Annotated in this window: 226 protein-coding genes, 3 pseudogenes and 2 riboswitches (2 of these 231 cut by a window edge); of the genes and pseudogenes, 49 read left to right on the top strand and 180 right to left on the bottom strand. The window is 52.0% G+C overall.

The window, feature by feature from the left end; translation table 11 throughout:
* On the top strand, positions 1-60 hold the final stretch of the coding sequence (gene nagA, locus FRY98_RS24350) for an N-acetylglucosamine-6-phosphate deacetylase (RefSeq protein WP_148457018.1). 1,119 nt of this gene lie to the left of the window's left edge; only the last 60 of its 1,179 coding nucleotides appear in the window; its start codon lies beyond the left edge, outside the window; it ends in the stop codon at positions 58-60.
* A gap of 68 nt (positions 61-128) precedes the next feature.
* On the opposite strand, the gene FRY98_RS24345 is transcribed toward nagA, so the two are convergent.
* Entirely contained in the window at positions 129-1,289 is a 1,161-nt protein-coding gene (locus tag FRY98_RS24345) for a YhcN/YlaJ family sporulation lipoprotein (protein WP_148457016.1), read from the bottom strand.
* Between the two features lie 172 nt (positions 1,290-1,461).
* Between FRY98_RS24345 and FRY98_RS24340 the strand changes: the two genes are divergently transcribed.
* Positions 1,462-2,379 carry an NAD-dependent epimerase/dehydratase family protein gene (locus tag FRY98_RS24340; RefSeq protein WP_225040634.1) on the top strand — a complete coding sequence of 306 codons (918 nt, stop codon included), beginning with the start codon at positions 1,462-1,464 and terminating at the stop codon, positions 2,377-2,379.
* 57 nt (positions 2,380-2,436) lie between these two features.
* Here the strand turns inward: FRY98_RS24340 and FRY98_RS24335 are convergent, their stop codons facing one another.
* The 26 genes from FRY98_RS24335 to FRY98_RS24200 form a co-directional block, all read right to left on the bottom strand.
* Positions 2,437-2,826, bottom strand: a complete 390-nt coding sequence (locus FRY98_RS24335) for a hypothetical protein (protein ID WP_148457012.1) — start codon at positions 2,824-2,826, stop codon at positions 2,437-2,439.
* Positions 2,823-3,917, bottom strand: a complete 1,095-nt coding sequence (locus tag FRY98_RS24330; RefSeq protein ID WP_148457010.1) for a glycosyltransferase family 4 protein — start codon at positions 3,915-3,917, stop codon at positions 2,823-2,825. Before FRY98_RS24330 ends, FRY98_RS24335 begins: the two co-directional genes overlap by 4 nt.
* Before the next feature lie 18 nt (positions 3,918-3,935).
* Positions 3,936-4,271, bottom strand: coding sequence for a hypothetical protein (locus tag FRY98_RS24325; RefSeq protein ID WP_148457008.1), 336 nt, complete (start codon positions 4,269-4,271; stop codon positions 3,936-3,938).
* 180 nt (positions 4,272-4,451) lie between these two features.
* The gene (locus FRY98_RS24320; protein ID WP_148457006.1) at positions 4,452-5,870 is read right to left on the bottom strand and encodes a glycosyltransferase family 4 protein; all 1,419 of its coding nucleotides are present in this window, start codon (positions 5,868-5,870) and stop codon (positions 4,452-4,454) included.
* A 274-nt stretch (positions 5,871-6,144) separates the two neighbouring features.
* Positions 6,145-6,615, bottom strand: coding sequence for an IS200/IS605 family transposase (gene tnpA, locus FRY98_RS24315; protein ID WP_148457004.1), 471 nt, complete (start codon positions 6,613-6,615; stop codon positions 6,145-6,147).
* A 202-nt stretch (positions 6,616-6,817) separates the two neighbouring features.
* Positions 6,818-7,252: a hypothetical protein gene (locus tag FRY98_RS24310; RefSeq protein WP_148457002.1), complete on the bottom strand. Its 435-nt coding sequence runs from the start codon at positions 7,250-7,252 to the stop codon at positions 6,818-6,820.
* 186 nt (positions 7,253-7,438) lie between these two features.
* The gene (locus tag FRY98_RS24305; RefSeq protein WP_148457000.1) at positions 7,439-7,888 is read right to left on the bottom strand and encodes a hypothetical protein; all 450 of its coding nucleotides are present in this window, start codon (positions 7,886-7,888) and stop codon (positions 7,439-7,441) included.
* A gap of 122 nt (positions 7,889-8,010) precedes the next feature.
* The gene (locus tag FRY98_RS24300) at positions 8,011-8,727 is read right to left on the bottom strand and encodes a glycosyltransferase (protein ID WP_148456998.1); all 717 of its coding nucleotides are present in this window, start codon (positions 8,725-8,727) and stop codon (positions 8,011-8,013) included.
* Between the two features lies 1 nt (position 8,728).
* Positions 8,729-9,667, bottom strand: coding sequence for an NAD-dependent epimerase/dehydratase family protein (locus FRY98_RS24295; protein ID WP_148456996.1), 939 nt, complete (start codon positions 9,665-9,667; stop codon positions 8,729-8,731).
* The gene (locus FRY98_RS24290; RefSeq protein WP_148456994.1) at positions 9,631-10,476 is read right to left on the bottom strand and encodes an SDR family oxidoreductase; all 846 of its coding nucleotides are present in this window, start codon (positions 10,474-10,476) and stop codon (positions 9,631-9,633) included. The genes FRY98_RS24295 and FRY98_RS24290 overlap by 37 nt, the downstream gene beginning before the upstream one ends.
* On the bottom strand, positions 10,473-11,459 hold the full coding sequence (locus FRY98_RS24285) for a polysaccharide biosynthesis protein (RefSeq protein WP_148456992.1): 987 nt from the start codon (positions 11,457-11,459) through the stop codon (positions 10,473-10,475). Before FRY98_RS24285 ends, FRY98_RS24290 begins: the two co-directional genes overlap by 4 nt.
* Positions 11,452-12,543 (bottom strand): non-hydrolyzing UDP-N-acetylglucosamine 2-epimerase, encoded by a 1,092-nt coding sequence (wecB, locus tag FRY98_RS24280; RefSeq protein WP_148456990.1) that lies wholly within the window; start codon positions 12,541-12,543, stop codon positions 11,452-11,454. Before wecB ends, FRY98_RS24285 begins: the two co-directional genes overlap by 8 nt.
* A gap of 47 nt (positions 12,544-12,590) precedes the next feature.
* Complete coding sequence (locus tag FRY98_RS24275) at positions 12,591-14,060, bottom strand: glycosyltransferase family 4 protein (RefSeq protein WP_148456988.1); 1,470 nt, start codon at positions 14,058-14,060, stop codon at positions 12,591-12,593.
* Positions 14,061-14,125: 65 nt separating this feature from the next.
* Positions 14,126-15,247, bottom strand: a complete 1,122-nt coding sequence (locus tag FRY98_RS24270; RefSeq protein WP_148456986.1) for a CgeB family protein — start codon at positions 15,245-15,247, stop codon at positions 14,126-14,128.
* A gap of 45 nt (positions 15,248-15,292) precedes the next feature.
* The gene (locus FRY98_RS24265; protein WP_148456984.1) at positions 15,293-16,375 is read right to left on the bottom strand and encodes a CgeB family protein; all 1,083 of its coding nucleotides are present in this window, start codon (positions 16,373-16,375) and stop codon (positions 15,293-15,295) included.
* A 207-nt stretch (positions 16,376-16,582) separates the two neighbouring features.
* A complete protein-coding gene (locus FRY98_RS29110; protein ID WP_249043517.1) occupies positions 16,583-16,993 on the bottom strand; it encodes a hypothetical protein in 411 nt (136 codons plus the stop codon).
* Position 16,994: 1 nt separating this feature from the next.
* Positions 16,995-17,303, bottom strand: coding sequence for a hypothetical protein (locus FRY98_RS24255; protein ID WP_148456983.1), 309 nt, complete (start codon positions 17,301-17,303; stop codon positions 16,995-16,997).
* Positions 17,300-17,650 carry an alpha-helical endospore appendage domain-containing protein gene (locus tag FRY98_RS24250; RefSeq protein WP_148456981.1) on the bottom strand — a complete coding sequence of 117 codons (351 nt, stop codon included), beginning with the start codon at positions 17,648-17,650 and terminating at the stop codon, positions 17,300-17,302. The genes FRY98_RS24255 and FRY98_RS24250 overlap by 4 nt, the downstream gene beginning before the upstream one ends.
* Positions 17,651-17,674: 24 nt before the next feature.
* Positions 17,675-17,962 carry a nucleoside-diphosphate sugar epimerase gene (locus FRY98_RS24245; RefSeq protein WP_148456979.1) on the bottom strand — a complete coding sequence of 96 codons (288 nt, stop codon included), beginning with the start codon at positions 17,960-17,962 and terminating at the stop codon, positions 17,675-17,677.
* Between the two features lie 117 nt (positions 17,963-18,079).
* Entirely contained in the window at positions 18,080-19,375 is a 1,296-nt protein-coding gene (locus FRY98_RS24240; protein ID WP_148456977.1) for a glycosyltransferase family 2 protein, read from the bottom strand.
* Positions 19,376-19,396: 21 nt separating this feature from the next.
* Positions 19,397-20,593, bottom strand: a complete 1,197-nt coding sequence (locus FRY98_RS28535; protein WP_170287165.1) for a GT-D fold domain-containing protein — start codon at positions 20,591-20,593, stop codon at positions 19,397-19,399.
* Between the two features lie 23 nt (positions 20,594-20,616).
* Complete coding sequence (locus tag FRY98_RS24220; RefSeq protein WP_148456969.1) at positions 20,617-21,348, bottom strand: sugar phosphate nucleotidyltransferase; 732 nt, start codon at positions 21,346-21,348, stop codon at positions 20,617-20,619.
* 60 nt (positions 21,349-21,408) lie between these two features.
* Complete coding sequence (locus tag FRY98_RS24215; protein ID WP_148456967.1) at positions 21,409-22,155, bottom strand: glycosyltransferase family 2 protein; 747 nt, start codon at positions 22,153-22,155, stop codon at positions 21,409-21,411.
* Entirely contained in the window at positions 22,152-23,261 is a 1,110-nt protein-coding gene (locus FRY98_RS24210) for a glycosyltransferase family 2 protein (protein WP_225040617.1), read from the bottom strand. Before FRY98_RS24210 ends, FRY98_RS24215 begins: the two co-directional genes overlap by 4 nt.
* Positions 23,262-23,265: 4 nt before the next feature.
* Positions 23,266-24,093, bottom strand: a complete 828-nt coding sequence (locus FRY98_RS24205) for a glycosyltransferase family 2 protein (RefSeq protein WP_318249449.1) — start codon at positions 24,091-24,093, stop codon at positions 23,266-23,268.
* Between the two features lie 162 nt (positions 24,094-24,255).
* A complete protein-coding gene (locus FRY98_RS24200; RefSeq protein ID WP_148456963.1) occupies positions 24,256-25,407 on the bottom strand; it encodes a glycosyltransferase family 4 protein in 1,152 nt (383 codons plus the stop codon).
* 151 nt (positions 25,408-25,558) lie between these two features.
* On the opposite strand from FRY98_RS24200, the gene FRY98_RS24195 reads away from it, so the two are divergent.
* Positions 25,559-26,692: a YheC/YheD family endospore coat-associated protein gene (locus FRY98_RS24195; protein ID WP_148456961.1), complete on the top strand. Its 1,134-nt coding sequence runs from the start codon at positions 25,559-25,561 to the stop codon at positions 26,690-26,692.
* Between the two features lie 656 nt (positions 26,693-27,348).
* On the opposite strand, the gene FRY98_RS24190 is transcribed toward FRY98_RS24195, so the two are convergent.
* Genes FRY98_RS24190 through FRY98_RS24180 form a run of 3 tightly spaced genes read right to left on the bottom strand, consistent with a single transcriptional unit; the run spans position 27,349 to position 30,504 of the window.
* Entirely contained in the window at positions 27,349-28,152 is an 804-nt protein-coding gene (locus FRY98_RS24190) for an energy-coupling factor transporter transmembrane component T family protein (RefSeq protein ID WP_148456959.1), read from the bottom strand.
* Complete coding sequence (locus FRY98_RS24185; protein WP_211373362.1) at positions 28,149-29,846, bottom strand: ABC transporter ATP-binding protein; 1,698 nt, start codon at positions 29,844-29,846, stop codon at positions 28,149-28,151. Before FRY98_RS24185 ends, FRY98_RS24190 begins: the two co-directional genes overlap by 4 nt.
* Positions 29,847-29,898: 52 nt before the next feature.
* Positions 29,899-30,504, bottom strand: coding sequence for an ECF transporter S component (locus FRY98_RS24180; protein ID WP_148456955.1), 606 nt, complete (start codon positions 30,502-30,504; stop codon positions 29,899-29,901).
* 389 nt (positions 30,505-30,893) lie between these two features.
* Between FRY98_RS24180 and asd the strand changes: the two genes are divergently transcribed.
* Complete coding sequence (gene asd, locus FRY98_RS24175; RefSeq protein WP_148456953.1) at positions 30,894-31,697, top strand: archaetidylserine decarboxylase; 804 nt, start codon at positions 30,894-30,896, stop codon at positions 31,695-31,697.
* 39 nt (positions 31,698-31,736) lie between these two features.
* Here asd and FRY98_RS24170 read toward each other — a convergent pair whose 3' ends face one another.
* The 3 genes from FRY98_RS24170 to pdxR all read right to left on the bottom strand — a co-directional run bounded on the left by FRY98_RS24170 (position 31,737) and on the right by pdxR (position 36,644).
* Positions 31,737-32,627: a DUF4097 family beta strand repeat-containing protein gene (locus FRY98_RS24170; RefSeq protein ID WP_148456951.1), complete on the bottom strand. Its 891-nt coding sequence runs from the start codon at positions 32,625-32,627 to the stop codon at positions 31,737-31,739.
* Between the two features lie 1,677 nt (positions 32,628-34,304).
* Positions 34,305-35,090: a helix-turn-helix domain-containing protein gene (locus tag FRY98_RS24160; RefSeq protein WP_148456947.1), complete on the bottom strand. Its 786-nt coding sequence runs from the start codon at positions 35,088-35,090 to the stop codon at positions 34,305-34,307.
* A 72-nt stretch (positions 35,091-35,162) separates the two neighbouring features.
* Positions 35,163-36,644 carry a MocR-like pyridoxine biosynthesis transcription factor PdxR gene (gene pdxR, locus FRY98_RS24155; RefSeq protein WP_148456945.1) on the bottom strand — a complete coding sequence of 494 codons (1,482 nt, stop codon included), beginning with the start codon at positions 36,642-36,644 and terminating at the stop codon, positions 35,163-35,165.
* A gap of 155 nt (positions 36,645-36,799) precedes the next feature.
* Here pdxR and FRY98_RS24150 point away from each other — a divergent pair, with 155 nt between their 5' ends.
* The 3 genes from FRY98_RS24150 to FRY98_RS28710 all read left to right on the top strand — a co-directional run bounded on the left by FRY98_RS24150 (position 36,800) and on the right by FRY98_RS28710 (position 39,056).
* Positions 36,800-37,435 (top strand): pyridoxamine 5'-phosphate oxidase family protein, encoded by a 636-nt coding sequence (locus FRY98_RS24150; protein ID WP_148456943.1) that lies wholly within the window; start codon positions 36,800-36,802, stop codon positions 37,433-37,435.
* 93 nt (positions 37,436-37,528) lie between these two features.
* Positions 37,529-38,824 carry an aminotransferase class I/II-fold pyridoxal phosphate-dependent enzyme gene (locus FRY98_RS24145; RefSeq protein WP_148456941.1) on the top strand — a complete coding sequence of 432 codons (1,296 nt, stop codon included), beginning with the start codon at positions 37,529-37,531 and terminating at the stop codon, positions 38,822-38,824.
* A gap of 103 nt (positions 38,825-38,927) precedes the next feature.
* Positions 38,928-39,056 carry a YjcZ family sporulation protein gene (locus FRY98_RS28710; protein ID WP_211373355.1) on the top strand — a complete coding sequence of 43 codons (129 nt, stop codon included), beginning with the start codon at positions 38,928-38,930 and terminating at the stop codon, positions 39,054-39,056.
* Between the two features lie 138 nt (positions 39,057-39,194).
* On the opposite strand, the gene FRY98_RS24140 is transcribed toward FRY98_RS28710, so the two are convergent.
* The 6 genes from FRY98_RS24140 to FRY98_RS24115 form a co-directional block, all read right to left on the bottom strand.
* Positions 39,195-40,412: an ABC transporter permease gene (locus FRY98_RS24140; RefSeq protein WP_148456939.1), complete on the bottom strand. Its 1,218-nt coding sequence runs from the start codon at positions 40,410-40,412 to the stop codon at positions 39,195-39,197.
* A gap of 3 nt (positions 40,413-40,415) precedes the next feature.
* On the bottom strand, positions 40,416-41,162 hold the full coding sequence (locus FRY98_RS24135; protein WP_148456937.1) for an ABC transporter ATP-binding protein: 747 nt from the start codon (positions 41,160-41,162) through the stop codon (positions 40,416-40,418).
* 65 nt (positions 41,163-41,227) lie between these two features.
* Positions 41,228-42,652: a DEAD/DEAH box helicase gene (locus tag FRY98_RS24130; RefSeq protein ID WP_148456935.1), complete on the bottom strand. Its 1,425-nt coding sequence runs from the start codon at positions 42,650-42,652 to the stop codon at positions 41,228-41,230.
* A gap of 168 nt (positions 42,653-42,820) precedes the next feature.
* Positions 42,821-44,617, bottom strand: coding sequence for an Ig-like domain-containing protein (locus tag FRY98_RS24125; protein ID WP_148456933.1), 1,797 nt, complete (start codon positions 44,615-44,617; stop codon positions 42,821-42,823).
* A gap of 955 nt (positions 44,618-45,572) precedes the next feature.
* Entirely contained in the window at positions 45,573-46,349 is a 777-nt protein-coding gene (locus FRY98_RS24120) for an SDR family NAD(P)-dependent oxidoreductase (protein ID WP_148456931.1), read from the bottom strand.
* Between the two features lie 33 nt (positions 46,350-46,382).
* On the bottom strand, positions 46,383-46,838 hold the full coding sequence (locus tag FRY98_RS24115) for a chemotaxis protein CheX (protein WP_148456929.1): 456 nt from the start codon (positions 46,836-46,838) through the stop codon (positions 46,383-46,385).
* 237 nt (positions 46,839-47,075) lie between these two features.
* On the opposite strand from FRY98_RS24115, the gene FRY98_RS24110 reads away from it, so the two are divergent.
* Both FRY98_RS24110 and FRY98_RS24105 read left to right on the top strand, forming a co-directional pair.
* Complete coding sequence (locus FRY98_RS24110) at positions 47,076-47,978, top strand: LysR family transcriptional regulator (protein WP_148456927.1); 903 nt, start codon at positions 47,076-47,078, stop codon at positions 47,976-47,978.
* 38 nt (positions 47,979-48,016) lie between these two features.
* A complete protein-coding gene (locus FRY98_RS24105) occupies positions 48,017-48,826 on the top strand; it encodes a histidinol-phosphatase (protein WP_148456925.1) in 810 nt (269 codons plus the stop codon).
* Between the two features lie 115 nt (positions 48,827-48,941).
* On the opposite strand, the gene FRY98_RS24100 is transcribed toward FRY98_RS24105, so the two are convergent.
* The 5 genes from FRY98_RS24100 to FRY98_RS24080 form a co-directional block, all read right to left on the bottom strand.
* Complete coding sequence (locus FRY98_RS24100; protein WP_148456920.1) at positions 48,942-49,541, bottom strand: GNAT family N-acetyltransferase; 600 nt, start codon at positions 49,539-49,541, stop codon at positions 48,942-48,944.
* Positions 49,542-49,562: 21 nt separating this feature from the next.
* Positions 49,563-50,246, bottom strand: a complete 684-nt coding sequence (locus FRY98_RS24095; RefSeq protein WP_225040615.1) for a potassium channel family protein — start codon at positions 50,244-50,246, stop codon at positions 49,563-49,565.
* Between the two features lie 90 nt (positions 50,247-50,336).
* The gene (locus tag FRY98_RS24090; protein ID WP_225040613.1) at positions 50,337-51,086 is read right to left on the bottom strand and encodes a DUF1361 domain-containing protein; all 750 of its coding nucleotides are present in this window, start codon (positions 51,084-51,086) and stop codon (positions 50,337-50,339) included.
* A gap of 86 nt (positions 51,087-51,172) precedes the next feature.
* The gene (locus FRY98_RS24085) at positions 51,173-51,694 is read right to left on the bottom strand and encodes a GNAT family N-acetyltransferase (RefSeq protein ID WP_225040612.1); all 522 of its coding nucleotides are present in this window, start codon (positions 51,692-51,694) and stop codon (positions 51,173-51,175) included.
* A gap of 37 nt (positions 51,695-51,731) precedes the next feature.
* Positions 51,732-52,286 (bottom strand): GNAT family N-acetyltransferase, encoded by a 555-nt coding sequence (locus tag FRY98_RS24080; RefSeq protein WP_148456916.1) that lies wholly within the window; start codon positions 52,284-52,286, stop codon positions 51,732-51,734.
* Positions 52,287-52,348: 62 nt separating this feature from the next.
* On the opposite strand from FRY98_RS24080, the gene FRY98_RS24075 reads away from it, so the two are divergent.
* Entirely contained in the window at positions 52,349-52,657 is a 309-nt protein-coding gene (locus FRY98_RS24075; RefSeq protein ID WP_148456914.1) for an MGMT family protein, read from the top strand.
* Positions 52,658-52,676: 19 nt separating this feature from the next.
* Here the strand turns inward: FRY98_RS24075 and nagZ are convergent, their stop codons facing one another.
* Together nagZ and FRY98_RS24065 are read right to left on the bottom strand one after the other, a co-directional pair.
* Entirely contained in the window at positions 52,677-54,011 is a 1,335-nt protein-coding gene (nagZ, locus tag FRY98_RS24070; protein WP_148456912.1) for a beta-N-acetylhexosaminidase, read from the bottom strand.
* A 22-nt stretch (positions 54,012-54,033) separates the two neighbouring features.
* Positions 54,034-54,612 carry a hypothetical protein gene (locus FRY98_RS24065; protein WP_148456910.1) on the bottom strand — a complete coding sequence of 193 codons (579 nt, stop codon included), beginning with the start codon at positions 54,610-54,612 and terminating at the stop codon, positions 54,034-54,036.
* A gap of 194 nt (positions 54,613-54,806) precedes the next feature.
* Between FRY98_RS24065 and FRY98_RS24060 the strand changes: the two genes are divergently transcribed.
* Together FRY98_RS24060 and FRY98_RS24055 are read left to right on the top strand one after the other, a co-directional pair.
* Positions 54,807-55,376 (top strand): bifunctional transcriptional activator/DNA repair enzyme AdaA, encoded by a 570-nt coding sequence (locus tag FRY98_RS24060; protein WP_148456908.1) that lies wholly within the window; start codon positions 54,807-54,809, stop codon positions 55,374-55,376.
* 1 nt (position 55,377) lies between these two features.
* A complete protein-coding gene (locus tag FRY98_RS24055) occupies positions 55,378-55,944 on the top strand; it encodes a methylated-DNA--[protein]-cysteine S-methyltransferase (RefSeq protein WP_148456906.1) in 567 nt (188 codons plus the stop codon).
* Here the strand turns inward: FRY98_RS24055 and FRY98_RS24050 are convergent.
* Entirely contained in the window at positions 55,941-56,555 is a 615-nt protein-coding gene (locus FRY98_RS24050; protein ID WP_148456904.1) for a DNA-3-methyladenine glycosylase family protein, read from the bottom strand. The two genes, FRY98_RS24055 and FRY98_RS24050, sit on opposite strands and share 4 nt — an antisense overlap.
* A 228-nt stretch (positions 56,556-56,783) precedes the next feature.
* Complete coding sequence (locus FRY98_RS24045) at positions 56,784-57,623, bottom strand: hypothetical protein (RefSeq protein ID WP_148456902.1); 840 nt, start codon at positions 57,621-57,623, stop codon at positions 56,784-56,786.
* A 128-nt stretch (positions 57,624-57,751) separates the two neighbouring features.
* On the opposite strand from FRY98_RS24045, the gene FRY98_RS24040 reads away from it, so the two are divergent.
* Positions 57,752-58,093, top strand: coding sequence for a MazG nucleotide pyrophosphohydrolase domain-containing protein (locus tag FRY98_RS24040; RefSeq protein WP_148456900.1), 342 nt, complete (start codon positions 57,752-57,754; stop codon positions 58,091-58,093).
* A 1,232-nt stretch (positions 58,094-59,325) separates the two neighbouring features.
* Here the strand turns inward: FRY98_RS24040 and FRY98_RS24035 are convergent.
* Positions 59,326-60,078, bottom strand: a complete 753-nt coding sequence (locus FRY98_RS24035; protein WP_148456898.1) for a MerR family transcriptional regulator — start codon at positions 60,076-60,078, stop codon at positions 59,326-59,328.
* A gap of 145 nt (positions 60,079-60,223) precedes the next feature.
* Between FRY98_RS24035 and FRY98_RS24030 the strand changes: the two genes are divergently transcribed.
* Positions 60,224-61,441 carry an MFS transporter gene (locus FRY98_RS24030; protein WP_148456896.1) on the top strand — a complete coding sequence of 406 codons (1,218 nt, stop codon included), beginning with the start codon at positions 60,224-60,226 and terminating at the stop codon, positions 61,439-61,441.
* A gap of 219 nt (positions 61,442-61,660) precedes the next feature.
* Here FRY98_RS24030 and FRY98_RS24025 read toward each other — a convergent pair whose 3' ends face one another.
* From FRY98_RS24025 to selD, 3 genes are all read right to left on the bottom strand, one after another.
* Positions 61,661-64,096, bottom strand: coding sequence for a YcdB/YcdC domain-containing protein (locus FRY98_RS24025; protein WP_148456894.1), 2,436 nt, complete (start codon positions 64,094-64,096; stop codon positions 61,661-61,663).
* A gap of 137 nt (positions 64,097-64,233) precedes the next feature.
* The gene (gene mnmH, locus FRY98_RS24020; protein WP_148456892.1) at positions 64,234-65,271 is read right to left on the bottom strand and encodes a tRNA 2-selenouridine(34) synthase MnmH; all 1,038 of its coding nucleotides are present in this window, start codon (positions 65,269-65,271) and stop codon (positions 64,234-64,236) included.
* Between the two features lie 13 nt (positions 65,272-65,284).
* Entirely contained in the window at positions 65,285-66,334 is a 1,050-nt protein-coding gene (selD, locus tag FRY98_RS24015) for a selenide, water dikinase SelD (protein WP_148456890.1), read from the bottom strand.
* A 162-nt stretch (positions 66,335-66,496) separates the two neighbouring features.
* Between selD and FRY98_RS24010 the strand changes: the two genes are divergently transcribed.
* Positions 66,497-67,573 (top strand): permease, encoded by a 1,077-nt coding sequence (locus tag FRY98_RS24010; RefSeq protein WP_148456888.1) that lies wholly within the window; start codon positions 66,497-66,499, stop codon positions 67,571-67,573.
* Positions 67,574-67,888: 315 nt separating this feature from the next.
* On the opposite strand, the gene FRY98_RS24005 is transcribed toward FRY98_RS24010, so the two are convergent.
* The 3 genes from FRY98_RS24005 to FRY98_RS23995 all read right to left on the bottom strand — a co-directional run bounded on the left by FRY98_RS24005 (position 67,889) and on the right by FRY98_RS23995 (position 71,378).
* Entirely contained in the window at positions 67,889-68,398 is a 510-nt protein-coding gene (locus tag FRY98_RS24005; protein ID WP_148456886.1) for a GNAT family N-acetyltransferase, read from the bottom strand.
* A gap of 165 nt (positions 68,399-68,563) precedes the next feature.
* On the bottom strand, positions 68,564-70,009 hold the full coding sequence (gene tnpC, locus FRY98_RS24000) for an IS66 family transposase (RefSeq protein ID WP_170287164.1): 1,446 nt from the start codon (positions 70,007-70,009) through the stop codon (positions 68,564-68,566).
* Positions 70,010-70,343: 334 nt separating this feature from the next.
* Positions 70,344-71,378, bottom strand: a complete 1,035-nt coding sequence (locus FRY98_RS23995) for a LacI family DNA-binding transcriptional regulator (RefSeq protein ID WP_148456882.1) — start codon at positions 71,376-71,378, stop codon at positions 70,344-70,346.
* Between the two features lie 199 nt (positions 71,379-71,577).
* Here FRY98_RS23995 and FRY98_RS28705 point away from each other — a divergent pair, with 199 nt between their 5' ends.
* Together FRY98_RS28705 and FRY98_RS29540 are read left to right on the top strand one after the other, a co-directional pair.
* Positions 71,578-71,718, top strand: a complete 141-nt coding sequence (locus FRY98_RS28705) for a transposase (protein ID WP_148456880.1) — start codon at positions 71,578-71,580, stop codon at positions 71,716-71,718.
* 416 nt (positions 71,719-72,134) lie between these two features.
* Positions 72,135-72,260 carry an IS3 family transposase gene (locus tag FRY98_RS29540; RefSeq protein ID WP_148457393.1) on the top strand — a complete coding sequence of 42 codons (126 nt, stop codon included), beginning with the start codon at positions 72,135-72,137 and terminating at the stop codon, positions 72,258-72,260.
* 85 nt (positions 72,261-72,345) lie between these two features.
* Here FRY98_RS29540 and FRY98_RS23975 read toward each other — a convergent pair whose 3' ends face one another.
* The 4 genes from FRY98_RS23975 to FRY98_RS23960 form a co-directional block, all read right to left on the bottom strand.
* Complete coding sequence (locus FRY98_RS23975) at positions 72,346-72,735, bottom strand: hypothetical protein (RefSeq protein WP_148456879.1); 390 nt, start codon at positions 72,733-72,735, stop codon at positions 72,346-72,348.
* A gap of 912 nt (positions 72,736-73,647) precedes the next feature.
* Positions 73,648-74,418, bottom strand: coding sequence for a succinate dehydrogenase iron-sulfur subunit (gene sdhB / locus FRY98_RS23970; RefSeq protein ID WP_148456878.1), 771 nt, complete (start codon positions 74,416-74,418; stop codon positions 73,648-73,650).
* A gap of 13 nt (positions 74,419-74,431) precedes the next feature.
* Entirely contained in the window at positions 74,432-76,177 is a 1,746-nt protein-coding gene (gene sdhA / locus FRY98_RS23965; protein ID WP_148456877.1) for a succinate dehydrogenase flavoprotein subunit, read from the bottom strand.
* Between the two features lie 41 nt (positions 76,178-76,218).
* Positions 76,219-76,890 (bottom strand): succinate dehydrogenase cytochrome b558 subunit, encoded by a 672-nt coding sequence (locus FRY98_RS23960; protein WP_148456876.1) that lies wholly within the window; start codon positions 76,888-76,890, stop codon positions 76,219-76,221.
* 239 nt (positions 76,891-77,129) lie between these two features.
* Between FRY98_RS23960 and FRY98_RS23955 the strand changes: the two genes are divergently transcribed.
* On the top strand, positions 77,130-78,032 hold the full coding sequence (locus FRY98_RS23955; RefSeq protein WP_148456874.1) for a LysR family transcriptional regulator: 903 nt from the start codon (positions 77,130-77,132) through the stop codon (positions 78,030-78,032).
* Positions 78,033-78,649: 617 nt separating this feature from the next.
* Here the strand turns inward: FRY98_RS23955 and FRY98_RS23950 are convergent.
* Genes FRY98_RS23950 through FRY98_RS23940 form a run of 3 tightly spaced genes read right to left on the bottom strand, consistent with a single transcriptional unit; the run spans position 78,650 to position 81,975 of the window.
* Positions 78,650-79,912, bottom strand: coding sequence for a cation:proton antiporter (locus tag FRY98_RS23950; protein ID WP_148456872.1), 1,263 nt, complete (start codon positions 79,910-79,912; stop codon positions 78,650-78,652).
* 52 nt (positions 79,913-79,964) lie between these two features.
* Positions 79,965-80,627, bottom strand: a complete 663-nt coding sequence (locus tag FRY98_RS23945; RefSeq protein ID WP_148456870.1) for a potassium channel family protein — start codon at positions 80,625-80,627, stop codon at positions 79,965-79,967.
* 13 nt (positions 80,628-80,640) lie between these two features.
* Complete coding sequence (locus tag FRY98_RS23940) at positions 80,641-81,975, bottom strand: TrkH family potassium uptake protein (RefSeq protein WP_148456867.1); 1,335 nt, start codon at positions 81,973-81,975, stop codon at positions 80,641-80,643.
* Between the two features lie 76 nt (positions 81,976-82,051).
* A riboswitch (cyclic di-AMP (ydaO/yuaA leader) is annotated at positions 82,052-82,211 on the bottom strand.
* A gap of 285 nt (positions 82,212-82,496) precedes the next feature.
* On the opposite strand from FRY98_RS23940, the gene FRY98_RS23935 reads away from it, so the two are divergent.
* On the top strand, positions 82,497-84,158 hold the full coding sequence (locus FRY98_RS23935; RefSeq protein ID WP_148456865.1) for a CPBP family intramembrane glutamic endopeptidase: 1,662 nt from the start codon (positions 82,497-82,499) through the stop codon (positions 84,156-84,158).
* Here FRY98_RS23935 and uvrC read toward each other — a convergent pair.
* Together uvrC and trxA are read right to left on the bottom strand one after the other, a co-directional pair.
* Positions 84,153-86,102, bottom strand: a complete 1,950-nt coding sequence (gene uvrC / locus FRY98_RS23930) for an excinuclease ABC subunit UvrC (protein WP_148456863.1) — start codon at positions 86,100-86,102, stop codon at positions 84,153-84,155. The two genes, FRY98_RS23935 and uvrC, sit on opposite strands and share 6 nt — an antisense overlap.
* Before the next feature lie 113 nt (positions 86,103-86,215).
* Entirely contained in the window at positions 86,216-86,533 is a 318-nt protein-coding gene (gene trxA, locus FRY98_RS23925; RefSeq protein WP_148456861.1) for a thioredoxin, read from the bottom strand.
* A 269-nt stretch (positions 86,534-86,802) separates the two neighbouring features.
* On the opposite strand from trxA, the gene FRY98_RS23920 reads away from it, so the two are divergent.
* The gene (locus FRY98_RS23920) at positions 86,803-86,958 is read left to right on the top strand and encodes a YqzM family protein (protein WP_148456859.1); all 156 of its coding nucleotides are present in this window, start codon (positions 86,803-86,805) and stop codon (positions 86,956-86,958) included.
* Between the two features lie 66 nt (positions 86,959-87,024).
* On the opposite strand, the gene dnaI is transcribed toward FRY98_RS23920, so the two are convergent.
* The 3 genes from dnaI to FRY98_RS23905 all read right to left on the bottom strand — a co-directional run bounded on the left by dnaI (position 87,025) and on the right by FRY98_RS23905 (position 90,511).
* Positions 87,025-87,978, bottom strand: coding sequence for a primosomal protein DnaI (gene dnaI / locus FRY98_RS23915; RefSeq protein ID WP_148456857.1), 954 nt, complete (start codon positions 87,976-87,978; stop codon positions 87,025-87,027).
* Positions 87,979-88,454: 476 nt separating this feature from the next.
* Positions 88,455-89,984 carry a replication initiation and membrane attachment family protein gene (locus tag FRY98_RS23910; RefSeq protein ID WP_148456855.1) on the bottom strand — a complete coding sequence of 510 codons (1,530 nt, stop codon included), beginning with the start codon at positions 89,982-89,984 and terminating at the stop codon, positions 88,455-88,457.
* 233 nt (positions 89,985-90,217) lie between these two features.
* Positions 90,218-90,511 carry a YuiB family protein gene (locus FRY98_RS23905; RefSeq protein WP_148456853.1) on the bottom strand — a complete coding sequence of 98 codons (294 nt, stop codon included), beginning with the start codon at positions 90,509-90,511 and terminating at the stop codon, positions 90,218-90,220.
* Between the two features lie 214 nt (positions 90,512-90,725).
* Here FRY98_RS23905 and hemQ point away from each other — a divergent pair, with 214 nt between their 5' ends.
* Positions 90,726-91,472: a hydrogen peroxide-dependent heme synthase gene (hemQ, locus tag FRY98_RS23900; RefSeq protein WP_148456851.1), complete on the top strand. Its 747-nt coding sequence runs from the start codon at positions 90,726-90,728 to the stop codon at positions 91,470-91,472.
* Between the two features lie 64 nt (positions 91,473-91,536).
* On the opposite strand, the gene FRY98_RS23895 is transcribed toward hemQ, so the two are convergent.
* Positions 91,537-91,791 carry a hypothetical protein gene (locus FRY98_RS23895; RefSeq protein ID WP_148456849.1) on the bottom strand — a complete coding sequence of 85 codons (255 nt, stop codon included), beginning with the start codon at positions 91,789-91,791 and terminating at the stop codon, positions 91,537-91,539.
* 1 nt (position 91,792) lies between these two features.
* Positions 91,793-92,986 carry an NAD(P)/FAD-dependent oxidoreductase gene (locus tag FRY98_RS23890; protein WP_148456847.1) on the bottom strand — a complete coding sequence of 398 codons (1,194 nt, stop codon included), beginning with the start codon at positions 92,984-92,986 and terminating at the stop codon, positions 91,793-91,795.
* A gap of 434 nt (positions 92,987-93,420) precedes the next feature.
* Between FRY98_RS23890 and FRY98_RS23885 the strand changes: the two genes are divergently transcribed.
* On the top strand, positions 93,421-94,422 hold the full coding sequence (locus FRY98_RS23885) for an NAD(P)/FAD-dependent oxidoreductase (protein WP_148456845.1): 1,002 nt from the start codon (positions 93,421-93,423) through the stop codon (positions 94,420-94,422).
* Between the two features lie 72 nt (positions 94,423-94,494).
* Positions 94,495-94,743 (top strand): hypothetical protein, encoded by a 249-nt coding sequence (locus tag FRY98_RS23880; protein ID WP_148456843.1) that lies wholly within the window; start codon positions 94,495-94,497, stop codon positions 94,741-94,743.
* Between the two features lie 45 nt (positions 94,744-94,788).
* Here the strand turns inward: FRY98_RS23880 and sda are convergent, their stop codons facing one another.
* On the bottom strand, positions 94,789-94,929 hold the full coding sequence (gene sda / locus FRY98_RS23875) for a sporulation histidine kinase inhibitor Sda (RefSeq protein ID WP_148456841.1): 141 nt from the start codon (positions 94,927-94,929) through the stop codon (positions 94,789-94,791).
* Between the two features lie 276 nt (positions 94,930-95,205).
* Positions 95,206-95,871 carry a YheC/YheD family protein gene (locus FRY98_RS23870; protein ID WP_148456839.1) on the bottom strand — a complete coding sequence of 222 codons (666 nt, stop codon included), beginning with the start codon at positions 95,869-95,871 and terminating at the stop codon, positions 95,206-95,208.
* 167 nt (positions 95,872-96,038) lie between these two features.
* Between FRY98_RS23870 and FRY98_RS23865 the strand changes: the two genes are divergently transcribed.
* A complete protein-coding gene (locus tag FRY98_RS23865; protein ID WP_148456837.1) occupies positions 96,039-96,248 on the top strand; it encodes a hypothetical protein in 210 nt (69 codons plus the stop codon).
* A 149-nt stretch (positions 96,249-96,397) separates the two neighbouring features.
* Positions 96,398-97,591, top strand: coding sequence for an AI-2E family transporter (locus FRY98_RS23860; protein WP_148456835.1), 1,194 nt, complete (start codon positions 96,398-96,400; stop codon positions 97,589-97,591).
* A 54-nt stretch (positions 97,592-97,645) separates the two neighbouring features.
* On the opposite strand, the gene FRY98_RS23855 is transcribed toward FRY98_RS23860, so the two are convergent.
* A complete protein-coding gene (locus tag FRY98_RS23855) occupies positions 97,646-99,796 on the bottom strand; it encodes an alpha-galactosidase (RefSeq protein WP_148457391.1) in 2,151 nt (716 codons plus the stop codon).
* Positions 99,797-100,105: 309 nt separating this feature from the next.
* Between FRY98_RS23855 and FRY98_RS23850 the strand changes: the two genes are divergently transcribed.
* Together FRY98_RS23850 and FRY98_RS23845 are read left to right on the top strand one after the other, a co-directional pair.
* Positions 100,106-100,945 (top strand): AraC family transcriptional regulator, encoded by an 840-nt coding sequence (locus FRY98_RS23850; protein WP_148456833.1) that lies wholly within the window; start codon positions 100,106-100,108, stop codon positions 100,943-100,945.
* Positions 100,946-101,081: 136 nt separating this feature from the next.
* Positions 101,082-101,933, top strand: a complete 852-nt coding sequence (locus FRY98_RS23845) for a GRP family sugar transporter (RefSeq protein WP_148456831.1) — start codon at positions 101,082-101,084, stop codon at positions 101,931-101,933.
* A gap of 206 nt (positions 101,934-102,139) precedes the next feature.
* Here the strand turns inward: FRY98_RS23845 and FRY98_RS23840 are convergent, their stop codons facing one another.
* The 6 genes from FRY98_RS23840 to FRY98_RS23815 all read right to left on the bottom strand — a co-directional run bounded on the left by FRY98_RS23840 (position 102,140) and on the right by FRY98_RS23815 (position 110,395).
* The gene (locus FRY98_RS23840) at positions 102,140-102,967 is read right to left on the bottom strand and encodes a carbohydrate ABC transporter permease (RefSeq protein ID WP_148456829.1); all 828 of its coding nucleotides are present in this window, start codon (positions 102,965-102,967) and stop codon (positions 102,140-102,142) included.
* 37 nt (positions 102,968-103,004) lie between these two features.
* Positions 103,005-103,880 (bottom strand): carbohydrate ABC transporter permease, encoded by an 876-nt coding sequence (locus FRY98_RS23835; protein WP_148456827.1) that lies wholly within the window; start codon positions 103,878-103,880, stop codon positions 103,005-103,007.
* 73 nt (positions 103,881-103,953) lie between these two features.
* Positions 103,954-105,279, bottom strand: a complete 1,326-nt coding sequence (locus tag FRY98_RS23830; RefSeq protein ID WP_148456825.1) for an ABC transporter substrate-binding protein — start codon at positions 105,277-105,279, stop codon at positions 103,954-103,956.
* Between the two features lie 164 nt (positions 105,280-105,443).
* A complete protein-coding gene (locus FRY98_RS23825; protein ID WP_148456823.1) occupies positions 105,444-106,649 on the bottom strand; it encodes a response regulator transcription factor in 1,206 nt (401 codons plus the stop codon).
* Positions 106,642-108,450: a cache domain-containing sensor histidine kinase gene (locus tag FRY98_RS23820; RefSeq protein WP_170287163.1), complete on the bottom strand. Its 1,809-nt coding sequence runs from the start codon at positions 108,448-108,450 to the stop codon at positions 106,642-106,644. Before FRY98_RS23820 ends, FRY98_RS23825 begins: the two co-directional genes overlap by 8 nt.
* A 466-nt stretch (positions 108,451-108,916) precedes the next feature.
* Positions 108,917-110,395, bottom strand: coding sequence for an alpha/beta hydrolase family protein (locus FRY98_RS23815; RefSeq protein ID WP_148456819.1), 1,479 nt, complete (start codon positions 110,393-110,395; stop codon positions 108,917-108,919).
* A gap of 535 nt (positions 110,396-110,930) precedes the next feature.
* On the opposite strand from FRY98_RS23815, the gene FRY98_RS23810 reads away from it, so the two are divergent.
* Positions 110,931-111,140 (top strand): type II toxin-antitoxin system HicA family toxin, encoded by a 210-nt coding sequence (locus tag FRY98_RS23810; RefSeq protein WP_148456817.1) that lies wholly within the window; start codon positions 110,931-110,933, stop codon positions 111,138-111,140.
* Positions 111,049-111,465, top strand: coding sequence for a type II toxin-antitoxin system HicB family antitoxin (locus FRY98_RS23805; protein WP_148456815.1), 417 nt, complete (start codon positions 111,049-111,051; stop codon positions 111,463-111,465). Before FRY98_RS23810 ends, FRY98_RS23805 begins: the two co-directional genes overlap by 92 nt.
* A gap of 203 nt (positions 111,466-111,668) precedes the next feature.
* Here FRY98_RS23805 and FRY98_RS23800 read toward each other — a convergent pair whose 3' ends face one another.
* Positions 111,669-112,025: a HesB/IscA family protein gene (locus tag FRY98_RS23800; protein ID WP_148456813.1), complete on the bottom strand. Its 357-nt coding sequence runs from the start codon at positions 112,023-112,025 to the stop codon at positions 111,669-111,671.
* Positions 112,026-112,228: 203 nt separating this feature from the next.
* Here FRY98_RS23800 and mqnE point away from each other — a divergent pair, with 203 nt between their 5' ends.
* Positions 112,229-113,335 carry an aminofutalosine synthase MqnE gene (mqnE, locus tag FRY98_RS23795; RefSeq protein ID WP_148456812.1) on the top strand — a complete coding sequence of 369 codons (1,107 nt, stop codon included), beginning with the start codon at positions 112,229-112,231 and terminating at the stop codon, positions 113,333-113,335.
* 81 nt (positions 113,336-113,416) lie between these two features.
* Positions 113,417-114,484, top strand: coding sequence for an NAD(P)/FAD-dependent oxidoreductase (locus FRY98_RS23790; protein ID WP_148456810.1), 1,068 nt, complete (start codon positions 113,417-113,419; stop codon positions 114,482-114,484).
* 31 nt (positions 114,485-114,515) lie between these two features.
* On the opposite strand, the gene FRY98_RS23785 is transcribed toward FRY98_RS23790, so the two are convergent.
* The gene (locus FRY98_RS23785) at positions 114,516-114,758 is read right to left on the bottom strand and encodes a DUF1450 domain-containing protein (RefSeq protein WP_148456808.1); all 243 of its coding nucleotides are present in this window, start codon (positions 114,756-114,758) and stop codon (positions 114,516-114,518) included.
* Between the two features lie 82 nt (positions 114,759-114,840).
* Between FRY98_RS23785 and FRY98_RS23780 the strand changes: the two genes are divergently transcribed.
* A complete protein-coding gene (locus FRY98_RS23780; RefSeq protein WP_114496928.1) occupies positions 114,841-115,086 on the top strand; it encodes a NifU family protein in 246 nt (81 codons plus the stop codon).
* Positions 115,087-115,167: 81 nt separating this feature from the next.
* Here FRY98_RS23780 and FRY98_RS23775 read toward each other — a convergent pair whose 3' ends face one another.
* From FRY98_RS23775 to FRY98_RS23740, 8 genes are all read right to left on the bottom strand, one after another.
* Positions 115,168-115,941 carry an SDR family oxidoreductase gene (locus FRY98_RS23775; RefSeq protein WP_148456806.1) on the bottom strand — a complete coding sequence of 258 codons (774 nt, stop codon included), beginning with the start codon at positions 115,939-115,941 and terminating at the stop codon, positions 115,168-115,170.
* Positions 115,942-116,074: 133 nt separating this feature from the next.
* Positions 116,075-116,335 carry a hypothetical protein gene (locus FRY98_RS23770; RefSeq protein ID WP_148456804.1) on the bottom strand — a complete coding sequence of 87 codons (261 nt, stop codon included), beginning with the start codon at positions 116,333-116,335 and terminating at the stop codon, positions 116,075-116,077.
* A 111-nt stretch (positions 116,336-116,446) separates the two neighbouring features.
* Complete coding sequence (locus FRY98_RS23765) at positions 116,447-117,319, bottom strand: MetQ/NlpA family ABC transporter substrate-binding protein (protein ID WP_148456802.1); 873 nt, start codon at positions 117,317-117,319, stop codon at positions 116,447-116,449.
* 57 nt (positions 117,320-117,376) lie between these two features.
* Positions 117,377-118,045 carry a methionine ABC transporter permease gene (locus tag FRY98_RS23760; RefSeq protein WP_148456800.1) on the bottom strand — a complete coding sequence of 223 codons (669 nt, stop codon included), beginning with the start codon at positions 118,043-118,045 and terminating at the stop codon, positions 117,377-117,379.
* On the bottom strand, positions 118,045-119,070 hold the full coding sequence (locus FRY98_RS23755; RefSeq protein WP_148456798.1) for a methionine ABC transporter ATP-binding protein: 1,026 nt from the start codon (positions 119,068-119,070) through the stop codon (positions 118,045-118,047). The genes FRY98_RS23760 and FRY98_RS23755 overlap by 1 nt, the downstream gene beginning before the upstream one ends.
* A 98-nt stretch (positions 119,071-119,168) precedes the next feature.
* Positions 119,169-119,329: riboswitch (SAM riboswitch) on the bottom strand.
* Positions 119,330-119,445: 116 nt separating this feature from the next.
* Positions 119,446-120,162: a Cthe_2314 family HEPN domain-containing protein gene (locus tag FRY98_RS23750; RefSeq protein WP_148456796.1), complete on the bottom strand. Its 717-nt coding sequence runs from the start codon at positions 120,160-120,162 to the stop codon at positions 119,446-119,448.
* 121 nt (positions 120,163-120,283) lie between these two features.
* The gene (locus FRY98_RS23745) at positions 120,284-121,279 is read right to left on the bottom strand and encodes a COX15/CtaA family protein (RefSeq protein ID WP_148456794.1); all 996 of its coding nucleotides are present in this window, start codon (positions 121,277-121,279) and stop codon (positions 120,284-120,286) included.
* A gap of 195 nt (positions 121,280-121,474) precedes the next feature.
* Entirely contained in the window at positions 121,475-121,840 is a 366-nt protein-coding gene (locus FRY98_RS23740; RefSeq protein ID WP_148456792.1) for a thioredoxin family protein, read from the bottom strand.
* Between the two features lie 144 nt (positions 121,841-121,984).
* On the opposite strand from FRY98_RS23740, the gene FRY98_RS23735 reads away from it, so the two are divergent.
* Entirely contained in the window at positions 121,985-123,310 is a 1,326-nt protein-coding gene (locus FRY98_RS23735) for a DUF2515 family protein (RefSeq protein WP_148456789.1), read from the top strand.
* A gap of 44 nt (positions 123,311-123,354) precedes the next feature.
* On the opposite strand, the gene FRY98_RS23730 is transcribed toward FRY98_RS23735, so the two are convergent.
* From FRY98_RS23730 to FRY98_RS23720, 3 genes are read right to left on the bottom strand one after another with little or no spacing between them, the layout of a single operon-like run.
* The gene (locus tag FRY98_RS23730; protein ID WP_148456787.1) at positions 123,355-124,989 is read right to left on the bottom strand and encodes a putative polysaccharide biosynthesis protein; all 1,635 of its coding nucleotides are present in this window, start codon (positions 124,987-124,989) and stop codon (positions 123,355-123,357) included.
* Positions 124,990-125,005: 16 nt separating this feature from the next.
* A complete protein-coding gene (locus FRY98_RS23725) occupies positions 125,006-125,491 on the bottom strand; it encodes a DUF456 domain-containing protein (RefSeq protein ID WP_148456785.1) in 486 nt (161 codons plus the stop codon).
* Between the two features lie 9 nt (positions 125,492-125,500).
* A complete protein-coding gene (locus FRY98_RS23720) occupies positions 125,501-126,244 on the bottom strand; it encodes a Cof-type HAD-IIB family hydrolase (protein WP_170287183.1) in 744 nt (247 codons plus the stop codon).
* Between the two features lie 749 nt (positions 126,245-126,993).
* Here FRY98_RS23720 and FRY98_RS23715 point away from each other — a divergent pair.
* Positions 126,994-127,509, top strand: a complete 516-nt coding sequence (locus FRY98_RS23715) for a GNAT family N-acetyltransferase (protein ID WP_148456781.1) — start codon at positions 126,994-126,996, stop codon at positions 127,507-127,509.
* Positions 127,510-127,787: 278 nt separating this feature from the next.
* Here the strand turns inward: FRY98_RS23715 and FRY98_RS23710 are convergent, their stop codons facing one another.
* Both FRY98_RS23710 and FRY98_RS23705 read right to left on the bottom strand, forming a co-directional pair.
* On the bottom strand, positions 127,788-128,342 hold the full coding sequence (locus tag FRY98_RS23710) for an SUKH-4 family immunity protein (RefSeq protein ID WP_148456779.1): 555 nt from the start codon (positions 128,340-128,342) through the stop codon (positions 127,788-127,790).
* Between the two features lie 50 nt (positions 128,343-128,392).
* Positions 128,393-128,803, bottom strand: a complete 411-nt coding sequence (locus FRY98_RS23705; RefSeq protein WP_225039796.1) for a hypothetical protein — start codon at positions 128,801-128,803, stop codon at positions 128,393-128,395.
* Positions 128,804-129,228: 425 nt separating this feature from the next.
* Between FRY98_RS23705 and FRY98_RS23700 the strand changes: the two genes are divergently transcribed.
* Both FRY98_RS23700 and FRY98_RS23695 read left to right on the top strand, forming a co-directional pair.
* The gene (locus FRY98_RS23700; protein WP_148457388.1) at positions 129,229-129,432 is read left to right on the top strand and encodes a helix-turn-helix transcriptional regulator; all 204 of its coding nucleotides are present in this window, start codon (positions 129,229-129,231) and stop codon (positions 129,430-129,432) included.
* Complete coding sequence (locus FRY98_RS23695) at positions 129,429-129,845, top strand: DUF2178 domain-containing protein (protein WP_148456777.1); 417 nt, start codon at positions 129,429-129,431, stop codon at positions 129,843-129,845. The genes FRY98_RS23700 and FRY98_RS23695 overlap by 4 nt, the downstream gene beginning before the upstream one ends.
* A 131-nt stretch (positions 129,846-129,976) precedes the next feature.
* Here the strand turns inward: FRY98_RS23695 and FRY98_RS23690 are convergent, their stop codons facing one another.
* From FRY98_RS23690 to FRY98_RS23655, 8 genes are all read right to left on the bottom strand, one after another.
* Positions 129,977-132,793 (bottom strand): alpha-amylase family glycosyl hydrolase, encoded by a 2,817-nt coding sequence (locus FRY98_RS23690; protein ID WP_225039798.1) that lies wholly within the window; start codon positions 132,791-132,793, stop codon positions 129,977-129,979.
* 395 nt (positions 132,794-133,188) lie between these two features.
* Positions 133,189-134,232 carry a LacI family DNA-binding transcriptional regulator gene (locus FRY98_RS23685; RefSeq protein ID WP_148456775.1) on the bottom strand — a complete coding sequence of 348 codons (1,044 nt, stop codon included), beginning with the start codon at positions 134,230-134,232 and terminating at the stop codon, positions 133,189-133,191.
* Between the two features lie 161 nt (positions 134,233-134,393).
* Positions 134,394-134,897 (bottom strand): hypothetical protein, encoded by a 504-nt coding sequence (locus FRY98_RS23680; RefSeq protein ID WP_148456773.1) that lies wholly within the window; start codon positions 134,895-134,897, stop codon positions 134,394-134,396.
* A gap of 278 nt (positions 134,898-135,175) precedes the next feature.
* Positions 135,176-135,622 (bottom strand): DUF6630 family protein, encoded by a 447-nt coding sequence (locus tag FRY98_RS23675; RefSeq protein ID WP_148456771.1) that lies wholly within the window; start codon positions 135,620-135,622, stop codon positions 135,176-135,178.
* A gap of 39 nt (positions 135,623-135,661) precedes the next feature.
* A complete protein-coding gene (locus FRY98_RS23670; protein ID WP_148457384.1) occupies positions 135,662-136,642 on the bottom strand; it encodes a hypothetical protein in 981 nt (326 codons plus the stop codon).
* A gap of 137 nt (positions 136,643-136,779) precedes the next feature.
* Positions 136,780-137,106: a DUF6572 domain-containing protein gene (locus FRY98_RS23665; protein ID WP_148456769.1), complete on the bottom strand. Its 327-nt coding sequence runs from the start codon at positions 137,104-137,106 to the stop codon at positions 136,780-136,782.
* Positions 137,107-137,531: 425 nt separating this feature from the next.
* Positions 137,532-138,140, bottom strand: a complete 609-nt coding sequence (locus tag FRY98_RS23660; protein ID WP_148456766.1) for a hypothetical protein — start codon at positions 138,138-138,140, stop codon at positions 137,532-137,534.
* A 154-nt stretch (positions 138,141-138,294) separates the two neighbouring features.
* Positions 138,295-138,777, bottom strand: coding sequence for an SUKH-3 domain-containing protein (locus FRY98_RS23655; protein ID WP_148456764.1), 483 nt, complete (start codon positions 138,775-138,777; stop codon positions 138,295-138,297).
* Between the two features lie 104 nt (positions 138,778-138,881).
* On the opposite strand from FRY98_RS23655, the gene nfi reads away from it, so the two are divergent.
* Positions 138,882-139,565, top strand: a complete 684-nt coding sequence (gene nfi / locus FRY98_RS23650) for a deoxyribonuclease V (RefSeq protein WP_148456762.1) — start codon at positions 138,882-138,884, stop codon at positions 139,563-139,565.
* Between the two features lie 27 nt (positions 139,566-139,592).
* On the opposite strand, the gene FRY98_RS23645 is transcribed toward nfi, so the two are convergent.
* The 6 genes from FRY98_RS23645 to FRY98_RS23620 all read right to left on the bottom strand — a co-directional run bounded on the left by FRY98_RS23645 (position 139,593) and on the right by FRY98_RS23620 (position 142,851).
* Positions 139,593-139,925 carry an MmcQ/YjbR family DNA-binding protein gene (locus FRY98_RS23645; protein WP_148456760.1) on the bottom strand — a complete coding sequence of 111 codons (333 nt, stop codon included), beginning with the start codon at positions 139,923-139,925 and terminating at the stop codon, positions 139,593-139,595.
* A 27-nt stretch (positions 139,926-139,952) separates the two neighbouring features.
* Positions 139,953-140,387: an SUKH-3 domain-containing protein gene (locus FRY98_RS23640; RefSeq protein ID WP_148456758.1), complete on the bottom strand. Its 435-nt coding sequence runs from the start codon at positions 140,385-140,387 to the stop codon at positions 139,953-139,955.
* A 12-nt stretch (positions 140,388-140,399) separates the two neighbouring features.
* Positions 140,400-140,852, bottom strand: a complete 453-nt coding sequence (locus FRY98_RS23635) for an ATP-binding protein (protein ID WP_148456756.1) — start codon at positions 140,850-140,852, stop codon at positions 140,400-140,402.
* Between the two features lie 2 nt (positions 140,853-140,854).
* Positions 140,855-141,592 carry a tRNA(His) guanylyltransferase Thg1 family protein gene (locus FRY98_RS23630; protein ID WP_148456754.1) on the bottom strand — a complete coding sequence of 246 codons (738 nt, stop codon included), beginning with the start codon at positions 141,590-141,592 and terminating at the stop codon, positions 140,855-140,857.
* Between the two features lie 184 nt (positions 141,593-141,776).
* Positions 141,777-142,244 carry a hypothetical protein gene (locus FRY98_RS23625; RefSeq protein WP_318249409.1) on the bottom strand — a complete coding sequence of 156 codons (468 nt, stop codon included), beginning with the start codon at positions 142,242-142,244 and terminating at the stop codon, positions 141,777-141,779.
* A 79-nt stretch (positions 142,245-142,323) separates the two neighbouring features.
* Complete coding sequence (locus FRY98_RS23620; protein WP_148456752.1) at positions 142,324-142,851, bottom strand: hypothetical protein; 528 nt, start codon at positions 142,849-142,851, stop codon at positions 142,324-142,326.
* Positions 142,852-143,116: 265 nt separating this feature from the next.
* Here FRY98_RS23620 and FRY98_RS23615 point away from each other — a divergent pair, with 265 nt between their 5' ends.
* Entirely contained in the window at positions 143,117-144,139 is a 1,023-nt protein-coding gene (locus FRY98_RS23615; RefSeq protein ID WP_148456750.1) for a DcrB/PsbP domain-containing protein, read from the top strand.
* 60 nt (positions 144,140-144,199) lie between these two features.
* On the opposite strand, the gene FRY98_RS23610 is transcribed toward FRY98_RS23615, so the two are convergent.
* Positions 144,200-144,766 (bottom strand): hypothetical protein, encoded by a 567-nt coding sequence (locus FRY98_RS23610; protein WP_148456748.1) that lies wholly within the window; start codon positions 144,764-144,766, stop codon positions 144,200-144,202.
* Positions 144,767-144,840: 74 nt separating this feature from the next.
* On the opposite strand from FRY98_RS23610, the gene FRY98_RS23605 reads away from it, so the two are divergent.
* Complete coding sequence (locus FRY98_RS23605) at positions 144,841-145,239, top strand: hypothetical protein (RefSeq protein WP_148456746.1); 399 nt, start codon at positions 144,841-144,843, stop codon at positions 145,237-145,239.
* A gap of 560 nt (positions 145,240-145,799) precedes the next feature.
* On the opposite strand, the gene FRY98_RS23600 is transcribed toward FRY98_RS23605, so the two are convergent.
* The 7 genes and pseudogenes from FRY98_RS23600 to FRY98_RS23570 all read right to left on the bottom strand — a co-directional run bounded on the left by FRY98_RS23600 (position 145,800) and on the right by FRY98_RS23570 (position 150,821).
* On the bottom strand, positions 145,800-147,218 hold the full coding sequence (locus tag FRY98_RS23600; protein ID WP_148456744.1) for a M56 family metallopeptidase: 1,419 nt from the start codon (positions 147,216-147,218) through the stop codon (positions 145,800-145,802).
* Positions 147,219-147,225: 7 nt separating this feature from the next.
* Positions 147,226-147,573, bottom strand: coding sequence for a BlaI/MecI/CopY family transcriptional regulator (locus FRY98_RS23595; protein ID WP_334073961.1), 348 nt, complete (start codon positions 147,571-147,573; stop codon positions 147,226-147,228).
* Positions 147,574-147,800: 227 nt separating this feature from the next.
* Complete coding sequence (locus FRY98_RS23590; protein WP_148456740.1) at positions 147,801-148,352, bottom strand: hypothetical protein; 552 nt, start codon at positions 148,350-148,352, stop codon at positions 147,801-147,803.
* Between the two features lie 62 nt (positions 148,353-148,414).
* Positions 148,415-148,822, bottom strand: a complete 408-nt coding sequence (locus tag FRY98_RS23585) for a hypothetical protein (protein WP_148456738.1) — start codon at positions 148,820-148,822, stop codon at positions 148,415-148,417.
* Between the two features lie 99 nt (positions 148,823-148,921).
* Positions 148,922-149,251, bottom strand: coding sequence for a hypothetical protein (locus FRY98_RS23580; RefSeq protein ID WP_148456735.1), 330 nt, complete (start codon positions 149,249-149,251; stop codon positions 148,922-148,924).
* Between the two features lie 74 nt (positions 149,252-149,325).
* Entirely contained in the window at positions 149,326-149,871 is a 546-nt protein-coding gene (locus FRY98_RS23575) for a hypothetical protein (RefSeq protein WP_148456733.1), read from the bottom strand.
* Between the two features lie 375 nt (positions 149,872-150,246).
* Positions 150,247-150,821 (bottom strand): annotated as a pseudogene (locus FRY98_RS23570) (TetR/AcrR family transcriptional regulator).
* A gap of 174 nt (positions 150,822-150,995) precedes the next feature.
* Here FRY98_RS23570 and FRY98_RS23565 point away from each other — a divergent pair.
* Positions 150,996-151,745, top strand: coding sequence for an SDR family oxidoreductase (locus tag FRY98_RS23565; RefSeq protein ID WP_148456731.1), 750 nt, complete (start codon positions 150,996-150,998; stop codon positions 151,743-151,745).
* A 215-nt stretch (positions 151,746-151,960) separates the two neighbouring features.
* Here FRY98_RS23565 and FRY98_RS23560 read toward each other — a convergent pair whose 3' ends face one another.
* Both FRY98_RS23560 and FRY98_RS23555 read right to left on the bottom strand, forming a co-directional pair.
* Complete coding sequence (locus FRY98_RS23560; protein WP_148456729.1) at positions 151,961-152,188, bottom strand: hypothetical protein; 228 nt, start codon at positions 152,186-152,188, stop codon at positions 151,961-151,963.
* 8 nt (positions 152,189-152,196) lie between these two features.
* Positions 152,197-154,218, bottom strand: a complete 2,022-nt coding sequence (locus FRY98_RS23555) for a peptidoglycan-binding domain-containing protein (protein ID WP_148456727.1) — start codon at positions 154,216-154,218, stop codon at positions 152,197-152,199.
* 299 nt (positions 154,219-154,517) lie between these two features.
* Between FRY98_RS23555 and FRY98_RS23550 the strand changes: the two genes are divergently transcribed.
* A complete protein-coding gene (locus FRY98_RS23550; RefSeq protein WP_148456725.1) occupies positions 154,518-154,859 on the top strand; it encodes a winged helix-turn-helix transcriptional regulator in 342 nt (113 codons plus the stop codon).
* Here FRY98_RS23550 and FRY98_RS23545 read toward each other — a convergent pair.
* Complete coding sequence (locus FRY98_RS23545; RefSeq protein WP_148456723.1) at positions 154,856-155,137, bottom strand: DUF6809 family protein; 282 nt, start codon at positions 155,135-155,137, stop codon at positions 154,856-154,858. The two genes, FRY98_RS23550 and FRY98_RS23545, sit on opposite strands and share 4 nt — an antisense overlap.
* 183 nt (positions 155,138-155,320) lie before the next feature.
* Here FRY98_RS23545 and FRY98_RS23540 point away from each other — a divergent pair, with 183 nt between their 5' ends.
* The gene (locus FRY98_RS23540; RefSeq protein WP_148456721.1) at positions 155,321-155,536 is read left to right on the top strand and encodes a helix-turn-helix domain-containing protein; all 216 of its coding nucleotides are present in this window, start codon (positions 155,321-155,323) and stop codon (positions 155,534-155,536) included.
* A gap of 102 nt (positions 155,537-155,638) precedes the next feature.
* Here the strand turns inward: FRY98_RS23540 and FRY98_RS23535 are convergent, their stop codons facing one another.
* The 20 genes and pseudogenes from FRY98_RS23535 to FRY98_RS23440 all read right to left on the bottom strand — a co-directional run bounded on the left by FRY98_RS23535 (position 155,639) and on the right by FRY98_RS23440 (position 171,798).
* Positions 155,639-156,133, bottom strand: a complete 495-nt coding sequence (locus FRY98_RS23535; protein ID WP_148456719.1) for a hypothetical protein — start codon at positions 156,131-156,133, stop codon at positions 155,639-155,641.
* A 23-nt stretch (positions 156,134-156,156) separates the two neighbouring features.
* Positions 156,157-156,438, bottom strand: a complete 282-nt coding sequence (locus FRY98_RS23530) for a hypothetical protein (protein WP_225039804.1) — start codon at positions 156,436-156,438, stop codon at positions 156,157-156,159.
* A 28-nt stretch (positions 156,439-156,466) separates the two neighbouring features.
* Entirely contained in the window at positions 156,467-157,159 is a 693-nt protein-coding gene (locus FRY98_RS23525) for a hypothetical protein (RefSeq protein WP_148456717.1), read from the bottom strand.
* Between the two features lie 30 nt (positions 157,160-157,189).
* Positions 157,190-157,654: a hypothetical protein gene (locus tag FRY98_RS23520; RefSeq protein WP_148456715.1), complete on the bottom strand. Its 465-nt coding sequence runs from the start codon at positions 157,652-157,654 to the stop codon at positions 157,190-157,192.
* A gap of 65 nt (positions 157,655-157,719) precedes the next feature.
* Positions 157,720-158,199 carry a hypothetical protein gene (locus tag FRY98_RS23515; RefSeq protein WP_148456713.1) on the bottom strand — a complete coding sequence of 160 codons (480 nt, stop codon included), beginning with the start codon at positions 158,197-158,199 and terminating at the stop codon, positions 157,720-157,722.
* A 359-nt stretch (positions 158,200-158,558) separates the two neighbouring features.
* Positions 158,559-159,431, bottom strand: a complete 873-nt coding sequence (locus tag FRY98_RS23510; protein WP_148456711.1) for a hypothetical protein — start codon at positions 159,429-159,431, stop codon at positions 158,559-158,561.
* 178 nt (positions 159,432-159,609) lie between these two features.
* Positions 159,610-160,179, bottom strand: coding sequence for a suppressor of fused domain protein (locus FRY98_RS23505; RefSeq protein WP_148456709.1), 570 nt, complete (start codon positions 160,177-160,179; stop codon positions 159,610-159,612).
* Positions 160,180-160,183: 4 nt separating this feature from the next.
* Positions 160,184-160,630, bottom strand: coding sequence for a hypothetical protein (locus FRY98_RS29105; RefSeq protein WP_225039806.1), 447 nt, complete (start codon positions 160,628-160,630; stop codon positions 160,184-160,186).
* 317 nt (positions 160,631-160,947) lie between these two features.
* Positions 160,948-161,457, bottom strand: a complete 510-nt coding sequence (locus FRY98_RS23495; RefSeq protein WP_148456707.1) for a hypothetical protein — start codon at positions 161,455-161,457, stop codon at positions 160,948-160,950.
* 4 nt (positions 161,458-161,461) lie between these two features.
* Positions 161,462-164,323 (bottom strand): nucleic acid/nucleotide deaminase domain-containing protein, encoded by a 2,862-nt coding sequence (locus FRY98_RS23490; RefSeq protein ID WP_148456705.1) that lies wholly within the window; start codon positions 164,321-164,323, stop codon positions 161,462-161,464.
* Between the two features lie 29 nt (positions 164,324-164,352).
* Positions 164,353-164,634, bottom strand: coding sequence for a DUF4176 domain-containing protein (locus FRY98_RS23485; protein WP_148456703.1), 282 nt, complete (start codon positions 164,632-164,634; stop codon positions 164,353-164,355).
* Positions 164,635-164,693: 59 nt separating this feature from the next.
* On the bottom strand, positions 164,694-165,296 hold the full coding sequence (locus tag FRY98_RS23480) for a hypothetical protein (RefSeq protein ID WP_148456701.1): 603 nt from the start codon (positions 165,294-165,296) through the stop codon (positions 164,694-164,696).
* 823 nt (positions 165,297-166,119) lie between these two features.
* Positions 166,120-166,527: pseudogene (locus tag FRY98_RS29100) on the bottom strand (DUF4280 domain-containing protein); the annotation flags it as partial.
* A gap of 62 nt (positions 166,528-166,589) precedes the next feature.
* Positions 166,590-167,105 (bottom strand): serine protease, encoded by a 516-nt coding sequence (locus FRY98_RS23470; RefSeq protein WP_148456699.1) that lies wholly within the window; start codon positions 167,103-167,105, stop codon positions 166,590-166,592.
* A gap of 3 nt (positions 167,106-167,108) precedes the next feature.
* Positions 167,109-167,720, bottom strand: coding sequence for a hypothetical protein (locus tag FRY98_RS23465; protein WP_148456697.1), 612 nt, complete (start codon positions 167,718-167,720; stop codon positions 167,109-167,111).
* A 14-nt stretch (positions 167,721-167,734) separates the two neighbouring features.
* On the bottom strand, positions 167,735-169,165 hold the full coding sequence (locus FRY98_RS23460) for a contractile injection system protein, VgrG/Pvc8 family (protein WP_148456695.1): 1,431 nt from the start codon (positions 169,163-169,165) through the stop codon (positions 167,735-167,737).
* A 4-nt stretch (positions 169,166-169,169) separates the two neighbouring features.
* Positions 169,170-169,802 carry a hypothetical protein gene (locus FRY98_RS23455; protein ID WP_148456693.1) on the bottom strand — a complete coding sequence of 211 codons (633 nt, stop codon included), beginning with the start codon at positions 169,800-169,802 and terminating at the stop codon, positions 169,170-169,172.
* Between the two features lie 15 nt (positions 169,803-169,817).
* Positions 169,818-170,591 carry a DNA and RNA helicase gene (locus FRY98_RS23450; RefSeq protein ID WP_148456691.1) on the bottom strand — a complete coding sequence of 258 codons (774 nt, stop codon included), beginning with the start codon at positions 170,589-170,591 and terminating at the stop codon, positions 169,818-169,820.
* 286 nt (positions 170,592-170,877) lie between these two features.
* Positions 170,878-171,426, bottom strand: coding sequence for an RDD family protein (locus tag FRY98_RS23445; protein WP_211373353.1), 549 nt, complete (start codon positions 171,424-171,426; stop codon positions 170,878-170,880).
* 78 nt (positions 171,427-171,504) lie between these two features.
* Complete coding sequence (locus tag FRY98_RS23440) at positions 171,505-171,798, bottom strand: DUF6809 family protein (protein ID WP_148456689.1); 294 nt, start codon at positions 171,796-171,798, stop codon at positions 171,505-171,507.
* 545 nt (positions 171,799-172,343) lie between these two features.
* Here FRY98_RS23440 and FRY98_RS23435 point away from each other — a divergent pair.
* Positions 172,344-172,550: a helix-turn-helix domain-containing protein gene (locus tag FRY98_RS23435; RefSeq protein WP_148456687.1), complete on the top strand. Its 207-nt coding sequence runs from the start codon at positions 172,344-172,346 to the stop codon at positions 172,548-172,550.
* A 319-nt stretch (positions 172,551-172,869) separates the two neighbouring features.
* Here the strand turns inward: FRY98_RS23435 and FRY98_RS23430 are convergent, their stop codons facing one another.
* From FRY98_RS23430 to FRY98_RS23285, 29 genes and pseudogenes are all read right to left on the bottom strand, one after another.
* Entirely contained in the window at positions 172,870-173,352 is a 483-nt protein-coding gene (locus FRY98_RS23430; RefSeq protein WP_148456685.1) for an immunity protein YezG family protein, read from the bottom strand.
* A 4-nt stretch (positions 173,353-173,356) separates the two neighbouring features.
* Positions 173,357-173,596 (bottom strand): annotated as a pseudogene (locus tag FRY98_RS23425) (DNA/RNA non-specific endonuclease); the annotation flags it as partial.
* Positions 173,597-173,863: 267 nt separating this feature from the next.
* Positions 173,864-174,190 carry a helix-turn-helix domain-containing protein gene (locus FRY98_RS28695; RefSeq protein WP_211373352.1) on the bottom strand — a complete coding sequence of 109 codons (327 nt, stop codon included), beginning with the start codon at positions 174,188-174,190 and terminating at the stop codon, positions 173,864-173,866.
* Between the two features lie 217 nt (positions 174,191-174,407).
* On the bottom strand, positions 174,408-174,890 hold the full coding sequence (locus FRY98_RS23415) for a hypothetical protein (RefSeq protein ID WP_148456683.1): 483 nt from the start codon (positions 174,888-174,890) through the stop codon (positions 174,408-174,410).
* 27 nt (positions 174,891-174,917) lie between these two features.
* Positions 174,918-175,592, bottom strand: a complete 675-nt coding sequence (locus FRY98_RS23410; protein WP_148456681.1) for a hypothetical protein — start codon at positions 175,590-175,592, stop codon at positions 174,918-174,920.
* A 433-nt stretch (positions 175,593-176,025) separates the two neighbouring features.
* Complete coding sequence (locus FRY98_RS23405; RefSeq protein WP_148456679.1) at positions 176,026-176,292, bottom strand: hypothetical protein; 267 nt, start codon at positions 176,290-176,292, stop codon at positions 176,026-176,028.
* A gap of 406 nt (positions 176,293-176,698) precedes the next feature.
* Positions 176,699-177,187, bottom strand: coding sequence for an SMI1/KNR4 family protein (locus FRY98_RS23400; RefSeq protein ID WP_148456677.1), 489 nt, complete (start codon positions 177,185-177,187; stop codon positions 176,699-176,701).
* Positions 177,188-177,230: 43 nt separating this feature from the next.
* A complete protein-coding gene (locus FRY98_RS23395; RefSeq protein WP_148456675.1) occupies positions 177,231-177,650 on the bottom strand; it encodes an SMI1/KNR4 family protein in 420 nt (139 codons plus the stop codon).
* Positions 177,641-180,964, bottom strand: a complete 3,324-nt coding sequence (locus FRY98_RS23390; RefSeq protein ID WP_148456674.1) for an HNH endonuclease — start codon at positions 180,962-180,964, stop codon at positions 177,641-177,643. The genes FRY98_RS23395 and FRY98_RS23390 overlap by 10 nt, the downstream gene beginning before the upstream one ends.
* Positions 180,965-180,995: 31 nt before the next feature.
* On the bottom strand, positions 180,996-181,637 hold the full coding sequence (locus FRY98_RS23385) for a DUF4280 domain-containing protein (protein ID WP_148456672.1): 642 nt from the start codon (positions 181,635-181,637) through the stop codon (positions 180,996-180,998).
* A gap of 3 nt (positions 181,638-181,640) precedes the next feature.
* A complete protein-coding gene (locus tag FRY98_RS23380) occupies positions 181,641-182,162 on the bottom strand; it encodes a hypothetical protein (protein ID WP_148456670.1) in 522 nt (173 codons plus the stop codon).
* A gap of 37 nt (positions 182,163-182,199) precedes the next feature.
* Positions 182,200-183,333, bottom strand: coding sequence for a pentapeptide repeat-containing protein (locus tag FRY98_RS23375; protein ID WP_148456668.1), 1,134 nt, complete (start codon positions 183,331-183,333; stop codon positions 182,200-182,202).
* Between the two features lie 26 nt (positions 183,334-183,359).
* A complete protein-coding gene (locus FRY98_RS23370; RefSeq protein ID WP_170287162.1) occupies positions 183,360-184,913 on the bottom strand; it encodes a contractile injection system protein, VgrG/Pvc8 family in 1,554 nt (517 codons plus the stop codon).
* Between the two features lie 51 nt (positions 184,914-184,964).
* Positions 184,965-185,738, bottom strand: a complete 774-nt coding sequence (locus FRY98_RS23365; protein WP_148456664.1) for a DNA and RNA helicase — start codon at positions 185,736-185,738, stop codon at positions 184,965-184,967.
* A 208-nt stretch (positions 185,739-185,946) separates the two neighbouring features.
* Positions 185,947-186,501, bottom strand: coding sequence for an RDD family protein (locus FRY98_RS23360; protein WP_148456662.1), 555 nt, complete (start codon positions 186,499-186,501; stop codon positions 185,947-185,949).
* Between the two features lie 33 nt (positions 186,502-186,534).
* Positions 186,535-187,095, bottom strand: coding sequence for an RDD family protein (locus tag FRY98_RS23355; RefSeq protein ID WP_225039808.1), 561 nt, complete (start codon positions 187,093-187,095; stop codon positions 186,535-186,537).
* A gap of 20 nt (positions 187,096-187,115) precedes the next feature.
* A complete protein-coding gene (locus tag FRY98_RS23350; RefSeq protein ID WP_148456660.1) occupies positions 187,116-187,649 on the bottom strand; it encodes an RDD family protein in 534 nt (177 codons plus the stop codon).
* A gap of 69 nt (positions 187,650-187,718) precedes the next feature.
* Positions 187,719-188,222 carry an RDD family protein gene (locus FRY98_RS23345; protein ID WP_148456658.1) on the bottom strand — a complete coding sequence of 168 codons (504 nt, stop codon included), beginning with the start codon at positions 188,220-188,222 and terminating at the stop codon, positions 187,719-187,721.
* A 27-nt stretch (positions 188,223-188,249) separates the two neighbouring features.
* The gene (locus tag FRY98_RS23340; RefSeq protein ID WP_148456657.1) at positions 188,250-188,789 is read right to left on the bottom strand and encodes a hypothetical protein; all 540 of its coding nucleotides are present in this window, start codon (positions 188,787-188,789) and stop codon (positions 188,250-188,252) included.
* A 772-nt stretch (positions 188,790-189,561) separates the two neighbouring features.
* Positions 189,562-192,219 (bottom strand): acetate and sugar kinases/Hsc70/actin family protein, encoded by a 2,658-nt coding sequence (locus FRY98_RS23330; protein WP_148456653.1) that lies wholly within the window; start codon positions 192,217-192,219, stop codon positions 189,562-189,564.
* A gap of 69 nt (positions 192,220-192,288) precedes the next feature.
* Positions 192,289-192,990: an iron-dependent peroxidase gene (locus FRY98_RS23325; RefSeq protein ID WP_148456650.1), complete on the bottom strand. Its 702-nt coding sequence runs from the start codon at positions 192,988-192,990 to the stop codon at positions 192,289-192,291.
* Entirely contained in the window at positions 192,981-194,276 is a 1,296-nt protein-coding gene (locus FRY98_RS23320; RefSeq protein WP_148456648.1) for a normocyte-binding protein, read from the bottom strand. The genes FRY98_RS23325 and FRY98_RS23320 overlap by 10 nt, the downstream gene beginning before the upstream one ends.
* Complete coding sequence (locus FRY98_RS23315) at positions 194,273-196,315, bottom strand: serine/threonine protein phosphatase (RefSeq protein ID WP_148456646.1); 2,043 nt, start codon at positions 196,313-196,315, stop codon at positions 194,273-194,275. Before FRY98_RS23315 ends, FRY98_RS23320 begins: the two co-directional genes overlap by 4 nt.
* 1,807 nt (positions 196,316-198,122) lie before the next feature.
* Complete coding sequence (locus FRY98_RS23310; protein ID WP_148456644.1) at positions 198,123-199,028, bottom strand: PP2C family protein-serine/threonine phosphatase; 906 nt, start codon at positions 199,026-199,028, stop codon at positions 198,123-198,125.
* A 15-nt stretch (positions 199,029-199,043) separates the two neighbouring features.
* Positions 199,044-199,562: an FHA domain-containing protein gene (locus FRY98_RS23305; RefSeq protein WP_148456642.1), complete on the bottom strand. Its 519-nt coding sequence runs from the start codon at positions 199,560-199,562 to the stop codon at positions 199,044-199,046.
* 49 nt (positions 199,563-199,611) lie between these two features.
* Positions 199,612-200,151, bottom strand: a complete 540-nt coding sequence (locus FRY98_RS23300; protein WP_225039813.1) for an FHA domain-containing protein — start codon at positions 200,149-200,151, stop codon at positions 199,612-199,614.
* Positions 200,152-200,480: 329 nt separating this feature from the next.
* Positions 200,481-200,969 carry a J domain-containing protein gene (locus FRY98_RS29235; RefSeq protein ID WP_148456640.1) on the bottom strand — a complete coding sequence of 163 codons (489 nt, stop codon included), beginning with the start codon at positions 200,967-200,969 and terminating at the stop codon, positions 200,481-200,483.
* Positions 200,970-201,097: 128 nt separating this feature from the next.
* Positions 201,098-201,529 (bottom strand): membrane-associated protease 1, encoded by a 432-nt coding sequence (locus FRY98_RS23290; RefSeq protein WP_148456638.1) that lies wholly within the window; start codon positions 201,527-201,529, stop codon positions 201,098-201,100.
* Positions 201,530-201,656: 127 nt separating this feature from the next.
* Entirely contained in the window at positions 201,657-203,825 is a 2,169-nt protein-coding gene (locus FRY98_RS23285) for a transcriptional regulator (RefSeq protein WP_148456636.1), read from the bottom strand.
* A gap of 403 nt (positions 203,826-204,228) precedes the next feature.
* Between FRY98_RS23285 and FRY98_RS23280 the strand changes: the two genes are divergently transcribed.
* Entirely contained in the window at positions 204,229-206,346 is a 2,118-nt protein-coding gene (locus tag FRY98_RS23280) for a VWA domain-containing protein (protein WP_225039815.1), read from the top strand.
* Here FRY98_RS23280 and FRY98_RS23275 read toward each other — a convergent pair.
* The 6 genes from FRY98_RS23275 to FRY98_RS23250 all read right to left on the bottom strand — a co-directional run bounded on the left by FRY98_RS23275 (position 206,309) and on the right by FRY98_RS23250 (position 212,401).
* Positions 206,309-207,334, bottom strand: coding sequence for a serine/threonine-protein kinase (locus tag FRY98_RS23275; RefSeq protein WP_225039817.1), 1,026 nt, complete (start codon positions 207,332-207,334; stop codon positions 206,309-206,311). The genes FRY98_RS23280 and FRY98_RS23275 overlap by 38 nt on opposite strands.
* A gap of 19 nt (positions 207,335-207,353) precedes the next feature.
* Positions 207,354-208,607, bottom strand: a complete 1,254-nt coding sequence (locus FRY98_RS23270) for a GGDEF domain-containing protein (protein WP_148456634.1) — start codon at positions 208,605-208,607, stop codon at positions 207,354-207,356.
* A 71-nt stretch (positions 208,608-208,678) separates the two neighbouring features.
* Complete coding sequence (locus FRY98_RS23265; protein ID WP_148456632.1) at positions 208,679-209,182, bottom strand: alpha/beta hydrolase; 504 nt, start codon at positions 209,180-209,182, stop codon at positions 208,679-208,681.
* Positions 209,183-209,595: 413 nt separating this feature from the next.
* On the bottom strand, positions 209,596-210,276 hold the full coding sequence (locus FRY98_RS23260) for a DUF1266 domain-containing protein (protein WP_148456630.1): 681 nt from the start codon (positions 210,274-210,276) through the stop codon (positions 209,596-209,598).
* 21 nt (positions 210,277-210,297) lie between these two features.
* Positions 210,298-211,635, bottom strand: coding sequence for a tetratricopeptide repeat protein (locus tag FRY98_RS23255; protein ID WP_148456628.1), 1,338 nt, complete (start codon positions 211,633-211,635; stop codon positions 210,298-210,300).
* A 202-nt stretch (positions 211,636-211,837) separates the two neighbouring features.
* A complete protein-coding gene (locus FRY98_RS23250) occupies positions 211,838-212,401 on the bottom strand; it encodes a TetR/AcrR family transcriptional regulator (RefSeq protein WP_148456626.1) in 564 nt (187 codons plus the stop codon).
* 114 nt (positions 212,402-212,515) lie between these two features.
* Here FRY98_RS23250 and FRY98_RS23245 point away from each other — a divergent pair, with 114 nt between their 5' ends.
* The gene (locus tag FRY98_RS23245; protein ID WP_211373351.1) at positions 212,516-213,568 is read left to right on the top strand and encodes a sugar phosphate isomerase/epimerase family protein; all 1,053 of its coding nucleotides are present in this window, start codon (positions 212,516-212,518) and stop codon (positions 213,566-213,568) included.
* Positions 213,569-213,994: 426 nt separating this feature from the next.
* On the opposite strand, the gene FRY98_RS23240 is transcribed toward FRY98_RS23245, so the two are convergent.
* Positions 213,995-214,297, bottom strand: a complete 303-nt coding sequence (locus tag FRY98_RS23240; RefSeq protein WP_148456624.1) for a hypothetical protein — start codon at positions 214,295-214,297, stop codon at positions 213,995-213,997.
* Positions 214,298-214,473: 176 nt separating this feature from the next.
* Positions 214,474-215,163: a hypothetical protein gene (locus FRY98_RS23235; RefSeq protein WP_148456622.1), complete on the bottom strand. Its 690-nt coding sequence runs from the start codon at positions 215,161-215,163 to the stop codon at positions 214,474-214,476.
* A gap of 176 nt (positions 215,164-215,339) precedes the next feature.
* On the opposite strand from FRY98_RS23235, the gene FRY98_RS23230 reads away from it, so the two are divergent.
* Positions 215,340-215,777 carry a MarR family winged helix-turn-helix transcriptional regulator gene (locus FRY98_RS23230; RefSeq protein ID WP_148456620.1) on the top strand — a complete coding sequence of 146 codons (438 nt, stop codon included), beginning with the start codon at positions 215,340-215,342 and terminating at the stop codon, positions 215,775-215,777.
* 51 nt (positions 215,778-215,828) lie between these two features.
* Complete coding sequence (locus tag FRY98_RS23225; protein ID WP_148456618.1) at positions 215,829-217,112, top strand: serine hydrolase domain-containing protein; 1,284 nt, start codon at positions 215,829-215,831, stop codon at positions 217,110-217,112.
* Positions 217,113-217,702: 590 nt separating this feature from the next.
* Here the strand turns inward: FRY98_RS23225 and FRY98_RS23220 are convergent.
* The 3 genes from FRY98_RS23220 to FRY98_RS23210 all read right to left on the bottom strand — a co-directional run bounded on the left by FRY98_RS23220 (position 217,703) and on the right by FRY98_RS23210 (position 224,086).
* Entirely contained in the window at positions 217,703-218,860 is a 1,158-nt protein-coding gene (locus tag FRY98_RS23220) for an SEC-C metal-binding domain-containing protein (RefSeq protein ID WP_148456616.1), read from the bottom strand.
* A gap of 50 nt (positions 218,861-218,910) precedes the next feature.
* On the bottom strand, positions 218,911-220,863 hold the full coding sequence (locus FRY98_RS23215) for an elongation factor G (protein ID WP_148456613.1): 1,953 nt from the start codon (positions 220,861-220,863) through the stop codon (positions 218,911-218,913).
* A 64-nt stretch (positions 220,864-220,927) separates the two neighbouring features.
* The gene (locus FRY98_RS23210; RefSeq protein WP_338114623.1) at positions 220,928-224,086 is read right to left on the bottom strand and encodes an ATP-binding protein; all 3,159 of its coding nucleotides are present in this window, start codon (positions 224,084-224,086) and stop codon (positions 220,928-220,930) included.
* A 293-nt stretch (positions 224,087-224,379) separates the two neighbouring features.
* Between FRY98_RS23210 and FRY98_RS23205 the strand changes: the two genes are divergently transcribed.
* The gene (locus tag FRY98_RS23205) at positions 224,380-226,155 is read left to right on the top strand and encodes an ABC transporter ATP-binding protein (RefSeq protein WP_148456611.1); all 1,776 of its coding nucleotides are present in this window, start codon (positions 224,380-224,382) and stop codon (positions 226,153-226,155) included.
* On the top strand, positions 226,142-227,917 hold the full coding sequence (locus tag FRY98_RS23200) for an ABC transporter ATP-binding protein (protein ID WP_148456609.1): 1,776 nt from the start codon (positions 226,142-226,144) through the stop codon (positions 227,915-227,917). Before FRY98_RS23205 ends, FRY98_RS23200 begins: the two co-directional genes overlap by 14 nt.
* Before the next feature lie 929 nt (positions 227,918-228,846).
* On the opposite strand, the gene FRY98_RS23195 is transcribed toward FRY98_RS23200, so the two are convergent.
* Together FRY98_RS23195 and FRY98_RS23190 are read right to left on the bottom strand one after the other, a co-directional pair.
* Positions 228,847-229,692, bottom strand: coding sequence for a hypothetical protein (locus FRY98_RS23195; RefSeq protein WP_148456607.1), 846 nt, complete (start codon positions 229,690-229,692; stop codon positions 228,847-228,849).
* A gap of 142 nt (positions 229,693-229,834) precedes the next feature.
* Positions 229,835-230,686: the 3' portion of a glycosyl hydrolase gene (locus tag FRY98_RS23190; protein WP_249043515.1), read on the bottom strand. 525 nt of this gene lie beyond the right edge of the window; only the last 852 of its 1,377 coding nucleotides appear in the window; its start codon lies off the right edge, out of view — the gene reads right to left on this strand; it ends in the stop codon at positions 229,835-229,837.

Below are 230,686 nucleotides of genomic sequence, written 5' to 3'. Positions count from 1 at the left end.
CTTGACCGGGACTTGGAACTTCAACACGTTTGGGTCGAGGGACGTAAATTCAAAGGGTAAGTTGAAAAGCGTGGCCGCAAAAGGGAACTCATTCCCGGATCGGCCACGCTTTTTCGCTTACATCGCTATTACCTTGTGACCCCGCCGGAGTAGCCGCCGGTATTCATCCCGCCGCGGTTCGCACCGCCGGTATATCCGTTAGGCGTTGTTGGCGCATACCCGTTCGGCCCGGTCATCGTTCCGGTACGTCCCGGGAAGATCCGGTTGATCATATTCTCAAAATCCGCGATATACCCTCTAAGCGTTCCACCCGTCCCCCCGCCGCGGGATTGGGTAGCGTAGTTCCCTACATGCGTTACGAAGTCGGGGTTGCCGGAAACGTGGACATTCCGGATATGCGGCGCCGTTTTTTTGACGATATGCGACACTTGGTCTTTCACATGCTGAGGAACATTGTCCGTAACATGACCGGCTACGGTACCGTTGCCTAACCCGTTAAAAGTGCCGGTCCCCGTTCCAACTCCGTTCATCCGGCCTGTTCCGCTTGTTCCGCTTGTTCCCGTTCCAAGCCCACTCATCCGGCCGGTACCGCCCGTTCCCGTGGTTCCCGTCCCTTGTAAACCGCTCGTTCCCCTCGTTCCATATCCGCCCGTCCCCACCGTTCCTGGCGTGCCCGCTCCGTTCATGTCGTTCAATCCCATGTTTCCGTTCGTTCCGGACAGACCGGTTCCCGTATGGCCCCCAGTCAATCCGCTTCCCCGAGTCATATCGAACAAGCTTCCTGCGGTTCCCGAACGGCCCGTCAATCCCAAGGCCAGACCGTTATCTCCGGCACCTCGGGTTCCGTAATCGGCTCCGTAAGGGCCGCCCATATTCGCGGTTCCCCGGTTGCCGCCGATGCCGGTCGACATCCCCGTGGACATGCCGCTCATATTGCCGCCATGGCCTCGGGTGTTATTGGCCCCATGCATCGTAAGCGCCACATAAGCATCGCGGTCGGTTACCACGACATGAGCCGTTTGTACGTCCCGAAGCTGGGCTACCTTGTTGCTCAAGGCAGGGCTGTATCTCAGCGAAGTGATCCGCTGGTTTTGGCCGCTTCCCGCGCTGCGGGAGAAGATGCGGTTCCCTTCCGGCAAGGAGTTTACGTCATAGTTCCGGTTTTGCTGACGAAGGCCTTGGGTCCGAACATTGTTGTTGTCCGTACGGTTTCCGCAGCCCGTAATCCCAACCATACCGGCAATCAATGCAGCGGATAATGACAAGCTTACGATTTTTGCTCCTCGCATGAAGTCATCCCCTATCCATTTATAAAGTTTATGATGAACAGGACTTAGGATGCGCCGACGCCTTCTTCGGAATACAGGTAAACTTACCCGATCTCCTCTGCTGTCCCATGCCAAATTTAACCCTCCTTCATACGATACGTATTATGCGCTCATTCAAGGGAGGCCATGGGAATTGAAGACCGCAGTCGTTACCGGCGGAGCAGGGTTTATCGGTTCGCACCTCGTCAACCGGCTGATCCGCCAAAGCTATAAAGTCATTGTCATCGATGATTTAAGCACGGGACACAAGCAAAAAGTACCGCAGCAGGCAGAACTTCATATCGCGGATGTCCGGAGCGAGATGACTCGGGAAACGATCCGAAAATCCAGGCCGGATCTGCTGATTCACCTGGCGGCTCAGGCCGATGTCAGGCAATCCGTTGACAGTCCTACTTTCGATGCCGACGTCAATGTGGCAGGAACCCTGAACCTGTTGGAAGCCTGCCGGGAAACCAAGGTAAAGAAATTCATTTTCGCCTCGACTTCCGGCGTATACGGCGATCTTGCCAAAGAGGTGCTGACCGAACTCGATCCGGTAAAGCCGATCTCTTTTTACGGACTATCCAAGTGGACCGCGGAGCAATACATCCGGCTGTATGACAAATTTTACGACATCCCCTATACCATTTTGAGGTTTGCCAATGTATACGGCCCCGGGCAGACCATCAAGGGAGAGGGCGGTGTGGTTGCTATATTCATGGACCGGCTCAAAAAGGGACTCCCGCTTCCCATTTTCGGGGACGGGGAGCAAACCCGGGACTTCATCTATGTACAGGACGTGGCAAAAGCCATTGTGGCTGCCGCGGAACGGGGGACGCAGGACACCATTCATGTAAGCACCGGAAAAAAGACTTCGCTGAACCAGCTGATCGCGTATCTGCACGAGCTGCATCCCGAGGAGATCGAGGTGCTGTATCAAGCGGCGAAACCAGGGGATATCAGGCACAGCTGTCTCTCCAATCTTAAGGCGCGCAACGACTTACAATGGAAGCCCGAATACGCGATAAAGGAAGGACTCGCGGAAACTTACGCGAACTGGGCTCCTTTATAGCCCTAAAACATACCAAAAGGCTGACTTCGCAATTTTCGCGAAACGTCAGCCTTTTGATTATTCGTTTTTGGGAAATACCGAACCCTGCAGGGAATAAGGCCCCGTTATGACGGCCCGGCTGTCCGCGGAGCAAGCGGTCAAATAGTAGTGCTGAACCGGAACGTTCCCGATATCCGTCACCCTCTCCATCGTATAGGCCTTTTCAACACAGGTTTCCAGGATCCGATAGATCACGGGGCCATCGGGGCTATCCTTCCGGATCTTCAACTCGATTTCACCTGCATCCCCATGTGTCGGTTTCTTCCATCCCACATCCAGCCGCAAAACCAGCAGATCGCCGGGCGAAATGCTCATCATCGTCACCGACGTCAGGATGACTTCTTTCCCGCCAACCAAAAAAGGCGGAAAGGTTCCGGCGGCCGTCCCTACTTTATGCGTATATTTCAAAAACCGTTCCCCCCTCTTCCCTCAACAATTTCCTGGAGCATCCCGATAAAATTACGGCAGTACACCTCCGAATTAAATTCGGTCTGGACATGCAGAAGCGCGGCCGATTGGATGTTTTGGCGAAGCGGGCCGTTATCGATCAGTTCGATAGCTTCCCTGACGGCATGTTCAATATCGCCGAGCCTGTAGTTCTTGCCGGTAATATTGTGAACGACGGAGGCAAACACACCGTCACAATCCGCCGCCAGTACGGGACATCTGCAGCTCATCGCTTCCAGTATAGCCTGAGGCGAGCCCTCCGCTTTGGAAGTGGAGCACAGAAACCCGCCCGAATCCCCGATCCGTGAAAAGTAATGCATCATATGGTCATTAGGCACATTGGAGCGTACCGTCAAGCGGGAACTTAATTGCAACAGCTCCACCATGCGGTCGAACTGTACCTTTTCCTCGGGATCGGCTAAATTGGAATCTTCGAACATCCAAAGCTTGAGCTGGGGATAATGCTTTTGGAGTGCGTATCCGATATATAAAAATTCCCGCCAGTTTTTGTTGTCTTCGATTCGGCCCAGCCAGGCGATGATCGGCGAATCGGCACCGTGACCGGCCTGCTCCCGGTAAGTAAACCGCTCATAATCAAAACAGTTGTTAAATTGAAACAACGGGATTGACGGATACATTTCCTGCAATAACAAAGCGATGTGCGGCGTATTGGGGTTAAGAAGCGCCGAAGCATGGGCCTGGATCGCCGGAGCCCCCTCCACCAGTCTACGGCGGGCAAGCTCCGGTGGGCCGTATCCTTGAATTTCCAGCGCCATTTTCCCGGTATAGCCCAGTTTTCTGAAACGCTCAAAACACGTGAAGTCCGAAGTCACGACGATAAGGTCATAGTTCCTTGACCGCAAAATGTGCGCGGTTTCTCGATCGTCCCGGGTCAGGTAGACCGGAAAATCCTCCAGGCTTTGAAACCCCGCCCCCCAGTCGTAATACAGGCAATCCGCCTGAATCCCGTGTCGACGCAGGGCGAGGCAACGCTGGCGATTTAAGGAATGGACGCCGCCGCTGGGTACGTAAAAAACGAACAGCACCTTCACCGTCCCACCTCCCTGATGTTAAGTTTCCCGTATCGCATCCTCCTGAGTGAAGATAGCCACGGTTTCCTGCTGGTTTCGGGCGAAAAGGGTCAAACCGGTCCTATCATAATTCGGCGCGTTGGTGACCACGAGGATTTCAAAAGGAGCATGCTCAGTCATGATTTTCGGAATCGTCACGCTCTCTCCCTGTCCCAAATGATAAAGGCGGCGGTGAATCAGTCCATACGGCCCATATCCCAACAGTAAAAACTCAAAGCCGTTCCCTCCCAAATTGGTCAAAGATACGTCCACAGTTTGAATATATCGGGAATCGATTTTTCCGTTTTCCGTCGCCTTGATTCTTAAAGTAGACATACCAGCCCTCCAATGCAGAAATCTTCTATAAGCCATGGTATGCTTTTCCTCTTCAAAGGGAAGGGCACCCTCCCGCCGGGTACAACCTATTCTTAAAAGAACAGCTTCGAAATGCCCGTCGAAAGCAAAAAAACAGGCGGCCCCGGTGGCGGGAACTGCCTGGTTTTTTCGCTCAAGGCTTCAGCGGGTGAGTTCCAAAACCTCCGAATCATAGACCATATATCCTCGGGGAAGATGGGCGAGAATCCGGTCCCACACCGCGGAATCGACCAAAATTTCGGGGTGAGCCGACGGTACCGCGAAAATCCGATTATACAGATCTCCGCTGACTTTATGAGATTTGGTAGGAGGGCTTGCCGCACCTTCCGTCCGCTTGTGGATGGGTTCAGCAACCGCCAAATGATAGACGGACAACAATCTTTGAATCATCGCATTCATCGACCAATGGACGCTCCCCCAAGCCTGTGCATTTCGTCCGAGTTCCCTGCGGAGAGCTTCATTTTCAAGCAAAAGAGACAACTGGGAGGCCAGGCTGGCGGGATCGTTTACCGGCGAAATCAAGCCGGTCTTGCCGTGTTCCACCATTTCCGGCAGTCCCCCTGCGTCCGAAACGCAAACCGCCAGTCCAGCCATCTGCGCCTCCATCACCGAAAACGGCTGATTATCCTGGATGCACGAGTGAACGAATATATCGGAGATCGCAAGCAGCGCGGGCACATCATCCCGTTCCCCCAAAAAAAGGACGTCTTCCTGCAGTTGCAGTGTGGCGACTTGCCGCTCCAATTCCTGGCGCTTCTCCCCTTCGCCCACAATCCAGCAGACCCAATCCCTTCGCGCGGATTTAAGGATCCCCAACGCCGAAATCAACACGTCGATGCCTTTTACCGCGGTGAGACGCGCCGGAAAAATAATCACTTTCTTTCGTTCGGGGCGCCTGATGGAGGTTCCGCGTATTAAACTCTGCCGGAAAGCCTCGGCATCCAGTCCGTATTGAAAGGCGGCGATCCGCGAAGCAGGGACCCAGTATTCATGGATCAACTTGTTCCGCTGCACCTGGTTGGCGGTAATCGCCAGATCTCCGGACATCGCTCCATAATGCTCCATGATCTCGAAATACCGCCAAGCCGGCGAGCTTGCGTTCACATTCAGATGCGGGTTCTTGATAAAGTGATTTTTTAATTCCGTGGCTACCGACCCATGGAGATGTGCGATCAGGGGAATGTGCGGCGGCTTAACCCTGGCAAGCGCCCTGGCGGAAAATATATCCTGAGTATGAATCACATCGTATCGGTCCAGGCCGAAGTAGGCGGCCGACAGCTCCATCATATAGCGATCCAGCTCATAGAAATCGATGGGACTTTGCGCATGGAGCAAGGGGGCTTTGGCTTTGTCCAGTTTGGCCTCCAACAGCGGGCGAAGTTCCGCTTTGGGCAGCTCTAAACCCCGATTCCAAATGTGGTATTTACTGTAATCCGGACTATTCCCCATTAAATCGACTTCATGTCCAAGCGCCTCCAAGTGCTGCTTGATCTGCATCATAAATTTCCAGACTCCGCCCACATGCGGGATAAGCCAATAAGTTGCAAGCAGGATTCTCATGCCTTCTCCTTCCCGGGCGATCGGCCTTCCGGCAGAGCGCGACTTAAGTGAACTTGTGCGATATTACAGTATATTCCCCTTCCCGAACCCCCGGTCACGTCATTGGCCTTTCCCCCGGGACAAATTAGAAAGACAAATTTAAGTCATAACCACCGGCTTAGCCGGTGGCTTCCATCAGCCCTATAAGGGCATGGTACTAGCAAGCGCCTAAGAAGGCGCACTGAAAGTCTGCCAACCGCGAGCGGTCTCGGGCATGCCCCTTAAAGGGGCTTTTTTACTTGCCCTTTCCTACCGACTCACCCGTAAACGGGTCGAACAGTTCTTTCATCGTGAGTTGTTCGTAGTTCTTATCTTCTGTTAGCTGATTCCGAATGTATTCGACGATCGCTTTCCTGTTACGTCCTACCGTATCCACAAAGTATCCTCTACACCAAAACTGTCGATTTCCGTACCGATACTTTAGGTTCGCAAACTTATCGAAGATCATCAGCGAACTTTTTCCCTTCAAGTATCCCATAAATTCCGACACACTTAACTTAGGAGGGATACTTACCAGCATGTGAATATGGTCTGGGCATGCCTCCGCCTCATGAATCTCCACACCTTTTCTCTCACATAGCTCTCGAATGATTTTTCCGATTTCTCTTTTTAATTTCCCATAGATCACTTGTCGTCTGTACTTTGGCGCAAATACGATATGGTATTTGCAGTTCCAGCGTGTATGTGCTAGACTGCTCTTATCCATTTCCCTTGTCCTCCTTGATTTCATGATGCGGTTGGCAGACCGGCTATCATTTTATCATAAAGGTCAAGGGATTTTTACTCATAGCTATAAGCTTTCCTGAACCCCCAGTCAAACTGGGGGTTTTCTTCGACAAAAAGGCCGGCCCCCGGGTATACCCGAGGGCCGGCTAGAGAGGGAGTATGCAGGGTTAGAGCTAGAGCGATTAAACGGCGGGTTCGGAATAAGCGGCGGCGATCAAGCTTTCGGGACCGACGCGAGTCGGCGTAGCTGTCGTGCTGTTCACGGACACAACCGCTTGGTAAATCAGGAAGCCATCAGGGTTCGGCGGATGATAATCGGCTCCGGCAATCGTGAAGGCAAATTGCCCGCCTTCGCCGCTAACGGTCGGGAAGCCTTCGGTTACTGTGTAAACCGGTACTGTTCCCAGCGACGAAATCCGGTTAATAGTAATTGTTACATTGGTGGGAGCGGTACTTGCAACGGAGATTGTCACCGTGGCGGAGAACTGAATTTCCAGGTCGGGACCCGCGGCCGAAGTATTCAACCCGAGCGTACCGAAAATGGCGGGTGTCGTCGTGACCGCAGTGCCCCCCAGGGAATTTACGGCTACCTTCGCGTCAAGAAATTGTCTTGGCATTAAATTCTACCTCCTTTCATAATTCTATCGTATGTAAGTAGAAAGATTTCGCATGGACGAACTTTCCCGTTATGTTAAAAGAGGCTCTTAAACAGATTAAATCTAATAGAGACTTTTCAGCAGCTAAAGCAGGGGTATATGTAAAAACCGCCGGGATCCAGGATCCCGGCGGTTTTTGAACATGCATTACACAGGAGTCGGCAAGTCGGAATAAGCTACAGCCTGGAAGCTCTCCGGACCAACCCGGGTCGGGGTGACGGCCAAGCCTGCCGGAATGCTGACAAAAGCTTGATAGATGATGAAATCCGCAGGCGGCGGGGTATCGATTCCGCTAATCGTGAAGACATCCGTCGTCAGCAGCAGTGTTCCGACCGGCAGTGATTTCGTGGCCGTATAAACCGTTGTCGGTACGCCGTTAATAACACGTCGGATCGTGATCGTTACAGGGACAAGAATGGATATGGTGGCGCTCAGCGTAACGGTGGCGCTGAAGTGGACACGCAAGTTGGAACCGGCATCCGCCGTGTCCAATCCGAGTGTGCCAAACAAAGCGGGTGTCGATGACGCGGCGATCGAAATGGAATTCGCGGTCGAAGCGTTCTGTGAAAGCTGGCTGTCTACTAAAAAGTTCGGCATTGGTTTTCTCCCTCCTTTCTGATGCTATTCTATGCAGCGTGCCAGAACAGGGTTGGACGAATTATCCAAGAATAGCAAAAGAGGCGAAAGGAGGTAGATTAACTTTCCGAATTAATAGAATGCTATAGATTCGTGCGCGCCAACACTTGAAGCAGCGCTTCCCGATGCCGGGCCTGCGTATTCAAATATTCCGGCATAATCTTCTCCTGATGACGCAATGTTCCCATGGCATCATGCCAGCGGTAGGCCGTCAGCGCCTCGTTGAGAAACGGAAAACACGTACCGCTCACGATCGCCCGAAACCAGAAATCCAGGTCATGGGTGTAAGGAAGGCTTTCGTCAAACAGGCCGATCGTCTGAAACAGCTCCTTCTTGACCATCACCGTACATCCGTTAACGGGGTTCCCGTTCAAAAAGCCGCGGTAGAAATCGGTCGTTACCTTGAATCCCGGAGAAACCTGATATTGAGTCACCTTTCCCGTTTGATCGATATAGTTAAAATTCGTATGGGAAATGCGTGCGCGCTGATCGCGCATAAAAGCTACTTGATGTGCGATTTTATCGGGGTAGAACAAATCATCCGAACTCAGCCAGGCGATATATTCGCCGGAAGCGTTCCTAATGCCGTGGTTCAGCGCCGTGGCCGTGCCCCCGTTCGCTTTTCCCATATAACTGATATAAGGAAGATAAGGCGTAAGACGGTCGGCATGCCGGGTGGATCCGTCATCCACCACGATGATTTCCAAAGGTTTATAAGTTTGGTTCAATGCGCTCTGTACGGCCTGATCGATATAGGCGCAATTGTAGAAAGGAATGACGATGGTAACTAACGGAAGCACCTCAATCTCCTCCTTTCGCTTCATCCCGGTAGTATCGGATTATATCTTCCAGGGAAGTCCGGAGGGGATAGAGGGGAACCCACCCGATCCTTTCCAGATATTCCGGCTGGATGACCTCGGCCGTGGAATCGGCCGTCGGGTTGTCTCCCCACTCTACCGTCATCCGGCTGCCCGAGAGGTTTAGCATCGTCGTCGTCACTTCTTCGAGCGTTCGGGGCTGGCCCGAGCAAACCTGATAGATTTCCCCGCTGGAACCATAGGCCAGCAAAAAGGCATAGGCCCTTACCGCGTCGCGGACATCCAAAAAGTCCCGCCGCTCCTGCCGGGAGGAGACGCGAAAAGGGGGAGTCCCCCCTTCTCTTTCCTCCTGAACGATCCGTCCGCCGAGCAGCGAGCAAAAGCCCGTCGAACGTCCGGGGCCCATCAAATTGCTCGGTTCCGCCAGAATGACATGCTGGTCGAACAGCTGTTTCCAGGACAGCGCGACCAGCTTTTGCAACGTTTTGCTCAGCCCGTAAGGATGGTGGGGACGATAGGAAGAAGAAAGCGACGGCCCGGACAAGCGCGATCCCACCACAAGCGTACGGCAGGCGGGAATGTCCCGCAGCGCGTCGAGTAAATAAAGAACGGAGAGCACGTTGGATTCCATGTAAAGCATCGGATCTTTCCATGACTCGGGAACGGAATTTTTGCCGCCCAAATGCAAAACGTAATCCGGCCGAATCCGGCTCACCGTTTCCCGGACCTGTTCATAAGACAGCAGATCGCAGCGATGATAGGTGACTCCGCCCAGGCCGGCATGCCCCTGTTCATCCCGCACCACCGCGGCCACCCGCATGCCTATGGAAGCAAAGTAACGACAGGCATGACTCCCGGTGAACCCCGAGGCGCCCGTGATGAGAATCAGCTTATTTTGTAATAATTGCGTTCTCTCATCCATCTCTCCAACTCCTTCAGCATCTCCCGGTAAGGAGGGACTTTGTAGGTCCAATCGGTGCGGGTCGACACCAGCGTCCGATCCTGTACGGGCGTATCGCTGGGAACGACGGTAATCCGCTTGAGATCCCAGATTTCTTGAATCAGCAATAGCAGATCATGCTTGCTGACCGGGATCGGCTGGGCCAGGTGAATCAGCCCGGAGAGGGACGACTCCATCACCGCATCGATGGCCTTCGCCAGTTCCAGTGTGGTAACCCCGTTCCACAGAACGCGCGTATACCCGGACACCTCGCCGTTTGAGCTCATAAACCAGTTCATGAGCCCGATGCGCCGGGTCCGGATTTCCGGCCCGATGATCGAGGTCCGAATCGTTAAATGGCCGGGCGCCCGGATTTCCCCGAGCGCTTTCGTTACGGCATAAACACTTTGTCCGTCCGGCTCATCCTCCTCGTTGTAGCCGCCCCGCGTCCCCTCAAAAACACAATCGGTGCTGATATGAATCAGCCGGGCTCCCGCCAGGTCCGCCGCCCGCTGCAGGCGGTGCGGTAAAAAACCGTTAATATGGTAGGCGTTGATTTTATCCCGCTCGGCAAACTGGTTGAGCACCCCCACCGCGTTGATCAGGATGTCCGGGCGGACGGTTTCGACCACTTTTTCCACCATGAAACTGTCGGACGCATCCAGGTAGAGCCCTTGGGGATCTTTGGGATCCCGGCTCGTATAAAACACGTGGTGTCGCCCCTGATGCCGGAAATAGTCTACCAGCACATGGCCGGCCATCCCGTTCCCTCCGACAATGAGCAGCTTCATGACAAGAACCCCCCGCGCCGCAGAATATTCCGGATCTCGTCTTTGGTCATCAGATTATGCTCCGAGCTGAAGCTGCTGAAAGAGACCGGGTCGCAATGGCTATAATGCTCCCGCAGGCCGGGGATGCCAATCGTCGGCAAAATGACCAGATACGCTTCGTCGTAAACCACGGTCGTCAGACTTTCGAAATCGCTCATCAGAATCTCATGAATTTTTTCGCCGGGGCGAATACCGCTTTCGGTAATCTTCACATCCGGCACCCCCGAATCCTCGATCAGCACCTCCGCCAAGTCCACAATCCGGCAGGTCGGCATCGTCATCACGAAAATTTCACCGCCGACACTTTCAACGGAAGCTTTAAACAACAGGGATATCGCGTCGCGGAGCGTCAGGAAGAAGCGGGTCATTTTCATATCCGTGATCGTGACCTGCCCCTTTTGCCGGATCTGGCTCTTGAACAGATGAACCACACTGCCGTTCGTGCCGAGCACGTTACCTCCGCGCACCGTAACAAAACGGGTTTTGCTGCGGAGCAGATTGGCGTAAACGATCAGCTTCTCCCCGATCGCTTTGGTCATGCCGTAGAAGTTGGACGGATTCGCCGCCTTGTCCGTAGAAATATAGATCACCTTTTCCACTTCATTGGCTATGGCGGCTTCAATGACGTTTTGCGTCCCGATCACATTCGTTTTCAACGCTTCGTAAGGCTGGTCCTCGCATACCGGCACATGCTTCAAGGCCGCCAGGTGAAACACGTAATCCACGTCCTGGGAGGCCTGGATGAGCGCCTCCTTGTCACGGATATCGCCGATGCAGAATTTCAAGCGGTCATCTTCAAATTGACGGCTCATCGCTACTTGGGTGGACTCGTTCCGGGAAAAGACGATCACCTCCCGGGGCTGCTGCGGCAACAACTGCGTGATTAACTCATGTCCCCAGGAACCGGTCCCTCCGGTTACCAAAATCCGTTTATTCTCAAACATGCCGTTTCCCTCCAAGCAGAAATTTAACAACCTTCTCCGACACCTTATCCGCCAGGTACCCCTCCGGACATTCCCATGACCGGTCCATCTCCGTCATCAACGCCACCGACCGGGCGATGCGCTCGGCATCCAGACCGGACACGATGTTGCTGCCGCAATCCACGGTCTCGGGTCGCTCGGTCGTCCGCCGTAAGGTGACCGTGGGAACATGCATAATGCAGCATTCCTCCTGCACCGTGCCGCTGTCGGTCAAAGCGCAGGAAGCCTGTTCCTCCAGCCGGACGAAGTCAAAAAAGCCGAAGGGCTCGTGAAATTCAACGAGCGGATGCATTTCCATCCGCAGATCGCTTGCGATTCTGGAACGGGTACGGGGATGGATGCTGCAAATCAGCCTCCGCCCGTAAGTCTCGGCTACCTTGTTCAAGCCGGACATGATCTCGCGCAAATGCTCCGGCCGATCCACGTTCTCCGCGCGGTGGGTCGTCACCAGGAAGTAATCGCCCGGCCTGAGGCTCAAGCGCTCCAAAATGTCGCTGCTTGCGATTTTTTTCTCGTAATGGCGCATCACTTCATAAATCGGATTGCCGGTCAGCACGATGTTTCGGCTCGGATAGCCTTCGGCGATCAAATGGCTTTTGCTCTGGGCCGTATATGGCATATTTACGGAGGAGATCGCGTCGATCACTTTCCGGTTCTTCTCCTCCGGCACATCCAAATCAAAACAGCGGTTCCCCGCCTCCATATGCACTACGGGAAAGCCCATCCGTTCCGCAAGGATGGCGCACAAGGCGCTGTTCGTATCGCCCAACAACAGCACACGGTCCGGTTGCTCCAGCTCCAAGATCCGCTCCACTTGGGAAAACATCGCCGCCATTTGGCCGCCAAGCGAGGCCTGGCGGTCCTGCAAAACGTAATCGGGCGCACGGAGACCGAGCTGCTCAAAAAAAATACCGCTCAGGCTGGCCGTAAAATTCTGGCCCGTATGGACCAGAACATGCTTGCTCGCATACCGGTCCAGCAAGGGAATAATCAGGCTCAAGCGGATGATTTCCGGTCGCGTCCCCAGGATCGTCATAACCTTCACCTTAATCTCCACCCCCTGAAGTTAAATGGTCTAATCCGCCTTCACGGTTACCTTCTTCCCGCCGCAGCTCTACGCCGGGAACGACGGCGTCTCGAACGACCGCGCCGCACCGTCCGGCGGCTTCTTCCCGGTTTTCGCCTCGCCTTCCGGCTTGCGGAGAAGCGAGTCCGCCGCCGCCGCCGCGGCAATCCTTTGCGTTTCAGCCTCCGGCCCCGCCGTTTAAGCGGTATTCCCGCGGGTCGGGCTGGTGTCGGTCCGACAGGCTCCGGCAAAGGAGCGGGCGCCTCCGGGGAGGCGTCGAAGGCATACAAAGCTTCCTCCATCGGGACCGTCTGGCCCGAAAGGGACAAAATATGCCCCAAAATGCTGAGCAACCGGCTCTCATAGGCTTCGGAGCCGAAAATGCTCTCCACACGCCTTTGGTTTTCCAAACCGACTTGTTGCAGCGCATCCGGTAATTCCAGCAGCTCCGAAATTTTGGCCGTCAACCCTTCTTTATCTCCGGTCGGTACAAGGTACCGCTCATTTCCCGTAAATTGAAGAATCTCCCGAAGCCCGCCGGAGGCATAAGCCACCACAGGCTTACCGAAGATCATCGCTTCCATGGCCGTCATGCCGAACCCTTCACTGAGCAGGCTCGGGATGACCACCAGGTCCATCGCGGAATAAGCTCCTTCAATGTCCTTCTCGTAATCAATGAAGAGAAACCGGCTGCTCCGGCCCGAATCGGCGGCGTTCTTTTTGAGGGAAGCGTAGTAAGTCCGGTCCACCTCGCCGCCGATCACAACAAAATACAGCTCCGGGTATTTCTTTGCCAGCAGTCCCGCCGCTTCGACGAAATGATCCGCCCCTTTCTCGGCGATAAGAAACGAAGAGATGTATCCGATCACCTTCGCATCGGCTGAAATCCCCCAGGCCTTTCGTTTCGCCAGCCTTTTGGCGGGCCATTGGTCCGGATGAAATTCATCTCCCCAGGAGGGATACAGCAAACTCACCTTGGATTCGGCCGGCTTCCCTTGAAAAGGAGCGACCGCGGTCTCCGAAATCCCAATAATCCAATCGCTGTATCGATCGACAATCGCCACAGCCCCTTCCGTGTGGGCGTTGTCCCGGATGATCTCCGTAATGTGCCAGATGACCGGAATGCCCCGGGATTTTGCGGCCATAGCGGGAACGATGTTCACGCACGTATTGACGAAAACGTAAGCGGGAGCTTCCCGAACGAGCAGGTCCACCAGACCGGCCGTGGCCGGATGGTTCTTTAACTGCTGCGCATCCCGGTTCAGAAATTCGTTGGGGTCACACATGGTATAAAGCATGGGCGTCTCATAAAACAGCACCCGGATGCCGTAATCCTCGGCGAGTTTCGTTAAAATTCCCTCATGGGGAGCCACGATCACACAATCGAAATGGAGCGACAGCTTCCTGGCCAGAAACAAGAGCAGCTTTTCGGCACCCGTGATACTCCGGGTATTGCATACATGTGAAAAAAGCATCAGCTTTTTTCTTTCCGACATCTTCGATCACCTCAGCATCGTTATGAGGAGCTGCCGCCTCCCGGTATAGTCCGTATTCGCACCGGTTATCCGAAAATAATGCGAAGCATTTCGTCAATCCGGTTGCTGTACGTGTGCTCACGGTACGTTCTCTCCAAGGCCCGGAGGGCGATGTCCTGTCTCTCTTTTTCATGGGTCAGATAAAAGTCCACTTTCTCCAAGAGCTCCTGCGGCGAGGTAAACGTCTCGATTTCCACGCCGGGTCTATAGAAGGAGGCCAGATCGTCCCGGGCGTCGACCATTTGCAGCGTCGCGCACGCCGAAATTTCAAAGGTCCGCGGGTTTGGCGATATCGCGGGAATCCCGGCCGCGTTTTTATTCACCGTCTCTTCAAAAGGAGAACGATGCAGATTGATCATGATTTTTGTGCTGCCGTAGACTTGCGACGTCTCCAGCGGTCCCATCCATTTTCCGAGATCGATTCGTTCGGCGTAAGCCGGGTATTCCGGAAGGCGGTCCCACCATAGGCCGTTCATGCTCAATCCCCGGTCCATTAACGGCCCGATAATCGGCTGGAAGAATGTTACCCGGTTCCAATAAGCGGATCCGATAAACCCGACGTTCCGAATCTCGGGCACTCTCGCGACGCTAGGCCGATAATGTTCGGGAAACGCCGCAAACGGCAAATAGTGGACATTCGGGCATCCGAGAGACCGATAAAGGTCGATGCAATTGCGCTCCAGCGTAAAAACGTAATCGTAATGAGGCGCCATATTAAAGGTAATATCCGTATAATAAGGGTCATCGGTCATCCATACGGCCGTCCGGATGCCGAGGGTACGGACCTGGTCGATATGCTCCAGCGATTGTTCCATACCGTCCAGCACCAGCACCAGATCCGGCCGGGTTGATGCCGCAAGCTCGGGCATGGGAACGCCGGCCTCGCAAATGATCGTCTCCGCGGTCATCTGGCGCAGGGTGGATATCACAGCCTCATCGATCGGCGAGTAGGGGAATCCTTTACCGGAACCGACATAAAGCACCCGGACCTGGCGAAACGGAAACTGAGGTTTGACCCTTTCCACAATCGCATTGGAGCGTCCGCGTAAATATCCTTCGAGATAACCGTCTCTCAATCCGTCCTGTCTTCCCCGTTCCCAGGAGGTCAATAGTTCCCCGCCCACAGGTGAAAAAACTGTTGTGGTCATTTCGTCACCGTCACTCCTTCTGTTATTTTCGCGAAAACACCGCCTTCAGAGTTGCATCGCCCCAAGCAGCCGGTGGATCCGGTCGGTGAACGTATGATACCGTCTCGTCGTCCACAGGGACCGCCAGGCGATCCGAAGCCGATCTTGCTCGTGATTCAGATAGTGCTCGATTTTGTTCCGAAGTTCGTCCGCGTCCCGGAACGTTTCAATGTCATATCCCGGCCGGTAATAGTCCGTCAGGTCCTGGCGGATGTCGGTGATCTGGAGCGTCCCGCACCCGCTGATCTCATAAGTTCTCGGATTGATGGAGGAACCCGGCACATTATGGGAGTTGCGGTTATCGTGACCGGCGGCCGTAGGCCGGTGCATATTGATCACGATTTTGGCTCCGTTATAGAACGAAACCGTTTCTTCGACGGGGATCCATCCATTGTGAATAAAAGCGGATAACGACTCATAATTTTGAAGACGATCCCAATGTCCTCCGGCGATCATCACTTTCTTGCCCTGCAGGAATGGGGCCAACCGATCGAACAGCTCCACCCTGTTCCAAAACGCGTTGCCTATAAAGCAAATGTCGTATTGCTGTTCCCGGGGAACCTGCAGCGGGCGAAAGAGCGCAGGATCCGCGGCTAGCGGAAGATAGTGCACCTGCCCGCAGCCGGCTTGGCGGTACAGCGGGACACACTCCAGTTCGTGGGTGAATACGGCGTCGTAATATTGCGACAGGCGTACCGTATCCTCCGTAAAATAAGGATCGTCTACAAACCATACCGCCGTCCGGATCCCCATTTGACGAATCTGTACGATCTGATCGGCGTGATTCTCGGGGAATACATGCAGCGCGTTCATCACGAGCACCAGATCGGGACAATGGCTGATAGCGGCCTGAAGCATCGTATCGGGGGAAGCCACGATGCATTCTTCCGTCATCGCTCGGAGCGCATCGGCCACACCGCCGTCGATCGCCTCAAACCCTTGCTGAACATAGAGCACGCGGAGCTTCCGTTTGGGTGCGGAAAATTGCGGAACGCGGGCGAGAACCGCCCTGCATCCCCCGTAACGGTAGCCTTCGGTATACCCGGCCCGGTATTCGTCTCCGGTTCTCGCATCCATCACGTTGTTCAAGGCATTCATCCTATCTTTTTGGATTTCCTGGGTCCCTATAAATATATGCTCCAAGGACACGTGCATCATGGACGACTACCCGGTAGCCTGAGAAATTGGCGAATGCCTTGAATGCCCCTTGAATGCCAATAAAAAAAGAACCCCCTATCCCGAATGATGATCGGAATAGAGGGTTCTCCCCCATGAAGCCGGGCAGCCGTGACCTGATTAGACCCGCTCGGTATAAGCCATCGTATGCCCGTCCTCGTAACCTTTGGCAAAACCGGAATTAAATCCTTCCTGGTACGCTTCGTTATAGGACTGTTCATAGGCGGCCGGATCTTCCGGAGCGGCGGCTGGCGGAGCCGATTCCGGAGCGGCCGTTGGCGGGGCCGCCTCCGGAACCGCGGGTACATTTTGAGGCAAAGGCTGTTCCGGAACAGGCGGAAGCAGGGCGGGGCCGGAAGCTGGGACCAAATGCAGGCGCCGCTTAGGGCGAAGCTGTCTTTTACGCCCCCGCTTCAGGCCAAGCAGCCTGCGGCTGCGCCGAACAATTCGCTTGCGCTTGGGTATCCGCGACTTTACCGGTTTTCTCGTTTTAGCCCGGCGTCTCCGCCGCAATTTCGTCATCGTTGTCATCTTATCCCTGATCCTCCTGTACTCCTCGGGTAGCGGATGCTGCTGGGTAGCACAAGTTCATAATCCATGGCGACGAAGGAGTTCCGTAGTGTACGCGATGTACGCGGATGCCGCATACCGTTCGCGCCATCGCGTCTTGGTATTTCGCCAGAATAGTGATATTGGCGGCCAAATGGCGGGCCGTCTCCCCGGAATGGACGGAGACGTCCGCCAAGCTGTCCAGAATGCGGGCCATCGCCATCTGGCTTCTCGCAATCGACTCGATCAATTTGAGTTTTACCGCTTCCTCTTCCTGAAGGTTCCAGGTCATTTGTCCGAATCCTCCAGGTCAAAGCTGCCGCTGAATAGGCCGCCAAAACCGCCGTCGTCCCCCCCGGATTCCTCTTCTTCAGGAGGAAGCACCGTCTTTAAGTTGCTGCACAATCCGTTCTGCAGCTTGGTAAGCCCCTCGATCACCTCCACGAGCTGCTCATGGACATCGAGCGGATCGGACAACTGCTTCTCGTGCGATTCGAAGCTGTGGGCGTGCACATGATTCACGATCCAGTTGCGAACTTTTTCGGCCTCCACCGCCTTCGCTTCCAATATCATCGCGACGTTCCACTGGATTTTGGAGGCGGCATCCAGTATTTGCAAATACGCCTGTTCTCTGCTCATCCCATCATCCCCGCTATCCTCATCCTACTCTTCCTCCTGCCCCCGGGTCTCCTTCAGCACCAGGCCGAGATTCTCGGCCATCGCCTCCTGAAGATCGGCTATGGCATTTAAATAGGAGATCACGCTCTTGTTTACGCGACCTGTATTCTCCAGCAACCCCGGCGTTCCTTCGAAAACCGATTCCCCATCAGGAATGGCATGCACAATCTGAGCCATGCGGACGGCGACTTCCCGTTCGGCATCGATGATTCGCGCCATTTGCTGGTGGGAATTTGACATATGAACGATGATCTCCGATATTTTTTGCTCCATCCTGATTCCTCCAACTAAGAGCTTGGATTGCCCCGCAGGAGCCACGGCGCTTCCGCCGGTACGATCCTGTTCTAGCATATGCCGGAGTGACCGGAGCCGTTCCTTGGCGACTCCGGTTTATAGCACATCCGAAGCCAGAATGACGGGCGGCAAAATAGGATCTCCTTCGGGCATATCGGACAATCCGGCGACCGATGAAGACGGAGACGGCGTCGGCAGCCCCCAGATCCGGCAGGTGTAGGACGCCAAAATTCCCCTCCGCACGCCCCGGTCGATTAAATAGAGGCGTCCTTCCGCATCCTGAAGAACCGTCAACTGTTCTCTCTGTCTCCGCTGCAAACCAGACAGTTCCTCCGGATCGGAAACCTCTGGACCGGGGGAAATCTGCATCAGATCGACGACGGACAACCGTACCGCCCGATTTCGGATCTCCTCCGTTGTCAAGTGCGGGGCCAGAAGTCTGCGGATGCCGCCTTCAAGCCAGTAAATTCGTCCCGAAGCGCTCCGGACCCAGCACAACGGCGGATAAAAGTCGGACATGTCCAAAACTCTGCCGGCGGTCCGCAACCGCTCTTCCCGGGTTTGCAAATAGGCGTAGACGGAGCCCCACTTCTCATTAAAATAACCGCCGTTTTTCCCGTTTACCTCGGAAACCTTCCGTTCGCCCAGTTCCTTCATCGTCACGCTTCCATAGTGATGGACGAAGGTATCCCCGGCGATTTTCATTTTTTTCCCTTGAAGCCGCAATCGGAGAATCCAGTCATCATCCTCGTAATTACCGACTTCATAACCCTCGTCAAAAAAGCCGATTTGTTCAAAAGTACTCCGCGGAAAGAGCAGACAAAATCCGACCAGCCGGTCCGTATCCCGCCACTTTCCCGGGTCGCTCCGGTTATAGGCGGCCGCGAAGGCGCGCATCCCCGGGATATCGCCGTAGGGCGTCTCGATCTGCTGTTCGCCGCTGATGTAATTGGTAACCGGCCCGACGGCGGCGGCATCCGGACATTCGCTCAAGCATTTTAGCAGTTGGACGATCCACCGCTCCGTAACCAGCACGTCGTTATTCAGCAGGACCAGATAACGCCCCTTGGCCATCATCAGGCCGGTATTGACCGCCCGGGCAAAACCCAGGTTGGTCTCGTTGACGGCCAGACGAAGCGGGCCTCGCCGCCTCCGCAGTTCCTCCGCCGTACCGTCCTGCGACCCGTTATCGACGACGATCAGCTCGTAGGGATAATCGGTAAAGGCCTCGATACTGTCCAGGCACTCCAGCAGCATTTCCTTCTTGTTATACGTAGGAATAATGATGCTGACGCCGTCAAAACGCCTGCCGAAGCTTTGCCTTCCCGCCGAAACTCCTTGGGCATACCCCGCTTCATATCCTCTATGAAAATCGGCCTGTCGATTCGGCATCCGGCTCTCCACCTCCCATTATCATATCAACGGGACCTCCCCGCTCACGAGTTTGTCGGCCATGTGGCCGAAATCCAGCGCGGCCTTTCCCGATTCGGCGGCGATGCCGGCGCAAATTGTCACGGCCGCGATGCCGGCGGCCACGAGAGCGAGATCAAATTCGATTCCCGCCGCCTGTTTTACGATCCGGTCCGCGTCATGGATCCCGTTGACGGGAGCGATCACGCCGCAAATCCGACAGCCTTCGGCCGCCAGCCGTTCGGCCAGGGCCGGCGCGGCATTGCCGACAAGGAGCAGGCGGCGCCCGGCAATCAGCTTGCGGAGCCAGCCTTCCTCATTGAGCGCATAATTGATCGTTGAGGATGTCATCTTCAGCGCCCGATAGTCCAGGCCGTAGTACCGGAGAACCGGAAACAGCAGACCTTGGAAGAAAGGGTGCCTCGATTCCGGCACGCCGACCAGATCCGCTTGCCGCAGCGCCCCGGCCAGCGCCTCCCGGGCCGCCCGGTCCGGCAAATCAACGCCGGCATAAGGAAGAAACGTGCCGTACCGCTTGACCTGTTCGGTCGGAAGGACGGTATCATGCGCCAAAGTGAGCAGTTCCCCGTCGCCCAGGCGAATGAGGGAGAGCGGTTCTCGTTCGTGCAAAGTCCGCTCAAAGGCCTTATACACCTCGGAGGGCGTTTTGAGCCGCATCAAAAACGAAGACAGCGCCTCAAGACCCGCACGGATCACGTCATCCAATCCCAGCTCGGGAAGGATCATATAGCGGGGAAGCTGAAGGCCCACCCGGGCTTCGCCGCCGTCAAACAGACCCGAACGGTATCCCTCGTCATAGGCTTCCGCCCGGGCCGCCTCCAGGCTCTGCTTCTTGGCCGGCAGCGGAGCCATGCCCGGCGGGAGCCCGGCGGAAATACCGCCATGCGAAGCAGGCGGCGAATCCGCTGACGGTGGCGGCGCTGCAACACCCGCTTCTCTCTCGCGGTTTACGGCTATCGTCCCGCCATGGCTCCCCGGGATCCCCTGCTCCCCCCTCCGGGTCAAGACCCCGCTATCTTGCGGTGAGCCGACCCGGAGCGTTCCGTTTCGGGTCGGTCCGGGTCTGCGACTGGCGGCGAAGCGTTTTTTGCGTCGTGCTGGGGTCAACCGCAATTTTCTTCGTTTCGGGAACCTAAGGCCGAACCTGGACAACGGTCTCTTCCGGCGTCTGGCTCGCATTCGCATTTTCTCCCTTCCTTGGTCTATGGCAGTACCCCTTTCATATGCTCGGCGGCTTCCTTCAGCGATTCGAAGGTTCCGGCATCCCCCCACCACAGCTGCAGTACGTCGTATTCCAGCTTTCCGTTACGAGCGTACAGATTGTTCACATCCGTAATTTCCAGTTCCCCGCGCGCGGAGCGGTTGATGCCCTGAATCCACCCGAACACCGCGCCGTCATACATGTAAATGCCGGTGACCGAATAGTTTGATTTTGGGTTCTGGGGCTTTTCCTCAATATAAGAGATCAGATCCGGGCGATCCGGGTCGAAAACGGGAACTCCGTACCGCCGGGGGTCCTTCACGGGTTTAAGCAGCACTCTGGCGCTGCCCGGCGGCTGCTGCTTAAATTTATCCACGTAGGGCGTCAAGTCGTCCAGAAACAGGTTATCCCCCAGGAGCACCACGAATTTTTCGTCCGGGGCAATGAATCCTTTGGCCAGTTCCAGCGCTTCCGCGATGCCCCCCGCCGACTCTTGAACCCGGTAAGTCAAATTCACTCCAAAATGTTCCCCGCTCCCGAAATATTGGGTGTACAATCCACCCGACTGCTTTCCGATCACCATGAGAATATCGGTGATTCCGGCTTGGCGCAGCCGTTCTATCCCGTAACTAACCATGGGATGATTCCCGACCGGAAGCAGATGCTTATTGATCAGCCGGGTTAGCGGGTATAGACGTGTACCGGTGCCTCCCGCCAAAATCACACCTTTCATGAGCTCCCCTCCTAGTAAGATTCCTTGATATTGGAGCGGGCGGTTTCCGCGGAATTTCAGCTAAACGAATTCCCATGGATCCACCCCCCATTTATCGATAAACAGCCTTCGGTTTTTTCGGATCAGGTCGTTCCAGCCCTCCGGATTCTCGGCTTTAAAGCTGGCGCTTCCCGCGTGGTAGACCAGGGTGTCCCCGCACACGAGCAGTTTGTACCCCCGCTGTCTTGCCCTGTAGCTGTAGTCGTCATCTTCATAGTGTCCCGGTGAAAATCGTTCGTCCAGGTAGCCGACGTTCTCCAGCACCTCTCGCTTCATCAATAGACACATCCCGATGAGGCGGCGAACTTCCTGCCACTTCGCCGGGTCCGGTCGGTTCATCCGCTCGGCGAGCGAGGTAAAATCCGCTTCTCCGGCCCACGGAAGATCGATTTGCTGGCGGCCGCTGGCGAAGTTGGTAACCGGTCCGACTAGACCGACCTCACTTGCGCTCCATAGCGCCGCCAGCATGTTGGAGAGCCAGCGCGGCTGCACCTCTACATCGTTATTGAGCAGGAGCAGTTGATCGCCGGACGCGATCGACATTCCCCGGTTGCAGGCCTCGGGGAACCCCCTGTTTCCCGGCAACGCAAACAGCACCAATTGCTCCCGCACCGCGTAAGCGACCGTCTCATCGGAGGAGCCGTTGTCCACGATGATAATTTCATAAGGAACCTCCGTATGGCGCCGGATCGACTCCACGCAGGAACGCAGCAGACCGAGTCCGTTGTAGGAAGGAATGATGATGCTGGTCAGGCCGAATTCGCTCACCTTGCGTTCCTCGCTTTCGCCAGCTCGCTTCGCGATAACCGCGTTGTATCGAGCCGGATTCCCTTCATCTGCATTACCGTTTCCAACGCCTCGATATGGTCGCCCACGATCAATTTCGCCACGGCGTTCCCGGCACCGGTATTTCCGGCGCGTATCCGGTTTTTGCGCAGGACGTTAACCGCGGAAGGAGCCGTCACTTCGAAGCCCCGGGCTATCGCGAGAGCTTGGGCCTTCGGGGGAACGGCCAATGCCGGCGTCCCGATGGCGTCGATCAGCTTCCGGGACAGGGCGTGAGGCACCGCCGTCAGCGAATTGGCCTGCAAATCCGGCCGGCCCAGAAGCAGATTGAGAAGCGTTTTGCTTCGGGTCACCTCATCCTGTTGGGGAAAAGGCGGGAGAAAGGGCGTTATATCGTTCAACGCCATATCCGTCCCGCGGTCGACGGCCAGCAGAAACGGGGCCAACTCCTCGGCGACAACCGGAAGGTCTCCGTCGACGAACAGGATCGTTTCCCCCCGGACCGCCTTGGCTCCCACCGCCCGGCCCACGTCGTGGCCTAGGCGTTCCGGAAAATGGAGCTTCAGCACCCGAGGATGGCGGAAAACGGCCTCTAAACTTCCGTCGGTGCAGCCATTGAGCACTACCATGATCTCCTGAAGCGGCAGCTTCTCCAGTTCGGAGAGCACGAGAGGCAGCGTCTTTTCCTCATTGCTTGCGGTGACGACCGCCGATGCGGAGCGTTGCAGCGGAAGCGGAATCTCCTTCGGGGGGATGCCCGAGCCTGCCGAATACCCTTCGCGGAAAGCCAGCGCGCAGTCCGTGATTTCCCGGACCGTCCCGCCCCCCTTCCGCGATTCCGCCGCTGCGGAAAACCAATCGTTAAAGGCTTCCCTGAATGTAGTTCCGCATCCTCTCGAAGCGGCATGGCCGGAGCCTGCCGTAAAACCCGCCTTTCTCGCGGCCGTTTCCATCCACCCCGGTCGTCCGGTTTCATCGGAAGCCGCGCGCTGACTCAGCGGCGGAATTCGGCCGTGTCCGGTACGCTTTCGTCTTATGCCTCCGGCACGGCTCTCCGGGCGGCCTCGGCGTAATCCCTTGCGGTTCATGTTATCACCTAACCTTATCGCGCAATCGTCCAAGATCGTCATAGCCGCCTCTTGCGCCTTTCTCCCGGATCAGCCCGTGGATCGCTTGCAGGTGATCCCCCAGCACCAGCGAGGTCAGTAAATCGCGGCAGCCCTTCCGGCGGCGGCGGGGATTTAATCGTCCCACCTGAACCGTATGAACCGCGCGGACCTCCAAGCCCCGGAGTACCGCCGCCGCCAGCGCCAGAGGCGGGACGTCCAGAACGGACGAACCGATCGTCTGCAGCGCTTTCCGGCTCAAAGCGTGGGGAATTGCCGTCAACGAAGCTCCCCGCAGGTCCGGACGGGCCAGCCAGGCGTTCAACACATGCTTCGCGACGACAACCGGATGGGGTTCCCGCCGGTTCGGCGGCCCCGAGTAGCCGTTAAGCGCCACGTCCACGCCGCCTTCAAGCACGGCTTCCGCGAATGGGCGCAACTGCCAGGCGGGAATGACCATATCGGCGTCGATGAACAGGAGCGCCCGGCCCTTCGCCGCCTCCGCCCCTACCCGGCGTCCCACGTCATGGCCCAGCGGGTCCGGGCTCCAAATGACCCTGGCGCCGAGTCTTCGCGCCACATCAGGCGTCCCGTCGGTCGACCCGTTCGCCACCACAATCGTTTCGCTTCGCGGATGAACCCGTCCCGCTTCGCGCAGGACAGCCGGAAGCGTGGCCTTCTCGTTCAAGGCCGGAATAATGATAGAAACCAGGGGCTCGGGATGATTGATGAGCGGCTTCCGCTTCTTGGGACGAATCGTTTTTTTTCGGTTCGTTCGAATGCGGGGGGTTCGCTTGCGAATCAAACCTGTCACCTCCCAGTCCTGTATATACTGAGCATATACCTCAGTGTATGTCGGTTGCGAAGGGTTGCAACGGCAAACGTACAGCCTTTCGGGTGCCTTCCTGAACAAAGAAAGGCACGGGGGTATCCCCCGTGCCTAAAACTTCGGAATCCTCAACAAGCCGGAATCCCGTTAATATCGGCCCTCCCGAATCAGTCGGACCCAGCGGCTTGCGGTATGATCCCAGCGAAAATGCTGCCTGGCCAGCTCTCTGCCGCAGCAGCCCATTCTTCTTCGCAAATCCCGGTCTCCGAGCAATTGCAGAACGCGTTCGCTGAGCTGCTCCCTCCAGGCTTCCGGCGAATAAAGAAATCCGGCTTTGCCGTCAGCCACGACTTCGGGGATGCCCCCGACCCGGGCGGCCACCACCGGTACGGCCGAAGCCATGGCTTCGACGTTGACCAGCCCGAACGCCTCCTCCTCTCCCGAGGGAACGACGAGAACGTCGGCCAAATTGTACCAGTCCGCCACTTGGGGATAAGGAACAAACGGCAAAAACCGGACCGAACCGCCGTACGTCGCGGCCTCCGCTTTCAATCTCCTCGTATATCCCGTCTCCCGGTCGTTCCCGTAAAAGGCGCTGCCGACCATCAGCAGCATAGCTTGGGGCTCCGCCTTCACGATCTTCTCCCACGCCGTCAGCAGGTGATGCCCCCCCTTGGATGGAATGAGCCTGCCGACGAACAAGACGATTTTGGCGCCTTCCCAGCCCAAATCTTTCAACCTGGCCTCACGCAGCGCTTCTCCCGCCGGGGTCCAGCGGGGAGCGAAATCATCAAGGCTGACTCCCAGCCGGTTGACGTAAATTTCCTTGACAAGGGAGGGGAATCTCCGGCGGATCTCCAGCTTCAGATACTCGCTGTTCACGATCAGGCCGTCCAGGGCTTCCAAGTAACGAAGGGCCCGGTCGGGCCGAAGGCGGGGCGCGGATATGAAATTCGTCGAATGGAGGGTGAGGAGGACACGGGAACTCGGAAGTTTTGCCTTTAACCGATAAGCCAGGGCGGGCCGGTTGTGGACTTCCACGGCATCCGGCCGCCATAATCTCAAGTGACGTAATATGGAAGGAATGTACCGGGAGCCTCCCGGCAGCCGCCAGCACGGAACCCCGGCTACCTCCCCCTTCGCCGGAAGCCCCGAACCGGCCACCCCGTAGATCCGAACATCGAGCAGCCCCGAGGCCAAAGGAGACACTTTTTCCACCACGCGCTCCACCGAACTGCTGCGCCCGGAAGGAATGACGAAGGACCCCGGGGTAACGATCGCCACCTTACGATTTGCCATTTCCCATCCCCCTCTTTGAGATCCTATACGTAAACCTTCAAGCTCCGCCGAGGGTTTTATAAAACAGGCTGTCGCCGGAGTACAGTCGTCCACGCCATTTCGCCCGCATCCCATATATTGAACAAGAAGCCGTATCGAGGAGGAGACACCTATGGGACAGAACCATGTCGGTATTCTGCTTAATTCCAGCATGTACAGGGGGATCCCCCGGCGAAAGACCGGTCAGGAGTCGCTTGGCAACTATGAAGAAGCCGCACGGAGATACGGATTAATTCCCTGTTTTCTTCGTCTCGGGGATATGGATTTAAAGCAAAACAAATGCGTCGCCTATATCTGGAACGGACGGGATTATGCCAAAACCGTCATGCCCATTCCGACCGTCATTCATAACCGGGCGCTCTATAGCGATCAGGCCGCTCTCCGCAAATTGGCGGCGTTAGGCGCTCGCGGTAAAATTATATTCAACATGAACAACCGATACGGCAAAGACGTCATTCACCGGATTTTATGGAGCGATCCCGATCTGCGTCCTTACCTGCCCGAAACAGTGTCGGCATCGGCGGGTTCGCTGCAAACGATGATGAAACGGTATTCCGATCTAATTTTGAAACCGGTGCGCGGGTCGGTCGGCCGGGGAATTATGAGGTTAAGAGACACCGGCAGCGAGTGGGAGGTTCTGTATCCTCCCTCCAAAAAGTCGTTCCCGCCTCGTTCGCCTGCCCGCCTCAAGCGGGAGAATGCCGCAGCTTGGCTCAGACGTCAAAGACTCCCGGTCCCCTACCTGATCCAGGAACGGATTCCGCTGGCGGAGGCGGAGAGTCGCCCCGTCGACCTTCGCGTGACCGTACAGCGCGGGCTCCGGGGCACCTGGGCGGTTACCGGTCTGTTCGCCAAAGCCGCGCCGCCGGGCAGTTTCATCTCCAACATCGCCAAAGGCGGCGGCGCATATCCCGCGGCGGAACTGCTATCCACCGTACTCCCGGGGCACCTCGTCCCCGCCATCATCAGCCATGTGGAGGCGCTCTCCCTGGCGGTGGCGCGACGCCTATCCTCCGGTTTGCCGCTGCTCGGCGATCTGGGGATGGATATCGGGATCACCTCCAAGGGGTACCCTTACTTTATAGAATGCAACGGCCGTGACCAGCGTTACGGTTTCCGGAAAGCCGGGATGGAGAGCGTCTGGAAGGAAACCTACATCCAGCCTATGGCCTACGCCAGCTACTTGCTGGAGCAGCGGGAGTTTATGGCCCGGTTTCCCCTCGGAAGCCGGGCGGAACAATTATAACCACCCGTCAAACGGGTGGTTTGCTCTTAGGCTATAAGCCTTTATTACCGGCTCAAGTCTAAAGACGCTAGCTTTCACTTCATTCAAACTACTATGCCGTTGCTGCTTTTGACGACCCCTGAAGGGCTGCGTTTAATACTAGTCCCGCTTCAGACAACCTTGATCATATAGAATTCCTGCAAATCTGCATGTTTTTTTCTCGTTCGGGGCCCAAAATTTCAAAGTTCCTGCAAATCTGCAGGAATTTTCGACGAAACCGGCTCGTTTCTCTAAAATCGCTGGAAATGCCTGCAGATTTGCATCTTTTTCGTTTTCCCCCGCGGGGATCGGCCTAAATACCTGCAGATTCGCATCTTTTTGGAGTTTGGAGTTGGAAGCTTGGAAGCAAGCACACTAGGCGCCTCTTTATATGTGACATATCACTTCGATTAGCCATCAAGCCACCTTTCCTTTCGTTATACATAGCGGCTTGAACGCTCCTATTATAACGACCCCATCGGGTGTTTTGTTGTTTCGCACACTTCGCGTGCTCAAATGGCTAAAGCCGCTAACAAAACGGCTGTCTCCTGTAAAGGATGCAGCCGTCGTTGTTAATTTTGGGGTGTCTGAACACCGCCGAGCCCGAGCTCTCTTTTTCTTGAATTCTTCCTGCAAATTTAGTAATTTCTAATATCCGCTATACTGAAAACCGGCAGCGTGCCGCCAAGCAGCAGCGCCAGACTTACGGCTCCGAGCAAGAGCGCGGCGATCAGCAGATCGAACTTCGTGAAAACCGAGGGATAGTAATACGTTCTTCCCCCTTTTCCGTCGAACGCTTTGGACTCCATCGCGACGGCCACCCGGTGAGCCCGGCGGATGCTTTGGGAGAGCAGCGGCACCGCATACAGCCGGATTGCCGCCACCCATCCGCGGGGACCGCGAAGCCGCTGTCCCCCCCTGATTCGCAGCGCATTTCTGCGGATGAGAAGCTCCTCCCAAACCATGGGGAGAAGGCGAATGGAGGCCATAAAGCTGTATGCGAATTTGGGCGGAAGCTTGGCGTTTTGCATCAGGGCATAGAACAAGCCCACCGACGGCGTGGTCAGCACAAAGAGCAGCCCTTCCGCCGCCAGCGTAACCGACTTGAGTCCGATATGAATCCCCCGGTAAAAACTTTCCTCCGTGATCCGAATAAGCCCCCATTCCCACCATAACGCCTCTCCTTTACCGAACAGCATCATGGTAGAGGAGGACGAGATAAACACCAGAATGAAGGACAAAACTACCAACAGGATTTTCCAGAAGGCATATCCGCTTTGCCAAAACAGCAGCAAGATAAACACAACGGCCTGATACAGCATAAAATCGGGCCGATGCGTAAACAGAGCGAGAAAAAACAGCAAGATCGACCCGCCCAGCTTCAGAACCGGGTTGGCCCGGTGCATCCAGGTCCGGTACGAAGGGGCAAACACGCCTTTCATACGCTCACCCTTTCGCCATTCGCGGCGGCCGTTCCCTCAACCCCAACGGTAGCGGGATTCGCGATGCCCGCCCGCGGCCGCCCCCGCTCCGTCAAGCCGCAGTCGGTCAGCACCCCGTCCCTGACTTCCCACTTCCGGGTAGCGATCGTTTCCGCGATTTTTTCCTCGTGCGTGACCATGAGAATGGCGGCCCCTTCACGCCGGAGCTCTTCGCACAGATCCAAGATCGCAAACGTATTCACCGCATCCTGACCAAAAGTGGGCTCATCGAGCAGGAGCACCGGTCTTTTCAGCACCGCGGCTCCCGCCACGCTCAACCTCCGTTTCTGGCCGAGCGACAACTGATACGGATGACGGGCCTCCAAACCGGCGAGACCGAAGCGGATCAAAGCCTCATCGACCAAGCGCGATACTTCCTCCGAGCCGGCCGTCTCTTCCAGTAAGGAAAAAGCGATTTCTTGGTCTACCCGGTTCCCGACAAACTGGAACTCGGGATTTTGAAACACAAAGCCGACCTCCCGGGCGACGGCTCGAACCATCTTGTTGCGGAGCTTGCTCCAGCTCATGTCTTGGCCTGACAGACGGTAGCCCCCTTCGGAGGGGAGAAGTCCCATCAGGCTGAGCAGCAAAGAGCTTTTCCCCGCTCCATTCGGCCCCGTCACCGCGATAAAATCGCCGGGGTATACGCTGGCCTGCGCGGCGTGGATAACCGGCCGTCCCTGACGGAATCCGCGAAAGTCCGTCAGGACCATGACGGGTTGCCCGACAGGTTGCCCGGCGGGTTCTCCGACGGATTTCCTTTCCGTCAACGGAGCGGTTTGCCCGTGCTTTTTCCCGGCCGGCTTGCACACCTGCGCCCCCTGCTCCCGGCCTTCCGGCGCTTGCCTATACGAGTCCGCCTTCTGCCCGCCGACTGTCGGACCGGTCTCTTGGTATGCCTCCAGGAAGTCGGCAACATAGCCGTCCCAAACTCCCGGATGCCAGATTCCGTACGCCAGCAGCTCTTTGCGGTAACTGCGGAACAACTCTTCCGGCGGCCCCTGTCCCAGCAAACGGCCCTCCGGCCCGAACAGAGCGACCCGGTCGACGAGCTCCAGCTCCAGCAATTCTTCGATCCGGTGCTCGACGATGATCAGCGTCCGCGCTTCGGCCACCTCCCGCACCGCCTGCCAGATTTGTTTCCTTCCCGGCGGATCGAGCAGGGCGGACGGCTCGTCGAGAAACAGCACCTCCGGCTCCATCAACAGAATGGACGCCAGGGCCAGCCGCTGCTTCATCCCTTGCGACAGCGTCCCGATCGGCACGTGGAGCTCTTTTAGCTCGAGCCCCACCTTCTTCAGGACATCCCGCATCCGCGGTGCCATTTCCTCACGCGGCACACGCCGGTTTTCCAGCACAAATGCCAGTTCCTCATCGACATACGGCATGCAAAACTGCGTGTCGGGGTCCTGGAACAACATCCCCCAGGCAGAGGGAAGCACCCGCTCCGAATAGCGCATGGGGACATCGACGAGCTCCGGGATCATCCCGGAAAGCACCTGCAGCAGGGTCGATTTCCCGCTGCCGCTCGGTCCGAGCAGCAGCAGCTTTTCCCCGCGCTCCACCCGGAACGTCAGATCTTTGAACACGAACGTGTCCTCACCGGGAAACTTTAACCTGAGATCCCTTACCTCTCCTGCCGGTTCCCCGGACATCGGCGTTTTCGCTGCGCCAGCCGGCGGGAGATCCGCATGGAAGCCGCCCATATCAATCGTCCAATGCCGCCACGTCTTTGGCGGTAACGGGACGGATCAGCGAAGTAACCCCGGTGGCCTCCACCGCCTTAGCCAGGGCATAAGCCAAATACCCCGCAAACAGCATGGAGCTTATGGCGCGCATGCCATACTTCGCGAACAACATCCACGTTTCATAATCCGCCACATAACCATAGTAGATATCGGGAATGAGGGAACCGATCGCCGAGCCGACTCCGGCCATGGCAGCCACCGTGCCCGAATAGTTGCGGTAGCGGAACAAGGCGAAGACCAGCTCGGCCCCAAGCCCCTGCAAAACGCTGTAGAGAACGAGCTGTATCCCCCACTCGCTGCCGAACAAAATTTCCACATGGGCGGCCGCCACTTCGGCCAGCAAGGCCACCCCGGGCTTACGAATCAGCAGAAACACGAGCGTGGCGGCAATAAACCACATCCCGTAAACGAGCTCATCCGCTTGAAAAAATACCGGAGGTACCAGGCCGTAAACAGAGCTCCAAAAATGATAGACGACGCCGATTACCAAAGATACCAGCACAGTCACCAAAATATCGCTCAGTTTCAACCCCTTTTTTAATACCGCATTCTCCTGTTGTTTCATGTGTTACCCCTCTCCTTTTTCGTAAATATCGTTGGAATGGAACAAAAAAACCGCCTGAATAAGCTCAGACGGCTGCTAGGTCCACAGGAAAATACACCCCATAAAGTGAACGTGCATTTCGGACGACAGATTCTCTACGCTGGCATTATCCAGTTCAGATTAACGGTCCGCAGCGGAGTATGCTGCCATCTCAGCCTGATTCACTCAAGCCCCCGTATCCCATATGCGATTGCAAATAATATACTCCAGATGTTTACAAATAGGCAAGGAAAAAATTTAAGCAATCGCTTTCGCGGTTGATTTCGTACCTATTCTGTGTCAATATAAGCGGAAGTGGAAACGGGTCCTGAGCGACCCGTTGAACCTGATGATGTTTAGGAGGAAACGACTTGGCTGCACACTGGATGAAATGGATGACTGAACTAACCTCCCGGAAGTGGATTTCCGGGCTAATGGGCAGGTTCTCGCATTCCAGGGCGAGCCGCCACATGATCCCGTGGTTCGCCAAATCCTATCGGATTCCGCTGCATGAAGCGGAAAAAGAATTGAAAGAATACCGGACATTAAACGAATTTTTTACGCGCAAGCTGAAGAGCGGTATGCGCCCGATTCACCCGGAACCTTCGGGACTAATCAGTCCGGTCGACGCGCTCATCACGTTTATGGGCGAGATTCAATCCGGCACGATTTTTAATGTAAAAGGACAGGATTACACTCTGGATGATTTGCTAAACCATTCTCCCCGGGTGGAATCCTACGCGCACGGATACGCCTTCGTGCTTTATTTGAGCCCGACCGACTACCACCGGATTCACGCGCCGGTAACCGGCACCCGGCTGGAAAGCGAGCACATCAAAGGAAGAGTTTACCCGGTGAACGACTTCGGAATGAAACATATGAAAGGCGTACTCACCCGGAATGAAAGACTGATTACATACCTGTCCCATGAACGCGGCGAAATCGCCTTGGTCAAGGTGGGGGCCATGAACGTCAGCAGTATCCGTTATAGCGACGAATCCGCTTCATCCTGGAACCAGGGCGATGATTTGGCCTATTTTGAGTTCGGCTCCACCGTCGTCCTTTTGATGGAAACCGGGACTTTCGAGCCGCTCCCAGACAGAGCCGTCGGCCAAAAAGTGCGGATGGGCGAACCGCTGGGCCGATTCTTCGCGCCCTCTACGAAACAGCCCTAATCCCAATCATGAGATCATGCGGTAAAAAAGGAAGAGCCATTACTGTACCGTAATGGCTCCCACGGAAGCGTTCAGCGACAACAGCGGTCCTCCGCTGCCCCGCCGGCTCCGGCCATCGGGGACCCCGCTGATTTCGCCCAACTCCGCCTTGGCCTCCACCTCGCAATTCAAGGAATCCGCCAGCTTGGCTTCAATGCTGCCGATCTCCGCCTCAACCTGCAGATCCGCTGCCTCTTCCATCCGCGCGATTCCCAGCTCAATGCTTCCCGTAGAGGCGCTGATCGAGGAAGCCCCTGCTATTCCCGCATCACTTAATTGCACCGAACCCACTTCACTCCTGACGCGGTAGCTTCCCTGAAGTCCGGTCATAGCCACATCGCCAACCTGGCTCGTAACATCATAGGAGACGATGCTCTCCGGAAGCCCGAGCGTATAATCGATGCTAAAATCGGAGAACCGGTATTTCTTTTGCGCCCATTTCCACAAGTTCATATCCGGATCATCCTTGGCATGCACGGCAATATACATTTCATTGCCTTCGGTAGTCACCGATATTTCCGCCTGGTCAAAAACCTCGGTAAGCACATCCCGGTTAGCCAACTTGTTCGCGGACCAGATTTCCGCCTCAATTTCGAGGTCGCTGCCCTCCGCGGCCCGGATCGCGATATTTCCCACCTCATTCTCCAGCCGGATTCCCGTCGCCCGCCCCGCCGGTTCGGTTGCGGATAAGGATCGTGAAGCGCCTTCCTTTTTCAGTTTGCCTACATGGGCGTCGACCGTATCGCTGACCGCTTGCCCCAGGCTTTCCGTCGTCCGGCTAACGATTTGCTTCGCCTGTTCCTCCGCCTTCAGCGTCTCCGTACATCCCGCCAACAATACCAGCACGGCCGCCGCCCCCGCCATTGCCGCGAGCTTGGATTTCGTTTTCATTTTTATCCTCCTGACAATGATGAGATCGGGGGACCGAGCATCATAAGCGCTTCATCAATTCGGCCCCCCGCCTTTATGTATGATCCTTCACAAAACAGATACCCTTATCATAATTCTTCACGAGCCTGCCGCACACGGTCTATGGACCGGACCCTCCCTGGACTTAAGTCGGGAAAAGTTCCTGCCTGCTTAGGGGATAGTGGAGTTGGTGGAGTTGGTGGAGTTGGTGGGGTGCGTTGAATGCGTTGAGTGCGTGGAGTTTGTGGAGTGCGTCGAGTGCGTGGAGTCGTCGAGTGCGTGGAGTGCGTCGAGTGCATGGAGTCCGTCGAGTGCATGGAGTGCGTGGAGTGCATGGAGTGCGTCGAGTGCGTGGAGTGCGTCGGGTGCATGGAGTCGTCGAGTGCGTGGAGTGCGTGGAGTGCGTCGAGTGGATGGAGTGCGTGGAGTGCATGGAGTGCGTCGAGTGCATGGAGTCGTCGAGTGCGTGGAGTGTCGAGTGCGTGGAGTGCGTCGAGTGCATGGAGTGTCGAGTTGCATCGAGTGCGGCGAGTGCATGGAGTGCGTCGAGTGCGGCGAGTGCATGGAGACGACTTCGGCAGCCGCTATTGCTTAGCTGCCCGCCGCCTTAACAGCCTTTTGGGGCGCTATTTCGGCCAAAATCGGCTTTTCCGGGTGAATAGCGGTCAAAAGAGGCCTTATTTTGCTTCGGCGGGCCCCAAAACGGGGGTTGCACCGCTTTTTCCCCGAAATAAGGCCTCAAACGTCCGCTATTTCTCTCCACTCAGCCATTTTCGACAAAATAGCGCCTCTTATGGCCCTTATGGCTCTGCCAGGCTAAGCGGACGACTTCGGCAGCCGCTATTGCTTAGCCGCCCGCCGCCTTAACGGCCTTTTGGGGCGCTATTTCAGCCAAAATCGGCTTTTCCGGGTGAATAGCGGTCAAAAGAGGCCTTATTTTGCTTCGGCGGGCCCCAAAACGGGGGTTGCACCGCTTTTTCCCCGAAATAAGGCCTCAAACGTCCGCTATTTCTCTCCACTCAGCCATTTTCGACAAAATAGCGCCTCTTATGGCCCTTATGGCTCTGCCAGGTTAAGCGGACGACTTCGGCAGCCGCGGATTCCTTAGCCGCCCGCCGCCTTAACGGCCTTTTGGGGCGCTATTTCGGCCAAAATCGGCTTTTCCGGGTGAATAGCGGTCAAAAGAGGCCTTATTTTGCTTCGGCGGGCCCCAAAACGGGGGTTGCACCGCTTTTTCCCCGAAATAAGGCCTCAAACGTCCGCTATTTCTCTCCACTCAGCCATTTTCGACAAAATAGCGCCTCTTATGGCCCTTATGGCTCCGCTAGGCATAGGCAGAAATAAAAAACGGCCGGCAGGTATCCCCGCTCGACCGTTTTTGCCTATGATTTGCCTATATGAAGACCGGGAATCTTCATCCCCGACTTAATATCAAGACTGTGGTTAGAACCAGGTTTCTTCTTCCCGATCGGGACGTCTCCAACGCCGGAAACGATATCTGAATATGCTGCTGCCCGGCACCGAAATTCCCCGGCTGCGCATCCGCCGTCTTCTTCCCATACTGCCACCTCCTCCCAGACTCCGGCTATAAAATGGATTTACCCGCCAAGAATTGGGATGAAACAGCCAGGGAGAATTTTTTTTGCGAATTTGGAGATATCAGCGAATTTCGGAGGGACTTTTGCCGGTGTATTGCTTGAATTGTCGGCTGAAAAAGAAAATATCCCTGTATCCGAGCGCATCCGCCACCTCGGTTACATTCATCCCCGCATGGAGCAGGAGATGCTGGGCCCGGTCGATCCGCGTCTTGATGATATAGGACTGGACGGATTGCCCGATGATTTCCTTGAATTTTATGGAAAAATATCGCGGCGACAAGCCGGCACGTGCGGCCAAATCCTCCACTTTATGCGGTAAACCGGGATGCTGAAGGCAATAATTGGCCACCTCTTGAATCACTTCGTTCAACTGGTGACTGACCTTCTTTTCCTTCGGCGTTTCCTTTTCCGCACGCAGCAGGTAAATGAGCAGTTGCTTCAGAATCAGCCGGGCTTCTTCCTCGGCGCCATACGCCTTGATCAGGAACAACCGGACATACCGGGAAAGCATATATTCAAAGTCCAGCGTCTCCTCCAGCTTGCGGTAAGGACCGGGAACTTCATCAACCGGTTCGTCGATATCGAAATGGATGTACGTTAACACCAGCGGGCGCTGAGGATTATGCGTGGCACTGGTATGGTCCCCCTTCCGGAACAAAAAGCAGCTTCCCGGACCGACCTGAATCGGCTGATCGTTCAACACCACGGTGCCTTCACCGCTCCATACATAAAACAAATCGTAGTTTTGCAGCGGCTTCTCCCGCTTATGCCATTTCCAACCGGGCTCGCATACAATTTTGGCGAACGCGGGCTTCAGGATAAACGAAGACGGGGATACGTGAAGCATCTCCTCACCTCCTCGGATTAAATGATTGTATTCATTACCTGGTCTTAAAAACCGATTAAGCCGATTATACTCCTATTTTTTCATTTCATAAATATCTTTCCACGCCTGCCCCATGCGGTATACCCCTTCGACCAAAGCGGCGTCATCCAGATGGGAAAGACTGAAGCAGGCCGCCGGTGGGCCTGGGGTCAGCCGGTACAACTCCCCGTCGCGAAACGTAACCCCTCGGCGCCCGGCCGCTTCCCGAAACGCGGCAAATTCCTCGGGCGCCCGCTTCCAGTCCGCATAGACGAGCAGGCCGGCCTCAGCCATCCGCAGCCCGAACAGTTCCGGGATGACCTTGGCCAGCGTTTGACGGAACAGCTCGTGTTTGGCGCTGTAGATCCGGCGCATCCGGCGCAGATGGCGCTCATAATCGCCCCTGCGCATGAAGCAGGCCAGCGCGCGCTGCTCCAGCCGCGCGGGGGAAACCGGCTCGTACAGGGCTTTGGCCCGTACGGCCGGGCCGACCAGGCCGCGCGGCAGCACGGCATATCCAATCCGCAGGGAGGCGAACATCGTCTTGGAAAAAGACCCGATGTATACGACCCGATCCTCGCGGTCCAGCGCCTTGAGCGGCTCCAGCGGGCGGCCCCGCCAACGGAACTCGGTGTCGTAATCGTCTTCGACGATGACCGCGTTCCGCTTGGCCGCCCAGGCCAGCAGCTCCTGCCGCCGCGCCGGCGACAGCACCGCCCCGGTCGGGAACTGCCGACCGGGCGTGACGTACAGCACCCGCGCGTCCCAGTCGCGCGGGAGGATGCCGTCCCCGTCCACGGGGGCGGGGACGGCCACCCCTCCGCAGGCGGCGACCGCCCTGGAGATCCCGTGATAGCACGGGTCCTCCAGCACGGCCGGCTCGCCCTCCCCCAGCAGCAGCTGGGTGAGCAGCATGATCGCCTGCATCGAGCCCTGGAACAGGCAGATCTGCTCCGCCTCTGCCGCAATGCCCCGGCTTCGCCGCAGGTGCGCGGCAATGGCGGCGCGCAGCTCCGGATCGCCGGCGGCTTCCGCCGCGCCGGCCGCGGGCACGGCCCGTTCCCGCGCGGCCCAGGCGAGCGCGCTCTTCCACGCCGCCTGCGGGAACCCGGCGGCGGGCGGCCCCGCATCCTGGAACGTGATGGTTCCGGCAGGGTCCGGAACCGGCGGCGAAGCGGATGCGGCACCCCCCTCCAGCGGCAGCGCCGGCTTCATCACCCTTTGTCCCCAAGGGGACAAAGGGATGTCCGCCGCGGCAGCCCGCCCGGGTATGGCCCGCCGGGGCTCGATGCGGGCCACGAAAGTGCCGCTCCCGACGGCCGAGCGGACGTAGCCTTCCGCATGCAGCAGGTCGTAAGCATGCGCGACACTGCCGCGGGACAAGCCATAAGCTGACGCCAAATCGCGGGAAGAGGGAAGGCGCGCGCCTTCCTGCAGGGTTCCGTCCAGAATCGCCGTCCGGATCGCATGATAGAGCGCCTCGTATTTGTAGCGGTATTTCCGCCCTTGCGTTTCCAGCGGAATCGAGAAATCCAACAGGAGGCCCCCATTCTTGATCTTTTTATAATTGGACTATAAAAAATAATGTAAATTGGTTCTTTTTATATGTCAATCGAGCGGCTAGACTTGGAGAAAACGTCAAAACTATCAGCCGAAAACAAGCTTAAGATTAGGATCAGGAGGAACTACAGATGAGAAGAAAAGAATTTACCGTCGAGGACCCCAGGGAAATCGAATCCTTTTTGCGGGAGATGAGCTTTGGATTTCTTGGCACCGTAGGCCCGGACGGATGGATTCGGGTCACGCCGCTCAACTTTGTGTACGACGGCCGCTGTATTTATTTTCACGGCAGTCGGGCCGGCGAAAAAATGAAACACCTGAAGCAGGATCCCCGCGTCAGTTTTACCGTTGCCAAGGAGTATGCGATCATCCCCTCTTATTTCACCGATCCGCAGCTGGCCTGCCCGGCCTCGGCGTTCTTTAAAAGCGTCATGGTCCGCGGCCTCGCCGAGTCTGTGGACAACCCGGAAGAGAAGGCCTCGGCGCTCACGCTCTTCATGGAAAAGCTCCAGCCGGAAGGGGGGTATGATCCCATTACCCCCGAAGACCCCAAATATACGGGGCAGCTTAAGGCGGTATCCCTTTTCAAAATCGTTCCGGAGGAGATCAGCGCCAAATTTAAATTCGGGCAAAACCTGACCGAGCCGCGCTTTAACGATGTCACGTCCGGATTGGAAAATCGAAATCTGGAGCTGGACCCCGACACCGTTTCGCTGATGAAACGATTTTGCCCGCAGCATGCCGGAGAGACTCCTGGGGACGCGTGATTAGACCGTGACGGTAGAGGGACGAAATGATATAATGTTAGGCAGTCAAAACGGCATTGTCCCTTAATAACCGATTGGAAGGATGAACGCGTGATGAACCCACTTGCGGAGCAGTTAAACGAGAATCTGAAAGCCGGCAATATCCATGTGTACGAAATGCTGTCCACCTTGGGGAAGGAGATTTATTTTCCCAAGGAAGGCATTCTGAGCCAATCCGCCGAAGCGGCGGCCGGGGCGAAGAAGTACAATGCGACGATCGGGATCGCCACCGAGGACGGCGGGCCGATGCATCTGTCGGCCATTCAGGAAACCTTGTCCGCATACAAACCGCAGGATTTGTACCCGTATGCGCCGCCGGCCGGGAAACCGGAACTCCGCAGCGCATGGCGCGAGAAGATGATCGCGGAAAATCCGTCGATCGCCGATAAAAGCTTCGGCAACCCGGTCGTTACGAACGCGCTGACCCACGGTCTCAGCATCGTCGCCGATCTGTTCGTAGATGAAGGCGACGCGGTCATTTTTCCGGACAAGAACTGGGAAAATTATGAACTGACCTTCGGCATCCGCCGTCATGGTGTGATCGTCAACTATCCGCTTTTCACGGAAGACATGAAATTTAACAGCCAGGGGCTTCGCGAGGCCCTGCTGTCCCAGAAGGATAAAGGAAAAGCGATCGTCATCCTGAATTTCCCGAACAACCCGACAGGCTACACGCCGGGAGCGAAGGAAGGGGACGAGATCGTCGCCGCGATTACGGAAGCCGCCGAGGCGGGCATCAACGTTGTCGTGGTGACGGATGACGCTTATTTCGGGCTTTTCTTTGAGGAGTCCTTGTCCGAATCGCTTTTCGGCAGATTGGCCGGACGCCATCCACGGATTCTGCCGGTGAAGGTCGACGGCGCGACCAAGGAAGAGTATGTCTGGGGCTTCCGGGTCGGGTTCATCACTTATGCCGCCGAAGATGCCGCGGTTCTCTCCGCGCTGGAGCAAAAGACGCTCGGCATCATTCGCGCGACCATATCGAGCGGCGCCCATCCTTCCCAAACCTTCGTGCTGCATGCCTTGAAATCTCCGGAATTCCATGCCCAGAAGGCGGAGAAATTCCGGGTTATGAAAGGCCGCGCCAACAAAGTAAAGGCGCTGCTGGACAGCGGAAAATACGGAGATGTATGGGAATACTATCCGTTTAATTCGGGATATTTCATGTGTCTCAAGCTTAAAAACGTAAACGCCGAGACGCTGCGGCAGCACTTGATCCGCGAGTACGGCGTCGGGACGATCGCGTTGGGAGATACCGATCTGCGGATCGCCTTCTCCTGCATAGCCGAGGAGAATTTGGAGGATCTGTTCGATCTGGTGTACCGGGGAGTGCAGGATCTCCAAGCGTAAACCCAATTGTCGGGAAGCCGTTATATACGCCCAAGCAGGGTTCCCCCCCTGCTCATAGAATACTGTGTACTAAATGATATCTATGAGAAAGGGGATTTGCAGAATGAGCGGTGTTGGAGAAGATAGAGGCGGATACGGCGGCGGATATGGCGGGGGCTTATGGACTAGCACGGGGGTTATCCTGGTGCTCTTCATCCTGCTGGTGATCGTCAGCCGTTCGTTTTTGTACTAATTGATATGCCAAAAGACCGTCGGAGCTTCGTGCTCCGACGGTCTTTTAAATTGGGAAGGCGGCGGCCGCCCGGTAACCCCAAGAAAGGCATCGTTCCCGAATTTTATCGAAAGAAATCCCCGTTAAGCTTGCCTTCCCTTACTCTTCCTCTTCTTCCCGCCATTTTCGCTTCCAGGTGGACCGTAGGCCCACAACCAGGACGATTCCTACGGCGAGACTGCCGATCAGATAGGTGAGGTTCCCGCCTGGGCCGAAGATCATCGGGATCCACAGAACCACGGCGATTCCCGACAGGACGCGGGTGGCGAGATTCACGATCTCCTTCGGGCGGGAGCCAACGGGAATCGGGTAGTAGGCGTCCGCGGGTGTGTCGCTATGGACATGCCGCAGCGCGCTTAACTGGGTTCCGGCGAGAAAGATGAAGAACAGGTAGATCGCCGCGCCGAGCCAGGTTTGTCCGTTCCATCCCACAATCAGCATTCCCAGCAAGGTCAAGCGGGCGATGATGCCCAGCAGCTCGCTGCGAATGAACGTTTTGGTCAACAGATAGCGGTAGGCGCCGGCCCGGGACCACGGGATGCGGTTTCCGAACGCGGAAAGCCAGCGGCGGCGAATGACCTTCTGCCCTTCCGCGGGCACGTCCACGAACCAGCCGAGCAGCAGCATAACCCGGGCGGCTCCCGATTTTTCCGCGGCGATGAGGTTTTCCCAAGGAACGTTGTGCTTCATGGGGAACCGCAAAGCCAAAACGTAGTTAATTCCCACCAGAACCGTAAACAGGGCGCTCTTCCACGCCGGCTGCCATAGCCAGGCGGCCAGCATCAGCCAGAGAAAGGACCAGCGAAGCAGCCTGTAGCCCATGCGGGCACGGGCGGTCGAGATCCGCAGCTCCTGCCATGCGCCGTAGGCGCTCAACAGCTTCAACACAAACAACACCGACACGATCAGCCACAGCGGGTGCCGCACTTCAAGATCCGACCGGATGTAGAGCGGCCACACTGTTAAAAGAAGAATATAAAGGCCGATGAGTTTATACACGATTCCGTTTCGGAAAGCGGGCTTAAGATATTCGCTCATCCCGGCTTCCTGCGGCAGCAGAAAGATCACGTCGGCCGGCTGCATATAGGTCCGGAAACTGGAGTACACCGTCAGCGGCCCGAGGAGAATCAACAGGATCCAGAGGACGGGAAGCCCCGGCGGCAAATTTTGCAGAAAAGCCGTATACCAGGCGGAGAAGGCAATCAGCAGCAGCAGGAACAGGACCGCTACTCCACTCTGGAATATATAAGGCACAAACGGGAGCACTTTGCTCCAAAAAGACGATTTACGCTGCCTGTACAGCTCCTGAAGCTTCATTTTCTAATCTCCGCCTTTAACTAAGCTGTAGAAAATATCTTCAAGCGCGGCACCCGGCATCCCGGCCTGCTGAGCGATCTCCTCCAGGGTCCCCCGCGCGATGACCGCCCCCCGGTGAAGCACGATAAACCGGTCACAGTAATTTTCGATCGTGGACAAAATATGCGAGCTGAGCAGGATCGAAGCCCCGCTCTCTTTCATTTCCAGCATAAAATCGAGAAGGGAACGGATCCCGAGCGGATCGAGACCCAGAAAAGGCTCGTCGATGACGTATAACGAAGGCCGGGCCACGAAGGCGCACATGATCATGACCTTCTGCTTCATCCCTTTGGATAGATGGATGGAGAGGCTGTCGGCTTTTTCCTCCATGTGGAACAGCTTAAGCAGCCGCTCGGTTCTTTCGCGGTAATCATCCGGGTTGACCCCGTAAGCGCGGGCGGCAAATTCAAGATGCTCCCGCACCGTCAATTCCTCGTACAAAAGCGGGGATTCGGGGACGAACGCCAGGGAGGATTGGTAGCCTTCAGGGTCCTCCTCCCGCGTCTTCCCCCGGACGGCCACTCCGCCGCGATGCGGTGTCATCAGTCCGAGGATATGCTTCATCGTCGTGCTTTTGCCGGCACCGTTCAGGCCGATCAGACCGACCATTTCGCCCGGCATCACCTCGAAATTGATATCATGAAGAACCGGACGTCCGAGGCTGTAACCCCCGGTCAACTCTTCTATTTGTAAAACGGGCGTTTCACTCAACACAAGATCCTCCTCTAACCAAACTCGTACTACCGCTGGATTCCATCACTAGCGTTCCTAGCCGGCTAGCTCCGCGACTGCTTCTCCTTCAGCCATCTTGGAGCCCCTTTGTTCTTCCCGTCCGTCTTCTTCCGGTCGTTCTTGCGGGAAGCGGACGGTTTCGGTGCCGCTTTGCCCGAGCGGGCGGACGGGCCGGGCTTGCCGCGTCCCGGCGAAGCTTCAGCCGTCCGGCCGGAGGCGTGGCGGGCTCCTGCCGTCTCAGCGGCTTGGAGCGCTTCTCCGCTTCCGGGCTTCCCGCTTTCACGCTTCTTTCCGGGGGCGGCTACCGTCCCGTTCCGGCGACTGCCCTGCGCGGACTGCGGATCCACCACTTGTCCGCCGTACATGCCGCGCTGCCGGATTTCGATCCCGAGCTCCTTGGAGAATTTGCGCATGATGAACTCTTCTTTCGGCGCGACGATGGAGACGGCCAGACCGTTTCGCCCCATCCGGCCGGTCCGTCCTACCCGATGGACGTAATGCTCCGAATCGATCGGCGGATCCAGGTTGACCACAAGCGATAACTCTTCGATATCGAGCCCCCGTGCCGCCACATCCGTGGCCACCAGCACCCGGATTTTACCTTCCCGGAATTTGCGGAGCGTGACGCTTCTTACCGTTTTGTCCGCATCCCCATACAGAGCGCCGGCGCTCAGGCCCACGAAGTTCATCTTCGCCTCCACCTCGGCGATTTCCGAGGTGTTATTGATAAACACGATCGAACGAGCAGGGTCATAGTGACGGAGAATCCGGCGCAGCATATCGATTTTGTCACGTTCGCTGACGAAGTAAACATGCTCCACCGTCTTGGAGGTCCGATGCTCCGGCTCGATGCCGACTTCCACCGCGTCCTTCATCTCCTGCCCGGCCAGTTTGCGAATTTCCGGATTGATGGTCGCGGAGAGAAACAGGAGCTGCCGCTCGCGCAGGGTACCGCGCAAAATATGCTCCAGGTCGGCCGTCCCACCAAGCTGGAACATTTGATCCACCTCGTCGACGACAACGGTTCGGACCGTGTGCAGCTTCAATTTGCGCAGCGCGAGCACCTCCCGGATCCGGCCCGGCGTCCCGACGATGAGCTGCGGATGCTGCTTCAGCCGCTCGAGCTGGCGCTTGATGGCCGCACCCCCGATCAGGGCCTGTACCCGGATTCCCAGCGAATCGCCGTATTTCTCGGCCTCCCGGACGATCTGCATCGCCAGTTCCTGGGTCGGTGCCAGAATCAATCCCTGCAATGCTTTCTCGTCGGGATTGGTGTTTTGCAGCAGCGGGAGAAGGTAAGCTAGCGTCTTGCCCGTCCCCGTCTGCGATTGCGCCAAAATATCCCGGCCTTCCAGAGCGGCGGGGATGCACTCCGCCTGAACCGGGGACGGCTGCGTAATGCCATAGTCCGCCAATTTCGCGGTCAGCGCCTCGTTAAGGCCCAGACCGGTAAACGTTGTTATCGTCATGTAAGTTCATCCTTTATCAATTCAATCGCGATCATTATTCTCATTATATGCGAAAAAACCGCCCCGACCAAATCCATCCAACCTTTCGGGACTTGCCGGCCGAAAATAAAGGGACGCTGCACCCTTAACGCGCAGCGTCCCCTTTCCATCCGGCACTATTTTATGTGATTAATGAACTGGTGTGTACGGACGAACCACCCACACGCTAGCTCTATAAATATGTCCGTTAAAGGCTGCCGTGATCTGTGTAACCCCGGGGCTAATCCCCCGAATATTCCCGTACTCGTCCACTGCGGCGACGGCAGGGTCATCCACAGCAAACACGGTATCCTCCGTAACCTTGGAGGTCAGGCCCGTTTCATCCGTGTAAAAGGCGGCTATATCCAGTTCGGTTCCTACCGACAGGGAATATTCGTCAGAATCGAGGAAAAAGCGGCCGGGGCCCGTTTGCCCTTCCGTCACTTCCACCGTTACGCTGGCCTGCAATCCCGAAAAAGTTGCCTTAATTACCGTCGTTCCGGGGCTGATGCCGGTAATATTTCCAAGCGGGTCAGCTTTGGCAATGCCCGGGTCCTGCGAATTGTAGCTCGAGGAATAGGTTACATCCGTTACCGTAGCGTCGGAGTAAACCGCCTCAACGACGCTATGCACGGCTTGTCCGACGGCCAGATAAAGCTTATCCGTTTGAAACCGGAGCTTGGAAAACTTCGGGTTAGTCGGGGCTTGGCCGGGCACGGCGATTTTTGCCAAAGGAAACGTTGTTTTAGAGCCCGTTTCTGTTTTTGTTAGGAGGGTCCCCGTGTAGACAAGCCCGCGGTCATCCAGGGAGATGCCGCCTTTCGAAATGTACAATTCGTGCGTTCCGAACAAGTATTTTTTGATCGGAATCGCATTATCATCCGTCAAGGTGACTTTATATTTATAAGACTTTCCGGCATATTCCGTAGACTGGTTGGAGATTACGGCAAACCCGTCCTCCATAGGCTGAGCTTGAACTATATCGCCGATCGCTGAAGCGGATAGCGCATCCGAAACTTTTTCCCACAAAATGTCCCCGGTTTCGGTCATCTTTTGAAGATAGTATCTCTCCTCCTCCGAATTGTATCTGGTCAGCAAGAAGGTTCCGTCCTCGGAAGGGAGCACCGCCCGAATTTCGTCGGTCTCCTTCATTTTTTCCCACTCCTGATCTCCATTCGGGCCGAATTTGGTTATGAACCGATGACTATACGGGCCCCATCTGGAGTTTACCTTCTCACCGGTTACAATAACTCCGTCGTCGGGAGTGACGACCATGTTATGAAAATAGGTATAGAACCCGAATGAATAAGTTTCGTACCAGGCTACATCTCCATCCGCATTTATTTTTAGAAGGAATGTGTGCGTCGGATACCAGTTGTCTGTTCTGGCCCCCCCGCCGATAATCGCCCCTCCATCCGAGGTTTTTTGGATCAGCTCCGCCCGTTGAGTGTAGTATGAGAGGTCAGGATAATTTTTTTTCCACAACAACTCCCCGTCGGGACTCAGCTTGAAGACAAACGGAACCGCACGGCGCTTCCGGTCAATATCTTTCCGGATTTGTTCTCCGGCGATCAGGAGACTTCCGTCGGAAGTCTCCGTCACGGCAAAGGCTCTATTGGTTGAATAATCTCCGTGTTGATCCAACACATCGATATCGTTTTTCCAAACGATCTCACCGTTGCCGTTTACCTTAACGACATGGGAAGCCCCCTTCTCGGTGAGTGAGGAACCACGATAGCCTACGAAAACATAGCCTCCGTCTGAGGTTACAGTAACAGCGCTTCCCTTCGCATCTGTTTTCGAGACATCGATGCCTTCCAACTCATGCGACCATTGCACAGAAGCTGCTTCTTCCGGAGCCGCGGCGTGACCGCTTCCGGACCACCCCGTCCAAAGCAGAACGGATGAAAGCATTACGACAAAGGGCTTGTACAGGTATTTCCGCATGAACAACACTCCTTCTAAAATGGAATATTCGGGAATAACAATGCAATTCAATTCCATTATTCACAAGGATATTAAGGTTTGAAAATACTTCCAATTACTTAATTTTCTGGGACTCTCCCGTGGATTCTGTCGAGCTGATTCTAGTCCTTCAGGATAACAAGGGATTGGTGGGCATGAAGGCCGAATGGCTCCCTCCTTAACGACCCGAATCATCGCCGTAGTCACGGAACGCGTCCGAAAGGACCGTACCCCCGCAATGGGCCTTTGAAAAAAGGGCCCAGAAGTGTCGGGGTCGGCCGCGCCCAGTCCGAAGCCCGATCGTAAAATCTAACGGACGCCATAGCGCCTATTTCGTCCTTTTCGGACGAATCGGAATTCTAACGGACGCAGTAGCGCCTATTTCGGCAAAATGAGCTCAGTTTGGCGGTGAAATCCGCAAATAGGCGCTACTATTTCCGTTAAAATCCAATGGAAGCCATTTCTGGCGAAATAGCAGCTATTGCGTCCGTTAGAGCAATCGGTGTGAGCGTAGCGTGATTCATCCGCTAGAGCACCTGCGTCAGCGCGGCAGCGATTCATCCGCTAGAGCACCTGCGGCGGCGCGGCAGCGATTCATCCGCTAGAGCACCCGCGTCAGCGCGGCAGCGATTCATCCGCTAGAGCACCCGCGTCGGCGCGGCAGCGATTCATCCGCTAGAGCACCTGCATCAGCGCGGCAGCGATTCATCCGCTAGAGCACCTGCGTCGGCGCGGCAGCGATTCATCCTTTAAAGCACCCGCCGCCCCCCCAAAGGCCGTTCTGCTCTATGTGTCGTGCCTCCCGCTGGACAGTTTACGGCCTTGGCCAGATGGTTTCTTTTTTCAAAGGAAGGACAGCCCTGGGCAATCACCTTTTGAGCGGCTATTTCGCTCGGGCCAACAAAAAAACACCGACTGCGGGAAGTCGGTGTTCATCTTATTTCTTATTCAGCATGCGATAACTGAGACGATCGGCCAGACGGGGAAATACTTGATAAAATTTCGCGCCGACCCCCGCGGTCCACGGAAGATTGATTTCCGTCGTACCGGTGCGAACCGCGTGGACCAGCGCCTTCGCCACCCGTTCGGGCTTCATCATAAACCATTTGACATTGTTGACGTAATGCCCCTCCGGGTCGGCCAACGAGAAGAACGGCGTATCGATCGGACCCGGGTTGATCGTGGACACGGTGATGCCATAGGGGCGGACCTCCTGACGGAGCGCGCTGCTGAAGCCCAGTACGGCATGCTTCGTGGCCGTATAAGCCGTGGATTTCGCCGTTCCGATCTTGCCCGCTATGGAGGCGATATTCACGATCCGGCCGGATCGGGCCTCTTTCATCCGCGGCAGAACCGCCTTCGTGCAGCGGACCATTCCCATATAATTCACGTTCATCATCGCTTCAAACTCATGAAGCGGCATTTCATCAAAGGCGGTAAATTTCCCGTAACCCGCGTTGTTGACGAGGCAGTCAACCCGCCCGAACTCCGCGTAGATCTCCTTGAAACCCGCTGCGACGGATTCGTCGTCGCCGACATCGAGTTCCACGATCTTGCTGGGCCCCATCATCCCGTTCCGGATTTCCTTCAACTTATCCGCCGACCTGGCGGCGAGCACCAGCGTGGCTCCCTGTTCCGACAGCATGCGCGCGGCTAAAGCCCCGATGCCGCTGGACGCGCCCGTGACGACGATTACTTTATTGTTAAGCGACATGCTACCCTTCCCTTCAGATCAGTTTCCTCTATTTTAGGAGATCATGACCTGAATATCCAATTCGCCGATTCCGTCCATGACGAGCGGAATGCAAAGCGCCTTGCGGGGAGCGGCTTGGCCGCCTTCGCTTTGGATCACCTTCGGCGGTGTAATATCCACGACATAGCCCTGATTGGACAAAATCGTGCTGGCATTGCCGCTGATCATATTGCCCAATTCGGAGATGGCGCTGCGGCCCATTTCGTCCATTTCCGTCAGCACGAACCCGCCCATCATCGCCGAGACAATGCGGAGAGCCACCTCTTCCTGCAGGCCGAAAATCACCATCCCGCTAAAATGTCCCGTCATGTCGATTTGAATCCAAATATGATCTTCCACCGGCTGGATTTCCTTGACTCCCAAACTTCCCGTCGAAGGAGAAACCTGAACGACCTGCTGAATTACGGTACGAGCCGATTCCAGAAAAGGATTGATTACTTCCGCTTTCACTATTACGCCCCTTTTCGCATAGAAGTTTAATAAACCGATACAAAAGTCCCGAACAAGTTTGGAATTTATTATACTTTATTCCTAGGTATAAGTCATTAAAAATCGAGCGGTCTCCGCCAAGTAAGTCTTATATCCTGAAAACCTTCCGAGGGGTTGTCATATCCGTGTCATTGATTTAGCCTAAAAAAATCCTCTATAATTAATGAATACGAGATTTCGGAGGAAAGGAGGATTCGGGTGAATATCAGTCAATTGGAAACGCTGATCACCATTTCGAAGACCAAAAGTTTTCGAAAGGCCGGAGAACTGTTGAATTTGACGCAGCCCGCCGTTTCCGCCCAGATCAAAAGCCTGGAGGATGAATTCCGCACGGTGCTGGTCGACCGAACTCAGCCGGTGACCTTAACGGACCGGGGGCAAGTATTTCTGGAGAAAGCGGAGCAAATACTGGATATTGTCGAAGAGCTGAAGCAGAAATTGACCGATCTGGAGCATACGCCACAAGGACATATCGTCCTGGGTACAACGACCTCCATCGCCATTCAAATTTTGCCGCGTATCCTGTCTTATTTTCAAGACCAGTTTCCCCTGATCAAAACAACGATTCAATCGATGCCCTCCAGTTTGATTTATCAAAATGTGGAACAAGGCCTGGTCGATATCGGGATCGGCTATTTAATCGAAAACAACCCGCAGGTGCTATCCACGGTGCTGTATTACGATACGTTTGAGCTCGTCGTCTCCCCACTCCACCCCTTGGCCGGTAAACCCATTCCCACGCTCGAATCGCTGCGAGAAGTACCTTTGATCATGCTGTCCCCCGATACGGTCGGACGCCGCTTCGTGGACGAAGTTTTCCGATCGCATAACATCGAGCCGCATATCGTCATGGAGCTTTCCAGCAGCGAGGAAGTGAAACGGATGGTGGAGATCAATCTCGGGGCGGCTATTATATCGAAGCAGTCCATCCTGAGAGAGCTGCGCCAAGGCTCCTTAAAGGTCGTACGCATCCCGGAACTCGAAGTCACGCATCCGGTGGGCGTCATTTACAAATCCAGCAGGTACGTCAATTCCGCCATGCAGCAATTTCTCGGAGACTTGAAAGGCATGCCGGAAAACCGCTTTATCAGTTCCGAATAAAATCCAGCCAGAAGGTTAACCAGGAAGGAGCCAACTGCATGAAGTTCGATTTGCACACCCATCATTTTCGCTGCGGCCACGCCGACGGCAACATCCGCGACTATGTGGAAGCCGGAATCGCCGCCGGTCTCGCGGTGATCGGAATCAGCGACCATACGCCTTACTTCGGTGACCCCGAAGAGCACCCTCTTCCGCACATCGCCATGGCCAAGGCGGAATTCGCCAATTATGTCAATGAAGTGCTGAAACTGAAAGAGGAATACGCCGGGAAGATCGATGTCCTGCTCGGGATCGAATCCGATTATTTTCCGGCTCATGCCGAGGTTTACCGTAAGATTCTCTCCCAGTATCCTTTCGACTACATTATCGGGTCCGTCCATAGCGTGAAAGAGGTCAGCATCTTCAACAAACGACGTTGGAAAGGCCTGAATGAACAGCAGCGTATTGCGGATAAAGAAGCCTACTACGCGCTGATTCGGGATTCGGCCCGCAGTGGCATGTTCCAAATTTTAGGCCATATCGATGCGATGAAAGGAAACTATCCCGCTTTCTCCGATATTCCGGCAGCGGCGGCGATCGACGAAACCCTGCGGGTTATTGCCGACAACAAGGTCGCGATCGAAATTAATACGTCCGGCAAAACCAAACTGTCCGGTGGCTGGTATCCTTCCGATGAAATATTGGAGCGCGCCTTATTTTTCGGCGTGGATGTCACGTTCGGGTCCGATGCCCACACGCCGAAGCGCGTCGCCGATGAATGGGAGGATGTGGCCAAGCGTTTGAAGGAAATCGGGTTTACCGAATGGGTATATTACAAAAACAAACAGAGAATGCCCGTCCCCCTGTAGGGGAAATTGCGGGCAAAAAAAAGGGAACCCGTACGCTACTCGCCGGATTCCAAGAGACAAATATATTCAAAAGGGGGTCATGTAATAAGTGTACCCTCTCTCTATTAGAGATTGATCACAGGTATATTTCATTTGTGTAACAAATGCTCGCCGGCTTGCTTAAATAAAAGGAATGGATCTCGTTCCCCGGCCCGCCGCCATAATCCGAACCGGATTGAAGCCGCTCGCCCGCAAGCTTGACCGGCGTAAACCCGCATTTGCGCAGCACCTTTTCCGATGCCGGGTTATGAATGCTGCATCGCGCCTCGATTCGGCTTAATTGCAGGATGTCGAATCCGAATTCCACCACGGACCGGGCCGCTTCGGTGGCGAACCCCCGGTTCCAGCAGCTCGGAGCCAGCAGATAGCCCAACCGGGCCCTGCCGGCCTCCCGATCCCAAAACTGCAAGGAGCAGATGCCAATCAGCCCCGTCCCCTCCTTGATTTCTATCCCGAAGTGAAGATCGCGCAAACTTTGATAAGTGTCGTCAAAATACCGAAACAAACGATCGGGAAACAGCAATGTTCCCTTTTGAAAGGACGTATGGCGCCGTACCGACGGGTCATTGACACAAGCAAACAGCGTTTCCGTGTCCTCCTTTTCGATTCTCCTTAGTCGCAGCCGTTCACTTACCAACACCGGAAACCGTTCCCTCAAGCGATTTCGCAGTTCCAAACCGACCCTCTCCTCTCCGGATTATTCGGGGGATGCCCCGGCATCTTCCTCGAGTTCCTTTTCATTACTCATCGATTTCGAGGCGTCTCCCCCCATCTCCTTGTTAAAGATTTGGCGAAATACCCCGATCATCGATAGCGCGTAGGCGACCGTAATAAAGCTGAAAAAAATCTCCATCACCACAATCAGCCTCGACGTATTATCCATCGGTTGGATATCTCCGTACCCTACCGTCGTAAATGTCGCCACGCTGAAATAGAAGAACGTAATCAATTGGGACAAGGTATCTTCCCCCAAATGATCCCCCGCAAAGCTCGCCCCTTTAAACAGCTTGTATATCGAAGTATACACGACCGTAAAAAAAACAATGCAGCTCATGGCGGCAATGCTGATCCGAATCACGGCGGACTTGAGACTGACCTCGCGCTTTACCGCCGAGTCCGCTATCTCATGAAAAATAAAGAGAAGATAGAAAATAACGGATCCTAAGACAAACAGAAGGATCACGGCCCTTAATATGGCCTCCGATTGAAAAACCGCTCCGAAATCAACGAGGCCGAGCAAATCCTCCAGCGAGACGGCGACGTAAACGAGAATCGGTGCCAACAAGATTACCCGGCTGGACAATTTTTTGTCGAGCAGATAAAAGAGCAGGGACAAGCCGATCAGACCAACCGCATTGAGCCAAAGCACCCAGGATTGCAAACGAATCCCCTCCCCTAGACGGCGTTTGGGAACCTGAATAACTATCATTACCCAAACAGGGGAGGGGAAAATCGAGCTTCCCGCTGGATTTTATTTTTGTTCCGGGACCGGACCCGAGAGCCGCCTAAGACGGAAAGCGCCAAGAAAGTAGGCAACTGCGTAACTGAACGCCGTGAGAAGAAACATCCATTTGCAAAAAGCCAAAGCATGCCGTAAATGGCCCGGATCCATAAAATAGACGGCCATTTCCCTAAGGATATAGATCGGGCGATGCCAAATATCCCAGCTGTTAAAGCGGATAAACCGGCCGAGATAAATCCCGAAGCTGCTGAGCAGCAGGACCGATACCGCGAAAATCCAACCCGCAGCGCTTCCGAGCCAGCGGCGAACCAGTCCGTGAACGGAAGCCAGCGAGACAGTTCCCAGGGCCAGACCGAGCAGCGCCGTAAAGAGAACGGTATACAAATGATCCCAGAACAGTATATCCGACCAGAACCGCCCTGCCCCGGAAATGGGAAAACGGGCAAACGGATGGAGCAGATCGGTTACCATGTAGGCCGCATTGGGATAAAAGAACAGCCATAACAGCCCGATGAACAACACCATCGCACTCTTCAACACGCTCCGGCGCATCAGGCTGGCCAAATCCAGCAGAATCGCAAGCCCCGCCGGGATCCAAGCCAGGAACGTATTCCAGACCAGGAAAAGATAGGGCGGTCTACCTCCATCCGGCAGTCTCACCTCAATCACGTATTTCATGCCGATTATAGTGGCAGCGACGAGAATCGCATATAATATCCCTTTTTCCGGGTAACCCAATTGTCGTAACGGATGTTGCAAAGTCGCTTCCTCCCTAGTCAGCCTTTTTTAAACGTCCATAGCTTATTTACAGCCTATATACGTCCGGGCAAGGCCGAAAGTTACGGCTAAAGAGGGAGCAGCTTGGCCATGTAGAACTCGTCGATATACCGGTCTCCGAGCCGTATCGCGTGCTTTCGAATGCCCTCGACTTCAAATCCGCATTTTTTGTACAAGGCGATCGCCGCCTCATTGTGGGCCATCACCGTAAGCTCCAGCCGATGTATCCCCCGTTCCGCCGCCCAATCATTCAACTCGGCGAACAGCCTGGCCCCCACACCTCTTCCCGAGTAGGACTGCAGAATGCCTAGCACCAGGCTTACCGTGTGTTTGTTCCGCTTGTAATTCGATCCGAACGCACCCAAATAGCCGATCCATCGCCCTTCCGCCTCGGCCGCAAAGATCATCGAGGTTCCCTGCTCCAACAGCGAAACCAGTCGGTTTCTCTCCTGCTCCAGCGTGGTGACGCGCTCGTCAGGCTGGAGCAGCATAAACTCAGTTTCCCGGTCCAGACGACGGCGAAGCTCCAGATAGGCCTCGGCGTCGGCTTCGGTGACTTGGCGAAACTTGATTTGTGGTTCCTCTCTCATGTCAGGATGCTTTCCCCTCTCCCAAAATACATCGTTCCTATTCCATGGCCTCGTTCCGCAGCACCATATGAATGTGATCCTCCCATTTTCCATGGATGTTCAAATATTTCAAGGCCAACCCTTCGTGATAGAACCCCAGTTTCTCGACCACGCGGAGCGAGGCCGCGTTCCTCGGCATGATGTTCGCCTCGATGCGGTGCAATCCTAATTCTTGGAAGGCGTACTGGACGACGGCCTCGACCGCTTCCGTCATAAAGCCCTTCCCTTGCTCCTCCCCATCCAGCCTGTATCCGAGATGGCAGGACAGAAAAGCGCCCCGCACTATATTGCTGAGCGCCACGGAACCGATGATCCGCTCCGGCCGGTCCTTCCGAAAGATCCAAAGTTTGTATAAATTCTCTTGTTCATGTTGGAGCCGTTCGTTGGCCAACAGTCTTTTTTGAACATCCAACGTAAAGTACGCTTCCTCCTTCTCCCGCTCCCAAGGCCTCAGGAATTCACGGTTGCGTACGACATAGTCCAGAACATCCGCCGCGGCCGCTTCATCCAGCACTTTCATTAACAATCGCTCCGAGTGTAAAATAGATTTCATAATTTCCCTCATTTCTATCGTCAGATCCATGTTCTATCACCATAAATGGAAGGAGTATCGGAATGCAACCTTTTACCGCACAAGTAATTGAAATCATTTCCGCCATTCCGGCGGGTAAAGTCATGACTTACGGTCAGGTCGCCGGTGCCGCGGGGAGTCCAAGAGCCGCCCGGCAGGTCGTTCGGATCCTGCACTCGATGAGCGGCAAACACGGTCTGCCTTGGCACCGGGTCGTCAATGCCCGGGGAGAAATTGCGATTCGCGAAGAGGAAGGTTTTTTTCTGCAAAAAATGTTTCTGGAGGGGGAAGGGGTCGAGGTGACGGAGGATGGGCTCGTCAATTTGGCCCGGTACCAGCATCACCCCTCTTAAGCGGTATAAAGGGATATCGTCAACGGATCTCGTACGTTTTCAGAACGTCGGCAATACCCGCGTTTATCGCTTTCTGATCCGCCCCCTGTGCCGGTTTGTCGGTCAAGCCGTATTTTATTTTCAGCTGTAAGATGGGATAAACCCGTTCATCGAGCATTTCCCCGCTGATCTCCCCCTGTTCGACCGCCCGTGTTATCGCCTGAATTACAGCCTCCTGCTTGGCCGGATCATGCCCGACCAGGGCGATATTTCCGCCGGCCCGGATAAAGCGCACCGCCGCTTCTTCGATTTTGTAATGCTGGGTAATCGCCCCCATCGTCAAATCATCGGAAATGACCACGCCTTGAAAATCCAGCTCCTTACGCAGCAGGTCATGAATGATCGCCTCGGAGAAGGAGGCCGGGGCTTTCGGGTCCAGTTTCGGCAGCAGCAAATGTGCGATCATCACGACGTCGGCCCCCTCGCGGATCGCATCCTGAAAAGGAAGAAGCTCCAATTGACGCAGTCTGTTCAGATCATGCGAGAGCACCGGCAGGCCAAGATGGGAGTCCACCGAGGTGTCGCCGTGACCGGGGAAATGTTTGACGACGGGGATCACGCCTTCCGCCTTTAATCCGTTCATAGCGGCGATCCCCATTCCGCCGACCCTTTTGGCCGTGTTTCCGAAGGAGCGGTCCCCGATCACCGGATTATCGGGGTTGCTATGAATATCGAGTACCGGGGCGAAATCCATATTCAGGCCGAAGCCGGCCATTTCCTTCCCGATCAGGCGATACAAAGCTTCCGCCGCTTCCACTCGCCCCGTTCCTCCGATGGCCGCGGCGGACGGAATGTCGCTGAAATCGCCGGGCATCCGGGATACCCGTCCGCCCTCCTCATCCACGCTCAAGAACAGGGGAACCGGGTTGGCGGCATTGTCTTGCTTAAGCCGGTTGAACAGGGCCAGGGATTGGCGGCTCGTTTTGATGTTGTCCTTGTAAAAAATAAAACCTCCGACATGAGCGTCTTCGATAAATTTCCGGGTCTGCTCGCTCGGTGTCGTCCCTTCCATGCCGACGAGGATCAGTTGGCCGATTTTTTCCGCCGTGGTCAATCGGTTCAGCAGTTCCTCGGCGGGATCGGCCGAGCCTGACTCCGGGGCCGACGGATCTTGGGACTCCGACGGATTCTGAGGATTCGGCTGGGGAGACGTCGCGTCGGAATGTCCCGGTCCGGCGAAGTCGGCGCGCTGCGGAACCGTTCCCGCTCCATTCTTCGCCGGTTCGGAAGTCCCTCGATTCGAGCAGCCGCCAAGGGTCAGGATGACGGCGAGAAAAATGAGAACGGCAGGCCTGGATTTCCAGTCAGGTCTCATAGCGTAGCGTATCCTCCTCTCCTTATTCCCCGGAAGGGGATGTCCCCTCCGTTCCGTTCCGCGGCGGCACCTTCGCTTCCTCGGAAGCAAGGCCCCAGCGGTGACGGTATTTTTCCAGCCTGGGATGCAGGGCCTTCGGTTCTTCCGTTAATAACAGACGGATTTTAACGATCCATTCCTCAAAGGAGGAAAACGACGCAAATTGGTTCCCCATCTCCGGCGTGAGGTACAAAAAATAAGGGGAAGGATACTTTTCGGTCAAATACCTCAGCGCCGAGTCGATCGGCGTGTATTTCTTCCGTTTGCCCTCCCAGCCTTCAATGGAAATATCTGCGTTGTCCTGCCCGCGTTTCCAGTCATGGAGCTCGTCCTCCCGCTTGTAGAACGAACGCACCGCGTCCTTCGTCATTCTTCTGACGGTCTCCTCATGAAGCGGGTAGAGCACCAGGCGCTCAAACGCCTTTTGCCTGGCAACCGTCGCGGCCCTCTCCAAATCTTCCGCCGTCGTCCGCTCGAAAGCGTCGTAAAAGATCAACGTGCCTTTCCGCTCCTTCACAGGCGGCTCATAGCCGTAAGGAACCTGAATGTTATTTCGTCTCATCGCCTCGGTCCTCCAGTTCATTTAACATCGAAACCTTTGCGCAGAAAGAATCAAGTAAAAATTACCCTTCCCCCTCCCGTTTTATTCGCTTTCCGCGAGAATCGCCAATGTTTCGTTATCTTGCTATTCTATCCCAAAGCGCGTACATACGCACGCGGATCGAGGTATAATGAGGTCCAGAGGGGTGAACGAAAATGAGCGAGATTACGCAAGAACGCTGGCAAGCCATCATCGGGAACGACGCCGCGAGCGACGGGCAATTCTACTACGCGGTCAAAACGACGGGGATATTCTGCCGTCCTTCCTGCAAGTCCCGGCCGCCCAAAAAGGAGAACATCTCGATCTTCGCCAGTCCGGATGAGGCGATGTCCGCGGGGTATCGCCCGTGCAAACGATGCAAACCCACCGGCAGCCGGCTGCCCGACGAGGAGTGGGTGGCGGTCGTCACGGAATACATCGACGAGCACCCCCATGAAGCTTTGAATCTCCATTCGCTGGCCGAATTGTGCCACGGGAGTCCTTATCATCTGCACCGGACTTTTAAACGGGTAAAAGGGATCACGCCGCTGGAATATATCCAGGCTGTACGTGTGGAACGGGCCAAGCGGCTGCTGTTGGGTACGGACCTGCCGGTTTCGGACGTCGGCCGCCGGGTAGGTCTGCCGAATACACCTTATTTCATCACGCTGTTCAAAAAAAACACCGGCCTTACACCGGCCGGCTTTCGCCAATCGCCGGTTTCTCCGGCTCAAGGAGGCTTATAAAATGAAGACGAAACCTACTCTGTCCATCTACTGGATGCATTATCGCTTCGAGAACTGGAGCCTTTATCTCGCGGCCACGGAGCAAGGACTCTGTTATGTAGGATCGCAAGGGGCGGATTTTCAAGAGCTCGTCGACGGGATCAACCGCAGATTCCCTCGCGCCGCCCTGATCCGGGACGAAGCACGGCTACGGCCTTACGCCGCGGAGCTCACCGCCTATTTTCAAGGAAGCCTTAGCCGCTTTACCCTACCTTTCGATTTACGGGGGACGGCGTTTCAATCGGCGGTCTGGGCCGCGCTGCTTCAAATCCCTTACGGGCAAACCTCGTCGTATTCCGATATCGCTGCGCTCATCGGCAGGCCGTCTTCCGTCCGTGCGGTCGGGTCGGCCATCGGCGCCAATCCGGTGCTCATCACCGTGCCCTGCCACCGTGTCGTGGGCAAAAACGGGACCCTAACCGGTTATCGCGGAGGACTCGAGATGAAAGCCCGGCTGCTGGAACTGGAGCGGAAGGGGAGCGAGGGAAACGCGAGGGGCACCGAGAGTCTCGACCGAACGGTAGGCTAGACCGACAGCTCCCACAAATAAATGGAGGCGACGGAGCCATAGGGCGAATACCTGGCACGATAGGCGTCGAACTGGGCTTTCGTCAAGGCGGACAGCCCATACAGCCTCATCATCCCCCGGCGAATCGCCAGGTCTCCCCAACTGACGACATCCGGCCGCTCCAGACTGTGCAGGAGCAGCATCTCCGCCGTCCAGCGGCCAACCCCTTTTAACCGCATTAACTCCGTGATGATGTCTTCATCCCCAAGCCGGGACAAGCCGCTGAAATCCAGTTCGCCTTCCGCCGCCTTTCGGGCGATTTCCCAAATGCACAGCGCTTTTTTCATCGTCATGCCGCAGCCCTGGATCTCATCCGCCGAACGGGACGCCAGGCTACCCGGCGAGATCTCGCCAAACCTCTCCTGCATGCGTCCCCAAATCGTATTCACCGCCTTCGTCGAAACCAACTGGCCGATAACGGCGTGTACAAGCGCCGTAAACAAGTCAGGAATGACGGGCCGCTCCGGGCGGCCGATTCTGGCTATCGCCTCCCCCAAATCCGGGTCCGCCTGCGTCAAATAATCGATCTGTTCCTGACCATAATCAAAATATTTAATGGATAGGCCACTCATTTCGCGATCGCCTCCTCTTATACCTCTAACTATAACGGATCAGAGGGTTGAACATCCCTTTTGGCGAGTGAAAAGGCAAGATATCGAAAGGTAGTATTACATGCCGTACAGCAGGGGGACATGAAAACCGAAAGATAGGATTACATGCCGTACAGCAGGGGAACATGTAAACGTAACATAGGATGGACATGCCGTGCAGCAGGGGAACATTGAAACCGAAACATAGTATCACATGCAGTGCAGCAGCCGAGCCGCGTCTTGGTGCAGCCCGATCGTTTCCAGCTTGCGGCAGATCATCCGGAGCGCCTCTGTAGCCGTATTGAATTCCGCTTGAAAATCCCGCACAAATGCCAGAAACGGCACCACATCCGCCCGCGCGATAAAATCCTTGATTTCGTCCGGAGCGTTCCACGGAATCTCCTTCCCGGACCACGGGTGTGCCGAATAAGTTTCCCCCATCTCCTCTTCCGAACGCGGCAGGATGCCTAACCCGTCTTTTGTGGGAAGCACTATGGATTTTTCGCGCTCAGCCCGCAAGGTTTGAATATAGCGAAAAGGATGTTCAATAGGCTCGAATTGAAATTGATCGATCGCCGCCTCGCTGACCCGCTTTTTTTGTTCTCTCCATTTGCGGTGATCAAAATACGCCGTGGTCTGGTCCTCCTCTTCCCCCACCCGATACCGGGCATATTCCTGTTCCGAGCGAAATTCATTAAACAATAATCCCTCGTGACCATAGAAGAGTAGGGAGAAAAAGTCGCTGAGATTCCCGGCAACAAGGTTTACGCAGTTCCCGAAATCCATAGGAGCTACGCGAATGACCGGAGCTTGTTCCAAATCCGCCGCCTTTCCGAAATCCGTTAACAGCGAATAGTGGACCCCATCCATCCCCGTGTTGGCGAACAGGATCGAGTCGGCCGGGGAACAAGCGTAGCCTCCGTTTTCATTTTCGCGAAATCCGAGAAACAGCCCCGTCGGCTTTTCAAGATAGGGAACCTCAGGTACCATACGGCGCTCCCACTCGATGATTCTTCTCAAAAGGTCGGGAATGGAGTAACTATCGTTCATAAATATAAGACCCCCTTATCTATTATAAAATGTAAACTCCCCTGTTCCCCCGGTCCTGTGTTACGCTTATGAGCGGAAACACAAGGCTAGCTTTTTCAAGACAGCACCAGGATCGGAGGAAAACTTAAATGGACGTTACCTCATTTCAAGAATGGGTGAAAGACTACTATGAATCCAGAGGCTGGTCCGAGTTGGACATTTTTATAAGGATCGGCTTTCTGGCGGAGGAAACCGGGGAAGTCGCCCGGGCCATCCGAGCCTTGGAAATCGGCAGGGATCGACCGGACGAGCCCCCGGGAACGTATGAGCACAACAAGCAGGAATTAACCGAAGAGCTGGGCGACGTACTGGGCAACCTAATCGTGATCGCCAATAAGTACGATATCCCGCTGGAAGACATTTTTCAGTCGCACAAAAATAAACTGTCGGCCCGTTATGCCACCGTCCAGCGGAAGGAAGCTTCATCCTGATAGAAGCGGGCTGACGGCGCGCTAACGGAAGAAAGCACCATCCCGATCGAAGCGGGTTGATGACGCGCTAACGGAAGGAAACAACATCCCGATAGTAGCGGGCTGATGACGCGCTAACGGAAATAATAGCTGCTATTTCGCGAATATTCGCCTTTTCGAAATTCTAACGGACATACTAGCGCCTATTTGGGCTCTTTCCCGCAAAATGACCTCATTTTGCCCAAATAGCGGCTACTGCTTCCGTTAGAATTCTAATTCGGTCTCATTGGACGAAATAGCTGCTATAGCTTCCGTTAGAAATTCGGCCTGAGCCCGGACTGGCCCCGGCGAACATGGTAGAGCTGCGTGCTGCTTTTTACGATGGGACTCTCGCTCTGCTCTGCTCTGCCCTTGCCTTGCCCTGCCCTTTACGAAGCCTGCTAACCGCGCTAACGGAAATAATAGCCGCTATTTCGCGAATATTCGCCTTTTTGAAATTCTAACGGACATAGTAGCGCCTATTTGGGCTCTTTCCCGCCAAAATGACCTCATTTTGCCGAAATAGCGGCTACTGCTTCCGTTAGAATTCTAATTCGGCCTTTTTGGACGAAATAGCGGCTATAGCTTCCGTTAGAAATTCAACCTGAGCCCAGACAGGCCCCGGCGGAACATGGTAGAGCTGCGCGCTGATTTTTACTATGGAACTCTCGCTCTCGCTCTGCTCTGCCCTTGCCTTGCCCTGCCCTTTACGAAGCCTGCTAACCGCGCTAACGGAAATAATAGCCGCTATTTCGCGAATATTGGCCTTTTTGAAATTCTAACGGACATAGTAGCGCCTATTTGGGCTCATCCCCGTCAAAATGACCTCATTTTGCCCAAATAGCGGCTACTGCTTCCGTTAGAATTCTAATTCGGTCTCATTGGACGAAATAGCTGCTATAGCTTCCGTTAGAAATTCGGCCTGAGCCCGGACAGGCCCCGGCGAACATGGTAGAGCTGCGCGCTGATTTTTACTATGGAACTCTCGCTCTGCCCTACCCTGCCCTCGCTCTCGCTCCGCCCTGCCCTGCTCTCGCTCTGCCCTGCCCTGCTCTGCCCTGCTCTGCCCTGCCCTGCTCCGCCCTGCTTTGCCCTGCCGTACTCTCGCTCTGTTCTGCCCTAACCTCACTCTGCTCTTCCCTACCCTTTCGAAGCCTGCTAGCAGCAGGAATATCTCCCTTCTCCGGCCGGAGTCACTCCGCTCTCCATCTCGTCTATTCAGCTGCCCCCATCAGCGATTCCGCAGCGGCGGCCAGATAATAAGCCAGGCCGGTTTGCTGTCCTTCCAGCATGCGCCGGTGAAAGTCGTCCTCCCGGAAAAACCGGGTCTGCTCCACAAAATCCTCGATCCGGGCGGGATGGCCATGCCGCTCCAGGAAGTTTAAATGACGGCGAATCAGTTGTCCAACCTCTTCATCATTATGCTTAATCCCATCCCTCAGCGCTTCGGCCATCCGGGCCATGAAATCCGCCGCTTCCGCCGCCTGCTCGTTTAGCGTCGGAACATCGATCCGCTCCGAGTCCAACAAATCGACGCCATAGCTTTCTTTTAAATGCCGGTTTTGCTCTTCCAGCGCTTCGGCCCAAGCCGCTTCGTTGTCAAAACCGCGAAACATCTCCCGCCCGTCCATCGGCTCGCCCCGTTCCGCCGCAGCGATCGATTGTTCCAAGGTCTCAAGGATGGCACCCAGTTTCCTCCGCTTCCGCAACAGTAGTTCCTTTTGCTCCTTCAAAATAGTTCCCCGATCGGTTCGCCCCGCAAGCAGCTCCTTGATTTGCTCCAGAGGAAAGTCCAACTCCCGATAAAACAAAATTTGCTGAAGCCGCTCCAATTCCCCGTCACCGTATAAGCGGTAACCTGCCTCCGTGACTTCCGCCGGGGCCAGCAAGCCGATTTTGTGATAGTGATGCAGCGTTTTTACCGTGACCTTTGCCAGTTCAGAAACCTCTTTTACAGAAAGACGCATCTCGCCTCACTCCTTTCGCTCCCCAGCTTAGCCCCTGCCCTAAGGTAAGAGTCAACACTTTAAAATTTCCGGCCCCCCTTGACCCTCTCCTCGGGTTAGAGCTTACGCTGATCCAGAAAAAATAAAACTGAGGAGGCCGTTCTACATGGTAAAAAACAACCCGTTAAAGCTGTTCCGGAGCCGGTATGTTCGTGCGGTTATCGGATCCAGTCTGTTCTCGCAGTTGGGGATATGGATTCGAAATTTCGCCGTACTTCTTTTCGTTATGGAAGATACGGACGGCGATGCCTTGGCTGTATCGCTGGTCTCTGTAGCCGAGTATGGCCCGATCTTGCTATTCTCGTTGATCGGCGGGGTATTTGCTGACCGCTGGCGTCCCAAAAAAACCATGGTTTGGTGTGAAGTGCTGAGCGCCTTATCGGTCATTTTCGTCTTCCTGATGCTTCAATCGAACTCCTTTTTGGCCGTTTTGCTTAGCCTACTGGGCTCTTCAATTCTGTCACAGTTCGCTCAACCGGCCGGCATGAAGCTGTTTAAGCAGCATTTATCGGAAACGGAGGCCGCCCCATGCATGTCTCTGCTGCAGGCTTTGTTTGCCGTGTTTATGGTTGTCGGACCTATTCTGGGAACCTGGGTATACGGACATTTCGGCATTGAAATCACACTGATCATCGTCTTTACGGCATTCCTTGGCTCCGCGGCCGCTTTGCTGCGCATTCCGCCTGATCCGCATTCGGAAGCCCAATCCGCAGCCTTGCCCGCTTCTTTCTTAAGGGAAATCGGCGAAGGGTTCCGGTACGTATGGGAGAACCCTATCCTAAAACGGCTTTCCTTCACCTTTGCCGCGGTCGGATTCGGAGTTGGCCTAATCTCTCCGCTCGGTATTTTTCTCGTGACGGAGAAGCTCGGCTTGCCCGCCCAGAATATCCAATGGCTCAGTGTCCCGTATGGACTGGGGGAAATCGCCGGCGGCATGGCTGCCTTTGCTTTATCCGCCAAAATTCCCCCTCTTCGCATGCTGCGGATCGGTCTCTTGTGTAATGCCATTGGCATCGCGACAACCGGCCTCTCCCCCGTCCTGTGGTTGACCATGCTGACCCAAGGGTTCGTGGCCTTGCTGCAGCCTGCGATTCTTATCGGAAACCAGACGCTCGTCATGCAGCATACGGACTCCGCTTTAATCGGGAGAGTTACCGGTATTCGTACACCGCTTATGACGGGGACGATGCTGCTCGGCATGAGCCTGTCCGGGCTGCTGAAAAAAGCCTTTCCTTTGGAGGCTTGGTATGGAGCCGCAGGGCTGTGCTTCCTGGCCGGGTTTCTGGTTCTGATCCCTTTACGGAAAAATCTCCCGGCCGCATAGGGATCGGTACTCGGAACCAGCCAATCGGCGCTCGGCTCCCATTCTCAACGACCGGGTCCCCGTACAAAGAGGAGGGATCCTCACGGACCCCTCCCCTAAACCTGATCTTTCGTTCCGCATACCGGCTCGAACCCACTAACCTGTATTTTAGCGCACACCGGCTCGGTCCCACTAAGCTGCACTTTACCGCATATCAGCTCGGCGCCACTAACCTGCGGTTTACCGCACGGATTGGTCTATCTTGCCCTGCAGCTTTACCAAGGTCATGATCACCGACGCTGCTTCGGCCCGGGTCACTTTGCCGGCCGGGTTAAACCGTCCGTTTTGCCCCTGCAGCAACCCTAGCTTCATGGACAAGGCGACCTCGCCCTTATGCTTGACTTCTTCCTTATCGGACAAGGAATTCAGGCTCTCGTCTTCCGTCAAAAACGAAGCCATCTTGTTATACTTGACCATCGAGGCCAGCATAACGGCCAACTGCTCCCGCGTCAGCTTCGCTTCGGCTTGGAAGGCCTCCTCGGGGTTAATCCACTTCCGTTCCGCGGCATACACCACTCCGTTATAATACGGGCTGTCGGCGAGAACTACGGAAACCGCCTTCGACGAAGCGGGCGAGTCGAGGCCATAATTCTCCGCATACGGATTAACCGCCTTCGCCATCATCGTCAACCACTCTCCGGCCGTGATCTCTTCATCCGGCTTGATCTGTCCGTTCAAATCCGGAGAGATGAGGCGATATTGAAGCAGCACGGATAAATCTTTTTCCGCCCGATGGCCTTTCAGATCGGTAGGCTCCGTCTGAGGTCCGGTACCGTCCCCATTCTCATATAACGTAATCCACCGCCCGCTCGTTGCATCCAAAACTTGGCCGTTCTTTGCCGGGTCTTTGAATTCGGCCACATAAGCCAACCGGATCTTTTCTTTTACATAGGAATTATCCACATAATGACCGCCGGTCTGCATATACTGCAGCTTTGCACCATATTGATCCCGGAATATCTTAAGCGCCTCTTCCTTCGCTATCTTGGTCGCCGGATCCCCGTTCAACTTATCCAAGCCCGGCTCACGGCCTATGCCAAAATACTGCAGGTCTCCGTTCAGATCTAAAGTTAACGTCAGTTCACGGTTATTTACCGGGATATCTTTAATAAAACGTCTGAAAGAGTAGCGATATCCCGATTTATTTTCCGTAAGGTGGTCTTCGCCCTCCTGTTCCACCAGCTTATAATCGATGTCGGCCCGGGGTACCAGTTGATTCACCAGTTCAAAAGCTCTCCGCTTCGCCGCTTCCTTCGAAAGGGTGGGCACTTGCGCCGCTATGGAGGCCGCCGTCGTTCCGTCGGTTTGAACACCGTATTGTTCCATCTGGAATTCAAGCAATTGTCCGGTTGACGCGTCGACTTCCGCGCTGGTCTGTGCCGGAGGCGTGTTAAGGTTGTACTTTCCGTCCTGTCCGTCCCATGTAAGCCGCCAAATCTTCCGCTCGGGATTCATATAATCCGTATCCAGTCTGGAGTAGGATAGCGTTCGCCCTTCCGGAATCTTGACCGCCTGCTTCACCACTTTTACCGCTTCGTCGGCGGTCAGCTCTTTTCCCGTGTTGTTCGGCACAAACCGTTTCTTTCCGGCTGGAATCGGCGTATATCCCCGGGGAGCCTCCGAAACGTCTTCCCCCTGGTAATCGAAACGCTTTCCGGTGACGGCATCCAACGGATAAGAAGAAAGCTCGGTCGGCTTCCAGGCCAGCACCCAGTCCGTGATTTCCGAGTTTCTATAGACGGGACTATAAGTCAGCTCCACATTCAGTTGGTTCTTGAACAGCTGTTCCGCCTCCGTCTGCTTGATCGTGGCCGCGGCTTCCGGGTATACCGGGCGATCCGATGATTTCGAGAACGAAGTCACACGACCATTGCCATCGATGGCGATATAGACGTATTCGGATGAAGTAGGAATTCCTTGATGCAGCACATTAAAATGAAAATTGTATTCCACCGGGCCAAACAAGGTGGCCGTCCGCCCCCATACATCGGTATCCCCGGCCTTCAGATCCTGCAGCGAAAGGGAGGGCGCCGCCTTGGCAATAAACGCTTTGGCTTGCTCCAGCGCCTCTTCCCGCGTCAGCTTGGGAGGATAGTACGTCTCGTTCTCATCGCCCGGGATCGAGAGATATGTACTGATCAAATCTCCCGTCATCGCGTCCACCTGCGAGTCGAATCCATGATAAGTGTTACCGTTCCGGAAGCTCCAGCTAATGTTCCAAACCATTTGATTGGCCGGACGAGGATAGACGTTTGTGATACCTAGTTCGATCCGCTCGGCTTCAGCGTTTTTTAAATCCGGAAAAAGCTCCTTGATTTTGGCCACGGCCTGCTCTTTCGAGAACTTGGCCAGCGCGGGGTCCGGCGTCTCCGTACCCGGCATCGGTATTTCCCCGGAGGCGATCTTCAGCTTCATCTCGTCGGACAGGTGATCCAGGGAGATCCCTTCCGAGGTACCCGCTTCAGCTTTCGCTGCAGCAAACGAATGGACGTGCGGTCTTGTCCCAGCTCCCTCCGCTCCTGCCCATCCCGCAGGCATCGCCATTGAAATCGCTATCATTCCGGCGAATGACGCCCTGGAGGCAAACTTGTAGCGGTCAGCCTTTTTCTTTGACACGAAATCCCAACCTTTCTAGATCCCATACTTTCTTCTTATTGTAGCGGGGTTCATTTGGGATTGCCATAATTATCCTCAAAATTTGCAAAAAAAGGAGACCGGCTGGCTCCATGCCCGGTCTCCTTTTCAAGACGATCTTATCGGTTTCCCCTTTGCTGCAGCAACCGTTCAACAGCCGCCGCCGCTTCATCCACACTTTGCGCTTGAACGGTAATGAACTCGGCTCCTTCGTACTGTTCTTCCGTGTAGGCGTAGCGCGGATCATAATAGTACAAGAGCAGCAGTTCCACCGCTCGATCGTAACCGCCGTTCTTCAAACATTCGCCGATCTCCACCGCAACGGGGCGATGGATCCGGGAGGCGATTTTGTCAAAAGCTTTGAGGCAGGATTCGGGATGCTTCCAAGGCTCATAGTCTTTCAGGATATTTTGAACCCTCGCCTCGATCGGAAGTTCGATGCGGATATGCGTGCTTTGTTCTTTTTTGGCCATGACCAGTTCGGGGATCACGACCTTCCCGATCCGCTTGCTTTCCGCCTCCATCAAGACATAAGGCGCGCTGGCGGTCTCGATCAATTCGTCCAGCAGCAGAGCATCGAACGTCTTTTGGTTGTGCGCGCGCAGCCCGATCTCACCGAATACCGAACCGCGGTGCCCTGCCAATCTTTCGAGGTCGATGACCGGATAGCCCCTCTCCTTCAACAATCTTAGTAAAGCGGTCTTACCGTTGCCGGTATGCCCGTGGATGACATAGGCCGGAGGCTCGTAAGACATGCTCTCCAGCATGGCGACCACCCATTGCCGGTAGGCGCGATAACCGCCGGTCAGCCGGTAAGAGTGAATGTTCATCAGGGAGAGCAGCGTCGCCGTCGTCCGGCTGCGCATCCCGCCCCGCCAGCAGAATACCGCTTTTTTCCCGGGGACCGCGGCGAATTGTTTAATAAATCCCGGCAGCTTGGCCGAAATGATCTCAAGCCCGCGTTCCTGGGCGGCGTCCACGCTGACCTGCTTGTAGAGCGTGCCGATTTCCGCCCGTTCCTTGTCGTCAAAAAACGGGATGTTCAAGCTGCCCGGAATCGTCGACTCCGCATACTCGGACGGAGAACGGACATCGATCAGTACAAGCCCCTTCTCCCTCTGCTCTGCCAATTCTTCGATGCTGATATCCTGAAACATGGGGTTATCTCCTTTATTCGACCACGATGCGGCCCGGATGGGCTTCCGTCGTTTCGCCGATCAGACTGGCTTCGACCCCCGCCGAAATAAGCGATTGAAGCAATTCGTCCGCCTGCGGGGCAGCGACGGCAATCAGCAATCCTCCCGAAGTCACCGCATCGCATAAAATATAGCGTCCGATCTGATCCAGCTCCGCCGGAAAATCAATGTCTTTCTCCACATGGGCAAAATTGTTCTTCGTTCCGCCCGGAACGAAGCCTTGTTCGGCCAATTCGCGAACGCGCGGCAGGACGGGCACATCCTTGTGCCGAATCTTTACGCCGACGCCGCTCCCCTTGGCCATTTCCAGAGCATGCCCCATCAGCCCGAACCCGGTGACATCCGTGCAGGCATGCACGTCATAGGCCTGCATCGTTTCGGCGGCCGTTTTGTTCAGTGTGGCCATGACACGGGTTACCCGTTCGATCTCTTCCGGCGTGAGCGCGTCCTTTTTAATCGATGTCGTCATAATACCGACCCCGATCGGCTTGGTCAAAATCAACCGGTCGCCCGGTTTGGCGCCGGCGTTGGTTCTGACTTTATCGGGATGGACCAGCCCGGTCACGGCAAGGCCGAACTTCGGCTCCTTATCGTCGATGGAATGGCCTCCGACCAACGTGGCTCCCGCTTCGTTCACTTTATCCGCGGCCCCTCGCAGAATGTCCGCCAGGATGCTTTTATCCAGGGTGGAAATGGGAAAAGCTACGATATTAAGCACCGTCAGCGGCTTCCCACCCATGGCGTAAATGTCGCTGATCGCATTTGCGGCAGCGATTTGACCGAACGCATACGGGTCGTCCACGATCGGCGTAAAGAAATCCACCGTTTGAACGAGCGCCATTTCGTCGGTCAAACGGTAGACGCCCGCATCATCGCTCGTGTCCAGACCGACGAGCAAATCGGGATTCGGAACGGAGGCGGGCAGGCTTCGCAGCACCTGGGACAAATCGGCGGGACCGATCTTGCAGCCGCACCCTCCCTTGCTGGATAAAGACGTCAGTTTGATTGCATCGGATGCTGCCATATATAAATCACATTCCTTCCGTGAAAAATGATAAAGGTTTTGCTCCATACCTTATAAAGCCTACTCCTCTAATCCCGGGAAAGCAATGCCCCCGACTTCTCCGGGCGTTTGTGATATACTAGAATGCGTTTCTGGAAATGTCGAATTGTGGAGGTAACATCCATGTCAACTACATCACGATCAAACGCACAACATCCGCACCCTGCAAGCCGGGGAAAAATGTGGCTCTTCATCGCCCTGTTTGTCATCATTGCCATCGCCGGTCTAAGTTATGTCAAATGGTGGCCCTATTACGAAAAAGCCTTTAAAGCCGCGACCCAGCATACGATCGGCTCCTCGATACTCGGGTCCGATGCGGCCGCCGCCCCTTCCTGGGGAGCCGCCGTCGACTATGCCGCCGCTTATTTTAAATCGGTCTGGAAAGCCGCGGTCCTGGGCATTCTGCTCGGATCTCTCGTCCAGGTTCTGCTTCCGGCCCAATGGCTGTACAAAGTTCTGGGCAAAGCGAACTTTAAAAGCACGCTGCTGGGCGGAGCCGCTTCCCTGCCCGGGATGATGTGCAGCTGCTGCGCCGCTCCGGTCGCCTGCGGCCTGCGCCGCCGCAACGTCTCGATCGGCGCGAGCCTCGCCTTCTGGATCGGCAATCCGGTGCTGAATCCGGCAACCCTGGTCTTCATGACCTTCGTGCTGTCCTGGAAATTCACGCTGCTCCGGGTAGGTTTCGGATTGATCCTGACGTTCGGGGTCAGCTATTTGGCAAACCGGTTGGCCGACTCCAAAACCGCACCCGACAAGCTGGCGGAAAAAGCCCAGCTACCGGTCGAAGACGAAGAGACGGCGAAGCTGCCGTTCGGCATCCGCTGGCTCAAGAGCCTGGGCCTGATGATCCTTAACGTCGTCCCGGCTTATTTGATCTCCGTGCTGCTGCTCGGCGCTTTTCAGCACACGATGTTCCCGGTCGCTCTGGGCGGCGGGCTCCTCGCCATCATTGTCTTCGCCTTCGTCGGTACCCTGTTCGTGATTCCGACCGCGGCGGAAATTCCGATCATCCAGTCGTTTGCCGCTATGGGACTCGGTGCCGGCCCGATGGCCGCCCTGCTGTTGACGCTGCCGACCATCAGCCTGCCTTCCCTGTTGATGGTGGCCCGCGACTTTCCGCGAAAAGTGCTCCTGTTCGTCTTCGCCGCCGTCGTCTTTATCGGAATGGTGGGCGGTGCGGTGGGCGCGCTCGTGCTCTAAGGTTGGCAGCACCGGCTTATGGAGGGTGAATTCCTCAGGCCTTTGCGGGATAGCGTCGGCCTTTGCGGGAAGAGCCGCTTCATTAACGGGAAAACCTCCCGTTAATGAAGCACTCTTATCCTCCCGGTTGAATTTAGCTGGAAAAGTTCCAGCTAATTCGCGGTCCCAGTGCCGAAGTCTCCCATTTCCGGCGAATTAGCGGTAGAATTTCCAGCTAATTCGCTTCGGCAGCGGCATAGGCACCAAATTAACGGGAGGAATTCCATCTAATTGACCTAAGACAACAGCCTGATGAGTAAACCTATAATAAGTTTTTTACAGCTGCTTATAGTAAAAAACCGTAGCCTCCAACCGGCCGTCCGAGGAGCGCGCATACCCCGGAATCCGCCCGGCCGCCCGATATCCCAGCGATTGATAGAGCAGATTGGACGGGTCGCCTTCCCTCGTATCCAGGATGAGCAAGCTTCTCCGCTCTTCGAGCGCGGCCCGCTCCACTCGCTCCATCAACCGGCGGCCGATCCCCTTCTTCCTGTAACCGGGGTGCACCATCAGTTTAGCCACTTCCGCGCGGTGGGCCCCGTTTGCCTTCATCGCCAGATGCAGTTGAACGGTCCCTACTACCTTTCCGTTGATCGCCGCAGCCCAGAGCAGCACATCGGGACCCAGGACATGATCCCAATAATCCAAAGCTTCCTCCCGGCTTAAAGGTGCCAGAAAGCCCACGGACGCGCCGTCCGCCACGACGGAGATCAGCAGTTCGGCCAATTGTCCCCTCTTGGGTTCGTCCAATCCCTCAACTTTCATGATTTCTACTTGTTCGCTCATGACCATCCTCCACCTATTTGTTGGTGACCTATCTCCTTTTTTTCAGGATAAATAGGACAGGACTAATTTGAAAACATAAAATTCCTGCAAATCTGCATGTTTTTTTCTCGTTCGGAACAAAAATTTAAAAATACCTGCAAATCTGGTTACTACTTAGGTAGCAGTTTAGAATTGGAGACGGCCCTGAAGAGCGGAAGAGAGCGATTCCAGGATAGGGCGTTTTTGTTTGAGGAGGGTAGAGATGACTCCGCGAATACGGGCGAAATGTTCTGCGCCGGCTTCGGTGCGGAATGCTCCAGAAATTTTAGTCTTCACCTTGACCATACGAATATCTCGCTCGGCTTGGTTATTGTCAAACGGTACGTGGGCATCTCGAAGAAAGGCGAGGATAGCAGATTTCCATTTCTCAAACCGCTCTGCTAAATTCCCGGCCTTTCCTTTGGCTTGTCTGCCGCGTACGCCCTTTTTCCTGGCAACGACGTTCTTACTCCATTCTTCTCTGCCACGAAAAAGAATATCGTCATAGTGCTGCTCGATTTCCTGGACCACCAGTTCCGGGAGAGGCTTGCCGGATTCGCGGGAGGCGCACACCAGGCTCCAACTTTCTTGCAGCAATGTTTTCATTTCCCCCGACCATTGGTGCTTATCGTTCTCGGTAATGCCCTGACATTCCCGAAGGAGATGCGCATTGCACAGAACGTGGCGGAACGAAAACGACTTTGGGTTGAAGTACGGACCATAGCAATCATGGACAACCGTACCTTTATAGGCGGGCAGGATCCCTCCCGCCGCCATTCCTTGGGTACCGCGGCTACTGTGAACGGTGAGGTGTGTGAAGCTGCCATTGCTCGCCGTATGCATCCAGACCCCGCTTCCGTTAACGCGAAACCCGGTCTCATCCGCATGGATGAGCGGGCTCCGGAGCAGGTGCTGTTGGATTTGTTGCTCAGGCGTAGTTAAGGAGGTATACATCTGCTGGAGGTGCGAGAGCAGCGTAGCCTCACTCGGACCGTGATCTGTCAAATCTTCGAAAAGCTGAGCAATGCGTTCCAAAGGCAGCAATTGGTAGACACTCAAATAGCTGGTCCAGGCCCGTAGCGTATCACCGTACTGCACAGGGGCCTTTACTCGCTCAGGAAAAGCAGCTGTACTTGTGGCCCTGCAGGACGGACAGCACTTCGTTTCGGCCCGATGTTCGGTGACGCTCCATTTGACAGGAGGTAGATCGAAGACTTGCCGGGCTTCATACCTTTGAGCAGGGATGTCTGCCAGAGACGTATGGCAGAAAGTGCAGATCGCATGCGGATGAATCTGGATTTCATCCGGTTGTGCCACCATACGCAGCGTCTGCCCGGGATGACCTTTGGGTGCCCCTTTTTTTCCACCGGATTGCCGGAGATTGTTGGTTTTACGGAACCCATCGCTAGAAGGCGGCTTACTGCTGTTGTTGCTATTTTGACCGAGTTGACGTTCAAGTTCCTGAACGCGTTGCTCCAACTCTACAATACGTTTGGCCTGCTGATCGATCACCTGCAGCAAGGCGTTAAAGGCAGTGATAATTTCGGGGTCGCCCTTGCATATGGCATGGACTTGTTCAGGGGATAGATGCATGGGTGACGCTCCTCTCATGAATTGGATTAACTTACCTTTTTGACAAAAGAGTTATAAACCCTTTTTTATAGAAAAAAAAACTTCCCGCACTTAAGCAGGAAGTCCTAAGTAGTAACCAAATCTGCAGGAATTTTCGGCGAAACCGGCTTGTTTCTCTAAAATCGCTAGAAAAACCTGCAGATTTGCATCTTTTTTCGCATACGCTCGTGAACCGGCTTAAATACCTGCAGATCTGCAGGAACTACACGGTGTAAGAGGAGCAAAGGAGATGATCATCACAAAAACCCCCGTCCCTCGGATTTGCTCCGGTAGACAAGGGGCTTTTTCAGCGGAATCAGCGGAAAAGTGGAACCGTGGACTCCCTGACAACCAGCTCCGCAGGGAAGGTTTTATGGGCATGCGTCGTCTTTTTATGGATCAGATCGAACAGGATTTTGATCGTCTCTTCGGCGATTTCTTCGACCGGCTGGCGGATCGTGGTGATCGACGGATTATAGTAATAGGCGATATCCAGCCCGTCGAAGCCGGCTACCGAATAATCACCGGGAACCGATTTGCCGCTCTCGAAGATCGCCTTGCAGGCGCCCACGGCCAAGCTGTCCGACACGGCAAACAGCGCGGTGAAATCCTCCCCGGAGGCAAGCAGTTCCTTGGTAACGACGTAACCGTTCTCCATGGAATAGCTTTCGATGTCTTCTTTCATAGAAAACACCAGCTTGTCATTCACTTGCAGACCGTGATCCTCCAACGCCTTCTTGTATCCTTCATACCGGAGTTTTCCGATGCTCACGTCATCCATGGACGCCGTAAGGATGGCGATTTGCCGGTGTCCCAGCTTGCACAGATAATCCACCATCTTATAGCTTTCTTTGAAGTCATCGACCGAAACGGAGGAATATTCGTGCGGATCGTACTCCGCGGCCATACCAATCGTGCTCAGCACGAAAGGAACCGTCAACTGCTCCAGCTTCTCCTTCGCATGCGAAAAATTACCGCCGAGAAAGACGATCCCTTTTAACCGCTTCTCCTTCTCCAACTCAATCGCCACATCGATCTCATCCTGGTTTTCGTCTACCCGTTGAAGGATGAAAGAGTACTTCTTGCGCTGAATTTCTTTCTCAAACACCTGAATCATCCGGTTGAAAAAAGGGTTGGTAATCCCCTTGATCAGCACGGCGATCGTCTTGGAAGCGGAACGCTTCAAATTCCGGGCGCTGTTGTTCGGAACGTAATGATTCTCTTTGATGACCTTCATAATCATCGCTTTCGTCTCTTCGCTGATATCGGGATGATTATTTATGGCCCGGGAAACCGTCGTCACGCCAACCCCACACATCTTCGCGATATCGATAATTGTCATTGAAGCCATATCCGATCTTCCCTTACTCCGTAATCTGTCTTCTAAAAATATATCAATACCGGTAACTGAAGACAAGAGGATCTATATAGAGTAAGGTTTTTAAATGAAATATAAAATAATATCATAATTCGAGGATTTTTAATATGCTAAAAATGTTTAAAAATCAGGAAGCAGGGGGGGAATAGGAACGTTACAAGCTTTTGAGGCCTTGGGACTCATCAACAAGGTTTACAACCGCTACAAGGGGAAATACGTCTACCGTCAGCTTCAGCTGTTTGTATGGCAGGATGAGGGCGTGTCGATGAACCACAAGAAGGTGATGCGTCTATGCAAACTCTCGGACTTCTAGCTAGAATTCGCCGGAGAAGCCGGTTTAACATGCAGTATAAGGCTGAAGAGCGTGTGGCTGAGAATCTCCTAAAACGCGACTTTAAAACTCAATATCGGGTAGGCAAGCGCTGGCTATATCTTTCTGCCGTAAAAGACTTTATTCAATAATGAAATTTTCGCTTACCAGTTCGGTGAGCGTAATGACAATGAACTTGTTCTGCAGACATTCGCAAAGACTTTTGCCAAACATAAAGATGTGACGGACTCGTCGTTCACAGTGACCAGGGATTCCAGTACACGTCTCATGCATACCACGACACGCGGCCAAAGGTTGGCGCCCAAATCAGCATGTCTCGTCAAGAAAATTGTCTAAATAACGCCTCAATGGAGAGCTTCTTCTCGCATCTCAAGACGGAAGCGCTCTAATCTTATGATATCCGAAGGTCTTCTGAAGCACAAAGCCGAATCGAAGTATATATACAATTTTATAACCAACGACGACCACAGCATGAATTAAATAAACTGACGCTGGTAGAGTACCGGCGTCAGTTTATAGCCTAGGTGTTTTTTTCAGTGTCTACTAAATTGGGGCTTGACCAAATTACAGCAATTACAGGAGTTCTTTTTAAAAATATATTATACAAGCTCATGGTAGGAATGAGTAAGTTTGGTATCCGACATCAATGCCTAGGTTATTATAGTTTACTTTAACAACTACAACATCCCCGGTGGCTTTAGTAATTTCGCAATTACCACGATAATAATCACGTGTAAAAACAACTGAAGCTTGTACAACATCAAATTGTGGTCGACCGCTAGCATTTGTAAACTTTGTATATGTCAGGTCTACATAACCTATTAATTCACCTGTTATTTTGCTATAAACTTCTTTAGATTGAATATATGAAGAACTACTTGTTGCCGCTGCTATCTTAGGAGTAGAGTAATCAGAATTAGATGCAAATGCTGCTGTCCCCATCGAGCAAACAAAAATTACAGTTATTAAGGCTGAAATAAATAATTTGCTTTTTTTCATAATATATACCTCCTCTAAAAATAAGTAATAGTATAAGACTTTTTATGACTCTACTTTAAAAAACCATAGAATGCCCCCCTTTTTAATAGTTATATAGATATATCATCGAAAACATTACCGGTATCATTTTCGGTAACGTTTTCAATTATAGAATACCATGTAACTCCTCGTAAGTAAATATTTTCTATTTGTAAAAAAATAATTTAAATTTTCAATTTACTGTTTCTGAAAGATTAACTACATTGAATGTTTTTGAAAAGAACAATTAAATCTCCCCCACTAAGAAGGTATCTATAAATGTAAGACGCTCTCTCAATATTTTCACATCTATGAATCTACCATATCCACTAACCAAAAATAATCCGAGAGAAGAGATGTCGTTGAGAAACCAAAACTATTTCGCAAACTACCTGACCTTATCTGGCTGTTGATTTAGTTCGGGTGGGTTGTCAAGGTTACTACCGCTACAAGCCCATGCCATTCTTACCCTGATCGAGCATCCTATTCTTAGGGTAAAGTCTTCTGGAAATCTGGCTCCTGACAAGTAGTAGCCAGAGTAGAAAACCGAGCATTTTACCGCTGATTAACACAATATCCATCCCAATGTGCGTGTCATCCTTCAGTTGGAAGGTCAACCCGAAACGTCGGAAAATACGTCAAAAGAATAAGTAACTCTGCCTTGGCTACCGAAGCCAGCGAAACCCCAGTGAAGTAAAAAAACAGAAGATATTCCTATCCAAGTCTCTATTGAACCTTAAGGTCAATTGCCAGTGCAATAAGGTATTGAATGGCTTCAAAATCATATTTCCCGCATATCAATATAAAATTTGTTTGAGCTTTCAAAAATATTAAAAAAGCAGATTCCCTGCACTGTCAGAGAATCTGCTTGAGAGACTGCTTTAAATATAATAACTACACGCCCAACCAACGTTTGAACATATGCTTGGTCGTCGCTTTGTTCATTTCGGCGATGGAGGTCGTCAACGGGATGCCCTTCGGACAAGCGCGTACGCAGTTCTGCGAGTTGCCGCAGCCTTCGATGCCCCCGTCCTCCATCAGCGCCTCCAGCCGTTCCTCGGCGTTCATTTCGCCGGTTGGGTGCGCGTTGAACAAGCGCACCTGGGAAATCGCGGCCGGGCCGATAAAATCGGTCTTCTCGTTGACGTTCGGGCACGCCTCCAGGCAGACCCCGCAGGTCATGCACTTGGACAGCTCGTAAGCCCACTGGCGTTTCTTCTCCGCCATACGCGGCCCCGGCCCCAGATCGTACGTGCCGTCGATGGGAATCCAGGCCTTCACGCGCTTCAGCGCATTGAACATCCGGCTACGGTCAATGACCAGGTCGCGAACGACCGGGAAGGTCCGCATCGGTTCGACCCGGATCGGCTGCTCCAGGTTGTCGACCAGCGCGGCGCATGCCTGCCGCGGCTTGCCGTTGATCACCATGGAGCAGGCTCCGCACACTTCTTCCAGACAGTTGGACTCCCAGCAGACGGGAGCGGTCGATTCTCCCTTCACGTTGACCGGGTTCCGCTGAATTTCCATCAAAGCGCTGATCACGTTCATGCCGGGACGGTAATCCAGTTCGAATTCTTCCGTATAAGATGCGGAGTTCGGGTCATCCTGGCGTGTAATGATGAACTTGACTCTTTTCGCTGTTAATTTCGGTTCCGCTGTAGCCATGGTTTCTCCCCTCCTATTTATCCTTCGAGTAATCGCGAATCCGCGGCGGAATCAGCGAGACGTCCACTTCTTCATAGGAAATCTGCGGTCCGTCCGGCGTCCAAGCCGCCTTGGTCGTCTTGAGAAACTCCTCGTCATTCCGCGTCGGGAAATCCGGCTTGTAGTGCGCGCCGCGGCTTTCGTTGCGCAGCAGCGCCCCCAGCGTCATCGCTTCGGCCAGCTCCAGCATGTTCCACAGCTGACGGGTAAATGAGGCGCCGGTATTGTTCCAACGGGACGTATCGTTGATGTTGATGTTTTTGTAACGCTGCTTCAGTTCCTTGATTTTGCCGATCGTCGCTTCCAGTTTGCTATTGTAGCGGACCACCGTCATATTGTCGGTCATCCACTCGCCAAGCTCTTTGTGAAGCACGTACGGATTCTCCGTGCCGTTCATGGCCAGCAGCCCCTCGTACTTCTCCTCCTGTTGTTTGCGGTAGCGGTCGTAAACCGCCGGATTGATGTCTTCCGCCGACTTCTTCAGGCCGCGGATGTATTCCACCGCCTTCGGTCCGGCCACCATCCCGCCGTAAATGGCGGACACCAGGGAGTTGGCGCCGAGCCGGTTCGCCCCGTGGTACTGATACTCGCATTCCCCCGCCGCAAACAGGCCGGGAATGTTGGTCATCTGGTTATAATCCACCCACATGCCGCCCATGGAATAATGGACCGCCGGGAAAATTTTCATCGGAATTTTGCGCGGATCGTCGCCCATGAATTTTTCATAGATTTCAATGATGCCGCCGAGCTTCACGTCCAGCTCCTTCGGGTCTTTGTGGGAAAGGTCGAGATATACCATGTTCTCCCCGTTGATCCCCAGCTTCATATCGACGCACACGTGGAAAATTTCCCGCGTGGCGATATCGCGCGGCACCAGATTGCCGTAAGCCGGGTATTTTTCCTCGAGGAAGTACCAAGGCTTCCCGTCCTTGTACGTCCAGATTCGGCCGCCTTCCCCGCGCGCGGATTCGGACATCAGCCGGAGCTTGTCGTCCCCCGGAATCGCCGTCGGGTGAATTTGGATAAACTCGCCGTTCGCGTAATGGACGCCCTGTTGGTATACGGCGCTGGCCGCCGTTCCCGTATTGATAACCGAGTTGGTCGTTTTGCCGAAAATGATCCCGGGGCCGCCCGTCGCCAAAATCACCGCGTCGGAAGCGAACGTGACGACTTCCATGGAGCGCAGGTTTTGGGCGCAAATGCCGCGGCAAGCTCCTTCGTCGTCCAGCACCGCGGACAAGAACTCCCAGTTCTCGTACTTGGTCACGAGACCTTCGGCTTCATAGCGCCGTACCTGTTCGTCCAGCGCGTATAGGAGCTGCTGCCCCGTCGTCGCTCCCGCGAACGCGGTCCGGTGATGCTTCGTTCCTCCGAAACGGCGGAAGTCCAGCAGACCCTCCGGCGTCCGGTTAAACATGACTCCCATGCGGTCCATGAGGTGGATGATGCCCGGGGCCGCCTCGCACATCGCTTTGACCGGCGGCTGGTTGGCGAGAAAATCGCCCCCGTAGACCGTATCGTCGAAGTGCTCCCAAGGGGAGTCGCCTTCGCCTTTGGTGTTGACGGCTCCGTTAATCCCGCCTTGGGCGCAAACGGAGTGGGATCTTTTGACCGGAACGAGCGAGAACAGTTGAACCTGTACTCCGGCTTCGGCCGCCTTGATCGTGGCCATGAGCCCCGCCAGACCGCCGCCGACGATAATGATGCTTTGTTTAGCCATCTCTATTTCAACTCCTAAACGTAGTGTATAGCGTGATTTTTTTAGCCGATCAAGATTCTGAACGTTTCCAGCAGCGCGGTGCCTTCAGCCTGGAACTCCGACCCGCGGAACGCAAACATCGACCAGGTGAACAACACGGCCGTGATGACGAACAACCCCATGCAGATATAGGAGGAGACCCGCTGTGCCCGCGGTCCGACCGTAATTCCCCAGCTGACCATGAACGACCACAATCCGTTCGCGAAATGGAATGCCGAGGCGATGACGCCGATCAAATACAGTACGAAAAACACCGGGGTGGTCAAAATATGATGCATGACGCCGCCCAGTTCCTCGTGTGTCACATTGCCGAGCGCCACCTGAACCCGGGTTTCGTACAGATGCCAAATCACGAAGACAAACACGATAACCCCCGTCACCCGCTGAAGCAGGTAGCGCAGGTTCCGTTCATTCGGGAACCGCTTGTTGTTCGGCTTCGCCTGAAACGCGATGTACATGCCGTACACCCCGTGATACAGAAGGGGAAGCCAAATCCCGAAGGTTTCCAATACGATCACCAGCGGCAAGCCGTTCAAGAAAGCGACCGAATCCTTAAACCCTTGCGGCCCGCCCTCTACGGCGGAAAAGTTCGTCAGCATGTGTTCCAGAATAAAAAAGCCGAGCGGAATGACACCCAGAAGCGAGTGCAGTTTTCTGGAATAAAACCCTTTCATAAGTCCATATACCCCTTTCCCGTTTCCAACGTTCCTCAATTCTCATTCAATTTCGTCATGCTTCGACTGCTGGACGTATATGATAAATTACACGTTATTGCAGCCGATTCCCCTTGTTACAAAAGTAACATGTGAACAACTTGTGTCACTTTTCATGTTACTCCTTTTTATCTTATAATGGAATTGCAATATACTTATTAATTGTTATAACTTTTTCGCATAAGAGGAGGAAAGCGGCAATGCTGGAAGATTTGCTGGTTTTCACAACGGTCGTCGAACAATCCAGCCTGAACAAAGCGTCCAAACTGCTGAATTTGTCTCAGCCCGCCCTGTCCCGAAAAATCACCAAACTGGAGGAAGAATGGGGCGTATCCTTGTTTACGCGAAAAGGAAAACGGCTCGAGTTGACCCGCGTCGGGCACGAGGCATACATCTATGCCCTGGAGCAGCGTCAGCGACATCAAAATTTCCTCCGGTCCGTCTCCCGCTTCAAGGCTTCCGAACGCAGCGTCGTTACGCTCGGGGCGAGTCTGACGACCATCCAAACGACGCTTCCGCCGCTCGTCAAAGCCCTGATGGAGAAGTTTCCCGACATCGAGCTTAAGCTTGTAACCGGCAAGACGCATGAGATTGTGGCTCACATCCGCGACCGCAAGGTCGATTTGGGCGTGGTCGCCTCCTCCATCAGCGAAGCGGGCCTCCGCTGCATCCCGCTGTTTCAGGATCATCTGGAGCTCGTCGTCCCCCGGGGACACGAATTGGCCGAAAACCGCCACCCCGGCATGGAGGATCTGAACGGACGGTCCATGATCGTCTTTTCGAAGGGGACCTGGTACCGGAAACTGATCGACGATTTGTTCGGCCGCTACGGGATCATCCCCGACATCCGCATGGAAATCGACTCGTTCGAAGCGATCGTCCGGCTGCTGCCTACCTGCAAGGCCGCGGCGTTGCTGCCCAAATCGTATCTCCGCAAGCAGATGCTGCAGGATAACGGGCTCGTCTCGCTTCAAATGAAAGAATTGGACCAGACCCGGCGGGAAACCTGCCTGGTATACGGCGACAAATCCGAGCTAAGCATGGAAACGCAAGAGTGGATTTCGAAGATCAAAGAAAGCGTCGTGGAAACCCTCGCCTTGTAGTCGCATGCGTGAGTGCTGTGTGGCGTGCGCTGTGTGCGTGCGCTGTATGGCGTGCGATGTGTGCGTGGGCTGTATGGGTGCGCTGTATGGCGTGCGTTGTGTCGTGTGGGTTGTGGCATAGGCTGTATGGCGTGCGCTGTGGGGCGTGACCACTTGATGTGCGGCTTTGCGTGGATAAGCCGAGAGATTAACGGAGCGGGAGAAAAGCCGAAGAAAGCAAGCATGGCCGATAGGAAGCCTGCGGGGCTGGTCCCCCGTCAGACAACCTTGATAACTTAGAATTCCTGCAAATATGCATGTTTTTTTCTTGTTCGGAGTCAAAATTTCAAAATACCTGCGATTCTGCAGGAATTTTCGGCGGAATCGGCTCGTCTCTCTAAAATCGCTAAAAATTCCTGCAGATTTGCATCTTTTTTCGCAATCCCCTCGGGGATCGGCCGAAATTCCTGCACATTTGCATCTTTTTGGAGTTAAAAGTGTTGGAAGTACGCTAGGCTCCTTAATCACCGTGGGCTAAATACGATTTGGTATATAACGGGGAAGGCTCCGGGTAATTGCTGAGCAAACGCTCATCCCCCCTGTTTTAGCCCTTCGGGGCCCGGTTCGCATCCTTCCGGCTACCCCCGAGTCGAGTACGGTATGGCCGCGGCTTCCTCCCGGACCTCCAATCCCAGCTTTCGCGCCACCCATGCGGTCGTGCTGGCTTGAACGACGATGGTCAGGACGATCGCCATGAACGTTATCGCCGATATAATTCCGGCATGCGGCAACCCCATGCCGACGATCATCCCGGACAGCGCGGCCGGAATGACGCCGGTCTCGCGGACCCAGCACATAAACAGCAGCTCCCGCCAACTCCATCGTACGCCCCGATCCGGCAGGGCACAGAGCAGCACCGTTAGCGGCCGGGCCACAAACATGAGCACCAGAACGGCCCCGAGGCTTGGCCAGAAATAATGGCCGAGCGTTCCGAAATCAACCTGACTCCCCAGCAGTACGAAAATTAGCATACGCATCATGACGGTCGTATTTTCGGCAAATGACCCGACCTCCAGCTGTTTATCGCTCATGGATAAGCGGAACAGTTCGGAGTTCCCCCAGATCAACCCGGCGACAAATGTAGCCATAAATCCGCTGACATGCAAAAGGTCGGCTACAAGGTAGCTGGACAAGGCGCAGACGATCATTACGATCGTCGTGTACTCCCTGACAAGGCCATATTTCACATGTGCCGTAAAAAAAGTCAGCACACCGGAGACCACCAGTCCGACGGCGATCCCGCCGAGTGAGGTCGTTAGAAACGCCCCGGCCATCCCGGCAAAATCCAGAGTGCCGGTTCCTGCGGCCGCGGCCAGCAAAGCAAACGTGACGATCGAGCCCGTCGCATCATTAAAGGCTGACTCGCTCTCCACCGTTTCCCGCACGCGCTCCTTGATCTTGACCTGCTTGAACACGGGGATGATCGAAGCCGGATCCGTGGAGGCGATGACCGCCGCCGCCAAGAAGGCGAGGGTCCAATCGACGCCGAACAGAACGTGAACGCCCAGGCCGACGACAAGGACGGAAATCAGCACACCCGGTACGCTCAGCATAGTCAGAGTGATCCAAACCTTTCGCAGTCCGCCCAGATTCAGATTTCTCCCGCCATCGAACAAGATCAGCACGGAACCGACCGTCAAAATAAGCTGATTGATCAGCGAGCCGCTGGATTCGTGAATCAAACCGAAACCGGGCCCCATGAGCATACCGGCCGCGATAAACACGGCGACGTCGGGCAGCTTGAGCAGGGAGGCCAGCTTCCCCGCCGCCATCCCTATACTGATTACAACTATGACTAAGATAAGAAAATGCCGGATCGCTTCCGTCGCCGCCGATTCCATGCCAATTCACACTCCAGATTATGCGTAATCTCTGTACCTTATAAAAAAGGAATTAGTCGTTAATGACAGCTTCGAATTCCTCGATGTTCTTGTTGGCACCGATAATGACCATAATATCGCCGGCGGCCAAATAATCCATCGCCGTCGGGGCGATGATGATGCCGCTTTCCCGGTGGATCGCCACGATGCTGCAGCCGAACTTAGCACGCGGATTCAACTCGCCCACATTTTTTCCATTCAGACACTCGGGCACTTTCAATTCCACGATGCTGAACTCCTTGGACAGCTCGAGATAATCGAGCAGGTTGGGGGTCACAAGTTGATGGGCTACGCGAATCCCCATATCGCGCTCCGGAAAAATCACCCGGTCCACCCCCAGTTTTTCCAAGGCCCGGCCGTGCAATACCGAAATTGCTTTGGCTACGACCGTTTTGATGCCAAGATCCTTCAGAAGAATCGCGCTCAATATACTCATCTGAATGTCGTTGCCAATGGCGACGATCCCGCAGTCAAAGTTGCGTACGCCGAGGGATTTCAACACTTCCTCATCGGTGGCGTCGGCAACCACGGCATGCGTCAACAGATGGCTCCATTCTTCGACGACGTCTTCATTCCGGTCTATGCCCAATACCTCGTACCCGAGTTCCATCAGCTCCAGCGCCAGACTGGAGCCGAAGCGTCCCAATCCGATCACGACAAACTGCTGTGTCTTCATCTTTTCTTTCCCCTTATCCGATAATCATTTTGCCTTCAGGGTGTCTGTATAGTTCTTTACCCTTCTTCGGCCCCAGTGCATAAGCCAAGGTCAGCGGTCCGAGCCGACCGGCGAACATCGTAAAACTGATGAGAATCTTACCCAGGACGGTAAGTTTTCCGGTCAGGCCCATCGTCAGACCTACCGTGCTGAATGCCGAAGTCGTCTCAAACAGGATGCTCAGAAAGCTCGCGTCCTCCGTGGTAGACAACACCATGGCCACCGCGATGACCAGAAACAGCGCCAGCATCGTGATCGTCACGGCCTTAAAAATACGCTCTTGGGCCAGCCGATACCGGAACAGCACGAGATCCGAACGACCGCGGATCATGGAGATCACCGCGCCCACAAGAATCGTGAACGTCGTCGTCTTGATGCCGCCCCCCGTCGAACTCGGAGACGCGCCGATAAACATGAGAATAATGATAAAAAACTGGGTGGCCTGCCGCAGCGCGCCGATATCCAGCGTATTGGCCCCCGCCGTTCTCGGCGTCACCGACTGGAAGAAGGAGGCCCAGAACTTCCCTCCCCACCCCAACGGCTCGAGCGTTCTCGGGTTGGTAAATTCGAACACGAATATCACCACAGCCCCGATCACGATCAAAGCGCCGGTCATCGAGAGCACGACTTTGGTATGCAGTGAGAATTTGCGGCGGCTTCGAAACTCGATCAAGTCCGACAGCACAATAAAGCCGATCCCTCCCGATACGATCAGAAACATCGCCACGAAGTTGACGATCGGGTCGTTAACGTACTGGGTGAGGCTCCGGTATTCCCCGAACAGATCGAACCCGGCGTTGTTGAACATGGAGACGCCATGGAAAATTCCGTAATAAATCGCCCGTCCGAGCGGCATATCGAAAGCCCAGCGAATCGCGAAAACGAGGGCGGCGCCGGACTCGATAATCAGCGAGTACAACAGAACTTTGCGAATTAGCCGGACGATGCCTTCCATCGTGTTCTGGTTCATCGCCTCCTGAAGCAGCAGCCGGTCCTTCAGCGAGATTTTACGTTTGAACACTAAGGAGAATAATGTGGCCATCGTCATGAACCCCAGCCCCCCCACCTGAATCAGCAGCATGATGACCACCTGTCCGAACGTGGAGAAATAAGTGCCCGTGTCCACGACCACTAGCCCGGTCACACAGGTTGCCGAAGTCGCCGTAAAAAATGCATCAATCCAGGGGAGCGTTTGCCCGGTCACACTGGAAATCGGCAGCATCAGCAGAAAAGACCCGAACAGGATGATGGCCGCGAAGCCCAGCACCAGAATCTGCGGCGGTGAAAACTTAAACCAGTTGGAACGCAAAGGCGGTTCACCTCGTTTGTGTATTGGCCAAAAATGAAAAAAAGAAAAAAGCACTGGAAATCCAATGCCTTTTGATTGGTCCCTGCAGCAAAGGCCTACGAGGTTAGCTGACGGATTCGGGCTTGCTAGGTCTGCCCTATTCGCCTTTCGCACCAAGCGGTCCGCTTGCTGCCGGCGAAATTCACCCCTAAAGATCGGTTCCCCCGTTTTCAATTGAAATTCGGCCAACATATTAGTTTCATTATTTTTCATTTCATTTTCGTCAAATGGATTATAAGCCTTATTCGAGCGTACTACAAAGTGATAATTGGATGAAATAATGCGATAAACCCTCAAAAGGGAGGAAACAGGCTTCCGGGTGTCGTCTTATCTAAGCCTTGCTTTTCTTTGCCGTCGTTATTGCGGTTTCTCATGTTTTCCCCCGCTTCTGTGGCGAAGAACCGCCCCCTGTGTTATCTTTTACAGTGACAATCGATTTGTTCTGTCATACGGATTCAAAAAAATCAAAAAGGAGTTTTGACATGTATTCCGACCCAAAACCGCAGCGCCGGATGAAGACCGGAACCTTGTGGGGACTTGCCGCTCTGGGATTAGTCTTGTTTGTCCTGCTCCAAATCCTCCCCTCAACGGCTTCCGAAACCCTGCAGTTGGAACAATCGGCACAAGTGCTCACCAAGGAGCAGGCCAAGGCGGCGGCCTTTAAGTTTGCGGAGGACGAACTGGGGCTTTCTCCCGGACCAGACGCTGTCGTCACTTATCAAACCCAATCCGACGTATACGGATATTTGGCCAAAGAAAAATTAACGGACGATTATCTCCAAAAATATGAAAAGCAATTTCCTTATGATGTGTTCCGCGTTTACTTCAGCCTGTCCGAAGAAGGATGGGACGGGGTCACCATCGACGTACATATGACGACGGGGAAGGCGGTCGGCTTCAAAAAAATCCCGGCGACCGATTTGCTTGTCCCGCCGGATGAATTGCTGAGCAGCCAAGGGCTCGCGCTCAACCTGGACGAGAAAATCAAGCTGGCCGAGCCCTATCTTAAAGCTCTCGGCTATGGAGAGCAAGGTTCCCCTGCCGTCAAGGAAACCGCCTCCGGCCTCCGGTTAACGTTTCAAGAATACAACATCGGCGATGCCGGAGCCCGGTTGGATATCCGTTACAAAGACGGGCAGGTTGCCGAGATCGTCGGCTCTTTTGAGGTGCCGCAAAGCTATACGGATTACGTGAAGCGGCAGAAAACGATCGCCAATTGGCTGACCTATGCGGGGTATGCCTTGTTCACGTTCGTGCTCGGGATTCTGGCCATTGTATACAGCGCCCTTACGCGGGCCTTTACTTCCTTTAAACGCGGGATCGCGCTCGCTGCCGTCTATTTTCTGATTTCGATGGGCTCGGCTTTGAATATGCTGCCGTATCTGGAATCGGAAGGGGTTAACGGCACGCTCCTGATGTTCGGATTCGTTGTTCAGGGACTCGTCACGCTGATCCTGGCCTCGTCGATCTACTTCTCGCTCGTCGGCGGCGACGGACTCTGGCGCAAGCAGGGGATCAATCTGTGGGCAAGAGCCAAAGAGCGCGGATACGGGCGGCATGTGCTGTCATCCATGGCGGACGGCTACGCCTGGGCCTTGATCCTGCTCGGTGTGCAATCGGTCATCTTCTTTATCCTGGAACGCACGATTCATACGTGGTCCACCACCGATGCTACCCAGTCGCCTTATAATATGCTTTATCCGGCCCTGCTCCCGCTGCTGGCTTGGGTGGCCGGCATCGGCGAGGAAGCGGTTTACCGGTTGTTCGGCATCCCGATGCTGAAGAAAATGTTCCGCAGCACGCTTGCCGCCAGCATCATCACCACGTTGATCTGGGCCTTCGGCCATACGCTGTATCCGATCTATCCGGTGATTTCCCGGCCGATCGAGCTGTTGTTCATCGGCTTGCTGTTCAGCTATATTTTCCTGAGATACGGTTTTATCGCCGTCATGTTCGCCCATGTCGTCTTCGACAGCATTCTCATGTCGCTCAGCGTCATGTTTATGGGCGGAACATTAAACATGGTGTCCGGCTTGTTCTTTATTGTTCTCCCGGCCCTCGTGGCTTATGTGGTTTATCTGTTCAACCCTCCGGGCAAAGAGCGGTCCTCCGCTCCCGGAAACCTAAAAGAGGAGCCGCTATAGCGACTCCTCATCCCGAAGGGCTTGAATGATTTGATGGGCGAGCTTGTCGCCGATGGAAAGAGGCCGGAAGTCTTCGACGGAGGCCTCTTTTATTTTTTTGAGCGAACCGAAGTGCTTAAGCAGCGCTTTACGGCGCTTCTCCCCGATGCCGGGAATGGCGTCCAGCTTCGAGACAACCATCGATTTGCCGCGCTGCTCCCGGTGGAACGAGATCGCGAAGCGATGGACCTCGTCCTGAATCCGCTGCAGCAGATAGAACTCCTGGCTGTCGCGCGGCAGATGGACCGGCTCGGGCGGCTCGCCCACCATGAGCTGGGCCGTCCGGTGCTTGGCGTCCTTAACCAGACCGCCCACCGGAATAAACAGGCCGAGCTCGTTCTCCAGCACGTCGATCGCCGCGGAAATCTGCCCTCTGCCGCCGTCCACGATAATGAGGTCCGGCTGGGGCAGATTTTCCTTCAGGACGCGCTCGTACCGGCGGCGAATGACCTCGCGCATCGTTTCATAATCGTCCGGACCCTGAACGGTCCGGATTTTGTATTTCCGGTATTCCTTTTTGGCCGGTTTCCCGTCGATAAAAACCACCATGGCGGATACCGGGTTCGTCCCCTGGATATTCGAGTTATCGAACGCCTCGATCCGCGACAGCCGCTCCAGACCGACCGCCTGGCCGAGGCTCATGGCCGCTCCCATGGTGCGCTCCTCGTCCCGCTCGATCAGGCGGAACTTCTCTTCCAGCGCCACGCGCGCGTTCTCTTCCGCCATCGTCACCATCTGCCGCTTGAGCCCGCGCTGCGGAACGAGCGTCTTCACGCCAAGCCATTCCTGCAGGGCGGTGGCCCCGCTGGCCGCATCCAACAGCGTTTCCGCGCCGCCTTCGCCATCGTCCGGGGCGCTTCTCCGCGTCCCGGTTTCCTCTCCGGCGTCCGCGGACTCCGCCTTGTCGGGAAGCAGAATTTCTTTGGGCAGCGCCGGGTTATCGCTGTAATACTGCGTCACGTAGGACAGAAAATCGCTGTACGCCTCCCCGTAAAAAGGAAACACCGACGCATGGCGCTCGATCATTTTCCCCTGGCGCATATAAAGAATTTGCACGCACATCCAGCCTTTGTCCACCGCATAACCGAATACGTCTCGGTCCTTGGCGTCGGCCGTGGTGATCTTCTGCTTTTCCATCAGGGCGTCGATATTCTGAATCTGGTCCCGCAATTCCTTGGCCCGTTCAAAATACAGTTCCTCCGCGGCCTCATGCATTTTCCGCTCCAAGTCCTTGCGGATTTCCTCATGACCGCCGCTTAAGAACGAAGTGATCTCCTGCGTCATCTTCTCATATTCCGATTGCGGAACTTCTTTTTCACAGGGCGCCAGACACTGGCCCATATGGTAATACAGGCAAACTTCCTTCGGCATGACGTTGCATTTGCGCAGCGGATACATCCGGTCAAGCAGCTTTTTGGTTTGTTGGGCCGCATAAGCGTTCGGATACGGGCCGAAGTATTTGGCTTTATCTTTAACCACCCGGCGGGTGACTTCCAGACGCGGATGGGTTTCATTCGTTATTTTGATATAAGGAAACGTCTTGTCGTCTTTTAGCAGTACGTTATAACGCGGATAATGGGTTTTGATCAGGTTGCACTCCAGAATGAGCGCCTCCATGTTGCTGCCGGTCACAATGTATTCAAAATCCCGGATTTCGGAAACCAGACGCTGGGTCTTGCCGTCATGGCTCCCGGTAAAATAGGAACGGACCCGGTTCTTCAGCACCTTCGCCTTGCCGACATAGATAATCTTCCCGTCTTTGTTCTTCATCAAGTAACAGCCGGGCAAATCCGGCAGCAAAGCGAGCTTATGGCGGATGTTCTCCATCGCCTTCTCCCTGTCCTGCTCCTGCTCCCGCTCCTTCTCCTTCTCCTGCTCCGGAGCCTCATTCGATACGGAATCCATGCTTTAAAGCCTCCTCCCCCACATGGAACAAATTGCCTACTTCTACGCAGAAAGCGCCCCCGGGACATGCCGGAGGCGCAGACCAAGCGTTCAAGGATGAATTCTTCTTGACCTTATTGATGTTTGGCGATCAGATTCTTCAGCGTGTCCTTCGGATTCAAGCCCACGACTTTATCCACGGGTTGACCGTCCTTGAAGAGAATCAAGGTAGGAATGCTCATTACGCCGAAACGGGAAGCGGACTCGGGGTTTTCGTCCACATTGACCTTGGCGATTTTAACGGAATCGCCTACTTCCCCGTCCAATTCCTCCAGGATCGGAGCGATCATTTTGCAAGGACCGCACCAAGGAGCCCAGAAGTCCACCAATACGACGCCTTGCCCTTCGACTTCATTATTGAAAGTTTGATCGGATACGTTAACAATTGCCATTTGCAATCTCCTCCTTATATTTGTGTCCGGTAGTCACAGCGGCTTCCGAACAAATTTGTCAGAATGGTTAGCACAATAAAGTCTCCGCACCAAACAGGCGTGCGTGTTGTCAATTATACCACATTTTTTTAGTAAAAGAAAAATCGTAATGAAGACGCCTTCTTTACAAATTTCAAGGCGATTGGTTATACTAATAATAACCCAAAAACGGATTGTCTATGATGTTTATTATTGACAACGAGTTTATTTTGCGAGGAGGCCTCGTCGCCATGGATGCAAATACGCATGTGAACGATCCCCGGGAGCATATCAATGAAGAACCCCGCAACGATCTTTTCGATCTGATGAACGGTTTCTTCGGCATGCTCACGTTTATGGCCGTCGTGTTCTTCGGTATGGTCATCGTGAAATTTATTGCCGGCTAACAGCGCGCAAGAACGAACAGAGCCGGGTTCTCCTTTGGATGGAGAGCCCGGCTCTTCGTTATATAGTTAATCGCGACCGCGTTTATTCGTTCCTCTGACGGTGACGACGTCCACAAACGGGGCGATCCGGTCCATCAGCCGCTGACCCTTGTGCAGCTCCTCGCCGTCTTTGCTGGTGAAGCTAAGATGTTTCTCGAGCACGCTTAAGGAATAGTTCGAGGTGTAGAACGTGGGCTTGCGGTTCATCCGATAATTCAAAATCGAGCCCATCACATGGTCCCGCACCCAGGGATTCAAATTTTCCGCTCCGATATCGTCAAATATCAGCAAATCCGCCTGCTTCATCACTTCGGTCGTCTCTTTCAACTTCTGGCTGTCCTGCAGCATGGACTTCAAATCCTCCACGAATTCGGGCATATAGACGATCACGCCGGAATAGCCTTCCTTCGCCAGTTCATGCAGCAAATAACACATCAAAAAGGTCTTGCCCGTACCGAAATGACCTTCCAGGTACAGCCCTCTCGTTTTCAGGCCCGACTCTTTCGTCTCGTTGATATATTTAAACACCTGGCTCACGGCCGGAGCCCGCATACTGTCTTTGGCCATAATCTCGACTTCGTCGTACCCTTGCTGCAGAGCTCTCTCATCGACATAAAAACTGTGAATCCGTTTCTTGACGGAAACTTCATGCTCGTGACGAAGCTGTTTCGGGCAGGGGACCTGATGGTCCACCAGCTGGGGGCCGGCCCCGATCCGCTCGACGGTTAGTTTGGTGAAATGTCCGGGAAAATCGTTCGGGCAGCGCTCCAGCCCCGGGCAATTCGCACACCGCCGGCTGTCGTTCACATATTGATACAGCTTGGCCATCCCGCGAATCAGGTCTTCTTCCTGCAGTTCGGGATGACGGATGCATAAATCCCGCACCAAAGGTTCGTTCAGCATCCTTGCGTTTAATTCCTCCGACCGGCGCCGCAACTGCGGATTTTTAATCTGCGACAGCAATTCCCCGAGGGATTCCATGGTTGTTCACCTTCTTCCTTCCGTGAGTTTTAAACACATACAGCTCCCGCGATAATAAACGAGGGGAGTCTGGTACACTATCAGCCATTGTAGCAGGAGAAAACTATCATTTGGAGTGAGATTCTCGATAAGTACGCTGTCTCATGTCCGCAGACATCCGAATCGTATTGGGCACAGGGGCTTTCAATGTGCCTAGTGCACTTGCACTTCCAACATTTCGGAATCCTTCCGGCTCCAAAAGATGCAAATCTGCAGGTTTTTAGACCGATTTCCGAGGAATGCGAAAAAAAGATGCAAATCTGCAGGCTTTTCTAGCGATTTTAGAGAAACGAGCCGGTTTCGCCGGAAATTCATGCAGATTTGCAGGAATTTTGAAATTTGTGTTCCGAACAAGAAAAAAACATGCAGATTTGCAGGAATTCGATGATTCGATGTTATCAAGCTTGTCTGGTGAGACAACCGATAACCTGGCGCGATTACCCCTTCTTCTTGCTCGCCTTCATTTGTTCGGCCATTTTCAATAGCTCGGCAAATTCCTCTTCCGATACGGCCTGTTCCGCCCCCGTACTCTGGACGATGGGAATGTCCGGCTTCGGCTTGCCTCCGCGGCTTCCATAAGCTCTTCCGCGGCCTCCGGCGGCTGCGGCGGACGAAGCGGCGGCTTTATCCTTCACCTTCGCCTGATCGCGAATATACTGCACCGCTTTCTCGTAGGTGTCGATTTGTTTCAACAACATATTCGAGGCGATCGCATCGACAAAATTGCGGTTGATCCGCTGTTCTCCTCCCGACGTCAGCAGGGACATCAGATAATGGATCAGCACGTTGATGACTTCGCCCGGCAGCTTGTAGTTCAAATCGATTTTCTCGAAAATATCGAGCAGGTTATCGGGAACCGCCCCGGGGAAAAAGGTCTTCAGCAGGCGGGTGTAAGGCTCGTTCCTCAGCATCATATTGTACTGATGCACATCGCATTTGCTCTGAAACTGCGGCGGAACTTCCACATAGTACTCCATCTGCACGGCGACTTCCTCCTGGGCGTGCACCGCTTCGGAGCCTTTCAGCTCTTCGCCGCGCAGGCTTACCACCTTGGCGAAGGCCACCTCCCGTTCCTCCCGGCGGCGTTTGCCTTGCCGGAAATGCAGGTTGGCCTTATGCTGAAGCTCATCCAGCAGCAAATTGCCGCTCACGGGGTCGAAGACCCCGTCTTCATCCAGCAGGCGGGACAAATCCTGCACGCTGAGGTCGTATTTGTGGGCGACGTAATTGACGACGCCCATCCCCTCGGGATCAAACCGAAGCTTCTCCACATAGGCGCGGTTGATGGACTCCCGCGGAAAACGCAGGATGATATCGGCGTAATTGATCGCCGCTTCCTCCTCGACGGCCTTAAGGCCGGGCTGTCTCGCGATGGACGTCTCCGCGATCGCCTGCTCCAGTTCATAATCTATCGAATGGGCGTTCAGTTCAAAAATTTCATAGAACGGAACGGAAATATTTTCTTTGTTGTAAGTCAGGCCGTACATGTCGCCGGGCTCCATGCGGAAGAAACGCTCCCGTAGGGACAACACCGCGAACTTGCCGATTTTGTCGCGCAGCAGCAGCGTCAGGTGCTGGGTCCGGAAAAATTCGGCCGGGGACAGCGGAGCCTGAAGCTCGTATTCATACAGATAATCGTCGCTGTCCGGTATGTACAGACGGCTTGTTTGCAGCAATCCGACCGCTTCCAGCTTGGAAGCCTGCTCGATCAAACACGCGCGCCCTTTATCACCGGGTTCCAGGCCCATCGTCAAAAAAAGGCCCCTCTGCTGCTCCACCGCAGAGTACCCCACTTGATCGATCGGAACCTGCTCCGCCAGCAGCCGGTAGAACGCGATGGCCAGCGCTCCGACCATCGGCTGGTAAATCAATCCGAGCATTTTATCATCCACGGGACTGAGAGAGAAGTCACGGTAAACGCAATATCGGTGATTTTCGGTAAAATGCAGCATGTTGTTCATGCGCACGGCTTCATCGCTCCTTCCCTGTTCTCGTACTTTGAGACTTTTTCTATTCTATCATAAATCGGGACGACCCGAATCGTTAAAACTTTACAAAAAACGCGAAAAAATCCCCTCCTTCACCTCGGCAGGCGGGCATGCTTTCTTTTTGGCTAATTCTAGCGAATTGTCCATCGAACCAAAAAAGCTCCGGGCCGAAGCCCGGAGCCTACTTGCGGTCCAATTCCGCAAGAATGGACTTAAAACATTTTATATCCGCCCAAACGCAGCTTGCGGATCGTCCACCCGCTCAAAATCGCGCCCGCCAATCCCGCCAAGGCGGTCAGATAATCGACGAGCCGGAAGGAGGCCAGATACGCCCCGAAGGTCTGATCATGCTCCCAAAGGCTGTACACCACGATCGGCAGAATGACTAGAATGAAGATATATGCAGGAAACCAGGTTGTTTTCATTAGCATATTTAAAATAAATCCGATGCCGAACATCATAACAAAGAACAGAACCATCAGCACCAATACAATGAGCCAACCCACCTATGTTCCCACCCTTTCAGAATCGCACTATAATTTAGATCACATCTTTAAGAACTAGTAGATAGTTTACTAAAAAATATGTTGCGAATCAATGAACTTTCCCTAAAACCACACGGAATTCGTTTGCCCCGCTCCTCCACGTTAGGATACAATAAAGAAAGTGCATCCGGTTTTTTAGATGATGAACAATTTGACGATACAGGAGTGATCCCATATGAATGAAGCCGCCTTGACTTTGGAGGGATGGTACGCCTTACACGATTTTCGTTCCATCGATTGGTCGGCCTGGAAAGCGGCGGATGACGAGGAACGGGCGGGTGCGCTGGAGGACCTGCACCAATTCCTTCAGGATTGGAATGCTTTTGAACAAGAGGGGAAAGGCAGCACGGCGGTGTATTCCATCGTCGGTCAGAAAGCCGATTTCGTCTTTATGCATCTGCGCGAGACGTTGGAGGAATTGAACGCGCTGGAGAACGCTTTTAACAAGACGACGTTCGCCCAGTATACGACGAAAGCCTATTCTTACGTCAGCATCGTGGAGTTGAGCAATTACATGGGTTCGGGGGACGGCGATCCGAAAGCAAATCCGGAGGTAATGGCCCGTCTGCAGCCGATCTTGCCGAAATCGAAGCATATCTGCTTCTACCCGATGAACAAGAAGCGCGACCTGAGCGATAACTGGTACATGTTGTCCATGGAAGAGCGGCGGAGCATGATGCGCAGCCACGGAATGATCGGACGCGGGTACGCCGGTAAAGTCAAACAAATCATTACCGGCTCCGTCGGACTGGATGATTGGGAGTGGGGCGTCACCTTGTTCTCTGACGATGCCCTGCATTTCAAGAAACTGGTTTATGAAATGCGTTTCGACGAAGTCAGCGCCCGATTCGGCGAATTCGGCTCTTTCTATGTCGGCAATCTGTTGAACGAGCAGCGGTTTGAAGAGATGCTGAAACTGTAATTTAACACGAAGAAGCGCGAGCCGCGGGATCTCCCGCCCGGCTCGCGCTTTTTAACGTTAACCTCTACTCGTCGTCATCATCCTGCTGCTTCCGCAGGGACTCCAGAAACTCCGCCGTGGCCCGGTCCCGGTCCCGGCTCTTCTCCTTCAACCGCTCGATCGCCGGAAGAATCAAAATATCCACTTCCCGCTGTACGGTATAGGCCAGATCATATTTCCCCTGGGATTCCAGGTAAGAACCTACCTCCATCAGGGCGTTATACCGCTCGAGCTCGTCCCGCGTCAGCAAGCCCCTGACTTGTACGCTGCAGTGGCGCATGTTATAGGAATCTGCCTTTCTTCAGAACGAGGGGGATGCCCCCGATCGTGAACAGATAGCGGATATCCACCAGCTTCTTGAGCTGCGCGGCCACCCAGCCTTTGTACTTCTTACCGAAAGCGGAGGCGATGGCCTCGCCTTTACCCAAAGAAGCTACCGTTCCTTTGTTGCTGAAGACGAATTTCTTCATCTCCTTGCCGCGAATCGCCGAGACGACGTTCTGCGCGCAGGTGACTCCCTGCTGCATGGCGATTTGGGCTGTCGGCGGATAAGGGCGGCCCTCCGGGTTAAACATCAGCGAATTGTCGCCGATAATAAAGACATTATCGTAACCGGGGGCACGCAGATAATCGTCTACCTTGACCCGGCCTCTCGCCGTTTCGAATCCGGCGGCTTCCACCAGCCGGTTTCCGCGGATGCCTCCGGTCCAGATGACCGTGGCGGATTTGATTTCTTCGCCGGTGGCCAGCAATACGCCGTCCGGCGTGCATTCCTTGATGGCGACGCCGATCTTGAACTGTACGCCCTTCTTGCGCAGCACATCCATCGCATAGTCGACCAGTTCCGGATCAAATCCCGGGAGGACGGTAGGCGCCGCTTCCACGTTATACACGTTCACCATATTCGGGTCGACGTCATATTCCTTGCACAGCTTAGGGATCCGGTCCGCCAGTTCGGCCACGAACTCGATGCCGCTGAATCCGGCGCCGCCGACCACGAAGTTCAAGCGGTCCGTGCGGCTTTCGTCCGCTTTAAACAGCGCGAACTGGTACTCGATATGCTGCCGGATGAGACGTACGGAGTTGATGCTCCGGATCGTCATGGCGTATTCGGACAGTCCCGGAATGCCGAAGGACTCCGGCTCGCCGCCAAGAGCGATCACCAAATAATCATAGGACAGGGTCCCGTCCTGGAGAACAACCTTTTTGTCCGACAAACGAATTTCCTGAACATTCGATTTGACAAGGTCGATCTTGAATTCGTCGATCAGCTTGGAGATCGAAACGCGCGTATGCTCGATCGAATCCGTCCCCGCGGCAGGCATATGTAGATGGGTCGTGAAGTAATGGTAATCATGCCGGTTGACGAGAGTGACGTCGGCCTCATTGTAATTTAGTTCTTTCTGCAGCCTCTGTGCTGTCAAAATGCCGCCATAACCCGCTCCAAGTATGACGATCTTAGGTATGGTACTCATCTGGCTTGTTCTCCTTCCAGGGTTAAAGCTCTATATTTAGTATTAACACCAAAAACTTCAATGTGAAAATATACACATAAAAAAATAGTCTCTGGTAAAAATAACATATTTAAAAGCGGTTTGCGATTGTGCGATATTTGTCACAGTTATTTTAAACCGAACCTGAATATTTATCAAAAATAATACACAGGATCTACACTAGTTCATCATAAATGTACCGGTTTCGTCACAAATTCGGGTACATACATTTGAATAATATCGGCTTTTGTATAAAAGATCAAGTCTTATTTTACGCCACTTTCCGCGGTTTTACAGGGGTTTTCAGGGTTCGACATCCCCCGTCCGCTTCAACTTTGCAAGACGGAAAGTGAGGGCTATAATAAAGTAGAAATGACAATATAAGCTTGTTTGAAATTATTCGGAGGTGTTTGCCAGTGTCATCCCAAACTGCAAGCGGCGAGTTTACCGACCTGCTCATTATCGGAGGCGGGCCGGCTGGCATGTTTGCCGCTTTTTACGGCGGAATGCGGAAAGCGTCCGTTAAATTAATCGAAAGTATGCCTCAGCTGGGAGGACAGGTTGCCGCCCTTTACCCAGAGAAATATATTTACGATATCGCCGGATTTCCCAAGATTACGGGCCAGGAATTGGTCCACAACCTGAATGAGCAACTGAAACGGTTCGATCCGGACATACGTCTTGAAGAAAAAGTACTGCGTATCGAGAAGAAGGATGAGCGTCATTTTGTCGTCACCACCGACAAGGAAGTCCACTACGCACGGGCCCTGATCATTACGGCGGGGGTCGGCGCTTTTGAACCACGGCGGCTTGAGCTGGAGAACGCGGCCAAATTCGAGAAGAGCAACCTGCACTATTTCGTCAGCGATCTCAGCCGCTTCCAAGGCCGCCGGGTCTTGATCAGCGGCGGAGGCGATTCCGCGGTGGACTGGGCGCTCATGCTGGAGCCGATCGCCGAGCAGGTCACGCTGATTCACCGCCGCGACAAGTTCCGCGCCCATGAGCACAGCGTCGAGAACCTGATGGCCTCCAGCGTGCAGGTCATCACCCCGACGGAAATTACCGCCCTGCACGGCGACGACCGGATCGAGCGCGTCACGCTTTCGCACACGAAGACGAAGGAGACTCAAGACATCGAGGTCGACGACGTGATCGTCAATTTCGGCTTCGTCTCCTCGCTCGGCCCGATCGCGGAATGGGGGCTTGAGATCGAGTCCAACTCGATCGTCGTCGACTCCCGCATGGAGAGCTCGATTCCCGGCATCTTCGCGGCCGGAGACATCACGACCTATCCCGGCAAGCTCGATTTGATTGCCGTCGGCTTCGGGGAAGCGCCGACCGCGGTCAATAACGCCAAGGTGTATATCGATCCGGAAGCCAAGCTGTCCCCGGGACACAGCAGTAATCTTAAGCTTTAATTACATGAGTTGACACAAAAAGGGGTATCTTAACTTTACGCAGGAAACCTTGCTGTAAAGGAGAGATACCCCTTGTCCTATATCTGTCCGTTATGCAACGGTATAGCTCCGTTGACCGCAACATGTCCCGATTGCGGGCATGTCCTTGAAAATGCCGGTAAGAAACAGGACTACGTCGGTCCTTACAGCCCTTACGGGTCGGCCGATCAGTACACCTCTGCATCCACGGCTCAAGCTCCTTCCGGCTGTGAACATGTCGTCCTGTGTCCGCACTGTCACGAAGCTTATATTTATCATGTCAACGCTTGGAAAGCGCCTTAACTTCATCGACATCAGCTTGTCCATCCTTCAGCGACAACTCGTTCCCTAATGTAAAATCGGCGAGTCGGTTATCAGATCTCGTCTATGGATCTCTGCCAACAGCAATGCGATGAAATCCCGGTCCAAGTCGAGCATAGTGGCCAAGTGATAGGATTCAAGCAGCATCTCGTCTGTCAACATCGCCATTAATAACACATCCCTTCTATTTTTTTCCTCATCATAACAAGAAACCCTAATCAGAACAAGCGTTCCTCTTATCCACAAAACACTGTGGAAATCCTGTGAATAACGTGTTAGCAAAACCTGGAACACATTGTAGAATATCATTGGATAATGTGGATAAAAGTTATTCACAGGATGGTAAGCCCCATTTTTTGACGAAAATTTTTTTTACTTGCGCTTAAAAGACTGGTTATAAATTCATTAACCTGTAAAACACTGGAATAAACCGCCTGACTTTGGTTATTGCGGGCGGGTATTTACCTCGAATATCCACAGCTTTCCGCTTTGGTCGATCCCATAGTCAAATCCAAGCTGGTCGATCCCCGGGAAAGCCGCCTCCATAATCGCGATGCACGTATTCGTAAGATTCCGCATCTCCTTGCGTTTCTTGATCCCGGCTCCGCGGCGGCGAAGCGAAAGCTCCAGTCCCTTGCGGGCCGTCAGTTGGGTTCCCCCTTTGCAAAGATTGGTAACGAACAGACCGGGTCTGGCCAGACGTCCGACCATGGAACGGTACACCCAACCCCCGTCCTGCTTGACTACCTTGACTCTGTAGTCGATCGGACGCCCGCCGATCCGGGCCAAATGAATCCCCTGCTGGATCATGTACCGACGGCCGACTTTGGCACGGTTTAAAGCCCTGAACATGGCCTCGAAGCTGGAGAATGATCTTTTGGAGGACATATAGGTAAAGGAGTAGATCCCCCTTGCGCAGGATACCTTGATCACTCCGTACCCGCCCCCGCCCCGCAGCGGCTTGATCACCACCATGCCAAACTGGTGCAGCATGCTCCTTAACGACTCCGCACTGAACATTCGGGTTTGCGGTATGTGGGCGGCCACGTCCGCGTTTCTGAGTAGCGCTTCCGTTTTCAGCCATTTATTGGCCAGTTGTCTTCCCGCCATGACACCATCCCCTTTCCGTTATACGATATTCATACTCAATCGGCAGAAGGGGTTCTTGTATGTTTGTCCGAGGCGTGAGCCTCTTTTCCTCTTCTCGCATTTTTGTTCAAATATGCTAAACTAACGTTAGTATGGGCTAGCAAGATTTTTAGTGAAGGAGGATTCCTTTGGAAACCGAAGCCGCTTTATTCGAAATCCTGTATTGGATCGCCATGATCGCCATGTCTCTGGTGCTTGCCGGTATTACTGTGCTTTTGTTCATCACCGGCCTTAAATTCGCCAAAGGCTCGCGTAAAGGGCTTGGCGCGGGCTGCATCCTCTTCTCGCTGGTGGCGGCCGGCATGGTCGTGCTTATGGTCGACCGGCAGTTTTTTTGAACCCGCGATCGGGCCGGGATTCATACGCTTCGCACTTCGAAGCGGCATGAATCCTTTTGTTTTTTGAAAATGTCTGAAACCAAATGGATTTTTTACGTAATATAACTATAGTAAAAATTTGATTCATCGACAGGAGGTTCATTGCTTTCATGGGGGGCACGCACATCTGGAGTGAACGATTCAAAAAGTTTTTCCTTGGCAACCGCTTTGTCATTTTTCTGCTGATTTTGCTGCTGATCGGACTTAATATTTTTGTGCTGGACAAAATATCTTTTATCTTTACCCCGGTCGCGGTCCTATTAAAAACGGTACTGCTTCCGATCCTGCTGACGGGCGCGATCTACTACCTGCTTAACCCGCTGGTGGACTGGCTTGAGCGCAAAGGGATTCCGCGGGTCTACACGATCGTCGCGCTCTACCTGCTCATCGTCGGTCTGATAACGATCGTCATCCTGTCTATCGTACCGGTAGTTCGGGAGCAGATTATGAGCTTGATCGAGAACTTTCCGAAATACAGCTATGAAGTGCAGTTGCAGTTCGAAGGCTTGATCGGCAGCGACTTCTTTCATCAGATTCAGGAATCGACGGGCTTTAATCCGACTCAGCTCGCGCAGACCGTCTCGGAGAGAGCGACCTCGCTTTTGGAGAACGCCTGGTCGGGCCTCGGTGGATTTTTAGGCGCCTTGAAGGACATTATTCTGGCGATCGTTACGGTGCCGTTCATTCTGTTCTATTTGCTGAAAGACGGGAAGAAGCTTCCTAACTTTATTTTGCGTTACGTCCCTATCCGTTTCCGTACCCAAACCAATCGGGTGATGTCGGAAATGAACGGACAGATCAGCTCCTATATCCGGGGGCAGATTATCGTCAGCTTTTGCATTGGGGTATTGCTGTACATCGGGTTTCTGATTATCGGGATGGATTACTCCCTCATTCTGGCTATTATCGCCGCATGTACGAGCATCGTGCCGTACCTGGGCCCGGCTATCGCCATTACGCCGGCTTTGATCATCGCCATCGTCACCTCGCCGCTCATGCTGCTGAAATTGATCGTCGTCTGGACCGTCGTTCAATTGGTGGAGGGGAAATTTATCTCCCCGCAAATCATGGGCAAATCCCTGCGGATTCATCCGATCACGATCATCTTCGTGATTCTTACCGCCGGGAACCTGTTCGGCGTCCTGGGCATCATTCTCGCCGTTCCGGGATACGCCGTGCTCAAAGTCATCTTCACGCACCTGTTCAAATGGTTCGAAAATCGTTCCAAGCTATATGAACCGGTCGCCGCGGAATCGGCGGCGCCGGAACATGACGCGGAGCGAGTGGACGGGGACAGCAAGTAATCGAGTAAACGGGCCGCTCCGTAAGGAGTGGCCCGTTTGTGGTTGGGCGGGGGCTCAATCTACCTTACGGAGCGTAAACAGCCGCGAAGCAAAATCGCCTTTATCCATCACATTGTAGCTCACGCCTTCCTTCCAGGGCGGGGTCAACAGCAAGCCCACATGCATCAATTCGCCGCCCGAGTAGGATTGCCCCAACTCCTCGACATGGTAGACAGCCTCCGGGATCAGCCCTTTTAGTTTAAGGCGCTTATAGGCTTCGTTCGGGACGGACAGCACCTGATACCAACCGACGATCGCTTCGCCTCTCTCGGCATTCACCGTCATCCAGGCGGTTTCGTTCTCCTCAAACGGACTTTGCAAGCGGAAGAAGTCCCCTCCGGTCAGAAGCTTTCTGTACCGTTTGTAAAAGCGGATTTGCGTCTTGATGGCCTCCCGCTCCTCCGCCGTCAATGCGACGGGGTCCAATTCGTAACCGAACACGCCGAAGTAAGCGGCGTTCGCCCGGGTGTGCAGCGGTGTTATCCGGCCTACCTGGTGATTGGGAACACTGGATACATGGGCCCCCATACTGCTTAACGGATAAGCCATCGACGTGCCGTACTGGATTTTAAGCCGTTCCACGGCGTCGCTGTCGTCGCTGGTCCAGGTTTGCGGAGCATAGTACAGCATGCCGGGATCAAAACGCCCACCTCCCGAGGCACAGGACTCAAACAAGATATGCGGATATTGGCGGACCAGCTTGTCATAGAGGCGGTACACCCCCAGGATATAGCGGTGAAAAAACTCCCCCTGACGGTCGCTTCCCAAGCTGAGCGAATAGGCTTCGGAAATGTTGCGGTTCATATCCCATTTCACGTATTCGATATTGGCCGACGACAGCACCCGGTCCATTTGTTCAAAAATACCTTCCACCACCTCGGGCCGGGAAAAATCGAGCACATACTGGTGGCGTCCTTGTTTCCGCTTTCGGTTCGGCGTGCCGACGACCCAGTCGGGATGGGCTTGCATCAACCGCGAAGCCTCATTCACCATCTCGGGTTCGAACCATAAACCGAATTTCATGCCGAGCTTGTTGATCTCCCCAGCCAAGTACTTCAGCCCGTTGGGAAGCTTGTCCCCGTTCACGAACCAATCCCCCAGCGAGGTGGTGTCGTCGTTGCGCGTTCCGAACCAGCCATCGTCCAGAACCAGCAGTTCTATGCCGAGGTCCGCGGCCGCTTTGGCGATGGCGAGTATTTTCTCCTCATTAAAGTCAAAATAAGTCCCTTCCCAATTGTTCAACAACACAGGCCGTTCCTTTCGGGCCGCCTCGCCGCGGATCAGGTGGTTGTTATACAGTTTGTGGTAAGTCTGGCTCATGGCGTTCAGCCCGCTTGAAGAGTACACCATCACGGCTTCAGGGGCGTGGAAGGTTTCTCCGGGATGGAGCAGCCAACAAAATTTGTCGGGATGGATTCCGATCATAAACCGGGAAGTTCCGTAGTTATCCACTTCAACTTGCGCCAAAAAATTACCGCTGTATACGAGATTCAGGCTGTACACCTCGCCCCCGTGCTCCGTCGTGTCCGGCTTGGCCAGCATCACCATCGGATTGTGAAAATGGCCGCTGGCCCCCCGGGTGCTTCCGACCGCCTGAACGCCGGGGCGAAGCGGGGTCCGGTAAAGATGGCGCTCTCTTCCCCACGCGCCCGACAGTTGAATAAACTCAAAGCGGTCCTCCGGCAGATCGAAGCTGGCGCTCATCAACCGGTTGATCTTCAACCCTTGATCGCCGCCGTTCGTAACCGCCACCGAGCGGGTGATCACCGGCAGGTCCCGGTAAATCGTATACTTTAGGGCCGCTTCAGCCTGTGTCAGGCGATCGACCAGCTTAACGATTAAAGTCTCCGCTTCCCCGGGAGCGGTAACGAACGTGGCGGGAAGCTCGGGAAGCAGCGGTTTGCCGCTCTGAATTTCATAGCCCGCATACTGAAATTCCATAATATGTGAACCGTCCCCCTGCAAAATTTCGAGGGCCGCTTCCCGAAAATCGCCGCTCCCGGAGGAGGGAAATTCCTGTTTGATGCTGTCCAGCGAGATAACGAGGTCGCCGGTAAACTCGCCTACCGACACCGGCCGGTAGCTGCGTTCAACGAAACGGCCCGCGTTTCCGAGATAGCGGAGGGCCGGCCCGTAATATAAGTGTTCCAACTGACCGTTCTCCATCACGCGAAACAAGTAACTGATCGCTTCGTTGCGCAAATGAAAAGTTCGTTCCTGCTCGTTAATCTGAATCTCTGCCTTGGCTTGTCTGTATGAATTCAATGCGTACGTCTCCTTTGTCTCAAATCGTGGTTTCGGCGTTTTTCGAGATCAGAATACCATGTCCGGCGGCCGATCTACATGCTATTTTCCCAGCGTTATATAGCAAAACTTAATATGATTCAGACAAGGTCTTCAAAAAACGAAAGAATGCGTTCATTTGTGCCGCCCCTTTGTTTTCGCTATATTGAAGTCAAGGGAAGGAGCGATGAAATGAACGGACAGATGATCCAATATGTAGATACGACGACCAGCATTCAGCATAAAAATACCGCCGATTTGATTTTATACAACTGCGGAACCGAGAACTGCGCGCCCGGCCATGCGTTCGGCCCGATTGCGCGGGAATTTAACCTGATCCATTTTGTCATCGGCGGGCGGGGCCGTTTGGAAATTCGGCAAAAGGAATTTGGGATCGGTCCCGGCCAGGCCTTCCTGATCCCGGCGAACGAAGTCGCCTACTATCAGGCCGACCGGACCGATCCCTGGGAATACTGCTGGGTCGGCTTTATGGGGATTCGATCCCAGACGTACCTGAGGAGTATGTTCCCCAGCCGGGATCAGCCTTTCGTTCTCGACGTCGAGGATATCTCCTATTATCAAGCGACCATTCTGGAAATGCTGCGGATCGGAGACCATCGACTGACGTCCTCCCTCGCCATCCAGGGATATTTGTACCACATGCTTGCCAGACTGGTGAAAGATTCCGGGGATGTCCGGGAGGGAGACCGGCGAGTCCCTTATTCGACCCAGGCGATGAACTATATCGAGAAAAACTACAACAGCGGCCTGCAGATTCACGACGTGGCCAGCTATCTTGGGCTGCACCCGAACTATCTGTCCGCCGTATTCAAACAGGAAACCGGAAAAACCCCAAAACAATACATGATGGAACTACGGATTCGGAAAGCTTCCGAACTGCTCCGGCAAACGGATTATCCGATTCTGGTCATTTCCAAATCGGTGGGCTATGCCGATCAACTGACCTTTTCGCGCGCCTTCAAAAGCATGACGGGGATGTCCCCAACGGACTACAGACAGCAATTCCTTTGATTTTGCCATAAAGATCATAAACCCGGCTCTATTTGACCCCGCTCCGATCTGTTATCGTTTTGCTGTTACATAGTCAAGATCTATAGGATTTTGGCAGAAACAGAAAACCGCAACGAGAGAGAGGGGTTTATTCAACATGTGGATTGCTTTTGTTTCGGCTTTGGGCTGGGGCGTTATGCCCATTCTGGCCCAATGGACGAAAGCCGGACCGCGGGAGCAGCTTTTGGGCACGTCCGCCGGCGCCGTGCTGTTCGCAGCCGGGCTGTACGCGGCCTCGCCGACGGTCTTCTCCCCCGGCCCCTACATGATCAGCTTTATATCCGGGATTCTGTGGGCGGTCGGCCAATGGCTTCAATTCGAAGCGTTTCAACGGATTCGCGTATCCGTCGCTATTCCTTTTATCTGCGGGCTGCAGCTAACCGGCACCACCTTATTTGCCGCCCTGGCCTTGGGCGAATGGTCCACCCGGTTCCAGTTGCTCTTAGGAACCGCCGCGCTGGCGCTTGTATTGGCCGGTGTGCTCCTGACCAGCCTGCAGGAACGGAGCGCGGGGACGAAACATGGGCTAACGCCGGGGCAGCTGTCCATTCTTCTCTGCTCCGCCTTGGCCTTAACCGGCTATGTCGTGATCAATCAGTGGTTCGACATCAGCGGCCTGGCGGTCATCCTCCCGCAATCGGCCGGCATGTTCCTTGCGGCCATCACCATTGGCCTGTTGGCCGGAAAGCGGCCGAGCCCCCGGATGGTTATTCGGAATCTCGCCACCGGATTCGCCTGGAGCGTCGCCAATCTGGCGTTGTTTGTCGCGAACGGCCGCATCGGCGTAGCGGCCTCGTTCCCGGTTTCCCAGGTCAGCATCGTGATCGCCACTGTCGGAAGCATTCTGATCTTTAAAGAGAAGAAAAGCGCTGCGGTATGGATGCGAGTGCTGCTGGGCAGCACGGTGCTTATGGCGGGCGTGTTCCTGATCGGACTCACCAAATCTTAGATTGCATCACAAAAGCCGCTGACCTTCGGTTCAGCGGCTTTTGTGCGGCATGCGGCCATGCTTGAGCCGCTCCGCCATCAAATTAACAGGCTTTTTTTCAAGTTCACGAAACGCTCGCTTCGTTACCGGTGACACAACGAACCCTCCACGACGATTCTCGCGGAGGGTTCTTTTTTACGCGCACAAGTTTGCTCCGATTTCGGACTCTATCCTTTTACGGCCGAACCTACCGTCATCGCATTTTCCACCTGTTCGCTGAAGAAGAGATAGATGATCACGAGCGGCAAGCTGGCGATCGTCATCACCGCCCCCATCCCGCCCCAGTCGGTGCTGTATTGCCCTTGGAAGAACAGGAGACCGAGCGGCAGGGTTTTCATCGTTTCGTCCGAGATCAGAATATAGGCAAGCATGAATTCGTTCCAGTTGTTCAAAAATTGGAAAATGGCAACCGTCGCGATGGCCGGGGTCACGATCGGTACGATAATCTGGAGAAACATCCGGTAAATGTTGGCTCCGTCCATGCAAGCCGATTCTTCCAGCTCCCCGGGAATGCCCTTCATAAACCCGTAAAAAACCAGACAGGAAAAGGGAAGTCCGATCGCGACGTACGGAACGATCAGCGCGCCGTACGTATTGGTCAAGTGAAAGTCCCGAACCAGGATCGCGAGCGGGATCATGATGACCTGAAGGGGCATGAACATCCCCACCGTCATATACAAACGGGCACTTTCCCGGAACTTCCAGCGCATGCGGGCGATCGCAAACGAGAACATCAGCGACAACACCAGAATCAGCAGCGTGGAAATCGAGGACACGACCAGACTGTTCAAGAAATATTTGGGGATATTGAACTGGGACCAAGCGGCGATATAGTTCTCGATGCGAAAATGGGTCGGTAAGCCGAACGGGTTGGTCACGAAAATTTCTTCATTATTTTTAAGCGAATAAGAGATCATCCACACTAACGGATAGACGGAAATCACAAAATAGATCCATAATGGCAACTGCAGCAATGCCGTTTTGATTTGCTTCATCCTTTAAGCACTCCTTCTTACCGCGACCGGCCTTGGCTTACGCTTCATTCCGGTCAAACGTCTTATTAATAACGATCGTCGCCAGCAGCGATAAGCTCACCAGCACGACGGATACGGCGCAAGCGTAGCCATAATTGCTCTCCAGGAATGCGTATCTGTAGATCATGAAGGTCAGCGTATAGTTGCTTGTGCCGGGACCGCCGTTGGTCATAATCAGCATCTGGACGAAGGCCCCGATTCCCGAGGTAATCGCAACGATGAAACAGAACTTGTAGGTTTCCTTCATTAAAGGAAGCGTTACCTTGAGATGGGCCATCCACTTGGAGCAGCCGTCAATGGTGGCCGCCTCCATATATTGCTCGGGAATCGATTTGACGCCGGCATACAGCAAGCTGAACTGGTATCCCATAAACTGCCAGGCGTTGACGAAAGCGATCGCGATAATGGAGGCGGTCGGGGAGGTCAGCCAGTTTTGCTGATAGGGAATGTGCAGGAGGCTGAACAACCGGTTGATCAACCCGTTCGTCGGGTCATACATGGCGATCCAAAGCTGACAGACGACCGTAACGGAAAGAACTACGGGGATGAAGTAAGCTGTTTTCAGCAATTTCCGGGCCTTGATTCGCGGGTCCGCGCAGGCGAGCGCCAGAATCGTCCCCAGCCCGATCTGAAAGACAACGAGTACCACGGCAAAAATAAGGCCGTTGCATAAGGACGTGATCAACAGCGGATCGTGAAACAAATCCAGATAGTTGGCGATGCCGTTCCAGGTAGCCGCGCTGAGGCCGTCCCAATTGAAAAAACTGCGGTAAAACGTTTGAAGCACCGGATAAATGATCACCACGCTGTATATAAGCAGCGCCGGCAGCAAGAACAGGATGATGGCTTTTTTATTGCTCAGGTATCTGTTCATAGGTTCAATCCACTCCTTTGGGTGAAAGGATACCGACCCGCGGGAGGTCGGTATCTTTCGGCTGCTAACTCATCTATTTGTTTTCTCTTGCCATAACGCGATTGATATTGTCGACGAACTGCTGAACCGTATATCCTTTGACCAGCATGTTCTGCGTGCTGTCGTCGATCGCGTTCTTGATCTGCACATTATTGATAGGCGTCATATACTGCGTCGCGTTCGGAAGAACCTCTTCCGCGATCCGCTTCATCATTGGCGGAACCTCTACCGTTATCGGTTTGTCTACTTTAATCGCAGTAATCGGGCTTCCCAGCTGAGTGTACTTGTATTCGCCGTATTTTTGCGCCAGGAAACTCGCGACTTTGACCGCAACATCTTTATGCTTGCTGCTAGGCGAAACCGCAAATCCGCCGGGAGCACCCGAGCCGTTGATGAAGCCTTTCCCGCTCTCGTAAGCGGCCTCATCCTTAGCCGGCCAGTACATCCAGTCCACCTTGTCGCCCAGCTTTTCGGTGCTGCTGTAGATCTCCCACTGTCCGTTCACGAACATCGCCGCTTTGCCGGAGTAGAATTGGGCCGAAGCCTGATCGTAGTTCGTATTCGTGGCGTTGGCGTCGAACAGGTTGGCCTCCTTCAGCTTGTACATCTCCTCGGCCGCCCGCACAAAGGGATCGGGCATGGCGGTCGTGCCTTTGGCCTCCAAGTCGCCGTAGCCCGTTGTCCCCTGCTCGCGAGTCACAAGCCCGGCGTAGAATGCCGTTGTGATCCATTTTTCCTTGGCGAAAATCGCCATTGGAATATACCCCGCCGCGGAGAGCTTGTTGGAAGCCTCGATCATCTGGTCGTACGTTTTGATCGGCGTTTGAATCCCTACTTTTTCGAAAATCTCTTTGTTGTAATAAATCAGCTGGAATTCGATGCCCGGATAAGGAAAGGCGTACACGTGCCCATCGGGAGCGACCAGTTTGGATTCCACCCCTTTGTTCAGCTTCGCTTTAAATTCGGCGGTTTCCGGATAGTCGTCGAGTACCTCAACATTTTGCGCCTTGGCAAAGGTCTGCAGCGTCGCCCAGTCGGTATCGTAAATATCCGGCATATTTCCGGTGGCTGCATACGTTTTCAATTTTTGATATCCGTCCTGTACCGCCTCGTCGAGAATGATCTCCACATTCGGCATCTCTTTCTTCAACTCAGCGACCGCGTAATCGAAGGGCTTGGCCGTATCTTCATCAAAATGCTGGGCGTACACCTTCAGCTGAATCTTCTCTTCTCCGCCGGAGGCTCCGGTATTTCCGGATTTCTGAGCCTTGTCGCTCCCTCCGCCTCCGCATCCCGCGAGAGAAAGCGCCAGGACCGTCGCCGTCAGCAGACTCAATGCCTTTCGATAATTTTTCCCCATGATAGATCCCCTTTCTTTGTATGAAACGAACCTTAGGATTCACTTCCCGCGCTCATTGATAGCGTTTTCAGAAGTGGTGTTTTTATTATAAAAAAAGCCCGCCACGACCGGTTAGGGCTAAAGCGGGCATGATCGGTAATATTCGGGACAAATGAAGGGGCGGCCTAACGGCGGGTGCTGCGGACCCGGATCTCCCGCTGTTCAAATTCGGAAGGCGGCATGCCGTAGTATTTTTTGAAGCACTTGCCAAAATAACCCGGATCGGTATACCCCACCTTTTCCGCGATGTCCGCCAGCTTAACGTTCCCTTCGGCCAATAACTCCTTGGCGCGCCTCATTCGGATATACATAATATAGTCCAGCACGGAAATATCCCCTTCTTTGCGGAATACCTTCCGCAAGTAACTGGCGTCCACAAACATCCCCCCGGCCACCCGCTCGACCGTCAAATCGGGGTCGGAATAATGTTGATGGATGTACCGCTTCGCCGCAAAGTATAAGTTATAGGATTTGGACGGACGGCGGTCTTCCTTGTATTCGATGACTTGTTCATACAGGCTGATCAACCATGCCTCGACCTCCTTCCAGGAGGACAGTTGGCGTAAATAATCCTCCGGCGAACCCGCCGGTTTCCATAAGGATTCAGGGTTCATCCCCCGCTTGCTTGCATAGGAAAGACAGAGGGAGACATATCCCATCAATACGGTAAAAGCGAAACGCCCCCCGGTCCGATGCGGGCTGAATAGCGCCACGGTGCGCCGGATTTCAGTCTGGGCCGCTTCGGGATCGCGCATTTTCAAAGCCGAAAGCAGCATTTCGTGCGCCCCGGGATGCAGTTCATACGAAACCGGCGCTTCATTTGGATCACGTCCTTGAGCTTCGGCCGGCTCGGCGAACAGCCCGGCTCCGTCCAAGCTCCCTGCCGGTTTGTTCGCGCCGTCCTGCCGGGTTAGGTCCCTGACGTTCGGATGGAGCATCCCCACCTCTTTTTTCCCGAGCTCCAGCTTCTTCTTCACTTTGGTCAACACCGCGGCGAACTCTTCCTGATTAAAGGGCTTGAGCAAATAGTCGAACACGCCGAGCCGAAGCGCCGCCTGGGCATATTCGAATTCGTTGTGACCGGTGACAAAAACGACGACCATCCCCGGCAGATTCAGATTCAGCTTCTCGGTCAACTCAAGCCCGTTGAGATAAGGCATGCTGATATCCACCATCGCCAGATCGGGATGGCTGCGTTTCGCTTCCTCCAGCGCCTCCGCGCCGTTGGCCGCCTCGCCGCAGATGGTAAAACCGTGGCTGCTCCAGTCCAGCTTCGTACGCATATAATAACGGAAAAGCGGTTCATCATCGACGATAAGCACTTTATACATCGTTGTCATCTCCCTCCTTGCCGGGTACTTTCATCTCGATGGCGGTGCCCTCTCCGAGGCAGCTTCGGACCGTCAGACCGTAAGCTTCGCCGAAATAAAGCTTGATTCGCTCGTGAACGTTATAGAGGCCAATCGACGTCTGCCGCCCCTTTCCGGATAGGGATGCTTCCACACGCTGAAGCTGTTCTTCGGACATCCCAACGCCGTTATCTTCCACCGTGATCATTACATTCTTATCCGACCTTGCCGCCCGGATCGATACACTCCCCTGCTCCCCTTTGGTCTTTAACCCGTGATAGATCGCGTTCTCGACCAGGGGTTGAAGCGATAATTTCGGTACGTTCACCGACGCCAGCTCCTCCGGAATTTCGATGGAATAGCGCAGAACATCGGGGTTACGGACCTGCATAATGTTCAAATAATCACGTACATTGCTGATTTCCGCCCCCAAGGGAATGATCTCGCTTCCTTTGCTGAGCACCGCCCGGTAAAAATCCGCGAGCGCTTTGGTAGTGTCCCTCGCTTCCTCGTTCATCCCCAAATCATTGAGCACATAGATCGTATCGAGCGTATTGTACAAAAAATGAGGCTTGATCTGGGCATGCATCAACGCCAATTCATAAGCCCTCTTGCGGGCCTGGTCCTCGGTCACGGTACAAAGCAGTTCCTTAATCTGTCTGACCATGGAGTTGAATACCGAGGAGATCAATCCGACTTCATCCTCCGTGGCCACGTTGGACGTTGCATCCAAGTCCCCTTCCTTTACCCGGCGCATGGCTTTGGTAACTTGAAGCAGCGGGCCGACGATAATCTGCGCCAGTTTTCGGGTCAACAGCAGGGCCAGAAGCAAACCGAGAAACCCTACCGTAAACGTAAGCACAAAATTGCGGTAAATGATGCCGTTCAGTTCCTTCAAAGAAACGATACTGACCAGTTTCCAGCCCAACTTGTCATATGGCGTAAGAGTGGTGAGTTGTGTCTGCTTGCCCCGGCCGATGATGTCGGAAACGGTCCCCTTCCGCTCCAGCAGCCGAGGCGAAGACAGATCGGAAAAGGGGGTCAGCAGCCGCTCCGAAACAGGGCTGGACACAATTTGACCCTGGCTGTCCACGATGTAATACTCCTTGGAAAAAGAGTTCTCCGGCGTCATCTGCAAAAATGAGGCGAAGGTCGTTTCTTTTACATTTACAAACAGCGTCCCCAGCGTCTTGCCTGTGTCCAGGTCGAACACCATTTTCCCGAGGGTGAGTACGGGAACCGCGGGATCCGTCACCATAAAGTTCCGCCGTTCCATCGGAAACCAGCGGTTGACCCCGTAACTGCCCTGGGACTGCACCATTTCGGGCATGGGGCTGTTCAGCACTTCCCGATCCCGTTCCCCCTTCTGGGGATAAGAGGAATAGATTCTGCCCGAAACATCCAAAAACACGGCGGAGTCTACGTCGGGGAACATTAACAAGTCGATGGAAAGCCGGCTCTCCATTAAATTTTGGAATCTCTTGTCGTCCACATCCGTAACCCTTGCCGAGTACTCTTTATATAATTCATGGATATCCGCCGTCATGATATTAGTGCAGCTCTCCGTATTCTGGATGATGCTGTCCAGTTGTGAAAGAATGAGCCGCGACTCGTCCCGGATATTGATCTTCTCTTTTTCCACTACGGTATCGCCGAACATCTTACTGGAAATCAAGCCAAGCGCGATAAGCGGAATTAGGCTGAGCGGCAAAAAAGTGTACATAATTTTGCTATGAATCTGCAGTCGTCCGAACCAACTTTTGAAACTTCGGGTTATCCGCAACCGGGGCAGCCTCCTCTCGCCGTAATTCTCCATCGCCGGACTTTTACTATTGCTCAACAGACAACGTTGATCACATTGAATTCCTGCATATCTGCATACTTTTTTCTTGTACGGAATAAAAATTTCAAAATGCCTGCAATTCTGCAGGAATTTTCGACGAGATCGGCTCGTTTCTCTTAAATCGCCAGAAAAACCTGCAGATTTGCATCTTTTTTCGCATCCCCTCGGAAATCAGCCTAAAATACCTGCAGATTTGCATCTTTTGGAGATGGAAGGGTTGGAAAGTGTACCAGGCACCTTGATCGCCGTGGGCCCCATAACTTGCCTTAACGTTGATCATAGATGTAAACGCTGTATTCTGACAAGCCATAAATCCCAAAATCCACGATTTTACAGGCGGTCATGCGAGGGAGAAAAGCCAAAAAGCCACCCAATTCGGGTGGCTTTGGCAGGAGAGCCGAACCAGTTACGGTTCAAGCAGCAGATCAAATTTCACTTCGGGGTAAGCGGGACTCGGCCCGTTTAGCAGCTTCGGTCGACTGCCTTTCAAATACGTATCGAAGAAATCCAGCACGTAGGCATTTACGATTTCCGCACCGCGAGCCCCGTCCAGTTCCCCCGTCAATCCGGTCAGCTTCACCAGGGGAGAGTAGAACTGCAAATCCGTAAAATTGTAGTGCTCACTCCGCTCCACATAAAGCGCCTTCCCGTGATAATTCGCGGCGGCTTCCATTAGAGCGAGCTCATTGGAGACGATGCGCCGCCCCACTTCGCTTTGGATTTCCCCTTGTCTGAGCTTGTCGGCGGATGCCTTAAAATCTGCCGACTCCAGAAACAAAAACGGCTTCTTCATCACGGTCTTCGCGTCAAACTTATCGAACTGGGTACCATCCATGTTGATTCCCGCCTTAATCCGCTCTTCCGTCAAAACAGCGTGGTAAGCGGTAGCCCCGCCGAACGAGTGCCCCATCATCCCGATCCGATCCAAATCCAGTTTCCCCTGAAACGCGCTCCTCTCTTGTCCGGCATTTATCGCTTCCAGCCAATCGATGACCTCCGAAACATCACCCGACCAAATTTTTCCTATGCGCGGCGCCGCCATGAAGAAGTCTTCTTCCCCATTCGGTTCGCTCACCAGTCCGGTCATTTTCCCGTCCGGAAATACGGTCGCCGTCGTGTTATACGTATGGTCGATCGTCACAACCACATAACCGTGGCTGGCCAGATGCTCGGCTTGGGAGACATGCAGCATCCGGCTTGTCCCCATACCGTGGCTCAGGAGAATGACCGGGTAAGGCGTGCCGGATGCCAGCAAATCCGCGTTTTCAAAGCTGTTGCCCCGGAAGTCTTTCCAGTAGTCCAGCGCAAACGAAGGAAGGCGGAAAGTCTGGGCAAAAGCCCGGGTAAAAGGGGCCGCCATGTCGGATTGCCCCGCAACCGGAACTACCTCTGCTAGACTCCGCCCTTCGGTGTTGTCTGCCGGGTACCATATTTGAACCATCAATTCCCGGGTGTCCTGCGGATCTTTCGTGAACGGCTCCGGACGGTCCGTACCGGAAATCCGTGCGGTTTGCGTTCCCACCGCATAAACCCCATCCGGCTCAGGGAGCCGAACGACCGGCAGCAGAACGGACAGGGCCGCCGAAACGGCAACCCCGGCCGCCATGATCAGAAGCAGCATCCCCTTCCCGGCTATTCGCCGCCAGCTTCGGGACGGGCTTCCCTTGGGCTTTTTCAAGAGGCTCCAAAGAACAAGCCCCCCCGTAGCGACGCAAGCCGGAAGCAACTGCCAGCGGTAATCCCCGGCCAGCAGACAGCCGGCTACGGCCCCTGCGCCGATAAGCGCCGCAACTCCATTCCCCGTTCTGCCAAGCTTTCGCCCGGTCAACACGTAAATCCATAAAGCCGTTCCCGCCAAAATCAAAAATAGTTCGCTAACTCTCATACTAGTCTTCGTTCTCCCTTCGCTAAAAACAAACCGGTTTATGCTAACAGCATAAACCGGCCAGTTTAAAACCCGGGGGGGTGCGTGTTTAAAAAGGGGTTAATTTTAACTCGTAACTATAACGCTAACGATTACGTCTTTCTTCACGTCTTCCGCTCCTTAGTCCGACTAATCCGCGCCATAGTTTAGTCAATCTGCGCCTGGTTTGCCAAGTCTTGAGACTCTTCTTTCTGCGATTCTTCGTCCAAAGGACATCTCACTCAAAATCTGGCGCTTAGTAATCATAGTTCCCTCCTATGTATGAACCGTCCGCTCTCAACATTAATTGACTCTAATGACCTCTATTCAATTTGGATCTTATCGACCGATACACCTAAATTTTACCATATTATGATTCGTGACTATTTTACTAGATATTTGACCAACAACATATTTGACCAACAACAAAATCAATAGAACGCTCATCAACACGTGTTTTTCTTATTTACACGTATTTTAGTACGTGTTAAAATGTTAATGTAAGGACGGTGGCGCCATGAAGGGTTTATCTTCGCGGGAAGTGATAAAAATAATCGAGGCCGACGGATGGTACTACATAAGAGCAACTGGCGACCGCTACCAATTCAAACACCCCCGCCGAAGGAGGCTTATATATGAAAGATCGTTATATATATCCGGCTATTTTCGACTATGCAGACGACGGCATCTCCGTAGAGTTTCCGGACCTTCCCGGTGCATTAACTAGCGGCGACTCCGATGAAGAGGCGCTGCATATGGCGAAAGACTGTCTCGCGCTGCATTTATACGGAATGGAACAGGACGGCGATTCGATTCCCGACCCCACTCCTATTTCGGAACTGCCGCAAATGCCAAAGAAAGTAGTCGTCTTAATCGACGTGTGGATGCCGCCTTTTCGCGACAATATGGCGGAACGCGCCGTTAAAAAGACGCTGACTATTCCGAAGTGGCTCGACGATATTGCCGCGGAGAACAAAGTTAACTACTCGCATATCCTGCAGGATGCCTTAAAGGATTATCTCGGCGTCAGCGAGCGGAAGAAATTACGATGAGGGTACCACCAGCCCTCCTTTTGACCATTCTTATTCATTAAACGAAAAAGAACCCCTCATCATAGTCTTTAAGACCTGACGAGGGGTTCCGTTATTTCGCCCTATTCTGTTAAGCGAACGTCTCGCCTTCGCTTCTGTACAACAGACCCTACCGTTGCCTCGGGGTCGTGATCCTCACCCGCAAACGGCGTTTTAAGGGTAACTCAATCGCAAACTTCCGGCCGGCCCTCTTCGTCGCGCATGCGGAACGATTGGCCGCAGCCGCAGGAAGCGATCGCGTTCGGGTTATGGATGGTAAAACCGCCGGACATGCCGGATTCCTGGAAGTCGATCTCCAGTCCGTTGAGATAGCGTACGCTGTCTTTTCCGACGACCACTTTAATTCCTTTCACGTCCAGGTAGACATCCTCTTCGCTTTCCTGATCGTCCAGTCCCATACTATATGAAAAGCCGCTGCATCCGCCGGGATTTACGCCAAGGCGGAGAAACATATTCGGGGTTTCCTCCCCGGCAATCATGTCCTTGATTCGCTTAGCAGCACTATCCGAGATTTCAATCATAATCAACCCTCCTTATATACAAAAAGTATACTCCACATCGAAGTTCCCCTCAAGCGGTGTGATTTTTATAGCAGCAAACTTGGAAGATCCCCGTTCCGCTTGTTGTCCCTTTCTCCATCGAGGTTTATAATAGGGAAGGTGGTTAATCAGCCTGCCGGGATGAATGCGGTTCGGATTCTCCCCAGGGAAACGGAGGTATTATCATGTTCACTGCAGTAACGCCAAGCACTGATAAAAGAATGGCCGAAATCGTAGAGAAGGTAAGACAAGGTGAGCGCTTAACCCTCGAAGACGGGGTGTATCTATATGAAAGCGACGATTTGTTGACCATTGGTCAGTTGGCGAACGAAGTCAACTTGCGCAAAAATGGCAAGAAGGTTTATTTCATAGAAAATATGAGCTTGTATTTTACCAATGTGTGCGAATCCCACTGCGCCTTCTGCAATTTCCGCAAGGATCAGGGGGAGGAAGGGGCCTACACGCTGTCGGGCGAAGAAATGGTCGCCTATGTCGAGCAGCATATTACCCCCGGCGTCCGGGAGTTCCATATTGTCGGCGGACATAACCAGCATGTTCCTTTCCAGTATTATGTCGACTCCCTCAAAGCCCTGAACGAGAGATTCCCCGACATTACGCTGAAAGCCTACACGGCGGCGGAAATCGAGTTCTTCACCCGAATCAGCGGGCTCAGTACCAAAGAAGTGCTGACGGAACTGCAAAAAGCAGGCTTAAAAACGCTAACCGGCGGCGGAGCGGAAATTTTGTCCGATCAATACCGGCAAAAAATGAAAGTGGAAAAAGCCAACGTCGACCAGTACCTGGATGTTCACCGGACAGCGCACCAACTGGGGATGAAAACGCATACAACCATGCTTTACGGATCGATCGAATCGCATGAGGACCGGATTCGCCACATGCTGCAAATCCGCGGGCTTCAGGACGAAACGAACGGATTCATGGTGTTCATCCCGCTGTCCATGCAGCCGCGGAACAAGAACGCCGGCATTATGCGCCGGAACTCGGCGTACGAGGACTTGAAGACGATCGCAATCAGCCGGCTGATGCTGGACAACATTCAGCATATCAAGGCTTATTTTATCAATATCGGGGTACAGTTGACCCAGGTCGCTTTAACTTTCGGAGCGTCCGATGTGCACGGCACGATTCTGAAGGAGCAAATCAGCCACGCCGCGGGGGCGCTTACGCCGGATGGCTTGACCCGGAAAGAGTTAATCTGGCTCGTGAAGGGAGCGGGGCGCATCCCGGTTGAACGGGACACGTTCTATAACGAAATCGAAGTTTACGAATAAAGAGCCTCATGCGAGGTTCAGTTATTTAAAAAAGGCTTTACGGCGGGCGGCAAGCCCCCTGGCAGAAGGGGAACGATAGCGATGAGACAACTTGTCATTCTGGGTGGCGGCTATGGTGGAACAATGATTGTGCACGAGCTCTTCAAAGGAGGGATTCCGGCGGATGTCCGAGTTGTCCTGGTGGATCGGCTCCCGTTCCAAAGCTTAAAGACCGAATATTACGCGTTGGCGGCCGGAACGGCATCGGATTATGAACTTCGCGTTCCCTATCCCCACCATGAAGGACTGACGATGAAATACGGGGAGGCCGCTTCGATCGACCTGGATCGGCGGATCCTATATTTTGCGGACGAGGCGGAGGAACCGCTGTTTTACGATCAGCTCGTCATCGCTCTGGGCTGCACCGACAACTATCACAATATCCCGGGCGCGAAGGAGTTCTCCTGCAGCATCCAGTCTTTTGCCTCGGTACGGGAATCCTACATGCTTTTGAACAATGCGAAGCCCTACAGCAAAATCAACATCGTCGGCGGGGGACTCAGCGGAGTCGAGCTCGCCGCCGAACTGCGGGAAAGCCGCCCCGATCTAAATATCGCCCTCATCGACCGGGGGGCGCGTCTGCTGTCGGCCTTCCCGCAAAAAGTGTCCGCCTATGTGACCAACTGGTTCCACGAACATGAGGTCGAGACCCGCTCTCATATTTCGATTACTTCTCTGGAGCAGGGCGTGATTCATTACGAAGGCGGAGACATTGCGTCCGATGTCACCGTCTGGACCGCGGGAATCCGCCCGGTGGAGCTCGTTCAGAACCTGAACGTGCCCAAGGACCGGCAGGGCCGGGTCGTCATCAACCCGTACCATCAGATTCCCGAATACCCGGAGGTATTCGTCTGCGGCGACTGCGCCAGCCTCCCGTTCGCTCCCAGCGCTCAGGCGGCCGGAAGCCAGGGGCACCAGATCGCGGAAGTGCTCACCGCGCTTTGGCGCGGCGAGACGCCGAAACTGCAGCCGATTAAGCTGCGGGGCACGCTCGGCTCGCTCGGCAAGAAGGCCGGATTCGGCCTGATGGGCAAAACCCAGGTGACCGGACGGGTGCCGCGGCTGTTGAAGAGCGGCGTGCTCTGGAAATCGAAGCATCATTGGGGCTGAGGCTGATGATTGGGTTGATTATCGGGGCGGCTTATTCCGCGTTCCCATCCATCTCGGCGATGAGTTCTATGATTCGCCGATACAGCCCTTCGGCCGTCTCCGCTTCAACGGTTTCCCCGTCGAGCAGACAGTATGGGGACATATAACACATGCCGCACCCCGTAAGGCAGCCGTATTCATAAACTTCACAGTGCTGCTCCTCCTTCAGCCGGTTCATGATTTGATCGGTGCCGAAGGCGGCGTTGTTCGCACAAAATTCAACAATATGTTTCAAGCTGGTCCTCCCCGTCAGCGAAGCATTTAAATTTAAAGTTTTTTGTAATATAATATATAGGAAAGGAAAGGAGTTGAAAACCATGAGTGAGAACGTACAAGATAAATTGTATGACGAAGTTCTGGAAGTTTTGGATAAACTGCGCCCCTTCCTGCAGCGCGACGGCGGTGACGTCGAACTGGTTGACGTGGAAGACGGTATCGTTAAGCTGAAACTGATGGGGGCCTGCGGCAGCTGCCCAAGCTCTACCATTACCCTCAAAGCAGGGATCGAACGCGCCCTGTTTGAAGAAGTGGAAGGCGTGCAAGAGGTCGTACAAGTATTTTAATGATATACAGCGCAAACATAAAACACGGTCCCCCGGAGTATCCGGCGAGACCGTGTTTTTTTATGGTATATGGAAGGGGTATCAGGAGGGCTTCACCCAAGGCCGAATCGGGTCCAGCCCCCCGGAGATGTCCATAATGTTGCCGGTTATGAAATCGGAGTCATGATGGCAGAGAAACGAGATCACCCGCGCGATATCCTCGCCGCTCCCCGGGCGGCCCAGCGGGGTTTCCCCGTCGGATAATCCGCGCGCTTCCCGGATGGAAATCTCCTTGTTCCGGCCCCGGATGTCCCCGGGACAAACCATATTCACCGTAATGCCGAACGAAGCCTCTTCCACCGCCAGCGTCTTGGTGAAGGAGACCAGCCCGGTTTTGGCGGCGGCGTAGACCGCACGATGCGGCCAAGCCCGCGATTCCGCGGCGTGACCGAAGCCGAAATGAATGATCCGCCCCCAGCCTTTTCTCCGCATGTCCGGCAGCACGAGATGGTCCAGCAGCATCGTGCCGACCAGATTGCCGTCGATCATGGCCAGAATCTCCTGCTGGCTATAGTCCGCAAACAGCTTGCGCTCCCGGATAAACGGCCCGGCGTTATTCACCAGAATATCGACCGGACCCAGCGAGCCGCGGATTTCTTCCACCAGCGCCTCGATCTCATCCCGCCGGGAGACATCGGCCCTCACGGCAATACAGCGCACTCCCGTCGCTGCGATTTCGGTACGAAGCGCTTCCGCCTCCGCCTCGCTATGTACATAGTTCAGCGCGATATGGCATCCCTGCTCTGCCAGCATCAGGGCGGTCTTCTTGCCCAGCCCTTTCGCACTGCCCGTAATCAGGGCGACTTTTCCCACCAACGTCGTTTCCTCCTCACGTAAGGCCTTCCATTTCAGTATAAAAGATTTGCACCGTTCCCACAAACCGGGGAATGTGACCTGAACCGGCACTAGCGGTGCATTAAAACTGATATGGGTGCTAACCTTGCCGGCCTTAATGGGATTTATTCGCCGATTTCAGCGGCGGCGTGACGAACTGGGTCTGATACCCGCAGCTTCTAGCTTCTCCAGCCGCCCGCCGAATAACGGCCTTTTGGGCTGTTATTTCGCCCCGATTTGCATTTTCGGCAAAAATAACGGCCAAAAAGGGCCTTATTTCATTGATGGGGGTCCCAAAATCAGGTTTCGGCCCGACTTTCTCTAAAATAAGGCCCCAAAAGACCGCTATTTCACGCCAAAGAGCCAAATTCGACAAAATAGCGCCTCAAAACGCCGCTATCGCACTGGCCGGCCCGCCCCCCCAAAGCTCCGCTGCAACAAAAAAACCGCTGCCGGATGGCAGCGGGACGAAGCTAAAGCTTTTTTATTAGAATACAGGAACCAAAGCGCCTTTATAGGTGTCTTCGATAAATTTCTTCACATCCGGCGAAGTCAGCGCCTTGGCCAATTTTTGGATGGCTTCGGAATCTTTGTTGTCCGGACGGGATACCAGAATGTTGGTGTAGGGCGAATCTTTGTCCTCGATGAAGAGCGCGTCGGTCATCGGGTTAAGCCCGGCTTCAAGCGCATAGTTCGTGTTGATCAGCGCCAGGTCCACTTCTTCCAGTTGGCGAGGCAGCATAGCCGCATCCGCTTCCTGGAACTTCAGGTTCTTCGGATTTTCCACGATATCCGCTTTCGTTGCCGTGATGCCCGCTTCTTCTTTCAGCTTGATCAAGCCTTGCTTTTGAAGCAGCAGCAGCGCGCGTCCGCCGTTCGTCGGGTCGTTCGGGATCGCCACTTTGGCGCCGTCCTTGATTTCTTCGGCCGATTTCAGCGTTTTGGAGTAAGCGCCGAAAGGTTCAACGTGAACGCCTACGACCGGAACGAGGTTAAAGTTGTTTTGTTTATTTTGCTCGTCCAGGTACGGCTGATGTTGGAAATAGTTCGCATCCAACTGCTTCTCGAAAACTTGCACGTTCGGTTGCACATAGTCGGTGAATTCTCTGACTTCGAGCTCAACGCCTTCTTCTTTCAGCTTAGGCGCGACGAATTTCAGAATGTCGGCATGAGGCACGGTAGCGCCAACCACCAGTTTGACCGGCTCGGAAGCCGCCGGAGTGTTCTCCGCCCCTTTGTCCGCCGCGGGTGCGTTGCCCCCGTTGCCGGCAGCGGCGTCGTTCTTCGCCGCGTTGTTTCCGCAGGCTGCCAAAACCAGCACCAAAGCCAGCGTCAGCAGCGAAAATGTCCATTTCTTCATCACAGTATGACCTCCCAAAATGTTTTTGAATAAGGATGAATCTATATTTAATGTTCCTTATTTCCGGGTAAAATAAATCACCAGCCGGTCGCCCAGCATTTGCAGCACCTGCACCAGGACGACCATGAAAATTACGGAGACGATCATGACTTCCTTCTCGTAGCGGTAATAACCGTATCGGATCGCCAGGTCACCGAGCCCCCCGCCGCCGACCATCCCGGACATCGCCGTGTAGGATACGAGCGTCACCGCGGTAATCGTCATTCCGGCGATCAGGCCGGGCAGCGATTCCGGCAGCAGCACCTTGCGGATCACCTGGAAGCTCGTCGCGCCCATGGCATGCGAGGCTTCGATCACCCCGCGGTCCACCTCGCGGAGCGCCGTCTCCACCAGCCGGGCGAAGAACGGAGCGGCTCCGATCACGAGCGGCGGAATCGTGCCCTCCACGCCGGAGGAAACGCCCATGATCGTACGCGTCAGCGGAATCAATGCGACGATCAGGATGATGAACGGCACCGAGCGGATAATGTTCACGATGAGCGACAGAATCCGGTACACCCAGCCGAGAACCGGCGAAGCCGATCGCGAAAAACTGTACAACAGCACCCCGAGCGGCAGCCCGATCAGGAACGTGAACAGGGTGGCGTAACCCATCATTTGCAGCGTGTCCGTGGACGCCGTGCCCATTTCGGACCAGTCGATTTTGGAAAAGTCCAAGCCCCACATTACCCGATCACCTCCACATCAAGATCCCGTTCTTTAAGCAGGGACAGCGTACGTTCCACCTGCTCGTCGTCCCCCTCGAAGGAAACGGTGAGCTTGCCGTACGGCACATCTTTGATCGTCGAGATCGTTCCCTGCAAAATCGCGAAGTTGACCCCGGTTTCCCGGACCACCTGCGACAGCACCGATTCGTACGTCTTCGCGCCGAGGAAGGTGATCTTCACCAGCTTCGACCAGGCCGGATGAGGAACGGAGCCGGCCAGCTTCAATCCCTCTTCGCCCTCGCCGCCGGTTGCGTCCCGGTTGATAAACTCCCGGGTTACAAAATGCCGCGGCTTGAGGAACACTTCGGTCACCGGCCCTTCCTCGACGATACCGCCCTGATGGATGACCGCCACCCGGTCGCAGATGCTTTGAATGACATGCATCTCATGCGTAATGAGCAGGATGGTGAGCCCGAATTTCCGATTGATGTCCAGCAGCAGGCGCAGGATCGAGTCCGTCGTCTGCGGGTCCAACGCGGAGGTCGCCTCGTCGCAGAGCAGAACATCCGGATCGCTGGCCAGAGCCCGGGCGATACCGACACGCTGCTTCTGTCCGCCGGACAGCTGGGCGGGGTATTTCCCCCGGTGCGCCTCCAACCCGACCAAAGCAAGCAGCTCATCCACTTTTTTCTGGATCTCCGCCTTCGGCGTCCCGATCAGCGTGAGCGGAAAAGCGACATTGTCGTAAACCGTGGCGGAAGACAGCAGGTTGAAATGCTGAAAGATCATTCCGATTTTACGGCGCTTCTGCTGCAATTCCCGCTTGCCCAGCTTGGTCAGGTCGACACCGCCGACCCAGACCTCGCCTTCCGTCGGCCGTTCGAGCAAATTGATGCAGCGGATGAGCGTACTCTTACCCGCCCCGGAGTGCCCGATGACCCCGAAGATTTCCCCCTTGTTTACCTTCAGGTTCAAGCCGGACAAGGCGGTGGTCGTCTTTCTCTTGGTGCCGTATATTTTAGTCAACTGTTTGAGTTCGATCAAACCGATTAGCCTCCCGCTCTCGAAGTTTCATAATAAAAAGATAAAAAATAAAAGAGCCCGACAGATTCCGAGGGCTCTCTTTACGTAAAGACAATGCCTTCTCATCTGCCAAAACCGTCTCATGCATATCATGCACGGTTTTGAAGGATTTAGCACCATGACACTCGCCCGCGGCTGCGCTAAGGATGCGTCTTACTGCCGGGTACGAATCGGTTGCTGGGCTTCATCGGGCCTTTCCCTCCGCCTCTCTCGATAAGAAAAATATGAAATTAAGGATGAACATTTGCTGTAAGATCCTGAAACTATTTTTGAGTATAGAAGCTTTCCGTACTTTTGTCAAAGGAAAAATAGAAAAAAGATTTTCCAGCCTTCCCGCTACTTGGCCGAGACTTTTTTCCAGCGCTCATTGGTGTAGTTGAACACCGTTTCCAGCGTCTCGCACACCATAAGGTACCCGTTCTCCAAATCGCGGAGATGCCGGTCCAGGTCTTCCAGCTCGATTTTGCCGTGAAGGGCCTGGTGCCGCTGCCATAGATCATCCTGCATTTCCGAGTTCATATAGTGAATCTCCGTGTTTCTGCGCTTTCTCAGCACGGCCATGGCTTCCTTATGCCTTTCTTTAATGGCGACCAGCCGGTTGCCGAGGTCGGGATGCACCTTTAAATATCGGAACTGCCGAAGCACCGTGAAATAGGAAAAATGCGCCTTCACCTTGGACGTTTTCAGGTCATACAGCTCGTTCAGCACCGTTCCCAGCTTGTCCAAAGTGGAAAACACGCGAATAAATCCGTCTTTATAAAAGAAAACATATCGCGCGTAGTCGCTCCGTTCGGCGGGATCCATGTCCTCCACAAAGTTATGCCGTACTTTGCGGCGGAAAAAACCGGCCGCGTGCAAGCACTGCTCCAGCTCATCCAGAGAAGAGATCAGCCCCAGCGTCCAGATTTCCAGCTTCCGAAAGTCATGCGTCGGATCTTTGGAAAGCTCCGTCTGTTTTTGCAGCAGCTTCGTCGTCTGCAGCATGGCGTTCATCGTATTGGCGAGCAATCCCTCATTTTCCCTTGGTGGTTCGCCCAGCAAGCTTCGCAGCATTCATAATCCCCCGCTTCTATCGTTGTTCCCGAGCATGTCCAGAGAAAACATGAGGTTCTCTTGACCTGTAGATTATATCTTTTCCCTCCCCCGCAACCGTTCATCCCAAGCGGAAGATGAATTACGGGGCATTCCGGTGGACTTTTGGGGCCGAGCCCAAATCGTTGTTCGGATCCCTGGCTTCCCTGGTCTTTCGGCTGCCGGCCAGTTGCCACGTTCGGACGCTCATATAGCTGAGCACCCCGAAAAGCGCGGCCAAAACGAGGATATGGGCCAGCGAAGTGAACAAATAGACCTCGTAATTGGTCAACGTAAACACGATGCTTGCCCCGGTCAGCACCTGCACCACGACCAGCACGGCCGCCGCAATGCCGAGCGAACGCATTTCCCTGTTGCCGGGATGCTTCCAGAAGGCGATATGGCCCAACGCGGCGACCATCACCAGCAGCACGGCCGCGGCCACCCGGTGAATGAAGGCGATTCCAACACCGCCCGAGAGCTCGGGAATCAACGCGCCGTTACAGAGGGGCCAACCCGAGCAGCCCCCGGCCGAATCGGTATGGCTGACATAGGCGCCGATATACACCACGATATACGTGTAGGCGGTGGTGAACCACGTAAAATTGCGGAACCGCCGCGACACGGTATAGTTTGGCGCCGATTTTCCCTGCTTCTCCCGCGTTTCGTCCTCGCGGATCCCCAGCACGAGCATCACGGAGCTGGCGAACGCGATCAGCGAAAAGCCGAAATGCAGGGCCATCACGGGCGAAGAGGTCGGATAAATTACCGCCATCGCTCCCATAAACGCCTGCACCATAACAAAGACGAGCGCGAGGAAGGCGTAAAACTGCAAATCCCGCCGCTGTTTACGGTAAAGCCAGAAAGCCACGAATGCGGCTACGGACAAGAGACCCGCCGCCCCGCTCACCGCGCGGTGCGAGTATTCGATCAGCGAAGCGATCGTATGGGCCGGGACAAACTTACCGTGACATAAAGGCCATTCGTTGCCGCAGCCCAGCCCCGATTCCGTCTTGGTCACGACGCTTCCGCCCAAGGTGGCCAGAAACATCACCAGGCAGGAGATGTAGCTGAGCCATTTCAATTGTTTCGTATTCAAGGCTTCTCACCCGCTAGATCGTATTGGAGTTAAACACAAGCGAACACACTCTAGACTTCCGTGTACAAATCATACCCATTATACCCGAAAGGGCGGGTGGAATCATAGAGGTCTGTTACAGATTGTTCACCAAACAAGCAAACCCCCGGTTATTTTCCCGGGGGTTTGTGATATTCCGCATTTCATTTAAGTCGCTTATTCTTCTTTTCGTTCCGCCGTATCGTTCAGGGTACGGTAGACATCGATCGCCTTGTTCAGGAAATCTTCGATTTCTTCCCGCGATTTGCGCAGCTTGTTGACGAAGCGGACCAATTCCCGACCGTCCGCGTAGGCCACGAAGCTGGGAATGCCCAGAATGTTCTGTTCCTGACTGACATCTCCCACCTTGTCCACATCGACTTCGATCAAAGTCAAACGGTCCTTGTACTTCTCCTCCACGTCCGGCATAAACGGATCGATAAACTTGCAATCCCCGCACCAGTCGGCTTTAAATACCGCCACGACCAGATTTCTCGATTGAATGCTCACCTGAAATTCGGCAGCACTTTGCACCTGTTTCATGCTTCTTCCCTCCTGGTTCAATTCAAAATGGATTTTTCGCGTTCTATGTAAAGTCAACCAAAAGCGCGAGTGGAAGTCAAATTTCATGGCCATACTGGAAACAGAGCTATTTTAAGGTACGTGAACAAGAAAGCGAGGAGTCCCATGAAGCAACTGCCTGGAGACCCGGACAGACCGTTCAAGGCCCCGGGGATCATGGAGTTTATCCGCCGGCTGCCGTCGGCGATCGGCGAGGCGGTCAAAGGCAAAGCGGCCGGGATTGCCGACTCCAGCCGGATGCGGGAAGAGCGGATTCCGCTCGGCTGGAACGAAATCGCGGCCCGGACCGTCGCCGGGGAGATCGAGGAGCTGCTGCGCCGCGGACCGGCCGACCGGGCCGGGCAGGAGAGCGAATGGAGCGAAGCGGACCGGGCGCTCGCGGAGGAGATCGCTCAGGAGACCGGACGGGCCGGCATCAGCAATATCACCCGCACCGAAGCTTACCTTGCCTGCTATCAGGCCTATCCGGAGCTGCATTGGGCGTTTCTCGCCCATATGGTATCCCGGAATGCCGGCTGGAATATGACGGATTTACGAGGGCGTGCGGCCGATCTGTTGGACGAGCAGCGGAAGCGGTCCTATTACCGTTTCTTGGAGCGGAGCAATGCGTTGATTTTTCAGGATGCTTATCCGCAGCTCCTGCTCTATATGAAAAGCCGGGAGCTGGGGGCCAGCCATTTTCACCTGCTTCCTTATTTTCATGTATCCCGGTTTATGCGGCCGTTCTGGGAACGGTTCTGGATCGACCGGGGGAGCGCGCTCTTGACGGTCGGTCTGATTGTCAACGAGCAGAATTACATTGAGAAACGGGTCATCCGCCATCCGTTCTACCGCAAGCATGTCACCGGGCAGCCGGCCTTCCATGTGAACAGTCTGGCCGGGTTGAACCAGGTCGTCTTCCCGCTCTTGGAAGAAGACGACGGGGAGGGCCGCCGGGAGATGGGAGCGGAAGCGGTGCGCCGGCTGGCCGGGCGCGTCGTGTCCGACTTCGGCGGCCTCGCGGACCGCATCGCGTTAGGCAAAAGCCTGTACGCGATGCTGATGGGCCTGCGCGCCGTGCGCCGCGGCGCGGAGCGCTTCGCCGCGCGCGTGCCGCACAGCGGCTCGCGCGCGGACTATTGGCCGGAATGCTTCACGGCCAATAGAGAAGAAGCGCTGACCTCCGCGGCGCAGGGGTCAGCGCTTCTGGCCGGCGGGGCGCTGCCGCCCGGCCGGCGTCTTTACAGCCCCAAGCTGCTCGACGCTTGGGGCGACACGCCCTATGAGCCAATTTCCCGTGAGGATTGGCTCAAGGACACGAGCGCGCTGAACGCCATCAGCGCGCCGCAGCCGCCGTTTCTGTGCGACATCAGTCGCGAACATCGCGGCGGCATTCTCAAGGTCGCCCTCGCGCATGACGCGGCGGGCGACCCGAACGAAAGGCCGCACTAGCCAAACGGCTGTGCGGCCCCCCGCCCCCGCCCGTCCGCGGATGCTTAGTCCGCGGACCCGGCGCGCCCTTGGCGCTGCAGCCGCATCAGCGGCGACAGCAGCTTGCGCAGCGGGCCGGGATAGCTGGACAGCTCGTCCCGGCGGACCACCCGCAGCAGCACCAGCATGACCGGATACAGCGCCACCACGGCGAGACCGACGATCGCGCAGGTCAGGAAGAAGGCCACCCGGTCGGGCAGGATCGAAACCATTTGTATGCCGGCCTGGTTCAGCCCGTAGCCGACGGCCGCCAGCACGACCAGGGTCGGCAGGAAGCCCGTCCAACGGCTGCCCATAATGGAGAACGGCACGATCTTCTTCATCGCCCGGACATTCAAGAGCGTAATCAGGAAGAAGCCGAGTCCCGTGGCAAGGATGATGCCGTAAATACCCCAGAATGGAGCCAGCGCATAGCTGGCGGCGAGTTTTACGGCAATCCCGATCATGACATGAACCATCGACAGGTTCGCTTTGCTAATGCCGAGCAGAATCGAGTTACTGGTCATCATCGTAATCTGGAAGATGGTCATCAATGTCAGCAGCGCCACGATGCTGCTGCCGTCCCGCGTACTGAACAACAGGCCGTTGACGGAATAAGCGGCGGTGCTGAGGGCCAGGATAATCGGCATCCCCGTCAGGATAGACACGCGCATCGCCAGCGTCACCTGTCTTTTCAAGTGCTCGCTGTCTCCGCGGGCATACGCCGCCGAGATGATCGGCACAAGGGACTGGCTCAGCGCGATGGCCAGGATCGGCGGAATGCCCGCGATCATTTGCGCCCGCGCGCTGAGGATGGCGAGAACATTCGTCGCTTCTTCCGCACCCAGTTGACCGTTCAGCAAAGGCTTAAGAATCGAGGTGTCGATAAAGTTCACGGCCGGCACGGCCAGCGCCGTCAGTACGATCGGAATCGACAGCTTGAAAATCTCTTTGTAGATCCGGGACAGCGGCAGCCGATTCTCCCGCGCTTCCTTGGAAACGAGGCGTTCCGCGCGGTCGCTCTTCCGCACCTTCGCGTTGAAATAGATCATGACGATCAGGGCGGCAACTCCGCCGAGAACCGCGCCAAACGTCGCGCCGGCGGCGATTTTCTCCCCGGAAAAGCCCCAATGGTAGAACAAGAACGCCAGAAGAATCCCTGTGATGACGCGGACGATCTGCTCGATAACCTGGGATACCCCGCCCGCGATCATAATGTTGCGGCCCTGCAAATAACCCCGGATAATCGCGATCAGCGGGAAAAGCAGGAGCGCCGGCGCCAGCGCCCGAATCGCCACGGCCGATTCCGGCAATTTCGTCAAGGCGGCATAATAAGGCGCCATCACATAAAGCAGAGTAAACATCACTACACCTGCAAATGCGGCGAAAATCAGGGCCGCCTGGTAGACCCGGCCGGCTTCTTCGGGGCGGTCCAGCGCATGGCGTTCGGACACCATTTTGCTGAGGGTGCTGGGAATGCCCGCCGTCGCCAGGGTAAGCAGCATAAAGTAAGCCGTGTTAGCCTGTCCATAAACGGCATTCCCGACATCCCCCAAAATATGCTCCAGCGGAACGCGCTGAAACAGCCCGAGCAGCCTCGCGATCAGGGCGGCCCCGGCCAGAATCAGCGTGCCTTTAATAAAAGACTCTTTCTTCGACAACCAAAACGCCTTCTTTCTAGAACGAAATGACCCAGATAAAGAAAATGATGATCATGGCCAATTGGAGCACGATTTTGACGACGATGCTGCTGAACAGGCCGACGACGGAGCCCACCCCGACTTTAAAAGCCTGCTTGGGCGACTCCCCTCTGATCAGCTCCCCGATCATGGCGCCCAGCAAAGGCCCCAGAATCAGCCCGAACGCGGGAATCAGAAACGGGCCGACGATAATGCCGATCGTGCTAAGCCAGACGGAGAGCTTGCTGCCGCCGAACTTTTTGACGCCCCAGGCCCCGACCGCATAGTCCGCGATCAGCAGCGCCACGACGATCAGGGTCTGGATGGTCCAGAACAGCCAGCCGAACGGCTCGAACGAGAAGAACCACCCGTAGACGAAAAAGGCAAAGTATACGGCGAGGACCCCCGGCAATACGGGATACACCGCCCCGGCCATGCCGATGACAAACAGGGCGATGACCAAAATCCAACCGAGCACAGCCATCCTTTACGCTCACTCCTCCGTCAAAATATAATCGCGGATAATCCAGGCGATGCCATCGTCATTATTCGAAGCGGTGACGACGTCCGCGTTCTCCTTGACCGCAAGCTGCGCGTTGCCCATCGCTACGCCGAGCCCGGCCGCCTGAATGGCCGCCAGGTCGTTCAGGCTGTCGCCGATCGCCACGGTCTCCGACATATCCAGTCCCAGCAGATCGCATACGATCCGAATGCCGGTGGCTTTATTCACTCCGGCCGGATTGATCTCCAAATTGTACGGGGAGGAGTTGGTAATTTCCAATCCGCCCAGGTCCTGCAACCGCACGATAATGTCGTGGCGAATCGCGTCGTCTTCCGTATGGTACCCGAATTTCATCCACTGGTTGAGATCCAGCAGCGCCGGGTCCCAATTTTTCTCGTTATAGCTGCCTTCCACGGCATAAGCCCAGAACCACACGCCATACTCCACCGCGATCGCGTGCATGTTGGCGATCAGCGCTTTATCTAGCAGCTCCCGACGATATAATTCGGTCGGCGATTTCCAGACTTCGCTCCCGTTCACCGTGATCATCGGCGTATTGAGACCCAACTGCTTGCCGAACGGCGCGGCTTCGTCGTAACCTCTCCCCGTGGAGAAACAAACATGAACCCCGGCTTCCGCCGCACGATGAATCCATTTTTCCGTCTCCGGCGAAATTTGGTGGTTATCGTTCAACAGCGTTCCGTCCATATCCAGCGCCAGCAATTTATACTTCAACTTCAACAGTACTCCTCCATTCCGCTTTTACGACTCTGTTCTTTTTATTTATCGGTTCTCATAGCATAACGCCATTTTATCACAAACGGCAGGACCCAACAAAGACGGTAGCGCGGCGGAAGGGTGGTATTGGCACATTCGCGGCGTTGGTGGCGTTGGTGGCGTTGGTGGCATCCGTGGCATTGGCCGCATCCGTGGCATCCGTGGCATTCGCTACATTCGCGGCATTGGCGCATCCGTGGCATTAAGACATTTGGTGCATACTGACGAATCAGGCAATAAGCAGCTGTAGGGGCGTGATTTTGTCGAAAAAGACGACTTTCCGCGAATTAACGGACGTATGGGACTTTATTTTACGAAGCTGACGTTAGAATAGCGGCCCGAACTACACTAGGGGTTGCATTAAACCTGACACCATCCCGCCGATCCGCGATCTCGCTTGCCCCCCGTTATAATAACGGCCTTTTGGGCCGTTATTTCGCCCCGATTTGCGTTTTCGGGGAAAATAGCGGCCAAAAAGGGCCTTATTTCACTGATACGGGTCCCAAAATCAGGTTTCGGACCGATTTTTCCTAAAATAAGGCCTCAAATGACCGCTATTTCTCACCGAAGGGACAAATTCGACAAAATAGCGCCGCAAATGGCCCTTATCCACCCGCCCGGCTTCAAAGGGAGGCGATTACGGCGGGAGGGAAATGAAATGGGTATAATAAAGACAACAACCATGTAGAAAAGGAAGTTTGTTAACGATGACGCATGACGTATTTGATCAAATTTTCGCCATCATGGAGGCTTCTTTTCCGGAAAGCGAACGAAGAACCTATGCCGGGCAAAAGAACTTGCTGGCCGATCCGCATTACCGCCTCATCACGGAAAGGACTGAACAAAACCGAATCATCGCCTTCATGGCCGTCTGGGAGTTCTCGTCGTTTCGCTTTGTGGAGCATATCGCCGTGGATTCGGCCATCCGGGGAGGCGGCCTGGGTCGAAAATTAATGGAGGCCTATATCGGAGAGTCTCCCAAACCGATCCTGCTGGAAGTGGAGCCGCCCGACACGGAGCTGGCGCAGCGGAGAATCGGCTTTTACGAGCGGTTGGGCTTTTGCCTCAATCCGTTTGAATACGTACAGCCCCCGCTTCAGGAGGGGCAACCCGATTTGCCGCTTCAAATCATGAGCTACCCGGAACCGCTCACAGAGGCGGCGTTTAGTTTGTATAAAGAAGTCCTATATGAAAAGGTTTATAAACTGGCGAAGCGGGCGTAAAGCCCACGGCTATCAAGGTGACGAGCGCGCGTACTTTCAACATTCCCGCACTATCCAACACTTCCAACTCCAAAAAGATGCAAATCTACAGGTATTTTTGACCGATTTAGGAGCGTATGCGAAAAAAGATGCAAATCTGCAGGTATTTCTAGCGATTTCCGAGATATGAGCCTATTTCGTCGAAAATTCCTGCAGATTTGCAGGAATTTTGAAATTTCCGTTCCGGGCAGGAAAAAAACCTGCAGATTTGCAGGAATTCTAAGTAGGGGGGGATTTCCTTACTTCCTAAAGCCCGCAAGTTCCTCTTCCCAGAATCCCCCCTCTATTAAACACGCTTGATCCACTTGACGAAGACGATCGCAAACCCAATCCAGGCTTTCTTTAGGGGCATTTTTGTCAAGGTAGGCGCCCCTTCCGTTGATGGTATTTACTTTATTGATAAATTCCACGTACACCAATAACGATTCCGCGAGCTGCGGAATGGAGCTGTTCATAAATACCCTCGCATTCTCATTATCCCCATCTATAAAAACAACCTCGCCATTGGATTCATCGATACACACCGGGGAGCCGCTCCCCGTAAATCCCAGATAGATGTACCGCTCGTAAGCCTCGTCCAATTGGTCATTATATTGTGTTAACCGGACTCCCCCTCCCTCGGCCGATGACTCGAACGTGAGAAACGGCGGAGCCGATTCGGGCAAACCGGCTTGAAGCAGAAAATTCCGGGTCTCCTCAGGTAAAATGAACGGCTGCAAACTAGATTCGTCATATTGAACCAACCCGTAAATCTCACTGTTCCACTTGTCCAAAAACGCTTGCGGTGAAATCATCCGTCTCTCTCCATTCCTAAATTAAATTCATTGCCCCGTCCAATCACAGTCTAAAAGCCATGATCAAATTCGATCTCATAAAGATCTACCCAATTTACATGAGGAGGCGCTTCCTTTTCCCGGGCAAAATAAAGCAATATCTCGTAAGCCTCGGCTCTCCCGACATAACAACAGCTGGGGATTCGCATCGGCTCCCCGCCCACCCGGTGCTCCACAACCTCAAAGTCGCCGCATTCACGATAAGGGACCAGGTAATCGGGATGACGCAGGATCAGAAAGCCAAACGGTTCATCGTAAAAAAAGATCATACGTTCATCCATTCCATCGATTTCAAGACACGAATCCCCGCTTCCCCGCAACCAGTAGTCGGGTGATGAGCGCAGGATGATCTCTTTTAAGAATTCATCATCGGGGTTTACCGTCCGTTCATCGATAGGCCCATGATAGATTACCAAGCTCATTCCGTCACCTCCCAACAGGTGTGATAGGATCCGCGACAAAGTTCGTATTTTTTGCGCCTAAGAAGTAGTATACTAAATTTCCCAATAAGGAGCGTACGAATGATGAAAAAGTTGCGGGCGGTTTTATGCTTGCTGGCAAAGCGGACTGGGACCCGAAGACGAAAACCGTAAGCGTAACGAATACCTCCTCCAAGGACTTCGACAGGGTCAAATTAACTCCGATTGAAGGAGAGAAGCGTATAGACTAGAGGGACATCCTTTTATTTCAACCCGCCATGTCGATGGAACGAGGCAGGTTTTAATTTGCGCCAAATTTGATAAAGGCTAAGGAGGGTTATGGAAAGCTTGCTTGACATTAACAGAAGGGGATGTTATTTTTTATGTAAAGTTAACTTTCCATTGAAAATGTTCTAGAGGTGATCGCCCTGAAAAACAAACTGGAAGAAATACGTAAACAGCGTGGAATTAAGCAGGAAGAACTCGCTGAAGCGCTCAGGGTATCGCGGCAGACGATCGGCTCGCTGGAAAACGGGAGGTACAATCCGTCGATCATGCTGGCCTTCAAAATCGCCCGTTACTTTGGAATGAGCATAGAGGAGATCTTCATTTACGAGGAGGAGTCATCATGAAAAGAAACACACCGATATATATAGCCGCCCTGATCGCAGGCATTTGCTGCATTGCGGCCAGCTTCTTTTTCAAAAGTGAGGAAGTGAAAACCGTCTCCGGGGTACTGCTCGGGGTTGGGGCCGGGTTGTTCGGGATGGGCGTAGCTCAGCTCTATATGAAACGGTTTGAATTTAAACACCCCGAACATGCGAAGCAGACGGAAATCGAACTCAAAGACGAGCGGAACACGATGATACGCTATCGGGCCAAAGCAAAAGCCGGCGACATCACCCAATGGCTCATTATGGGCATTGCTTACTTGTCGATCATCATTTCGGCCCCTTTATGGGTCACGTTGGCGATTGTCGCCGTTTTTCTGGCCCATACCGTCATCGGGCTTTATTATATGAACAAGTATCAGAACGAAATGTGAGCCGTAAGGCACGACACCTGACTTATGCCGAGTAAAGAGCGGGAACGGAACCACCGGAAACTGAAGAAGCCCCGCACCGGCACTATGGTACGGGACTTCCTCCACAAGCGGATTTATGCGAGTCCGATCGCTTAGCGATCCTTCCAGCGCTGCACGGTAGCCGTAACCGATTCTCCACCGCCGGCGGTGGTCTTCGTGCGGTTGCCGATGTCGCTGCCGTTACTGTTCGCTTCGACGGAAGCCCAGCTTCCGCGTGTGAACTTGTACGAAATCGTCGTGCCCGCCGCCAAATCAAGCTTGATCGTATAGGTTCCATCCGCTTGGCGAGTGAGCTGGTAGGCCGGGTCCGCCGGATTCCACCCGTTGAAATCCCCTGCGATATATACCGTATCGCTTTCCGTGGTGTCGGATGGGACATTGACGGTAAAGGTCAGGCCGTCCGTCTGCGGCTCGCCTTCGGCAATATTGCCGTTCACCAACGTCCAAGTGCCCGTGGAGAAACGATAATTGTTGCCGCTATTGTTGTCCCAGGTTCCGCTGCCGTTATTGAAGGCGGCCGTTATTCCGGTTGACGTTCCCACGGGCAGACTGACCGTATAGTAGCCGGGCTGGGCCGCCGGTGTCATCGCCACGCCCGGTAATGTCGTCCAATCGTTCTGTCCGTCTATTTTGAAGTGAATATAGGGGGTTGCGAACGAGGTTTTGTAATAGATCGTTACGGTACTCCCCTGCGGTGTCGTTACGGTGGCCGGATCGCTCGGCCCGGATACATTCCCCGCTGCATCCTTGGCCTTTACGGTATAGGCGTAAGTCGTATTCGGCTGCAAGTTCGTGTCCTGATAGGATGTTGTCGTTACTGTTGTCAATAAAACATCATCTCTATAAACCTCATACCCGGTTACCCCTACGTTATCCGTCGAGGCGGTCCAACTGATCTGAGCCCCCGTGGAGCCCACCAATGCGGCCGTTACATTTCCCGGAACAGTCGGGGCTTCCGTATCCGGAATTCCGCCAGGCGTCGTGATTGTCGCCGCATTGCTGAATGAAGAGGCATTTCCGGCCGCATCCTTTGCTTTGACCGTGTAGGTATACGTCGTATTGGGCTGCAATCCCGTATCGCTGTATGAGGTTCCCGTTACCGTCGCAATCTTGGCCCCATTCCGATAAACCTCATAGCCCGTAACCCCCACATTATCCGTCGAGGCGGTCCAAGTGACATCCGCTCCCGTAGTTCCGTTCAACACGGCCTTCACATTCCCCGGAACGGTCGGGGCTTCCGTATCCCCAGCCGTCTTCTTCACCGCGTAAATTTTATTGGAATTGCCGTTGACGGTGATGGTGATTTGCTTGCCGCTGACTCCTCCCGCCTGGACCGTGATCGTCTCCGAAGGATTCATCAGATTCGTTAATGTCGTTCCGACGGTCAGTGCGCTTTCCGCACGAAGCGGAATGGTCTGGGTCATCGAATTCCCCGAGTTGTTGAAGGCGGCGATGACTTCATCACCCGCATGGGCACCGGAATCGATCTTCCGCGAGAAGGCATAGAGGTTGGCAGCCGACCACATCTCCCTCTGTTTGCCGGTGCGGAGCGCCGGATAATCCTGACGAAGCTTATTCAGCTTGGCTACAAGCTGGTACGTGTCCGTATTCGGATTAAAATAATCGGTGATCACGTTTCCGTTGCCGTCGCGCTTCACCATAGACCAGCGGTTCCACGTATCGGCGATGCCGCCCGTGATGATGGCACCGTTGCCGTTGCCTTTGTTCTGCTCCGTGCCTTGGAATACGACCGGCACGCCGCGAACGGTGAATATAAAAGTCAACGCATTCTGCAGCTTCTGCACGTTTCCGCCGACTTCCGTCAAGAAACGGTTGCGGTCATGGTTATCGATGAAGGTAACCATATGATTCTCGTTTCCTTTGTACAGGTGATCCTGGGCCAACGTGGGCTTGAGGGTGGTGTCGAAGGACTGGCCGTAAGCAAAGCTGTTCAGGATCTGGAAGAACAGCGGGAAATCCAGCATCCCCCATTCGCCGTTGCTGCCTACCCACCGGGATACAAACTCCGCGTTACCGTCGAAATTTTCGCCAAAAGAGTTCACCCCGACATATTGCTCCAATTCGCGAATGACCGAAGGCTTGATCAGCTTCGCGGCATCCACGCGCATCCCGTCCGCTCCCGTATAGTCAAACCAGTCTTTTATCGACTTGAAAATGGCGTTCTTGGCGGCCGCATTATCGTGGTCGATATCGTCCAGGCCCGCCAGGTCATGATTTTCGATATAATCCTGAGCCCATTGCGTGTAGTTGCCGTCCACCAAGGACCAGTCGATATCGCCGTTGTGGTGATACCAGGAAGGGTTGTTGAAAGGCGCGGCCGGCTCCAGGCCGGGAATATCATAGTAATTGTTGGTTCCGTACATGTAGTCGCCGATATGATTGGGAACGACGTCGATAACGACTTTAATCCCGAGATCGTGGGCGCTGTCGACCAACTCCTTCAGCTTCTCCTTTGTGCCGAAATAAGGATTGGCCTTATTGGGGTCCTTCACGTTAAAACCATGATAGGCCGTATTCCGTCCCGTCCCGTTGTTGTCGCGGCTCGTCACCTGCGGCTCGGCCACGGGGGAAATCCAAATGGCGGTATAACCCATCCCCTTGATATAAGGCAGCTTGTCGATCACGCCCTGCCAGTCGCCGCCCTTCATGTAGCGGAAATCTTCTTCCGAGTTCTCCGCATAGCGAATCATCGCCCCGGTCGCATTATTGGACTTGTCGCCATCGTGAAAACGGTCGACCATAATTTGATAGATGGTGTCGTTCTCGTCAAAACCGAGTCTAGCGGCTTCGGCTTTCCCGGCAGGTCCCGCAATTCCCCAGAACAATGACGCCGTTAGGGCAAATGCCGCAATCAGGCTGATCCCTTTTCTCATCATCTTGAACTTCAACTACTATCCCTCCCAATTCGATCAGAATCGCTATCTTAGAATGAGGAAGCCCAATAAATCATTTTTCACACTAAAATGTTAACGCTTACAGTTTGATTCTATTCAACTCTTCCCTCCCCCCATAGGAATGAATATTGTCCTTTAAAATCAACGTTTCTCCTTGCAACCAAACTGGAGTCTCATGTATGATTGGCCTTTTTGTGTTTCCAATTGGAGGAACCGGTTTCCTAAAATAAAAATAGCATCTGTTCGTTTGGGGGTCAATCTAAATTTTCATATTTTTTCAATATTTTGAAAAATGATTTCTCCGGCAGGTGCGGTTTTCCGTTTCGGTCCTATTCCCGAGATAAAAATAAGCCCTTCGAACCACCCAGGCTCGTCGAGCTTCTTTTTTATCATAACGCGCTTCCGGGTTTTACGCTGGATTCTCTCACGATCAAGTGAGGCTCAATCCAAGTCTGGCGACTCTTCGCCGCCTCTTCCGGCGCCGTATCCTCATCTTGAATAAGTCCCATCAGCAGTTCGGCCGCTTTCGCGCCGAGTCCGAAAGTATCCGTGTGAAGGCTGGATAAAGGCGGGGAGGTGTAGGGCGCCAGTGGCTCGTTGTCAAAAGTGACCATGCCCACCTCATCGGGAACGGAAATTCCCCGATCCCTCAGGCATCGAAGAGCGCCATAAGCGACATAATTGTTCATACATAGGATCGCATCGGGAACAATGGGGAGCCTGAGCATCTTCTCCACCGCGGCGTAACCGCTCGCTTCGGTACTCCCTTCGGGAAAGCTCCATAAAGGATTGACGCCGCAGCCCCGCCGACGCAGCGCCTCGGAATAGCCGGCGAACCGCTGCGAGAATAAGTGCTCCTTCTTCCGGCCGCCGATGAAGGCGATGCGCCGGTAGCCCTGCGCAAGCAAATGCTCCGTTATTTTTACCGCGCCCAATCGGTTATCGATGTCTACACAAGGAAATTTGCGTTCCTCTCCCCAAGCCCCAAGCACCACAAAGGGGGAGTTTGCCTCGAGCAAATCGGATGCGGCGGTTTTCTCCAGGATTGAAGTATCGATAATCAGTCCGTCCGCCTTCTGGCTTAACGCGTACCGATGGAGAAAGTCCCGGCTGTCCTCTTGAGGCACGTTGCAGATCGTCAAATCGTATCCCTTGGAGCCGACTACGCTCTCGATCCCGCCGATAATGTTATAGAAAAATTGATTTAAGAAATCGTTCCGGCGCGAAAGATCGATCATCACCGCCACATTGTTGCATTTCCGTTTGGCCAAGCCGGTTGCCATGCTGCTGGGGATATAATTCATGTCCCTCATAATGGCCCGGATGCGTTCCTTCGTAGCTAGCGGGATGCTGGGCGAATCGTTCAGCACCTTGGAAACGGTCGATTTCGCTACGTTTGCGGCTTTGGCTATGTCGTTTATGGTTACTTTCACAGGTATGCATACCCCTTTGCCTTCATATTGAGGATAGAATCACTCAATCCGACATGATTTTGCGGTTCAGGCCCTTCGCTACTTCTAAATTAAAATAAAGAGGCTGCATATCGCAACCTCTTCTGAAAATTTTAATGAAGCACTTTTGCGCTAGCGAAAGATCAATACGGCAGCCTCGTCGTCCAACCATCCAATTCACGAATAAGCCTGACCCATCCATCTTCAAGATCAACGGGTACGAGATCGAGATACTTTTTACCGAACGCGTAGTCCATGAGAAAATGATCGAAGCTGCCGAAACATTCCTCCGGCCAGTCCACAGGTTCGTCCCCGTAGAACATGTATACCTTTCCATCGGTTTTGTTGATGACCAGAGGCTCGTACAGAATGTGTCCTATAAAGAGCCACGTTTCCGTTCCTCCGGCCAAGGTCTCCACATAAAACTGATTGCGGGAAAGCTCACGAACAGGAAAAAGAATGATCTCCCCAAAAGACGCCCCGTCACACTCCTGCAAAAATTGAGTATATTCCGCCAAGGCTCCGTTCTTGTCCTCCATCTCCGGCTGGGGATTCCCATCATGAATTTGGCCGATGAGGATGCTGTCCGGGTTAGAGGCGAGTTGTGTTTTTAACTTATTTATATTTCTTTTCAGGCTTTCATTCATCGTAGTCAGCCCCCCTCGTTCAATAACATTAACGGGAAAACCTCCCGGTAATTTATCGCGCTTGGCCCGTGGATATGATTTAGCTGGAAAAGCTCCAGCTATTTCGGGGGTCAACCGCCTATATTCGCAATTTCAGGCAAATTAACGGGGGATATTCCAGGTATTTCGTCTCTCCTGCTGCTTTGGCATCCTATTAGCGGGAGAAAATCCCGTTAATGGGCGGATGGGATCCGGACAAGGCAAAACGAAATCCATCCAATCGGGTACTCAGATAGATGTTATTCATAGTACTGAATGTACCGGGCTTCGAGCGGCAGCCATTCGTCGTCCTCGATCTCGACTTCCAGCAATTTAGGCTTATGCTCCAGCTTGGCGATGAACAGGGCGCAGAAATCGCCGCCGGTAGGATAAGAGAACAAGCCGTATCCTTTTGGAGAAATCAGCTTGTTGACTTCTTTGATCTTTTCCGGGACGTACTCGTATTCGAATTTTCCCAGTTCCTCGAGCTCCTCCTCGGATGCCAAATCAAGGTGGTGGGCAAATTCATAGTCCAGAATAAAATTCACAATCTCTTGATCCTCTTCCCCGCGATGGTCGAGATAAAGGAACTGCTTCGTTTGAAACCCGTAATCCACCAGATCGGTGTAGTCGTACAGGATATCCGGGTTGCTTAATAGCTCCTGATTCCCTTCAAAAATGAGCGGGATGATGGCTTGTAATGACATATGTATGTCCTCCTTGGAAAATGAATGTAGGATTTATAATTATGACGATTGAAACAGTTCCCCATGTTGGTTCGGAATATATTCGGGGTAATGCCGGCGATAAAAATTGTCGATCATACGCAGCATGGGGTCCCGCTCCGGGTAAGGCTCGGGACTGGCAAACTCCATTTTGGCTTCCGGGGTATTCATTAAAAAATCGTCACCCTGCGCAGGAACCGGCAGGCCTCGTTTGGTTCTGACATGTCTGAGGAATAAAATTTCATAAGGATAGAAGCCGTATCGATAATCGCCAAATTCGTGGAACTCCCCGATCTCGGAAGCCTGTATCGAGTGGAATAATGCCATGCCGTTGATTAACGGCGCTATCTCTGCCGGGTCAGACGACAACCACCGATCCAGTGCCTGCCGGTACACCTCCAGATCATCCGGGATCGAGTCATGCGGCAGCCCCGCTTCTTTCAACTGTTGCCTCACAGCGAGATGTACGTTCCGGTCGGTTCCCGCGACGGTCTTGTTCCTGTACTGTAAGTACAACTCCAGCAAAAACCAGACGTGTTTGTTCTCCTCGTTAACGTCCAATATGTTGCTGCCCAAGCGGTTTACTATGAAATCAAAGAGAATATCTTCTTCCTTCGCCCACCCAAACATCGCAAAATGAATTAAAGCTACGATAACGCCACGAAAATTGTAATTCTTTATCATTTTGGGATACCTGACTTTATAAAGATCCTGTGCCATACACTGATAGAAGACGACCACCTGCATCTGCTTGAGGCCGTCCAGCCGGTTTCCTCCAGTAATCAGCACGTCGCTTTTCCATTGGGATAAGTAATAGGAGGCGATGGAATTCAAATCAATCAGTAAAATATGATCTTTTTCCGTTTGGTTCGAATCGACGATTTCAATCACTTCTTTATGATTCTCTTGATATCGTCTTTGAACTGTCTCAAACTTAATTCCATCCCCGAAGTTTTTGCTGTATCTTCTGAACGACATATCGAGCTTCTTGGGGTTGAGCATGTTATTAACCATTAAAGTATTCCTCCTCCGTGACCATCATGCCAATAATCAGGGAATCCATCCAGTACAATCCGCTCCAATTCTACTAGATTCTGCAAAACCCGTTCAGAACCCGTCGGAGCTTTGAGAGACTAAAACTACAGATCAACCCCAACCCGATACTCCATCCGCAAATCAGCCGTACTTTTTCTAAACACATCGATGAGCTTCAGGGCATTTTCGGTAGGAGCATATTTGAATTTCAGCTCAAAAATAAATCCGTCAACGGACTTCGCATCCGGGTATACCGCGTAAACCTGCCCGCTTTCAATAAATGAGAGATATGCATTCATTTTGTCCTGCAGCAGGGTTAGATGCTGAAGCTCGTCGCTCCAATCCAGGTGATCCGCCAGCAGTAACGCTATTTTATTCTCCGTGTTGCTCTTACCGATCCCATCTACTTGGTTCTTGTCCAAGATCGACATATGTAGTCTCCTTTTCCTAATCCGGATCTGATAGTTTTAACAGTTCCCCCAGATTGCTTAATTCTCTCAATTTAGTTATTCTATTAACTCCCCAACAACACCTTAACAAACCCCTTAGAAATATTAAAAACTCAATATTTCTAAGGTTCGCTCCGAAAATCTATTCACGCTACCTCCTTCAAGGTGCCTTCCAACCCCCCTTCCAACTCCAAAAAGATGCAAATCTGCAGGTATTTAAGCCGATTTCCGAGGGAATGTGAAAAAAGATGCAAATCTGCAAGTATTTCTAGCGATTTTAGAGAAAGGGGGCGGTTTCGTCAAAAATTCCTGCAGAATCGCAGGGATTTACATTTTTTCGTTCCAAACAAGAAAAAAACATGCAAATATGCAGGAATTCTATGTTATGAAGGCTGTCTGATGGAGCACTACCCCGATATCTCGCTCCTGACCGCTATTCTCCCAGTGCCAAAATGCTCCCGAAAAAAGCGGGGATCAAATAAGCGTCCGGGAGAACTTGTATAGGTATGTACTGATTTAGCGGAGCGGGCCCGATTCGTTCTGCTGCTATTCATAAAGTCGTAAGGAATCGTTTCATCGAGGTTAAAGGTTAAGGTGATTCGTGGCCTGCTCTCGGCTACAATCCTGATCGAGGCGTAGCAATCCTCCAGGAAAGATAGCCTCCCCCCGGAGATACATACCACATCTCCTTTCCGCAGGGTGTATGGCCAGCTATGGTACCGCCGACGCCCCGTATGAAAGCCGCCTTCAACCATTTCGAAATCAGCCCCCTTCACGCCTTCGATCCGCACGTGGATGGTTCCAAATACAAACAGCGAATCCTCCTCCGAACGAACCCCGAGACGCTCCAGTTGATCTTTAACATCAAAAATATTTATTACGGTGTTCATTAGTTCAAATTCATAAGACCCGCTTATATCCCTGGGAAAATTCAGAAAAATCACCGGCGAAAATTCTCCGTCATTCGCTACAATTCCATCGAACTCTTCGTGGCTTATATCCAGCGTAATGATCATAAGCTTTCTCCCGTCTCCATCTCTATCATTTCGATGAACTTCCAAATATCTCATGCATTTTCCTTACAAAATGACCGCAGATCCTCAGCGGAAATATAGTTCTGTATCGTTACTTCATTTAGAATTTGAATATGTTCCATGCTATCTCTCCAGTTCAAGGGACTTCTTCCGGTTTTCTGAACAGACAAAGCGTCTCCAGGGCTTCATAAATACTGTCTCCGAATTTGTATAAGGAAGCTCCATTCTTTCCAAATACCTTGCCTGATTTCGAGATGAGCAAAATAAAATGACCGCGGTATGCCTCTCCAACGACAATAAGCGGCTCTTTCACACGCTCCTCAAATTCCGCGAAGTCTTCTTTTTCGTAATAATCCCCTACAGTCTCTTCAGGACTAAAATGAAAGGCTTCCCAACTCCCATCCGGATGCGCAAACTTAACCTCCCTCCCGCCAAATAGGCTTAATGTCTCAAGCACAGCATCGAATACTTCATAACCCATTGCTTCCAAAAATTTCACGGTCGGAGTTATATCGATACTAGTGTCTGGATTCCAGCCTGACTGGTGAAGCATCTCTTTGGTTTTGATCGATATATTATCCATAAAGTCACTCTTAAAAGCTTCCTGTCGCTTGCTCATCTTGCCTCCTGAAATAAGAGAATTTCAAATCTGTTAAATAAGATATAATAAACTTATGTACATATAGCCGCTGAATCTATTTAAAATACAAAAAGGTGATTTCAATGAAACCAAAAACCATACATCCCTGGGAACTAAATGAAGAAGAAGCTGTTTCCCTACAGCGGGAACTGGCCAAAAAGGTCATCCAACAGGATCAATCCCACGATATAACCTATGTGGCTGGTGTGGATGTAGCGTATTCGAAACAAAGCGATGTGTTGATTGCCGCCGTAGTTATTTTGGAGGCGGCTTCACTAAAGCTTGTGGAATCCGTAACCGTGGAAGATCGGGTCCATTTCCCTTATATTCCCGGACTGTTTTCCTTCAGGGAACTGCCCCCGGTCATAAAGGCGTTCGAGCAGATCAAGATCCAGCCCGACCTGGTCATCTGCGACGGTCAAGGCATCGCGCATCCCCGCCGATTTGGTCTGGCGAGTCATTTAGGTGTTCTTTTGGATATTCCGACGATCGGCTGCGGAAAAACGAGATTACTCGGAACCTATGATGAACCCGGGGATTCTCGCGGGAGCCATTCCCCTCTCATCGACAACGATGAGGTTGTCGGCCATGTCCTAAGAACGCAGGACCATATTAAGCCTATATTTGTTTCTATTGGGCACAAAATCTCGTTGAATGCCGCGTCAGCATGGATCTTGAAACTTTCGCCGCAATACCGTCTGCCCGAAACAACCCGTCAAGCGGATCACCTTGTAAAAATCGCCCTAAGCAGGCTTAATCCTTCCTAGGGACGGAGCCTGCCAGCAGGCTGCTGTTTATTTTTTCTTAGTCAGGAGATAGCTCTGTTTAATCATCTCGTGTATTTCTTCTTCCGGGACGCTGCCGTCCAGAATAATGGAATTCCAATGGTCCTTATTCAGATGAAAAGCCGGAACCACCGAAGGGTAGGCCTGACGCCAGAACTCCAAGGCACCCGGTTCACATTTTACATTGACCCAAATATGGCCGTCCTTTTCAAAGATCCACGCAAACACTTTATTCGTTTTCATGTGCCGCACTACGGTCCAATTTTTATCGCGAAAAGGAGTATCTTCATAGGCAGTTCCCAAACTCAAACAATAATCAATGGCTTCTCGTCTAGTTTTCAAGCAAAGTCCCACCTCCTATCCCCTTTCTTAAAACATTCCCCACGGCATAAACCCATGCCCGCTTATCAAGTGATCCCAAGCTTCCATAGCGGAGTCGCCCAACTTCCCGGTACTGCAGTACACCTTTCCGCTCTCCGAAACAAACAGCAACAAGTTATCGCTGTCGATCATCCCCACAGGAACTAATTTCTCTCCCGCATATTGTTCCTCCGATTTGAAACTACCGTGTCTATAATAGTCCGTGAACCGGATACTTGTATTATGCGTTTCTTCGTTTACCGTATCCTCGATCACCAAATCGCCGAATTCTCTCATGAAATCCTCGACCGTCGGAAAAACAACATAACCCCGTTGTTCGAGATCTTCTTTTATTTCGGTTATATCGATTTTCCTTCCTGCATACCATCCGGAGTCTCTTAGTATTTTCAGTGTTTCTTTGGTCGGTATATCCCCAGTCTTCATGTATCGGTCCCCTTAACGTGCTCCATCCTTTGTTATGCTTTCGATTTGAAACCCATCGCTATCCGACCTCACCCGGTACAGCTCATCAAAGCCTTCCTGATAAGAAGGGGGCTGAAGCTTTTTCAAGGTACTCCGGATTCCCACCTCCGCCACCTTTTCCTTCCCCTGCCTCCGCTCGTTTCGCTCCACAGACAACTCATAATTAGGTTCAAAATAATAGCCCACGATCTTGAATTTATACTTTTGCGCCAATTCGATATACTTTTTCCGGTCCTCCATGGTCGGATTCGTGTTATCCACGACAAACGGGAGACTGGTTCGCAGCGAGGCCTCCAGAAACACGCCCTCCCGATGCCTGGACCTCAACATGTCGAGGTTGATTCTCATATGGGTTTTAAAGAACTTTTCCTTGTAAAAGGTGGATTTCCCGGAAGCCTGGATTCCGATAAAAATAACGCATTCCATCACTATTCATCCTTCGCCAAATAGACGTATTGGTTGATGTACTCCCGATCCTGGCTAAAAATCGGCGTATCGAGATCCACTTCCCACCTGCTGCGCACCGCTTCTCCCTTTTGGTACGATTGCTTTGTAATGCATGCTCCCCGCTTTTGCCAGACGGGCAGGTCGTTCCAGTTGATGCCTTTCTCCAGGAACAGCTTGTCCTGAAGTTTTTTCCCGTCCAGCCCTTGCAATTCCTCATGCGGAAAATGGGCCTGAGCCACCATCGAAATGCTGTTTTTGGTCGCGTCCTGCTGTCTCCAGAGAAAATAGTTCGCCACTTCATCATGGGGCAGCACCCAAGCCCGGCTGTCAAAGGTAGCCAGCGGTTTGTCCGGGTAAGCTGGTTTAATCACCTCATTGAACTTGGCGGTAGCCATGGAGGCTGAAACGGAGACGATCTTTTGCAAATTATTTTCGAACCAGGACTGTGTGGTCAGCTTATCGTAATTGGTCAACAGGATGGAAATTTCGTCGCTTTGGTGGTAAACCAGCTTGCAGCCCATGATGTTCTGGGCCAGATATTTGCACGTCTCCCAAAACGCTTGAATTAATAACTCGTCAAACGGCTTCTTCATTTCCCGGGTAAAGGTGTGAAAATGAGAACCGTCGATCCGAATGATCACCGGGAGCCGCTGGGGCAGCGTTTGCCGGAAAATATTTTCGTACCCCTTCATGCGATTGCCAAAGTCGTCTTTTTTCATAATGTCCGCCTTACTCTCCTTAATTCAATTTACTCCTACCGGCTTCCCGCAAACAACATGGCGGCGAACCGATTGTCCGTCGTTAATTCCCCTCAGTAGATTCGCAAAGCTCCAATACGTCCGTAAACACCGCATCACCTAACGTCAACCTTCTGTTAAACGGCCTAAGCTCACTTAGTTTATCTCATTCATAAACCGTGTCATAAAAATCATACAGATAGCTCAGTTCGGTGTAACCATGCGCGGACATCATCTTGTGTATTTGGTTGGATCCTTGAATGAGTTCCAGCGATTCGGGCGTACCTGTCATTTCGTATGTACCTTCAATAAGGTGATGCCTGAGCGAATAACTACAATCCATAATGTAGACCGGCAGCAGCTTCGAAACTTTTAGACTGATTTGCTCTTGTAAGTAAAAACCCTCTCCACCTCTACGCGGCTTCAAAAACAGATGGATATCGAACGAAGGATACATTCGGTTTCTTAATTCCACGTTCTTAAACGGCTCCAGACAGTAGAGCTTCTCCGGTACTTTTGCTTCCTCCGCGCACTTTTCCATGTACCAATCATCCAACTCTCTGTGGATCAGTAAACGCTCGAAAAAATCCCCAACATCCGGATGTTCCTCGATAAAAAGCTTTCCATGCTCCATGTTCCCAACTTCCTAACTCAAAAGATAGAAATGCTAACTCATAAATCGACCGCTAAATCGACGCTGCCATGAGCAGTGCTTAAAACAAAAGATGTTCCTCTAAAAATTGGTACCAATCGTCATCTTTGGAACCCATCGTGCTTACACTCTCGCCGGATTCGACAAATTTCCGTCCGATCTCCGCGTAAGACTCCCCCAAAAAATATCGCAGTATAAAGTGACGGAAGTCCCCATAGTTCTCCAGGACATAGGATTGATCCAACGGGCCTCCGAATAAACAAGCTACATGACCATCGCCTTTGTTAAGGAACAGGGGGTACTTATCAATTTTCCCTATGCAAATCCACTCACCGATACCCCCTTGCATTTCCTCCGCATAAAACTGGAGATCGCCGACTTTTCGCTGTCCAAAAATCGTGATGACGCCTCCGTTCAATATCTCATAACGATTTGTAATTACATAGTAATCTTTCAAAACACTATTTTCGAGGTTGGCAACTTGCTCCTCAGTAGGAGCTCTAACCATCTCGGCAAAAGTTAAACTAAGCGGATCTTCACTTAAGATCTCTAAGATGTTGTCGATTGTGTTGATGATCGATTCGAGCATGTCTGTCTCTTCACCTTTCTGTTGGATTAATAAGGCCTTTACTACAGTTCCAACCGTATTTTTTCGTATTTAATATGTATTCTCTTACCGGTACAAAAAACGATTCGTTAAATTCCAAACTCACCTTGGCCTGCGTAGCTACAGACAAATCGCATCTCCCCCTAACCATTGGTAAAAGTATCAAAAATTTCTTTATAGATTCCGATTATATTATAGAGACAGCTCTAACAACCTAAATATTGGAAAACCAGAAAGGTGGAATGATATGTATTCCAAGTTAATAACCTCACTCGTACTGTTTGCCCTTTTGGCAGGCTGCAGTTCTTCTCCGGCTTTGACCCGCAACCGTGACTCATCCGATCTGGCTGCGACCGGGAAATCTACGGCTTCTGCAGCTACGGAACAAAAGATTTCGATCACAAAGGGGAAATATGTAACTGCCCCGGGAACCTCCTTAAGTTTTACTCTTCCAACGGATTTCCAACCTGCGAGCGGTTTTGCAGGTTATGAGAGTCTGAAGCACCAAGCCAGTATCCTGATCCTTGAACTTCCCGTACCCGATGGATCGCAGGCTATCTCCCATCTAGACGAAATGTACACCGCCGACCTGCTAAAAAACAAAGGTTTAGAGCTAGTTTCAAAAGAAACCTTAACGACTTCCCATCAAAACCAGGCTCTCCTCCTCAAATGCAGTGTCGCTAAGGACGGGATCACTTATACCCAATGGATTTATCTCTTGGAAGGTAAAGGGCAAAAAATGGGGCAAATTCAGGTAAGCGCTCCGGAAAAACAATTCAAACTCATTGAGGAGCAAATCACGGATATGCTCTCCACCTTCCAATGGGAAAGTAAATCCTTGGAATCGGAAACTTACTATGCACTCGATTTACCGACGGATTGGAAACTTGCGAAACAATTTGGTGTTATGGAACTGTACAGTAAAGGCGGCATGTTTCCCATCCCCGAAGGTGAGTCCTCCCTCGGCGTGACGAACCTGCAACAAACCGTTCCCGCCAAAAAGAGACAGGCGTACATAGAAAAGATGAATTTGAAACGAAATTACTATACCGACCTGGAAGTCATCGATTCCAAGGATGTTGAAATCCATGGATACCCCGCTAATATCTCCTATGTTTCCGGGATCGAAACAGAGACATCAAAGCCGGTGGTCAAGCAGTATTGTTACATATTTCTGGATCAAACCGTTATTTTTATTGAAGCCGATCAAACGAAAGACCTTGACGAATCGGAATTTGAAAAGATTGCGACCTCCTGGAAATTAAAATAATTCACAAGGCTCATTCCCTTTCCTCATTCATGTGGAATGAGCCTCTCATGGGAACAAGGCTCACTCCATTACCGCCAATACTTCATCACCTGGCTTTATCTTCGTAAAATCCTCGGAATCATAAATAATAAGTCCAATATTTATACCTCCCCAGATCGAGGTGGAGATATCCATTTTTTTCACTTTAAATATCAACTCTTCAGTGGCGGTTCTTACTATAATATACTTATCGACAAGATAAGGTATTTTTAAATGGTTTAAGGTAATCTCCGGACCCAATCCCCCTGAGATCAGAGAACCCAGTTTTGTATCCATGATAGCCATCCCGACCCGCATGATGTGTTTATATGCCGGAGGCTTAGAGCGGATGTATACCACCGACCCTAATGGTATATCTGAGGGGGTTATTGATGTACCGAGACAGATGCCCACCCTTTTTTTATCAGTCGGTGAATTAGAAACCTGAACCGAAACCACTTTCAATTCTAACCCCGTATGGTCCGGTGTCTGAAGAATGATCAAGTCGCCAATCCCATTTATCGATGCCGGAACAGGGTGGTTTCCGACTATAATAGTTCCGTATTCATTGGATTCAAACACATCATCGACATCCATTAACTTTTGCATTCCTTACCTTCCTTCCACTTGCTTTTCGTGTTACATGAACAAAGAAGGAACATTCAAAATTTGGAGGTTGCTAAATGAAAAATCTCAAGTTACCTTTTTCACTAGCCCTCATTTTGATTGTACTTGTGTGTGGTCTCGTTGGTTTATTTGCAAAGGGTCGTGACGTTTCTAACAGCACCAATTATACCAAAAATGGGGAAATTGAACTTAAAAAAAGCGACTTCAGCAAAGTTTTTGAGGGTGACGTGCCTGTTTACTTGGGGGACGGATTGTGGGTTGAAGAACTCTCCTATGAGGAATTAATTCACCAGATTGCTGCAAATCGGAATGAATCTACAGAGAAGATCAGGAACATTTTTAGCAAAAGTGGATCATCCGGAGCAGTTGATGAGATTTTTTATGTTCATTTTTATCAGCCATTTGAAGTTGGAAATACCGGTTATCTACTGGGTCATAAATGGCGACTTTTATGATAATGGTACTACCCAAACATCTTTTAGTGGGGCGGTTGGAATGGACGATGACGCTACGCTAAGCTTTTCGGTTGAAAATCAAAAGGGGCACTTCGGGTATGTTTATAAAACGGGCTATATGGACAACCGATAAATTCCTGCATATCTGCATGCTTTTTTCTTGTTTAGAACAAAAATTTCAAAATTCCTGCAAATCTGCAGGAATTTTTGACGAAACCGGCTCATTTCTCTAAAATCGCTGGAAATACCTGCAGATTTGCATCTTTTTTCGCATTCCCTTGGGAATCGGCCTAAAATACCTGCAGATTTGCATCTTTTTGGAGTTGGACGTTTGGAAGCACACTTGGCGCCTCTTTGTATGTGACATATCACTTCCATTAGCGATTAAGCCACCTTTTCCTTTCGTTATACATAGTAGCTTGAACACTCCTATGATAACGAACCCATCAGGTGTTTCGCATGCTTCGCGTTCTCAACTGGCTAAAGCCCCAAATAAAAAAGGGACTCTTAGCCGCCGGCTGTGGAATCCCTTTTTTACAATACCAGCTTTAATAGCTGCTTTATTCTACATTTTCGAACTGCAGGCCGCCGTTATTAAGCACGAATCCGTACGCGTTCCCCAATTCCTGCAACTCGCTTTCACTCACTTCAACAATCTTGCTGATGTTGTTGTTCTCATCCCGGACAACTTGAAAATCGGTCGCTCCGCCCCCGTCATAATAAAATTTGGCGAACTTCCCTTTCTCTTTGGGGTCCTGATCCAGGAACAGGCGAATATGCTTGCCATTGTACAGATATCCGTCTTTGGCTTTATCGTACTTCAGGCCATAGGCTGTATAGTCTTTTAACGCATCGTAATTAAAATCGGCTATGGCTTCTCCCTGCTCCGAGGAGGCCGAGGAAGGCGCAGATTGCCCTCCGGCATCACCCCCGTTTTCCACGGCGTTCATTTCTACCGCGGTTCCTGCGAAACTGCTGCTTTCTTCTCCGCTTGATTGTTCCGCAAATGCTGACACGGCCCCCAACACTAAAATGAGCGAAATGGCCGCTGTCACGATCGTCACTTTTTTCAATTTCATAATGGACACGATCCTTTCCCGGGTCGCATTTTTGCTAAACCCCTGATATAAGGGAGTGTATCTCCCTTTGTGCTCCGCTATCGACAAGAGGCATAACGCATAGTCCGCTTTGTGCTTGGTGCCGAGATGGTTGATCACTCTTGAATCGCAGACCATTTCGATCTCCCGGTTCAGATAGAAGTACATCAGCCAAACCAGCGGATTGAACCAGTGCAGGCACAGGGCCGCAACCGCAGCCATTTTCCATACCGCGTCGAAGTGTCTGATATGCATGTATTCGTGGGTAAGAATATACTCCATTGCGGACTCGTTCCCCGTATCCAAGGATTTGGGCAAAATAATCTTCGGCCGCCATATTCCGCAGGTCAGCGGTGTATCAATCCGGTCATAGGTCAAGATGGAGAGCTTCCGCCGCAGGGGGTGCTTTTCCAGCCAAGCTTCAATCACAGGGTGATCTCCCCGCAAAGGCAGCGCGGTCCGCAGTTCCCTGCTGCTCCTAAAATAAATAACCAAAACCGCCATAACCATCAGCCCCGCGCCCCCAAGCCAAATGGCCGTAAGATGCTCCGGCTTTAGCCGCCAATCGGAATCCGTCAAGGCTGCACGATCCGCTTTAAGCTTTCCGTTCTGCTCTACGGTATGCCCGGAAGTTGGACCGGGGCCCGGGAACACCACGGCTGAGCCTGTATTTGCGTCATAACCGGAATCATGGAATTCAACCGGCACAGGCAGCTGCGGAAGGATGGGAAGGGATACGGGAACAAGCAGTCTGGCAAGCACGATTCCCCAAAGAACGAGAAATAACAATCTGGGTAATCTGTGGATAGCCACAGACCGCAGCAGGGCAACAAGAATAATCAGAGCACTCGCCGACAAACTCATCCGGAGAATATCCATCATCGCCGCCTCAGCTTAAGTTTTCCACAATTTTTTTCAATTTGTCGATCTCTTCTTTGCTCAAGTTCTTCTCATTGACAAACGCGGAAAAAAACATCTCCGCCGACCCGTCGAACATTTTGTTGATCAATTCCTTGGTCTCGTGCGACTGCACCTGCTCTTTGGGAATAAGCGCTTCGCAGACAAAGCCCGGGTCGGATCGCCGGATGGCTCCTTTATCGATCAGCCTTTTGATGACCGTGTAAGTCGTATTCCTGTTCCAGCCCGTTTCCCGTTTTAAAACAGCCGCCAGTTCACCCGCCGCCAGCATCCCATCCCTCCATAAAATTTCCATTACTCTTAATTCGGAATCAAACAGTTTAATTTCCGTTCACCTCTTTCCATATGAATGACTACTGTTGTAGTCATCAATCATACTACTCCAGTAGTCACCTTTTTGTCAAATATATCCTTCAGTTAGGCATATAAACAACTTTGTGCCGTGCGCAGACCGGCCTGTTTCCGTTCCAAAGCCCGGGGAGCCGACAGCAGTGAAAAGCCGGAGCAGCGTATAATACGCGCCCCGGCTTGTTTGTGAGTTAGTAATTACCGTGATCCCTTCCTCTTCCTAAGTCCCAATTTGTCTAAAATATCAACCCTCTGAACTTCCAAAAGAACAGTATAATCATGATTCGGACAAATAATGGATGGATGCTTTCCTGTATCTGGACCTTGATAGATAAGGATTTCACCGCATGTTGGGCACGGTACTTTTTCACCCTTTAAAACCCTGTTGTCAATATCCTTGAATACGTCGTATTCATGGGGATTCATATCTATTACACGTTTGAATTTCATGATTTCAATCAAGAGCTCCGTATTTACGTTGTCGAGGGAAAGATTTAAAATCTCCTCAAAATCCGCTTTCCTTTTTGGATTTACCAGCCATTCATCGAGTTCGACATCTTTTAATCCGGGAGGCAAATGCTCGAAATCGTCCCACCATTTATTCATAGCCTGAAGTAACCAACCGTATTGTCTAGGGTTCTCCGAAACTTTTCTATCCAATGCGATAAAAATGTGTTTTAACGCATCTCCTAGCTGGGCATCTTGAATATACTGTGTATTGTCTCGATAACGGATTGCGCTTTGGGCCACTTTAGATCGCCTTCTTTATTAAGTCTTGGATGGATCAAGCAAACAAAGTCAATAGCTTGAGTTTACTTGACACGATTTATGGATATATCCTCATCGGGCAGTGCTAACCTTATTTTCAACAGCAACATCTCTTGAAAGGTACCCGCTATTAAAGTACCCGGTATTTTTTTACATAGATCAGATACCTTTTGTAGAGTAAGGCTTAATGCATCACGTAATTTTCTTAAAAAACGAGATTTATTCTCCCCATGCTTCAAAATGACTAATTCCCATTCTCCCTCTTGTTCTAGAATTGCTTTTCTTACTTCATTTGGAGTCTGGTCTCCCCAATCATCACTTACAACCTCATTCCCGCAATTGACACAACTGTAAGCCTCGCTCCAAGCTATTGCATTGTTTACTATGTACTGTTTTACCTGTAATACCACATTCTCACCACAACGAGCACATCTAACTTTCATTACAGCCATTTCATTTATCAAGTCCTTTCATCTGAGCTGTGCCCGGTAGGACAAGAGAGGCGGCAGAACGATCTCCTTGCTATCAGTAAAGATTTCATATTACCGTCCTCAGTTTTTCTTTCGTAACTCATTAACATAATGATCAATCTTTTCTTTATGATCTTCTAAATAATCAGGTAGTGAATTCAGCTTATTCAACGAGATTTCGTTGCAGTTTTCCCACCACTCAGGTACTTGTACAGTACCATGTGAGAAGCTTTTACAACCACTGCACCAAATCCACATTCCTCCTTTAGGGGACTTTTCATTCCACTTGTGAAAATAGAAATGTACCTGTTTTCTCCCGCAAACCGGACAAATTAACGGAACATCTCCTGCTTTCTTATCCATAATACGGTCGAATACTTGTTCAAGTGTATCGTCTCTATCATTCCACATTTCATCGGCCTCCATTTAATATAAACCGAAATGCCAATTAACCAATTTTAAAATTTGGATGATGATTAGGGAATCTATCCTGTTTCAACATCGGGTCTGTAATTCCAATACTCCTTACTCACCAAGTCATGGCATTCACATTCAACTGTTTTTTGAAAAAGAGGACGCATCGCCCTAACAATAGTCGGACTATCGTATTGTAATTTTCCATTCAACAATATAGCTTCGCCGGCTCCATTATTTATGTGGAACCAGCCTTTACCCTTAAGTTCGTCCTTTTGATAAAACCTTACGGATATCCAGTAACCATTTACTGAATCGGGCCAATTCATTACTTTTATATCGTTTATTGATAGCAACTCAACAGTACTGGCCTCATTGGAAGGTACGAAAATATCCCCATTTGTAGCACTTGATCCAGATTCGTCTAAGGTTGCAGGAATTACTTCTGATAAATAAAACGCATCTTTAGCTTCGGGAGTGGGGATGATATGCCCGCCGAAATTCAGAGCACTGACCCTTTTGCCGCTTCTGATTCCCGTGTATTCCGTAATTCTCAGTTGTTCTACATCCAGTGGGATTATAGTTGATGGAGTGACTTTTTTATCTCGAAGTTTCAAAGGACGTAAGGAATGTTCTAATAAGATAAACAGACTTAATATCTCCTTTCGATATTTAATTGGGGTTTAAATAGGACCCCGCCCATATATCTGTAAAAATCATGCAGCAATTCTTCTACTCAGGGCCAATACTACAATCTATTGATAATAGAACGTTTAAAAACCATCTTCCTCGTAAGGGTAATTCAATAGCGCTAAATTTTCTTTTGTCATATACCATATTCGATACTCATCTAAATTACTGTTATCAAATCTCCAATTCTTCCAAATCTGATTAATGTATTGCATTTATTTTTATCTACTTCACCAATGATATTTGTTACTTCTCTCCTCATTAATTTTCAGGCCTTCAATAATACAAAAAAAGCCAGCAAATTAGCGGCTTCTAATGGAATGATGTTCGTGTCCTTCGACACCTCGGTTCAGTAAATTCCAAAATTGTTCAACCATGACCGATGGGGGATATGGCATCGAACGGATTATCCACCATTCCAATATACCCACTGTTGCTGAAGTTAAAAACTGTACCGTAATGTCCCTGTTTATTTCCTTATCGAGATTGATTGAATCCAGATACTCACTCAGATTTTCCCCGAACATGGTCTCCATTTGATTTCGAAATACAGTGCTTCCCTTACTCTTCAGCATTAAGGAGTAGAAAGAAGCATGTTGTTCCAAATGTTCAAAACTGTGAAGTAATGCGGTTTTGGAAGGGAGATGAACCAGGTCATCTCCAGACATACAATGTCGAAGTAACTGGTTAATTTGAGCTGCTATACATTGCTCGCGCAGATCGTGCTTGTCATTGAAATGCAAATACACCGTTCCTCGATTGACATTTGCTTCTATCGCAATTTGATTGATCGTTATGCTCTCGAATTCCTTTTCAGACATAACCTCATAAAAGCATCCATAATCGCTTGTCTCGATTTTTGAATACGCCTGGCCATATCCTTCTCCCCTTTATCCTATCCCCAAAATGATCACTTCGAAGCCCGCTGTTGAAAAATCAACAACCGAGCTCGTTTTAACCATTGAGCCCCATTTATCACCCTGATACATTCACTATATAAAACATATTTTGATAATTCAACATGTGTTCAAATCAAGAGGAGGGTATGATCGTGAAACTTACAGGAAACACGATTTTCATTACCGGTGGCGGTTCGGGGATTGGACGTGCGTTAGCAGAAGCACTCCACCATCTTGGAAATAAAGTTATTATCTCTGGCCGAAGTAAAGAGCGTTTGGAGGAGACAATCAAAGGGAATCCCGGCATGTCCGCAATGGAATTAAATGTACAAGACCCTGCCAGTATAGAGGGGGCAGCCAAGCAATTAATCGAAGAATTCCCGGATTTGAATGTCTTGATTAACAACGCAGGCATCATTCAACCCGATAACGCAGCGGGTGTGATCAATGAGGATGTTTTGGTTTCGACAGTCGCCACAAACTTGCTAGGTTCGATTCGGTTGACTTCTGCGTTAATCGAACATCTGAAGTCCAAGGAAGAAGCCGTTGTCATTAACACAACTTCGATACTTGGATTTGTTCCGTTAGCGGCAACTGCTGTATACTCCGCGACGAAGGCAGCACTTCATACCTATACACTTTCCCAAAGATACCTGCTTAAAGACACATCGGTAAAAGTAATAGAGATGGTGCCGCCATGGGTTCAAAGCAACAACAATGAACCGCGTGCCATGCCACTTGCGGCATACATTGAAGCAACGATAAAGATACTTGGTACGGAAACAGATGAAGTTGTGGTCGAAGAAGCGAAAATGTTTCGAAATAACCCTGGCCCGAACGAGGGGGTTTTTGTGACCCAGCTTAACGATACGATGAAGTCTGAACCTCCAAAGATTCATTAATCCAGCCCAGCCTCGGGGAGTCTTCTCCGTTCACGAAGCCTCTATCTTCCGTGGGATATGACGAGGATTTTAGTCTAGGGTGTGTACGCAAACTGTAAATTAAGGAAACAAGTTTGCGTACAGTCCCTAGCTCGCATTGTGGAATTATTCGATCATACTGTTGTGAACAGACCTCCACTAATTCTCGATAAATTCCATACATATTATTTATGAGTTTATTTTTTATCCAAACCCAAATTTTCAATCACGTTGTTCCCTTTATAGTCAATCATTACTTTGAAATCGTTATTTGGACAAAAAACAGAAGGATGTTTCCCACTTCCCAATTTATTTATAATAAGCAGTTCACCACACTTTGGACAGTACACTTCTTCTCCAGCCATAGCTCTATCAGCAATTTGTTGTAAAACTCTAATCTCCTTTATAAATTCATTTTCATTCATATCTTTCTTTACTCCTTTCTGTATGGTAGCTCCGGATAAAGTCTATCCACCTGATTGATGATATTCCGAATCTCCCCAAATGATAAATTCGGATTTAGGTGTTTCGCCTCTCGAATATGCGCTATTACTTCTTCCCTACGAGTATAAGTTGCCGAGTTGATTCTATTGTGGGTAACTTCATGTATAATTATTTGTGCCGTCTTTTGTACCGATTGTGTATTTGCCACATAAACAATAGATTTATCAGCTCCAAACGCCTGTCCATATACTCCTTGTTTTTTACTGTAATCTAATAGGATTCTAATTTTATTTTCTACAATTAAGTCAAGTGTTTCTCTTCCAATCTCCGACTTTCTAAGTTCACGATGCAAATTTTTAGGCGCAATCCGCTGACCATCTAACGCAAAGTCGTTTATAAACATTTCACTTGGTCTAGCTTCTTTCGTCCCCTCAATCCCCTTCCCCTCTACCTTATCCAACTCCGTAGTCGTGTTAACCTTAAACGCTCCACTACTTTTATTCAAATCGGGAATGGAAGGCTTGGTGGGTTTCATTTTAACCGGACTTGTAAGCATAGCCGCCAGGCCGATGCTGTTTAGCCAATGCTCCTTGGAATAGGCTTCTTCCGGATTAACGGCACCTACAAACGTTTGATGCACCCCGGATAATACCCCTGAAGATAACCAATCTATATAGTCATAAGTTGATTCGTTCCGCTTCTCCCCTCGAGCTACATAGCCATCGTAAATCCCCTTGGGAATGCCCATGGTCAGGTAGTTCAAAAAATCGCCCGGCGAATCAAACGCCTTCTGAAACCGCGCATCGGAGGCGGCCAGCATATCGGAGCCGATTTCCTTGAAGCTGTCGATGGACTTTTCAAATCCGTTTCTCGTGTCTTTGGATTTTCCCAACATGTCCGGAATATAGCACATATTAAAAAGATTAGGGGTCTGCTCGATGAGTCCCTTTTCCAAATAAATCAGGTTCAGCAGCTTGTAGTCTATTTTACCATCAACCCCAAAGCTGTGTTGCAGTTCCTTCGCAAGCTCGCTGCTGTTGAACTCCGCTTGAAAGGCCTCGATCGCTTGCAGCAGTTCGGGAGTATACTCCCCCGTAATCTCACCGTGAAAAAGCCCCTTCTCAGCTAAATGCTGCTGCACATACTCGATGTTCGGTTTCGGTATGGCTTCGTTATACTGTGCCATTTTCAGGGCGATTTCCTTGCGTTTGGCCTCCGCCGCGATCGCACCCGCCTCGATCTGGTCATAACGTTCCCGCGCCCAGGCTTGATACTTGCTATGGGTCATCCCCAAAGCGATAGCAAATCGCTGCTCGCTTATGGTCGGCATCACCGAGCCGTCGGTCTTGTACGGATCATATCTCAAGGCATCCAAAGGCGACCCGGAATAAAGCGCCCTTAAATCGACCTCCGCGGCGTACCACTTCTCCGACACCCCTAACTCTTTTAGCTGGGCCCGGGCCTCAACCGCCAATTGATGCACTTCCTCCATATACTTGGCATTCCCGAATTTGCCATAGACCGCATATTCCATCTGACACCGGGCGATTCGGTCAAAAGCGTTCACGATCAGCGTAAGCTGTTGTTCCGCCAATCGCTGTTCTTCCAACGTTCCATGCTGGAGCATCTCCAAGTACGCCTTGATTTGCTCATCTTCCCTAAACCGGCTCAGTTTCGCTTGAAGCGTGAGTTCCTTGGCTTGCTGCAGGGCTAGTTTGACCAGGTCGAATGGACTATATCGTTTCACTAAGTCAAAAAAGCGCTGAGATAGCTGCTTGGGTCCTATAACGAATTTCAGCAGGCTCTTCTTCACAAGATCCTGGCTCTTACGCTCGACTTCTATGTACTCTTCCGCCGCCGTTTTAAGTGCATGGCCCTTACTATGTAAACGATCATGTAATTGCCTGGCGTGGTTTCGAGTGTCCGTCAGCACGGCTTCGACCTCAGCAAGCGCCGATTGCACGCCATACTCCGGATAACCCGCCCTCACTTGAGAGGCGACATTCCTCAACTCCGACTCCAGCTTCGTTACCCGTTCCTCCAAAATTTGTTCCAGACGCCTCATATCGTTAGATAACTGAAGCAGCCGATCCGGATCGACACTTTGCTTCAAGCTCATTTCCTTCACCCGCTTTACCCGTTACATTTATTTACAAATGCTAAGACCAGAATAGCAGGGTTGGAAAATTTTATCATGATGCAGATGAACTAGCTCCTTTACTTCAAAGGGAAGTTAAGATAAGCTGAACACAACTGAAATTAGCAGTACGTACTTCTTTGGTAGGTATTACCCGAAAGGATAGTGTAGATATGGGGATGACGGACTATAAAGGAAAGGTTAGGCGGATCGAGGACACCCCTTTTGGCTATACCCTTTCCGTGATTGGCGGCAAGTGGAAAATGGTGATCATCTATCTTTTGGCAGAGAATCAACCGGTTCGTTTCAATGATCTGAAACGCCAAATCGGGGCGATTACCTATAAAACCTTGAGTGCGCAGCTCAAAGAACTGGAAGCGGACGGCCTGGTCCTGAGAAAAGAATACCCTCAAGTTCCCCCGAAGGTGGAGTACCGCCTCACCGAAAAGGCGGAAACTTTATTGCCCGTGCTGGAAGGATTATGTGAGTGGGGAGCGAAGAATCAACATACTTAAAAAAGTTCTTCCTTTGCGGCGCATACTTCCATCATTATCAACGTTCCCAGCTGAAACCCGTGCACAAATGAGGCGGTGGCATACATCGACTCCGACTGACCGCGTAAATCGAGCAGCTTTTCTAGCTGGTTAAAATCGTCGGGAGACAGTTTTTCCTTCCAGAAGCACATAGCATCGGATATGCTATTGTTTATGTTGCGGTACTCGGGATTTTGGGGAAGGATGTTTTCCTCTGGACGGAGGTTACCGTAAAAGAGTGCTTCCAGGACACTTTTCACTTTATCATCTCCCTTTTATTAATGAACTTCAGTGTCAGTGACTCAAGTCTTGATAAATGCTATGTAACGGTATTCCGTACCACATTTTCATTCTATCACGCTCCTCCGTTACAAACAAGAGGGCATTAGGGATTTTTTTTAGAAAAAAATGGAGGGTCAAAACCGTTAGAAAGGTGGATTTCAATGCCGATTCGGCTTCGTTTGAAGGAGATTTTAGAAGAACGGGGAATGAGCCAACGGGAACTCGCACGTAGGATGAACATCCGACCAAGCACGATTAGTCATCTTTGCTCCGATAAAGTCAATGCCGCCTATTTTGATACCCTGGAACAAATCTGCAAAACGCTTAACATTGGCTTGCATGAACTTCTGATAATGGAAGAAGTGGAAGAAGATTAAGATGGCTGAAAGCAAAAAAGGCTTATTCCTCTATCATGTAATGGGAATAGGCCTTTTTATATTTACACAATCTATCTAAGGGCAAGTCCCCCATCCGCAATCTCAAAAATCGATATGGGATATGACCCTTCCATCCATCGTTTTTTGAGTAATGCCAATCAACTCTTTTTGATCGTCATATTCATAATATTCAACCATTGTCGGTTCATAGTTGTTCTTGGAGTATAACGATACCTCCTTAACTATATCGCCCAGCGAATCGTAGTACGTTTCACGAACAAAAAGCAATTTCCCATTTTCAAACAGATGCCCGCGTTTCTTATATCCTTCGTTTGTCGTTTCCTGCACTGCTAAAAAGTCTGCGGTTACATTCCCATACTCTTTTAAATGCACTGCTAAAAGTTCCGCAAAGTTTGTTCCACAATTTTCGTATCTAACTACGAGCACAGCACCTTTTTTAATTAATTCCGTTTTAATTAATTCATCTTTTGCAGAGTAAAATTCTTTACTGTATTCCTCATCATTAGTTATGCATTCCTCATTAATAAACTCTCCAAACTCTCCAAGATTATTTTTAAATCTAATTATATGTACCATTTTGCATCACCTGTTCCTTCAGTTTATCTTTTCCCAGCCACTCTCGCTTTTCTTCTCGTATGTAATAACCTCCTCAGCCGGAAACCTGTTCCCCAGCATTTCACTGACTTGGGACTTCCTAAAATCAATGGATTCATGCCTCTTACATATATGCCAGCGACACCGCCATCAACCTGCTCAAGGAAAAACACATGATCTAACCTCTCGTTATCCTCCTCATCATGTAAATAAATCATATTTAAAATTTCCTTTTGATCGAAGTAAGGATCGAACTTTCTTGTGAAAGATAATATATAAGGATTCATATTCAACCCCTCATTCCAAGCCCTATTCTTATAACAACTTGAATTTTCTCCACATACGCTCAATGCTTTGCCGGTCAGCAGTCCTAGATTGGGGAATTTTATCTAATAAATTTGGATAGAAATCATTTAGAAACCCAAAAATAACTTTTTTAAATTCACCTAACGGGAGACGCACGCTGCCATCTGCTTGACTAAAAATAACCTGACTATCTCTATAGATAGAATTATCCCACACTATTTCAATTTCCCGCTCGACACGTCTAAAATATATATTAGGTAAATAGGAGCCTCCTCTACTTGAAAACCAATTATGCCGCATTGTCCACGAACTCTTTGCATGGTACCAATAGTACTCCTCGTCATCTTCTTCCGGAACGTGTCTCTCACTATTTAAAATCAACTCTTGCACGCTATCTCCCTTCACCGGGAGTGGATAAGGGTCATAACCCAAAACATAAATTAAATTACTACTGAACCAACCGACAATATTGTCCAAATACCAAACATATTTATAGGTTTCATTTTCGACCTCATGTTCACAAATATTTTTACCATCAACGATTAGTGCAAAGTTTCCCCATGACTCCTTTAAATATCCACTATCATCAATAGGATTATCCAAAAGGGAATACTCAATAGAGAAAAGTTGGGGATTGCCAAATCTCTTGACTTCTATCTTCTTCTCCCCCTTTATTGTTTGATCCTCGTTCCCACTATTCATTCGCAAAGTTCACTTCTCGAAATGAGTAATTCAGAATTTTTTTAAATTCTCCCTAGTAATATACTTAATTCGATACTCATCCAAGTTAGTGTTAACCAGCGTGATACTATTTTTTCTTTTCATTACCGAAAAAGAACAGTCATCCAATAAGAGTATATCTCCAGCGATAGCCTTCAATAAGCGACCAATCAACTCGAGCAATTTCAACCACCCAATTTCAAATGTTTTTGAAAGCAATTGAACACTAATATGAATATTTGTATCGACGTAATGATATCTGGCATTCATCTCACGATACTCTTCTCTGTCTTCATCATCTAACTCAATATGTATTGTAAAATACTTACCATTAACATATAAATAATGATATCCTAGCTCACTCCGTACCTTTACACACTTTATTTCCTCGTTCAATATACCACTCAGCATTTTACTTAATAGATCCCCTAAACTCATAACATCTAGCTTAGTATTAAGAAATAAATCGTAGTCCATTCCAATCCACCTCCATAAATGGCTTGCAAAGTTCCCTGAAGATAAGGATAAGCCCCCCCATTCTATCAGGAACTTAATTTTGGATGTCTATAGCACCAGTTACCATCGTAAGGTTGTTTCTTTATTTTTTCCAAGTCCTCGAGTGTATAGAACCAATCTTCTTCTACCCATACTTTGGCACGTGGATAAACTTTCAGAATACCGTAAACGAATCGCAATAGCAGATCTTCATTCTCCCAAAAATCATCGGATTCCATGGCCTTGAAATATTCCTCACCTGTATCATCCCATTTGAAACTAACGGTTTGATATTCATAAGGTTCATCAAACAGGCTAAAACAAAGCGGTCTCGAACACTCCTCTGTGAATGGAAAATCGCTGATATAAACACGACAGTATTTAAGATCCCCGTTAATCGTATATTTTTCTTCCTCCGTATCAAAGTAAAGGTGATCACGTATGCAAAGGTTATTAATGCTCCACAGGAGGTCGTTTGCCGCAATACTTTTTCCACATTCGAACAATAAAAACGTTGAAATTCCCATTTTCGATCCAGTTCCCCCTACCAAAGATCAAAAGAATCAGGTTTATAAATCCATCTTCCGGCAACGCCTTCGTGAAATTGACCCACATTTTGAAACTTATTCTTGATAACTACTTCTCCAAGATAATTTAAATAACCCTATTTTCCACCAGTCTTCAATCGAAAACCCGCAAGTCCCTCTGAAATCCCTGACCTTCCTTCAAAACAATACAAGAGAAATGTTGGTTGTTTCTTACCGCCTGTTTAACCTCGGCTTTATGATCGGCTCGAAACCAAGTTTCAATTTTCCACAATAAATCAAACCGCTCGAGGATATAGTAGTTGCGAACCTTTTTTTAAGATCGACCGAGTATTCATTCCTTACTCCTTTCCCTGCAACGAAAAAATAACCTCAAATGGATCTTTGCCTTCGAAAAAATCATCATATAACTTCCTTACTTCCGGCGAATCCAAATCCTTTTTCTGCGTATTAATTAACTCGTCGAGCCTCTCCAGAATACGTATTTCCTTTATTGACAGCACGTTTGCCGCAATCAGGGTTTCCTTTCTATTCGGAAGCAAACCTCTGGGCCAACAGTCCGCGTATACCCCCGCATAGGAGTCATACAAGAATGTTATCTGGCTGACTTCCGCATATTTCCGAACATGAGGATGCACCAATAATAAGAACTGGGCAATAATTCCGGAACGCCAGCTTATACTAGACAATTCCTTTGCCTCAGCTAACCATTCCGATCGATCCTTTGACACATTCACCGAATCATCGATTTCTAACCGTGAGAGTATTCGCAATAAATACTCTTTGCTGTCCAGATTTTCAACTAACTTTACGACAGCCTCACTTTTGCTAATCCCGGCATGAAAAAAACCATACAAACATTGAATAATGTCATCGATATTGGCAGCATATTCACGCACACATAGCATATATTCATCAAGGAGTTCCAGACAGTATGACTTATCGACTGCTTCACAACTGTAGAAACACTGGACAAGCGTCTCGATTAATAGCGCCCTATCATACTTATCCTCAATTTTAGGCAGAAGTTCTATGAGGTACTGAACGAATTCTTCTCCATAAAAATCAAGTAAAGGAGGGATATTCTTCATCTTTTCGAGTAGAGTAAAAAAAGTGAGATACTCCTCTGTTTCATGATCCTGCGTTAAATAACGGAATACTTCATTCACAGCACTGACTCTTTCAGCTAGGCTTGCTTCTCTCTTCCACCTCATGGTACTTAAGCTCCTATGATTTGTATATTTAAAGACATACAGGTGATATCGGAAAATCCACCTAGATTATTTAGCAAATATTAACTTTCGCGTTTAAACCAAAAAAGCCCACTCCTAACTCATAGATCAAGTTGGAATGAGCCTGTACTTTTCACGAAATTCAGACTAAGAATGCCCTTTATACTGCTGATTGTCTATTTACATTAAAGGGGTCGACGTTGTTTTCCTCCAATAAGTCCTCAAATTTTTCTGCTCCGTATTTAGCAAAATAATCAAATTCTGATTGAGAGATATAGAAGACCGATAGTATTCTGCCAACCTCATCGTTAGTATGAGTACGAACAACACTATATTCTTCCGGAAAAGCGTAGGGTTCAGTAAAATATATTGCGCTTTTATTGTATTTTTGAACAAACGTGGGATCCAGGTTTTCAATGCCCCGTATCGCTAACCCAGTACCTATTTGCATTTTGTTACCGATACAATAAAATAAAGTGCTTGCTAGAAGATATCCCGTACTCCTAAAAGCCCCATCAACTACCATGGATACCTCAACGTTGGCCCCTACGATTTCCTCATACTTACTTAGTCCAAGTGAATTGTATACCAAACACTGCTCAAAAACATTTTCATATCGGAGAATCTGTATACTTGGCATTTCATTAGTACTTTTAAACACCTCCCGGCCAATAGGCTCCCTTAAAAAATCGCTATAATGGTCATAATAAAGTTCTCCATAGTTAATCATGTTTTTATTCCTTTATAATAAGATTTTGTAGACTGCCTTGTTCAATGGAGAAGCTTCCAAGATCATCTACTATTTCTCGCATTTGTGGTGTTACTGCAAAACAATCCTCTAAATCTATCTCATCATCCAGCAGCGCCCAATAGATAATTGTATTCCAGTGGATCATAGCATCATTTGTAAGAAAGTATCTAATTTTCTGCCACGCCGCATTTTGTTCTTCGCCGTCAGATATTGCATCGTTATATGAACCGACAATCACGATCATGAGGGCGAATTTTTCTTCAACACTTAGCTCTAGACTTTCATAATATGAAATGAATTCCGATAATCTTGTCGGATCGGCCACAATATACTCCCAGTCCTGAAAAGGAATATCATCTGGAAATTCTATTTTACTGCGGAGGTTTTTTATAGCCTCTCCGGTAACAAATTCAGGAAACGAATGTTCCATCTTTATCTTACACCCACTTTTATATACTGTTGATATATATATTTGCGGTAAATGCCCCTCATTTATTCCTCGCGATAATAAAATTTCATTTTTCAGGACTAATAACTCCCTTACGTCGTACTCTTTCCTTAGTGCACTTTTTTCAAAATCGCTCCAGCGATCAAAAGTGAATTATATTACTACATTATATTTATGAATTGTTGTAATAAAGAGAGCCGCTTTATAAGTATTTACCTATATAGAGGCTCTCTTATTTATTAGTGAATTACAATAGCCTATCTAGTCACACTTTTCATAGATCATCCATTACACATAAATCATAATCCAGTTTCATAATCTTCCACCAAATGCGACCAATATCCTTCTTGATCTTCCATAGCTACGTAATCATTCTCATTATATACTTTTTTTAATTCCAGAGCATAATCAAATGAATTGAATTTATTCCTTTCTATCATATTTATTGCTATCTTATTTTTAATGAGATGGAACAAAAAAAATGTCTCTATATTTTTGTTCATTATATATATTTCAGGCTCATGATAGGACGAGCTAGCAAAAAGTTCATCCTCATTTTCTTTTAGAAATAACCCATGCTCACCAAAAGAGAATTGGCCAATTTTTATTATATTGGTATTTTTAAAGGTAATTTTCTCGAATTTTTCGAATTCAAAAAATATAAAATCAGAAAAAACTTTTGGTAATCCGCTACTACTAATAAAGTTTGCATTTTCACGACTTATTCCCACGTTAAGCAAATCATTTAATTTATATTGCCATACATCTTCTCCATAGTATTTAATAATTTCTTTAATATCAAAATCCATATATTTACTCCTTTATTTTTTCTATTTCTTTAGCTAATTCAGCGTTTCCTCGGTCTCTTGAGGCTTTATCGCCATACTCAACACTATAGGTTACTTCAGCATCAGGAAATTCTTCAGCGAGTAACTCTTTGCAATTATGTCCACCAAGAATGCACGGCTCTCTTTCAGTATATACTCTGTAAACTTTATATGTTTTTCCATTTAACTCAGCAGCCTTTTTTTCTTCTACTAAAACTTTTTCGGAATGTACCTTTTTAAATTCTATAGTTCCATCTTTTTTGATAACTGGCCGCGATGTACTTTCTACAATTTTCAAGGTACGAACACCGTCTATTTCAACCTCTGCTACTACGAGATTTCTTAAGTCAAATGCTTTATTCTCAATACGATAATTCTTCGCCAAAGCGCTTAAATCAGACTCACCATATTGAACTTGTATAAGGGGGGGTGAATTAAGAAATCTATTATTTGGCTTATTTTTATCATTCTCCCATATAACGTTTTTATCACCATATTTCCCCCTAAAATAATCATACCATTCATTACCGAATATTGGATTCTTAGGGTTTACCGACTTATATTTTCCTTCCTCATTTGTTACCCATTCAACATTATTTTTTCCATACTTTATCTTGAAGTCCTCGTACCAGTCCTTCCCAAACATAGGACTCTTAGGATTACGGTTGTTTTTCGGTTTGTTTGGGGTAAAACCTGGTGTAAAGACTTCCTCTACTCTATCTACAGACGCCGTTCCCCTGCCTATAGCATAGAAATCATTCGACATTTCTGTGGCGAAAATTTGTTGTTCTAATGACATGGTTGCAAATTGCGCTGATAGTACTTGTTCTAATTGAGTCTTCTCTTCCGGCTCCTCTCCCGTTACCCAGTATATTAATTTATCAACTAACTTATCAATAGGATCCTTCTTTGCTGGTTCAAACCACCATTCAGGTATTTCCTCGTCTCCTCTGAGGCTAACACTCACATTCATTTCCCGCTTCAATCGCTCAACAAACTCTTCAGCCGTCATATCGCTTTTTACGCCGCGGGCAGCCATAAACATCTTCCCCATGAGTCCCGCACCCGCCAGTTCAAACCCAAGCCGTTGCATTGCATCGATCTGCTCTTGAAACGGATTATGCGAAGCTGCTAGAGACCTGCCTAAATTCGCTGCCCGGATCGCCCCCCCTACAAAAGGAAGGCTTGATGCAACAGACATGGCAATGCTGCTTATTTGAGCCACTCCTAAGCCAGCTCTTGCCCCTGTTGCAGCTGCACCCACCCTAGGAAACATGCCGGCCACTTGCAAACCTAACTGCGCCATCCCCAAGATCCCGACTGGTCCACTTGCTTTATCTGTATTTCCCGCCTCTGAGGCAACTTCATCGACAAACGGCACCTCGGGTACGGGAGGCAAGTCTTCTATGTACACTGGTGATTTTTTTAGTCCTTCCACCTGTAAGCTCCCGGCCTTGATGTCCGTTTCCCCATCCAGAATCATGCTGCTGGATTTGCAATGTACATAGATGCCTTCTCCAGCGTTGACTCGGAGGCTGCTTACGGAAGCTAAAATATCTGCATGGCTCTTGAGAATCAGGTCATGCTCACTTTGGAAGGTTAATCCGCTTTTGTCGTCAATTTTCAGGAATACTCTCTCTTGCCTTGCGCTTACGGTAATATCACTACGCTGAAACCGCATCTCCTTCCCGAAAGGAGTGGCCCATACTTTCGTTGCCGGATCTGAAGCTCTATTAGGCAGAGGCGCCCTTCTAAACGAACTTGTGACGATCGCCGATTCTTCTCTGACCGATGGAAAATAGACACGAACAGCGTCACCGGACTCCGGCATACTATACCATCCGCCCCCATGCCCTTCAGCCGCATAAGGAGTTTCATAGGCCAGCCAATGTCTCACCTCTCTTTCACCGTCGAGGGTCAGATGGACCTGAATTTCGCTCCCTTTTACCTCGACCACCGTACCGTCCAGGGAACTGCCTATTAAGGGCGAATTGTATAAAGGTTTTTGCAAGTTTTTTTCACTAGGTGTGAATTGGTACTCATACACGAGCCGGCCTGCTTTAAATTGCCCAGTAAACCCGACAACGGTAAACTCCTTCTCCAAGAATTGTATTTTGTCGCCCAATTTATATAATTGCTCTGTCTCCACCGTGTAAATTTGTTCATCGATTTCGCCTTCCTGGTGGATCGTTTGCTTCCTTATTTCTTCCTCCCGAGCCAGATCCCGATGCAACACATATGGTTGAAGCGCCAACTCCCAATAACGCCCCTCCGGAATTCCTAGAAATAGTTTGGGAGAAGCTGCGGTGACTTCCGGAAATACGGCCGCCCCGAACTGCGAAGCAATCCGACGGATAAATGCCCAATCCGTTTCTTTATACTGTAACACCATTCCCGCCGGTCGCTGATTGTTCAGGATATTATCAAGCTTGTCAGCCCCGTCGTAAGCAGCCAGAACTGTATCCACAATGTCTCGATAAGTCCCTTCCTCCCCCGAAAAAGAACGACTTCTCGGCTCCAAATCCATCAGCATCGAGTAAGTTACGGCACTTAATTCCAAATAATAAACGCCCTGAATGGCACTGATGCTGACCTCTTGTACCAATCCTTGAAACAGAACCCGTCCCGGTTCTCCCTGGTCGTCCACTTCCTGAACGGCTATCGTTTGATGACTAACGGGAAGTTGTATGTAGGTATCTTGTTTGTTATCGGGAATGATTCCCCGTACGAGTAATTGCCCATGTTCATTCAAATTCTGCTCGATCCGCAAATCCGTTAAGGTATGTATCTCATAAGGTGATATAAGCCGGACTTGTCCGTATCCGGCGTAGGCCTGTCCCGTCCCCATAAGCTCCCTCCTCGGCAACCCTCACAACTCTACTCTTCCTCGTGCAATTTCAAATCCCGTTGCTTCAACTCCTGAAGATATTGATTGAAAGCCAGTTCCTCCATGTCTTGGTATCCCGTAAAAAACACTTGATCGACTTGCTCATGATTAAATAAATACAATTGATTCGGATCCAGCCCCTCCGGATACAAACAGGCGATATAATCCCATACTTTTCCTGTGTCCGCTTGGGTCTGCATCCGGCCAAAAATCATGATTTTCTTGTTTCCGCCTTTTAGTTGGACGATAGAACCATTGGGTAAGAAGTGCATAGGAAATAGTCCTTTCATTTTTCCACTTTCTTGATTTTGAAAAAAGACATCTTATCGACTCACTTATTTTTTTCTATCCAGTACCTTTCGTTGGAATGAGCAATCTCTATTAATTCATGAAGTATCTTTTGCCACTGCACTGCAACATCTCGCCGAATATGGATTAAATCAATCATCTGATGCTGGTTTATATATTCCTCAAAAGTTTGGTACTCATCTTCGTCATCCGGATAATCACTATCCCATTTATAAAACGGGCTAATTTCGAGGTATATTTCTCCATCAATATTGTAAATGTATGTCTCAATGCCAACTTCTGTAGGTGTCGACCAGACTATTATTTTCTCGGCTGGATCATAAATATCTCTATTATCGGTTGTAAATAGCTCATGCAAGTAAATATTGTGGTAATAGCCAACCCCTTTATCAACAAATTCCTTGTTAAGTTGAAGCTCATTATTCATTGCTCGTGTAAGCAAATTATAAAGTTGCTTTACTGCCTCATTAATAAAATCATTAACAAATAAATCGTATTCAACATTTCCACCACGCCAATATTTCAAAAATACATCGGTAGTAGGAACAATGTCCTTCTTTTCACAAGGTAAATATAAAAGAATTGCCTGCGACTTCGATATGTCAAGTCTAATTGTATCGACCATTTTTCCCCCGCCTTTATTTGCTTTCAAATTCTTTGATAAGGTCAATTGCTTTTTGAGTTAATTTGCCCTTCCCGCCAACTACTCTCACATAACCTTCATCTGTGAGAGCCGATTTCATAGGTTGGGTTAGTGGTTTTAGATTAGGATCGCTACTTTTCCAAGGTCTTACATGGCCATGGTATACGCCATCAACTGTTTTATCCAATACGACAAAATTACCGTTCGAATCTATCCCTACCCTCCTATCTGTTGTACTTTTTATTTCAAGCGAGTTATCTAATGCGAATTGTCCATCTTGAGGTGCTTTACTTTTTACCGAATTCCCTGTGCTTCCGTGATAACCAGCATTTTCGAATTTCCCATTTTTATACGAGTATTTGGGTTTTGAAGCCCCTCCCCCACCCTTAATCATACTATACAAATCGCTGGCGCTGCTTCCGATATTCTTCGCACCTTGTACGGTTACACTAGAGCCATAGGCAACCCCCGCGGCGGCTGCTACTGCGGCCGGGACCCCGACAGGCGCTGCCACACCTGTTGCGGATATTGCTACCGAACCGCCAAGTCCTACACCAGCCAATATGGTTTCCACAGCCCCGACAACTGTGGTGGCGGTGTGACCGACAATTTCACCTGTTTTCCGGGCAATCGGATGATCCGTCTGAGGTTCGTTGACTAGGATCCCTAGAGTAGTATCCGTTAATGCCGCGTCCCCCGCTCCATAAAGAAACTCCAGAAATACATTTGAATCTGAACCTTCCTCTTCTTCCTTACCTGGAACCTTGCATTCCCCAACATCAACATTCTCACTAAAAACAGGTGCCAAATTCTGCCCGTCATCCAGGATTTTGATCATGCCGCAATATAAACACATATTCGTCGACTCTTTGGTCAATGCCGCATATCCATCAACGATTTTATCTTCCTTACCGTTAAGCCACTCTTTCGTTAATACGGGGACACATGGCGCCTTACGAACACCAAGGATATCGATTCTCCCATTAGCCACTGCCGGGTTTAAAGAGCTTGTACAGTACCCGAAAGGCATCACATTTTGAAAAGGCTCATAATCATTTACGTTCATAAGGGCCTTATCCTTGGTATACACTCCGTGACATAAAGGGAGTTTCAAACGGCCAAGCTGTGTTCCGTAGCTGCAGTGTACGATCGCTCCCGCAACAGCATAGGGAATATGATCTCCTTCAGGTCGTGTCACTCCTTTAGTATGCATTTACACCCCTCCCTAACAAGACTCTTACACACCTTTTCCTGGTGGAATATGCCTTGACTCTTTTAGCGATCTTCCTGTTCCACCGAAATCAGTTTCAGCCCCGTAAAATCTCTTCGCAGTATGCTCTCCGCCAACATCAGATTTACGATGATGTAATGCTCACGAGAACCTTGCAACTGAAAAATAGGATGATTGCCTGCTTTAAAGCTATCAATGACGATTCGCTTCAAAGTTCCATTCGGATGAAACTCACTCTCCGCGGACAAACAAGCTACTTGAGGAAAAGAAGCAAGCCAGTACCAGTACTGCTCCCTTTTTTCAAGATTCATCAAACCGACAGGAGCAAATTTCATTCTTGGGCAAAATTTTTCAGCAAGCTGTTTAAGACGATTGGAGATCAACGGAAGCGGTCTTTCAATGAAATCCACCTCCACTACTTTCTCCGCCTTTTGAATCGGAAATTGCAAATGGATGGACTTATCATTCGCTTCTTCCGGTCGCAAGTCCACTCTCCCCAAAGGCTTTAAAGCCCCATCAATTCGCTGGTCCTGTGTCAACATATAAAAGTCCAAGTTCATTGATCAGTTGTTCCCTTCAGGCTCGGTTCTACTTTCAAACACTTTTTCGCTCCAGTCCATGTATCCCCCAACACGAATTTCAAAGGTATCCTCTTTATCAACTGCAGCATATTCCTGCGTTTCTACCGCTACAGGCAGAGCCGCGCGAATTAGAGCAGAAACAACTTCATGAATGATTCGCGCTTCTTGTAGGCGGAATTTTTCAAAATCGACAGGAGTGACTTTTCCGGCATAAATATGGCTTTGCTCTTTTAGTCTTTGAGCCCAGATCTCCTCCATCCAAAACAAAGGCTTCATCACCCAATTCACTTCATAGATGGATTTAATCGGCGTTCGATCCAACAACCACGTAGCATCCGTTGCCTCTACCAGAAACAAACCCTGATCCTGCTGCAGTTGCGTCCGCAGCAAGGAGTATGTAAAATGAGCGATTTTCCCTTTCGCCCCCCGCTTCTGCTCGTCTGCAATTTGAACACAAAACCGGCAGAAATGACTTATAAACTCGTTCAGCCATTCATTTTTGTTAGATTTAATATGCTCATTGAATAACTTCACGGCTTCCATACGAGCAGGGTTAATAACTTCTGCAATAAATTTCAACCTGGCCTCGCCCATGATCTCCTCCGATGTTAATTGGTCCTCAACTCCGTGCCGACAATTTTCGTATTTCCATTTAATAAGATTTGGCTTTCTTTACAGGACATTCGAATTTCTTCTTTGGCGGAAAATACGATCGACTGATCCGCGTTCATAACCAAATCTTGTGGAGTATTCAACTGAATCGGCAAGCTGCTGGAGATTTCGATGCCATCTTTTTCGCTCAAACGGATAAAAATCTCACCGTCTTTCCCTGTAATTACAATTTCTTCCGGACTGAACATGAGTTCTTTCCCGGACGGTGTACGGAAATACTTAATATTCGGGTTACCTAGTTTATCGCTCCCACTCTCGCCCGCTTGAGTTCTCATTGAACTTGTCGCAAAACCATCTTCCTCTTTATTTCCTGGAAAATAGATTCGCACATGATCCCCTTTCTCGGGCATGCAGTACCATCCGGTGTTTCCTTCTGCCGTATACATCGAAGAGTAGCGGAACCAATGCGCTTCTTCAGGTTTTTGCGAAGCATCCATATCCAAATGCAGTTTTACTTTATCTTTGGTTACATCGATCACTTTTCCTTGAATCGAGGCCCCTATAATCTGGTCATTAAAATAAGTGGGTTGTCTAAGCCCCTCTCTTGTACTCAAAATATATCGATGCGTAAGTAAACCGTTCTTCATCACGGTATATGCTTCAAATACATAAAGCTGCTTCCCTTTGAATTCAATGGCGTTCCCCAAATCGAATACCTTAGGAGACTCAACCTCGTAATATACAAAATCATCTTCCGCCACTTTTAAATTAGGCTTATGAAGGGCTAAACGATAGGCATCCATTCGCTTGCGGACTTTATAATTAAAATTAGAAAGTTCTCCTTTAGAGCTGCCATCCAGCAATCCAAAACAAACCTTGGGCGTGTCAAATCCAGCTGCCGGCATTAAACCCGTCCGAAATCTTGAGACGATTCTTCGCAAAAACTGCCAATCGGTCTCCTCATATTGAAGCGTGAAATGACCTAATGGGGTCTTTCCATCCGTGGCAGCATCCAAAATGTCAAGGTTTGGGTACTCAGATGTCATAGTCTCTAGCAACTGGGTGTAGGTCATTTTTTTATTCTGGAAGGACCTGCGCTTTTTCTCTAAATCAAGCAGATAGGTGTAGGAGATCCCCTCCACATTCAGATAATAAATATCGCGAACCGAGCTTATCGATATCTTTTGAATCAGGCCGCAGAATAACGGGGCACTCTGCCCTTCCTCATCCATCTGGCTAATCACGACGGGTGTATCGGATCTGCTCATGGAAACGTAACTATCCTTTAGCTCTTCGGGGATCATTCCTTTAAATGTGAAATAGGCATGTTCATTGAACTTTTTCGTTATCGTCAATTCTTGTAAATTGACCAATTCAAAAGGACTGATTTTCAGTTGGTGATAGGTCAGAGCACTATCGTTCCCCATCAGCTTACCCCTCCTTTACAAAGCGAATAGAGTCCAGCATACTTTTTGCAACAGGTCTCCAAGCCTCTTTTTCCTGATTCAAGCAATTGAAGGTTACCAAAAGCAAAGTGCCTTCCAACTCCGCAAAAAAGAACAGATTGTATAAATTGGCGTTTATCACGGGGGTGACAAATTCGAAATATCCCACCTTCTTCTCCCCCAACTCCCGCACCCCTTGTTCGATCCATTCGATAATTTTTTGGGTCTGCTTGAGGATCTTGGACATCTCTTCCATCAAACCGTCAAATTCATCCGCCTTAATGGTGTCGGCAGTATGATTGAAAGACAGGTTGACCGTGTTCTCCCCGTTGGTCAGAATCAGCTTTGGCCGATGCTCCGAAGGATACTTTTGAGAAGCCATTTCGGGAGTCATTTCATGAAAGGTCTTCGGTACAGTCACGATAAGCCGATCATCAAGTATGGATCTTTCTCCAAAAGGAACCCGCTCTCCATTGATAACTATAAGCGGCTGATTTAGGTCGGGTTGTTCCGAAGTCTCCGGTCGTATTTCTTCCTTCAAACCTTCTCCCACCGGTTCCTCAGCATCCAACCTTTCATTCATAGCAGAAATGATTTTTGTATCCCAATACTGTTCCACTGTGATTCCCCTCCCCTAATCCACAATCATGCGCAAGCTCCCGCCCGCGCTCATCCCCAGCCGCTGGCCGCCGCCGCGGGTGTTGTCGAGGATGCGCGACAGGTACTTGTGGATTTCGATATTGCTGTAATCCTTGTACGCGGTGCCGAGGCGGTTTGCGATGTAATGCAAAATGACATTCCGCCGGATCGCCCCCTCGTTCAAGCACATCATGGCAAAAGAGAAGTCCTGCGCTTCTCCGCCCCCCCGCCGCATCATCTCCTCCCCAAACATCCGCAGGATCACCGGGGAAACCGTGCTCTCTCCATCCGCCGCGAAGCGTACGTGCAGCAGGTTAACGGTGTTGTACTCCGTGGCGAGGTCGCGGAAGTTCTGGTAATCCTGGCGCAGCCGGGCCCCTTCCTTCAGCTTGAAGCGGCACAGTTCAAGCTCGGGAGACCCGGACTCTCCGGGTTCGGTCAGCACGATTTCGCTGGGGTGACTCACCCAGTCACTGTCCTGCTTGCCTTCCCCAAACCGCACCTTGACCGCCATTTCCCGCCCGGTGGCCCGGTACGCGATCTCGACCGGATGGTTCAACAGATACAGCCGGTCCTGGTGCTTGAGTATGCCTGGGGCAATCGTCAGCGTGTCGCGCTCGACCCGGATCGTCGCCCCGGTAATAATGCCGTCCGCATAGTCCTGGTAGGCGATATCCAGGGCCTCGCGCGGGAAGTCGCGCAGGTTTTCCAGCATCGCGGTTTTCAGGATCCGCCCTTTTTCAAACTTCGGGAATAGATGGTTAAACAACGGCTTCGCCTCCTTTCGCGATTTTATATAAGTTGAACTATTGATTTGCATGTAAGGCAGCCGTGTGAAATGTTCTTCCGATCGCTGTTCACAAAGGCGAGCGCAGCCGATGCTTCCGAAGCAGCTTTCTTTGCAGAAAGCTTGTAGCTTCTCCAGAATCATTTCACACTCTTGCCTAATTGCTGTTTCCTTAATTCAACTTATTTAGCTACTCGCGCCCGCACCAGTTCCTCATAAGCCTGGAACCAGGCGCTATCCGGGTGGGGGGCTGGGCTGGTCCCCCTCCTCACGCTATTTTCGTAACCCCGTCCATATTCTTCTCCGTCTCGGCCAGATAAGCGGCGAGCCGCTCCTTATCCACGACATACGCCTTGGCCATCTTATCGTGGAGCCCTTGCCGATGTTCCGTGAAGATCACCATTAGGTAGCCGATGCAGAGAACCAACGAAGAAATGATTTTGCCAAAATACCGCCCGCTCGCCTTCCCGAACGAAATCCGTTCATTCATCTCACCGACCACGATGCTGCCGATGGCCAGCTTGCCTACCGTCGCCTGCAGCTTGGATGATTCCATCGCGGCATAATAGAGCCAGGAGAGGATTACGCTCAACACAACCGCAAATTTGAAAAAAAACCCACTCTCAAAAAAAATTCCGCCGATCGCCTCTAAATCGACATCCATCCTTTCGCTTTGGTTTAGAAGGAAGTCGTAGTACAGCGAACGAAAATTCAGAAACCCGATTAGAAATACTTGCAAAATAAACTGGATCACCAGCACATCAATGAGCCAGGCGATTACTCTTTTTCCAAAACTAATCCCCCTGAAAAGTAACAAAAAAGCCTGTTCCTACTAAACAGAGTAGAAACAAGCTTTTGGTAAATCGCGCACTATCTAAGTTCATGTTACTGTAAATTACCCCAATCCATTAAGGAGTTCTTCCTTAGCCGCATATATCTCTATCATCATTAACGCCCCAAGCTGAAATCCATTTATGAAGGTAGATGTGGCATGCATCGACTCCGACTGGCTGCGTAACTCGAGCATCGCTTCAAGCTGGTTAAAATCATCATTAGATAGTTTCTCTTTCCACATTCCCATGGCCTCGGATACTCTTCTGCTTATTTCACGGTACTCAGGATTCGTAGGAACGATATTTTCTTCTGGACGAATTTCACCATAATATAGTGCCTCCAACATACTTTTCATTTTTCATCTTCTCCTCGTATCGATTGCACCGCCTGAAAAAGAAAACTTATACATTGATAGTTTAAATGTGCGAACTGCCTCTCAGAAATTGCCGGGAGAAAACGGAACTCCATTGGTAGGGTCGCTGCTTCCTTTTCATAGTTCGATTAAACCTCGTTTTTTCGTAAAAGTAATATTGGCATAACTCGGTGGTTTCACTGTGCCTGGTCCAGCCCTCCGTTATACATTTCGTTTCGGATTATTGGAAGGGACCCAAGCTTCTTTATTTTTTCACCTCCCGAATTTATAATCGATCCAAGGAAAACTATATATAATTGGGTACTCTTATAACTACAGCATCAATTAACATTGAGGCTTGATATGATAACTTATCCCTGTAATGATAATTGGACTTATCCATTTATATATATCATTTTCGATGTTACGATATAACGTTATTAAGTAATTTCATTTATATTATAATTACGTTATTTCGTAATGTCAATATCGCATGATTGCGTCATATATCGATTTATTCTATGATTAATTTTTAGAGGGGGAGTCCTATGCATCTGATTATTCGGTTGAGTGATATTTTAAAGGAACGTGGAATGACACAAAAGCAACTTTCAGAACTCACAGGTATCCGACCTGCGGCAATTAGCGAAATCTGTAACAACCAGAGAACCTCAATAAATCGTGAACATATCGAAAAAATTGCTGATTGCCTCGGCATACACGATGTTGGAGATATTATCCGTCTTGAAAAATAAACTACTGCTTTAATTATCACGTTGCTCGGATATAAGCATCTGTATGGGGCGTAGAGTCAAAGGCAATTCTTATGCACATACTCTAGAAAGCCTAAAACCTTGCGTTCTCAGAACTATAAAGTGACCAGGACGGTGGGGGCGCGTACGACTAAGCTAAGACAACAAAAAAAGGTCAATCATGCTGGTATCTGGCCATGATTGACCTTTGATATGTAACAAAATACCGCTATTAAGTTTAAATTTTATTATGCCGTCACGTTAATGAACTAGATTAATATGGGCTAACAAATAAAGCAAATAACCCCTATAGTTGTAATCTTTAGTTATTATTATTTTCAAATTCCTTCATTTTATCAATTTTAATCCTATCACTTTCGTCTTGCGGAATATTATTCAGGTACTTACTTTCCCAATACTCCAACCTATCTGAGGGGCCAAAGTTAGACTCTCCCCATTTTGTATAATCGTATTCAATCTTTAGTTTTCCTTCAGATGTCAGTTTCATAGTTACTGAGAACCAAGGCTCTTGTCCATTTTCTAAAAATACATTCTTTAGATCGTTTGTAACTTTTAATAACTTTCTCATCGATTTTTTATATACTTCTGAATTAATATGATATTTCTTTAAAATATCTCGACAATAAATATAATCATGCTTGTTTTTTGGTTTGAAGAAAAAGAAAACTCCTCCTTCTCCATTTTCCACCTCACCATTAAAATAAAAATCTTCCCAGTCCTCTGGTATCAATTCATTTATTGTTTCCGCTATCTCTCTATATAGAACATTCATCTGCTGTTCCATCCCACTAACCTCCCGCTTGATTTAGTATTGTTATAGTAACTTCCTTTTTATTTCCAATTTGGTAGGTTACTTCAAATAAATCCGGTCTCAACGAATCCCCTGAATAGACTGGTTCAATTTTTACTGTAACCCTTTTAGGTGGCACTTCTTTTAGAGCATTTGCCCACTCTGTTTCCATTTCAAACCAATTACCACCACTTCGATTAATCTGACTATTCTGAGGAACAAGATTATCAATATCTTTTGGTCCTTTAAACTACGCTCCTATTAAGTTGACCCCATCATCTTCTTTTTTCTATAGCATCTTGTTACACTATGATAGTTAACAAAAAAGGTCAACCTTGGTGATATCTGACCATAATTGACCCGTTGGGTGTAAAGGAAAAACGTTAGTATAGATTTAAAATTCAAGCATTTGATATAACTAAAAACAAAAAGAAGAATTTTCACAAGAATTACATGGGCTATATGTAATTTTTGTTGAGTGGATGGGTTATTCCGTACTGGTAGTTTAACCAAAAAATTTTGCAGTATCATCCTGCTTTTTATCCAACAAATCAAAATCAATATACTTCTTTACTAATTCATCATATTTACTCTCAGAAATCATTACAACATAGCCTGGACTAATGGTGTAGCGAGCTTCAAACCCTACATCGGCTGGCTGTTTCTGCTCCAGCATAGCGGCTAATTGGATGCGTTGCTCTTCTGTGAGCTTAGGTGGTTGTCCAGGGGAGGAGTGTCCCATTTCCAGTCCGGACAGACTCTGGGTTTGATAACTTTGCCAATAGTTATTGATGATTTGACGAATGTCAGAGTAAATTACCGATCTCTGCAAAGGTATGACCCTCTAATCGCAGTCGTACGGCTAGGTACCTTTCGCAAAACCGTTTATCAGATGTTTCTTTCATGGCTAAGTTTAAGCACTCGATTTCTTCGTTTTATTTTTTTTATCGCCACCTTGGGTTGATCTTACTGTTAATTACCCGATTTGGTGGTTGAAGTATAAAAGTTCATTTTTTAATTGCGCTCTATAAGGCTATCGAAATTCAAAATTATATATCGTTAATATCAAATGGTTCGTTTTGTGAACGGCTTAACCAGTTACGAACTGGAAAAGATCCTACATTAGTAACATCAATAAAACCTGACCTAACTATAAAATGTACGCCCTTCTCGAATAATCTTATTATTGGATCATAAATATCTAAATACTTGTGAACTTCTTTAATTTCATCTGATATTACTGATAATTTTAAATATGATTTAATCAAATAATATGCATACATGTTATTATTCACATATTCAAGCATTTCTCTAGAATAAAACTTCTCTGTATCTATGTTGTTTTGAAAACCCAATTCATTGGCAATATCAATGACAAAAGGATTTTGAGGCATTACGTTATGGGATACAGAAAAAATAGCCATTCTTCTCAAAAACTCTGCCATTAGTTTCGAATCTTCTCGTGTACCTGCTGTACCAAGAGTTGTCAAATTTACTTTATTTATTCTTTCTATTGCTATTTTACTATACATAATCTTAACCACCCGACTTATTTTGTATTAGTAGCCATTTGAGTCTTTTAAAGCTCTGTTAAAGCTGAATTCCGGATCATTCATAATCCCTGGAAAAGAACCTGGCTGTGCTGGTGCTGCGAAATGAGCGCTCTTGCTGGGATCAGGAAGATAATCGCCTGAAATAGGATCATATGTGGACACATCTCTTAATGGCCATCCTTGATCCATTAATACTTTCTCCCCCAATTCATGATCAGCCATTTTTCTGAACCACTCTTTCTGAGCAACAGTTAATTCTTGCTTTTGAGCGGTTTTCCATGCACACGCTAAATCAACATCTGCTTGGAAATAGCTTGTCGAATAACTCTTACCATCAAAAGATACTTTATCATGTAAATCCAGAAAAACATGCTTTTTCATATTAATAACTTCTTGTTCTGTTAATCCTGTATTCTTTGCAACAGTAACAACATCATCTAAACCAACTTTTCTTATTTCAAAATAATTTTCTAACAATGCTTGGTATCCATGGCCTGGTGCTGGTTCAGGTATATATTTTCTCATTCCATCAGTATAAGGAGTAAATTCACCCGTCCCCTCAGGAGGATCTTTAGGTGGAGATGGTGGATCTACTTCATGAGGCTTAGGTTTAGGCGGAGTACCACCATCTCCGCTCTTACTAAGCTGAATAAACGGTTTATCTCCCTTACGCTCAATCAAGTAATATTTTCCAAACATGTTATCCAGTTACTTTTTGAACAACCGCCTCTTGCATGCTTGTATTGTTTAGTTTATTGCGGCGAAAATAAATAAACCACAACACGGCGGTGAAGCTCGCATTGTGGCGTTGTTGTACAATTTTACCCTTACATAGTGATCGGATTTACATTTTTTATAAATTGCAACAACTTTAACTATACGCTATGTTCAATCTGCACTAGATAACTACCAAGATTTTTTCTTCATGACTAGGTATCAAATGAGTTCCAGCGATTTTTATCTACAAGAGCTTGAATGTTACAAAAATCATAAACTTCTATCATACGCTTTGTTATGAGAAAGCCATCACCTTCGTCAATCTCTTCCTGAGTATATTCCTCTTCTTTTAATGACCAAGTAATTATAGTCTCCACATGAATTTCCAAATCAGTTATTAGGATACTACGAATCTCATTCCAAATAGTTTCTTCTTCCCTTTTTTTTTAAGTGCTTCTTCATATGAAGCCACAATAATAGCCATAAGAGCGTACTTTTCATCTACACTCCAATTATTAGATCTATAACCATGAATAAATTCTTGAAGTCTAGAAGGATCTGCAACTATAATTTCCCAGTCAATGTAATGTGCATCTGATAAATCAAATTTTTCGATAAGATTAATTCTTGCCTCTGGTGTAATTCCTATCGGATATTTGTTCATTTTATCACCTTTCTGGCTTTGTAGGATGGCTACTATTGTATGGATATGCACTTGTTATACTGTTGTCCTCTCTAACAATAATTGCTCTATCTGCTGGAACCTTTTCTCTTGTTCTCAGGAATGATATCCCTCCAACATTACTGGACAATTCTATGTGATAAACTCCCGGTCCTTGTTTTCCAACTTCTGATATTTGTAGAGTATGCATGACCAAATGTGGGCAGACTCTTTGGTACATCCCATTTCCAATTTGAATATAAATTAGGGAATATAACATTCTGAGTTGTTATCTTAAATAGGCTAATAAAAAGATGATAGCCGTTTTACCAACTATCACCCTGTCTTCAATATTCAATTCGATTTAGTTTGAAGCTAATGCTTTGTATTTGTCACATTCATTTGGAACTTACTGATTTGCAATAAATAACCCATCAATAAATTCAGTAAAACTACTTGCAATAAATCTTATAAACTCTGATTCTAGTTCAATTCCCTTTTTAATATAATCATCATATCCCAAATCAAAATGGAAAACAGACCCTTTATTCTCACCCTTTACCGCCATACATACGATATTTTTTCTTGGAGTCTCTCCAATTGGTAAGAATAAATTTTTAATGACATTACTTTTTGTATATAGTAGATAGATATTCTCGAGATTAGATGTTGTTTCATCTGTAAGTGGAAAGAAGAATAGAATCGATGACTCTACTTCACCTTCTTTTGTGGGATCATTAGTAAGAAATCTTCTTTTAGGCCCTGTTTTTCCACCATTGTTTATTAATAAAAATTGTTTATAATCATCCGGTAAAATCAAATCATACTTCTTCTCAAACTTTACTAATTTTTCTGCAGTAGTTGATGAAAAAGTACTTTCAATTTCAAATTTCCCCATTAATGATCACCTTTTTTATATTATTTATTAATTTCTTCATCGACTAATGTAAACTATCCAAAAGCTCAGAAAATGAATCACATATTTCTATTATACTATATTCATCAACTTCCTCATGATCATAAAAAACAATCGTTGGCTTCTCTTTATTTTTTCTAAAATCAAAACAAATCTGATTACCAAAAGGATCAGTTGCAAATGGAAATATTCCTAATGGTATTTCATCTCGAATAAATTCATAAATAACAACAATATTAGGATCACTAGTAAAACTTAGCAAGTGGTCTATAACCCCCTCGCCGCCATCTTTATAATAAAAGATATTTGGTGAAGGGTGACCTCCATTATTTTGAAAAACACATTCCTTAAAATCTTTCGGAAATGCAATATTATAAGTTTTTTCTACTTTTCCAATAACCGCATCATTAATTTGTCCCACCACTCGTTTCCATGTTACTCCCAATTCAGTCTCTCCTTTAATTCACTTATTATTTGTCTTTTTAGTTTCCCACTTCTTGCTTCTTTGCCTCCACCCCAGTAAGCTCTTCCTCCAGTATGTGAAGCCAAGTGTTCAGTATAATCAACTAATTGCATTTTTCCAGGATCTTGATGGTGATGCCAAGTAAATCTATCTGGTTTTTCACCTTTTCTAAAAAGTTCAAGTTCCGCTTCTGTGAATTTTTTCTTTAATTCTGGATCCTTCATTGCTTTTTCATAAAGTTGTTTTGATAAATAGCTAAACTGCTCGGAATCTCCAGCTAAATAGAGGCTTTTAGGTAGAGTTGTATCGAATTGAGAGTTGAAAATCGCATGTCCATCTTGGTCATATTTTACCTTTATTTCTTTACCACCTTTGTCAATGATATATGTGACTGTTCCGTCATCATTTTCTATTTTCTTCTTATATTTTTTAGGTTCTACAGGCTTCCTAGTGTAAGGCGGTAACCTGTCAACTGCATCTTCCATTGCCTTGTCAACAGCTTTATCAAACTCCGATTTTGTAAAATTACTCGTCCCCCCACTCCCACTACTAAACCAAACCTGCGGCCCATCGACAAGCTGGCTGGTAACACGACCGCCTGTCCCGGCTAATTCTAGGCCGCTTCGTCCAAAATTGGCTGGGTTGAAGCTTGACTTCATGTCGTCCATAATACTATGGGCCTGTTCCAGCTTTGTGCCCACCTTGTCCAAGCCTGCTCTGACTGCTGGATTCTTGATATTTCGCAACATTTCGTTTCTTGTTGATTCCACCGTTAGGTTCATTACGTGCCGTCCTACTGACTTCGCTATAAATGCAAGGTCAATGACCGCTAAAGCGTCCCCTGTCGTATCCAAAAGTTTCTGGGCTCTATCCAGACCTGGTGTGTTATATTCCCCGTTTTCCAATTCCTGCAACTTCATGGAGCTGACGGCCATTTGACCGATCCCCCAAGCCCCGTTCAAAACTACAAACAGGTAAATTGATGTGCCTCCTGAGGGAATAGCTGTTATAAGCACCGCAATTGCTCCAAAGACCATGTTCCATTTCGCTTCTGTCTTCTGCGGACTAATGATGAACTGCTCGATGAAATAGCGGGAATAATAAATCGGCTTGCTCTGGTCTTTACTTAAATAATCCGGTTTTTTGGGAACCACATACTCCAGATTATACCAGTCCGACATGGCTGTCATCAATTGCTCGCCAAGGCTTGCCGTACCGGATTTCATTTCTGCTTGTCTCTCTGCGATTCTCTCCGCTTGTCTTTCTCGCTCTCGTCCAATGGCTCGCAGCATCGACGTTTCTTCCTGTAACGCTTGAATTGAGTTCTGATTAGTCAGGCCCTCCATCCATTCCGGATCATTGATTCGTGCCTGTTGCTCCACAATTCGTGCCTGTTGCTCCACAATTTGGGTCTGTTGCTCCACATAGGATTTGTAAAAGTCATCATAATCTTCCCGCTCTTTTTCCTTTTCTTTCTTTGACTTTTTCTTTTCCTCCACGGGTTTCTCCCGATGAATCACCTCATAGTGAAAAGATAAGGCCTCTTTACTTTGCTTGGCTACCCAAGTGGTGGAGGTCTCTCTGCTTCCCGGCTCTTGACGGATTCGCTGCCTTATCCGTTCCCTTACCCCATCTACTTCCTCTTGACTTGGCTCAGGTTCAGGAGGCTCCGGCATACCTAATGCGTAATCGATTAATCCCGGAACGTACTCAAAGACTTCTTTGGCTACCGTCCATCCGTTTCTCTCCTTTTCCTTTTTCTCCTCCATATATCGTTTCAGTTCATCTGACATCAGCGAGTCAACATACAAATCTTCAATATCCTGTTCATTCAGCATATCAAGCAGGCTCATTGGAGTGATATTCATATTAATTTCCGGGGCCCGGATCTTGGTCTTATGCTCCATTACCTCAATCATTTGGTTACCTGCATAAACTGAAATGATAGAGTCCGCGCACATTTTAATATAATCCGGCATCCTATCCTTACTGCCGAGCTCCAGGTCATTGGCCGCCACGATTAATATGTTCTCATCCGATTCCAGGGTAATATCATCGGCATTCAAATGAAGTCGTACCGTATTCTTTTCGAACAATACGCCATCTTCTCCGAGTTCCATCTTGGCATTGCCCGGTACATGGAACACTTTTGTGGTGGGCTTTTGAAATACAGTGCGTCCTTTCATTTCCTCGTGGCGTCCTCGGACTGCATTAATCGCAATCGCCTTCTTCTCTTCGCCGCCGGGAAAATAGACGTTAATCCGTGCGCCTTCCTCCGGTAAGGCGTGAAACATATTGTTCCCCTCTGATGAATACGGAAACCACCAGTTCCCACCGTTATCATGTTCTTCGTCGATATCCAGATGGACCTTCACCATATTGTTGGCGCGGCTAATGACTTTTCCACCTAAAGATACCCCTTGTATACGATGGTTTTGCTGGACCCGGCTGCGTATTCCCGACCGTTGTACAAGTTTGTACGCATACGTCACAATGCCTTGGTCATAACGCATATCCGCACTATAAACTACCCACATTTGGCCTTTAAAAGAAACGTTATCTCCGACCTGGACATATTGACGGCTCGTTACTTCGTAGCTGACGTAATCGGCGGAATTGGTTCGTGTATCACTGTAACCCACGTGGGTCTGTAAATAAAGCTCCCGATCCTGGGTCATGGTGTATCGGTACACATGGAGCTGCTTCCCCCACGAAAAGTCGGGGACGCCAAAATATACCCTGGGAGCGTCCAATACCACGTCCGGAAGAATGACCGTACCTACCAAGGAAGCCACACGCTTCATAAACTGCCAGTCGGTTTCCTGGTACTGGACAAGGAGCTTTCCGATCGTTGCATCAGGTTCGGTAGCCTCGTTCATCGCATCCCCGTCTTTATAAGGAGCAACGAGTTGTTTGATCAAGGAGGTATACGTTAAATTTTTATTTTGATAGGATCGACTCATCCGTTGATGGTCCATATCATATGTACGTGAAATTGCCCTAACGGAAACATGCCATATCCCATCTTCCACATCCATATCGACTGCCGCTATTCCACCCGAGAACCAATACTCGGTCCCCTCCGGGGTTTCTCTGCGAATATGAACCGTATCCCGCATGCTCCCCTTTTCCAAACACGCCATCGCATGTTCTTCAGTCATAACAATGGATAAATTGCATTGGGTGTGCTCATTAAATTGGCGATCTACGTGAAGATTGCGGACTGCCGTAATGGGATAGGGAAATTGGATATGAAATCCGGCCCCTTGATACACTTCTTGTTCAGCTTGGGACATAGGTATTCACCCTCTTTCTTCTCCTTGATCCTTAACCCCGCTGGTCCATTAATTCGCCAGGTACAGGTTCCATCCCGTTGCTCAACAATTTGATTTCGCCCCCATAGAGGCATCTTAGGCAGGACTTGCTTGTCAATGCGGGCACGCCATTGATTTTTATTTTCTCGTGTCCGTTCTCCCATTCTCCTCCCGCAATATCTAAGCCAAACGGGCTAAAAAATATCTTTGGCATAATGATAGGAACGCACGGATATAACCGATTTTCGTCTCCTTCCTTAGTCACACCGGTGTCGGGGTCATAGTCCTGCATTTTCGGTTTATACGGTACCCCTACATTTCCGACTTTTAAGGGATGAAATTCCGACCGGCAATACCCGAAGGAGTGCAAATTTCCCTCTACTTCCGGCTTTGGTTCACGATAAGGGACTCCAGCAAGCTCCTCACTCTCCGATGGCGAAACCTTGCAATCTTTCACTGTCATGATGGGGTTTCCATTCAAAAACACCCCGTTTTTTTCAGTTTGATTCAGGATATCCTCGTGAGTTCCTTTCGAACAGTAGATATACGCCCCTCGACTTACAAGTGTGGTTTTTCGCCACGCCGCATTCATTAATTCATCCACCACGGACTGCTTCAGAAAATTACGGTTCGTTATTTTGGCTTTATCTGCCATGATTTAATCACACTCCTTAAGTTGAAGTCGTTTCACCGCTACCCCGTACAAGCCCGCTCTTAAAACATGCTCGGCCACATCCAACCGAACGACAAGATACCTTTTACGGTGATAGGTCACTCCAAAAAAGGGATAGTCAGAAATATCGCCCCTCCGAAGGCTAAACCCCAATGCTGCATTACTTCGTTTCAAGTCATCTGGAGGAATGGGGGCCATAACCTCCACTTCCCGCATGTTGAGCAAGAAGTAATTTAACTGCAAACCGTTCAAGGTTTTATCCATGATGGAGACTGTTTTGTAAGCCATTTGGGAGTCATATTTCGTCAACAACCTACGCAATTCATTGGCTACCAGCAAGGTTGGCTGCTCAAGCATACACCCATAATCCCTGACTCCTTCGCCATGCACCTCAACCAGTTCATTATCCTCAGCAGCCTCGTAGCCCTGCTCCAGACGTGGGGAACAAACGAGTCCCACGGCCAAATGATCCAACCGTTTATCGCGCTCTAACACGAAAAATTCCATAGCCTCTCCTTCCTGGCAGGTAAGATTCCCCTCCGTATCAAGACCATATAATGGACGAATACTGTTCTTCTGAAAGATGAACCCTTGATTCATCCTCTTTTAGCATGCGGCTGCCCGTAAGATTGGCGCCTTGAAAATCAACCCCATCCAAAATAGCCCCACGAAAATCCCCGGCAATGTAAGCACTGCGAAAACTTGCATTTGTCAGATCCGCCCCTGTGAACTTAACAGGATAAAGCCCAAAATATACGGCATCTTCTTCATTCACGATATTTACGGGAGCTATGACTTCATCGAACCGGGCACCGGACAACATTGAATTTGTAAAATCCGCGTCAAACATCGCACTGCCGGTAAAATCGGCATTCCGAGCCTCACAAGCATCAAGTCTACTTCCTAGCAAGGAGGCACGGGCTAGGTAGGTGTCTGTCAGATCAACCTGCTGTAACCAGGTATAATTGAGATTGATCCCTTCATAATTCATTTGTGACAAGTCGACCTTTGTTATATGTTCATGCACATAATCATGGGGAAGCTCTCGCGCCAACCAGGCTTTGATCGATTTTTCCGAACGTTCTATGGAATTGCAATAGTATACGGATTCTCCTATGGTATGATCTCCGTACTCACCGACCACCATTTCAAAACCCTCGCCTCGTTGAAGAGATTGAAAAGACGGTAGCACCATAATACGTGGAACAGCATATCGAACGGCATGTACCATATAATTGTGAAAAGAAAATAGCTGACTACTTCGCCAATTTTCAAAGAACCATGGCTTCAGTAAGCCCATATAAACCCGTAGTTGGTCTTCACAGTTCCTATTCCAAGCTTCATAGAATTTATAAATCCAAGTCGCTTGGTATCTGAAGGGCGTCATGCGGAAGATAGGTATAGAATGTTCGTCCACAGCTTCACACATATACTCAAATACTCCTTCAAGCAATGAGGTCCTGAGCAGGGAGACACGAATCATGGTACAGGCTTGCATTTTACCGGCTGCTTGTTGCTTCACAGCATCCTGACATACTTCATCGATCTGCACCGCTATTTCGGCGGCGATTTCCTCAATAGCTTGGCCATAATAGGTATGTAGTGCCGTCACTTGATCTAATCGTGATGGGATGACCGTAGTTTTTAGAAAGTGATCCCATGCTTCTTTTTTATCCATATCGACCCTCCGTTCTGCCAAAACACCTACTCTTCCATAACTACTTCCACACCTTTGATCTGGATTTGCCCCTGATCCAGCTTAATCCCCGAAGGCCCGTCTTTCGTAGACATCTCAATCTGATTGCCCAGCAGTACGATGGAATTCGCGGCCATTTCAATCTGCTTGCCTGTATGCAGCGAGATTTTGTTGTTACTGTTTAAAACTAAGGTGCCTTCATTCATTAGTGAAATCCAAGCCCCTCCTCCTGCCCCAATAATTGTAATTTTGTCCTTCTCAAACTTAATCTGCTGTCCATAAGGCGTCATGATAAACTTCGTATCCGGGTTTGCCATTAAATCTTCCTTCAAATCCTTGTCATAGTGCACAATAGGCTGAAGCTGCTCGGTTTTCACAACAGTATTCGTCACCGTTTTTGTGTTGGATCCTACACCAGCACCCGCACCAGTCCCCGAAGCAGCCCCCATTGCCTCGGCCGGCAACTTTTTGCGCACCGTACTAAGTGCGATGCCTTCGGCTTCTTTGGCCCCAGGGAAATAGATCCGCACATCATCGCCTTTCTCCGGCATGCAGTACCAGCCCGTCTGATCCTCAGAGGCGTACATAGTGGAATATGGGAACAAGTAAGCGGTCTTCGTATCCCAATCTTGATCGTATTCGAGCTGTACCTTGACTTCATCCCGTACAACATCCTTGACCTTCCCCTGAATGGAAGCGCCAATAATTCGGCGATTATAGGATTTGCGCTGATAGGCCGCTCTCTTGGACCGCAAGGTATAGGTGTGTGTTAATATACTCCGATGCATTTCCGTCAGGACTTCACTTACGTGCAGTTTCTTCCCCTTGAAGGTCACCATGTCCCCAAGCTCCAGCACCTGGTCTGTCACGATTTCATAGCAGATGAAGTCCTGCTCTGTCAGGGAAGCCTGCTCGTTATCGACAATATTTTTGTAGGCGAGAATGTCCTTATACACCCGATAATGAGTTGCCTGAATTTCCCCCACATCCTGATGTTCCGGCACTCCCAAATAAACACAAATTCTGCTTTGGGCTACTGAGGGTACGAGAGGTGCGTGATAATGCGAGGCCAACCGTTTGAGAAATTCCCAATCCGTCTCTTGATATTGCAGGGTAAAGCCGCCCAGTTTTTTTTGCTCTGTAAAAGTATTGAGCAGGCTCGCTCTTTCGTAGGTTTTAAAAATATGCTCCATGACTTCCGGAATCTTCATCGCGGCGTTTTGATACGAACGATACTGAGGTTTGATATCCATCCCATACGTATGCGATACCGCCTCCGCTTCCAGCCAATACGCATCCCGGTCTACGCGGACATGCAGCTTCAAAATCAAGCCATGGAACAACGTATGTACTTTGCCCTTGTGATCGGTGTAGTACATTTCAACCGGAAGCTGTTCGCTTGCCATCTTGACATACTTCTCTTCCATTTCCTCCGCGATGATTCCCGTAAAACGAAGCCGCGCATGGTCCTGAAACTTCTTCTCCAGTTTTAGCTCCAACAGCTTCATCTCAAACGGCGCGATCTTCAGCGTATTATAGTCGACAACCAATGAAGACGACATTCCACTCATCCCCTTTATACGATCGGATTTTTGTTCACAACGCGCGTTCCCCTAATCCACAATCATCCGCAAGCTCCCACCAGCGCTCATCCCCAGCCGCTGGCCGCCGCCGCGGGTGTTGTCGAGGATGCGCGACAGGTACTTGTGGATTTCGATATTGCTGTAATCCTTGTACGCGGTGCCGAGGCGGTTTGCGATGTAATGCAAAATGACATTCCGCCGGATCGCCCCCTCGTTCAAGCACATCATGGCAAAAGAGAAATCCTGCGCTTCTCCGCCCCCCCGCCGCATCATCTCCTCCCCAAACATCCGCAGGATCACCGGGGAAACCGTGCTCTCTCCATCCGCCGCGAAGCGCACGTGCAGCAGGTTGACGGTGTTGTACTCCGTGGCGAGGTCGCGGAAGTTCTGGTAATCCTGGCGCAGCCGGGCGCCTTCCTTCAGCTTGAAGCGGCACAGTTCAAGCTCGGGGCTCCCGGACTCCCCGGGTTCGGTCAGCACGATTTCGCTAGGGTGACTCACCCAGTCGCTGTCCTGCTTGCCTTCCCCAAACCGCACTTTGACCGCCGTTTCCCGCCCGGTGGCCCGGTACGCGATCTCGACCGAATGGTTCAACAGGTACAGCCGGTCCTGGTGCTTGAGGATGCCCGGGGCAATCGTCAGCGTGTCGCGCTCGACCCGGATCGTCGCCCCGGTTATAATGCCGTCTGCATAGTCCTGGTAGGCGATATCCAGGGCCTCGCGCGGGAAGTCGCGCAGGTTTTCCAGCATCGCGGTTTTCAGGATCCGCCCTTTTTCAAACTTCGGGAATAGATGGCTAAACAACGGCCTCGCCTCCTTTCGCGATTTTATATAAGTTGAACTATTGATTTGCATGTAAGGCAGCCGTGTGAAATGTTCTTCCGATCGCTGTTGCTCCCAGATTTCTTATTTAAATTTATTAAGGTAGAAATCCGGTCACAAAGGCGAGCGCTACACTTCTCCAGAATCATTTCACACTCTTGCCTATTGCTAATTCTTTAATTCAACTTATTTAGCTACTGCGCGCCCGCACCAGTTCCTCATACGCCTGGAACCAGGCACTATCCGGGTGGGGGGCTGGGCCTTCCTGGCCGAACTCCAGCACAGATTGATTCACCACGAGCGTACCGGTCACCAGGTCATGCAGCGCCTGCTTTTTGGCGGTGAAGCCCGCCATCATGTAGCCGATGCTCACCGTCAGGATGGATAGGAATCTGGCCCAATACCGCCCGCTCGCCCGCCAAAAAGACACTCTCCCCAGCCGCTCGTCCACGACCACCAGACCCATGATCTTTTTGCCGAATGTGGACCGGAGCGTCGAAGCTTCCATGATCGCGTAGTACAACCACTTAAAGATGATGAAAGGCAGGAACCCCACAAATATTTGCAAATAAAGCCGGATGGGCGGGAGCTCTTCCAAAGTCACGGGGGCGGCCGTGATCGGCCACCACCCGAACAGCTTTCGAATGACGATGATCAGAAGACCGAAGACGACAAAGAGGATATACGTCGCAATCCCGTCCAAAAAACAGGCGCACAGCCGCTTCCAAAAGCCCGCATACAACAAGGTACTTCCTCCTTTCCAACTCTATCGATTCCCTTAGCCCTCAGGGGTTATCGCCCCTGGACCGGCGTTTCCCGGCAGCGGTTGGTTCCGCTGGGCAGCGTCATAGGCCTCGGCGATTTCCAGCATCCGCTTATCGACCACATATGTCCCGGCGATCTTGTCATGCAGCGCCTGCTTCTTTTTCGTAAAAGCCGCCATCATAAAGCCGATATACAGTGTCAAAAGGGACACGATCCGGCCCCAATACCGCCCGCTCGCCCGCAGAAAAGACACCCGCTCAAACCGCCGGTCCACGACCACGATGCCCAGCGCCATTTTTCCCAATGTAGCCCGGCAGGTGGACGATTCCATAAACGCGTAATAGAGCCAGCCGAAGGAGAACAAGAACAGGAAATGCATAACCAGACTGATGAGCCCGTAAAATTCATAGGCCCCGGAGATCCCGAGCCGTTCAAACGCAGCATAATAAATGCTGCTGATACTAAATTCCAGCAACAGCAGAAACAGATTAATGATGATCCCCGCTACATAACAAAGAATCCCATCCAGCAGATTCGCGCAAAATCTTTTCCAAAAACCCGCATACAAACGCAAGCCCTCTCCTCCTTATCCCCTCACCCGACCTTTACAACGTCCTCCATTTGCTTTTGCATGGTGGTCCGGTAAGCGGCCAAATGCTCTTTATCCACGACATACGCCTTGGCCATCTTATCGTGCAGCCCTTGCCGATGTTCCGTGAAAGCCACCATCAGGTAGCCGATATAGAGGATGAGGGAGGAAACGATTTTACCGAAAAAGCGACCGCTCGCCTTCCCGAACGAAATCCGTTCGTTCATCTCACCGACCACGACCCCGCCGATGGCCAGCTTGCCTACCGTCGCCTGCAGCCTGGATGATTCCATCGCGGCATAATAGAGCCAGGAGAGGAGTATCCCCAGCACCGCCGCAAATTTGAAGAAAAACCCGCTCTCAAAAATTCCGCCGATCTCCTCTAAATTCACATCCATCCAGTCTCTTTGGCTTAGAAGGAAGTCGTAGTACAACGAACGAAAATTCAGAAACCCGATTAGAAATACTTGCAAAATAAACTGGATCACCAGTGCATCAATGAGCCAGGCGATTACTCTTTTTCCAAAACTAATGTACATTGTTGTCTCTCCTTTAAATTGTTGTCTCGTCTCGCAAGTTTCGTCTTGCCGGGAATGTACCCGACTTAATCAATCTCCCCAGTTAAAGCCGGTCATCCGCCCGCTCCGAAGGTCGCCCTTGGCTTCCACTTCTTCCCGGATCTTATGAAGTTGGAGCTTTTCTTTGTGGACGACATAGGAAACCGCTATTTTGTCATGCAGCGCTAGCCGTTTGTCCGAAAAGATGGCCATGATATAACCGAGGCTCAAGATGAATCCGGACAAAATCCTTCCCAGATATCTCACGAAAGCTTGGCCGAAGGATAACTGCTCGTGACTCCAGTCGACCACCACGATCCCCAGGAGCATTTTCCCTAACGTGGCCTGGTATTTGGAAGATTCCATCAACGAATAATATACGCACTCGCAGACAAGCGTCAGCAGCATCGGGAGTCCCGGTGCCAGTAGATTTGAAGTTTCGGAGAATAGCTGCCCGGGAGAGAACCAGATCAAGCTGAGCAGCACGCCACCCAGTCCGGTAACCAAGCGGTCAACCGCCATAGCCCAGTACCTTCTCCACAACACGTTATACATCACTTCTCAACTCCTCTCCCGGCCACCTCACCGCGTCCACTTTTCCATTTCGGTCCGCTTCTCGTCCAGCGCCTCTTGCGCCTCCGCGCAGGCGTCCCTTCCGATCTTGCCGCCGATCCGTTCGATCAGCTCCGCCGCTCCCCGGATTCCGGCCGGAATCCGCACGGTCCCGCCAGCTCCCTGCAGCAAAAACTGCCCGCCGAAAAACCGGGTGTACCCCACACTTTGCAGCTCCCCATAATTCAGCATCCGGCGGCCGCCCAGCGTGCGCACCGCGAGCCAGTGCTCGCCGGCCTTGGCCCGAAAAATCAGGTGCTGGACCACCTGAATGAACAGCAGGAGCGCTCCCGCCGCGATCAGATAGACTATCACCTCAAACTCCTCGCGCGCCTCATCCGCCAACAAGATCGGAAGTGCCGCCGCACAGATCAGGAACCCAAGCAGGCAGGAGACCAGGACGAAGCGGGACTTTTGCAGCAGCAGTTCTCCCTCAGGTCCTCTGGCTGCCGGGAGAAACGGCTTTTTCAGCATGTTTCGAACGATCGTTCTTATGAACCATATATTCATCGACCAAATCCTCCTTACGTTGCTTAGCCGATCCTTAAACGGAACCTCATAATTTTCCAAGAAAATATGTATTTTGAGGTTCGGCGACGGAGTCTCTCGAAACTCGAAACCGTCCCACCCCCTGTTCCCGCAAGTCCAGCCAATCCTTATGTACTACATAGGTTTTTGCCATCCGATCTAAATTCGCTCCGCAGAAGCTAAACCGGACGAACTCAGTCTTCACTCTCCGTTCTAACGGAAGCCATAGCCGCTATTTCCACCAAATCGGACGATTTAAAATTCTAATGGAGATAATAGCCGCTATTTCCACCGAAACCCGTCGTTTTGAGCGCTTCTGAGGCAAATAGGCGCTACTGCGTCCGTTAGAATCCGAAAAGTGTGTTTTATGCCGAAATAGCAGCTACTGTGTCCGTTAGAATTCCGGGGCTTCGGCGATAGCGCACCAGCGAAAAAAACAGGTATCTCACAGCAGAACCGGACCGGTTGCTTGGGTTGCTCGGGTTGCTTGGGTTCCATCGGCTCCGTCAGTTCCATCAGTTCCGTCAGTTCCGTCAGTTCCGTCGGCTCCGTCGGCTCCATCGGTTGCATCGGTTGCATCGGTTGCATCGGTTGCATCGGTTGCATCGGTTGCATCGGTTGCATCCGTCTCAGCTTTCCAGCATCCGCTCATCGGTTCCATCGTCCGTATTGCCACCCGCAACTACACCGGCAGCGAACTTCACTTCCCCGCGCCTATCCTACCGGCTACAAGCAAGCCGGCGCCACCGCCGCCCTACTTCATCCCGTCAAAAAAATCCTCCCCCGACCGCTCGCCCTCGAACGGGAACAGCTTTTTGCGGCCGAGGTGCAGGCCTTCGTCGAGGCGCGCGATCGGGAGCACGTGGAAGCCCCATTGGCTGTCGTCGGCGAAGACGAAAAACTTCGTCTCCCCGTTGACGATGGAGTCGGTGTCGTCCTGCGGAATCCGGTCCCCGTAGACGGCCCGGATGTCCTCGTACTTGACCGCCTCGTAGCGGTCGGTCCGGTTCGCGTACACAAACCGGTGCCGCAAATCCCCGCGGCTGCCGCGGAGCAGGAACTCGACCTCCTGCGTCTGATACGGCCGCGAGATGAAGCCCAGCCCCTGGCTGCTCCGCTCCAGGCTGCTGATCAGCACGACCTCGCGGCGGTCGTGCGTGTACGCGCTGACCGAGTAAGGGATGACCGCCGCGTGGCTCGTCAGGCTCGTCTCGATCCGGCCTTCCTTCTGGGCGTTCAAGTAGCGGATCGCCCCGCGCAGGCAGGCCAGCTTCAGCTCCGGCACCCGGCCCTCGGCCGGCTTTTGACGGAACTCGATGCTCCGCCCCGGCACAAACTCCTTCAGCGCTTCCCGGAACACGTCGATCCGGCACGATTGCCCCGTCAGCTTGATGATCGAATAATCCCCGAGCGCCCCGCTGCGGTAAAACCCGTCCAGAAACTTGCGCACGATCTCGTAAATGTCGCCCTGGATCAACTGCGTGATTTCCTTGATGTTGAACACGACGTTCGGGATCTCGTATTCATCCTTAAGCTCCCCGCCCCGGTACACCGACAGAAACCAGCGCTCCATCGTCATAATCTGCAGATCGTCGTCGTCCGCCCCGCTCAGCTCCGCGTCGAACCGGTTTCGGAGAATCCCCGTTTTGCGGAAAAACTCTTCCTTCATCGCCCCGGCGATTTCCCACAGGAAAAAGAAATTGCCGCGCACCCGCACATATTCGTCCCGCGAACGGCTTTCGTACCGGGCAAACGCCGTCGGAATCACCGCCTCGGCCTCCCGGTATCTCCGCTCCAGCTCGGCGTAAACCGCTTCGACGCCCCGCTCGTCGATTTCCCGGAACAAATCGTTGGCCGGAATCCCGATCAGGTCGTCGATATCCGTCACCCGGCGGCGGCCGTTCGTGTAGTACTCGGCGAAGACGATTTTCATAAATTGCATGATTCGGTATGTAAGATTGTTGCCGCCAAAATGCGTATCCCCGTTTTCGTAGCTCGTATCCAGCGCAATTCTGTAAGACATATGGCCGTCCTCGATCCGGAAGCGGCAGGAGGACAGATCGGTCGTTCCGCCGCCGCAGTCGATCACCAGCGCCTGATATTCCGCCCCCTCCGTGAAAACGCCCCGCTCCAGCCCGTCCTCGATCGTGTTGTACAGCACCGCCATCCCCTCGTCGAGCGCGTGGGTCTCCTCGATGTCATATTCCTTCAGGATTTCCTTGAACATGTCCAGGTAAGGGGCTTTCATCTTCACGGGGGAGGACAGGTGCAGCTTTTTGAATTTGCACTTGAATTGATGCTCCGCCAGGGTGATCACATACTTCAGGTAAGCGCGAATCAGCTCGCTCCGCGGCACGGTCGCCGTGTTCCCTTCACCGTCCATGATCTCCACGGTCCGCTCGTAATCGTGGACCCAACGCTTCAGCCCCTGGAACACGGACGCCCGGCTGCTGTAGCTCCCGCGCCGGATGCCGAGCAGGGCCTCGTACCCGAACTCGTACTTCACCGCCGCCGGGTTCGAGCAGTCCGCCACGCGGATCGCCGTCGGCAGCGCCTCGGTCCATTCGGGCACCCGGTAAGACGGGTCGGGGAAGCGCACGAAATTCACCTCGTTCAGGCGCAGGCGCCCGTCGGGCCGGTCCGAAGAAAGACCCGAAAAATGCTTTACATAGCCCGGGTACAAAAAAGCCCCCGCCGTCGTGTTCGATGTCCCGAAATCGATCGCCAGCACCGCGTCCGTCCGCTCGAGTTCGCGGAGCTCCAGGTCGGCCAGCGGGATTTTGAAGTAGGGCAGATGGGCGGGTGGCGGCGCCTGTTCCCGGTAGTACGTCGTGTACACGTAGTCGGACTCGCGCTTCCGCAGGAACAGCAAGCTGTACTGGCGGTTGGCCGTACGCACCCATTCAGCATCGCTGTCCGCCGCCAAATAATAGCTGCCCGAGCCGCCTTCCTCATCCTTGTGCAGTTGAAAAATCCCGCACAGCTCCTGGTTGTCGTTGACGAGCAGCACGTTCGATTCCGCGAACCCGGCGGGCGCCTTCACCTTGTACCCGTCCGCCCGATCCACGGCGATGCCGGGGTAGATCACGATCCGGGCGGGCACCGAGATGCCCCCGTCCCCTTGCAGCGGCGACTGCAGCGACCGCTTCATCATGCGCTGCACCCGGTCGAACCCGCCTTCGCACACCCGGCCGATCCACTTGTGCTCGTCGGCTCCCAAATATTTCAGAATGAGACGGATCAGTTCCTCGCGGTCCAGCCGCTGGCTCATCCCCTCGACGAGGCGCTCCCGGTAGCAAATGTTCCGCAACTGGTAGGTCGTCATCTCGACCAGCGCTTCCCGCGTGTAACGGACCGCGCCGCGCACCCGCTCTTGACTGGTGGAATCGGTATACAGTTTAAATCCTCTCATGTGCACAATCTCCTTTTCCCGCGGCGGGTGCCTTTTCCTCAACCTAAACTTTCAAACGCCTTCAAATGTTCAATACATCGCGATCCGGTCCAGAACCATCGTGTCCTCGGCGCCGATGATGCCGACATGGCAATCCCAATACACCTCGGTGCGGTACCGGACCGGCAAAAACAGCTCCATCAGCAGCTCCAGCTTGCGAAGACCTCTCTCCGTGCGGCGCTGGCCGATGTAGAACAGCATTTCGTCTTTTTCCTCGCTGTTGACATAAATCGTCGACCGCCGAAAAATCCGGCTCACCGTGCTCCGCAGCAGATGCAGCGTCTCCCCCGTGTCGTACATCCGCAGCAGCGCGGCGGCGATCACTTCCTTCTCCTCCCGGTCGAACAGGCCGATCCGTTCCCTGACCCGCTCCCCGAAAGCCCCGGCTTCCAGGTCCCGCAGGACGAAGCGGATGTAAAACTCCCGTTTGTTCATCCCCTGCATCAAATCCAGCTCGGCCAAAAAATGAATCAAAATATCGAACAAAGTCAGCCTGAGCTCCTCATCCTCCGTCAGGTTGATGTCCAGCAAATCACGGAACACCGCGGGGAACCGGTAATGAGGATTTACCTCCACCTCCACGTCAAGCTGGCCGGCCGTCGCGTTGAGCGCCTCCAGGCTCAGCTCCATGTAAGGCGAGTAGACCTTGGCCGGGAGGAAGCGGATCCCCTTCTTGTCCATCCCGGCTTCCTGCGCTTGAACCAGCAAATCCCAAATGTAATTCAAGCCCATTCTCCTTCACAGCGATATTCGGGAAAAGACATCTGCACCTGGGAGACGAGAAAGCTCATCACATCCTCGGCCAGATAATCGTGCCCCCGGCCAATGTTCTGCTTGCCGAATCCGAGGCACATCCGCCATTTGCCGTTATCCACCCGGACTTCGTCGGTCATAAACCGGTTCAGCTCATAAGTGAGCGGGTTCGCCGCGCCCGGCGGGCGGATCTCCACATGCGTCAGCTCCAGCCAATCGGATACGTCAAAAGCGTGGATCATCCGCACGATCTCGCCCCTGGAGCGGACGATCTGCCCCTGCTTTCGCCCGTAGCTGCCGATAAAGTCCAGGCGCTGACGGTTGGACATCAGCGGATACGCGGGCTTGACGAGCCCCGTAATCCCCGAGCCGACCGGTTCGACCAGCTTCAGCACCTGCCAGGCGTCCGACTTCTCCAGCGGGGACACTACGACCAGCTCCTCCGGGGCGCGCTTGACGTACCGGATGCTATCGTCGTTCACGTCGACGAGGTAGCCGTGCTGGGTCCCGGTTTTTCGCAGCGGCAGCACATGCTCATAGTTGACCCGGTCGGCCGCCGGTACGGGGAACCCGCCCGTTTTCAGTTCCAATCGCTGAATGTTCCACAGCGGGACCAGGTCCGTTCTTTTGTAAGCCTCGTATTCCTCCAGGTGCACGGAAATCTCCAGCACTTCTTCGTCTTCGGCCAGCTGTCCGTCCACCCCGGTCAGAACCGCATCCACAAATTTGTAGGCATAGGGATGATTCACCGTTTTCCAGGGCAGGCCATTGCTTAAAAAGATCCGGTACAGCTTCTCGATCTCCCGAATGTAATCCATGTTCCGTTCCAGCCGGACCCGGATGGCATAGGTTCCGCGATCCGTCCGCAGCTCCCCGGGGAAGCTTTTTGCGCTCTGCAGCAGCTGTTGAATCAGCGGGTACCCGCATTCCAGAAACAACGAAAAAAGCCGCACCTCCGCGCCTCCACTTAAAGCCGCGATTACGTCTTTCAGATCAATGCGCCTCGGCTCGGTATCCTGCGGAAGCACGGGAAACAAGTATTCGTGCAGCGGGTCCCACTCTTCCCTTCGGCACATGGACACATAGACGTCGTGCTTGCTCTCGTGGTCCTCCACTTCTTCAAACACCCGGCGTTCCAATTGCCGGTTCAGCTCCTCCTGGTATTCCACGAGATTGAGGAACACGCTGTTCATCAGACTGCGCAGCACCCGGCGCTGCTGCAAATCCTCCATTTTGTTCAGCCGGTCCAAAACGATGTCCTTCATGAAGCGTTCCCCCCTTCCGCCTTATCGGCTTGATCCTTGCCGCCCGGAGGCGAAGCTGTCCCGCCGGCTCCCGAAGCGCCGTTCGGCGCTGCGCCCGAAGCCGGCGTCTCAGTTGCCGAATCCGGCGCTGTGCCGGACTTTGTCCCCGGCTCCGCGTCGGGCGTCGAGCCTTGCGCTCCCTGCTTCTCGCCCGGTTCCGCGCCCGATGCCGCGCCGGGCTTCGTCTCCTGCTTGGCGCCCGGCTCAGCGTCCGGCGAGGCCGCCTCTTTCCCGCCGGAGGCCGCCCCGGAACCGGCCGGTTTCGACGTCCCGGCCGGCTTCGTCGTGGACCCCGCGGTGCCGGAAGCCCCGGCGGCGGCGTTCCCCGCCGGGCTTCCCCCGCCTCCGACCGCGCTCCCGCCCGCGGCCGCGCCGGTTGCGGCGGTCGCACCGGCCGCACTGCTCGCACCGGCGGCGGATCCCGCGGCTGTATCCCCGCCCGCGTCCCCGCCCGCCGGCACGATCGGGTGCAGCTTTTCATCGGCCTTGGCGATTTTGCGTTCCATGGCCAGCACCCGCTCCAGCTTGTCGATCTCCTGGTAGATCTCCTGCGCCAGCGTGTACGCCTCGATCGCCCCGGCGTAATCCATCGCGGCCAGGCTGCGGTCGCCTTTTTTCTCCAGATTGTCCGCCTTCAGCGTCTTCGTCTCCGCATACAACTGGTCGATCTTTTCCTGGGCGGCCTTGATCTTGTCCTCCGCCTGCTTCTGCCCCTCGGCATAACCCGCGTCGATCGCCGCCGTTTTGGCCTTGTTGTAGGTTTTCTTCGCGTTGTTGTAGTCCTGGCCCTGCAGCTGCTTGTCGCCCTCCTGAAAAATCACCGCCAGCTCCGCGATCATCCCGCTGCGCGCAATGCGCTCGCGGATATGCTCCTCCTTGAACACCTTGTACTTCCCGGCATCCTTCAGCGCTTTCTCGTAGCTTTCGACCGCCATATCGTAGCTGCCGTCCTTCACGTAGCCGTCGCCGTCCGTGACCGCCTGCGCCACCTTCTGCTTGTTCCGCAGCAACTGAAAATGCAGCTTGTCCTTCAGCCGGCTAGCCGCGTTTTTCGCTTCGCTGTAGGCTTTCAGCGCCTTCGGATAATCGCCGGCGGCCGCGTACTCGTCACCGTCCTGCTCGAACTCCGTCATCTGCACGACGGCTTCCGCCAGCTTCGCGGCCTGCCGGGCCTTGGCGTACCAGATCCCGCCGCCCGCGATCGCAAGCGAGAGCAGGATCATCGCGATCCGCAGCGCCCATTTCTTGTAGTTTTTCGGCTTCTCGACGAACGCCTTGTTCACATAAACGGCGGCGCCCGTGTAATTGTCCACCGTTTTTTCCTGGCGGCTCAGCACAACCTCTTCCAGCGTATCGGTCAGGGTCTCGGGATCGCTCGACGCCGTCAGGGCGTCCAGCATTTCCGGGATCTCGACCTTCTTCCAAAGCCCCGGCGTGCAGAGCAGCAGCACATCCCCGTCGGAGAGCGGGGTCTTTTTCGAAACAAACGGCTCGAACCGGTCGGGCTTGCCCATATAATTCAGCAGATTGCCGCGTTCCTCATGCCGGACCGCCCCCGCCTCGGACAGCTTGCCGCTGTCGGTCAGCAGCTCCGTCAAGCTCTGGTCCTTGGAGCGCAAATTCAGCCGCCCCCCGCGAAAATGATACATCCGCGCATTCCCGCACGACGCCCATACCATCCGCGTATAATCCGTGACGATAACGAGCACGCTGGCCTTCAGCCGGACGCGCCGGCTCTCGAATTTCAGCCACTCGTGGGCCGCCTCCAAATCGTTCCGGATTTTTCGCCGGGACAGCGACGGCTTTTCCATGAAACTCTCCAAAATCGCCCGGATCACCATCTCCGCGCTGCTAACCTCCCGGTCCTGATCCAGCCCATCCGCGATCACGTAGCAAGCCATGTCGTCGAGCTCCACGAAAGCAAAATAGTCTCTGTTGTCAATATAAGAACCCGCCTCGGAGACAAAAGCGGTTTTAAAGTCGCTGTTCTCCTTCCTCATGCCTTCCTCCGTTTCCCGTCTGGTTGCCGGTCCATCCCTCTTCAACCCCTAACAACCTCGATACTTATTCGCCTTAAAAAAAGCTGTCACTTACTCGCGTTAGCGTCCGGCTACGATCGTGCACTTGCGGCCACACCGCAACTAGTCACACACCCCACTACACCGCAACTAATCACACTTTCCGCAGACCACAACTAGTCACACACCCACCAGGCCCCAACTAGTCGAGATCCCGGAGACCGAACCCGGCGGTTTGAGCATTCGCGTTAGCGACCAGTCACAATCACTTACTCGCATACCCAGCCACGATCACTTACTCGCTACCGCTGCCCGATTACCGCTAGTCTTCCGACGGCCCTCATGCGCTAACGGAAATAATAGCTGCTATTTCGCACATTTCCGCTTTTTGAAAATTCTAACGGAAGCCATAGCGCCTATTTTGCCTATTTACCGCCCGAATGCCCCCATCTCGCCAAAATAGCCGCTATTACGTCCGTTAGATTCCCGATTTGCTCCAATTGTTCGATTTAGCAGCTATAGCGTCCGTTAGCGCGAACTTTCGGCCTTCGCACTCGCTGATTACACCCGTCACACGCTCCGCTACACCACAATTAGTCACCGCTCGGCAATACCTCAACTAGTCACACACCCGGCCACATTACAACTAATCACACGCTCCGCTACAGCACAAACTAGTCACACTCTCGGTCACCCTACAACTAGTCACACACTCGTTCACACCACAATTAGTCACACTTTCGGCTACACCACAACTAATCACACACTCCGCTACACCACAATTAGTCAACATCAGCTACACCTCAACTAATCACACTTTCCGCAGACCACACTAGTCACACACCCACCAGGCCTCAACTGGTCGAGATCCCGCAGACCGAAGCAGGCGGTTGAGCATTGAGCACTCGCGTTAGCGACCAGTCACAATCACTTACTCGCATACCCAGCCACGCTTACTTACTCCCCACCACTACCGATTACCGCTAGTCTGCTGTATCCCTTATGCGCTAACGGAAATAATAGCTGCTATTTCGCACATTTCCGCCTTTTGAAAATTCTAACGGAAGCCATAGCGCCTATTTTGCCTATTTACCGCTCGAATGTCCTCGTTTTGCCAAAATAGCCGCTATTACGTCCGTTAGATTCCCGTTTTGCTCCAAATGTTCGATTTAGCAGCTATGGCGTCCGTTAGCGCGGACTCCGTTCCGACCGTACGTACTTACTAACCACAGCAGGCCGCGATGTCTAGGACACGGTCCACGCAGTCTGCGCAATTCGGGCACTCTTTGGACGCAGTCCACATAGTCCGCGCAATTTGGGCACTCCTGGGACACAGTCCACGCAGTCTGCGCAACTCAGGTACTCCTAGAACACAGTCCACGCAGTCTGCGCAACTCGGGCACTTCTAGGACGCAGTCCACACAGTCTGCGCTATTTGGTTACTCTAGGAGGTAATCCGCACATTTCCTGCACCCTGGGACGCAACCCACTCAGTCCGCACATTTCCTGCACCCTGGGGCGCGCAGTCCACGTGCAGCCCTTGACGCTACTCCATCCGAGCGAAAACCGGGCGCAGCCCGTCACTCCTTGCTCCTCTATCGCCCCGCGCCCTTGGCGCCCTCATTACCGGACCTGCTCCAGAATAATCACCGTCGCGTTGTCCTGGTGCTTGTAGCCTTTGCGCTCCACACTCCCTTGGCGCCCCCTTACCGGGCCTGCTCCAGAATAATCACCGTCGCGTTGTCCTGGTGCTTGTAGCCTTTGCGCTCCCCACTCCCTTGGCGCCCCCTTACCGGGCCTGCTCCAGGATAATCACCGTCGCATTGTCCTGGTGCTTGTAACCTTTGCGCTCCACGCTGGCGATGATTTCTTCCGCCGTCTCCTGCGGCGGCATCCGCTGCAGCAAAATCTGCTCCAGCTCCACCTCCGTCAGCGCGTCGCAAACTCCGTCGCTGCACAGGATGACGATGTCGTCCGGTTCAAGCGGAACGGGTTCGCCGACCTCCATGCTTTTGAAGCCCCCGTAGCCCAAATAATTGGTCAAGTGGCCGCGCATGGGGTTCGCCTTTGCTTCCTCCCGCGTGATTTCGCCGGCCAGCACCCGGGCTTCGAGCACTTGCTCCAGCGTATCCTTGGAGTTGACGGGAAGGAATTCTCCGTCCCGAAACAGGAGCAACAAGCTGTCGCCGACGGCGGCCCAGTGCAGGCGGCCCTCGGAAATCACGGCGGCGACCAGGGTCGTTCCGCCGATGGCTCCGCCCAACTGCTCCAGAATGGCCCGGTTGCTTAACACAGCCGCTTTCTGAAAGAAGCCGGGAATCTCGTCCTGCCCGGTGACCTTCAAATATTCCCGGCTGAACATCGTCACGGCCAGGGTGCTGGACATGCGCCCGTGAGCCACGCCGCTGATTCCGTCGGCGATGACGGCCATCGTCCCGACCCGGGTGATCGAGCTGGCGAAATAGTCGTCCTGCTCCTGGCGCCTGCCGATCGTCTGGGCGTTGCCGACGGCGATTTTGCCGCTCACCGGCTCCCATTCCGGAGTCGCCTCGGCGACCACCGCGCCACCCGTTCGGGTTCGCGGCGCAGCGGCGGCAACGCCGGCTACTTTTTGCCGAATCAAAACAAGCAAACCGACCAGCGCCAACGCGGCCCCAAGCACGCCATAGGACTGCCAAAAATTCAAATCTCCCATCCCCATCATCCCGATCTATCCGTTATCCCACTCAAAATGCGGCCCGCACAGCGGAACGAACACGAACTTGCTTCGTCCCAGCTGGATCAAATCGTAGGCGTTCAGCTCCACCGGCGTATAAACCGCTTCGTTGTTGTGGTAAGCCAGGCCGGAGGCGTCCCCCGGCAGCAAATAAAAATTCCGTTTCTTCGGATCGTACACGATTACCGCGTGGTTGCGCCGGGATACGGCGTTATCCCCGATGATTCGGATTTGCATTTCCTCCGCGCGGCCGATAAAGTTTTTTTCCGCCATGATGCGGTAGTCTTGGCCCATCTGCGGGCCTTCCACACAAACCAGCCAGCCGGTTACCGGCTGAATCCCGGTCGTCTCCCCAAGATAGGGCATCGTCTTGTCATCCGTCTCCGCGGCCGCCGGCGGCCGGCGCGTCTCGCCGCGCGAAGGCTGCTCCAGCACCGTGTTGCAGTAAGGACACGTGTTGCCGTGTTTTCTCGTACTGAACATGTGTCCGTTTAGGCATCTCGTCAAACTCATCTTTAGACTCATTCCTCCGTATGTATTCGTGCTTTGGCTTTGGGCCGGATTATTTGACTAGCAGCCGCGTATTCGCGATAAACACCATATCTCCCGTGCCGATTTCCTGCGGTTCTTCGGCGACGAGCCGCCGGGTTTCACTGCTGCCCGCCTTGCGAAGCCCCGTCCCGCTGTGGGATTCCGTGTCCTCGATATACCACCGGTCTCCGACGCGGTTTAAAACGGCGTGCTCCGGACTGACAAGCGAGGCGTATTCGCAGTCCGACAAATCTATATCAACCCCGCCGCGGTGGCCATTTTTGCCAATCAGGACCGAGGTTTCCCCTTTGACGAACCATTCCTTGACGCGTTCTCCGTCATCGTCGAGCAGCACGATCTTGGCGACCGCCTCCGCCCGCTCCCGGACCCCGATACTCCGGGGACCCCCCGTCCAGACGAGCGCGCTGGCAATGATGGCCGACACCGCGACGGTAGCCATTTGCAGCTTGTAATGTAAAGGGCGGAGAAGGGCATAGATGACCATACCGGCCAAAATCCCGTAAATTAACACATTCAGGAAGACCATCCAGCCGGATCTCTTCAATTTCACATCCGCTACCTCCGTGATTTCGTAATTCCGTTATTCGTAACCCCGCATGCAATCTGTGATTCATCCGTTATCCATGCTCCGTACGTCATCCGTATTTCCGTCTGTTATCCGTATTCCTTACGTCATCCATAATTCCATCAGTCATCCGTAATTCCAGCTGTCATCCGTATTCCGTACGTCATTCGTAATTCCGTTATCCGTAATTTCGTACTCCATCCAAATTCCGTACGCTATCCGTAATTCCGTACGCCATCCTTAATCACGCACGCTATCCGTATTTTCATCCGTAATTCATCATCCATATTTCTTCTGCTATACGGTCGTGTCGGTTACTTTTTTCGATATCCAAAAAATTGATCAAACATCGCGGTCGTATCCAGCGGGTTCTTTCCCGCCTCCTCCGCCTTGGCCCCTGGGCCGTTTTCTTGTTCACGGTTCCCGGAAACTTTTGCGAAAAATTGCTCAAATTGCTGTCGGATGCGCACCGGATCAAAACCGTCGATCCCGACCCCGCTCGCGTTCGCGCCTGTGCCGGCCGCCCGACCTGCCGCCGATCCCGTTCCGGCTCCTCCGGTCTTTCTTTGCGTGCCGCCGCGTCCGCTCTTCACCGAATCCAGCTTTCGGTCGTACTCCGCCCGAAGCGACTCGTCGTTCAGCGTTTCATATGCTTCCACGATCTGCTTGAAGCGCGCTTCCGCCTCCGGGTTGTCCCGGTTGACATCGGGATGGTAGCGCTTGGCCAGCTTGCGGTAAGCCTGCCGGATCTCGGCGATCCCGGCATCACGGGCAACGCCCAGTTGCGCATAGTAATCGGTCATCCGCGTTTCCCCGCTTTCCCCTCTGGAATCCTTGCCCTACCAGCAAGGTAATTACAGTAAATCTCAAGGGGGAAGCCCCCTTGAGATTTACCTGCCGTCACTGCCCCATGACGCAGTTCCAGCGAATCTTACTTGCCGAAGTCGTATCCGCCGTTAAGCGTAGCCAACTCGGTTTTGTCTTTCTTTTGCTTCACGTAAAGCTCGAATTGCCCTACCCCTTCGGTGTCGCCAAACGTTTCTTTGTAGTCGACCACGAAAGCGTTCGGGAAGTGGATTTCGCGAACCACTTGGTCAGCGGCGATGACTTCCAGCGTCAGTTTGCGGTAGCAGTCCGCTTTTTCGGCCGGAACGAGGGACCATTGCGCCAATTTCAGCGTGTCGTCCGCTTTGTCCCCGTCGGTGGCGGTGATGACCTTGCCGATGATTTTCAGCGTAGAGCCCACATCGGTGGATCTTGCGTTGGAATCGTCCGGCGTGTCGGTGTCATAAATCACCTTTTGAATGTTGTCCAAGCCCAGTTCAATCGTTTCTGCGCCTTCCACTTTCAATCTGAATCCCATAAGTACATTTCCTCCTTAAGAAAAATTAGTGCTCGGCCGAAGCCTTTCGGCTTCAGGGCCGAAAATTTATGTAACAAGACGAGCCGTTAGGCCGCGTCTTCCACATACATCAATGGGTTTGCCACACCTAAATCTTCACGGCACTTGTGCCCTTCGTGATCATGACCTCGAGGTTCTTCACGTTGCCGTTGTAGATCAGGTCGATATGGCACAGGTTGTTTTTCTCGTCGATGACGTAGCTCATATCGTCCCCGTCCTGAATGATCGAGTTGATAAAGCCGCGTTTCGACAACCACATGCTCTTCTGGCTGCTCGGGTTGTTGCTGAAAAATTTGACGATATTCTCATGCTTGAAATCGGCGGTCTGGAATCGCAGGATGCGCTCGATATATGTACTGACCAGCGTCTTGTAAATGGAATCGAAGCCGTCCTCGGATTGGGCCAGGCTGCGCGCTTTGTAGACCGTGATGCGGCGGATGTCCTTGCCTTGCAACTGAGCGTTTTCCGAAGAGAAAATAAAGCCGAAATTCTTGCGGTTGATCGAATCCTTGATCGTGTTCGTGAACCCGGTAATTTCCTTCGCCATGGTGGTCACGGCCCGCAGGCTGTTCTCGCCGGCTTCGATGTCGAAGCGCACGCCCGGGAAATCCTTGCTCGTATTTTTGAACGATTCCTTGAGATATTCCGGACACTGGTAGGCCGAGACGATCCCGGCGGCCACGTAAGAAGCGCCCACGTACACGCCTTCGATCCACAGCTTGAGAATGTCTTCCTTCTCGCGGGAGAGCTGGGCCCCGTTTTCCGTTTGCACCATGCGGCTGTCGATGACCACCCCGGATTTCTCTTTCGGGATCACCGTAAAGTTCGGGATGCACGGAATCGCGTATTCGCTGTATTCCTTGCGGATGAGCGGCGCGCATTTGTCGATGTACTTGTCGATGCCGGCCGTCGCCATGTTGTTGAACGTCGTCTCTTCTCCGGTTTCGAAGCTGAAGAAGATCTGGACTTTGAACTCTTTGACGACCTGCATCAGCATGGACAGCGATTCCATCGTATTGCCGTCCTGCTTGGCGATCTTTTCGTTCCCCTTGAACCGCTCCCGGGTGACCTTCACCTTGCCGGCGGTCTCCAGTTCCACCGAAGGAACGATGCCGAACCAGATCGTATCCGAGAAATCGTTCTTGGAGTTGACCGTGTTCAGGTAAGTTTCCAGCCGCGGAATGTTCGCGCTCTTGACCAGCATTTCCAGCTTCGTGTTGGTCACGAGCAGGGAGGGAGCCATCCCTTTGTTTTTGACCGCGTATTGGTCGAAGAACATTTTGACGCCGAGGATTTTTTCCACCAGCGGTTTGACGGTCTTCACGAAATCGTCCTTCGCGGTTTTATAGAACTCCAGGTAGGTGTTGTAGTTCTGAACCTCCTGTTCGACGTTCACATCGCCGGCCACGGCAGGCAGCGGGCTAAAGGTACGTACAACCAGATCTTTTACGTATCCGGACGGCGCCTCCGTGATGGAGTTGTAATCCTCTTCAAACACCTGGGCCAAATCGTTGGATCCATGCTCGTCCAGCAGCACCAGTTCCGTGCTCTCGCTCTTCGGAGCTTCGATGATTTTCAGTTCGCCGCTCTCGCCGATCATCAGCATGCCGATTTGAACCGCTTCGGCGTCGTTTTCCTCGTTCGATCCGCCCAGCAACAGGCGCGTCTTGATATCCTCAATCGCCAGCGGCAGCATCGCCATGACGTTGTTGTAATTCGCGCTGGCCTCCTCGAACATGGCGTTCAGCTTGTCGCCCATATCGAGTTTTTTCGGATCCTCGTCGTCCAGTTTCTCGTATTGTCCGTACAGGTAATGGATTTCCTTACGGACCTGGCGGATATCGTCCATCACTTTTTTCGGGGAAATCATGTCGAGCAGATGCTCGAATTTGAAATCCACGTTCGTCATGCCCTGGCTGCGCTTGGTGTCGATCAGCGTAAACAGCATTTTCAGGAAATCGTTGTTCTGATCGATCCGGATTTCCGAGATCGCGTCCTCGGCGATGCCCTCCGGCTTTTTCAAGGTGTAAACCACCTTTTGGTTGGCCGCGTTAAAAAACGAGTACACCGTCGGCGAGAACTTGTTCAGGAACTCGTCGAAGCTGCGGACCAGCAGATGTCCGTTGATCTCTTTGATTTTGTCGTCGCTCAGACTGTCGATGCCTTTGACATCGCCCACGATCGTGATCAGGTCCAGCTTCTCGGGATTGATCTCTTCGAACAGCATCGTTCGATTCGTCTGATTAATAATGTCCACCGTGTTTTTCCTCCTCCCGTTTCCGAAGCGTCTTCGGCCTGACGGCTTCGCTCCAAACCTTATCCCTGCCGAACGCTTGAAATACTGATGTTTTTCGACGGCAGTCGACCGTCTTAGTGATACGGACCCAAATGATAAGCGAGTGGTTCGCATTACCCGGGTCTTAGGGGTAAATATAAATGCCGCCTCGACAAATTGTCAATATCTTGAATCTCTGAGCAACACAGGGACTTATAGCCTATACAAAAATGAAATAGAGGGAGTTTTATCCAATGAAAGTCCTAATTTTTGGAACTGTATACAGAATTCATGAACTGCATCCGATATATCCTTAGATATACATAATCCGATGGTCACTTTCGCTCCAAACGACACATTCTAGTACATAAGGCGGGTATTGAAGATGAGGATGGAAATGGATCAAAAATTCGCCTCCTTAGGCAAAATGACTTTTAGGACTATTATCCTGTTTTTAATTTTTACGTTACTTGTTCCGATTTTTGTCACTTTTCCGCATGTTTCCGCTGAGGATTCGCCAAAAAATCCGGGGGATGCCTTTGACGCGGTATTCGTGCTCGACACAAGCTACTCCATGAACCACGCCGACCCGAATAAAACGGCGAATGAAGTCATCCATATGTTCATGGATATGAGTGAGGCCAGCCGGACGCGGATCGGCTTCGTCGCCTATAACCATCATATCGTGGCGTCTTCGCCGCTGACTCCGATTTCCGTGACGGCCAACCGCACGAGACTGAAACAGGCGATGGCCGGACTGCGCCGAACCGGTTATACGGATTTGGGCCTGGGACTGGTGAAGGGCGGCAATCTATTGTCGGCCGGTAAGAAGGGAGCGGATGCGGGGAGCGGGGCAAGAATTCCCTTCATGATTTTGCTGTCGGACGGGGAGACCGATTTCGGTCCCGTGTCGCCGACCAACCGGACGGTGGCCGATTCGACGAAAGACGTGGAAAGCGCGATTCAAAAAGCGCGGAAGGAAGGTTACCCGATCTACACGATCGGCCTGAACCATGACGGGACCGTGAATCCGGATGAACTGGAGCGGATCGCGGCCGAAACCGGCGGGGCTTCTTACATCACGAGCAGTGCCGACGATCTGCCGGAGATTTTCAATCAGATCTTCGCCGCGCAGATGAGATCCGTGCTGATGCCGGTCGCCGGGGTGACCGCGACCGGCAAGCTTCAGGAAGTCCCGGTGGACATTCCGAATTCCAGCATGGGCGAGGCCAATATCATCCTGCTGTCCGAACATCCGCTGCAGGAGACCCAGCTGTTCTACAACTCCGAGAACATCCGGATGTTCAAATCGGGAACCTATACCTTGATCAAAATTAAAGAACCGGGACAAGGGACCGCCAAAGTCAAATTCAGAGGAACGACGGGAGATTTGGTTAAAATCAGCCTGCTGGGAAGCTATGCGCTCGAGGCCGAGGCCCGCTTGACCGCCGACACCGTGCTCAAAGGCAAGCCGACCGGCGTCGAAGCCTATCTCACCGCCGCCGGCCCGGGCAAGCCGTTGGAGGATCTGGATGTTTATGCGGGGATGAGCGCGAAGCTGGTCGTACTGGATAAGAAGACGAACGAGGAAACCAGCGTGGATATGAAACTGCAAGGCGGGCGGTATACCGCCGAGTATACGTTTCCGAAATCCGGCGAATACGCGTGGAACGTGAAGCTGAACGGCCCGAGCTTTTACCGGGACAGCCCTGTGGCGCCCGTAAAAGCAGCCAACCTGGCCCCGGCGGTCACAGGCCCGCTTGAACTGGGGTTAATCAAGGAGGACGGCCTGTCCGAACTGCCGATGGACAAGTTGTTTACGGATGAGAACGGGGATTCGTTAGTGTATGAAATCCAGGGGGAAGCCGCGGACGGCGGGAGCGTTTCGGCCGAACTGGCGGGCGATAAGCTGCGCATTTCCCCGCAGCGAACCGGCCACGGAACCATTACGCTGACGGCGACGGATCCGGAAGGGGAGACCGCGACGGCGGTGCTGCAGCTTTCCGTCAAATCCAAATATACCGCGGTGTTCTGGTCCATCGCCGGAGGTCTGGCTGCCGTCGCCGCCGGGTTCCTGCTGTACCTGTGGCTCCGCCCCAAACCGGGCTTCGCCGGGAAGCTGGAAGGCTATTTTCTCGCCACGGCCAGCGGAAGCGAAGTGCCGGTGAAATCGTGGCCGCTGACCTCCTTTACGGGAAGAAGCGTCAGCCTGGGCGAACTGTTCCGCAGTCTGGACGTCAACGAACCGCTGCCGGAAGCCGAACACATCGTGTTCAAGCCGGCCAAAGGCGGCAAACTGTACGTCAAGAACACCACCCGCTGCTCCCTGGTGCGCAACCGCACCCCGCTGCCGAAGAACAAACAAGAAATCCTCGAATATAATGACAAATTGTACATTACATTCGAGGATGGCATTACGGAAATCGAGCTGCGGTATAAACCGATCAAGCCGAATACGAATATCTTTATCCGGACCGACGCTTCTGCAGGAAAGACCGGCTAGCGAAATACTCCAGCCGGATCGCCCGCTTCAGCCCGTTCAGCGAGGAAGCGCGGCGTTCCGGCGAAACGGCCAGGGCCCGGCGCACGGCCCGGGCCAGGAACGGCCAGGACCGCCGGAGTCCGGCGCCGAGCGGCTCGAGGCTGTCGTCGAACAGCCGCTGCCGGACGTCGCGCGGCGCCTCGCCCCGGCAGCAGTAGTACAGCACGGCCGCCATGGCGTACACGTCGCTCACCGGCCCCTGCCGGGAGTGCTCCGAGTACAGCTCGAGCGGCGAATACCCGGCCGTGGTAAGAATCGGATGGCCGCTCTCTTCATAGCGGACAGCCGAACCGAAATCGAGCAGCTTGGCACGGCCCTGCTCATCGATGATGATGTTGCCCGGCTTCACATCCCGGTGAATCACGCCGCGGCGGTGGAGATGCTCCACCGTCCCGATCAGCGGCAGGATGCTCCGGTACAGAAAGCCGGGCTCCGCCATGTCCGGGCGGCCGCCGATCACCTGATCGAGCGTCAGGCCCGGGCAGTATTCCATCACGAGATACGCCGTGCCGTTCTGCTCGAACCGGTCCAGGCACCGCACGACACCGGGATGCTCGCAGTCCTGGAGCAGGGCGCCTTCCTGAAGGAAGGCGTCTTTTAGCGTGCCGTATTTTTCCTGCGGCATCCCGGTCCGCCGGTGCACCGACTTGCCGTCCCGGCCCCGACGCACGAGCGCCCGCGGAAAAAACTCCTTGATCACGCACTTCACACCCGCCTTCTCCTGGCGTGCCGTGTACACAATCGCCAGCTCACTGCTTGAAATGACGCTGCGGATCCGGTAGGTTGCTCCTGCTGCTCCTATTGCTCCTGTTGTTCCCCCGCCCGCCTTGCCGGCATCCCCGCCGTTTAATCGCGTATTGCGCCCAAGCGCTTCTGCGCCCGCCGACTCGATCATCCCGATCGATCCGGTGCTCTCGATGGTTTCGATGGTCTGGATTTTCCCGCTCACGTCGATCCCCCTGCCTTTTTTATTTGCTCACGCAGTTTCTTCCTTTTTTCTTAGCCCGATACAGGGCCGTATCCGCGGATTTCATCACCGTGTCCGGCGTCTTATGTTTGTCGCTCTTTTGGGAAACCCCGATGCTGATCGTTATGTAAATTTGTTTTGATCTTGCCTTGCCGGAGCCGCGGCCCCGCGCTTTCCGTCCGGACTTGCCTTTACCCCTGCCGCTCCGGCGCAGCGTAAAGGCCCGTTTTGAAACTTTTTCCCGTAATTCCTCGAGATGGGGCAGAACGTCGGTGCTATTTTTTCCCGGAAAAAGAATCGTAAATTCCTCGCCGCCGTACCGGTACGCCTTCCCGCCCCCGGTCACGTCCTTGATCGTGGAGGCGACCAGCTTCAGCACCTCGTCCCCCGTGTCATGGCCGTAGGTGTCGTTGAACTTTTTGAAATGGTCGATGTCCAGCATCGCGATCGCGTAATTCATCCCGAGCTTCATCATATCCTGCTTGAGCGCCCGCCGGGAAGGCAGTCCGGTCAGTTCGTCCGAGAACGCCATCGAATAGGAGTCCTGGATGATCGACACGATCAGGATGATGCCCGACACCGCAAAAGCCACCGCGTAAAGCACCGGATTACCGCCGCCGGTTTGATGCAGGGCGTAGAACAGGGCGCACAGCACCGCGATAAAAGAAATATCCTGGGATGAGCGGTGTGAGACCTGCCGAACAATGAGGATGATCAGCGCCGCCAGAAACAGCAGCAGTGAAACTTGAGACAAGGGCGTTAGCGCGCTTGATTTTACCGCCGGGATCCAGGTTTTGCCGAGCGTTTGCAGCAGAGGTTGCCGCGCGGGATCCAGCAGCCAGTATGCCAGGCCAACCTGGGCGGCGATCGCGGCGATCCGCAAAATCCCCCATAGACTTAAAATCCCCCGCTCCCGGAAAAAAGAGAACAGCGCGATGTTGAACGGAAGCAGCAGGCTTATCAGCAGGTGAAGATCCGTTCTGCGCGCCGCCAAGCCTTTCAGCGTCAGCGCCCCGGCAAGATCGGTATACGCCGCCAGCCCCAGGGCCAGCACCGTCAGAATAAAAAATTCCCGGCTGCGGTTGAATTTCCAGGATATGATGCCCCCGATCAGAAAGATCCCGTAAGGGGCCCATTTCACCATATCCAGCTGCGCCGGAGATAAGGCGGTGGTCTTCGTGTAGAACAAATAAGCCAATGCCAGCAATGCGAAAGGAAGCACAAGCTTAAACGTCGTTTTCATGATTGTCTTCAAAAGATGAGCTCCTCCATTGCGAGGTGATGTACAATGTACATTATTATTATCGGCTGGAGGCAGGGCTCGGCTTAGCGTTCATGGCCATCTGTCATAAACTTCACAATCGCTTCGGCCGTCTGCCGCTGCTGCTCTTCCCGGGAGATCGCCGCCGTGCCGTCCCCCTTCTGCTCCCCGTAATCGCCGAAGTACGCGTGGTTTCCGCCGGCGATCTCAAGGAGGGTGTTCGGTGAAACCGGCAGCTTGCTCCGGTCCAGCACCCGGTCTTCGCTGCCGTAAATCTCCAGCGTGGGGAGATCCTCGGGGATGGCCGCGGCGGAATAGGCCCCGAGCAAAATCAGCCCCGGGCTGCCGCCGTCCCGCTCCCGCCCCGTCTGCTCCGGGTCCGGGCGGAACACCCACATCTTTTCCAGCGCCTCCACCTTTCCTGACGGTTCGGCCAGCACTTGGCGGGCCGCCGCGTCCGCCCGGTAGTAGTCCTGCGCATAGATCCAGAATCCGCCGCCCGCCGCCAGCAAAACCGCGGCCAAGCCGATCGCCGCGTATTTCAGGCCTTTTTTCCACTTTGGGGTCATTTTGAGCCTGGCACCTCCTTGTTTCTAAACCAATTTTCTGCACCAACCGGGCCTTCACCTTCCAACTTGATTAAACCTGACATGGTGCTGCCTATCCGCAATCTTTCTTGCCGCCTGTTATGATAGCGGCGTTTTGGGCCGTTATTTCGACCCAATTTGCGTTTTCGGGAAAAATAGCGGCCAAAAAGGACCTTATTTCACTGATGCGGGTCCAAAAAACAGGTTTCGGCCCGTTTTTCCCTAAAATAGGGCCCCAAATGACCGCTATTTCTCACCGAAGGGACAATTTCGACAAAATAACGCCTCAAATGACCGTTATCCATCACTATTGACCAGCCCGCATCATAAAGAGGGATCCGGCCGCGGCAACCAATTTCTCTTCTAAACCGACAGAGCACCCCATCCTCACCAAATTACTCGGGCAGAAGCTTTTCCTTCCAATCTAGTTTCCGGTACAGCAGTGTTCCTTCCGCCAGCAGATCGTACATCGCCGAAATTTTCAAATACTTGGTGATCCCCGGTTTGTCATCAAAATAATGGCTACCGCATAAATAGGCGCAGTAGAACTCCTTCCAGCTGTTATATTTGTTCTGCAGCAGGGTTGCGGCTTCCAGCTTGATTTCCCAAGCTTCTTCCTTGCTCAAAAAACCTTTGGAAACGCCCACCCGGCTAAGCATAACGGCCCAGGCCCCGCCATAAGCACTGACATCGCCGGAAGGCAGTTGATGCAGGCATTTGTTCACAACGTCCCATTTGGCATATTCCTTCTCGCCCTGCTCCCTCTGGATCGTCTCGAGATACCGGCTGCGCGCGTCACCCGTGAGGGCCGTGAGATACCGGTGTCGAACGAGGTACTCCTCACGGTCCCCGTCATCCAATAGCCAGCGGATTTTCCGCTTTAAACTTTCGGCATCCTGGATGCTCCATGTTTTAAGGACGTCGCGAATGACGCTCTTGCGAACCAGCCGTTCCATCAGGCCAAACTCGTACGCCACGTAATAGTTTTGCAGCGTGCCTTTTAAGCAGCTTGCCGTGAGACAGCGAAAATACAACTCCAGCCGTTTCCGCTGCCGCTTGCTGTATTGATGCGACATCGTTGAATCCCCCCTTCTTCCTTATGTAAAAGACAATCTGGCGGCTCTCCAGGTTTTCCAGGCGCATCCGCCCAGAATGACCGGCAGCACCCAGAGTGACACCGGCGGCAGGTGGAATACAAAATAGACCAGCGCAAACAGAAACAAATACAGCCAGCTTAGACGGAACATGATCAGGACGTAAGTCCAGCGGCGGGCTTTTTGCGCCATCTTTTTCAGCTCGGCATAATTGGGATTATGCTCCTGGGGGTAGAGGCGGGAATTCCGGAGCATGATCAGCATCACATTGTACCGGAAGTGATAGAATTCTTCCCATGTCGGCCGCGCCTCCGCGTACTCCTCCCAAATGCTCTGAACTTGCCCCAGCTTCAGCTTCGCCTCGGCCGACAAGGCGAGGAGATCCTGATCCGGGGTGTAGTGTTCCCGAGCCGACTCGCATTGCCGGATAACGTCCTCATACCGCCCTTCCTCAAACAACCCTTGGGCGTACAGCTGCCGGGCTTCCCGATCCCGGGGTCTCAGGTCAAGGACCCGTTCCAGGCACCCCATCGCCTCAGGTTTCCGTCCCGTGCCCAGGTAAAGTTTTGCCCGCATCAATGACAAGTCGGGATCCTCCCGGAACATCCCAGCCGCCTCGGTCAATGCCGCTTCGGCCTCCTCCAGGTCGTCCTCTCTCAGGGCCGACTGAGCTTCCTGCCTAAGATCCAGGTAATGCTCGATATCGAAATCCAAGGCCTTTTCCGCAAAACATTCGTATCCCAATTCGGCGGTTCCCCGGATTTGCTCCAGGATATAGTCCACCTCCTCCTCATCGTAAGATTCATATAGTGCTTCCTTGGACTCCAGCAGCCGAAAAGAGTGGTCCAGAACCGTCCATACTTCCCGCGGCATATGCCGATGTCTCTCCAAAAAATGCATCAAACCGTTCACCCGAACGTCCTGATACTCCATATTCCACATAAAATCTTCCGCCATGAGCGCGGTCCACGCCTCGGGATCGATCCGGCGGGGGAAGTCGTCGTAAAGGTTCCTCATCTTTTCAAAAAATACCTGCACCGGATGCGGCTTCGTCCCGGTCGGCACACGAAGGTCCGCCTCTGCCTGAAAATCCTCTTGACGCATAACCGCGATTTCTTCATATATAGGTTCGTTCCATTCATCCGCTTCCCGCGCAACACTCGCCCCGGCCTGATCCGGATCGCCGGCCCGCTTCATCGCCCATTCGAAAGCTTCGCGAAGCTGCTGGTACCCTTGCGGATCCTCTTCCGGATGATGGAGCTTCAATTGCCTGGCGTACGCTTTTTTAATCAAGGACTTATCCGCCGTCGCCTCAATCCCCAATATCGACCAGTATCTCATTGCCCGGTTACTCCACCTCTCACCGCTTGAATTTCAAGCATGATTTCACAATAAAAAACCCCCGGCAGCGAATGCGGGAGCTATGTTCATTATAACATAGGAGGCTGTCATACTCATCCAGGGCGAAGGGCTTAATTGGCGGCCGGAGACGCGTTAACCGCATTACCCGAGTAACTCTAAAATCACGGAAATGTGCGATTTATCAGCCACCGATTGTTCTTCCGGCGATTTTTAAAATTAGCTGTGCTTCTTCTTCCGGCGGCTTCAAGCAATCGGAGAGAATCCATTCTTTAAGAAGTCTTACTGTTCCATACTGAACGTACGAAGCAATCGCCTTCTTTTCCTCCAAATCCAGGTTTTCCGGTAAGTGTTTAATGACCATATGATCAAACTGCGGTAGTGAGATTTTGATGTGGGAGAGTAGGTCATAATTATCTAGATCTAATACAAGTTTTGCAAATTCAAGATTGTCTTTTATATATTGCAGAACCTGAGTCAGACATTCATCGATATTTTTGCCTGCCGCCATATCATTTATAACGGTAAATGAAGTGCTTTGTATGTACGTGTCAGCAATTTCATTTAATACATCATATTGACTTCCATAGTGATTATAAAATGTAGTCCGATTAATTCCTGCGACTTGGCATAACTCTCGTATGGATATTTTATTTATTTTTGTTGTCTTTAGCATTTTTAATAAAGCCTCGCGAATCAAGCGTTTTGTTAACATAACCCTCTGGTTGACATTACTTTTTTCTGACATAGTTCCTCCATTGTATTTCGACATTTTGAAAGCATCTGTCGGTTGCAAAATAGACATATGTTGATATCATTTTAAAGTGCTAGTGAAATATGTCAATGAAAAGGAGAGGTGGACGTGAAAAAAAATAAAAAAAGAATATTAACCGTAATCATTGTGTGTATGAGTCTCGTGATCGTACTTATTGCCGGCTATCAAATCAAAGAAAATGTCCGAATTAACAGAATAGTGAATTCACACAAAACGGAGCACGCAGAACAAAACAATGCTGCAAGAAGCAATAATGAGAATGACCCTGAACATATTACGACCGCAGTTCAACAGATTATGATAGGAACCATGAGTAATAATTATGATAATGCTCTACAGACATTACTTGCTATCAAAAACGCAGGTTATGAAGCTATCGAATTGAATGATTTTATGATTCACAAATCTTCTTTGCTTGTAAAATTAATGACAAAATTCTCAGGTATGCCTATTGGCAATGGCGGCAAGCTCGATTGGCCGAAGTTGATTCAAGAAAGCGGACTAAAGGTCGTAAGCATACATAGTAATCTGGGGAGCATTGAGAACGATGCTAAAGCGATAGCCGATGAAGCGAAGAATTTTGGGACAGATACTGTAGTGATTACTGGGATGTACAAATTTGATTACAGTAGTCTGGATGATGTGAAGGAACTTGCCCAACGTCTGAATCAGGCTGGAAAAGCTCTATCGGAAGAAGGAATACGTCTTCTGTATCATAATCATAATGTTGAACTGCAAAAGGTAACCTCCGAAAAAACAGCTTACGACATCATCATTGAAGAAACAGATCCTGCCTATGTCAATTTCGAGTTTGATAGTTACTGGATGGCCGACGGTGGTGCTAATGTTCCGGCCTTGATGGAAAAACTGGGTGGCCGAATGAAATTATGGCATATCAATGACCGCGGTTATACCAAATCAGGTCCTTATATGACACCAATACTGAAAGAAAACGCTACGGAGTTAGGATATGGAAATATGGATCTGGATACACTCTCGGCAATTGCTATCAAAAACGGAGTAGAAGGGGTCATCTTAGAAACTCATAAAAATTGGATAGATAACGATCCGATTAAGAGCCTCCAGGTTAGCGCAGAATACATGCAGGAGAAGTTTGGTGACCAAGAAAACGTTAAATAAAATGAAGCACAGAAATATAATGATACCGAGGCAAATTTATTATATTTCAAACTCTCTATTGCAACGGTTGAACGGCTTCTCTCAAATCCCTTTTCTTGGAAGATTGTACTCCTTACTGTGTTGCTTCCCGTGCTCACGAATAAAATTCCTGCAAATCTGCATGTTTTTTTCTTGTTTGGAACCAGAATTTCAAAATGCCTGCAAATCTGCAGGCATTTTCGACGAAACCGGCTCGTTTCTAGAAAATCGCTAGAAATACCTGCAGATTTGCATCTTTTTTGCGAATCCCCTCCGGGATCAGGCTTAAATACCTGCAGATTTGCATCTTTTTGAAGTTGGAAGGGTTGGAGTGTGCGCTAACTAGGTACCCTGACCGCCGTGGGCTAAATACGATTTGGATACCTGTGGGCGTGAATGCCGCACAAACTAACCCATGTAATCTTCAGCGATTTGAATGTGTCTCTTAAGTTCTAAGTCCGGATACCTTCTATCTAGTTGGTACAGTAACTCTATGTATTTTTTACTTTGTAGGTTGTATGCTACATCTTCAAATACTTCACTAAGAAATGAGATTTCCGTTTTCGAACATTCTTTCAAAAAACCTAATGTTAATCCTTCATCTTCACTAAGTAAATCAATTAACTCTGTCCACTTTTGCGTAATTCTAGGATCATTATCATCGAGTAAGGCTCTAGCCCCCAAAACCGCACGTACTTTCTCATTAAACACAATACTTGTGACCTCCACTGGGTTCTTCCCGGGAATCGCCAACATCGAGGAGTGGCCTGCTTGCTCGGCGACTTCCTTGGCGAAGCTGAGAGATTTCGGAGATCTCTCTTCTCCTTAGAAATAATCCCTAATCATACCCACAAATTTACTATAACTTCAATTCGGCAGCAAACGGCCTATTTTCCCAGACTGTCATCTTCCCAATCTATCCCCATCTCCTCAAACGATGTCCGGCTCTCCCTCCAACCCTCGGGGCTTTCCGCTCCAATGACTTCGAGCTCCCCGCGGGACAAAACGATGCTCCCGTGAGGATTACTAATTTTCCTCTCATATATCGACTTCAGCAAGTTTACTTGCTCAGCAGTCATATCATAATAATCCCGCCACGATTCAATCGCGGTTTCCGGCTCCATCAGTTGACGATCCAGCAAATACCCGCCGTATTGCACGAGTCCGACGATATGATCCACCGAAGTCATCGTCTCGTGATCTCCCCAAAAAGCGGTCGTTATGGACGGGGAAATCGTACCATCCTCACGCTGATCCAGCAAATATTCCAAAGTTTCGGTTTTTGCCAACTCCACAACTTCCCGTGGCGCCCCCGCAAAGAAATCCAGCGCTGTAGGCATATCCGGGCGCGTGTCTTGCTCGCTCCGAAAAGCCCCCACACAATAGTTCTCTTTGAACGTAATCGTCCCTCTTCCTCCCGAGTCGTCGACAACACTGTAGTTATCTCCATCCCAGGAGTGTTCGTACGAAAATTCGGGGTAATGGGCGACCATGATCGCATGGGCTATCGACGCCAGCAGGCATCCGCTCCATAATTGCTGTTTATTTAATCGGCTGTTTAAAACGATCGGTTTCATCTATATCTTCCTTCCTTTAGGTAAAAGCGGTCATTCGGATGGATGCATAGACTAATCTACTACAACTCAAACCACGCAGCAATCCGGCGATCTCCCGATTCCATGGTTGCGCGGGATTGACAACTTTTCCGCGTTCTTTTAATATTTTAGACATCTAACATATTGGTGGTGTTCATTTGGACCTGTACGCTCGCGTTAAACAAATCAATGAAGCCGAATATGCCATAAACCGGCTGATCTTCAAGCAGTACAAGAAGGCTCTAGCCAGTCAGCTCACCACACAGCAGGCGGTATTGCTGGACATCGTCTATGCTGCGGGAAAAATCACGGTGGGGGAGCTCGCCCTGGAGATGGACATCAGCTCCAGCGCCGTAAGCCAGCTGATCGCCAAATTGGAAAAGAACGGATACGTTCACCGTTCCGTCAACCCGGATAACCGGCGCGAAGTTTTTATTACCTTGGGTCCGCAAGGACTGGAGTACTTCGACAAGCAGGAGCAGGTCCAGCGCGCCGTGGCCGAGCGACTGTACGCCAAACTGACACAGGCCGAACTCGGGGATTTGGAGCGGATTACGGCAAAATTAATGAAGATTGCCCAGGAGGAATTCCGTTGAATTCCCCGTCCCCAATATGTTAGTTGTCTAAAATAATTAGGAGGATTAACTATGCGAACGTCTCTTTTTTCTATCCGTCAACCATTGGAACAACTAAAATTCAACGGTGCGGTGTATCTGCAAACCGGCGGGCAAGAAGGCAGGCAGCTGACGATAGGTTATGCCGATCTCGAACAAACCCGGCCGATCACGGAAAGCACGCTATTTTACATCGCATCCTTAACCAAAATGTACACCGCCGCCATGATTCTGCAGCTCATCGATCGCGGCACAATCCGGCTTGAGGACCCGCTGACCGGCTGGTTCGAAGCCCGCGCTCCCTATGACCGGGTCACGATCGAGCACCTGCTGACGCATTCCTCCGGGATACCCGAATATTTCAATCCGGAGCTCGGCAACGTGGAGGCTATTTTGAAAGGCGACTGGGAGCCTTATTTTACCCCGGGTGAAGGGTGGCTTTACACCAATACGAACTATGTTCTGCTCGCCCGAATCCTCGGGCGGACAAGCAGACTTTCTTATGAAGCCTGTCTGCGCAACAACATCGCCGGTCCGCTGGGACTCCGGCATACCACCACAAGGCCCGACCCGGAACAAATCGCCGTCGGCAAATTGTACGATTACCGGGAGCGCCAATTTACCCCGGTGACGAAAGATCCGTTGTTCAAACAGATCGATCGCCTGTATGGCCATTATGACGGAGATGGCGGAATTTATGCGACCGCCGCGGAGGTGGCCCGATTTATGCAGGGATTTCTTCGCGGGGAATTGGTTTCCCATGAACTTGTATCCCGCGCGATCACCGCTTCTCCATTAAGCCGGGGGCACGGATACGGATACGGATTCATCATTCAGGAGGAGGCCTTCGGCCATTCCGGAGGATGGCCCGGCTATTCGGCCCACGCCTTGTGCTCATGGTCCGGAGACGACCTAACGGTTCTGCTTACCAACGAGGAAGTCAGCCCGGCCTACGAGCTGCAACTGCTGGACCTGTTGAGTCACTCCGCCGCCGTCCCTCAGGAGGAGTTCGAACGACGCGCCGCCGGTCTTCCCCCCAAGCATCCCGAAGTCCTGTCTGTTGCCGGCGCGGCCGAGGAATGGAATGACCTTGAAGGAACTTATCGGCTTGCGGACGAACACCAAACTAGTTTTACGATTCAAATTGACATCGAATCAATCAGTCCGACTGTTTCTTTTCCCGACCAACTGGCCGCCGGTTTGCTCAAAGTCGAGCCCCATGTATACTGGATCCGCAATACGATGAGCTATATCGATGTGGCGAGGATGATATTTGTGGACGAGGGAATTGAAGTCCCGTTTCGAAAGATGCCGTAGCTGCGCTGCTCCACTGATGCACTCAAGCACTCAAGTCCGAGAGCTAACGGAAATAATAGCCGCTATTTCGTACATTTCCGCCTTTTGAAAATTCTAACGGAAATAATAGCGCCTAATCCCTACTTTTGCTTCAGAAATCAGGCCGTTTTTCCAAAATAGCAGCTATTGCGTCCGTTAGAATTCCAAAACGCCCTGAATGCGCAAAATAGCAGCTACTGTGTCCGTTAGAATCCCAAACGGCCCTCGACGCACCAAAGCAGCCAGCTACTACGTCCGTTAGAATTCCGAAACAGCCCTCGATGCGCCTAAGCAGCCAGCTACTGCGTCCGTTAGAATTCCGAAACGGCCCTCGATGCGCCTAAGCAGCCAGCTATTGCGTCCGTTAGAATTCCAAACGGCCTCAATGCGCAAAATAGCAGCTACTGCGTCCGTTAGAATCCCAAACGGCCCTCGATGCGCCTAAGCAGCCAGCGATGGCGCCCAATCACCCGAGGTAAATATCCGCACAAGCAAAAAAAGCTCCACACCCCGGCACATTTCATGCGCCTGGTGTGAAGCCTCCCCAGCTTATGGCCGTCCGAGATCATCGGTTATTGGCCACAGCATTTTTTATATTTCTTGCCGCTGCCGCATGGGCAAGGATCGTTGCGTCCAACCTTGACCACGCGAATCGGCGTTTTGCTCGTTCTCCCCATCACGGTCGGTATCGTGGATGACTTCCCGGTTCCCAGCTCCGCCGGCGTGTGTCCGCAGTTGGACCAGAGTCGCGTATGGTTGGACACATCCACCAAAAGTTGAGCAACCTGCCGCACTTGCTCCTCATTGTCGAACACCAGCTCCCGGCGTTCAAACTCATAGATCAGCCCCTGCATCGGAGCTTCCATGGAACAAGCCAGCTGGATGTCGTCCACCAGGTAATGGGCCATCTTTTCGTCCAGCCCCATGCTGCCGACCACAAACTTCTTCAATGCCTCGAGCTGCGGCGTCATCTCGAAATAGCCATCATCCGTATAACGAAGCAGCTCCGCTTGCTCCGGTACATAATACGGCTTGCCCTGGATTCGCTCCAGCAAAGCTTCCAGCTCGCCTTCTTCTCCGCTCTGCGCCAGGCCCGCGTCAACCAGCCAACCGTCCTGCAGCACAAATTCCCGCTCTCTCTGGAGAATATCGTCCAGGTGACCATGGAACTCTTCCAGGGTGAGCTCGTCCGCATTTTGGCCGTTGAAAATGTCCACCAACTTCTCCGGCTGAAAAACCCCGTATAAATGGGTCAACGCCAGCAAATATTGATAAACCAGCGCCCTTCTGCCGCGGGCTTCCCGGAACTCCGGCGTATTGAGCCGGGCGTAGGCGGCCCGGACTTCCTCCGGAATGACCAAATGCAGCGCGCCCTCGTGGAAGTAGGTAAATAACAGACCCCGATCCAGCAAGAAGGCGTAAAATCCATACGGCACATAGTTGTCCTGTTTGGACTTGCGGTCCACCGCGGAGGCAAAAAGCTCCCATTCCTCGGCATCCAGCAGGAGGATCGTCGATTCAAGACGGTTTAAGTCGACCAGCGCTTCATGAACCGCCTGGATCAGCTCGCTCTGCTTCATTTTGGATCTGCCGGGGATGCTGTAGGTTCTGGCCAGCGAGGCCAGCCGGGTCTTGGTGAGTCCGCCCAAAATATCCCGTAAGGACGTCTGCACTTCCCCCACGATCGCATGCCGGATATTGTTTTCTTCCATGACTTGATTGAAATCCATTAGCTTATAAACTCCTTTTTCTTCATTAATAAAGCGTGCATTATAAAGCGTCAAGCGTGCATTTTGGCTTCCGCCTCATCCCAAGCCACCGTATAGCCCTGTCCCTTGGCGCAAAAGATGGAAGAAGACGTATACTCCGGGTCCGCATCCTTATCGTAGCCGATCCGCTCTATCACTTCCCGTTCATTATGACAGCGATCGTATCCCGCAAGCGTCAGACTTAACTTCCCTTTTCCTTGGGTAAAAGAGGCCAGCTGGCTCCCGTAGTCCATAAACGTCGCTACAGGCACCGTGCCGGTTAGTACCGTCAGGCCCCCCTCCGCCACCGGCGCCTCGAACCGCCCGTTGGCCTGGCTGATATCGGAGATCACCCGTCCGATGTGATCCGTGTCCACTTTGATTTTGAAGTGGTAATACGGCTCGAGGAGGAGGTTATCCGCCTTTTCCAGACCCTGGCGCAATGCTCTGAACGCGGCTTCCCGAAAATCGCCGCCCGACGTATGTTTGTTGTGGGCTCTCCCCGTCAGCAGGGTGATTTTGATGTCCGTCAGCGGCGAACCGGTCAGCAAACCGTGATGATCCCGCTCAAACAAATGGTGCCGAATCAGATTCTGATGGCCCACGGATAAATCGTCGACATGGCAGGCATTCTCGAAGGTAATCCCCGAGTTGCGTTCGCCCGGCTGCAGGCGCAGGTGAACCTCGGCGTAATGCCCCAGCGGTTCGAAGTGGCCGCGGCCGACGACTTCGTTGTCGATCGTTTCTTTATATAAAATTTCCGGTTGGTCAAAGGCCACTTTTAACTTGAAACGCTCGTAAACGAGCTGTTCCAATACTTCAAGCTGAATCCGGCCCATAACATGAATATGAATTTGCTGGAGTTTGTCCTCCCAAACCACATTCAGGGAAGGATCTTCCGCATTCAGCAGGTTAAAATAGGCCAGCGCTTCCTTGACATGAACTTTCGGTTCAAAGATGACCTTGGACCTTAACGCGGGGGCCGTTTCATATTTCGCCTTTTCCCGCAGCGCTCCCGCGCCATCCCCGACCTGGGCCCGGCTCAAGCCGGTCACGGCAAACAGTTCGCCCGCCTCTACCTGGTCGACCGTCTTATACTCGCTTCCGTTATACAACCGGATTTGGGTGATTTTTTCGGTCACCGGGCTCTGCGCGTCCCCGTATTCCAGGGTATCCCTTACTTTTAGCGTCCCGTTCAACGCTTTAATGAAAGTAACGCGCGTTCCTTGTTCGTCATGGCGAATCCGGTAAACTCGCCCGGCAAACGGGCCCTCCCTAGTATAGTCCGTCACCGTCAACCGCTCCAGCGTGCGGAGGAATTCCTCGATCCCGCTTCCCTGCAAGGCGGAACCGTACGCATACGGGAAGATCCGGCGCTCTTTAAACAAAGAACGCATTACCTTCATCCACCGGTCCGGGGCGTAACCGTGCTCCAAATAATATTCCAGCAGGGATTCGTCCCGCTCGGCGATAAAATCAACCAGGGCATCGCTCATCCCGCCGTCATCCGCCAGGTGGCCCGGCAGCGCGCATAGCTCGGCCCCGAATTCCCGGCGAAGCTCCTTGGCCACACGGGCCGCGTCCGCACCGATCCGATCCGTTTTGTTGATGAAGAAGAAACAGGGAATTTCGTGCTTCTTCAACAGTTCCCATACGGTTTCCGTCTGCCCCTCGATGCCTTCCACGGCGCTGACCAGAATAATCGCATAATCCATCGCCTGGATCGCCCGCTCCGTCTCGGGAGAGAAGTCCATGTGCCCGGGCGTGTCGATCAGGTAGTAGACGGAATCCCCGCAGGCGAAGCGGCCCTGATCGGCAAATACCGTAATCCCCCGCTGCCGCTCGATCTGATGGCTGTCCAGAAACGCGTCCCGATGATCGACCCGGCCGCGGCTTTTGATGCTTTTCGTATAATAGAGCAGTTGCTCCGAGAAGGTCGTCTTCCCGGCGTCCACATGCGCCAGTATCCCAATGGTCTTATTCATGGTTGCCTCCGGAAATAAACGTTCGACTCATATTATAACACAGGGACGCAAATGCTGATTTTTGCTATTTTTCGCGGCCGTTTTCCTTGTGGATTCTAAAAGACACCGATGTTCCCTGACCGGGGACACTGTGAATCTGCAGCCCCCGCCCATAATGCCGTTTTAAACGGAGATGCGTATTCCATAGCCCCACGCCGGTCCGGCTGTCCGTCCCGCTGTCCAGCACCCGCCGCCATACTTCCTCTTCCATGCCAACACCGTCATCTTCGACCAGAACTTCGGCGTAGTCCCCCCGGTCTTTAACCCGAACGGTGATCTTCCCGCCGCGGGAACGAATCGTGATCCCGTGCCGGATCGCGTTCTCCGCCAGAGGCTGAATCGTGAGCATCGGGATTTCCAGGTCCCGGCAAGTCTCATCCACGTCCCACTCCACGCACAATCTGTCGCCAAAGCGGACCTGCTCGATGTACAAATAAGACCGGACGATGCTCAACTCTTGCTCCAAAGGGGCGGCTTCATCCTTATTCTGCAGTCTGAACTTGTCCCGCAGAAACTCTCCGAACACTTCCAGAAGATCCCGCATCCGATCCGGTTCCGTCTCGCTCAGGGCCAAAACCGAATTCAGCGCGTTGAACAAAAAATGCGGCTGAATTTGCGCTTGAAGCCAGGCCGCCTCGATTCGAAGCCGCTCGCGGAGCGATCGTTTGGTCTCCGTTAACGCCCGGACACGGGACCTGAGTTCCTTCGCATCCACCGGCTTGGTGACGTAATCGTTCGCCCCCGCCAAAAATCCCTGCTCAATGTCCTCGGGCTGGCTTCTTGCGGTCAGCAGAAGCACGGGCAGCTCCGTAACGGAAAAACGTTCGCGGATTCGCCGGGCCAGCTCATATCCGGACATGCGCGGCATCATCACGTCCGAGAGCACCAGATCCCACTCCCGGGAATCGAGCGCCTTCAAGGCCTTTTCCCCGCTTGTAACCGTCGTAATGGAGTAATCTTCCGCGTCCAGGATCGCCTGGATAACATCCAGATTCACCGGGTCGTCGTCCACGACCAAAATCCGCGAGCGGTCCCCCTCCGGAACCGGCCCCGGCGGCGTTACCGCAAAAGCCCTAGCAGGCGTAAGCGCCTTGGGGCTCGAAGCCTCGGCGCTAGAAGTCTCGGCGCTGGCCGCAGCCGTTTCCGCTTTCTGAAGCGGCCCAAGCGATCTCAAAGGCGCCGTTTCTTCCGCCTTCGTCTTGGCCAGCGGTAGAGTAAATACGAACTCCGAGCCTTGGCCGGGAGAAGACTCCACCCGCAGAGTCCCGCCCTGCAGCTCCGCCAAACGTTTGCTGATGCCGAGCCCGAGCCCGAAGCCGCCCTCCGTGAGCATCCTGCCGGAGTCGGCCTGTTCGTAAGGCTCGAACACGCGCCGCAGCGTGTCGCCGTCCATGCCGATCCCCGTATCCTTGACGGCGATATGCACCTTGTCTTCCTTCACATATCCCCGGACCGAAATTTCCCCTTCCGGCGTGAACTTTAACGCGTTATGCAGCAGATTGAACATCATTTGAATCACCCGGTTCTCATCGGCGAAAACCTGCGGCAAATGTTCCGGGATCTCGTCGATCAGCTTCACTCCCCTGCCTTCCGCCATGTAACGGAGCATATCCAGGACCCCCGTCGAAACGCTCTGCACGGCAAAAGGCCGAGGCTGAAGGCGCAGCGCATTTTCCCGCAAGCTCATCGTGTCCAGCAGGTCGTTCAGCAAGAGCGACATGCGCCGCCCCACGTTCATAACGGTTTCCAGCTCCTTGGCGCTCTGCGGATGCAGCGTTGGTTTCTCCCGCTCCAGAACCGCTTGCGACAGGTTAAGCATACTGTGCAGCGGATTGCGCAGCTCATGCGACGTATTGGCGAGGAACTCGTCCTTCAGCTTGTCCGCCCGCTGCAGCTTTGCCGCCATTTTTTTCGTATCGGCATGAACCTGGAAGTAGTTTTTAAACCAAACGGCGACAAAGCAGGCCATGCAAAAGATAAGATCGAACGGGTAGAAGACCGTCTTGATCCCCAGGGACAATTGAATGCCCCACCAAATCAGATTGCTGGCGAAGGCCGTTACGGACAGAAGCAGCAGCAGTTGGTTTTTGGGTTCTCTTAAGGACGTCCGGATCATGGAACCTATCGTGATAAATAAAGATACGCCCAGTAGAAGGCCGTACAAAGGCTGAGCCAGGACGATTTCCCGGACAGGCCGGAAAACCGCGAGCAGCAAGCCGGCCCCGCAAAGGGCGGCGTACCCCGGCGACAGCTTGCTCCAGAACCGGGGAACCTGATCTTTGACGCAGCGGATCATGGAGTAAGCGATAAAGACCATGGACATATGTACCAGTTTAAAGCTCCAATCGTAATCCATCGTAAACCAGTAGCTGAACAATTTCTCGTCGCTTCCCAACAGGTACATCATCATGGCGCTGACGCAGAGGACGGAGAAAGCGAGCAGCCGCCGATCCCGGTTGCCCACCAGGAACATAATAAAGGCGTACCCCGCATGCATCAAAAATACGACGGCCACCAATTGCTGCATGGCGATGGATATCTGGGTTTCGCGTTCGACGGCCTCCTTCAGTCCGAATTTCACCGAACGAACGATGCCGCCTTCCCGCGGATCTTTATAATTCGCCGCCTGTATGACGACGTCCATTTCCCCCCGGCTATTGGCTTGAAAGGAAACGGTCTGCGGCATATTTCCCGCGGTGTAATCGCGCCCGCTTTCCGCAGGCTCCCCCGACTTATGAAGCAGCTGCCCGTTTACGTAAATCGCGGAGGAACTGCGGACACTCGTAATCCGTAAACTGTACTGCCGGGAGCTCCCCGGTTCGACAAGAATGCGCAGCCGATAAGTGCCGTAGCCGTAAGGGGTGCTCTCCCCCGGCTTCAGATGGTCGTCCCAGCCTTCGGGGACCTGGATCAAGGCCGGGGCTCGCGGCCCGTCCTGCGCCCGCGGCCCGATCAGCCAATCATACGGATAAAACTCCCATTCCCCGTCCAGGGTGACCACCGGCGGTTTTTCATTCGTCCCCCAGCCCCGCAAGTCCATCCGGCCGCCGACGGCCCGAAGATGATCCCCATGGTAAAACCCATCGATCCAGAGCATGCGAAAACCCGCCAGCAGCAACAGAAACAGCGCCAGCAGGGCGACGATTCTCCAGGTAGATCTCTCTTTTCTTTTTTTCCTTAACAAATGTTCGGACTCCTTATTTCCTAAATGATCTCGCCGTCAGTTCGAATCTGCCAAAATATTCTTATTTCAAACTATGAAAAGTATAGCCCAAGCCTCTGCAAGAATTCAATTTCTACTATAAAAAAACAATCCCGGATACGCCTCGCGGCAATGTTAATTCTGTACAAAATCACAGTAAAAAACGACAAGTTTATGCGCCGGCAATTGTGCTATAATCACGTTGATTCGCTAAGCCGATAAATTTGTAAGGCGTTTCAACAACCGTGTGAGAACACACAGAAACAGGTGATTACATGTTCGAGCTGAAATGGCTGTGGCAGAACCTGGAGGGAGACCGTTCGCGGTATATTCTGGCTCTCATCCTCTCGGTCGTGGGGTCGTCGCTCACGATCGTCAATCCGTACATCAGCCAGCGCATCGTGGATACGTTCATTTCCGGTGAACATGCGATGCAGAACCTGACGCAGGAGCGCGGGCTTCTGATTATGCTATGCCTAGGCATGATCGGCTTCACTCTGCTGCGCACAGGTTTAGCCTATCTGACGACGATGCAGTACGAGCAAGCCTCGCAAAATATGCTGTACCGCATCCGCATTTTTTTGTACAACAAAATTCAGGGTCAAGACATGGAGTACTACGACCGCAACCGGACCGGCGATCTCATGACCAAGATGACAGGCGATCTGGACATGGTGCGTCACTCGATGGCGTGGATTATCAAGACGATTATCGAATCGCTGACGATCTTTATCGCGGCCGTCGTTTATTTTTTCTCCATCGATGTGGAGTTGACCCTTTGGCTGCTGATTCTTTCGCCGCCGATTTTTATCGTAGCCTACATATTCGCCAAGCGCGTTCGTCCTATGTATGTGGATCTGCGCGAACGGCTCTCCCAACTGAACACGATCACGCAGGAGAATATCGCCGGCAACCGGGTGGTCAAAGCGTTCGCCCGCGAGGATTACGAAGTGGAGAAGTTCACCGAGAAGAACGTCAACTACGCCAAGGCGAACAAGGCGGCCGCCCTCGTCTGGCTGGACTACTTTCCATATCTGGAGTCGTTTGCACAAGCGTTTAACGTCATCCTTATGCTCGTCGGCGGCTTGTTCGTCATGAACGGCCGGATCACTTTCGGCGAGTTTGCGGCCTTTTCGTCGCTGATTTGGGCCGTATCCAACCCGATGCGCAACATCGGCATTATCATCAATGATATTCAGCGGTTTTTCGCCAGCCTAAGCAAGATTGTGGATGTCTATTATGCCCGGCCGCACATCGTGAACGAGCACAACGCCATCGATAAACGGCGTTATGACGGCCGCATCGAGTTCGATCACGTCAGCTTCAAATACGATAACGTGAAAGTTCTGGATGATGTGAGCTTTACAGTTGAGCCGGGTGAAACCGTTGCCATCATGGGCTCGACGGGATCGGGCAAAACGACGCTCATCAACCTGATCCCGCGTTTCTACGACGTCTCCGAAGGCCGTGTCCTGGTCGACGGTACGGACGTACGCAAGCTGGAACTCGACGAGCTGCGCGGCAACATCGGCGTGGCGACGCAGGACGTGCTCCTGTTCTCTGACACCATCGACGGAAACATCGCTTTCGGCGATCCCGATCTGCCGGAGGAGGACACGGTGAAATACGCCCGGCTGGCCGCCGCGCATGACTTTATTACGCGAATGCCCGAAGGCTATGACACGATCGTCGGGGAGCGCGGCGTCGGCCTGTCGGGCGGGCAGAAGCAGCGCATCGCGCTGGCCCGCGCCATGGCGGTGCGCCGGCCGATCCTCATCCTGGATGACACGACCTCCGCGGTCGATCTCGAAACCGAGGAGCACATCCAGCAAAGCCTGCGCGAACTGGACCATCCCTGCACGAAGATCATTATCGCGCAGCGCGTGTCCACCACCGCGCAGGCCGACCGCATCCTTATCCTGGACGGCGGCCGTCTGATCGAGGAAGGCACCCACGCCGAACTCCTGGCGAAGCGGGGCTACTATTACGAAGTATTTATGCTGCAGAACGAAGGTATCGGAAGGCAGGTGAGCGCCCATGGCAAGGAATAGGTTCGATATCGACGAAAACCTGGAGTCCCCTTTTGACATCAAGCACTTCCGTCGGGCCATGATCTACATCAGGCGGCAGAAGAAACCGATGATCGTCGCGTTCTTACTGAGCGCCTTGTCCGCGGCCATCGCGCTGTCGGCGCCGCTCATCCTGCAGCATGTCGTCGACGTGACAATTCCCGAAAAAGCGGTCGGTCCCTTGTTCGGCTGGTCCGCGCTGATGCTGGCAACGATCGTCGTCAGCGTCGTCCTGGCGACGATCCGCTCGCGGATCATGACCCGCGTGGGACAGGACATTATTTTTGAAATCCGGAGCGATCTGTTCAAGCATTTGCAGCAGCTTCCTTTCAAGTATTACGATGACCGCCCGCAGGGCAAAATTCTGATCCGGGTCGTCAACTATGTCAACTCGGTCTCGGACGTGCTGTCCAACGGGATCATCAACTTTATTCTGGAAATGTTGAACCTGATTTTCATCGCGGCGTTCATGTTCGCCGTCGATGTCCGGCTCTCGCTCATTACGCTGGCGGGGTTGCCCGTCTTCCTCGGCATCATGCTGATGATCAAAACCCGGCAGCGCCGGGCATGGCAGGCGGTATCCAACAAGAGCTCGAACCTGAACGCGTATCTGCAGGAGAGCATCAGCGGGATCGGCGTGACGCAGATCTTTTCCCGGGAAAAGCGAAATGAAGGCATCTTCACCCGCCTCGCCGCCAACTTCCGCAAAGAATGGATGCGGGCGCTGCGTTTCAACGCCCTGATTCCTTTTTCGGTCGATAACCTGGCTACCATTGTCAGCGCGCTGATCTTCCTGGTCGGTCTGCTCGCTCTGGGACCGGGAGAAGCGACCTTCGGCGTCATTCTCGCCATGAGCAGCTATGCCGCCCGGTTTTGGCAGCCGATCCTGAATCTGTCGAACCTGTACAACAGCTTTATCAACGCGGTGGCCTATCTGGAGCGGATCTTCGAAACGCTGGATGAACCGGTTACCGTCAGCGATGTGCCGAACGCGAAGGAGCTTCCGCCGGTGAAAGGCCATGTCCGATTCGACGACGTCACCTTCGCCTACGATCCGGGTCACAACATCCTGGAGCATCTGTCCTTCGACGTCAAAGCCGGCGAAAGCATCGCCCTGGTCGGTCCGACCGGTGCGGGTAAGACCACGGTCGTCAACCTGATCTCCCGGTTCTACAATCTGACCGGCGGGCAGATTCTCGTCGACGGCCATGACATCTCGCAGATGACGCTGAAATCGCTCCGCAGCCAGATGGGGATCATGCTGCAGGATAGCTTTATTTTCTCCGGCACGATTATGGACAATATCCGCTACGGACGGCTCGACGCCACCGAGGAGGAAGTGATCGCCGCCGCGAAGACGGTCTGCGCCGACGAGTTCATCCGCGAGTTCGAGCAGGGCTATCAGACGGAAGTCAACGAGCGCGGCTCCAAGCTGTCCCAGGGGCAGCGACAGCTCATCTCGTTTGCGCGCACGCTGTTGGCCGACCCGCGGATCCTCATCCTGGACGAAGCCACCTCGTCGATCGACGCGAAGACCGAGCGCCTGCTGCAGCAAGGCCTGAACGAGCTGCTGAAAGGGCGCACGTCGTTCATCATCGCGCACCGGCTGTCCACGGTCAAAAACTGCGACCGCATCATGTACGTCTCGGACAAAGGCATCGCGGAAAGCGGTTCGCACGACGAGCTCATCGCCCGCCGCGGCCTCTACTACCGGCTGTACACGGCGCAGAAGATGGAAGCGTAAAGCCAGCAGCGCGCCTGACGCGCCACTTCAAAAGGCTGCCGATTCATACGGGTTCTAACGAGAACCTGACTTGAACCGGCAGCCTTTTCGGCGCTTGGCCTTTACCGCGTAGCGTTTGGTAAAGGCGTGCGTGGGGCCCGGACTTTAAAAAGCCTGCAAATCTGCAGGCTTTTGGCGCGGATTGGGCCGAAAATTAAAAATACCTGCAAATCTGCAGGCTTTTGGCGCGAATAGCTCATCCCCGGCGTAAATCCGTTGAAATTCCTGCATATTTGCATCTTTTTCACATTCGCTCGTTAAACTGGCTGAAAATTCCTGCATTTTAGCATCTTTTTCGGCTTGGGTTGATTGGGTTGATTGGGTTGATTGGTTTGGTGGGGTGGTTGGAGTGGTTGGAATGGTTTGTTGAGTTTGTTGAGTTTGTTGAGTTTGTTGAGTTTGTTGAGTTTGTTGAGCTAGCTAGCTAGCTTGCTTGCTTGAGTTGGCTCGGCGGCTTCAGCCCGTTCAGCCACTTCAGCGGAATCATCGCCTCATCCCCGCAAATTCCAGCCTGCTAAAGGAAGGAATGGATCGGGGTGGCGGGCTTCGAGTGCGGAAAAGGGAGAGTTTAGTGGACCTCAATCATGATTAACGGGATTTTCTCCCGTTAATTATGTTCGTTCTCCCCCTGTGACGCAATTTAGCGGGAATTTCTCCCGCTATTTCCGGCCTAAAGCGCCAATTTAACGTTGGTCGCGCGGATTAGCTGGAGGTTTTCCAGCTAATTGTGGATGCGAAGCCAAATCGCCCAAATTAGCGGGACTTTTTCCTGTTAATTCCCCTGACCTGCCCTCGTTACGCTATTTACTATTTACTATTTACTTTTTACTTTTTACCCTTGTTCCTCACTTTACTCCCTTACTCTCGCTACTCTCCAACGGACTCATCGCCTATCCCAACCTGACGATCCGTCTCGCATACACATCGCAATCGAAATCGCCTTCGTCGCACATCATCAGTTCTTCAAAGGATTCATCCCTGTGATGTGGAGACAAGGGCAGCACGCCTAAAATATAGTATCCCCCATGCGCCGCTCCCCCTCCATCCCCGCCTTTGGCGCGGATCGGCGAATCGACGAGTTCGCAAATATAGGGGTCGTACGCGATGTACAATCCGAAGGCGTTGGGTTTCTCCAGGTTCGCGGTGTAGTAATATCGCTTTCCCCGGCAAATGTCCGCCAATAGCTCCCGGTCGATATGATCGCCGAAAATCCGGGGCGTACCTCCACCGCACAAATACTCCCACTCCTCCTCGTCAGGAAGCGAGAACCCCGACCGTTCGAACCGTTGGATCACCTCAAAGTAGTTGACCAGCCCGCCGTTCTCACTTTCGATCAAAGCGACGTTTCGTTCCACCAGCATCGGAGAAATCCGCACTTCCCGGCGCGGTGAAAAAACACTCCGCAAATACGCTTCGGCCTCCTGCGGAACTCCGGCCACCTCCAGTTCTTCCTCAATCGCGGCGGCGATGCCCAAGTCCGCGTCGTGTTCATCCAATCGATCCCATCCCAGGGTAACCGGGCCGCCGGGTACGAAGATAAACTCGCTGCCGTTCAGATCGAATACGCCGGTACTCCATTTTCTGCCATTACGCTCAAAGGTTTCGACCGATGTCAAACGAAAAGCATGCCCGTTCCAGCCTTCGAGCGATTTTAGCCATTTTACTTTCTCGTCTTCTTCCATCAGAATCCAGTTGTCATAATGAAGTTGACGCGCTTCCTCCGGTTTCATGTTCATTCCGTCCTAGACCTTCCCCTTTTCTAGTAATGGAGAGATTTCCTTTAATTATATCAATTAAAGTCGAACGGAGGTCAAGCTACACCGGGGGCACAAACCCGTCATTCCCTCGCTATCTCGTCCTCTTTCACCCATTCCTCCTTCATTCCCTCTTCTTCATCCACTCCTCCCAGTCCGGCAGTTCCTCCAGCGTGATCGTCCGGGGATGGCGGTACGTCTTCCGCAGTTGCTCCAGCTCGGTGTACTCTTCCGAGTACGCGAGCCTGCCGTCCTCCTCCTCCCGGTACACGAACGTACCGTACCAGGTACAGTTCCAAGCCCACGGCGTTCCGTCCTCGGCCATCCGGTCCGGATCGGGAACGACGCCGTTTTCCGACAGCGCTATGATTTTGGAAGTCCGTGTGTAAGATTCTGCGGTCCTAAAACGCTCCTGCTGGGAAGAATAATCCCGGACAGGCGCATAAATGTCTTCACCCATGATGTCGACGAACTCGTCACCCGGATACCAGTCGGCATGCTGCCCGTTCCATACCCAAATCAGATGGTTCAACCCATGCTCGTAAGTCAGCCGGTGATACATCAGCTTCCATAACGCGATGCATGGCTCCGGCCCCTTGGCTCCCCACCAGAACCAGCCGCCCGACGCTTCATGCAGGGGACGCCACAGCACCGGAACCCGCGCATCCGCCAGCCGCTTCAGTTCTACCGCGATGGCGTCGATATCCCGCAGGATCAACCGGTACTCCTCCGAACCTGTATCCGCCATCGCCTTCTTCACATCGAAGGTCGTCGCCTTCGTGTAAAATCCGCTGCCCCACGTCCGGTCCGGCGGCAGATCGATCAAATCCTTCGGCGCGTTCCAATGCCAGCAAAAGGTCACGATTCCGCAGCGGTTTTTCCACCAGTCGATCGCCAGGTCCGTATCCCGGCAAGTCACCCCCCGTTCCACGCGGGACGGGGAGTAATTCATGAAGTCGAAACCGGCCACCGCCGG

The sequence above is a fragment of the Paenibacillus faecis genome (genome assembly GCF_008084145.1).
Lineage (GTDB): Bacteria > Bacillota > Bacilli > Paenibacillales > Paenibacillaceae > Fontibacillus > Fontibacillus faecis.
Note: the sequence above shows the minus strand (reverse complement) of the source record. Positions and strands in the feature narration are given on the sequence as shown.

What these genes read in the sequence shown, in the direction of transcription:
- FRY98_RS24345 (WP_148457016.1), bottom strand. Translation starts at nt 1,289, where the DNA reads ATGCGAGGAGCAAAAATCGTAAGCTTGTCATTATCCGCTGCATTGATT.
- FRY98_RS24325 (WP_148457008.1), bottom strand. Translation starts at nt 4,271, where the DNA reads ATGTCTACTTTAAGAATCAAGGCGACGGAAAACGGAAAAATCGATTCC.
- FRY98_RS24320 (WP_148457006.1), bottom strand. Translation starts at nt 5,870, where the DNA reads ATGAGAATCCTGCTTGCAACTTATTGGCTTATCCCGCATGTGGGCGGA.
- tnpA (WP_148457004.1), bottom strand. Translation starts at nt 6,615, where the DNA reads ATGGATAAGAGCAGTCTAGCACATACACGCTGGAACTGCAAATACCAT.
- FRY98_RS24310 (WP_148457002.1), bottom strand. Translation starts at nt 7,252, where the DNA reads ATGCCAAGACAATTTCTTGACGCGAAGGTAGCCGTAAATTCCCTGGGG.
- FRY98_RS24305 (WP_148457000.1), bottom strand. Translation starts at nt 7,888, where the DNA reads ATGCCGAACTTTTTAGTAGACAGCCAGCTTTCACAGAACGCTTCGACC.
- FRY98_RS24295 (WP_148456996.1), bottom strand. Translation starts at nt 9,667, where the DNA reads ATGGATGAGAGAACGCAATTATTACAAAATAAGCTGATTCTCATCACG.
- FRY98_RS24290 (WP_148456994.1), bottom strand. Translation starts at nt 10,476, where the DNA reads ATGAAGCTGCTCATTGTCGGAGGGAACGGGATGGCCGGCCATGTGCTG.
- FRY98_RS24285 (WP_148456992.1), bottom strand. Translation starts at nt 11,459, where the DNA reads ATGTTTGAGAATAAACGGATTTTGGTAACCGGAGGGACCGGTTCCTGG.
- FRY98_RS24275 (WP_148456988.1), bottom strand. Translation starts at nt 14,060, where the DNA reads ATGTCGGAAAGAAAAAAGCTGATGCTTTTTTCACATGTATGCAATACC.
- FRY98_RS24270 (WP_148456986.1), bottom strand. Translation starts at nt 15,247, where the DNA reads ATGACCACAACAGTTTTTTCACCTGTGGGCGGGGAACTATTGACCTCC.
- FRY98_RS29110 (WP_249043517.1), bottom strand. Translation starts at nt 16,993, where the DNA reads ATGACAACGATGACGAAATTGCGGCGGAGACGCCGGGCTAAAACGAGA.
- FRY98_RS24255 (WP_148456983.1), bottom strand. Translation starts at nt 17,303, where the DNA reads ATGACCTGGAACCTTCAGGAAGAGGAAGCGGTAAAACTCAAATTGATC.
- FRY98_RS24250 (WP_148456981.1), bottom strand. Translation starts at nt 17,650, where the DNA reads ATGAGCAGAGAACAGGCGTATTTGCAAATACTGGATGCCGCCTCCAAA.
- FRY98_RS24245 (WP_148456979.1), bottom strand. Translation starts at nt 17,962, where the DNA reads ATGGAGCAAAAAATATCGGAGATCATCGTTCATATGTCAAATTCCCAC.
- FRY98_RS24240 (WP_148456977.1), bottom strand. Translation starts at nt 19,375, where the DNA reads ATGCCGAATCGACAGGCCGATTTTCATAGAGGATATGAAGCGGGGTAT.
- FRY98_RS28535 (WP_170287165.1), bottom strand. Translation starts at nt 20,593, where the DNA reads ATGCGAGCCAGACGCCGGAAGAGACCGTTGTCCAGGTTCGGCCTTAGG.
- FRY98_RS24220 (WP_148456969.1), bottom strand. Translation starts at nt 21,348, where the DNA reads ATGAAAGGTGTGATTTTGGCGGGAGGCACCGGTACACGTCTATACCCG.
- FRY98_RS24210 (WP_225040617.1), bottom strand. Translation starts at nt 23,261, where the DNA reads ATGAACCGCAAGGGATTACGCCGAGGCCGCCCGGAGAGCCGTGCCGGA.
- FRY98_RS24200 (WP_148456963.1), bottom strand. Translation starts at nt 25,407, where the DNA reads ATGGCAAATCGTAAGGTGGCGATCGTTACCCCGGGGTCCTTCGTCATT.
- FRY98_RS24195 (WP_148456961.1), top strand. Translation starts at nt 25,559, where the DNA reads ATGGGACAGAACCATGTCGGTATTCTGCTTAATTCCAGCATGTACAGG.
- FRY98_RS24190 (WP_148456959.1), bottom strand. Translation starts at nt 28,152, where the DNA reads ATGAAAGGCGTGTTTGCCCCTTCGTACCGGACCTGGATGCACCGGGCC.
- FRY98_RS24185 (WP_211373362.1), bottom strand. Translation starts at nt 29,846, where the DNA reads ATGTCCGGGGAACCGGCAGGAGAGGTAAGGGATCTCAGGTTAAAGTTT.
- FRY98_RS24180 (WP_148456955.1), bottom strand. Translation starts at nt 30,504, where the DNA reads ATGAAACAACAGGAGAATGCGGTATTAAAAAAGGGGTTGAAACTGAGC.
- FRY98_RS24170 (WP_148456951.1), bottom strand. Translation starts at nt 32,627, where the DNA reads ATGAAAACGAAATCCAAGCTCGCGGCAATGGCGGGGGCGGCGGCCGTG.
- FRY98_RS24160 (WP_148456947.1), bottom strand. Translation starts at nt 35,090, where the DNA reads ATGCTTCACGTATCCCCGTCTTCGTTTATCCTGAAGCCCGCGTTCGCC.
- FRY98_RS24150 (WP_148456943.1), top strand. Translation starts at nt 36,800, where the DNA reads ATGAGAAGAAAAGAATTTACCGTCGAGGACCCCAGGGAAATCGAATCC.
- FRY98_RS24145 (WP_148456941.1), top strand. Translation starts at nt 37,529, where the DNA reads ATGAACCCACTTGCGGAGCAGTTAAACGAGAATCTGAAAGCCGGCAAT.
- FRY98_RS28710 (WP_211373355.1), top strand. Translation starts at nt 38,928, where the DNA reads ATGAGCGGTGTTGGAGAAGATAGAGGCGGATACGGCGGCGGATATGGC.
- FRY98_RS24140 (WP_148456939.1), bottom strand. Translation starts at nt 40,412, where the DNA reads ATGAAGCTTCAGGAGCTGTACAGGCAGCGTAAATCGTCTTTTTGGAGC.
- FRY98_RS24130 (WP_148456935.1), bottom strand. Translation starts at nt 42,652, where the DNA reads ATGACGATAACAACGTTTACCGGTCTGGGCCTTAACGAGGCGCTGACC.
- FRY98_RS24125 (WP_148456933.1), bottom strand. Translation starts at nt 44,617, where the DNA reads ATGCGGAAATACCTGTACAAGCCCTTTGTCGTAATGCTTTCATCCGTT.
- FRY98_RS24120 (WP_148456931.1), bottom strand. Translation starts at nt 46,349, where the DNA reads ATGTCGCTTAACAATAAAGTAATCGTCGTCACGGGCGCGTCCAGCGGC.
- FRY98_RS24105 (WP_148456925.1), top strand. Translation starts at nt 48,017, where the DNA reads ATGAAGTTCGATTTGCACACCCATCATTTTCGCTGCGGCCACGCCGAC.
- FRY98_RS24085 (WP_225040612.1), bottom strand. Translation starts at nt 51,694, where the DNA reads ATGAGAGAGGAACCACAAATCAAGTTTCGCCAAGTCACCGAAGCCGAC.
- FRY98_RS24080 (WP_148456916.1), bottom strand. Translation starts at nt 52,286, where the DNA reads ATGAAATCTATTTTACACTCGGAGCGATTGTTAATGAAAGTGCTGGAT.
- FRY98_RS24075 (WP_148456914.1), top strand. Translation starts at nt 52,349, where the DNA reads ATGCAACCTTTTACCGCACAAGTAATTGAAATCATTTCCGCCATTCCG.
- nagZ (WP_148456912.1), bottom strand. Translation starts at nt 54,011, where the DNA reads ATGAGACCTGACTGGAAATCCAGGCCTGCCGTTCTCATTTTTCTCGCC.
- FRY98_RS24065 (WP_148456910.1), bottom strand. Translation starts at nt 54,612, where the DNA reads ATGAGACGAAATAACATTCAGGTTCCTTACGGCTATGAGCCGCCTGTG.
- FRY98_RS24060 (WP_148456908.1), top strand. Translation starts at nt 54,807, where the DNA reads ATGAGCGAGATTACGCAAGAACGCTGGCAAGCCATCATCGGGAACGAC.
- FRY98_RS24055 (WP_148456906.1), top strand. Translation starts at nt 55,378, where the DNA reads ATGAAGACGAAACCTACTCTGTCCATCTACTGGATGCATTATCGCTTC.
- FRY98_RS24050 (WP_148456904.1), bottom strand. Translation starts at nt 56,555, where the DNA reads ATGAGTGGCCTATCCATTAAATATTTTGATTATGGTCAGGAACAGATC.
- FRY98_RS24045 (WP_148456902.1), bottom strand. Translation starts at nt 57,623, where the DNA reads ATGAACGATAGTTACTCCATTCCCGACCTTTTGAGAAGAATCATCGAG.
- FRY98_RS24040 (WP_148456900.1), top strand. Translation starts at nt 57,752, where the DNA reads ATGGACGTTACCTCATTTCAAGAATGGGTGAAAGACTACTATGAATCC.
- FRY98_RS24035 (WP_148456898.1), bottom strand. Translation starts at nt 60,078, where the DNA reads ATGCGTCTTTCTGTAAAAGAGGTTTCTGAACTGGCAAAGGTCACGGTA.
- FRY98_RS24030 (WP_148456896.1), top strand. Translation starts at nt 60,224, where the DNA reads ATGGTAAAAAACAACCCGTTAAAGCTGTTCCGGAGCCGGTATGTTCGT.
- mnmH (WP_148456892.1), bottom strand. Translation starts at nt 65,271, where the DNA reads ATGTTTCAGGATATCAGCATCGAAGAATTGGCAGAGCAGAGGGAGAAG.
- selD (WP_148456890.1), bottom strand. Translation starts at nt 66,334, where the DNA reads ATGGCAGCATCCGATGCAATCAAACTGACGTCTTTATCCAGCAAGGGA.
- FRY98_RS24010 (WP_148456888.1), top strand. Translation starts at nt 66,497, where the DNA reads ATGTCAACTACATCACGATCAAACGCACAACATCCGCACCCTGCAAGC.
- FRY98_RS24005 (WP_148456886.1), bottom strand. Translation starts at nt 68,398, where the DNA reads ATGAGCGAACAAGTAGAAATCATGAAAGTTGAGGGATTGGACGAACCC.
- tnpC (WP_170287164.1), bottom strand. Translation starts at nt 70,009, where the DNA reads ATGCATCTATCCCCTGAACAAGTCCATGCCATATGCAAGGGCGACCCC.
- FRY98_RS23995 (WP_148456882.1), bottom strand. Translation starts at nt 71,378, where the DNA reads ATGGCTTCAATGACAATTATCGATATCGCGAAGATGTGTGGGGTTGGC.
- FRY98_RS23975 (WP_148456879.1), bottom strand. Translation starts at nt 72,735, where the DNA reads ATGAAAAAAAGCAAATTATTTATTTCAGCCTTAATAACTGTAATTTTT.
- sdhB (WP_148456878.1), bottom strand. Translation starts at nt 74,418, where the DNA reads ATGGCTACAGCGGAACCGAAATTAACAGCGAAAAGAGTCAAGTTCATC.
- sdhA (WP_148456877.1), bottom strand. Translation starts at nt 76,177, where the DNA reads ATGGCTAAACAAAGCATCATTATCGTCGGCGGCGGTCTGGCGGGGCTC.
- FRY98_RS23960 (WP_148456876.1), bottom strand. Translation starts at nt 76,890, where the DNA reads ATGAAAGGGTTTTATTCCAGAAAACTGCACTCGCTTCTGGGTGTCATT.
- FRY98_RS23955 (WP_148456874.1), top strand. Translation starts at nt 77,130, where the DNA reads ATGCTGGAAGATTTGCTGGTTTTCACAACGGTCGTCGAACAATCCAGC.
- FRY98_RS23950 (WP_148456872.1), bottom strand. Translation starts at nt 79,912, where the DNA reads ATGGAATCGGCGGCGACGGAAGCGATCCGGCATTTTCTTATCTTAGTC.
- FRY98_RS23945 (WP_148456870.1), bottom strand. Translation starts at nt 80,627, where the DNA reads ATGAAGACACAGCAGTTTGTCGTGATCGGATTGGGACGCTTCGGCTCC.
- FRY98_RS23935 (WP_148456865.1), top strand. Translation starts at nt 82,497, where the DNA reads ATGTATTCCGACCCAAAACCGCAGCGCCGGATGAAGACCGGAACCTTG.
- uvrC (WP_148456863.1), bottom strand. Translation starts at nt 86,102, where the DNA reads ATGGATTCCGTATCGAATGAGGCTCCGGAGCAGGAGAAGGAGAAGGAG.
- trxA (WP_148456861.1), bottom strand. Translation starts at nt 86,533, where the DNA reads ATGGCAATTGTTAACGTATCCGATCAAACTTTCAATAATGAAGTCGAA.
- FRY98_RS23920 (WP_148456859.1), top strand. Translation starts at nt 86,803, where the DNA reads ATGGATGCAAATACGCATGTGAACGATCCCCGGGAGCATATCAATGAA.
- dnaI (WP_148456857.1), bottom strand. Translation starts at nt 87,978, where the DNA reads ATGGAATCCCTCGGGGAATTGCTGTCGCAGATTAAAAATCCGCAGTTG.
- hemQ (WP_148456851.1), top strand. Translation starts at nt 90,726, where the DNA reads ATGAATGAAGCCGCCTTGACTTTGGAGGGATGGTACGCCTTACACGAT.
- FRY98_RS23895 (WP_148456849.1), bottom strand. Translation starts at nt 91,791, where the DNA reads ATGCGCCACTGCAGCGTACAAGTCAGGGGCTTGCTGACGCGGGACGAG.
- FRY98_RS23890 (WP_148456847.1), bottom strand. Translation starts at nt 92,986, where the DNA reads ATGAGTACCATACCTAAGATCGTCATACTTGGAGCGGGTTATGGCGGC.
- sda (WP_148456841.1), bottom strand. Translation starts at nt 94,929, where the DNA reads ATGGCGATGTTGACAGACGAGATGCTGCTTGAATCCTATCACTTGGCC.
- FRY98_RS23870 (WP_148456839.1), bottom strand. Translation starts at nt 95,871, where the DNA reads ATGGCGGGAAGACAACTGGCCAATAAATGGCTGAAAACGGAAGCGCTA.
- FRY98_RS23860 (WP_148456835.1), top strand. Translation starts at nt 96,398, where the DNA reads ATGGGGGGCACGCACATCTGGAGTGAACGATTCAAAAAGTTTTTCCTT.
- FRY98_RS23855 (WP_148457391.1), bottom strand. Translation starts at nt 99,796, where the DNA reads ATGGAGAACGGTCAGTTGGAACACTTATATTACGGGCCGGCCCTCCGC.
- FRY98_RS23850 (WP_148456833.1), top strand. Translation starts at nt 100,106, where the DNA reads ATGAACGGACAGATGATCCAATATGTAGATACGACGACCAGCATTCAG.
- FRY98_RS23845 (WP_148456831.1), top strand. Translation starts at nt 101,082, where the DNA reads ATGTGGATTGCTTTTGTTTCGGCTTTGGGCTGGGGCGTTATGCCCATT.
- FRY98_RS23840 (WP_148456829.1), bottom strand. Translation starts at nt 102,967, where the DNA reads ATGAAGCAAATCAAAACGGCATTGCTGCAGTTGCCATTATGGATCTAT.
- FRY98_RS23835 (WP_148456827.1), bottom strand. Translation starts at nt 103,880, where the DNA reads ATGAACAGATACCTGAGCAATAAAAAAGCCATCATCCTGTTCTTGCTG.
- FRY98_RS23830 (WP_148456825.1), bottom strand. Translation starts at nt 105,279, where the DNA reads ATGGGGAAAAATTATCGAAAGGCATTGAGTCTGCTGACGGCGACGGTC.
- FRY98_RS23825 (WP_148456823.1), bottom strand. Translation starts at nt 106,649, where the DNA reads ATGTATAAAGTGCTTATCGTCGATGATGAACCGCTTTTCCGTTATTAT.
- FRY98_RS23815 (WP_148456819.1), bottom strand. Translation starts at nt 110,395, where the DNA reads ATGAGAGTTAGCGAACTATTTTTGATTTTGGCGGGAACGGCTTTATGG.
- FRY98_RS23810 (WP_148456817.1), top strand. Translation starts at nt 110,931, where the DNA reads ATGAAGGGTTTATCTTCGCGGGAAGTGATAAAAATAATCGAGGCCGAC.
- FRY98_RS23805 (WP_148456815.1), top strand. Translation starts at nt 111,049, where the DNA reads ATGAAAGATCGTTATATATATCCGGCTATTTTCGACTATGCAGACGAC.
- FRY98_RS23800 (WP_148456813.1), bottom strand. Translation starts at nt 112,025, where the DNA reads ATGATTGAAATCTCGGATAGTGCTGCTAAGCGAATCAAGGACATGATT.
- mqnE (WP_148456812.1), top strand. Translation starts at nt 112,229, where the DNA reads ATGTTCACTGCAGTAACGCCAAGCACTGATAAAAGAATGGCCGAAATC.
- FRY98_RS23790 (WP_148456810.1), top strand. Translation starts at nt 113,417, where the DNA reads ATGAGACAACTTGTCATTCTGGGTGGCGGCTATGGTGGAACAATGATT.
- FRY98_RS23780 (WP_114496928.1), top strand. Translation starts at nt 114,841, where the DNA reads ATGAGTGAGAACGTACAAGATAAATTGTATGACGAAGTTCTGGAAGTT.
- FRY98_RS23765 (WP_148456802.1), bottom strand. Translation starts at nt 117,319, where the DNA reads ATGAAGAAATGGACATTTTCGCTGCTGACGCTGGCTTTGGTGCTGGTT.
- FRY98_RS23760 (WP_148456800.1), bottom strand. Translation starts at nt 118,045, where the DNA reads ATGTGGGGCTTGGACTTTTCCAAAATCGACTGGTCCGAAATGGGCACG.
- FRY98_RS23750 (WP_148456796.1), bottom strand. Translation starts at nt 120,162, where the DNA reads ATGCTGCGAAGCTTGCTGGGCGAACCACCAAGGGAAAATGAGGGATTG.
- FRY98_RS23740 (WP_148456792.1), bottom strand. Translation starts at nt 121,840, where the DNA reads ATGAAACAGGTGCAAAGTGCTGCCGAATTTCAGGTGAGCATTCAATCG.
- FRY98_RS23735 (WP_148456789.1), top strand. Translation starts at nt 121,985, where the DNA reads ATGAAGCAACTGCCTGGAGACCCGGACAGACCGTTCAAGGCCCCGGGG.
- FRY98_RS23725 (WP_148456785.1), bottom strand. Translation starts at nt 125,491, where the DNA reads ATGGCTGTGCTCGGTTGGATTTTGGTCATCGCCCTGTTTGTCATCGGC.
- FRY98_RS23715 (WP_148456781.1), top strand. Translation starts at nt 126,994, where the DNA reads ATGACGCATGACGTATTTGATCAAATTTTCGCCATCATGGAGGCTTCT.
- FRY98_RS23710 (WP_148456779.1), bottom strand. Translation starts at nt 128,342, where the DNA reads ATGATTTCACCGCAAGCGTTTTTGGACAAGTGGAACAGTGAGATTTAC.
- FRY98_RS23705 (WP_225039796.1), bottom strand. Translation starts at nt 128,803, where the DNA reads ATGAGCTTGGTAATCTATCATGGGCCTATCGATGAACGGACGGTAAAC.
- FRY98_RS23695 (WP_148456777.1), top strand. Translation starts at nt 129,429, where the DNA reads ATGAAAAGAAACACACCGATATATATAGCCGCCCTGATCGCAGGCATT.
- FRY98_RS23680 (WP_148456773.1), bottom strand. Translation starts at nt 134,897, where the DNA reads ATGAATGAAAGCCTGAAAAGAAATATAAATAAGTTAAAAACACAACTC.
- FRY98_RS23675 (WP_148456771.1), bottom strand. Translation starts at nt 135,622, where the DNA reads ATGTCATTACAAGCCATCATCCCGCTCATTTTTGAAGGGAATCAGGAG.
- FRY98_RS23670 (WP_148457384.1), bottom strand. Translation starts at nt 136,642, where the DNA reads ATGCTCAACCCCAAGAAGCTCGATATGTCGTTCAGAAGATACAGCAAA.
- FRY98_RS23665 (WP_148456769.1), bottom strand. Translation starts at nt 137,106, where the DNA reads ATGTCGATCTTGGACAAGAACCAAGTAGATGGGATCGGTAAGAGCAAC.
- FRY98_RS23660 (WP_148456766.1), bottom strand. Translation starts at nt 138,140, where the DNA reads ATGATCATTACGCTGGATATAAGCCACGAAGAGTTCGATGGAATTGTA.
- FRY98_RS23655 (WP_148456764.1), bottom strand. Translation starts at nt 138,777, where the DNA reads ATGAGCAAGCGACAGGAAGCTTTTAAGAGTGACTTTATGGATAATATA.
- nfi (WP_148456762.1), top strand. Translation starts at nt 138,882, where the DNA reads ATGAAACCAAAAACCATACATCCCTGGGAACTAAATGAAGAAGAAGCT.
- FRY98_RS23640 (WP_148456758.1), bottom strand. Translation starts at nt 140,387, where the DNA reads ATGAAGACTGGGGATATACCGACCAAAGAAACACTGAAAATACTAAGA.
- FRY98_RS23635 (WP_148456756.1), bottom strand. Translation starts at nt 140,852, where the DNA reads ATGGAATGCGTTATTTTTATCGGAATCCAGGCTTCCGGGAAATCCACC.
- FRY98_RS23630 (WP_148456754.1), bottom strand. Translation starts at nt 141,592, where the DNA reads ATGAAAAAAGACGACTTTGGCAATCGCATGAAGGGGTACGAAAATATT.
- FRY98_RS23625 (WP_318249409.1), bottom strand. Translation starts at nt 142,244, where the DNA reads ATGGAGCATGGAAAGCTTTTTATCGAGGAACATCCGGATGTTGGGGAT.
- FRY98_RS23620 (WP_148456752.1), bottom strand. Translation starts at nt 142,851, where the DNA reads ATGCTCGAATCGATCATCAACACAATCGACAACATCTTAGAGATCTTA.
- FRY98_RS23615 (WP_148456750.1), top strand. Translation starts at nt 143,117, where the DNA reads ATGTATTCCAAGTTAATAACCTCACTCGTACTGTTTGCCCTTTTGGCA.
- FRY98_RS23610 (WP_148456748.1), bottom strand. Translation starts at nt 144,766, where the DNA reads ATGCAAAAGTTAATGGATGTCGATGATGTGTTTGAATCCAATGAATAC.
- FRY98_RS23605 (WP_148456746.1), top strand. Translation starts at nt 144,841, where the DNA reads ATGAAAAATCTCAAGTTACCTTTTTCACTAGCCCTCATTTTGATTGTA.
- FRY98_RS23600 (WP_148456744.1), bottom strand. Translation starts at nt 147,218, where the DNA reads ATGATGGATATTCTCCGGATGAGTTTGTCGGCGAGTGCTCTGATTATT.
- FRY98_RS23585 (WP_148456738.1), bottom strand. Translation starts at nt 148,822, where the DNA reads ATGGCTGTAATGAAAGTTAGATGTGCTCGTTGTGGTGAGAATGTGGTA.
- FRY98_RS23580 (WP_148456735.1), bottom strand. Translation starts at nt 149,251, where the DNA reads ATGTGGAATGATAGAGACGATACACTTGAACAAGTATTCGACCGTATT.
- FRY98_RS23560 (WP_148456729.1), bottom strand. Translation starts at nt 152,188, where the DNA reads ATGAATGAAAATGAATTTATAAAGGAGATTAGAGTTTTACAACAAATT.
- FRY98_RS23550 (WP_148456725.1), top strand. Translation starts at nt 154,518, where the DNA reads ATGGGGATGACGGACTATAAAGGAAAGGTTAGGCGGATCGAGGACACC.
- FRY98_RS23540 (WP_148456721.1), top strand. Translation starts at nt 155,321, where the DNA reads ATGCCGATTCGGCTTCGTTTGAAGGAGATTTTAGAAGAACGGGGAATG.
- FRY98_RS23535 (WP_148456719.1), bottom strand. Translation starts at nt 156,133, where the DNA reads ATGGTACATATAATTAGATTTAAAAATAATCTTGGAGAGTTTGGAGAG.
- FRY98_RS23530 (WP_225039804.1), bottom strand. Translation starts at nt 156,438, where the DNA reads ATGAATCCTTATATATTATCTTTCACAAGAAAGTTCGATCCTTACTTC.
- FRY98_RS23525 (WP_148456717.1), bottom strand. Translation starts at nt 157,159, where the DNA reads ATGAATAGTGGGAACGAGGATCAAACAATAAAGGGGGAGAAGAAGATA.
- FRY98_RS23520 (WP_148456715.1), bottom strand. Translation starts at nt 157,654, where the DNA reads ATGGACTACGATTTATTTCTTAATACTAAGCTAGATGTTATGAGTTTA.
- FRY98_RS23515 (WP_148456713.1), bottom strand. Translation starts at nt 158,199, where the DNA reads ATGGGAATTTCAACGTTTTTATTGTTCGAATGTGGAAAAAGTATTGCG.
- FRY98_RS23510 (WP_148456711.1), bottom strand. Translation starts at nt 159,431, where the DNA reads ATGAGGTGGAAGAGAGAAGCAAGCCTAGCTGAAAGAGTCAGTGCTGTG.
- FRY98_RS23505 (WP_148456709.1), bottom strand. Translation starts at nt 160,179, where the DNA reads ATGATTAACTATGGAGAACTTTATTATGACCATTATAGCGATTTTTTA.
- FRY98_RS29105 (WP_225039806.1), bottom strand. Translation starts at nt 160,630, where the DNA reads ATGGAACATTCGTTTCCTGAATTTGTTACCGGAGAGGCTATAAAAAAC.
- FRY98_RS23495 (WP_148456707.1), bottom strand. Translation starts at nt 161,457, where the DNA reads ATGGATTTTGATATTAAAGAAATTATTAAATACTATGGAGAAGATGTA.
- FRY98_RS23490 (WP_148456705.1), bottom strand. Translation starts at nt 164,323, where the DNA reads ATGGGGACGGGACAGGCCTACGCCGGATACGGACAAGTCCGGCTTATA.
- FRY98_RS23485 (WP_148456703.1), bottom strand. Translation starts at nt 164,634, where the DNA reads ATGCACTTCTTACCCAATGGTTCTATCGTCCAACTAAAAGGCGGAAAC.
- FRY98_RS23480 (WP_148456701.1), bottom strand. Translation starts at nt 165,296, where the DNA reads ATGGTCGATACAATTAGACTTGACATATCGAAGTCGCAGGCAATTCTT.
- FRY98_RS23470 (WP_148456699.1), bottom strand. Translation starts at nt 167,105, where the DNA reads ATGAACTTGGACTTTTATATGTTGACACAGGACCAGCGAATTGATGGG.
- FRY98_RS23465 (WP_148456697.1), bottom strand. Translation starts at nt 167,720, where the DNA reads ATGGGCGAGGCCAGGTTGAAATTTATTGCAGAAGTTATTAACCCTGCT.
- FRY98_RS23460 (WP_148456695.1), bottom strand. Translation starts at nt 169,165, where the DNA reads ATGGGGAACGATAGTGCTCTGACCTATCACCAACTGAAAATCAGTCCT.
- FRY98_RS23440 (WP_148456689.1), bottom strand. Translation starts at nt 171,798, where the DNA reads ATGAAAAGTATGTTGGAGGCACTATATTATGGTGAAATTCGTCCAGAA.
- FRY98_RS23435 (WP_148456687.1), top strand. Translation starts at nt 172,344, where the DNA reads ATGCATCTGATTATTCGGTTGAGTGATATTTTAAAGGAACGTGGAATG.
- FRY98_RS23430 (WP_148456685.1), bottom strand. Translation starts at nt 173,352, where the DNA reads ATGGAACAGCAGATGAATGTTCTATATAGAGAGATAGCGGAAACAATA.
- FRY98_RS23415 (WP_148456683.1), bottom strand. Translation starts at nt 174,890, where the DNA reads ATGTATAGTAAAATAGCAATAGAAAGAATAAATAAAGTAAATTTGACA.
- FRY98_RS23405 (WP_148456679.1), bottom strand. Translation starts at nt 176,292, where the DNA reads ATGAACAAATATCCGATAGGAATTACACCAGAGGCAAGAATTAATCTT.
- FRY98_RS23400 (WP_148456677.1), bottom strand. Translation starts at nt 177,187, where the DNA reads ATGGGGAAATTTGAAATTGAAAGTACTTTTTCATCAACTACTGCAGAA.
- FRY98_RS23390 (WP_148456674.1), bottom strand. Translation starts at nt 180,964, where the DNA reads ATGTCCCAAGCTGAACAAGAAGTGTATCAAGGGGCCGGATTTCATATC.
- FRY98_RS23385 (WP_148456672.1), bottom strand. Translation starts at nt 181,637, where the DNA reads ATGGCAGATAAAGCCAAAATAACGAACCGTAATTTTCTGAAGCAGTCC.
- FRY98_RS23380 (WP_148456670.1), bottom strand. Translation starts at nt 182,162, where the DNA reads ATGGAATTTTTCGTGTTAGAGCGCGATAAACGGTTGGATCATTTGGCC.
- FRY98_RS23375 (WP_148456668.1), bottom strand. Translation starts at nt 183,333, where the DNA reads ATGGATAAAAAAGAAGCATGGGATCACTTTCTAAAAACTACGGTCATC.
- FRY98_RS23370 (WP_170287162.1), bottom strand. Translation starts at nt 184,913, where the DNA reads ATGTCGTCTTCATTGGTTGTCGACTATAATACGCTGAAGATCGCGCCG.
- FRY98_RS23350 (WP_148456660.1), bottom strand. Translation starts at nt 187,649, where the DNA reads ATGTACATTAGTTTTGGAAAAAGAGTAATCGCCTGGCTCATTGATGCA.
- FRY98_RS23345 (WP_148456658.1), bottom strand. Translation starts at nt 188,222, where the DNA reads ATGTATAACGTGTTGTGGAGAAGGTACTGGGCTATGGCGGTTGACCGC.
- FRY98_RS23340 (WP_148456657.1), bottom strand. Translation starts at nt 188,789, where the DNA reads ATGAATATATGGTTCATAAGAACGATCGTTCGAAACATGCTGAAAAAG.
- FRY98_RS23330 (WP_148456653.1), bottom strand. Translation starts at nt 192,219, where the DNA reads ATGAGAGGATTTAAACTGTATACCGATTCCACCAGTCAAGAGCGGGTG.
- FRY98_RS23325 (WP_148456650.1), bottom strand. Translation starts at nt 192,990, where the DNA reads ATGGGCTTGAATTACATTTGGGATTTGCTGGTTCAAGCGCAGGAAGCC.
- FRY98_RS23320 (WP_148456648.1), bottom strand. Translation starts at nt 194,276, where the DNA reads ATGAAGGACATCGTTTTGGACCGGCTGAACAAAATGGAGGATTTGCAG.
- FRY98_RS23315 (WP_148456646.1), bottom strand. Translation starts at nt 196,315, where the DNA reads ATGAGGAAGGAGAACAGCGACTTTAAAACCGCTTTTGTCTCCGAGGCG.
- FRY98_RS23310 (WP_148456644.1), bottom strand. Translation starts at nt 199,028, where the DNA reads ATGGGAGATTTGAATTTTTGGCAGTCCTATGGCGTGCTTGGGGCCGCG.
- FRY98_RS23305 (WP_148456642.1), bottom strand. Translation starts at nt 199,562, where the DNA reads ATGAGTTTGACGAGATGCCTAAACGGACACATGTTCAGTACGAGAAAA.
- FRY98_RS29235 (WP_148456640.1), bottom strand. Translation starts at nt 200,969, where the DNA reads ATGACCGATTACTATGCGCAACTGGGCGTTGCCCGTGATGCCGGGATC.
- FRY98_RS23290 (WP_148456638.1), bottom strand. Translation starts at nt 201,529, where the DNA reads ATGGGATTCAGATTGAAAGTGGAAGGCGCAGAAACGATTGAACTGGGC.
- FRY98_RS23280 (WP_225039815.1), top strand. Translation starts at nt 204,229, where the DNA reads ATGAGGATGGAAATGGATCAAAAATTCGCCTCCTTAGGCAAAATGACT.
- FRY98_RS23265 (WP_148456632.1), bottom strand. Translation starts at nt 209,182, where the DNA reads ATGACCCCAAAGTGGAAAAAAGGCCTGAAATACGCGGCGATCGGCTTG.
- FRY98_RS23260 (WP_148456630.1), bottom strand. Translation starts at nt 210,276, where the DNA reads ATGTCGCATCAATACAGCAAGCGGCAGCGGAAACGGCTGGAGTTGTAT.
- FRY98_RS23255 (WP_148456628.1), bottom strand. Translation starts at nt 211,635, where the DNA reads ATGAGATACTGGTCGATATTGGGGATTGAGGCGACGGCGGATAAGTCC.
- FRY98_RS23250 (WP_148456626.1), bottom strand. Translation starts at nt 212,401, where the DNA reads ATGTCAGAAAAAAGTAATGTCAACCAGAGGGTTATGTTAACAAAACGC.
- FRY98_RS23235 (WP_148456622.1), bottom strand. Translation starts at nt 215,163, where the DNA reads ATGAAACCGATCGTTTTAAACAGCCGATTAAATAAACAGCAATTATGG.
- FRY98_RS23225 (WP_148456618.1), top strand. Translation starts at nt 215,829, where the DNA reads ATGCGAACGTCTCTTTTTTCTATCCGTCAACCATTGGAACAACTAAAA.
- FRY98_RS23220 (WP_148456616.1), bottom strand. Translation starts at nt 218,860, where the DNA reads ATGGATTTCAATCAAGTCATGGAAGAAAACAATATCCGGCATGCGATC.
- FRY98_RS23215 (WP_148456613.1), bottom strand. Translation starts at nt 220,863, where the DNA reads ATGAATAAGACCATTGGGATACTGGCGCATGTGGACGCCGGGAAGACG.
- FRY98_RS23205 (WP_148456611.1), top strand. Translation starts at nt 224,380, where the DNA reads ATGTTCGAGCTGAAATGGCTGTGGCAGAACCTGGAGGGAGACCGTTCG.
- FRY98_RS23200 (WP_148456609.1), top strand. Translation starts at nt 226,142, where the DNA reads ATGGCAAGGAATAGGTTCGATATCGACGAAAACCTGGAGTCCCCTTTT.
- FRY98_RS23195 (WP_148456607.1), bottom strand. Translation starts at nt 229,692, where the DNA reads ATGAACATGAAACCGGAGGAAGCGCGTCAACTTCATTATGACAACTGG.